Origin of the sequence: Hydrogenophaga intermedia (assembly GCF_000723405.1) — a bacterium.
Taxonomy (GTDB): domain Bacteria; phylum Pseudomonadota; class Gammaproteobacteria; order Burkholderiales; family Burkholderiaceae_C; genus Hydrogenophaga; species Hydrogenophaga intermedia.
The window spans coordinates 111,166-301,969 of sequence record NZ_CCAE010000002.1 but is presented as its reverse complement, the minus strand read 5'-3'; the positions used below and the strand labels follow the sequence as shown (position 1 = coordinate 301,969).

Below are 190,804 nucleotides of genomic sequence, written 5' to 3'. Positions count from 1 at the left end.
CGTCGGCCAGCGGCATGGCGTGCAGGCCGCTGGTGTCCATGGTGTCGGCCAACACGCCCACGTCTGCCTTGCGGCGGGGGCAAGGCCCCCGGGGCTCCCCCGGCCCCCTTTTTTTCCCGGGCCCCGCGCCCCCCGGGGGGCGGGCGCTGGGCGCGGGGGCCGCCACGGGCGCGGTGTCGTTGTCGGGTGCGTTCATGGCGAGGCGGATGCCCAGGATTCTAGGCCGCGCCCCACGTCGGCCAATGTAGGACGGCAACGGATCACGCGCGCGAACCCCAGGGCCCTCGCCGCGTCGGCGATGCGCGGGTGCGTGGCCAACGCCACCGCCCGCGCATCGGCAGGCCAGTGGCCTTTCAGCGCCTGCACGGCTTCGCTGCTGCTGAACAGCCACACGGTGGCGGGGCCGCTGGCGGCCCGCAGGCGCTCGCTGTCGGCCTCGGTGGGCACCACGCGCTCGCGCCGGTAGGCCACACAGGCCTCGACCTCGGCGCCGGCCTGGCGGCATTGTTCGATGAGCCAGTCGCGCCCCTGGCCGGACGGATCGCCCTCGGCCCCCTCGCTGGTGCCGCGCACCACCAGCACGCGCCTGCCCGGCGCGAGCTGTCCACGCACCACGGGCCACAGGTGCTCGGAGTCGAATTGGTCGGCCGCCGGCGGTGGCGTGTCGATGCGGTCCTCGCCCACGCCCAGCGGCCACAAGGCCTGCAGCAGCGCGCGCGCGGTGCCGGGGCCTGGGGCCCAGAAGCGCGTGTGGGCGTTCGGGGGCGCCACGGGCTCGGCGAAGAAGCGTTGCACGGCGGCGCTGCTGACGAACATCAGCGCATCCTGTTTCGGCCAGGCCACGCGCCATGTGCGCAGGCGCTCCAGCGCGGGGCCGTCGGCCGGTTCGGCGATGCGCAAGAGCGGCCAGGCCTCGGCGGCCCAGCCGCGTTCGCGCAGCGACTCGACCCAGCGAGCCGCCTCGGGCTCGGGGCGCGTGACGATGACGCGGTCGATGGCGTGCGCGGCCTTCGCGCTCAAAGGCTCACTCCCCGCCCTGTGCGCCCGCGGCGCGCAGGGCAGCGGCCACGCGTGTGCCCAGGGCCTCGGCCTCGTCCAGGCTGGCCACCGAGGCGGTGCCCTCGGCGCGCACCAGGGCGCTCGCGCCCTCGGGCTCACCCCAGGCGGTGCGCAGCCACAGGCGCTCGCCCAGCCACTCGGCGTGGGCGGCCAATGGCATGGAACAACTGCCGCCCATGGCACGCGAGACGGCGCGCTCGGCCGCCACGCGCAGCCAGGTGGCCTGATGCACCAGCGGTTGCAGGGCCTCGATCAGGTCGGCGCGGTCGGCGCGCACCTCGATGCCCAGCGCGCCCTGCCCTGCCGCCGGCAGCGACTGCGCGGGCTCGAAGATGGCGCGGATGCGATCGCCCAGGCCCAGGCGCTTGAGGCCGGCGGCGGCGAGCACGATGGCGTGGTACTGGCCTTCGTCGAGCTTGCGCAGGCGCGTGTCGAGGTTGCCGCGCAGGGGTTCGATGCGCACGTCGGCGCGGCCGATGGCGGCCAGCGCCTCGCGCAGCAGCACGACGCGGCGCAGGCTGGAGGTGCCCACCACCGCGCCTGGGGGCAGATCGGCCAGGCCCGCCGCGTGCGGCGAGACCCAGGCGTCGCGCGGGTCCTCGCGCTCCATCACGCAGGCGAGCGCGAAGCCCTCGGGCAGCTCCATCGGGACGTCCTTGAGCGAGTGCACGGCGATGTCGGCGCGGCCATCGGCGAGAGCGTGCTCGAGTTCTTTCACGAACAGGCCCTTGCCACCCACCTTGGACAGCGTGCGGTCGAGGATCTGATCGCCCAGAGTCGTCATGCCCAGCAGTTCGACGCGGTGGCCGCGCGATGCCAACAGGGACTGCACATGGTGGGCCTGCCACAAGGCGAGCCGGCTCTCGCGGGTGGCGATGGTGATGGCCAGGGGCGAAGACATGGGGAAATTCGGGGGGACTGACGCCCGGCTGACGGCGCGCGCGACGCGAAAAATTCGGTACCCGTTTCGGAACCGGAACAGGGTGCGGGCGATGCTAGCATGGCCCTTTCCCCCCACTCTCCGTGAGCCTTCCGTCAAGGCACGCCCGACATGAGCCGATCGACCACGGGCGCCGCCCGCCGCGACAAGGACCAGCCCCTCATCCTCGACATCCGCCTGCTCGGCCGCATCCTGGGCGATGTGATCCGTGAGCAGGAGGGCAAGGTAGCCTTCGATCTCATCGAGCGCATCCGCCAGCTCTCGGTGGCGTTCCGGCGCGACGACGACCGCTCGGCCGACAAGGCGCTCAAGAAGCTGCTGAAGTCGCTCAGCGCCGACCAGACAGTGAGCGTCATCCGCGCTTTCACCTACTTCAGCCACCTGGCCAACCTGGCGGAAGACCGCCACCACATCCGCCGCCGCGCCGTGCACGAGCGCGCGGGCGAGCGATCGCAGACCGGCAGCCTGGCGCTGGCCCTGCAGCGGCTGCGCGAGGCGGGCATCGCCCCTGCGCAGGTGGCCCGCACGCTGGCCGAGGCGCACCTGTCGCCCGTGCTCACCGCCCACCCCACCGAGGTGCAGCGCAAGAGCATCCTCGACGCCGAGCGCGCCATCGCGCGCCTGCTGACGGCGCGCGACGAAGCCTCGCCGCGCGAGCAAACCGCCATCGACGCGCAACTGCGCGCGCGCGTGACCCAGCTCTGGCAGACGCGCCTGCTGCGCTTCACCAAGCTCACCGTGGCCGACGAGATCGAGAACGCGCTGAGCTACTACGAGAGCACCTTCCTGCCCGAGATCCCGCGCCTCTACGCCGAGCTGGAGGCCGGCCTCGGCCGCCCCGTGGCGCCCTTCCTGCGCATGGGCCAGTGGATCGGCGGCGACCGCGATGGCAACCCCAACGTCACGGCCGGCACATTGGAACTCGCCCTGCAGCGCCAGGCCGAGGTGGCGCTGCGTCACCTGCTCACGCAGGTGCACTTGCTGGGCGGCGAGCTCTCCATGTCGGGCATGCTGGTGGGCGCGGGTGAGGCCATGCAGGCCCTGGCCGCCCGATCGCCCGACACCAACGCGCACCGGCAGGACGAGCCCTACCGGCGCGCGCTCACCGGCATCTACGCGCGGCTGGCGGCCACCCTCACCGCGCTCACCGGCGGCGAGGCCGCGCGCCACGCCGTGGCACCGCAGGACCCGTACGCCCGCGCCGCCGACTTTCTGGCCGATCTGCGCACCATCGAAGCCTCGCTGCGCGCCCACCACGGCGAGGCGCTGGTCGACATGCGCCTGAGCGGCTTGATCCGCGCGGTGGAGGTGTTCGGCTTCCACCTCGCCACCATCGACCTGCGGCAAAGCTCCGACCAGCATGAGATCGCGGTGGCCGAGCTGCTGGCCACCGCGCGCCTGGCACCCGACTACAGCGCGCTCGACGAAACCGCCAAGCGCACCGTGCTGCTGCGCACCCTGGACGACGTGCGCCCGCTGCGCGTGCCCGGGGCCGGCTACAGCGATCACACCCGCGGCGAACTCGCCATCTTCGAAGCCGCAAAGCGCGGGCGCGAGCGCTTCGGCGCCCAGGCCATCCGTCACGCCATCATCAGCCACACCGAAACCGTGAGCGACCTGCTCGAGGTGCTGGTGCTGCAAAAGGAGGCCGGGCTGCTGCACGGCACGCTGAACGACGGCGCGGTGGCAGACCTGATCGTGGTGCCGCTGTTCGAGACCATCGAGGACCTGCGCAACGCCGCGCCCATCCTGCGCGAGTACTACGCCCTGCCCGGTGTGCGCGCCATGGTGCAGCGCGGCGCCGCCGACGGCTATGGCGAACAGGACGTGATGCTCGGCTATTCCGACAGCAACAAGGACGGCGGCATCTTCACCAGCAACTGGTCGCTCTACCAGGCCGAGACGGCGCTGGTGGCCTTGTTCGACGAGTTGAACGCCGGCAAGGAAGGATTCGCCGCCGGGCCGCCCCAAGGCGAATCAGCCCCCTCGGGGGGCAGCGGACCACGCGCAGCGGGGAAGCGTGGGGGCTCTGTTCGGCCGATCGGTCTGCGCATGTTCCACGGCCGCGGCGGCACCGTGGGGCGCGGTGGCGGCCCCAGCTACCAGGCCATCCTGGCGCAGCCGCCGGGCACGGTGCGCGGGCAGATCCGCCTGACCGAACAGGGCGAGGTGATCGGCGCCAAGTACGCCAACCCCGAGATCGGCCGCCGCAACCTGGAAACCCTGGTGGCCGCCACGCTGGAGGCCACGCTGCTGCAGCCCACCAAGGACGCGTCGCCCGCCTTCCTGGCAGCAGCCGAGGCGCTGTCGCAGGCCAGCATGGCCGCCTACCGCGCGCTGGTGTACGACACGCCGCGCTTCGCCGACTACTTCTTCAGCGCCACGCCGATCCGCGAGATCGCCGAACTCAACATCGGCTCGCGCCCGGCCAGTCGCAAGGCCACGGGCCGCATCGAGGACCTGCGCGCCATCCCCTGGGGCTTCAGCTGGGGGCAGTGCCGGCTCACGCTGCCGGGCTGGTACGGCTTCGGCTCGGCGGTGCAGGGTTTCGTGAAAGCGGATCCGAAGAACACCGCGCTGCTCAAGCGCATGCAGCGCGACTGGCCCTTCTTCAACACCCTGCTGTCCAACATGGACATGGTGCTGGCCAAGAGCGACCTGGCCCTGGCCTCGCTGTACGCCGAACTGGTGGAAGACAAGGCCCTGCGCCAGCGCGTGTTCAAGGCCATCGAGGCCGAGTGGCAGCGCACGGCCGAGGCGCTGGCGCTCATCACGGGCGAGCGCGAACGGCTGGCCGGCAACCTGGCCTTGCGCCGTTCCATCGAACACCGATTCCCCTACATCGACCCGCTGCACCACCTGCAGGTCGAGCTCATCCGCCGGCACCGGGCGGGCACGCTGAGTGCCGACGACGAAGGCCGGGCCAAGCGTGGTATCCACATCGCCATCAACGGCATCGCGGCGGGCCTGCGCAACACGGGCTGATCCGACCCCGGCGACAGCGCGGCGATACCCCCACTCCTACAATGGAAGGCGTGAACCCCCTGCTCAACGCCGACCTGCACTGCCACTCCACCGTCTCGGATGGCACGCTCGAGCCCGAGGCCCTGGCCGCGCGCGCCAAGGCCAACGGGGTGGAGCTCTGGGCGCTCACCGACCACGACGAACTCGGCGGCCAGCACCGCGCCATGGCCGCCGCCCGCGCGCAGGAACTGCCCTACCTCACCGGGGTGGAAATCTCGGTCACTTTCGCCGGCACCACCGTGCACATCGTCGGCCTGGGCATGGACCCGGACGACAAGGCCCTGCTCGAAGGCCTGCGCGCCACGCGCGGCGGGCGCGAGCAGCGTGCCCGCGAAATGGCCGAGGGGCTCGCCCAGGTCGGCATCAAGGACGCCTTCGAGGGCGCCCTGCGTTACGTCGGCAACCCGGACCTCATCTCGCGCTCACACTTCGCGCGCCACCTGGTGGACAGCGGCGTGTGCAAGGACATCCCCGAGGTATTCCGCAAGTACCTCACCGAAGGCCGGCCCGGCTTCGTGCCGCACCGCTGGGCCGCGCTGGGCGACGCCGTGCGCTGGATCACCGGTTCCGGTGGCATCGCCGTCATCGCCCACCCGGGCCGCTACAAGTTCACCCCCACCGAGGAATACGCCCTGTTCACCGAGTTCAAGCAGCACGGCGGCCAGGCGGTGGAGGTGGTGACCGGCGCGCACAGTCAGGCCGAGTACGCCAAGTACGCCGGCTTCTGCACCGAATTCGGCCTCGCCGCCTCGCGCGGCAGTGATTTCCACAGCCCCGACGAGAGCCACACCGACCTCGGCAAGCTGCCCGACCTCCCCGGCAGCGTGACCCCCGTGTGGGCTCTGCTCGCCGAGCGGGTCCATTGATGGGCGCCGCCGCGCCTCGGCCCGGCCAGGCCCTGGCCGGCATCGGCTTCCTGGTGGCCGCCACGGCCTGCTTCGCGGTGCTGGACACCGCCGTCAAGGTGGTGGGCGCCGTGGTGTCGGTGCTGCTGGCCCTGTGGTTCCGCTACGCCTTTCACGCGGTGGTGGTCACGGCCGTCATGCTGCCCATCCGCGGCCGCTCGCTGCTGCGCACCGAACACCCCCGCTACCAGGTGCTGCGCGGCGTGCTGCTGCTCTCGGTGAGCCTGATGTCCTTCGTGGCGGTGCAGTACATGCCGGTGGGCGAGTTCACCGCCATCGTCATGGTCACGCCGCTGGCGGTGACGCTGCTGGCCGCGCTGTTCCTGCGCGAGCGCGTGACTGTGCTGCGCTGGCTGCTGGTGGCCGGGGGCTTCGCGGGCGCATTGCTGGTGGTGCGCCCGGGCGGCGGCTTCCTGGGCTGGGCGGCGCTGATCCCGCTGGCGCTGGTCTTCATCTACGCCTGGTTCCAGATCCTCACCGCCAAGATGGCGCGCACCGAGGACCCGATGACCATGCACTTCTACACCGGCTGGGTCGGCACCCTGGTCGCCAGCCTGGTGCTGCCCCTGGTGTGGCAGGCCGTGCCCGACGCGCGCACGCTGGCCCTGCTCTGCCTCATCGGCCTCATGGGCACCGTGGGGCACTTCCTGCTGATCCTGGCCTTCCAGCGCGCACCGGCGTCGGCCATCGCGCCCTTCCTGTACACGCAGATCGGCTTTGCCATGTTCTGCGGCTGGGTGGTGTACGACCACGTGCCCGGGACCCTGGAGCTCACCGGCATGGGCCTGATCGTGCTCTGCGGCGCCACGGCGAGCTGGCTCACGGCGCGCGAAAAGCGCCTGCCGGTGGAACCTCCCGAAGCCTGAGCGCGGGCCATTGCCATGACCGCCCTCACCGTCCCCATCGCCGGCCGCGCCCTCGCGGGCATCGCCCTGCTGGTCTCGGCCACCGCCTGCTTCGCGGTGCTCGACACCACGGTCAAGGCCGTGGGTGCCGTGGTCTCGGTGCTGCTGGTCATCTGGTTCCGCTACCTGTTCCACGCGGCAGCGATGACGGCCTGGCTGCTGCCGCGGCGCGGGCGCGCCGCACTGCGCACCGGGCACCCGCGCTTTCAGTTGCTGCGCGGCGCGTTGTTGCTCTCGTTGAGCCTGATGGGCTTCGTGGCGCTGCAGCAGATGCCGGTGGGCGAGTTCACCGCCATCCTCATGTTCACACCGCTGGCCGTGACGCTGATGGGCGCCACCCTGCTGCGCGAGCGCGTGTCGGCCGTCCAGTGGCTGCTGGTGATCGGCGGCTTCGCGGGTGTGCTGCTGGTGGTGCGACCCGATGGCGGCGACATCGGCTGGGCCAGCGCGCTGCCATTGGCCATGGTCTTCATCAGCGCCTGGTTCCAGATCCTCACCGCCAGGATGGCGCGCACCGAGGACCCGCTCACCATGCACCTGTACACCGGCTGGGTGGGCGCTCTGGTCACCAGCGCTCTGCTGCCCTTCGTCTGGCAGGCCATTCCCGATGCGCGCACCCTGGCCCTGCTGGTACTCGTGGGCGTGATGGGCACCCTCGGCCACCTGCTGCTCATCCTGGCCTACCAGCGGGCGCCGGCCTCCACGCTGTCGCCCTACCTGTACACGCAGATCGCCTTCGCCATGGCCTTCGGCTGGCTGGTGTTCGGCCACGTGCCTGGAGCCATAGAGCTCACCGGCATCGCGCTCATCGTGCTGTGCGGCGCGCTTAGTGGGTGGCGCACGGCACGCAGCCGGCTGCCTGTGAGTCCACCGGAAGACTGAACCATGTCCCAGCTCTTCAGCGTCCACCCCGACAACCCGCAGCCCCGCCTGCTCAAGCAGGCCGCCACGCTGCTGCAGCGCGGCGGCGTGATCGCCGTGCCGACCGACTCCAGCTACGCCCTGGCCTGCCACCTGGACGACAAGGCCGCGGCCGACCGCCTGCGCCGCATCCGCCAGGTGGACGACAAGCACCACCTCACCCTGCTGTGCCGCGACCTGAGCGAACTGGCCAGCTACGCCAAGGTGGACAACCGCCAGTACCGCCTGCTCAAGCTCGCGACGCCCGGGCCCTACACCTTCATCCTGGAAGCCAGCAAGGAAGTGCCGCGCCGCGTGAGCCACCCATCGCGCAAGACCATCGGCCTGCGCGTGCCCGAGCACCGCGCACTGCGCGAGTTGCTGGAACAGCACGGCGGCGCCCTGCTGGCCACCACGCTCATCCTGCCCGGTCACGAGCACCCGCTCAATGACCCCGAGGCCATCCGCGAGCGCCTGCAACACGAGGTGGACGGCGTCATCGACGCCGGTGCCTGCGCGCTGGAGCCCACCACCGTGCTCGACCTGGTGCCCATGGGCACGGGCGGCGACCCCGAGGTGGTGCGCCAGGGCCAGGGCTCGCTGGCCCCGCTCGGGCTCTGACACGCGGCTCTGGGACAATCCGCCGATGGATATCGCCCTCATCGTCCAGACGGTCACGCTCTACGCCATCCCGGTGCTGTTCGCCATCACCCTGCACGAGGCGGCGCACGGCTACGTCGCGCGCCACTACGGCGACCCCACGGCCTGGCAGCTCGGCCGCGTCACGCTCAACCCGATGAAGCACATCGACCCGCTTGGCACCATCCTCATGCCCCTGTTGCTGTACTTCGCCACGGCGGGCAACTTCCTGTTCGGCTACGCCAAGCCGGTGCCGGTGGATTTCGGGCGGCTGCGCAACCCCAAGCGGGACATGATCTGGGTCGCCCTGGCGGGCCCGGCGTCCAACCTGCTGCAGGCCGCGCTGTGGCTGTTGCTGCTCTACGTGCTGCGGGCTGCCGGTGTCGAGGAACGCTTCTGGCTCGCCATGTGCCGCGCGGGCTTCGTGGTCAATCTGGTGATGTTCGCTTTCAACATGTTCCCGCTGCCGCCCCTGGATGGCGGCCGCATCCTCACCGGCCTGCTGCCCTGGAAACAGGCAGCCGCCTTCTCCCGCATCGAACCCTTCGGCTTCTTCATCGTGCTGGCGCTGGTGGTCACCGGCCTGGTGGGCGAGTACTGGCTGCGCCCGCTCATGAACCTGTCCGGCAGCGCCATCGAATGGCTACTGACGCCGATCCGCCTCCTTCTGCTCTGAACCGCCGTCCCGTCCCCAGAATGAACACGCAACGCGTCCTCACCGGCATCACCACCTCGGGCACACCCCATCTGGGCAACTACGTCGGCGCCATCCGCCCCACCGTGCGCGCCAGCCGTCTGCCCGGCGTCGAGAGCTTCTACTTCCTGGCCGACTACCACGCGCTCATCAAGACCAGCGGCGACCCGGCGCGCGTGCAGCGCTCCACGCTGGAGATCGCTGCCACCTGGCTGGCCTGCGGGCTCGACCCGGAGAAGGTCACCTTCTACCGCCAGTCCGACATCCCCGAGATCCCCGAACTCACCTGGATGCTCACTTGCGTCACCGGCAAGGGCCTGCTCAACCGCGCCCACGCCTACAAGGCCTCGGTGGACAAGAACACCGAGTCTGGCGCCGAGCCGGACGACGGCGTGACCGCCGGCCTGTTCATGTACCCCGTGCTGATGGCGGCCGACATCCTGATGTTCAACGCCCACCAGGTGCCGGTGGGGCGCGACCAGATCCAGCACATCGAGATGGCGCGCGACATCGCCGCCAGCTACAACCACCTCTACGGCGAACACTTCACCCTGCCCGAGGCCGCCATCGAAGACAACGTGGCCACCCTGCCCGGCCTCGACGGCCGCAAGATGAGCAAGAGCTACGACAACACCATCCCGCTGTTCGTGCCGCGCGACCAGTTGAAGAAGCTCATCATGGGCATCGTGACCGACTCGCGCGCGCCCGGCGAGCCCAAGTCCACCGAAGGATCGGCCCTGTTCCAGCTCTACCAGGCCTTCGCCAGCGCCGAGGAAACCGCCGCCCTGGCCAAGGCGTATGCCGATGGGATCGCCTGGGGGGAGGCCAAGCAGTTGCTGTTCGAGCGTCTGGATCGCGAGATCGCGCCGATGCGCGAGGTGTACGAGGGCCTCATCCAGGACCCGGCGCGCATCGAGAAGACCCTGAAGATGGGCGCTGCCAAGGCGCGCGCCATTGCCACCCCCTTCACCCAGCGCCTGCGCCATGCCGTGGGTCTGCGCGCGCTCGACACGCGGGCCGACGCCGCCACGGCCAAGGCCGCCAAGGCCGCCCTGCCCGTCTTCAAGCAGTACCGCGAGAAGGACGGCCTCTTCTATTTCAAGCTCACCGACGCCAAGGGCGCGGTGCTGTTGCAAAGCACCGGTTTCGCCGCCCCGCGCGAGGCCGCGCAGGCCATGGCCCGCCTGCAAGCCGAGGGAAAGGCCGCACTCGATGCATTGGCGCCGCAATTGATTGCGCCCGATGATGTGGAGCGCGTCACATCTGCCCTGAACGTTTTGCGCCAATCCGCCGCCTGAATTGGGTCACAATCGGCCCCGGCGGCCCGCGCAATCCTCTGCCGCCCTCTGTGTGCCCCTGGGGAAGGGCGCCCGGCTATCGCCAAATCGGGTTTATGCCGATATGCTGTGCCGTTAAACCAATTCATGAATTGCGCATCCTGACATGAGTATTTTTGTCATTGACGATCACCCGCTGATGCGCGAAGCCGTGGTCATGTTGCTGCGCCGCCTGCGCGCATCGACCCAGGTCGTTGAACTGGAGCGCCTGGCTTCGGTGAGCAAGGCCATCGCCGAACACGGCGAACCCGAGCTCGTCTGTCTCGACCTGAAACTGCCCGACACCAATGGCGTGTCCGGCGTGCGCGAAATCCGCCAGATGCTGCCCGACACCTCGCTGATCGTGCTGTCGGCGTCGCCATCGTCCGATTACGAAGATTTGGCCCGTGAGGCCGGCGCCGACGCCTACGTGGAAAAGTCCGCCGGCGCGGCCCAGATCGCCAAGGTGCTGCGTGAATTCCTGGCCGACGAGGTGGAGGACGAAAACGCGCCCACCATCCCCGACAAATTGTCCAAGCGCCAGAAGCAGTTGCTCGTCATGCTCGACCGGGGCCTGTCGAACCGCGACATCGCCGAGCAATTGCAGATCAGCGAGCACACCGTCAAGGTTCACCTGTGGCGCCTGTTCCGCAGGCTCAACGTGAAGAGCCGCTCGCAGGCCAGCCACTTGGCCCGCACCGCCGGCCTGCTGGACCTCTGAGCCCCGCGCCCCGCAGACAAACCGCCGCCTTGAGCGGCGGTTCTGCTTTTCAGGCCTGTACCACGGTGGGTTGCGGCGCGGGCGCGCCTTCCTGCTGCGTGTAGGCCGGCAGCATCACGCGAAACACGCTCCCGCGACTGGCCTCTGACTGGAGCGCGAGTTGGTAGCCCATGAGCGTGGCCAGCTTGGACACGATGGTCAGGCCCAGGCCCAGGCTGTCCTCGGTGCCCTGGTGCTGCGACACGCGGAAGAACTCCTGGAAGATGGCCTGCTGGTGCTCACGCGCGATGCCCACGCCCGTGTCCCAGACCTCGAACACCACCATGTCCTGGCGCCGACGCAGCGCCAGCAGCACGCCACCGCGCGTGGTGTGGCGCAGCGCGTTGGACACCAGGTTGCCCAGGATGCGGCGCAGCACCACCGGGTCGGACCACAGCACGATGGGCTGGGCGCGCGTTCGCAGCCGCAGCTGCTTGCCCGCGGCCACCGGCTCGAACTGCAGCGCGATGTCGGCGAACAGCTTGTGCACCTCCACATGCTGCAGGCGCACCTTGTAGTTGCCGGCGTCGATGCGGGTGAGGTCGAACAGCGAGTCGAACAGCTCGTTGATGGCCCGCGTGGACTGCAGGATGCGCGGCGCGATGTCGCGCGCCATCTCGGGCTCGCTGGCCAGCCAGTCGGCGTACAGGCTCAGCGCGTGCACGGGTTGGCGCAGGTCATGCGCGGCCGAGGCCAGGAAGCGGTTCTTGGTGGACACGGCGCGCAGCGAGGCGCGCGTCTGCAGCGTGAGCGAATCGATCAGCTCCTGGTTGGAAAACTGCAGCTCGAAGCTGGAGCGGTAGACCTGGTGCAGCCGTACGCCCGCCAGCTGCAGCAGCGCCCAGAACACCGCCAGCACCGCGAACAGGGCCGTGGTCTGCAGCAGGTCGGTCTGGTCGAAGTGGAAAGCCGAGGCCAGCACCAGGCCCACGAGCGCCGACAACGACAGGGCATTGGTGTAGCTGCGGTAGATGGGCCGGTAGGCGCTGTATGCCGCAAGCGTGACCAGGCCTTGCCCCACCACCAGCAGCGCGCAGACGAACTGCGTGATGAAGCTGGACTGCAGATAGCTCAAGGCCACCGGGCCACCCCACAGCAGGCCGATGGCGGGCCAGGTCCAGCCGTAGCGCTGGACGAAGGCCTGTCGCTGGGGGCCATCGACACTGTCGTAGCGCAGCCGGTAGATGCCGATGAGCTGCAAGCGCAGCACCAGCGCCACCAGCATCGCGGCCGTCCAGAGCACCAGGGCCCACGTGGGCACCTCGCCGGCCATCAGGTACACCAGGATGGGCATCGACAGGGCGCCCAGCAGCAACGTAGACCCGAGGTTGTCCATCATCACGCCGATGAGCTGGGACTGGACCCAGGCGTCGCGCACTTCTGGCGCTGCCGGGACGTGCTGATGGGTGGCGGGCTGGGTGTCGACGAGCATGGCGGCGGCGTTGGGGTCGCGCGATTGTGCACCGGCCGCCCAGCCGGCGGTGGCGCGGGCTTCCCCGGGTTTGCCGCCTGCTAGAATCGCGGGCTTCGACACGGAGAGATGGCAGAGTGGTCGAATGCACCGGATTCGAAATCCGGCGTACAGGTTCTCCTGTACCGAGGGTTCGAATCCCTCTCTCTCCGCCAGCGAGTCTGAGGCCCCTGCAGTGCAGGGGCTTTTTTGTTGGCTGAACGCGAGGCGGGGCGCGGGATTTCAGCCTGCTGCAATGTCCTTTTGGATCTCAGAGATACCGCCAGCAGCTCTCTCGGCCCTGCTTGAGAGCAGACATCTCTCTGAGCTGTGGTTTCGCCGATACACATAACGGCGTAGATGCACTGGATCGCTGACCTTGACCTGCCCCCACCAGCCGTACCAGTCTGAAGTTCGTGAAGTCCGTCAACCACCAGGAGAATGACGGACATGAAGAAGAGCAGATTCAGCGAGGAACAGATCATCGGGTTCCTGCGGCAGGCCGAGGCCGGCATGCCGATCAAGGAGCTGTGCCGCAACGGTGGCTTCAGCGATGCCACCTTCTACAAGTGGCGCGCCAAGTTCGGCGGCATGCAGGTCTCTGAAGCCCAGCGCCTGCGCGAGCTCGAGTCCGAGAACGCCAAGCTCAAGCGGCTGCTGGCAGAAGCGCACCTGGACATGCACGCGCTCAAGAGCGTTCTGGGGGTAAAGCGCTAGCCCCACAGGCCCGGCGCGAGGCGGTGACGCGGATGGTGAGCGAGCACCATTTGTCCGAACGCCGTGCGTGCCGGCTTGTGGGGCTCTCCCGCGACAGCTACCGCCATCCACCACAGCCCGACCAGGCCACGCTGGATCTGCACGAGAAGATCGTGGAGATCGCACACGTGCGTCGGCGCTTTGGCTATCGGCGCATCCATGACCTGCTGCGCCCGCAGTTTCCTGGCGTCAATCACAAGCGCGTGTACCGCCTGTACCGGCAAGCCAACCTGGCCGTGCGCCGGCGCAAGAAGAGCAAGCGACCCGTCAACGAGCGCATGCCGCTGCAACTGGCGCGCACGGTCAACGAAGTGTGGAGCATGGACTTTGTGAGCGACAGCCTCTCGGGCGGGCGGCGACTGAAGTACCTCACGGTGGCCGATGACTTCAGCCACGAGAGCGTGGACATCGTGGTGGACTTCGGCATCTCGGGTGAGTACGTCACGCGCGTGCTGGACCGCGCTGCGCTGTTTCGCGGGTATCCCCAGGTGGTTCGCACCGACAACGGGCCGGAGTTCACCAGCCGGGCGTTCATGGCCTGGGCGCAGGCACACGGCATCCGCCACATCCTCATCCAGCCTGGGCGACCCATGCAGAACGGCTACATCGAGAGCTTCAATGGCAAGTTCCGCGACGAGCATCTGAACGAGTGCTGGTTCCAGACCTTGCACCAGGCCAGGGTGGCCGCAGCCGCATGGCGCACGGACTACAACGAGGTCAGGCCACACAGCAGCCTGGGGCGCATGCCACCGGCTCGCTTCGCCGAGCTGCATCGCCAGCGCGCTGGCGATGCAGCTCAACTCCCATCAACCCCCAACACCATCGATTAACCTTCGCCCCGGACTTCCACTTCTGATTGGTACGTCTACAGGGGGCAGGTCAACCTCAGCGCAGGCGTCATATTGCCTCGCCCCACGGCATGCTTCTCGAGCGGCAGCCGTGCAGCGAGAGCCGTCAGAGGCGGCTGCTTCAGCAGCGACCGAACTCTGACATCAAGCGGTCGTTCAGCGTGTGCAACGGCGACTAACTTGAACGGCCTAGAGCGCCCACGGATCGCCTACAAGACCGTATTTGCGGGCTCCTGGCTTGCTCAGTAGTGCGGCGGCAGTTCGTCGCGCAGACTGCGAAAGACGGGGGCGCCGTCAGCCGTGGGCATCTGGTTGCGCAGCGTGGAGAGCTCAGCGGTAAGGCGGTTGATCTGGGCCTGCTGGCGCGCGACGATCTCGTTGAGCGTGTCCAGCAGGTCTTCGGCGAAGCTCGCCTTGATCTCGAGATCGGTGAGGCGGGCATCGGCGTCGGTGGGTTCCATCGGCAGTATTGTCTCGCGTCACGCGGTTAGCCAACGCGTTAGGAGGCTTGGGCGGAGCTTCAGAGAATGGCAACCTCCTGGGTCGTTGCCCGGGCCTGTTCTGCTGGATTTGGGTCCCACACAGCCTCGGCCGATTGCGGAAGTCTATCCATCGCCTCCATGGGGCGCCAAGCGCCCACGTGGGGGCGACGCGACGTCAAACATTCACTGGCCCGAGGCGAACGTGGCAATGGCATAGGTCAGACTGGAGATGGGAGTTGCGGTCTACATCGACCCAGAGCAAATGAAAGCAGAGAGCGTCGACGTGACTAGCGCTGAAAGCCTGTGATGGACACAGAGCTTCGGATTGACAATTGGTGCTACCGCGTTTCGGCGGCCTGCCAAAGTGTTCGACGGTGGAGGCATCCCGGCTCTCTCGACCGAATTAGTCACCGCGCTTGGTATATCCACTGAACGAGAGCCAGCCCTAACGAGGCGGCTCAAAAAAAAAGGGGAGCATCGCATGTCCAAGGTCAGCATCGAGCGCATCACCAAAATCGTGCGCATCATCCGAAAGCGTCGGGCTGCGCCGATGGCCTTCCTGATGAATGAACTGGAGGTCTCTCAGGCATCGGTAAAGCGCGACCTGGATTTCCTCCGTGACCGCTTGGGATGCCCCCTGGAATGGGACCGCAAGAAGCGCGGCTGGGTCATCCGGGACGACCTTGCCGAGGGCGGCCGGTTCGAGCTGCCTGGCGTTTGGTTCGACTCATCAGAAGTGTTCGCGCTGCTCACCATGCTCCACTTGGTTGAGGGCGTCCAGCCCGGCCTCCTCGAAGAGCACGTTGGCCCCCTGAAGACGCGTCTTCGCAGCATGCTCGCGGAAGGTACCAAGTCCGCCCGACCCATCGAGCGCAAGCTCCGACTGATTCACTTCGCGCCGCGAAAAGTCGAGCCTAAGCACTTTCAGACGATTGCTGGAGCGCTTTTGTCAGGCAAGCGCCTTCGCCTGCAGTACTGGAACCGCGACCGTAAAGAGTCGTCGGACCGGGAAATTTCTCCCCAGCAGCTCGTCCACTACCGCGAGAACTGGATTCTCGATGCCTGGTGCCATGAGAAGAATGCGTTGCGCTCCTTCGCGCTGGAATCAATCAAATCCGTGCAGGTTCTGGCCGAGCACGCGCTCGAGGTCGGCCAGCAAGAGATGCAGGAGCACTTCCGCAGCGGCTACGGCATCTTCGCCGGCGCCGCCAAGCACCGTGCACGCCTGAAGTTCACGCCGGAACGTGCGCAGTGGGTCGAAAAGGAGACCTGGCACCACAACCAGACCAGCGAGCGACTCGACGACGGCAGCTACGTCCTGGAAGTGCCCTACTCCAACGACCAAGAGCTGGTCATGGACCTGCTGCGCCACAGCCCGGAGGTTGAAGTGCTCGGCCCACTCGAGCTGCGGGAGCGGCTGCACACGGCCTTGTGCGCCGCAGCATCAAAAAATCGCCCAACCGCAGTTCAGTAGGTCATTCTTTGAGCTAGTGCCCTCGCAAGAATGCCTTCCATGCTTGGGTTAGGTCCAAGCAAGGAGTGCACGATGCGAATCAATCTTGCCCACCTGCGCGAGCGCGCCGCCAGCGGCGGCTGGGTCAACTTTGCGGTCTTCGACGCCCGCTCAGCGTCCGGCTCGCAAAGCGACAACGCCCGCCTGCTTGCCCAGCTGACCGCCCAGGCACGCGCCTCGAACCTGCGGGTCGAGCAGTCCGCCCTGGTGTTCTCCTCCGGCGGACGCACGCAGTTCTTCGGCAGTCCTCCGCTGGTGGACTACCTCTCGCGGAACGGCCTCCCCGGCTGGACTCACACCATCGACGCCTGAAGCGAAAGGAACCTGAACATGGCCAAGAACGCCCCCATCGGTGACAACGCCCGCCGCGGTGCCGTCCGCGACCGCTCCCAAGCCTTCAACCCGACCACCCAGACCTGGACCAAGCGCGACGCCGGCAACGGCCAGTTCATGGACCAGAAGAAGGATGGTGAGCCGTTCAAAGGCGTGCGCAAGGAGCACAAGAAGTGAACGGGCCGGCCCACCAGCTTGTTGCCGGCTTCGCCACCGGCGTGTTCATTGCCGAGCAAGAGCGCCAGGCTGGCCTCCAAACGGCCCAGCCACTGCTGGCAGGCACAGCTGCCGCCTTCCTGACCAAGTTGCCGGACATCCTGGAGCCGGCAACGTCGCCGAACCACCGCCAGTTCTTCCACAGCGTCGCGTTCGCCGGCCTCCTCTGCCTTGCATTCAAGGAGCTCGACAAGTGGCAGCCCGAATCCGCAAGCGGCGACTTCCTGAAGGCGCTCGGCCAAGTGGCAATTCCAGCCTACCTGATTCATCTCTTTCTGGATTCGTTGACGGCAAAGTCGCTCCCGCTGATTGGCCGGTAGCGAAAAGCTGACGACGCCGGACGAGTCGTCCCCGAAATTGATGAGGCTCAAGCTCCTGTTTTTCTATGCCGTTCTGGGTTGTGGCGAAAGCTGACGCTACCCTTGTCGAATTCGAGCAGGTGGCCAAGAAGCAATTGAACGCTTGCACTCGTTTGCCTTCAGGGGAGTCAACTTCAGCATGCACGTCACCTTCGGCCTGTTCCTGGACGCCCGCCAGGGCCCGTCACCGACGAACTTCTTCAACAGCCCTCTTGTCGGTCGGCTGGGCTTCCTCTCCCTGCTGGAAACCTACCTTGCCTTGTCGGCACCCGAGGCCTCGTTCGCGAAGCGAGTAGCGGTCTACTCCGGCCTCCTTCGCGCCCACGACAATGGCTCCCGCTTCTACAGCGAGTCTCTGCAGGCAGACAGCATCGGTACCGCCGCACGCCTCCTGGCCTGGCGAGACGAGTGGCGCCTCGGCGGCTGGGACGGCAGTGCGAAGCCAACGCATCCAGCGCGGATTCAGGAGCTTTCCGCCATCGAGACGGCCGCCGCCGGCAAGCTGCCGCCCGGGGAGGCCGAGCGTTTGCACCTGGTATTGCAGGCCCTTCGCGAGTCCGGACCTGGCCCCATCAAGTCGGTTCACCTCGTTGACCCGCCCGAAGACTTCCCTCTCCTTTGGCGGCAAGTGCTCGACCTCCTGCCTGCCGTTGAGGTCCGTCTCCCCGAACCACAGGGCACAGGGCATCTCCGCGCGGTGCAGGAGCAGGCGCTGGCCGTTCTGGCCGGCCACCCGGCTGGCAAGTTGGGCGCGCCGCCCGACGGCAGTATCCTGTTGGTGCACGCCCTCGCGGCCACAACCGCCGCGCACTGGCTGAGCGCCCATAACTCGTACGAGCCGGGCGACCGGCTGGTCCTTGCCGAGGACGCCGGAGATGGCCTCGACGTGTCCCTGTCCGCAACTGGCGGGGTCAACTGTGGGTTCGAACACCCGAGCCAGCTCCGTCCTGCCCTTCAGGCACTGCCTCTTGCCCTCGAGCTGTGCTGGACGCCCCTCGACATCAACCGGCTGCTGGACTTCCTCACCCACCCGGTCGGCCCGTTCAGCCGCCGCGCGAGGAGCACCCTCGCCCGCGCCGTGTCTAGACAGCCCGGGATTGGCGGGGAGGCATGGACTGCAGCCAAGGCCAAGCTCGCGACGGGAGAGGACGCCCAGGAAGTCGCCGAAGAAATCGCCTTCTGGCTCGAATCCGAGCGCTGGACGCGCAACAACGGAGTGCCCGTCGACGCACTCATCGCCCGGGTTGACCGACTGAAAGAAGCGATGCGGCGGCGCCTCACGGGTGAGTCCGCTGATGTGCCGAGTTTCCTGGCTGCGCATCGCCAGTGCGCAGCCGTCCAGGACGCGCTGACCGAATTCGCCAGCCAGGGTCTGGCGACGGTGCTGCCTCGGCAAGTCGAGCAGCTGGTCGCGCACGCCACGCCTGCAGGGGCGACTAACCCTGCCGCGGTTTCGCATGTCGGCTGCATGCGTTCTGCCAGCACCCCAGCCGCCTGTGTCGAGGCCGCCGACGAAGTGGTCTGGTGGATGCCGTCCACCCCCACCCTGCCGTCGCCGCTTCCTTGGTCGCAATCCGAAGTGGAATCTCTGACCCAGCTTGGTGTCCAGCTGCGAGACCCGGCACGCGAGCTGGTTTCGCTGGCCGCGCAGTGGCTTCGCCCGCTGCTTGGAGCGCGCAAGCGCTTTGTCCTCGTCTGCCCGCCCCCTGGCGCCGAGGTGCATCCGATTCGTCTGCTGCTCAAGAAGCTGCTGCCCGCAATCGAGAACACCGCCTTCGACCTTGATACAGCGATAGGTTCCACTCTCATCGCGTCCACTGCCGCAGCACTGGCACCGCAGCCTTTGCCGACGCCACCTCGACTCGTCCAACTCCCGCAGCCCGTACAGCTCGGTGACTCTGCGCAGTCGTTCACCACGCTCAACGAACTCTTCAACGACCCTGCCCTTTTCGTGCTGAAGCGAGTGGCGGGCCTGGAGCCCCCCTCGGTCCTGACCGTGGAGGAGGACAACCGCCTGCTCGGCATCCTTGCGCACCGTGTGTTCGAGAAACTCTTCGAGCACGCCGCCGCACTGACTTGGTCGAACCCCGATGCTGTCATATGGTTCCGCGCCGAGGCCGAATCGCTCCTGCAGACAGAAGGCGCCGTCCTGCTGATGCAGGGCGCGGGCGTCAGCCAGCAGCACTTCCGAAAGGTCTGCGAGGGCGCCATATGCAGCCTGCTCGACCATCTGCGGTCGGCCGGGGCCACTCAAGCTCAGACCGAGGTAGCGTTCTCCGGAACCCTGGGTGCAGTACCGCTGGTCGGTAAGATTGACCTGCTGGTCACGCTCGGTGACAAGCGAACCGTCGCCCTCGACATGAAGTGGCGGAGCGACAACTACTACGCTGGGCTGCTTCGCTCGGGCGAGCACCTGCAACTCGCGCTCTACTCCAGCCTCGTCGAGCAAAAGAACGGGGCCGCACCCACCGCGCTCGGCTACTTCATCTTGGAGAGCGGTGCGCTCTACATCACAGCAGCAGACATCTTCCCGAAGGCGCAGGTCAGGCGGCCGCCAGAAGGGGTAACCGTCGCCACCCTGCTGGACCAGGCACGCGCGACTTGGAACTGGCGTAAGCAACAGCTGGACGCCGGGGTCATCGATGTAGTTCCGGTAGACCCGCCAGATGACTTCAAGGGGCCCGACGGAACGCTTCCGGTAAAAGGCCCCAACAGCCGCTTCGACGGCGACCACCTCGTCTTGCTCGGAGGCTGGGAACAATGAACAACATCGAGTTCATCAGCGCAGGCGCTGGCAGCGGCAAGACCTACAAACTGACTGAGACCCTCGCCCAAGCGCTCGAGTCCGGTGCGGCACGCCCTCACGCCATCCTGGCCACAACCTTTACGGTGAAGGCCGCCACCGAGCTGCGCGAGCGCGCCCGTTCCTGGCTTCTTGAGAAGGGACGCATCGACCTGGCCACCGCCATCGGCCAAGCCCGCCTGGGCACTGTCAACAGCGTTTGCGGCCAGATGCTCAAGCGGTTCTGCTTCGAGCTGGGCCTGTCGCCCGACCAGACCGTCTTGGGTGAAGGCCAATCCAAGCGACTGCTCAAAGCCACCCTGGCCGAGGCCATGGACGCCGCCGCGCAAGCGGAACTGGTGGGGCTGACCGAGCGGTTCGGAATCGAGCAAGCGGACTGGTCCAAGACCGTCGAGGCCGTCGTCAAGGCCGCGCTCGACAATGACATCACGCCTGCGGCGCTTCGCGCGATGGGCGCGCAGAACGCGGACGCGATGCTTGCGAACTGGCCTGCTCCGAGTACAGGCCCAGACCCCACCGCAGCGCTGAGCGCCGCGCTTAGCAAGGCGCACCAGGAAGTTGCCGCTTTTGTCGAGCAGCGAATGGCTGCAGGCGAACAAGTGCCCCAGAACCTTTCAAAGGGCCTGGACGCACTGCAGAAGCTGGACCGCGCATTCCGTGAGGCCCGCTGGTGCTGGCCCGACTGGATAGGCGCGGCAGGTATCGACGCTGGCGCCAAGGTCAAGAACATCTTGGAGCCAGTCAAGGCCGCCGCTCAAGCCCACGAGTCTCACCCCGCCTTTCATGCCGAGGTCCGCCGGTACCTGGACCTGGTGTTCAACCTGGTCGCGGACGTCCTCGACGCCTACGAGCAGGCCAAGAAGGCCCTGGGCGCCGTTGACTTCAGCGACCAGGAGGTTCTGCTGCTGCGGGCGTTGAGGACAAAGCCCAGCGTCCGCGAAGCCCTGGCGGCCGAGCTGGACCTCATCATGGTCGACGAGTTCCAGGACACCAGCCCCCTTCAGTTGGCGCTCTTCGTGGAGTTGGCCAAGCTAGCCAAGCGGTCAGTGTGGGTCGGCGACCCCAAGCAGGCCATCTACGGGTTCCGCGGCACGGACGCGAGCCTCATCGCTGGCGTCCTGGGCGCCATCAAGGATTGGGGTGGAACCATTGGGAAGGCCCTCGACACCTCCAGGCGTTCCGTCGAGGGGCTCGTTGCGCTTACCAACGGCGTGTTCGGGTCTGCGTTCGAGCCCGACCTGACTCCAGCGCAGGTTCAGCTGCAACCGCTGCGAAAGGACATCCCGGACCAGGCAGCACTCCTGAACTGGAACTTCGAGAGCAGCCGAAACGACTTGGACTACCTGGGCCTTGGACAAGCCGTCCGCGAACTGCTGGCTTCAGGCGTCAAGGTCGAGGACAAGGACACCGAGCAGCTGCGACCGATTCAGGCTGGCGATGTCGGGGTGCTGTGCCGCTACAACGAGCAGGTCGGGTTTGCCGTCACATCGCTCACCCGCTGGGGCATCCCTTCAGCCAGCCCACGTTCCGGCCTGTTGGGGACTGCCGAGGCCATCTACGTGATGGCATGCCTGCGGCGCCTGAACGACCCGACTGACACGGTCGCGACGGCGCTGGTTCTCACCCTGGCCGAAGGCATTCCGGTCGAAACATGGCTTCAAGACCGGCTGCAGCACCTTGCCACCGATGGAGCCAAATCTCATGAGTGGAAGACGACCGGCGACAACGCCCATCCACTGCTGGCCCGATTGGAGGAGCTGCGCCCAATACTCAACGCCTTGACACCACAGGAGGCGCTGCGACTTGCCGCTGCTGAGTCCCAGGTCGCGCGCCTGGTCGGCCAATGGTCGGCCTCTCCCCACGAGAGCCGCAACCGCCTGGCCAACGTCGAAGCGCTGGTCGAGTTCGGTAAGACTTTCGAAGACGAGTGCGTTGCCGCGAAGCGACCAGCAACCGTCAGCGGCATGCTTCGCTGGCTGGACGAACTCGCCAGCGCAGATGACGACAACCGGGCGACATCGGCAGACAACTCGGTCACGGTCCTGACCTACCACGGTGCCAAGGGCTTGGAGTGGCCCGTCGTCGTGCTGACAAGCCTCGATGCGACGGCGCGCAGTTCACTCTGGGGCGTCCGCGCCAGGACGGTCGGCGCTTTCGACCCGCAGCAGCCGCTGGCCAACCGCTTCGTCCACTGCTGGTTGAAAACCTGGGGCAAGCGGTCCCAGCCCCAGGCAGCCCTCAACGCCGAGGCCAGCGCCACTGGTCAAGCCATGCAGGCCGAAGCCCTGGCGGAGAACAAGCGCCTGCTCTATGTCGGCCTGACCCGAGCACGCGACATGAACGTAGCCGTGTCCTTCGTTCGGTCGCGAGGACCTGGGCGTGCCTGGGTTGGCGAGATTCAAGGCGCAACCGAGCTATTGTTCGGCGACTCGGGCGCCGTGGCGCTTCCTTGCGGCCGGCAGCTCTCCCGCCTGACAAAGTCGTGGAGCAAGGACGACTGCGCTGACGAGCCACCGGCCAAGGCGCCCGAGACATGCCACTGGTTCGCCCCGCGGCCACGGATGCAAGGCGAACCACTGTGGCATCGTCCAAGCGCCGCCTCGGGCGGGGCCTTCAAGGTCGCTGAGACAGACACCGTCGGTGTGCGGCTGAGCCTGGCGGGCAAGCCCGACATGGCGTCGCTGGGCACGGCGCTCCACCTGTGCATCGCGCGCGCCGGAGTGCTTGGCGGCGTTTCAGCCCCGGAAGTCGAACGCATCTTGAAGACCTGGGCCGTTGCTCACTGCGTGGACAAGGATGCCGTTTGCGCCCAGGTCGCTGCATTCCAGGCGTGGATTGGCGCTCGCTGGCCCGGTTGCCCGGTCCATGTCGAAGTTCCCGTGGAGGCCGATGGCCCGAACGGGACCCGCATCCGTGGCCGCATCGACTTGCTGGTCGAAGCGCACGACGGGTGGGTCCTCCTGGACCACAAGTCGAACCCCGGTGGGGCTGCCCGAGACGAGGACTTGGTGGCTGAGCATGGTCCTCAGCTCGAGTCCTACGGCCACGCCCTCCTAGCCGCGACCGGCAAGCCCGTGAGGCAGCGGTGGCTCTACCTGCCGGTGGCTGCACGAGCCGTTCGCTTGGCTTGACGGTCCCGTACAGAGCTACTTGCTATCCCGCCTTTGTGGACTGCAACCTACCTCTGATTTGACCAGCCTATGAGCAGTGACCGAGCTGCGTTCTGGAGCATTCAGCCGGGAAGTCCCAATCCCAGGCAGCAGTTGAGCGAGCTCGTCCTGGCGTGGGGGAAGGACATTCACACCGGAGAGGCACGGTACATCTTCGAGCTCGATGAAAAGCATCGCGGCTCGAGATGCGACTGTGTTTGCTACTGCTGCAGCGAGCCGCTGACGGCCGTGAATGCCGCCAAAACTGAGTGGAGAAAGCGGCCGCACTTCAGGCACCCCGATGGTACTGACCGGCACTCCTGCCTCGTGCTGACGGCCCGCGCGGCAGCGCTCGAGCTACTAGAGAAACAAGGCCGCGTTGTCCTCCCGGCTCGGCGCGTATCTGCCCAGGTTGTCGGGTTGAGCGGTGCCGCGTACTCCGCATGGATTTCTCAGCCGGCGGAAGCGGTGAACATACGGAGCTTCAAGCCACTTGACCAAGTACGCGCCCTGTTGACGCTCGAGGACGGCAGGACTGTCGTCGTTCAGCTCACGGGTTCCCTATCTGAAGAACTCGACGGCGCCTTACATCCTGTCGTCCAGGTCGTGATGGACGACCCCGCCCTGGCCGCGCTAAACCCCAACGAGCTCAAGGGGCGACTGCACCTCTTGGTGGAGGCCGGGAGTTGGCATGGGCAGCACTGGTCGGACGCCTCCCTGGCCGAGCAAGCGCATGCGCTCGCCACCGCAAAGGCTGTTGCCGCTCTGGACTGGCTTCCTGACGAAGCGTTGCAGGACCATGGACCAGCGGCAGGCAGGGAGTCGTTGCTGCATTGGCTCACGAAGGACGTCCTCAGACGAGAAGAGCGTCTGCGCGTACCGGAACTTATCCTTCGAGAGCATCTTGGCGGCACCGGCTCAAAGCTGCACCTTGACGTCGCTCGACGCAGCGAAAGCCTGCTCGAGCTCTCGAACGTTCGACTGGAGAAGAAGGTCGGGCAGATACGCCCCGACCTCATCGCTCAGTTTGTCGACCCCGCAGATGGCGCGCAGGGAACGTTGCTCGTAGAGGTCACGGTCACCAACGCAATTTCACCCGAACGGCTTGACCGAATCCGCGCGGAAGGCTTTGCCGCCCTAGAAATCAATGTCGGGAGTCTCGGGGGAACACTGTCCCGAGCCGAGTTCACAGCTTTGGTGGTGCACGAACTGGCCGCGAAGCGGTGGCTGGCCCATCCTTGGCTCGACGAAAAAGCTGCTGCGAGAGCAGCGCAGCTGGAGCTAAGGCTTCAAGCTGATGAGCAGGAACTCGCACGACTGCGTCGCGAGTACTTGGCGGCTGTGAAGAGTCTCGCTGCGTTTCGCGCCGAGGACGCCCAAACCCAAGAAGCCAGGCAACTCCAGGAGTCGACGCGTGAGCTCATCTCTGAGCTTGGGAAAGAGCTTGCGTCGTACGGGGTGACACATGGAGATGACCCAGTCCTCTACGCGTGGCAAGGAAGCATCCTTGACCGTCTGCTGTCGATTCAAGAGAACACGGCGGTGGGCTACCGCGTGGAGACGCTGTGGCAGGTATTGAACACAGCCCTTGTCGAGAAGGCAGAGGACAAGCTTTGTTGGCACACCCTCTACCTCACGGCGCTCAGGGCATACGACCCGACCCTGGAACCCCAGCACCGTGCGCGCGTCACCCAGTGGCGCGAGAAGGTTCTGCAAGACCTTGAAGGCTGCAGTCAGCGGGGTGTCGAGTCGGTGTACAGGCGAAGCCGACGTTTCGACCCGCTCCTGGGTTTTCTCTTCCCTGAGATGCGGGAGCTACTGGCTCGCCCCCTGCCTGGCGAGGCGACAGGCAGAGGGCCTGGTCAAGCACCCTCACAACCTCGAGACGGAAACCGGAGACCGACGGGCAGTAGTCCGCCGATGCACTGGAGTCGCGAGCCAGACTGGCTAAAGGGCCCAGCGCTCGAGGACTGGAAACGAAAGAACCCTGAGGCGGCAGTGGCCTGGGAGGACTGGCTCAAGTGCAGAACACGCTGATGCCGCCCGACTTTCGCTGCCCATGAAACGTGTCTCGACCATTGACGTAACGTTGCACAGCGAGGCGAGCCGAGGGGATCTTCCAGAAGACCGCCCGCGTGATCACCCTTTGTTTGTTTGCCAGCACCCGCGCAAGGCGCCCCTCGACTCCGGACATCGCCGAATCTCCTGCGGGAGTGGAAAGCCCCGCCTGGATGCCAATGCTAGCCAGAGTCAACGAAGTGACGTGTCCCGCGTTCCTCAGAGCTGCGCGGGTTCCGCGCGGCGCTTGCGCGCGGCCTTGTGCATGGTCACCGGCGTCGCGCTAAGCACGCGGTCGACCATGGCCGCGAGGAAGCGGCCCGGATTGAGCTCCTCGGGCGTCGCATCCAGGCGAATCTTCACTTTGGGCAACCGGGCGATGGTCTTCTCCACATCCCCGTCGGCCGCGGGCACCACGTCGTCTTGCGGCTCGACGCCAGGTTCCTCCGGGATTCCGTCCTCGCCCTCTTCGCCGTCGTCCACCACTGCGGCGCCGGAATACTCCATGAGAACGAGGCCGGTCGCGTGATAGGCGTCGTCCTCTTGGCCAAGCTTCGCCAGCAAGTCGAAGAGCCACTCCGCGGTGCCCGGCTCCTCCACCAAGGCGCTCGCGCTCAATCCGAACACGAAGCCGAGGGCCGCCTGCGGATGCCGGAGGCGCAGGTTCTTGGCGTCACCATACGATTCCTCGACGCGGTTCGGCGCGTTCTTCCCGAACGACGAATCCATGCGCTTGGTGGAGATCAGGAGCTCGGGGCCCGTCGACCAGTCCGTGATGATGACGTCGACCTGTTTGAGGTAGTTCTTCCCCAAGATCTTGGCGCTCGCGGACGTCACGCCGGTGATGGCGCCTTCCTTCTTGATCAATTCGCGGATCGCCGCCGCGTCTTTCTTGGGCAGCGCCTCGAGCAGATTGGCCACCGAGGCGGGAAGAATTCTTGGATGCTGCGGCCGCGGCCAAGTCTGGTCCGCGCCGAAGCCAGCGCGTCGAAGCTCGTAGCTAAGCCAGACATCGAGAGCCAAAGCCGGTACGCCGGATTGCGTGTTGGCTTTCAGCCAAAGCGGCACGCCCAACAACTGGCACAGCGTGTCGTAGTCGGGCTGATAGGCGCGCTTGCCGTCGGCGCTTCTAGACCACGGGTTGGTGTGCTCGCCGCCGGGCGCCGCGCGCTCGACGATCCGATCGAAAAGGGCCCACGCCTTCGCTTTCGCGGTCTTCTCACCTGCCACCGATCGCCCTCGCCTCTCTTCTGTTCGCCAGCAGCTCGCGGGCCGCTCGCATCCGTTCGACCTGCTCGCGGGACGCGATCCGGCCGTCGACGAGAAGCGCTCCGTCGACGAGCTCCACCGCGGCCATCAAGTTGCCATCGCGCAGCGCCTGCGCGACGCGCTTTCTCACCGCGCGCAGGGCCGGGGCCCGCGCGCGCGCAAGCGTCGCCGAGGGGACGGCCCAGAGATCCGCCTCCTTCGGTTCGAGCTTTAGGATGCCGCCGCCGTAGGCGCGACCCACCATCTCCGCGTGCAGCAAGGTCGCCGAATTCAGGCTCGCCAAGGGCAGCAACTCCCGGCCGAACTGCCGCGCGTCGTCCTTGAAGTAGACGCCGTGAACCGAGTTGAGGTGGTAGGCGTCGGCCTCGTTGGCCACCAGCCGCGGCGTGTCGGCGTTCATGCAGGTGAGGAGCAGGTCCGCCGGTCGCACGAGCGGGACGCGATACCAAACCTTGCGAACCCTGCACTTGTAGGCCGTGTCGACGCCGGTGCGGTGGCCGTCGGCGATGTAAGCCTCAGCCTCCTTCGAGGGCTTGGCGCGAGGGTAGAACAGCAGGGTCGACTGGCCGTCGCGGCCTAGGTCCGCCAAGAGCTCCGAGGTGAGCGCGAGTCCGCGCAGATGCGAGCTTCCCGGAGGCGACAGCGGCAAAAGCTCCGAGGCTTTCAGTCCGAGCTCCTTGGCGCGCGCTGGCGAGACGGCGAAATACTTGTTGTTGCCGGTGACGATCCCGAGGGTCGTGTCTCCCCAATGCTCCAACGGCGCGAAGTGGCCGCCGCGCGTGAGTGCGGCCAAGCCGTCGAGAGCTCCTTGGTCGACTAGGCTGCCCGTCCACTTCCCGGCGGGGTCGGCCGGCGTCCAAGCCGAGCCTTCTTCCAAGGTCGCGAGGCTTTCCGCGTTCTTCGCTTGGCGGATGACCGCGTGGCCCGCCGGACCTTCGCCATGGCCGTCGGCGAGCAGCAGCACGACGTCCGCCTCGGCCTCGGGAAAGACTTGCCGCGCGAAGAGCACAAGCTGCACCGCCTTGAACCGCTCGAAGAGGAACTGGCGCACCGGAGCCGCGTAGTTGACCGAGAGGAGCTCCGCGGGCAAGACGAGCCCTAGGCGCCCGCCGCGCTTCAAGAACAGCGCGGAGTGGACGGTGAAGGCGGCCCAGCTCGAGGCGAGGCCGGTCAACGCGACGCCTCCTCGAAGCGCAGCCTGGCGCGATTTCGCGCGGGCTTCCCCGGAGAAGCTTTGATAGCGGATGTAGGGCGGGTTTCCGATCACCGCGTCGTAGACGGGCTCGGGAGCCACGTCGAAGAAGTCGCTTTGGCGCACGCGCGCCTTGCCGCCTGCTTCGCGCACGCGCTGGCGAGCGACTCTCGCGCTGTGCGCGTGGATCTCCACTCCGTCGACTTCGGGCTCCGTCCCCTTCCCGCGGCGTAGTTTCGCCAGTCGCTCGACGGCGGCGACTAGGAAGGCGGCGTCGCCGGCCGACGGCTCCAGGACTCGGTCCGAGCCGGACTTGATCGCCCATTTCGCGACGAATTCGGTGATTCCGTCCGGCGTGAAGAACGCGCCGCGCTCTTTGCGCAACTTCGGCGTGTCGTCAGGGTGAATCAAGATCGTCGAAGCCACCGCGGCATTCTAGATGCGCTCGCCCATCCGCCAAGATGTGGAAGGGGACAGCGATGTTCATCGCATACCATCTGGACGCGCATCGAAGGCGTTGAAGGGGACGGGATGCAGATACGGCACCTCCGGGTGGAGAACTTCCGTGGGACGGCGACCCTGGACTGGGCGCCAGGCGACCCTTTCTGCTGCCTGATCGGCCCCGGCGACGCCGGCAAATCGACAGTGCTCGACGCGGTCGAGGCCGCCCTCTCCTCCCGCTGGCTGTTTTTCGGCGAGCACGACTTCATCGGCGGAGACACGGCCAAGACCATCCTGATCGAAGTCACCGTCGGCGAGCTGTCCAAGGCCCTCAAATCGGACGAGCGATTCGGTCTCTACATCCGGGGCTGGACGACTGCCGGCGAGTTGCGCGACGAGCCCGAAGGGGACGACGAGCCGGTGCTGACGGTGCGGCTCACAGTGGACGCCACGCTCGAGCCCGTTTGGCAGATCGTGTGCGACCGCGCCGACGAGCCTCGGACGATCTCGAACCGCGACCGCGCGCTGTTCGGCCTGGTCCGTCTGGCCGGCGACGACGCGCGCCACCTCGCCTGGGGTCAAGGCTCCATCCTCTCGCGCCTGACGGGCGACTCGGAGGAGGCCGCAGCCAGGCTAGCGGGAGCCTACAAGGCCGCCCGCGACAGCGCGAATCTCTCCGAGATCCAGGCGCTCGCCAACGCGGCCAGCGCGGCCGAACGCTTCGCCAAGAGTCTGGGCGCCTACGTCGAACGGGGCTACGGACCCGGCCTGGAGCTTGGTCGCGGGGGAGTCTCGACCGGATCGATCGCGCTCCACGACGGAGGCGTGCCGCTCCGCCTGGCGGGCCTGGGCTCGCGCCGACTGGCCACTCTGGCCATCCAGAAGTCGGCCATCACCGAGGGCGCGATCGTCCTGGTCGACGAGATCGAGCATGGGTTGGAGCCGCACCGGGTGATGGGTGCGATCTCACAGCTGCGCGGCGACCAGGCCCGGGCCGGCGCGGAAGGCAAGCCGAAGGGGCAGATCCTGCTCACCACCCACTCCGAAGTCGCTCTGGGCGAATCCGGCGCCGCGAACCTGAGGGTGTGCCGCACGAGCCGGCCGGAGCGCGTCACCACGATCGTGAAGCCCGGCGCCCCCGACCCCGTACGCGCCTTGATGCGGCACGCGCCTCGCGCGCTGTTCTCCCGCCGAATCTTGGTCAGCGAGGGCATGACGGAGGTGGGAGTGCTCAACGGCGTTCGGGAGTTCTGGCCGCCGCTGCATGGAGGTCTGCCCATCGAGCACGTCGGAGGCTTCATCGCAGACGGAAACGGGGCCGAAGCGCCCCCCATCGCGCTGGGCCTGCGCGGCCTCGGCTACGAGGTGGCGGTCTACCGCGACTCGGACACCGCCCTCGCCGCTGACGTGGCGGGGCGATTCGCAGCGGCCGGAATCCTCGTGATCGAATACGGCGGAGGCCTCGACGTTGAGCACGCGATCATCTCGGAGGCGGACGACGCCCAGATGCAGCGGCTGATCGAACACCTGCGAGCCGAGCGCGGCGAGGGCAAGATCAACGACAACCTCCGAGTGGCGCTGGGGCTCGACCCAGCGGAGATTGTCCTGGGCTTCGACGCTTGGGAGCTGTTTTCGCCACACGACGCGGCCGAAATCCGCCAGCGGATCGCCGACATCTGCGTGGAGCGCCGCTGGCTCAAAGATCAGCGGATCGCTCGCGGAGCGGGACCCATCGCCTGGGACGTCGCCAGGTCGCGGCCCGAGTCGCCCATCGCCCGAAGCTTCGACGCGGCCCGGACCTGGCTCCATGCCTGAGGCAGAGGATCTCCTGCGGGTCGATCGCGGCGCCGTCGTCGCGCCAGCGGGTCACGGAAAGACCGAATTGATCGCCAAGGTGGCGGCGCTCGGTCGGCGCACGCTCGTGCTCACCCACACCAACGCCGGCATCCAGGCGATCCGCGCTCGCTTGAAGCGCCTGCGGGTGCCGCAGTCGTCCGTCGCGGTCGACACCATTTCAGGATGGTCGTTGCGGTACGCACACGGGTTTCCCGGCATCGCCCGCCCCCCCGAGGACATGCCCCAAGGCGCGCAGTGGGACGACGTGCACCGCGGCGTGTTGGCCGCGCTCGGCGTGCCGGCTGTGCGCCAAGTGGTCGAGGCCTCCTACGACCGCATCCTGATCGACGAATACCAGGACTGCAACGGACCGCAGCACGAGCTCGCCACGACACTCTCGAGTGTCGCTCCTACCCTCGTGTTCGGCGACCCGATGCAGGGCATTTTCGAGTTCGCGGGGGCGACGCTGAGCTGGGATGGCGAGATCCACCACCAGTTTCCTCTCGTGGGAGAGCTTGAGACGCCGCACCGCTGGCGGGATAAGAACCCCGAGCTGGGCGAGTGGATCATGGACGCGCGCCGCCGTCTCATGCTCGGAGACCGTGTCGAGTTCGGAGGGCCGGTGAGCTACCGCCAGGCCGTCAATGCTTTCGACATGGGGGCGCTCTTCGAGAGCATCGAAGGGCGGGAAGGCACGGTCGCCGCTATCCACTGCAACAAACGCATCTGCTACGGGGTCGCCGCGGCCGCGCGCGGCGGCTACCAGGCGATCGAGGAGATGGCCGCCAGGACCATGACGGACTTCGCGGGGCGCTGGGACTCATCCCCGGAAGCGCCCCGCAGGCTGGCGGCTATCCGTTGGCTGTTCTCCGAGTCCTTCGCCGTGCAGAAGCTCGCCGAAGGCGAGGCTCCTCCCGCGGAGGAGGCGCCGGTGAACGAAGCGATCCAATCCGCCGCCGCGGCGATGGCGGAGGACGGGCCGCGCGCCGCGCTGGAAATTCTGACCCTCAGTCGAAAGCTTCCCAGGTGGCGGCTCCATCGCCAGGAGCTGTTGCGGGACGTGGAGCGCGCAATCTCGGAGGTGGCCGCGAACCGATGCGAGACGATGTTGGAGGCGACCGCGCGCGTCCGCGACCGCGCAAGCGTCGTTGGCCGCAAGCTACCTCGCCGAACGGTCTCCACCCCGCTGCTGCTCAAAGGCCTCGAGTTCGACCATGTAGTAGTGCCCGACGCGACTCATTTCGGTGGCGAGCGCAACGCGCAGGCGAAGCTGTTCTACGTGGCCATCTCGCGCCCCACCCGTTCGCTCACCATCACCGGGACGCAGGATTTCGTGCAACTCCCCGCGCCCCGACTTTGACGGCGCGCCCACCGAGCTCCATGACGACAAAAGATTCAGTCGCCGCTCCGATCTCGTCGGGCTCCCGCCCCGAGCCGCGCTTGCTCTATCGCTTTCGCCCGCTTCGCCGGCTGCTCGACTCCGGCGAGTTGGAGCGCCAAGAGATCTACTTCGCGTCGCCGTCAGAACTAAACGATCCCATGGAGGGATTCCGGGACTTGTATTGGAGCGGCGATCGCATCGTGTGGGAGAACCTGTTTAAGCACTACCTGCGTTGTCTAAACTGGGCCCTCACCCTCTACCGGCTCGGGGGCGAGGAGCAGCCTTTGACCTGGGAGAACATTCCGGTCAACGGACCCCACCCGGGAGAGGCCGGAAGCCCGCAGCTGGAAGAGATGGTCGACGGCATGTGCGCCGACTTCTTGGGAGAGCCCACCGTCTCGCGGCTGATCGATTCGCTGGATGGTCGGCGGACACCGACCCGCCGCGACGAGCTCCGAGGCTACATCCGCTCGCTGCATCCTCTCGGACTAGGGGTCGTGTTCCGCCACCACGAGGTGCATAAGCTGTGCCCCCCTGATTCGGGCGCGCGCGAGATGTTGGCTCGGGCGAAGGAGACCCTTCCGAACCTGGATCTCATGATCCAAACGCTTCGCGGAATTTCGGACGACCGCTCCGAAGACTTGTTGCGCGAGCTGTTCGCACTGTTCGGGGACGTTTCAAGCCAGGTGGGGCTGGCGTCGCTGGTGAGCCACGGCGAGGGCAACTACGCGCCGAACAAGGACTTCCTCGTCCGCGCCTTCGGAGAGGAGTTCGTCGACCAGCTCGAGCGGCTTGTCTATCCGAACTGGCGCGTGGCGTGCTTCCTGTCCGATTGCCGCGACTCGTCGCTATGGGGAAGCTATGGGGACAGTCACGCCGGCGTCTGTCTCGTGTTCAAGCCCGACGAGCGCGGCGGCGAGATGCAGCTTCCGCTCACGCAGATCACTGGCTTCGATTCTCGCGGCCCCACCAGAGGCAAGGTGGCGCAGCAGTTCCACGCCGTTAGGTATTCGAACAAGTTCGCGCCCGTGGATTTCTTTCGCTCCATCGGCAACCTTCCCGTGGGCGTGCTCTATAAGCGCTGGCACTCGAACGTCGCCGGAGACCGAAGCGTCTGCGCATCTGACTATGGCGATCAATGGCGCGATGAGTATTGGCGAGGGTTCTACCCAGGGGCGACCACAAAGCTGGCCGACTGGGAGCGAGAGCGCGAGCACCGGCTGCTCTTGACCGGCTCGCTAGCGGGCTTCTCAGACGTCGACAGCCGCAAGGCGACATACGACTTCTCGAATCTTCACGGGCTGATCTTCGGAATGAAGACGCCGACGGCGAAGAAGTTGGAGATCTACCGGATCATCGAGCGCAAGTGCGCGGCCTCCGGGAGGACCGAATTCAGGTTCTATGAGGCCTTTTACTCAGAACGTCGCGGCTCCATCGATCATCGCGAGCTCAATCTGTTGAGAATGAAATTTCCGTTGACCTAACGCTCCCTCATCCGCCTACCATGTCTGCTTGTAGCGGCCGCAAGTGGATATCCTGATCGGATCAGGTTGGGCGCGCAATTCGGCAACGTGGACACTGCGACGGATGAGGGCAGCTTTCGGCCATTCGCGCTCACCCGCCGTGCCTGTCGGCCAATGACCGGCAGTCGACGACTGCTGTCATTCGCCCGGCCCGTCCTGATCGCCCCCCAGTCTAGAGCGGACTTGATTCTCACACGCGCCGTTGCTCCGCTGCTACGCAAAAGGCGACGCTTCACTCGCAGTGGCTCTAGGCAAGGCGAAAGCCGTACCGCTTCCGGTGAGATTCAAGGAACGGGATATGAGGAGGCATGAACCGCACTGAAGCCAGCTCTGGGAGACGAAGAGCAACTCGATCCGATTGGCTCAGCTGCTCACTGACAATCACGCGTCCGTCATCAGCGAAAGAGATCAAGCCGCAGTCAAACGCCGCATCCCAGTGTGCGGCAAGCAGAATGCCGTTGTGCGGGCTAAGTCGTTCTTCGTTCGTCGAGTCGGCCCATCGCTTGATGTGCGAGGCGCGTAAGAGCTTTGGGTTTGATAATCCACTCAACGGGCATCGACCACCCCAACTCTCCATGAGGTCGTCACGAAACTTCCCCTGACCTATCCTAGCCTCAACTAAGCGAAGCCGAGTTGTCTCATCCGGGACGACGCTACTGTTGAGGATCGGAGGCACACCAGGATGCCCTCGTTCCGCCAACCCGGCTTTCTCCAACAGAAATAGACCCTCGCGCTCGGTTAACGGCAGGCACCTCCTCACCGCTCACCGATGGCGCTTGCGCCGTGCTGGTAACCAGCGACACGTTCGCCGAGAGGCTCTATCTAAACGCCTTGGCCCGCATCAAGTCGTTCGCCACGGTGGGCGTCGACCCGGCGGTCATGGGCATTGGCCCGATCCCCGCGACGCGTAAGGCACTCGCGCGCGCCGGCCTCTCGGTTGCGGATCTGGACGTGGTCGAAATCAACGAGGCCTTCGCATCGCAAGCGCTCGCCTGCCTGCGGGACCTGCGGTTGGACCCGGACACGGTCAACCTCGATGGAGGGGGCCTCGCCATCGGCCACCCGCTGGGCGCGACAGGGGCGCGCATCACTGGGAAGGCCGCGTCGCTGCTGCAGCGGGTCAACGGGCGATATGCGCTGGCGACGCAATGCATCGGTGGTGGCCAGGGCATCGCCACCGTGCTCGAACGTGTCTAGGCGACCGGCCCTCTGGCGGGCGTCCACAATGGTGTCGTGAGGTTGAAGTTCACCTCGCTCGTCACCAGCGTTCGCACCTCCTTCACGAGATCGCGCACGTCGTCATGGCGCCAGATGAAGCGGTAGGTCAACGGCGGAAAGGTTGGGCGGCACTCGTACTCTCGCAGCAAACCGCGCTTCAGAATGGGCTTGAGGTGCTGCTGAGGCAGCAGGCACAGACCGACGCCGGCGATGGCCAGTTCGACAATAGCGTGGATGCTGTTGCAGCCAATGACGCGGTCTATCGTCGCGCCCGTGGACGCAACCCATTCCTCGAACAGTTGCGCCTGACCCGAAGGCGCTGCAAATGTGAGCACCGGATATGTACTGAGTGTCTCCGGCGTGATTGTTCGGCCCTTGATGCGAAGCGACGGTGCTCCCATCCACGCGAAAGAAACGCTGGGTAGCTCCTGTGAGGCCAGCGAGCGTCGCGGCACGATTCCGGCCACGACCGCGCAATCCAGGGTGCCCCGTTCCACCTCGGCTTCCATGAAGCGCCCCTGACTGACCAAGGGTTCGATCCGCAGCGCCGGGAGTTCCTGCGCCGCGCGACGAATGAAGCGAGAAAACCAGGTCGCCGCGGTCAGCTCACCAATCCCCATCCGCAGATTGCCCTGCAGAGAGTTGTCTCGCTGAAGCTTCCTGCGCAACGTGTTCTCTGCGTCAAGGATCAGCTTCGCATCGCCGAGCGCGACCTCGCCGTCCAGGGTCAAGACGGCCCGCCTTGCAGAACGATCGAAGAGGGCCTTGCCAAGGCTTGACTCCAGTTCTGCGATCCGCTTCGACAACGTCGGCTGCGAGATCGACAGTCGGTCTGCGGCGATCGCAAAGCTGCCGAGCTTGGCGGCCCAGTAGAAGGCTTGCAGCTGTTTGATGGTCATCTTTGCATTCTAAAAGTGAATGAACTATTGAACAAATTATTCACTTTTATTTTTCCATGAGATCGCTAGATTCAGAGAGGTCTTGAGCACCCTTGAACGTCTTAGATGCGGCTTCGATCAGTGGATGGGGCACGGGGGCCAAGACGCGGTGTACGACAACAATGGAGACGAGACATGATCGACCGTAGAAATGCGTTGGTACTGGGAGCCAGTGCCATCCTCGGAGCTTCTGCAGGGCGCGCCCAGACGCAGGCGTACCCGTCCAAACCAATCACCATCGTCGTGCCGTTCGCCCCTGGCGGCAGCACTGACATGGCCGCGCGAACCCTGGCAATCCCACTGGCCAAGATCCTGGGTCAACCTGTGGTGATCGACAATCGAACCGGCGCGGGCGGTGCCGTCGGAACGTCCGTTGTCGCGCGAGCGGCACCGGATGGCCACACCTTGCTGGTGGCTCCGGCGAGCGTGATGGCTTCGCTGCCGCTAACAATGAAGACCCCCTACAAGCGCCAGGACTTCGTCCCGATTTCACTCGCGGCGAAAACTTCGTTGATCCTCGTCACCAGGGCCGCCGACACGCGCTTCAAGACGCTGGAAGAACTTGCAGCACTGGCTCGCAGCCAAGAGGGGCGGGTGAGTGCCGGCAACCCTGCTCCAGGCTCACCCAATCACCTGGGCTTGCTCCAACTGGAGAAGGCATTTCGCTGCAAGTTCAACTCCATCCCCTACAGAGGCTCCGCGCCGGCACTGGCCGACCTGCTGGGCGGCACGCTGGACATCTACTTCGACCAGATCTCCAGCTCGATGCCGTACTTAAAGGCCGGGAACCTGCGAGCCATGGTGGCTTTCAGCCCCGTTCCCGACCCAGCGCTGCCTGATCTGAAAACGAGTGCGCAACTCGGCCTGGGAGAAATTGATGCGACCACCTACACCGGGGTTTTCGCTCTCAAAGGCACAAAACAGGACGTCATCGATCGCCTGAGCGCTGCCATCCGATTGGCGAGCGAGGACCCCGCCATGTCTAAGGTCCTGAGAGACGCCGGAAGCGTCGCCACGGCCTCGCTGCCGGAAGAGTTCGAACGAATCATCAAGAACGAAGAAGACCTGGTGAAGGGCTTCATCAAGGAGGGGCGACTGGAGGGGGTCATTTGAGCCGTCCTCCAGCAATGCCCGACGTCGTATCCCACCACGACGTTCCCTCGATACGGAATTTTTCCCGCCCATGAAATTGAGATCCCCTACATGTTCCTTTCCGATTTGTTGAAGAACCAGGTCGTCCTTATCACGGGCGGCGGCAGCGGCCTTGGACTGGAGCTGGCGAAGAAGTTTGTCTCGCTCGGTGCCGAAGTGCACATCTGCGGCCGCCGGCAAGTTGTGATTGACGAAGCGATCGCGCAGTTGGAGACGATCCCGGGGGCCCGCGCGGTTGGACACATCGTGGATATCCGATCCGCTGATGCGGTTCAGGAGCTGGTGGAGAAGCTTTGGAAAGAATCCCCACTCACGGCTCTGGTGAACAACGCCGCGGCGAACTTCATCAGTCCCACTGAGCGGATAAGCGCCCGCGGCTTCGATGCGATCGCCAACACGGTGTTCCACGGCACCTTCTACATGACGAACGCCGTGGGTCAAAAATGGATCTCCACGGGAAAGCCGGGTTCGATCCTGTCGATCGTCAGCACGGGTGTTGTGAATGGAGCTCCTTTTGCCGTCCCGTCGACGATGGCAAAGTCGGCCATCTGCGCAATGACCCGCGCACTGAGCATCGAGTGGGCATCCAAAGGCATCCGGCTCAACGCCATTGGGCCCGGCCTGATTCCAACGCCCGGCGCCGTTGCGCGGCTGATGCCGGGGACCAGCGCGGATGAACTCGAGCGGACGAATCCGATGAGGCGGCTGGGCCGGGTCGACGAGCTTCAGAACCTGGCCACCTTCCTGTTGTCGGACAGTTGCGCCTGGTTGACCGGCCAGGTAGTGATGCTCGATGGCGCGCACCACCTCGCGCACGGCAGCGTCTATTCGCCCTTGTTGAAGTTGACCGAGGAAGAATGGACCGTCGTCAGTTCGGAGATCCGGGCGCACGACAAGGCAGACAAACAACTTCGCGGCGAAGCGATTCCCGTCAGCACCCCATGACCGACGAACTGGTCGTGACGCAGGAGGGATTCGTCGCTAACGTCTCTCTCAATCGACCCGAGAGGAAGAACGCCTGGAATGCTTCCATGGAGATCGGCTTGCGTCAGATCATGACGCGGTTGGCTTCGGATCCCGGCGTGCGGGTGATCATCCTGACCGGAAAGGGCTCGGTGTTCTGCGCCGGTGTCGATGTCGGCGCCTTGGGTGAGATGACACGCGGAGGCGACGACATCTCATTGCCACCGGCGCAGGTCGCTGAGTCCATGGGCGCCGGCGATTTCGAACAGCGCTACAGCTACCTGCTGTCGATTCCCAAACCGATCATCTGCGTGTTGAACGGTGCGGCCGCCGGCGTTGGCCTGGTGCTTTCCCTCTACTGCGACATCCGGTACGCGGCGTCATCCGCCAAACTGGCCGCGCCTTTCGGTCGGCGCGGGCTCGTGGCCGAACATGGGATTGCCTGGATTCTCCCCAGGCTGATCGGCATGTCCCGCGCGATGGAATGGCTGATGAGCGCAAGAACTCTGCCGGCAAGCGAGGCCCACGCGATGGGTTTGGTCAGCGAAGTCTTTGAACCGGAAGAGTTATCCGCCAAGGCACATGCGCGTGCAACGGAGATCGCGCAGACCGTCTCCCCACGCTCCATACGCGTCATGAAGCGGCAGTTGTGGGAGGGGGCCACGCTCTCGCTGGCGCAGGCATGCCGGATGGCGGAGAAGGAAGTGAAAAGCGCCGTGGCTTCGCAAGACTTCAAGGAAGGCGTTCAGCATTTCATGGAGAAGCGGCCGCCGCGTTTCACTGGCCAATGACGACCTCGGGCCCGGCTTCAGGCACATCATTTACTAAGCATCCGATCCGTTGTCTGTCGGCGGAGTTGTACATCAGGAATCACACATGTCACTGTGGCAATATTTTCACGACGAGCCCGTCGTCAACGGGTACCGGGAGTTTGCAGCCCGGCACCTGAAGCCCGTTGCGGCGGCGCTCGACAAGCAGGACCTCTACCCCTACGACATCGTTGCAGCGGCCGCCGAGCGAGGCTTCAACTCTTTGATACTGCCTACGCAGTACGGCGGCGGTGGCGCGACGTTCAGGCAGCTCGCTTCCTTCTTCGAAGAAATGGCCGCGGCCAGCGCCTCCGCCGCCATTTCGCTCAACTCGAACTTCCAGGTCCAGAACGTCATCCTTCGCGCGGGATCACAAACACTGCAGTCAAAGTACCTTCCCCTGTTCGCCAAGGGCTTGAAGGGGGCTTATGCCCTCACTGAGGCGAATCACGGAAGCGACATCCGCACGTTGGATACAACGGCCGAACTCAAGGGGGACCATTGGGTCCTCACCGGCCAGAAGTCCTTCATCACGTCCGGGCTGGCGGCCGACCTGTTCGTCATCCTGGCGCAGACGCCCGCCGGCGTCTCGGTCTTCGCGGTACCCAGAGAGTCCCCGAACCTCAGCACGTTCGAGAGCGACCGCACCGAAACATTCGGTCTGCGCAACAGCCCACACGTGGAGCTGCTGCTGGACAAGGTTGTGGTCCCCCGGGACCATCTGCTGGGCGTCGAGGGCGACGGCCTCAAGATCGTATTGAGGAATCTGAACTACTCCCGCACGCTCAATGCCGCCATGGCCATCGGTATCGCACGCAGTGCATTCGATGAGTCACTGGACTACGTGAAGCACAGAAAGGCCTTCGACAAGAGCGTCTTCGATTTCCAGGGCATCCAGTGGTACTTCTCGGAGATGCTGACAGAGATAGACGCCGCCCGCCTTCTGTTGTATAGGGCCGCCGACGCCATAGATCAGCAGAAGGAGGTCGAGCGGTACTCCAGCGAAGCGAAATTTCTCTGCTGTCGCGTCGCGAACCGGGTGGCGGCACAGGCCATCCAGGTGTGCGGAGCCTATGGAACCATGACCAATTCGCCCTTCAATCGCTACTTCCGCGATGCCAAGGTCTTTGAAATCGGCGGCGGTTCCATGGAGGTTCTAAAGAACACGATCGGGAAGTATCTGCAGAAGAACAGCCAAGCGGTGCCGGAGTGGAAATGACAGCCTTCAATGGACAAGTGAACAACCTCGCGCAGTTGATCCACTGGGCGGTCGAGCGGGCGCCAGACGCGGTCTACGGTGTCGATACGGCTCATGTCGGCATGCGGGACGCGCTGCTCACCGCGAATATGCTGTCGGGTCAGTTGCTGGCGCATGGCATCCGTGCGAGGTCGCGGATTGCTTTCGTCGGCGCGACCAGCGAGCACTATCTGATCATGTGGATGGCCACGCAGCTCTCGGGGATCGAGGTCGCGCTGTTGAATCCCAACCTGCCGCGCGACCTGCTCCACGACATGCTGGAGGACCTCAATCCACTGGCTGTCGCGCTGTTCGACGACACGCTCATGTCCCTCTTGAATGACGTGCAGTGGCCTGTGATCGACGCGCGTCGCGCATGGGACGGTGTCGTCGATTGTTCGTCCCCCGTGGTTGCAACCGATGGGCCCGGTTCTCCGGACGCGCCTGACACGGGGGGCATCGATTGCACGGAGACGGACATCGCGTGCTATGTGCACACCTCGGGAACGTCGGGCCGGCCGAAGTTCTGCGCGCTCAGCCATGGCTACTTCTTGCGTCTTGGGCGCTTTGTCTCGGACACGCTGGGCTATGCGGCCAACGACGTCGTGTTCGCGCCCATGCCGATGTTCCACATCAATCCGCTCGGGTATGGCGTCGTCTCCGCCTGGACCGCGGCCGCCGGAGTCCTTGGCACCCAGAAGTTCTCCGTTTCCAGGTTCTGGGACATCGCCAAGGCGACAGGCGCGACGTCGATCGTTCTGCACTTCGCGGCGATGAAGATGCTGATGGAAAAGACCGATCGCAGCCACAGCGACGGCCACCGCATTAGGTCGGCCTTGTGCGTCAACGCCGAGTTTCTCGAGAGGTTCAACGTATCGATCGGAACGACCGCGTACGGTTCGACGGAGGCGGGCGGGCTTTGCCACATGTGGCATGTGAGGCCCGGCGACGCGTCGCCCGTTCAGGAGGGACCGTTGTTCTATGGCGGCCGGGCGCGGTTCGACGTCGAGGCGAAGATTTCGGAGTCGGGAGAGATCCTGGTTCGGGAGCTGGCGCCCAACACGCTGTTCTCAGGCTACCTCAAGGACGGGGTGGTGGTGTCGGCGCTGGACGAAGACCGTTGGTTCCATACGGGCGACAGAGGCCGGTTGGATGCCGTTGGCGGACTCGTCTTCATCGAGCGCATGAGCGAGTCCTTGCGCGTGAACGGAGAGTTTGTCCCGATCGACTACGTCGAGCGACACCTGGAGGCAGCCGCGGGAATCCGCGAGTTCGCGATCTGGGGTCGGCCGCACGCCATCAGTGGCCAGCAGGTGGTGCTGTGGGTCACCGACGATGGTTTCGATCCGGCGCGCATGACTGAAGCGATTCAGATGCTGCCGAAGTTCATGCGCCCGGGAGAGATCGTTGTCATCGAGCGTTTGCCGAGGGACTCGGGGGTCAACAAGATCCAGCGCAGGCGACTCTCGGAAGAACCTCCCGTCCGCACGCTGGCGGTGACGTACGGGCCGTCGCTGGCTGACGTGCGGATCGACCGCTGACATCTCCAGGTGCTTTCCCCAAATCCCTTCAGAACCGAACCAGAGGACCTCATGCCCAACCCCGGTATTTATCAACACTACAGTTCGCTCACGCTCAATCGGCTGGATGACGGCATTCTCGAGGTCGTCATGGGCGCTGGTGCCGGAAAATTGGCGACCGCCGACCACAAGATGCACCGCGAACTGTCCACTATCTGGCGAGACATCGACCGCGACCCCGAGACGCGGGTAGCGATCATCCGAGGCGAGGGCAAGGGCTTCTCCGCCGGCGGTGACCTCGGTATGGTTGAGGACATGGCGAACGACTTCGACGTGCGCGAGCGCCTCTGGCACGAGGCGCGCGACCTGGTCTACGGGGTGATCAACTGCAGCAAGCCGATCGTGTCCGCAATGCACGGACCGGCCGTGGGTGCTGGCTTGGTGGCGGGGCTGTTGGCGGACGTATCCATTGCAGCGAAAACGGCGCGCATCATCGATGGTCACACCCGCCTTGGCGTGGCAGCGGGCGATCACGCCGCGATCATCTGGCCGCTGCTGTGCGGCATGGCAAAGGCGAAGTACTACCTGCTGTTGTGTGAGACGGTATCGGGGGAAGAAGCCGAGCGCATCGGCCTGGTGTCGTTGGCAGTCGACGAAAGCGAGCTGCAAGCCAAGGCGTTCGAGGTCGCGTCCAAGCTGGCCGGTGGTTCGCAGACGGCGATCCGCTGGACGAAGTACGCGCTAAACAACTGGCTGCGCATGGCCGGGCCGAGCTTCGACGCGTCGTTGGCGCTGGAGTTCATGGGCTTCACCGGGCCGGATGTGCGCGAAGGCATCGCTTCGCTGCGCGAACGCCGCGCTCCCGACTTTGCGCGGAACAAGCCCGCCTGACCTCATTGACCAGAATCGATCATATGCAAGTGACGACCGAGGGCGGGATCAGGCGGCCAGACTACGGCAGTCGCGGACGACTGGGGGTCATCTTGCCCTCGGGCAACACGGCGACGGAACCTCAGTTCGAATTCTATCGACCCGACGGCGTTTCCTTTCACTTCACCCGCCTGGCGCTGGCAAGCAGTTCCGAAGAACAGTTGTTGGCCATGCCAGCCCACGTCGAGGCGGCAGCGGCCTTGCTGAAGGACGCCGACGTGAATGCCATTGCGTTTCATTGCACGGCGGTCAGCACCTGGGATCCCGCGCTTGAAGAGCAGATCCTCCGCCGCATCCGCTCCTCAACCGGGTTGCACACGATTGCGACCTCCCAGGCGATCGTTGCCGCACTGCGGGCCGTGGGGGCTCGGCGCATCGCGATGCTGTCACCCTACCCGGCGGTTGTCGCGATGCGAGAGCAGCGGTTCATGGAGCATCACGGGTTCGACGTCATCTGGAACGAGTTCCTGGAGGTGAACCGGGCAGAGGAAATGCTGGCCGTGTCAGAAGCTCAGTGGCTGGACATGGTGCGCCGCTCCCCGCTGGCCGATGTCGACGCTTGCCTGATCAGTTGCACGGCAACTCGAGCCCTCGACATCGTGAGCAGCGCCGAGCGCATGTTCGGCAAGCCAATCATCACCAGCAATTCCGCGCTGCTGTGGCACGCTGGCCGCAGTTTGCAAGCAGGTCTTGCCCATCCAGGCATCGGGATGCTGAGCAATTTCCCGACTGGATAGCGAGCGGCCGAGCCGTACGTCCCGCAGGAACGCAGTGACCTTCATGAGCTACCTATATGACGTTCTGGGCGTCCATCCGACGGCGTCACAGTGCGAAATCGAAGCGGCACATCAGCGACTGGTTTCATGTCCGTCGAGGCCAAGACCCGGACTTCTACGCAAACTATTTCCGCGGCGCGAGGTGGAGGTACTACGTGCGTACGAAACGCTTCGAGATCCCTCGTCACGTGACGCATACGACCGTCAGATTCGCGAGAACATCTTGGTCAGTGAAGGAATGCCGCCGCCGCCCTAGTCCGTAACGCCCCTAAGGGACGCGCGGCCTCACACGCCCCGACGTCAGTTGGTCGAGCGAGTCCTCAGAAGCGCCTGTCCGAGCACCGGCGCCTTCTCACACACCCTACAGATGAACTGCTGATTGCGATCGATTGGCGGACGCCCACGTGCCGGCAAGACACCTTCACCTATCGCTTCCGTTGTGGGGATGAAGAATCGCTTGTACAGGTGATCTTCAAACTTACCCGGCTTGAGCTCATTTGGTTGCCTCCTGAACACCAACGAAAAGCAGCGGATCCGAGCCGATAGACATCACTGCGTTTCCGCTCTGTTCCCGAGCGCGATAGGTGTAGCGGCGCGATCAAAATTGAACTGATCCGCGCAGGATCGGACAGTGACGACAAGGATGGTCGACGGCAACATTCGCTCAGCTTAGGGCTGCCAAGGCTCCAGGCCATAACCGACACGGCCGCCGGGCACATTTACACGATGTTCCCGGTTCATCGGTGGATTCGTCTATTCCCCAACGTGCTTAGCACCATCCCAACTGGAAAGTCCCATGCCCAAGACCGGCCTTCAAGCCCTGCTCCGCCCCGAAGACAGCATTGTCGTCCTGATCGACCACCAGCCTTTTCAGTTCACCAACCTGAACAGCCACGACGCCACGATGATCGTCAACAACGTCGTCGGCCTGGCGAAGGGCGCCAAGGTATTCGACGTGCCGACCATTCTCACCACTGTGATTGAGGAGCGCGGGGGGTACATCATCAAGCAATTGCAGGATGTGTTCCCCGATCAAAAGCCCATCAACCGCACCTGGGTCAACACCTGGCAGGACCCAAACGTCACCGACATCGTAAAGAAGAGCGGCCGCAAGCAACTCATCTTGGCGGCCTTGTGGACCGAAGTCTGCCTGGCCATGCCCGCGATCCAGGCCTTGGGCGAAGGATACGAAGTCTTTGTTGTAACGGACGCTTCCGGCGGCGTGTCTGCCGAATCTCACGACATGGCCGTGCGCCGGCTGGTCCAGGCGGGCGCGGTCCCCATCACGTGGCTGGCTGTCATCTCCGAGTGGCAGCGCGATTGGGCCCGCGAGGAGACGGTGTCAGGCGTGGCAAGCGTTCTCGCCGAGCACGGCGGCGCCACGGGCATCGCGTATGCCTGGGAGCTTCAGCTCCTTGCATCCGCGACCAGTAGCGCAGAGGCCGGCGCGTAGTGGCACCGCGCCTCGCCCACCCTGGAGACGTCATGAGTCTTGCTAGCGAACTCCCTGTTCCCTCTGCTGCCACTGAACGCCGCATCACCTGCCGGACACGCGGATTCACCCACGGCCCCGTCACTCGTCTGATGAGCCCGTCCGATCTTGGCCACGTGGTCAAGCCCTTCGTATTCCTGGACCTGTTCGACCTGGACCTCCACAATCCGCGTGCGGGGTTCACGATCCACCCTCACTCGGGCCTCGCGACCATCACGGTGATCGTGGCGGGGGATTTGCGCTTCGACGATCCTGCCGACGGCACCGGTCACATCGGGTTTGGTGGCTTTGAATGGATGCGCGCGGGCAAAGGGGTCTGGCACGGGAAGGAGCTTTCCGGCGGAACCTCGCCACGAGCGACGGGCTTCCAGCTGTGGATCGCCCTGCCGCCCGAGCTCGAACTCGGGACGGTCGACAGCCAATATGTGGAAGCGCAGCACGTTCCTACTGCCGGCCCGGCCCACGTCATCCTTGGCCGCTATGGAGGCGTTCGCAGCCCCGCGCGCTCGCCAGATGGCGTCACGTACCTGCTATTGAGACTGCCCGCAGGAACGACGTGGGCGTTCCTGCCGCCCGAGGGTCAGCCGGTCGCGTGGCTGGCGGTGGCCAAAGGCCAACTCGTTGGCGCAACGCCCGTGGGCGCGGGCGAGATGGTCATCTTTCATCCATCGCAGCAAGCGATCACCCTGGAAGCCAGCGCGGGCAGCGAGGCGATCTTTGTCATCGGATCCGCGGCGCCGCACCCCCATGAGCTGCACCTGGGCAACTACTCGGTCCATACGTCGGTCGAATCGCTGGCCTTGGGCGAGGACAACATCGAGCGACTGCGGCAACTGCTGGTCGCCGCCGGCGATCGGCGCAACGCCAGCGGCACGACGCCGGTATTTCGCGGCTAAGCGACTGACGCCACCGCCGGTGGCGACTCTCCGGCATCGAAGTCAGGAAACTGCCTGAAGTAGTCCGTCAGCATATCGGTCAGTACCCGGATCTTGCGGGCGGGATGCTGCCCAGGCGGGCGCACGACGTACGCACCCGCTGGCCTGGCGGGATGTTGCGGCAGGATCGGCACCAAGGCACCGGAGAACAGGTGGGGCCGTGTAAGTCCGAAAGGCAGGTAGCCGATGCCCAGGCCCGCAACCGCCGCGGCGACCAGCGCCATGCCGCTGTCCGCCTTGAAGCGGCCCTGCGGCCGCACGGAGACAACCTCCTCTCCGTCCATCAGTTGCCAGGTCTCTGTGCCCTGCATCAGGGCTTCATGGTCGAGGAGTTCTTCCAGCGTCCGGGGCGCGCCGTGCGCGGCGATGTAAGCAGGGCTTGCAACCATCCCCCCATTGACCCGCCCCACCCGGCGCGCGACCAGATTGGTGTTCGCGAGGTAGCCTACGCGAATGGCGCAGTCGTAGCCTCCCATGACCAGGTCCACGAACTGATCGCTATAGCAGGTCTGGATGTGAAGCCGTGGGTGCCGACTGGCCATCTCGGCGAGCACGGACGCTAAGTGAGTGGGGCCGAACGACAGGGGCGCGGCGACGCGCAATCGGCCCCGCAGCTCCCCGGTGGGCCGGATGGTTTCTTCGGCCGCCTCGATCTCCGCGCACACCCTGGCCGCAGTATCCCGGAACGTCGCGCCAGCCTCTGTCAGGGAGGCGCCCCGCGTGGTACGAGTGAGCAACTGAACACCCAACTCGGCCTCCAGCCGGATAAGCCGTCTGCTGACGATGGATTTGGTGACACCGAGACGAGCGGCGGCCGCGGTGATCCCTCCCGCGTCGGCTACTTCCACGAAAGCCCGTAGATCCTCGGTATCCATCTCATGTCTGTCCAGCGTTCCTGCTGCTGCGACACAGCAACACAGAGTTCGGGGCTACCGTACCACAGCAGGCAATGCGACGATGCGCCGCACGTATGTCGAACGAATCCGAGCTCCCTGAAAACGTGGCCAGTCGCAGGACGATCAGCCGTTGCTGGAACGGCGTGAACGTCGATCTGCACGAGTTCAACTGCACGGGAAGAATCCTGTTCCAGATCGAGCGCAAGGAGAAGGAATCGAGTCGGCTCGTCGCTCAGCTTGAAGAGGTCGGACAGGATCGGGCCGAAGCCAGGACGGCACCCGACACGCCGAACCCATACGCGTACAAGCCTCGGCCCATGTTCTTCGCCCCGGCGAACATGGATGTGTGGGGTCATTCGGCGGATTCCCGCTACATCAAATGCGCGACCATCAGCTTCGACGCCAATGCGCTACAGGAGCGGCTGGGAATTTCTCAGTCTTTGCGACTGCTGGACGTTCCTCGGCTCCGATTCAATGACGACCGCATGTGGACCTTGATCAGCTTGCTTGTGGAAGCCATTGACGACACCGACCCCGGGTCTCAGCTGTATGGCGACTCGCTGATCGCAGCCATTGCCGCCAGGCTCATCGAGCGACCCGCTCAAGCGAAGAGGAGCGCGTCCGGGCTCTCGGCGATGCAACTCAAGGATGCGATCAGCTATATCGAGGCGAACATCCCGGCAAAGGTGGAGCTTTCGACCCTTGCGGAGCTGGCAGGCTTCTCGCAGTCGCACTACAGCCGCGCCTTCAAGGCGTCGACGGGTCTGGCCCCCTACCAGTGGCAGTTGCAGGCCCGGGTCGATCGCGCCAAGGACCTCCTGTTGAATACGAATGGCGGACTGGAGGAAGTTGCCGAGGCCACCGGCTTCGCGGACGCGGTGCACTTCGGGCGGACCTTCCGCAAGATCACCGGCGCCACCCCGGCCGCATGGCGCAGGGACCGTCTCACTTAGGGCACGACTCGGCCAGCTCGCCCCATGAGCGAAACGCGCTGGCTCCAGCAGGATCGGTCAGTGACTGTTCGGGACGGAGTGGAGAACATCTTCATTCAACGCATGCGCCGCAGACTTCGGTTCACCATCGAATGCGGCACAGCGCCCTTGATGTTCATCGAATGAGGAATACGCGTGAGGTCGATACTGCTGTCCGGATTGCTGGTGTTGAATGGTTTCTTCAACGCCACCGCCCATGCACAAGAGAAGCAGGAGGCGCCTGGAGCGGACCTGATCGTGCACAACGCCAGGATTTTCACTGGCAACCCTGCACAACCTGAGGCGTCTGCCCTGGCCGTCAAGAGCGGGCGCATCTACTCGGTCGGCTCGGATGCCGAGGTGCTGGCCTTGAAGAACGCCGGCACCCGGGTCATCGATTCCCGAGGCCGTCGGATGATTCCGGGCCTCATCGATGCGCACACCCACGTGCTCAACGAAGGGGGCTACAACTACACCCTGCGATGGGACGGCGTCCCCACGCTGCGCCGGGCCTTGGCGATGCTGAGCGAACAAGCCAAGCGCACACCGGAAGGTCACTGGGTGAAGGTGATCGGTGGCTGGTCCCCTTATCAGTTCGAAGAGAACAGATTCCCCACCATGGATGAGCTGCGTCAGGCAGTGCCCGATCACCCCCTAATCGTTCAGTACGCCTACAACCGCGCCTTTCTGAACCAGCAGGCGATGGATGCATTTGGCGTCGGAACCGACAAATTTCCCAAGATTCCGGGCACCGAGTTCGAGAAGGACGAGCGAGGCCGATACACCGGTGTGATCCACGGCTACACGTTCCTGTTCATCGCGTTAGAAACCATGGTTCCCCAACTCACTTTCGATGAGACGGTGAGCTCGCTGATACAGACGATCCACAGCGTCAACCGCTTCGGGGTCACGTCCATCGTCGATGCCGGCACCGGCTTCCGTGGGTATCCGAAGGCACTGCCTACGGTCAATGCTCTTGCCCGCGACAACCGACTCAACATCCGCATGCCATTCGTGGACATTCAGTTCGGGGAAGGTAGCGTAGTGGACGCGCAGCTTACGGCGATCACCAAGACGGCACCCGTCAGCCCAGGGCACAACCTGCACCCGCAGCTGGCGCACGGTCACGTCTACCGCGGCGCCGGCGAGTTGCTATCGGCGGACGTCCACGATCACGAGAACTTCGACCGCCCGGCGGTCATCATTCCGCCGGAAAAGATGCGTGAACTGGTGGAGCGGGACGTTGCCAAGCTGGTGCAGCGGCGAATTCCTTTCCGCGAGCACATCAGCTACGACGAGAACATCACGCCGTTCCTCGATGCGCTGGAGAAGCTGAACGACAAGATGCCACTCGATGGTCTGCGCTGGAGCATCGAACATGCGGAAACCATCAGTCCGGCGAACATAGCCAGGGTAAAGGCGCTAGGCGGCGGCATCGCCCTTGACACCAAGATGGCGCTGCACGGCGACGGATTCATCAAGACCCACGGGCGCGATAAGGCATTGCGGACCCCACGGCTGCGTCAGCTCGTTGACAGTGGTCTGCCCTTGGCGATGACCACCGACGCTTTCCGAGCGGCCTCCTTCAATCCTTGGGTCGGCATCAGTTGGATGGTGTCGGGAAAGTCGGTCGCCGGGACCGAGGTACTGGCCAAAGACAACCGCCTATCACGCGCCGAGGCCCTGAGGCTCTTCACTCGCGGTGCGGCGTGGTTCATGAATGCCGAGGCCGAGCTAGGCATGATCGCCCCCGGCCACCTCGCCGACTTCGTGCTGCTGGACAGGGACTATTTCTCGATCGAAGAAGCTCAGATCAAGTCCATCGCCTCGGTCTTGACCATCATGGATGGCCGCGTGGTGTACGGCGCGCAGGACTATCACTCGCTCTCACCATCGCTACCTGAAGTCCTGCCGACCTGGTCACCGATCAAACACTTCGGCGGCTATCCCCAAGCTCAGTGAGTTCGCCATGACGTAGCGCCCCACGAACTTCTCGCGCCCGACGACGCCTCAATGGTCTGCTCTCTTGATGTCAATCCTGCGGCCAGGCTGTGCTCTCAGCCAAGAGCGCCCCTGGATGGTTCATCCGATTACAGACCTCGTCCACGGGTTTTCGTGGGGCCACCGGAGCCCTTCGTAGCAACCTTCGGCATGAGTTTCAGCCGCAGCTCCGGGGGCATGACGAACTCGGGCGTCATGAAACGTGTTCCGACGAGGACTTGCGAACGCGCTGGGGAAGCCGCTCGTCCTGACAATGGACGCCGATGGTGTCGCGATCGGCGTCCAACAGCCGGTTGAACTCATCCAGCCTGCCCAGCGCGTGCAAGGCGCTGAGCAGGGAACAGGCAGCAATACCGGGCTCGCCTTGCTCCAGGCGCCGGACAGTGCTGACAGACATGTCCGTCTGATCAGCGAGATCCTTCAAGGACCAGCGCCGACGGCGCCGGGCTTTGGAGACGTTGGAGCCCAGGCGCTTGAGGGCTCGGTGGAGTGGTTGCGAGACGGGTTGCTTCATGGCGAGGTCGCGTTGTTGCTGACCTGGTCATTCTTTCGTCACGACACCCGTGGCACCTACTCGCCGACCTCCCAGATTTGAACAGCTAGGAAGCGGAAGGCTTCAGTTCTGGCGCGCGTGCGACACGTTCAAGCGCAGTCTGCGGGGCCTGCAGAACCGAGTCGATTCAGATTTGGCATCTTGTGGGAGACAAGCATTCAGATCCGGACATGACCTCGACAACCGCTACTCTGTACGGCCGCTCGGCCCTTCGCTCCTCCGCACGACGGCGGCGGGGCCCCCCTCCAGGACAAAACCATCCGTGGTCGGTTTCGGGGCATGTCGGGTTAGGTGATCACTTGACGGCCTTGCCATTGATGTCCAGAAGTATCGTCTTCATCGTCGTGCCAAGCGAGGGGCAGGGGCAGTTGGCGCCGCCACGGTGCCCGTGCACGGCGTTCGCCACCGCGGCGGCAATGGGTGGCGTGCCCACCTCGCCAACCCCTTGGGGTCGATCGGTGCTGGGCACGATGTGATGGCAGGGCAGTCGCGCATGGGCAGCGGCGCGTAGTCGTGGAAGTTGGATTGGCGCACCTGGCCGTTGTCGATGTCGATGCGCCCGTAGGGCTCGTGACTTCCAAATCTCTACGTGCCGACGCCGTCCTCATGACTCCCTAGAACGCAACAAGTCAGCCGCGGGTTATGTCCCAGCGCTTCTTCTGCGCCATGAGGCCTCACCCTTTTTTGAGGGAACCGAAAAGGGAACCCAGAGGGAACCGAAGCTTCACCATCGTCGATGGCGTGCTCCACGTGGCAGTAGGAGCCCTCCTCGGCGCGCAGTGTCTCGACCGGCACGCCCTGCCAAGTAGGTGCGCCCGAAGCGCAGAGCCTGCTCCTGGCCTTTTGTCCGCAGCGGGCACAAGGATGTCGAAACGCATGCGCCGCCAGCAAGCAATAACCTAATGCCTCCAACACCCTCGGTTCCCCCTGCGGTTCCCCTATCGGTTCCCTTTGCTCGATTCGCCGAATCGCTGCAGAGAGGTCGACGGAGCAGGTGTTCAACTGAGGTGGCTCCAGCCGCCAGTGGTTCACGCCTACGAACACTAGCGTCGGGTGAGGGCTGGCTCGTGGCAATCCGACCCACAGGTCAGGATTCAGTCCAAGAGCTCCAAAGGCGCCATATCAGCGGGCGACACGCGAATAATTTCTCTCATGTCTTTAACACCTCGGGTTCCCCCCTTCGGTTCCCCTATCGGTTCCCCCTGCTCGATTCGCCGAATCTCCGAAGCGAAGTCGACGGTGTAGGTGCTCAACTGAGGTGGCCCGTGCAGCCCGCGGTTCACGCCCACGGAAACGGACGTCGGGTGAGCGGTTGGCTCATGGCGTCCCGCTCCTCTTGTCATATTTCAGTCCGAGAGCCCCGAAGGCGTCATCTCAGCTAACTCGTACAGGTCAAGGACCTCACCCGCAACAACAGGGCGGGGGCTCCGCCAAGACTGGAGTACGCAGCACGGCTGCGGAGCACACTCATCGCACCGACTGGCCGCGTGAAGCCTTGCAGAGTTAGATGAGGTTGGACGAACGCCCTCCGTGGTCGTTCCCAAGGGCGCCAGGGCGGAACGTCCAGTCGCGTTTTAGCTTGAAGGCGCTACCAGAGACGCCAAGAACTGCGCGCAACGCCCTCGCGCGCCGCGAGAGGGCGGGTGTCTAGATCGTCTAGCGTGGACTCGACTGGCGACCTACCGCGACGTCGTCGAATCTCAGCTTCCAGCTCGTGTGCAGGGCCACGGGCGACCTTTTCCCCGCGAAGCGCCCTCAATCTCCATTCGTGAGCCATTGCCACGAGCACTTCATCGCTCAACGCTGTCATCTCCACCATGGCCGACATTGTGCATGCCTGATGTGTACCCAAACGGATACGACTACGTCGATCTGCATGCTGTAGCGCGAGGCGACAGCCTAGGCATCACCCTCACGTACTTTGCGATCAACGTCAGCAATAGGCCTTTCCCCGGGCCTGGCGTCAGCGGGACGCGTTTGAGGTGCACGATCGGGATGGGTGGGATTCGCACCAGGTGAACGGCTGTCACCCGGCGGAGGTTGATTAACGGGCTTGCCAGGCGTCTGCCCCGGTTGGTTGGACATCATATTTGTGCTCCTTGTGAGTGCTAGAAAATCCCCAACCTCGCTGGCAAAGCGCATGCCTAGAGTGAGCGGCGCCATTCGAGATGCTCAATCAGAAGACCGCACATTCATGGGGCCGCAGACTGGGCTCGCTATCGAGGGACGGTCATCTCAGGTTTGCCGGAAAAGCTGATGCGCACTCGCCTTGTGAGGGACGCGTGTCAACGTCGCGGGCAACACCATCGGTGGCGCAGACGAAGGCCGGCGTCCCTAAGGACATCTGGCTGGCCACCGCTACCCTTCGCCGCCTCACGTTAAATCGCCTGAAGAAAGCTCGCCGAGCAAAGGCCGCAACATTTTTGAGGGGAACCGGAAGGGGAACCGAGCGGGAACCGCTGATATGGAAGGCTACGTGCCAATGGCTCGAAGCGCAGACGGCAGACATTGCACCTATTGCGGTGGCGGCCTCGTACCTGCACACGCTGCGACTTTGTTCACAGCCAGGAACTACGACGTTCCTCCGGGGCACCTCATCGAAATTTTTGAGGGGAACCGAGAAGGGAACCAAAGGGGAACCGCAGAAACGACAGACCGCAGTTCGTGTCGAGATCTACAACTCCGGGGCAACTTCGCGAGCAGCTCCCGCATCATTTTTGAGGGGAACCGGGAGGGCACCGAAGAGGAACTCAGCTTCCGATCGACAACGTCGCGCAAACAGCTGCGCACCTTGCTGCAGCTTCACACGGCCGGTCATCTACCCGCTCAGCAGAGCAGCTTCAAAACTTTTGAGGGGAACCGAAAAGGGAACCTAGGGGGAACCGCTGATACGGAAGACCACTTCAATTGAGGCACGAAAATTGCGACGCGCGTATGTGCGTGCGCGCGCGCTTTTTGAAGGCTGCAGAGCAGAAAAAAAAGTGCGCTGGATAGCGAAAAATCCAACTGAGAGTGGTTCGCTGCGTCCTACCTCCACCGCCAGCGAATCTCACGCCCCTGCAATGCAGGGGCTTTTTTGTTGGCGCGGCTGCGTTCGCCAGCGCACAGATCGATCCTCGTGCAATCCGCATACTTGTGTTTGCACCATATGGAACGTCGGAGCCCAGGCGTTCGATTCCGCTGGTAAAGGCGCTGTCCGAACGCATCGAGCACAGCCAGCGTCTCCTGCGGCCCAGCGCTGCCCACTTCTCTTGTCAGGCGCCGTGCGAATGAACTTGGTCACGTGGCTCATCGTTGGCGGAGTCATCGGCTGGCTGGCCAACATGCTCCTGTGGTCCAACGAGCGGCAGGGCCTGATCGTGAACGTCTTCGTCGGCATGGTGGGTGCCATTGCCGGCGGCTGGCTCCTCTCACCGCTGCTGGGCGCGGGGACCCTCAGCCCCGAGCACTTCAGCCTGCCGGCGCTGCTGGTGTCGTTCTTTGGTGCGGCCATCCTGCTGGCCTTCGTTGATCTGTTCCGCCACGATGACGCCCGGTAGCAGTGTGTTGGGAGACGCAGCTCAGGCGCGCACCCCGGGAGTCATCGAAAGCACACATTTCGGTTGGATCCCCCATGTCCGTTCGACTCCCTCGCGTATTCATTGACCGCATCTCGCCCCCGTTTGTCAGGTTCCTGCATATTGAGGCAGCAGGTGGCGCCGTCTTGCTCGTGTTCACCCTCGCAGCGCTCGTGCTGTCGAACTCGCCATGGGCCGACGCCTTCCTCGGCATCTGGGAAACACGGCTTGAGCTGAGGCTGGGCGACATGGCCTTGGGCCGTACGTTGAAGGACTGGATCAACGACGGACTGATGACGCTGTTCTTCTTTCTCGTCGCGCTCGAACTCAAGCGCGAAGCCGTGCTGGGCGAGATGCGCGACCCGCGCATGGCAGCCCTGTCCATCGCCGCGGCATTGGGCGGCATGATGGCGCCCGCTGCCGTCTACCTGGCGCTGCAGTGGGGACAAGCCGGCGCGCACGGCTGGGGCATCGTCATGGCCACCGACACGGCGTTCGTCATTGCCTGCCTGGCCTTGCTGGGCACGCGCATCCCGCACAGTCTGCGGGTGTTCATGCTGTTCCTGGCGATCGTGGATGACATCGGCGCCATCCTGGTGGTCGCCATCGGATACAGCCATGGCATGGATTGGGGCATGCTTGCCCTGGCGGCCCTGTGCATCGCCATCCTGCGCCTGTTGGCCGGTGCCGGTGTGCGCAGCGTTTCGATCTATGTGGTCATGGGGGCGGCCACCTGGTTGGCCATCGATGCAGCCGGACTGCACGCCACCGTCACGGGCGTGATCCTCGGGCTGATGACCCCCGCGACGCGCTGGGTCAGCGACAACCGGCTCTACGCCATTTTGGGACAGGTCATCGCCCACCCGACGGGCAGTCAGGGCAGCGGACGCACAAGCGATCGCAAGACCTTGCTGGCGGCCGAGACGGCCGCCCGAGAATCGCTGTCACCCGTCGAGCGACTGGAGATGGCGTTGCACCCCTGGGTCAGCTTCGGCGTCATGCCGGTGTTCGCGCTCGCGAATGCGGGCCTGGCGCTTTCGTGGACCAACGTGGATCGGCCAGTGGCGGCGGCGGTGTTCTTTGGATTCGCCCTCGGCAAGCCGGCCGGGATTCTTCTGTTTGGCTGGCTGGCCTTGCGCAGCGGCCTGGCGACGCGCCCCGGGGATCTGGGCTGGGGCGCCATGGCCGGCGGTAGCTGCCTGGCCGGCATCGGCTTCACGATGGCGCTATTCATCGCCAATCTCGCGCTGAGCGGGCCTTTGATGGACAGCGCCAAGATCGGCATCTTCCTTGCCTCGCTGTTCTCGGCCGCCGTGGGCCTGGCGCTGCTGAGATGGACGCAGCGACCGCTACCACTGGAAAAACCCTCACAAGCAACGGAATCGATATGACGACTCAGAGCGGAGTCACGCCGCTCCCCCCGGGGGACCCGTGAACGACGCCGTGCGCCCGAGCCGGGGCTGTTGCCCACGTCGTCCCTCCACACCCCCTATCGGCCATGTATGCACTCCCCTCTCTCCTGTCGCGTGCCACCTTGGAAAATCCGACATGAGATCCATCAAAAGAATGGATGGGCGTCAGAACGAAATTCGCCCAAACCACGGATCCATCCTTTCGGAGAAGCCAGCCGCTCTCCTCTATGCACCCATGCAAACGCGCACGTTGCAGTTGCCAACTGGGGAATCCTTCCGTTCGATCTTCCCACCGGAACAGCATTTGATAGTGCTTCGCGATGACTTCCTCGGCGTGGTACCCCGTCAGTAGCTCTGCACCAATGCTCCAGCCAACGATGCATCCAGACGGATCGAGCATGTGAACGGCGCAGTCGCGTGCGCTGCCAAGAAGCCGCAAAGGGAACTTATCGCTGTGATAAAGCGCCTTGTTGCTTGCGCATGAATCAGAGAGATTTCGGATGACCTTTTCACATCCCGCGAGCTTTCCCGTCCCGTCGAACATGGGCCGGGTGAGTTCGCTGGCAAAAAAAAGTGATCCGTCTTCTCGCATGCGCCAGCCCTCCTCTTCATACCTTCCATTCGGCAGAATCAACGTCCGCTCCCGCTGCGACGACCGTCCGTTCGCACTCGTTTCATCGGGATAGAGGAAGGCATACGCCCTGCCAATCACTTCTTGCGCACGATACCCAGTCAGTCTCTCTGCGCCCAAACTCCACGACACGACGATGCAGAGGACATTCAGCGTGACGGTCGCGTGTTCATGTGCTTCGTCACCCAAGCGTGACTCTCCTTCCATGTCCCCGCACATCTGCTCGTTCGAGTTTTTCATGTCATTCTCCAGTCAGCAGTAGAGTCATTTGATCGACTTGAGCGTGACTCGATGGGTTAGGGTCTCTACGGTTGTCTGGCGTGGGGGATGGCCGTCAACGGCTTTTCAGCGCAACGAAGCGAGCTCACATGAATCCATCGCGTATCACACGCTCGATCCAGTGAACAGCGCACGATCGCAGGTCCTCGCTCGACAGTCGCCGACCGAAAACGCCGAGATTGGGCGTGCCGACAATCTGCTCGGCCGCATCCCGGACATTTGCCGACCAGAAAAACGGCGTTACATCGACGCTGTAGCTGAACACCTGACCGTCGCTTGCCCGAACGCATTGCCCACTGACGACGTTCATGGTTTCCGGGAATGAAGAAGCGGAGGCATTCATCGAGTGGCTCAGACCGTGTTCCTCGGGCCTTGACGACTGTCTGCGGACGCTTCGCCGGCGCTACGCGTATTCATGGGCGTTTCTCTCTGGCGGTGAGTGGTGTGGGCGTGGTGCACGGGCTCTTGCAGTGGTTGGTGCATGGTCAGATGTGCGCGCCCCAGGGCCCACGGCGTCACTGTGCGCGGATCAGCCGTTTCTGTTTGTTGGCTGGCGCACATAGGCCTGTGCCAGTTGAATGTCGTTGGCGTAGCAACTGCAGGCCCGTGCCTTGAGTCGAGCCCGATCCAGCACGCTGACATCGCCTCGCCGGTAGCTGATGAGCCCATCGTTTTGCATCCCGCCAGCGGCAAGGGTCACGCTCACACGCCGCACGCCAAGCATGCGGGCCATGCATTCCTGTGTCAGATAGAAGTTCGGGCTTTGCGCACGGTCCTGGCTCATGAGCAGCCAGCGGGCCAGGCGGGAGGCAACGGGGTGGAACCGTTCACACGCCGAGGCCAGAGCCTGCTGGTGCAGGCGCACCAGCACGAGGCCCTGCAGTCGCTGTTGCAGGTCGATGTGGGTCGCGCTGACTTCGCGCAGCGCCTGCGCCTCGATGCGCCAGCCATCACCCGGGTTCAATACCACCGCGCGCCAGGGCGGCCGTGACGTGCCGAGGATGAGCTCGCCGCCGAACACACCCTCGTGGCCGATCAGGCCCACGGCCAGCGCCGGGTGGTCCTTTTCATCGATCACCAGCGCGATGAAGCCCGAGCGCGGGAAGAGGGCATGGCGCAGCGCTTGCCCCTGTTCGACAAGCCTGGTGGACAGGCCGAACGCGAAGGGCTCGCACCGCTCCAGCAAACGCTGTCGCGTCCCGGGCTTGAGTCTTTGAAGGATGTCGTTGTCGGCGGATGGCATGGGGTGCGCCACAGTGTGCGCGGCCAGCGGGCCGGCTTCCGTCTGCCAGCGCACCGATGGTTCGATGGGCTCAGGAGGCGAAGCGGTGCGGCAAGAGGCGGTCGTACTCGCGCTTGACTACCTCGTAGCACTCGCACACGCGCTGCTCCAGGCCCGGGCGGTCGAGCACGGTGATGTGACCGCGCGCGTAGCGGATGAGCTCCAGGCGCTGCAGCTTGAGCGCCGCTTCGGTGACCCCTTCGCGGCGAACGCCCAGCATGTTGGCGATGAGTTCCTGCGTCATCACGAGTTTGTTCGTGTGCAGGCAGTCCAGGCTGAGCAGCAGCCAGCGGCACAGTTGTTGGTCCAGGCTGTGGTGGCGGTTGCACACCGCCGTCTGGGCCATCTGCGTGATCAGGGCCTGCGTGTAGCGCAGCAGCAGGTGCATCACCGGCCCGACGCGGTTGAATTCCTCCTGGATGACCTGCGCACGCAGCTTGTAGCCCTTGCCGGCGCTCTGCACCACCGCGCGGCTGGGCGTAGTGCCGCCACCCATGAAGAGCGCGATGCCCACCACGCCCTCGCGGCCCACCACCGCAATCTCGGCGGAAGCGCCGTTCTCGAGCACGTAGAGCAGGGAGACGATGGCCGAGGTGGGAAAGTACACGTGACTCATGGTCATGCCCGACTCGTAGAGCACGGCCCCCAGCGGGAGGTCGACCAGTTCGAGGCGTGACGCCAGGCGTTCCCATTCGGCGGGCGGCAGGGCCGCCAGCAGGTCGCTGGCCGGGCGCGGGTTCGAGGAGTCCATGGCAACGGGGCAAGGGCGACGGGACAAGGCCCGCTTGGTCGAAACGTTCAGCTTACGCCCGAACGCCCGGGCTGTGTGCGGCATCGAACCCATGGTGCGCCACCTCGAGAGAGGCACGACAGGCTGTGAACGACCTCGCCAGGGTCGATCACCACGCCTGTCGCGGCCCGGGGGCGCGCAGGCGGTTCACTTCTTGGGCTCGACCTGGTTGCCGATGATGCCGCCGATGACGGCGCCACCGACGGTGCCCACGGCGCTGCCGCCGGTGAGCACAGTCCCGCCCACGGCACCGACGCCGACTCGCGGGCCGGCGGCGATCACTTCAGCCGCATGTCGTTCCTGACGTTGCGAACGCCTTCGACGTTCTGGGTGAGCACCACCGCCCTGTTGATGTCGCTCTGGGTGCCGACGAAGCCGCTGAGCTGCACGCTGCCTTTGAATGTCTCGACGTTGATCTCGGCCGATTTCAGACCGGGGTCGTTGAAGATCGCGCTCTTGACCTTGGTGGTGATGGCGGTGTCGTCCAGGTACTGCCCGGTGCTGGATCGCGTGGGGGTGGAACCGCAGGCCGCCAGGCCCGTGAAGGCAGCGGCCACCAGCAGCAGGGCCGCGCAGCGTTGATGGGTTTTCATGATGTGTGTTCCTTGAGCGGCGCGTGCGGCGTCTGCCCGTAGTAGTGGTTGATGTCCTGGGCCCAGGCCTTGTCGGCCATGTCGGGCCAGTGGTCCTTGTCGAAGCCGGGTGCGTTGCCCAGCCGATCCTTCTCGACGTCGAGCACGAAACACTTCTTCACGGTGTCCAGCTTGAGTGCGCTCCAGGGCACGGCGAAGAGCTTGTCACCCATGCCCAGGAAGCCACCGTACGACAGCACGGCATACGCGACCTTGCCGCTGTGCATGTCGAGCATGATTTCCTTGATGTCGCCCAGGTCCTCGCCCCGGCGGTTGCGGACATCGTTGCCATGCAGCGTGTGGGCGCCCATGAGTTGCGGGCCAGGCCCGCCGTCCTTGATTTCGGTGTACATGCCGTAGCTGTCCTGTTCCTGGTAGTTCATGGGGTGTCCTGTGTCTTGCGTTGGGTAGAGCTTCAGGGTACGCGGCAGCTGCGTGGCGGTCTGTGCTTCAGCGCACATAGCCGTGCGCCGGGACCGCTGGCCGCCCCAGATCGGTTCGTTCACATCTTCTCAGTCCAGCCGGATCGAGAAGTGCGAATCGGCCGGCAGATCGCGCCAGCGCAGGCGTTCACCGATGCGCAGCGCCCGGCCTTCGCCTTCGTTCTCGCCACGGTGCAGCAGGAAATGCATGCAGCGCTGTTCGCGGCGCAGCGTGAGGCGCGCCCGCTCCCACGACGTGGGCAGGCAGGGCTCGAACCACAGATCGTCGTGGGTGAGGCACAGGCCGAAGAGCGATTCGATGGCAGCGCGGTGCAGCCAGCCGGCCGCGCCCGTATACCAACTCCAACCGCCACGGCCTGTCCACGGCGCTTCGCTGTACACGTCGGCCGCCACGGCATAGGGCTCCAGGCCGTAGGCCGGGCCCCACACCGGGTGCGCCGCGCGGTGCGCGGGGCTGAGTTCGCAGAAGTCGGCGTACACGCGGTCCTGCGCCTCCCTGCGGTCCGGGCCATCGCTGGCGAGCGCGAGCCGGGCCGAGGCCATCAGCGCCCACACCGCAGCATGCGAGTACTGGCCGCCGTTTTCGCGCACGCCCGGCGGGTACGCCTGGATGTAGCCCGCGCTGGGCATGGCATGCCGCAGTGGCGGCGCGAGCAGGCGCATGAGTCCGGCCGGCGCGTCGTGCAGGTGCTCGCGCGCGGCCTGCATTGCCGCGCGCTGGCGCTCGATGGGGGCCTGCCCCGACAGCACGGCCCAGGCCTGCGCGATGAGGTCGATGCGCGCCTCGGGCATGTGCGCGGCACCCAAGGGGCTGCCGTCGTCGAAGTAGGCGCGACGGTACCAGTCACCGTCCCAGGCGTGGGTCTGCAGCGCCGCGGCCCAACCCTCGCGTGCCCCGGCCCAGCGCTGCGCCCGTTCGCCCTCGCTACGCTCGTGCGCCAGCGCGATCCAGTCCTCGGTGATGGCGCACAGGAACCAGGCCAGCCACACCGATTCGCCGCGCCCTTCGTGACCGACGCGGTTCATGCCGTCGTTCCAGTCGCCCGTGCCCATCAATGGCAGGCCGTGCGCGCCGGTGCGCAAGCTGCGGTCGATGGTGCGCGCGGCGTGTTCGTACACGCTGGCCCGCGCGTCGCTGGTGCGTGGCGTGTCGTAGGCGTCTTCCACGCCAACAGGCAGCTCGGGCGCGTCCAGGAAGGGCACCACCTCGTCCATCACGGTGCGGTCACCCGTGGCGCGCAGGTAGTGCGCGCAGGCGAAGGGCAGCCACAGCAGGTCGTCCGAGAAGTGCGTGCGCACGCCGGCCCCACCGGGCGTGTGCCACCAGTGCTGCACGTCACCCGCCTCGAACTGGCGCGACGCGCAGAGCACGATCTGCTCGCGCGGCAGCGCGGGCGCTGCCCAGGTCAGGGCCATGGTGTCCTGCAACTGATCCCGGAATCCCGTGGCGCCGCCGGCCTGGTAGAAGCCGGCCTTGGCCCACAGGCGCGAGGACACGGTCTGGTAGAGCAACCAGCGATTGACCATGGCGTCGAACAGAGGGTCGGGCGTGTGCACTTCTGTGGCGCCGAGCAATTCGTCCCAGCGGGCGCGCACCTCGCGTTCACGAGCCAGCGGATCGACGGTGCCGGCCTCGCGCAGCAGCTTGCGCGCCGCGTCGACGTTGTCGGCGTGGCCGATCAGGTAGGTCTGCTGCAGCATCGCACCCGGGCGCAGTGTGAGCAGCCGCGCGTGCGCGGCGCAGGCGTCAACCCCACCGCCCTCGGCCTGACCCAGGTGTCGCGGCAGTGCGATGCGCCCGGCGCGGTCGAAGAAGGCGCGGCGATCGCAGGTCCAGTCGGGGCCTTCGCCGTGCTCAAGGCCGGGATGCACGGCGTGGGGCACCTCGGCCAGGAAAGCGGTGGCGCTCCCGGGCGACGCATCCTGCGCAGGGTCCACCCGCGTCTGCGTGCAGAACAGTCCCAACAGCGGCGCGGCGGGCCCCGCGCCGTACTCGGCCCGTGTGTGCAGGGTGGCCCGGTCCGCGCGCTTGTCGCCCAGCAGCCACTCCACCATGGCCAGCAGCCGCAGGTGGCGCTTGCGCGGCCCCTGGTTGCGCACGGTGATGCGCACCTGCTTGATGGCGGAGTCGGCGTCCACGCACCAGTGCACCGCCACGTGCAACCCGTTCACCTGGTGCTCGATGGTGCTCAGGCCCTGTGTGTGCGTGACCTCGTAGTGCGCGTCTTCGTGGCCCCAGGCCGAGGGCGCCAGGCTCCACGCCTCGTGGCTTTGCCGGTCCTGCAGCCAGAACCATTCGGACGGCGGATCGGCCACGGGGTCGTTGGCCCAGGGCGTCAGTTGGTGCAGGCGGCTGTTGCCGGCCCAGGTGTTGCCGCCGCCGCTGTCGGACAGCAGCGCGCCGAAGCCAGGGTTGGCGAGCACGTTGATCCAGGGGCGAGGCGTTTGCTGCTCATGGCCCAAGCCGATGCGAAAGGCGCTGCCGCGGGCGTCGAAGCCACCGCGCGCCACCTCGGCCGCACGCGGCAGCGAGCGCACCGGCACCGCGGCCGGCTCGCTGTCTTCCTCGCGCCAGCCCGTGGTGGGCGCGGGTTCGTGCGCGAGGTACCAGTCGCGCAACTGGTGCAGCAAGGGCTGCCCATCGCCGCGCAGGCTCACCCGGGCCAGCGCACGCAGCGTGGCCAACTGCACGGGCGACAATTCGTCGACCCGCCAGCAATGCAGGCCCGTGCCCTGCGCCCCTTCCGCGAGACCAGGCGCAGACCGGTGCTGCTCGCGCAATTGCTCCAGCTCGCGCTGCAGCGGCATGTCGTAGGAGTGGGCTTCCAGGCTCAGCACCACCAGGTCGCAGGCCACGCTGGCGCGCGACCACTGGCGCAGCATCAGCGCGAGCAGGCGCAGCAGTCCCAGGCCCTGCTGCGTGCTGGCGTCCACCAACAGCAGCGGCCGGTCACCCGACAGCCCGAGCGGCCAGAGCGAGCGCCGATCGACCGCCACCGCGCCGGCCAGGGACGCGTGCACGGCCGGCAGCGTGAGCACCAGCGCCGTGGTGAGCGCCTGCAGCGCGGGCAAGTAGTCGGTGTGGGGCCGGTTCGGCGCCGCGGGGATAGCCACCAGCGTGGCGGACATCGCCGAGGCGCGTTCCACGTAGCCGGGCTCGCGGTATTTGTCGATGACCGCGCGCAGCGCGTCCGGCGAGTCGCTGGCAGCGGTGGCGAACACCACACTGGCGTGTCCGCCGGGTGGCAGGCGCAGCGTGAGCCCGATCGCGGCCACCGGGTCCAGCCCGGTGTCGAGCGCGCAGTCCGACGCGGGCGCAGGCATCAGGCGCGCCAACGGGTGGCTGGTCGGATGCATCCGACCGCGCCAGTGCAGGCGGTTCGTCTGGCAACGCACCTGCAGCAGCTCGCCGGTGGCGCTGGCCACGAAGTGCGCGGCCAGCAGGCGCTGCTCGTGCCCCAGGCGCGGCGTGCGCTCGAAGCGCAGGGCCTGCTGCGCCGCCAGCCAGTCGGCGCGCACGAACAGTTGCGAGAACGCGGGGTGGGCCTCGTCGGCGGCGGGATCGGCCAGCGTGACGTCCAGCGCCGACAGCAGCTCGACCTCCATCACCTCGTCGCTCAGGTTGGACAGCACCACCTTGCGCAGCTCGATGTCGTCCTCGGGGCTCACCCATACCGTGACGTGCGCGTGCAGCGCGGTCCATTCGGCGGTGAAGCACACGCGGTCGGCGTGGAACTCGCAACCGTAGCGCGCGGCCGCGTCGGGCGCAGGGTGACTGGTGAGGGACACCGGTACGGCACTGGCCGGCGCGCGCAGGTACAGAAAACTGCCGTGCTCGTCGCGCAGAGCGTCGTCGCGCCAGCGGGAAAGGCCGGCCGCGCCCCAACGACTCCAGCCGGCGCCGTTGGGGCGCAGGGTGACGGCGTAGCGGCCGTTGCCCAGCAGGTGCGTGGGCTCCAGGGCCTGCGCGCCCGGTGTGATGGCGCGGCTGGGCGTGGCGCCGCGCGGCTCACGCACCGACGGCGCCGGTGGCGGGGGCCGGGCGGTGCGCATCTCGCGCGGCGCCTGTTCGTGCAGCAATGCCGACAGGGCTTGCAGGCGGGGCTCGGCCATGCCCCAGCGCTGCGCCACGCCGCCCAGAAGCACGTTGGCCAGCGCCACCACGCTCATGCCCTGGTGGTGCGCCATGAAGGTGCCCACCAGGGTGAAGGCGCTGCCATGTACCTGGCGTGAGGGCGTGTGGTCCACCGCCTCCATGAAGCCGTAGGGGCCGCGCGCACCCAGTTCGGCCAAGGCGCGCAGGTTGCGGCAGGCCGCGGCGGCGTCGACCTGTGCCGCCAGCACACTGGCGTAGGGCGCCACCACGCATTCGGTGTCGGGCGTGCGGCGCAAGGCCAGGCGCGGCACGCCCTGCGGCGCGTACTGGTAGGCCAGGGTGGGGTCGCGCGCGGCGTGCGCGCATTCCGACATGCCCCAGGCCACGCCCAGGCCGCGCGCGAAAGCGCGCTGCTCGCGCAGCGCCGAGCCGGCGGCCTCGTGCAGCGCGCTGCCGTGCGGCGGCTCGCTCACCAGCAGGGGCATCAGGTACTCGAACATCGAGCCCGACCAGGACTGCAGCACCGCGTGGCGCCCGGCCGCGAAGTACGGGCGACCCAGCGCCGTCCAGTGGCGCGCCGGCACGTCGCCCTTGGCGATGGCCAGCAGGCTGGTGGTGCGCGCCTCGGAGGCCAGCAGGTCGTACAGCGAGGGGTCCAGGGTGTCGTCGTCGACGCGGTAGCCGATGTGCAGCAGGCGCCGCCGGGGGTTGTAGAGGAAGCCGAAGTCGGCCGCCCAGGCCAGCGCGCGGCAGTCGTCCGCCACGGCGCGCAGGCGTCGGTGCGCGTCCGCCAGCGCCTGCGGGTTCGCGGCGTCGTCGAGCGGGTCGTCGACCCGTTCGAGACAGGCCTGGGCCACCGCGAGCAGGTGCGCGCTCAGGTTGCCGCTGTCCACGGTGGACACGTAGCGCGGCAACAGCGGCTGCAGCGTCTCGGTGTCGTACCAGTTCAGGAAGTGGCCACGGTGGCGCTCCATGCGGTGCAGCGTGGCCAGCGTCGCTTCCAGGCGGTCGAGCAATTCGCGCGTGTCGATCCAGCCGAAGGAGCGGGCGCAGGCCGCGCTCAGAAGGTAGAGGCCGATGTTGGTGGGTGAGGTGCGGTGGGCTACCACCTCCAGCGGCAGCACCTGCAGGTTGTCGGGCGGGAGGTGGTGGTTGCGCGCGTCCACGCAGCGCTCGAACAGGCCCCAGGTGTCTCGCGCCAGCCCGTGCAGGAACCGCCGGTCTTCCAGCGACAGCGCCGGGCGCAGCGCCCAGGGACGGTGTGCCAGCCACAGCACCAGCGGCCCGGCCGCCCACAGGCCCAACACGGCCAGCGCCAGCGCGCCCGGCGCCACTGGCGAGGCCGACCACAAGGCCGCACCGATCGCCAGCGCCCCCGCGGGCTCGGCGCGGTGCCGCCACAGGGTGCCGGGCCAGTCGGTGCGCAGGCCCGCCTGCTGCGACGCGCTGGTGGACCATTCGAGCAGGTGCCGTCGGCTCACCGTGAGGCGCCACAGCGTGCGGCCCACCGCGTCGAGCGCGCTCAGCGATTGCGCCAGCAACTGCGACAGCGACCACAGGCCCCCCAGCAGCGCGCGCCCCAGGCCCTGCGCCGCCAACGTGAGAAAGCGCGTGTTGACCCGGTCCCAGCGGTGGGGCACCACGGCGGCCAGCGCCGCCATGGCCGGGCCCACGCCATGCGCCGCCAGCACCAGGCTCAGCGCGGCGGGCAGGGACAGGCCATGCCCGGCCATCGCCAGCACCACCAGGCCCAGCGAGGCCGGGGCCACCAGCGAGCGGCGCAGGTTGTCGGCCAGCTTCCAGCGGTTGATGCCGGCCATGGGCCAAGCGCGCGGCGACAGCAGGAACGGCAGCAATTGCCAGTCGCCGCGCACCCAGCGGTGCAGCCGTGCGGTGGCGGCGTCGGCGTGGGCCGCATCGGGCTCCAGCAGCACGATGTCGCTCACCACGGTGCAGCGCACCAGCGCGCCTTCCAGCAGGTCGTGGCTCAGCACCGACTCGGCCGGCAGGCGTTCGCCCAGCACCGCGTGCACGGTGGCCACGTGCAGCAGGCCCTTGCCGGTGAAACTGCCCTCGCCCCACAAGTCCTGGTACAGGTCCGAGGCCATGGCGCTGTAGGGGTCCAGCCCCTGTCGCGCCTGCCCCAGCCATTGCCAAGCGCAGCCGTGTGGGCCGGTGGGCAATGGCGCCACCAGGCGCGGTTGCACGATGCCGTAGCCGCGGCTCACCCGCCGGCCGGTGCCATCAAGCCGGGGGTGGTTGGCCGGGTGTTCGGCCACGCCCACCAGCGCGCGCAGGCGCCCGGGCGGCAATTGCGCGTCGCTGTCGAGCGTGAGCAGGTAGCGCGTGCCTGCCGCGGTGTGCGACAGCTCGCCCAGCGGCAGGAAGGGCCCCGGCTCGCCCGTGGCCAGCCGTGCCACCAGCGCCTCGAGCTTGCCGCGCTTGCGCTCGCGCCCGATCCAGCGCCGCTCGGTCTCGCTCCAGCAGCGGGCGCGGTGCAGCAGCAGAAAGCGCGGCGGCGCGCCCCGGGCCACCGGGTGTTCCTGGTTGAGGGCGTCCACGCAGGCGCGCGCGTGCCGCAGCAAGGCGTCGTCGTCGGGGGCCGTTTCGGTGTCGGCGTCGCTCCAGTCGCTCAGCAGCGCGAACTGGGCGAAGGGTTCGGGGTTGGCCAGGTGGTGCAGGCGCAGGCGGTGCACCAGCGCGGCGGTGGTGGCCTCGTCGCTGAGCAGCGCAGGAACGGCCACCAGCACGCGCGCGGGCGCGGGGATGCCATCGGCCAACCCCAGGCGCGGCACGTGGGCCGGCTTGAGCGACTCTCCCACCAACCGGTTCACCACCGCATGCACCACCTCGGATGCGGGCCAGAGCATGAGCGCCACAGCCAGTGCGACCCATGCCAGGTGCTCCGCCAGCCCCCAGCGATGCACCAGCGCGGCGATCAGGGCCAGGGTGCCCACGGCGATGACGCCCAGGTACACCCGCGTGGTGGACGGACGCGGCCAGCGCCGCCAGCGCGCGCGCAGCCCGCCGGACAGGCCCAGGCGCGCGCGCAGGGCGTCCTGGCCATCGCCCTGCAACCAATGCGCCGCCAGGCACCGCGGGTCGTCGGCCTCGCCGGGGGCGTGGTGCATCGCCTGCAACAACGCGTGGGCCACCACCGATTCGGCCCGCCCGCTCAGCGACGCCAGGCGCTCGATGCCGTGCAGCGTGGTGGAGCGCGTCTCGTCGTCCTCGGCCGCGAACACGGGCGAGGCCATCATCACCGCCACCACCCGGCTGCAGCGCGACACGACATCGCTCCAGTCGGCCGCGCCGATGAGCCGCAGGGCCGACACCGCGTTGCCCACGCTCAGCAGGTCGGCGGCCTGCTCGGCGTGCTGTTGCACCTGCAGCCGGGGCAGATCGGGCAGGCTGACCGCCAGCCACTCTCGCGCCTCGGCGGCACGTGGCTGTTTCGCCAGCGGGCGCGCGACCAGGCCTTGCATCAGGTGCATGCGAAACACCGGGCCCGCGCCGAGCCGGTCCATGTGCGCCACCAGCGCCTGCAACTCGTTCAAGGGCAGGCGCGGCAGGCGCGCCATGCACAGCGTGGCCAGCTCGTGCGCGGCCTTGTTCGTCACGATGCGGTCGGCCAGCCGGCGCAGGTTCTCCAGCAGCACCACCCGCAAGGTGGTGGGCAGGGCCCACAGCTCGCCCTGGCCCAGCTCGCGCACGTCCTGATAGCCCTGCAGAAAGGTCAGCAGCAGGCCCTCGTCGAAGGCGCTGTCGGTGTGCACCACGAAGGACCAGGCCACGCCGTACACGCGTGGCAGCCCGGTCAGCGGCGCATCGCGCAGCACCGGCAGCGATCGGTAGAAGCGCGCCGGCAGACCCTGGCGGATGGCCTCCATCTGAGATTCGATCAGGTGGAAGTTGTCGAGCATCCAGGTGGCCACCGGGCCCGGATCCTGATGCTCATGCGCGTGGCGTGAGAGCTCGCCGTGCGCGGCGCGCAGTGCGCGGACGTTGCTTTGCAGGCGCGTGTGAAAGGTGCCGTGCCCCTTGCCGGGCCGTTGGGCGCGATGCGCCCGGCCCAGCAGGCCGCCGAACTCGCGCAGGCGCTCGGGCCCGAAGATTTCCAGGCGCAAGGGCTCCAGCGCGGGCCCGGCGTCGGTTTGCAGCAGGCGCGCCAACTCGGCCGGGATCCAGGGCCAGCGCCGCCGCAGGCGCCCGCCGATCAGGTGACCACCCACCAAAGGGCGCACACCAGGGCGATCAGGGCGGCCGCCGTGACCGTGCGGGCGGCCACCACGCCTTGCAGCAGGCCGACGCCGCGACGCAGCACCTGCGCCGGGCCGTGCATCGCCGAGCATTGTTGATAGTGATCGCCCAGGTCGCCGAGCTCCATCGGCAGCGAGTCGCAGGGCACGTGGGGTGTCGCGGTGGTCCAGGTGGGCAGGCGCGTGGATGAAGGCGGCATGGCGGTGTCCAGTGAAAGGGCTTGCCACCTTGTACCAACGGGGTCCGGCGCGGTCTGTGCGCTAGCGAACGCTGCGGCAGGCCAAGGCCCGCGCCAGTCCGCCAGCTTCCTGATCAACCCCTTCGGCTGCGCCATCGCCTGCAAGGAAGACGGCCTGCGCCACGACAACTTCTACAGCGCCATGCTGTTCGGCGACGTCGGCTATCGCGACTACGACGACGTCACCACCCACCTCGACGAGCCACCGGCGCCACCCGTGCCACCGCCGTCCGGCTGTGCCTTGGCCACCGGAAGGTACAGCCTGAAGCAGGCGCCCGACCCGCTCTTGCTGACCACTTCAATCGCTCCGCGATGCCCGGTCATGACGCTCTGCACGATGGGCAGCCCCAGCCCCGTTCCCTTGTCGGCCGCCTTGGTCGTGAAGAAGGGTTCGAAGATCCGGTTCAGGTGCTCGGGGGCGATGCCGGGTCCTTCGTCCTGGACCGACAGCACCAGGTACCGGCCGGCAGGCAAGCGGGCCACCGCCTCTGGGGCAACGCCACGGTCCGCCGGGGGCAAGTCCTGCTCCGCCAACGTGATCGATACCGTTCCCTGCCCGCTCATCGCGTCGCATGCGTTGATGACGAGGTTGACGATGACCTGCTTCATCTGCGTGGGGTCCGCAACGACCCAATCGCGCTCGGCGAGCAGGTTCACTTTCAGGACGCACCGCTTCATCAGGCCGAGCGACACCAGTGCGCTCGTCTCTTCGACCAACGCCCCCAGTCGCAGGTGGTCCATGTGCGGAGGAGACTGCCGGCTGAAGGACAGCAGTTGCTTCACCAGTCCGTCGGCGTATCGAACGGACCTTAGCGCCTCCCGCAGGCAAGAGGTGCTCGGGTGGTGCGACTCCAGATCTTCGCAGGCCAACTGGATACAGCCCGAGATGGCCACGATGGCGTTGTTGAAGTCGTGCGCAATGCCACTGGTGAAACGCCCCATCGCCTCGGTCTTCTGGCTCTGCATCAACTGGTGATTCAGCGCCTCCTGCCGGGCGTGCGCCTGCCGTTGTTGCTCGGCGTCTTCGCGGGTTTTGGCCAGCAGGCGATTGATGCCCTGGGCCAGGTCGGCCAATTCGTCCTTGCCGCTGACCGAGAGCCGACCCTCGACCCCGAGGCCTTGCGCGGCAATCTCCCCCAGTTCCCGGTGGACCCGCTGCAGCCGCCTCAGCACCAGCCGATCCAGCAGGACGACCAGCAGAACGCCGATCACCAAGCCGGCCACGGCCACCTGAAAGGCCGCGGCAAACGCCAGCGAGTGGCCTTCCCGATGCAGGTCCCGCTTCAATTCGAGCACCAGCTCGGCCACGGGCTGGCCATCGCCGTTGAGGATCAGCGCAGCCGACTCGAGAACGCCCGGGTCGTCACGTTCGGCGACAGGCCGAGCCACCTCCTGCGCGCTGGGAAACTTGAGCCGCACCGGGTGCATGAGGATGTCGCTGAACTGCGTCAGCTCCTTTTCGTCGAACCGGCGAACGGCCGCCAGCGCACCCTTGGGCGCGGACGCAGGCTCGAACTGGCTGCGCACTGCCGCGATGGCCACGAGATAAAGATCGCTCCCCACACGGTGATAGGTGCGCACGACCGTCTTGCTGCTCGCATCGGACAACACCGGTACCGCCAGGCTGCGAAGCGTCTGCGACATGCCTGGCGACATCGGGCGCAGGGCCGGTTCTGGCGTCAGTTCCGCGCTGGCCACGGGACGGCCCACCGGATCGAGCACCAGCACCTGTGAGAGGCCCAGGTACTTCATGTTGTCGGTGCCGAAGTTTTCGGTGAAGTGGTCGGCGCGCTTGCCCTTCACGAAGTCCGCGGTGTCGTTCCAGTACGCATAGTCCATGACCGTCGCGCTCAGACCGTCGAGCTGCTGGGCCAGCAACCGGCGGGCCCGCTCGCTTTCGACACGCGATTGCCTGGCCTCCAGTTCGGTGAAGGAGGAAAGGATCGCGTGCTGGGAGACCCACACCGAGGACAGGGTCAGCAGGCAGATGGTCAGGCCTACCATCACCCACGCTTTTTTCTGGAGCTTCATGGGGCGGGAATGTTAGGTAGCGCGGGGCCGCGTGCGGGCCGGCGAACACGCCATCGCGTGCGGTTTGTGGCCCCACGGAGCGATGAGTTGTAACGGCAACACAGGGCCGCGCAACCGTGTCAAGGTCTCACCGCATCGCCCATCCAGTTCTCCCCTCAGGCCGGCCTCGCAGGCGCCGCCCCATGTGCACGCCTCGGGCACCACACGGGTTCTTGACCCTCGTCAAAGTGCGCCGGGTCCTGTCGATTGAAGATGCACCGCGCGCCAAGAGAGCCCTTTGCCATCCCGCAGAGGCGGCCCGGCGTCGATGGAGGCAACACCATGGCAAACCATGCGCAACCGATGTCGGGCGCGGCGCCTGCGCCCCTTCCCACCGCACAAGACCGGTTCCCCACGGCCTACACCATCCTGTTCGCGCTGATCGTCGTGATGGCCGCGCTGACCTGGGTGCTGCCCGCGGGGCAATACGAGCGCGCGGCCAACGAAGCCCTCGGCAAGGACGCGCCGGTGCCGGGCACCTATCAGGTGGTCGATGCCGCACCGCAAGGGGTGCTCGATGTGTTGATGGCGCCCATCACGGGCTTCTACAACCAGGCGACGGGCGTGGCCAACGCCATCGACGTCTCGCTCTTCGTGCTGGTCATCGGCGGCTTCCTCGGCGTGGTCAACGCCACCGGCGCCATCAACACCGGCATCGAGCGCGTCATGCAACGCATGCAGGGGCGCGAGAAGTGGATGATCCCGGTGCTGATGCTGCTCTTCGCCGCCGGTGGCACCACCTACGGCATGGCGGAAGAAACGCTGGCCTTCTATGTGCTGTTGCTGCCGCTGATGATTGCGGTGGGCTACGACGCGCTCACGGGCGTGGCCGTGATCATGGTGGGCGCCGGCATCGGCGTGCTCGGCTCCACCATCAACCCCTTCTCCACCGCCATCGCCTCCAACGCGGCGGGCATCCCGTTCACCCAGGGCATGGCCTTGCGCCTGGTGATCCTGGCGCTGGGTTGGCTGATCTGCGTCGCCTACGTGATGCGATACGCGGAGCGCGTGCGCAAGGACCCGTCCCGCTCGCTGGTGGCCGACCTCAAGGTGGAGAACGAGGCGCACTTCCTGCGCCACCGCGAGAGCCATCGAGACCAGGTGCTCACGGGGCGACAGCAGATCATCCTGGTGCTGTTTGGCGCCACCTTCGTCGCCATGGTCTGGGGCGTGGCGCTGCGCGGCTGGTGGATGGCCGAGATGTCGGCGCTGTTCCTGGCGTCAGCCATCGCCGTGGGGCTGGTGGCCTGGATGGGCGAGAAACCCTTCACCAACGCCTTCGTCGACGGCTCGCGTGAGCTGCTGGGCGTGGCGCTCGTGATCGGCCTGGCGCGCGGCATCGTGGTGATCATGGACCAGGGAAAAATCACCGACACCATCCTGCACGCGCTGGAGGGCTGGATCGGCGGCATGTCCGACGTGGCCTTCGTGAACGCGCTCTTCGCCACCGAAGGCCTGCTGAGCCTGCTGGTGCCATCCACCTCCGGCCTGGCGGTGTTGAGCATGCCGATCCTGGCGCCCTTGTCGGACTTCGCCGGCGTACCGCGCGACCTGGCCGTCACCGCCTTCCAGACTGCGATCGGCATCACCAACCTGGTCACGCCCACGTACGCGGTGGTGGTTGGCGCACTGGCCATCGGGCGGGTGCCTTACCAGCGCTGGGTGCGCTTCATCTGGCCGCTGATGCTGATGCTGGCCTTGCTCAGCATGGCCTCGCTGAGCGCGGCGGTTCTGCTGTGAACGGCCCGCACGCGGCGCTGGAGAGCGCCGCCCGCTTCGGCGTGCATTCCGAGGTGGGCAAGCTGCGGCGCGTGCTGGTTGGCTCGCCGGGGCTGGCCCACGAACGCCTGACCCCCGCCAATTGCGACGCCATGCTGTTCGACGACGTGTTCTGGGTGCAGCAGGCGCGCACCGACCACTTCGACTTCGTCACGAAGATGCAGGACCGCGGCGTCGAGGTGCTGGAGATGGGCCAGCTGTTGGCCGAGACCCTTGCGCTGCCCGCGGCGCGCGACTGGGTGCTGCAGCGCCGGGTGACGCCGGACCACGTGGGCGTGGGCATGCTCGACGAACTCCGGGGCTGGCTGTGGGAACTGCCCGATGCCCAGCTCGCGCGCCACCTGGTGGGCGGCCTGGCGGTGCACGAGCTGCCGTTCAAACCCGAAGGCATGTTCGGTCCCTACCTCGGACCCGATGGCTTCGTGCTGCCACCCCTGCCCAACCTGATGTTCACGCGGGACACCAGCGCCTGGATCTACGGTGGCGTGAGCCTCAACCCCATGCACTGGCCCGCTCGCCGCCAGGAAACGCTGCTGGCCGCCGCCGTGTACCGCTTCCACCCGCTGTTCGCGCCAGCCGCCTTCCCCGTGTGGTGGGGCGACCCCGATACGGACCATGGCCCGGCCACACTGGAAGGCGGAGACATCATGCCCATCGGCAACGGCGTGGTGCTGGTGGGCATGGGCGAACGCAGCACGCCGCAGGCGGTGGGGCAACTGGCGCAGGCCCTGTTCGCCGCCGGTGCCGCGCAGCGCGTGGTCGCCTGCCAGATGCCGCGCTCACGCGCCGCCATGCACCTGGACACCGTGTTCTCGTTCTGCGACCGCGACACCGTGACCAGCTTTGTGGAGGTGGCGGCACAGATCGTGTGCCACAGCCTCTACCCGAACGAGCGCGGCGGCATCGACTGCCGCACCGAGAAGCAGCCCCTGTTCGAGGTGGTGGCGCAATGCCTGGGCCTGAAGGCGCTGCGCGTCATTCCCACCGGGGGGGACGGCTACGAGCAGGCGCGCGAGCAATGGGACGATGGCAACAACGTGCTCGCCATCGAGCCCGGCGTGGTCATCGGCTACGACCGCAACACCCACACCAACACCCTGCTGCGCAAGGCGGGCATCGAGGTCATCACCATCCGCGGCGGTGAACTCGGCCGGGGCCGAGGCGGAGCCCACTGCATGAGCTGCCCGCTGTGGCGCGAGGCATGAGCCCTGCGCGAAGCAGGTCCCCCACCCGAAAAGGCAGCCCATGGCCATCAACCTTCGCAACCGCAGTTTCCTGACGCTGAGCGACTACTCGGCCGCCGAGATCGGCTTTCTGCTCAAGCTGGCCGCCGACCTCAAGGTGGCCAAGTACACCGGCACCGAGCAGCCCCTGCTGCGCGGCAAGGAAATCGCGCTGATCTTCGAAAAGGACTCCACCCGCACACGCGTCGGCTTCGAGGTGGCAGCGCACGACCAGGGCGCCACCGTCACCTACCTGGGACCGTCGGGCAGCCACATCGGCCACAAGGAATCGATCAAGGACACCGCCCGGGTGCTGGGCCGCGTCTACGACGCGATCGAGTACCGCGGCCACGGGCAGGCGGTGGTCGACACGCTGGCGAAGTGGTCGGGCGTGCCCGTGTACAACGGGCTGACGGATGAGTTTCACCCGACACAGATCCTGGCCGACTTCATGACCATGCGCGAGCACTGCGAGAAGCCCCTGCGCGACGTGGCCTTCTGCTTCCTTGGCGACACCGGCAACAACATGGGCAACTCACTGCTGACGGGCGCCGCCAAACTCGGCATGGACGTGCGCCTGTGCGGGCCGCGCAGCCTGTGGCCGAACGAGGCCGTCGTCAACGAAGCGAGGGCGCTGGCACGCGACAGCGGCGCCCGCGTGCTGCTGACCGAAGACCTGACTGAGGGCGTGAGGGACTGCGACTTTCTCTACACCGATGTCTGGGTGTCGATGGGAGAGCCCGAGTCCGTCTGGGCGGAGCGCATCCGCCTGCTGTTGCCCTACCAGGTCAACGCCCGGGTGATGGCCTTGACCGGCAAGCCGCGCGCGCGCTTCATGCACTGCCTGCCCGCCTTTCACAACACCGAGACGGAAGTGGGCGCGCAGATGGAGAAGCTGCACGGCATCACGGCGATGGAGGTGGACGACGACGTCTTCGAAAGCCCGGCGTCCATCGTGTTCGATCAGGCCGAGAACCGCATGCACACGATCAAGGCGGTTCTGGTAGCGACCTTGGGCGGCTGAGATGGCCCGCGTGGTCGTCGCTCTGGGAGGCAACGCGCTGCTGCGGCGCGGCGAGCCTGTCAGCGCCGCGACGCAGCGCGACAACATCCGCCGCGCCGCCAAGTCGCTGGCGCAATTGATGGATGAAGGTCACCAGTTGGTCATCACCCACGGCAACGGGCCGCAGGTGGGCCTGCTGGCACTGCAGGGCGAGGCCGCGGGCAAGAGCGGGTTCCCGCTCGACGTGCTGGGGGCCGAAACGGAAGGGATGATCGGCTACGTATTGCAGCAGGAGCTGGACAACGCCCACCCGGCGCCGGCGCGATTCGCCACCCTGTTGACGCAGGTGGAGGTGGACCCGCACGATGCCGCTTTCGGTGCACCAGCCAAGCCCGTGGGCCCGGTTTACAGCGAAGCGCAAGCCCGGACGCTGAAGCAGCAGCGCGGGTGGGCTGTCGCCCGCGACGGCAAGGCCTGGCGCCGCGTCGTCGCATCACCCCAGCCGCTGCGCATCCTCGAAATCGAGGTCATCCGCCTCCTGGTCGAACAGGGCGTGACGGTGATCTGCGCGGGCGGTGGCGGCATTCCGGTGGTCCGCCGTGCGGACGGCACACACATCGGCGTGGAAGCCGTGATCGACAAGGACCACGCCAGCGGCCTGCTGGCCGCCGAGCTGGGGGCGGACGCGTTCCTCATGCTGACCGACGTGCCCGCTGTGTTCGCGGATTGGGGCCAGCCCGGTCAGCGTGCACTGGGCAATGTGACGCAGCAGGACCTCGCCGCGATGGACTTCGCCGCGGGCTCCATGGGGCCGAAGGTGCGCGCCGCCTGCGACTTCGTGAACCGCACCGGCGCGCTGGCCGGCATCGGCGCGCTGGACGACGCCTCCGCCATCCTGGCGCGGCGGGCCGGCACGCGGGTGGTGGCCGCCGAGGCGCTCAATCGCCCAGGCTTGCCTGGCTAGGCTCGGGCCGGACGGCGGGCGGGGCTCCGGCCGGCGCCAGCGAACCGTGCGCTTGCGCGTAGACCTTGGTGAACTCGGCGCCCAGCAGAAAGATCTGCGCGGCGTAGTAGACCCAGGCCAGCAGAACCACCAGCGAGCCCGCGGCCTGGAAGGATTCTGTGATGCCGCTCTTGCCGAGGTACAGGCCGATCAGCAACTTGCCGAGTTCGAACAAGGCGGCCGTGACGAGCGCGCCGACCCACACATCGCGCCAGGCAACCGAGGTGCTCGGCATGAACTTGAAGATCATCGCGAAGAGCACGGTGCTGAAGCTCAGCGACACGAGGATGTTGAGGGCCTGGAGCAGCGCTTCGGCCCCCGGCATGAGCCCTCCCGCCCAACTGCCCAGGGCGGCGATGGCCGCGCCCACCACCAGCGACACCATCAGCAGAAAGGCCAGGCCGAGGATCAGCCCGAACGAGAGCAGGCGGGCGCGCAAGATGGCCCAGATGCCCTGGGGCTTCTCGCGCTCCGGCACGCGCCAGATGCGGTCGAGCGCACTTTGCAGTTCGGCAAAGACCGTGGTGGCGCCGACGAAGAGCACGATGGTGCTGATGGTGCCTGCCACCAGGCCACGCTCGGTGTCGCTGGCGCTGGCGATGAGGCCCTGCACCAGGCGGGCCCCTTCCGCGCCAATCAGGTCGGAGAGCTGTTGCGTGATCTGGCCGGTGACGGCCTCACGGCCAAAAATCGCACCGGAAACCGCGATGACGATGACCAGCAGCGGCGCCAGGGAGAACGCGGTGTAGTAGGCGATGGCCGCCCCCATGCTGGGCGCGAAATCATCGACCCAGGCCCCGATCGCCTGCCGGCAGAGTGAAAGTACCTGTCGGGCGTTCACGGGGACCCCCGGCAAATACCGTTCCTCCTCAGGGCGCGGACAGGCGCTGCAGCCCGCCCAGGTAGGGCCGCAGCGCCGCCGGCACCGAGATGCTGCCGTCGGCGTTCTGGTGGTTCTCCAGCACCGCCACCAGCGCGCGGCCCACGGCCAGGCCGGAGCCGTTGAGCGTGTGCACCAGCTCGTTCTTGCCTTGCGCGTTCTTGAAGCGAGCCTGCATGCGGCGCGCCTGGAAGGCCTCGCAGTTGGAGCAGCTCGAGATCTCGCGGTAGGTGTTCTGCGCCGGCACCCAGACCTCCAGGTCGTAGGTCTTGGCGGCGCCGAAGCCCATGTCGCCGGTGCACAGCGCGATCACGCGGTAGGGCAGCTCCAGTTTTTGCAGCACCGCCTCGGCGTGGCCCACCATTTGTTCCAGCGCCTCGTAGCTCGTGTCGGGGTGAGTGATCTGCACCATCTCGACCTTGTCGAACTGGTGCTGGCGGATCATGCCGCGCGTGTCGCGGCCCGCGCTGCCGGCCTCCGACCGGAAGCAGGGGCTGTGCGCGGTCAGCTTGATCGGCAGATCGCTTTCAGCCAGCACGCGCTCGCGCACGGTGTTGGTGAGCGAGATCTCCGAAGTGGAGATGAGGTACTGCTCCGGCGAGTCCTCGTCGCCACCGCGCGAGACCCAGAACATGTCGTCCTTGAACTTGGGCAACTGGCCCGTGCCCTCCAGCACTTCGCGGTTGACGATGTAGGGCGTGTAGCACTCGGTATACCCGTGCGCCTCGGTCTGCAGGTCGAGCATGAACTGCGCGAGCGCGCGGTGCAGACGCGCCACCGGGCCGCGCAGGAAGCTGAAGCGCGAGCCGGAGAGCAGCGCGCCGGTTTCGAAATCCAGGCCCAGCGGCGCGCCCAGGTCCACATGGTCGCGCACCGGGAAATCGAAGCTGCGCGGGGTGCCCCAACGGCGCACCTCCACGTTGCCCGATTCGTCCTCGCCCACGGGCACGCTCTCGTGCGGCAGGTTGGGCACGGCCATCAACAGGGCCTGCAGCTCGGCCTGGATCACGTCCAGGCGCGCGGCACCGGCCTCCAGCTCGTCCTTGATGGCGCCGACCTGCGCCATGGCGGCGTCGGCCTCGGCGTGCTGGCCCTTGCCCTTGAGCATGCCGATCTGTTTGGACACGCTGTTGCGTTGGGCCTGCAGTTCCTCGGTGCGGGTCTGCAGCGTCTTGCGCTCGCCTTCGAGGGCCTGGTAGGCCGCGACGTCGAGATAGGGCTGGGGCTGCTTGCGCGTCTCGAGCCGGGCCACGACGGCGGGCAGGTCCTTGCGCAGTTGAACGATGTCGAGCATGGGGAGGGGCAGTGGAAGGAATCAGTGGGTGCCGGCGTCGCCGAGCTTGAGTCCCTTGGGCAGCGGGAACTTGACGGTCTCGGTCAGGCCGTCCATGGAGCGCACGGAGATGGCGCCAAAGGACTTGATGCGGTCGATCACCTGGCGCACGAGGATCTCGGGCGCCGAGGCGCCGGCGGTGAGGCCCACGCGCGCGCGGCCCTCGAACCACTCAGGGCGCAATTCGTCGGCGCTGTCCACCATGTGGGCCGGCGTGCCGAGCTTGAGCGAAACCTCACGCAGGCGGTTGCTGTTGGAGCTGGTGGGGCTGCCCACGACGATGACCACGTCAACCTGTGCGCTCAGCACCTTCACAGCGTCCTGCCGGTTCTGCGTGGCGTAGCAGATGTCCTGCTGCTTGGGCTCGCGCACCTGCGGAAAGCGCGCCTTCACGGCCTTGAGAATCTCTGCCGCGTCGTCCACCGACAGCGTGGTCTGGGTGACGACCGCGAGTTTCTCGCTCTGCGCCGGGTTCACGCGCGCCACATCGGCCACGTCCTCCACCAGGTGGATGCCGCTGTCGAGCTGGCCCATGGTGCCTTCCACCTCGGGGTGGCCCTTGTGACCGATCATGATGAACTCGTAGCCCTCGCGGTGCAGCTTGGCCACCTCGATGTGCACCTTGGTCACCAGCGGGCAGGTAGCGTCGAACACCTGGAAACCGCGCTGGGCCGCCTCGTTCTGCACCGCCTTGCTCACGCCATGCGCCGAAAACACCAGCGTGGCTCTGGGCGGCACGTCGTCCAGGTCCTCGATGAAGATCGCGCCCTTGGACTTGAGGTCGTTGACGACGTAGGTGTTGTGCACGATCTCGTGGCGCACGTAGATGGGCGCGCCGAACTTGGCCAGCGCCCGCTCCACGATTTCGATCGCGCGATCCACGCCCGCGCAGAAACCGCGCGGCTCGGCGAGGATGATGTCTTGCAGTTGCGCCATCACAGGACTCCGATCAGTTCGACCTCGAACCGCACGGCCTGGCCCGCCAGCGGGTGGTTGAAGTCGAACAGCACAGCGCCATCGGCCCGCACCTCGCGCACGGCCCCGGCGTAGCTGCCCAGGCCGTCGGGCGTGGGGAACTGCACCACGTCGCCCACGGCGTACTGCTCGTGCGGGTCGCCCAGTTCGTTCAGCAGCTTGCGGGCCACCCACTGCTGCATCTCGGGCTGGCGCTCGCCAAAGGCTTCGCCGGGCGCCAGATCGATGACGGTGCGCGTGCCTTCGGCCAGACCGATCAGGCGCTGCTCGATGGCGGGCGACAGCTCTCCCTGGCCCAGGCTCAGCGTGGCGGGCTGGCCATTGAAGGTGTCGATGATGACCTGCCCTTGCGCGCCACTCATGCGGTAGTGCAGGGTCAGGAAGGAGCCGGGCTGGACGTGGGACATGGTGGGGGTGCGATGCACCCAGGGGGATGGGCGAAACGCGTATTGTAAAAAGCGCGTCCGATCCGGGGAGGAACCTCATGCAAGCCCATCAGCGGGCCGGGCTCAAAAGCCTGCCCAGCGACGCACGACCACGCGAAAAGCTGCTCGCGCGCGGCGCGAACGCCCTCAGCGACACCGAACTGCTGGCCCTGCTGCTGCGCACCGGCATGGCCGGCAAGCACGTGCTGCAAATGGCCCAGGAGTTGCTGGACACCTGCGGCGGCCTGGCCGGCCTGGTGGCCGCGGACGCCGCCGCGCTGGGCCGCATCAAGGGCCTGGGGCCGTCCAAGCGCGCGCTGATCGCGGCGGTGATGGAGATCGCCCGCCGCGCCCTGGCCCAGCCGCTGAAGGCGCGCGACCTGCTCAACGACCCCGCCGCCGCCAGCGAATTCCTGCGCCTGCAGTTGGGCGATCGCCCACACGAGGTGTTCGCCCTGTTGCTGCTGGACAGCCAGCACCGCCTCATCGCCTTCGAGGAACTGTTTCGCGGCACGCTCAACCAGGCCAGCGTGTTCCCCCGCGAGGTGGTGCTGCGCGCCCTGCACCACCAGGCCGCGGCCGTGGTGCTGGCGCACAACCACCCCAGCGGGCTGGCCGAGCCCTCGGCGGCCGACGTGGCGATCACCCGCAGCCTGCGCGACGCGCTGGCCTTGGTGGGCGTGCGGGTACTCGACCACATTGTCGTCACGCGCGAGCGCGCGGCGTCCTTCGCGCAACTCGGCCTTCTCTGATACGGCGGCGGGTGTGGCCCGACAATGACGGGCATGAAGGTGAACACCCTCGGCGAACTCAAATCGATCCGCAACGCACTGGCCGAGCGCCGCGCGCGCGAGGCGGCCGAGCGAGAGGCCGAACGCCTGGCCGCCGCGCGGCGCGAGCGCGAGCACCGCCTGTTCGAGATCGCCGTGGGCCCGGTGCAGCGCCTGCCTGCGCACGGCCGCGCCCAGCCGCCACGGCCCTACCCCGAACCGCGCCCCCTGCAACGCGAGCGCGACGAGGCCGCCGTGATGCGCGAGGCCCTGTCCGACGAATTCGACGTCGAGACCCTGCTGCACACCGACGACCAACTGAGCTACCGCCGCCCGGGCCTGGGGCCGGAAGTGGTTCGCAAGCTGCGTGAAGGCCGCTGGGCGATCCAGCGCGAGATCGACCTGCACGGCCTGCGCACCGACGAGGCCCGCGAGGCCCTGGGCCGCTTCGTGCGCGCCAGCCACCAGCAGGGCCTGCGCTGCGTGCGCGTGGTGCACGGCAAGGGCCTGGGCTCGCCCGGCCGCGCGCCGGTGCTCAAAGGCCGCGTGCTGCGCTGGCTGGTGCAGAAGAAGGAAGTGATGGCCTTCGTGCAGGCCCGCCCCGCCGACGGCGGGGCCGGCGCGCTGGTGGTGCTGCTGCGTCCGGCGTGACGCGATGCACGCCTACCGCCCGCGCGCGAACCTTCGACCGGCGGGCGTCAAGCCGGGGTCACCGGCGCGCGGCATGATCCGCGCCATGTCCGCCGCGCCCCGCCCGTTCCCTGTCGATCGCCGCCACTGGCTGCTGGCCACCGGCGCTGCCCTGGCGGGCTGCGCCACGCCCCCGTCGGCGCCGAAGGACGAGATCGATGGGTCCACCTGGGCCCGCGCCTGCCGGTTCGACGGCCTGGAGCCCGTCGGCCCCTGGACGCACCGCCGCTATGGCAACCGCCGCCCCACCGACTACCGCGCCGCCGAACACGGCGGCCGCCCCGCCGTGCACGCGCGCAGCGACGCGGGCAACAGCCTCCTGCGCCTGACGTTGAAGCCGACGGAGCTGCCACCCGGCGCACGGCTGCGTTTCTCGTGGTGGGCCGATGCGCTGATGGACCAGGCCGACATGAAAGACCCCCAGGCCGACGACGCCGTGGCGCGGGTGCTGCTCAGCTTCGACGGCGACCGCCAGTCCTGGAGCCGGCGCGACCACATGCTCTCCGAGCTGGCCCACCTGATGACCGGCGAACCCCTGCCCTACGCCACGCTGATGTACGTGTGGGACAACCGCTACCCCGTAGGCACCGTGATCGAAAACCCGCACACGCGGCGTATCCGCAAACTCGTCGTGCAGAACGGCCCGGGGCAACTGGGGCGTTGGGTGGAGCACGAACGCGACGTGCGCGCCGACTACCTGGCGGCCTTCGAACGCCCGGCCGGTCCGCTCACCGCCGTGGGGCTGATGACCGACGCCAACAACCTCGCCACCCGGGCCGAGGCCTGGTACGGCCCGCTGACGCTGCGCGAACTCTCGCTGACCACACGCTGAAGCCCGGCCACGGGTGCAAGTGGGATTTGCCCGTCCCAACAATGGGTGATCAACCGATGCCGTGGCAAGGCTCACAAACAGCAGGCACGGGGAGAATCTCGCAGACCCGCGGACATGCCGAGACCTCGCGTGTTGCGCAGAGATCCAACCTCACTTGCTGGAGTCTTGATGCCTACTCAATTGTTCCCGTACACGCTCACGTTGCGTGGCGCTCATGGCCAGCGCACGTTCGCCTCACACATCGAACTCGCGGACTGGGTTATGCGTGAGTGGGACAGGTACTATCCGATGGCTACCGCATCGAGCACGCGTCCGGAGCCGCTGCCGGATATCAAGAACAGCTTCAGCACGCTCAGCTCAGCCAAAGGGCTTGCAGTGACGCTCAAGGGCCTGGAACCCGACCCCCCGTCACAGGTTTTCGACAACACCTTCTACGCGTTGAGAGATCAGCTCGTGTATTTCTACGGCACAAAGGGTCTGCCCCCAAGCGACAGTGCCGCGGTTTACGCTCTGCTGCCAATCGCCATGGGCTACCCTCATGCGGCACTGGCCGCCCTTGCCTGGCTTTGCGACCCGAGCAATCAAATGCCTTGATTCAAGGCGTGTTGCGCATCCAGTCAGCGGTCTGGAAGAAGCTCTTCTTGAGCCGCTCGCGCAATTCGGCGTCCACCCCGGTCTCGCCCATCGCCTGGTCCATACAGGCCAGCCACTGGTCGCGCTCGACGATGCCGATGGCAAACGGCATGTGCCGCATGCGCAGGCGCGGGTGGCCGAAGCGCGAGGTGTAGTGCTCCGGCCCGCCGAGCCAGCCGCACAGGAACCAGAACAGCTTCTCTCGGGCGCTGTCCAACGCGCTGCCGTGCGCGGCGCGCAGTTCGCGGTAGCCGGGCTCCAGATCCATCAGGTCGTAGAAGCGGTCCACCAGCGCGCGCACGCGCGCCTCGCCGCCGATCCACTCGAAAGGGGTGGCGAACTTCGCGGGTTCTTCGGGTTGCAGGAGTTGGTCGCTCATCGGGTTCAGGTGGCGGCTCGGCGCAAGGTTTCAACCACAGGGGTGCGCAGGATGGCACGCAGGCCCCACCAGCCCGCCGCCAGTGCCAGCACGGCACCCGCCAGCGCGCCGCCCAGCGGCACCCAGGGCGAGGCCGTCCAGGTGAATTCGAAGGCGAAACGCGCCAGCGCCCAGCCCACGGCCACCGCCACCACCGAGGCCAGGAAGCCCGCCAGCAGGCCCACGCCCAGCAGCTCGATGCGCTGCACCTGGCGCAGCAGGCCCGAGCCGGCACCCACGGCACGCAGGATGGCGAATTCGCGCTCGCGCTCGCCGCGCGTGGCCGTGACGGCCGCCAGCAGCACCACCAGCCCCGCCGCCAGCGTGAAGGCGAAGAGGAACTCGATGGCCGCGATGACCTGGCCCAGCACGCGCTGCACCTGGGCGATGGTCTGGCTCATGTCGACGTTGGTGATGTTGGGAAATTCGCGCACCAGGGCGTTGTCGAAGCCCGCGGCCTCGGGCGCGCGGAAGGCGCTGATGTAGGTGATCGGCACGTCGTTCATCTCGGCCACGGGGAACAGCACGAAGAAATTCACGCGCATGGAGCCCCAATCGACCTTGCGCAGGCTGGTGATGCGCCGCTCGACCGTCTGGCCAGCGATATCGAAGCCGAGCGCGTCGCCGAGCTTCAGGCCCAACTCCTCGGCCAAGCCCTCCTCCACGCTCAGGCCGTCGGCCTCCTCGGGCGTCCAGCGCCCGGCCACGATGGGGTTGTTCTCGGGCCGCTCGGCCGTGTGCGACAGGTTGAACTCGCGCTCGACCAGGCGCTGCGCGCGCTCGGCCTCGAAGTCCTCGGGTTGCACGGCCCTGCCGTTGATGGCCACGAGGCGGCCCCGGATCATGGGGAACCAGTCGTACTGGCCCACGCCCGCGTTGCGCAAGGCCTGTTGGAAGGGCTGCGCCTGTTCGGGCTGCACGTTGATGACGAAGCGGTTGGGCGCGTCGGGTGGCGTGGCGCTGCGCCAGCTGTCGATGAGGTCGGTGCGCAGCAGCACCAGCAGCACCAGCGAGAGCAGGCCCACGGCCAGCGCGCTGATCTGCACCACGGCGTAGGCCGGGCGCGCCGAGAGCTGGCGCGTGGCCATGACGAGGGCGCGCGGCGCGGTGGCCTCGTTCACGCTGGCGCGCAGCACGCGCACCGCGAGGTAGCTGACGGCCGCGAACAGCAGCACCGCCGCCGCGAAGCCGCCGACGGCGATGCCGCCCAGCAGCAGGTCACGGCTGGCCGCCAGCAGCAGCGCGGCAAAACCCACCACACCCAGGCCCAGCACGCCCAGCGTGGCCGGTTTGAGCTGACCCACGTCGCGGCGGATCACGCGCAGTGGCGGCACCTTGGCCAGTTGCAGCACCGGCGGCAGGCCGAAGGCCAGCAGCAGCGTGAGGCCCATGCCCAGACCCAGCAGCACCGGCACGGGGCCGGGCGCGGGCAGGCTGGATTCGACCAGGCCCGCCAGCAACAGCACGAAGACGTGGTGCACCACCCAGCCCAGCAGCACGCCCAGCGCGCTGGCGAACAGACCCACGATGGCGAACTCGACCGTGTAGGCGCGCGCCATGTTGCCTTGGGACAGACCCAGCACGCGCAGCATGGCGCAGTCGTCCAGATGGCGCTGCGCGAAGCCGCGCGCGGCGATGGCCACGGCCACCGCGCACAGCAGCGCGGCGAGCAGGGCCACGAGGTTGAGGAACTTCTCGGCGCGGCCCAAGGTGCGCTGCATCTCGGGCCGGCCGCCCTCCAGCGACTCCAGCCGCACGCCGCGCACGCCGGGGCGCTCGATCTCCGCGCGCGCCCAGCGGCTGAAGCCGGCCACGGCAGGCTCCGGGCCGGCCACGGCGAGCCGGTAGCTCACGCGGCTGGCGGGCTGCACCAGACCAGTGGCGGGCAGGTCGTCGTTGCGGATCATCACGCGCGGCGCGAAGCTCATGAAGCCACCACCCCGGTCGGGCTCCACCGTGAGCACCCGCGCGATGGTGAAGCGCGCGTCGCCCAGCAGCAGCGGCTGGCCCACGCGCAGGTCGAGCTGCACCAACAGGGCCGCGTCCACCCAGGCGGTGCCGCGCGCAGGGATGCCAGGCGCGACCACGTCGGGCGCATCGGGCGACTCGGACACGCGCAGCGTGCCGCGCAGCGGGTAGCCTTCGTCCACTGACTTCAGCGCCACCAGGCGGGCGGCACCGCCTTGCTCGTCGCTCGCGCGGCCCATGGTGGGAAAGTTCAGGCTCCGCGTGTGGCGCAGGCCCAGCGCCTCGGCGCGCTCGACGAAAACCGCGCCGGCCGGCTGGTCGGACACCACCACGGCGTCGCCACCGATGAGGGCGCTGGCGTCGCGCGTGAGGCCGCCCTGCAGGCGGTCGGCGAAGAAGCCCACGGCCGTGAGCGCGGCCACGGCCAGGGTCACGGCGATCACCAGCAGGCGCAGCTCGCCCGCGCGCCAGTCGCGCAGCAGGGACGTCCAGCCAATGCGCCAGAAGGAAGGGGCTTGGGGATTCATGGGCGCGACCTTATCTCAGAGCGGATAACCGGTGTGTTATCCAGAATGCGAGAGGTCGGGACCGCTACTTGGTTCCGAAGATTCGGTCGCCCGCGTCGCCCAAGCCCGGGACGATGTAGCCGTGATCGTTGAGGCCGCGGTCGATGACGGGCGTGTAGACCGGCACGTCGGGGTGGGCGTCGTGGAAGGTCTTGAGGCCTTCGGGGCAGGTGACGAGGCAAACGAAGCGGATGGAGCGCGGGTTTGTCTTCTTCAAGCGGTCCACCGCCGCCACGGCCGAGTTGCCCGTGGCCAGCATGGGATCGAGCACGATCACGTCGCGCTCGTGCATGTCCTGCGGCATCTTGAAGTAGTACTCCACGGCCTTGAGCGTGGCCGGGTCGCGGTAGAGACCGATGTGGCCCACGCGCGCGCCAGGGATGACCTGCAGCATGCCGTCGAGGAAGCCGTTGCCCGCCCGCAGAATGGAGGCCAGCACGATCTTCTTGCCGTCGATCACGCGCGACTTCATCGGCTCCAGCGGGGTCTCGATGTCGATCTCCTGCATGGGCATGTCGCGCGTGAGCTCGTAGGCCAACAGCGCGCTGAGTTCGTGCACCAGCTCGCGAAAGCTCTTGGTGCTGGTGTCCTTGCGGCGCATCAGCGTGAGCTTGTGCTGCACCAGCGGGTGGGTGATGACGTGGACGTCGCGTGCCATGGTGAACGGGTGTGTGGGTACGGGAAACGGATCAGCCCATGCCGGGCAGCTTGGGCATGCCCTTCATGCCGCCCATGCGCTTCATCATCTTCATGAGGCCGCCGCCCTTCATCTTTTTCATCATGCCCTGCATCTGCTCGAATTCCTTGAGCAGGCGGTTGACCTCCTGCACGTGCACACCCGCACCGGCGGCAATGCGACGCTTGCGCGTGGCCTTGATGATCTCGGGCTTGCGGCGCTCGGCCAGGGTCATGCTGCAGATGATCCCCTCCTTGCGCCTGATGTCCTTCTCGGCGCGCGAGAGGTCGGCTTCGCCGGCCTTGGCCGCCATCTGCGCGGGCAGCTTGTCGAGCAGGTTGGACAGGCCGCCCATCTGCTTCATCTGGCGCAACTGGTCGAGGAAGTCGTTGAGATCAAAGCCCTCGCCGCTCTTGACCTTGGCCGCGAGCTTCTGGGCCGAGGCCATGTCCACGCCGGCAGTGACCTGCTCGACCAGGGCCACGATGTCGCCCATGCCCAGCACGCGCTGCGCGTGGCGCTCGGCGTCGAAGACCTCCAGGCCATCGATCTTTTCCGACACGCCGGCGAACTTGATCGGCGCGCCCGTGATGGCGCGCACCGACAGCGCCGCGCCGCCGCGCGAGTCGCCGTCGAGCTTGGTGAGCACGATGCCGGTGAGCGGCAGCGCTTCCTTGAAAGCCTTGGCGGTGTTGATCGCGTCCTGGCCTTGCATGGCGTCGACGACGAAGAGCGTCTCCACCGGGTTCAGCACCGCGTGCAGCTCGCGGATCTCGCGCATCAGCGCCTCGTCGATGGCAAGGCGGCCAGCGGTGTCGACCAGCAGCACGTCGAAGTGGTGGCGGCGCGCGTGGTCGAGCGCGGCGCGCGCGATGTCGGCGGGTTTCTGCTCGGGTGTGCTCGGGAACCACTCGGCGCCGGCTTGGGCGGTCACGGTCTTGAGCTGCTCGATGGCGGCAGGGCGGTAAACGTCGCCCGAAACGGTGAGCACCTTCTTCTTGCGCTTCTCGATCAGGTGCCGCGCCAGCTTGGCGGTGGTGGTGGTCTTGCCGGCGCCCTGCAGGCCGGCCATGAGAATCACGGCGGGCGGCTGAGCCGCGAGGTTGAGGTCGACCACGGGACGCGCAGCCGACCCTTCCGGGCCCGCGCCGCCCATGGTCGCGGCGAGTTCGCGGTTGACGATGCCCACCAACGCCTGCCCCGGGGTGAGCGAGCCCACCACGTCCGCGCCCAGCGCCTTCTCTTTCACACGGGCGATGAAGTCGCGCACCACCGGCAAGGCCACGTCGGCCTCGAGCAAGGCCATGCGCACCTCGCGCAACATGTCGCTCACGTTGCTCTCGGTGATGCGGGCCTGGCCGCGCATTTCCTTGACGATGCGTGACAGGCGGTCGGACAGGGCTGAGGCCATGGCTGCGGTTGGGAGAGTGTGGGGGCGCCGACGGAGCGCCACAGTGGACCCGTTGAACGGGGGGACCGGGCCACGAAGCGCCCGGGAGGCGCCGTTAAGATGTGCGGCTGATTTTAGCCCTCGGCACCTACCGCGTTGGCCCGTGGCCATGAACCTGTTTCCCCAACTGGCTTTCAACCTGCCGGCTGCCGTGCTCGCCACGCTGGCCGCGCTGGCGTACGCGCTGGTGGCGTGGGCGCACCCGCGGCTGGGCAGCTTTCAGGCGCGTGGTCTGCTGGCCATCACCTGGGGCCTGCACCTGCTGGCGCTGCTGGCCAGCCTGCTGAGCGAGCCGGTGCGCTTCGGCTTCGCGCCGGCACTGTCGGTCACGCTGTGGCTGGTGCTCACGGTGTACCTGATCGAAAGCCGGCTGTACCCCCAATTGCGCGCTCGCTGGGCGCTGGCGCTGATGGGCGCGGCGGTGATGCTGCTGGTGATCGCCTTCCCCGGCGCCGAGCACCCCACCCTGCCCTCGGTGTGGATGCCGCTGCACTGGGCGCTGGGCATCGCGTCCTACGGCCTCATCGCCGCCGCCGTGGTGCACGCCTGGCTGATGCAGCGCGCCGAACGCGCGATGCGCAGCGGCGTGGCCAGCGACACCGCCATGCCCCTGCTCACGCTGGAGCGCCTCACCTTCCGCTTCGTGGCCGCGGGCTTCCTCCTGCTCAGCCTCACGCTGCTGGCGGGCTGGCACTTCTCCGAACTGCTCAACCAGCGCATGGTGTGGAACCACAAGACCGTGTTCTCGGTGCTCGCCTGGGCCACCATGGGCGTGTTGCTGTGGGGCCGCTGGCAATTGGGCTGGCGCGGGCGCACCGCCGTGCGCACACTCTACGTGGGCGCAGGCTTCCTGCTGCTGGCCTACGTGGGCTCGCGCTTCGTGATCGAGGTGCTGCTGCACCGCACATGACGCTCCAAGAATGAAATACCTGCTCGTGCTCGCCGTCGTCGTGGTGGCGTTCTACGTGTGGCGCAACAACCGCCGCGTCGAGCGCCAGGAACGCGAGGCCGCCGCGCCGCCACCGCCACGCCCCGCCGCGCGCGGACCCGGCCAGCCGATCGCGATGGTGGCCTGCCGCGCCTGCGGCACGCCCCTGCCACAAAGCGAGGCCATCACCGGCCGCGAAGGCAGCTACTGCAGTGCCGAGCACCAGCAGCGCATCGAGGGCCCACCGGCCTGAGGACCCGCATGGCACGCCACGACAGTTCCAGCTTCGCTCCATCCTGGTACTCGGCCCACGACAGCACGGGCGCTCAGGCGCACGACCAGCGCGTCCGCTCGTTCGAGCGCCTGTGGCGCGCGTTCATGCGGGCGCGCGTGTTCGTGGCGCTGGTGCTGCTGGCCTTGCAGCTGTTCCTGTTGCTCACCACCGAAAGCAGCACGATCGGGCTGACCGCCCTGGCCTCCACCTACTTGCTGGCCACCGTGGCGGTGCTGCTGATGTGGAAACCGGCGGAGCATGGCCGCGCGCCCACGCTGCAGTGGATCGTCACCATCGGCCTGGACGTGGCGGTGGTGGCGCTGCTGCAGCACTTCCAGCCCGGCGGGGGCATCAATTTCACGCCGCTGTTCGCCCTGCCGGTGCTCACGGGTGCCATCCTCGGCCCGCTGGTGCTGGGCCTGGGCACGGCGGCCGGCGTCACGCTGCTGTTGCTGACCGAGGCTGCGCTCGACGCGTCGGGGTTCGGCCAGCTCGACACCGCGCGCTTCCTGCAAGCCGGGCTCGCGGGCACGGGCTTCTTCCTGGTGGCCGTGCTGGCCCACCAGCTCGCCCTGCGCCTGGCGCGCGAGGAAGCCGTCTCGGCCAGCAGCCAGGCCGCCGCGCGCGCGCAGGCCGCCGTCAACGAGGTGGTCATCGAAAGCCTGGGCGTGGGCGTGCTGGTGATCGACACGCACGGCGTGGTGCGCAACGCCAACCCCGCCGCGCGCGGCATGCTCATGGGCGAGAACTATCCCGAAGGCGCGCGCCTGCTGCTGTCGGCGCGGCCGAGCTGGTCGCACCTGGCCGCGCTGGTCGAAGAAAGCTTCGCCATCGACGCCGCACTGGAGACCGAAACCACCATCGAACACGGCGATCGGCCCAGCCAGCGCCTGCACGCGCGCACCAAGCTCACGCCCGCGGTGGGCGAACGCGGCTCGCTGTGTGTGCTCTTCCTCGAAGACCTGCGCGAGGTCGAGGCGCGCGTTCGCACCGAGAAGCTTGCCTCCATGGGCCGTATGTCGGCTGCCGTGGCACACGAGATCCGCAATCCGCTGTCGGCCATCACACAGGCCAATGCCTTGCTCGACGAGGAGGTGCGCGAGCCCGCGCAGAAACGCCTCACGAAGATGATCGACCAGAACGCGCAGCGGCTTTCGCGCATCGTCGACGACATCCTCAACATCGCGCGCCCCCAGCCCAGCCGCGCCGATAGCCACGTGCCGCCTCTGCCGCTCGACTCCATGGTGCGGCAAGTGACCGCCGAATGGATGCGGCAGAACAGCGTGACCCAGACCCTGGGCGTGCACCTGCACGCCTCGCAAGGACTGGTGGCCTTCGACCCGGAACACCTGCGACGCCTGCTGGTGAACCTGCTGGACAACGCCCTGCGCCACGCCAGCGGCAAGCCCGCGTCGATCCGCATCGTGACCCAGCCCAGCGGCACCGAGCACCTGCGCCTGTCCATCTGGAGCGACGGCGGCCCGCTTGAGGCCAGCGTGCTCAAGCACTTGTTCGAGCCCTTCTTCTCGTCCGAGAGCCGCTCCAGCGGCCTGGGCCTGTACATCTGCCGCGAGCTCTGCGAGCGCTACGGCGCGCAGATCGCCTACCAGCGCGCGCGCCTGGACCAGCGCGAAGGCAACGAGTTCTACGTGCTCATGCCGCTGGCGAACGCGGGGGCCACTGCGGCGGCCCCGGCACGTGGGGGTGGGGGCGGACACCAATTGAGTCTGTCGCCCGCGTCGAACCCGGCCCACGACCACGAGCACACCATCGTTGATCCGCTGCGCTCGGGCCACCCGCCCCTGGCCCCCGGCTGAGCCCCGCATGTCCACCTCCGCGAGCGCCTCCATCCTGGTCGTCGACGACGAGCCCGACCTGCGCACCCTCTATGAACTGACGCTGCTGCGCGAGGGACACGCCGTCACCACCGCCGCCAACCTGGAGCAGGCCCGCGAGGGCCTGGCCCAGCAACGCTTCGACGTGCTCATCACCGACATGCAGCTGCCCGACGGCCTGGGGCTGACGCTGCTGCGTGAGGTCGCCGACGGCCAGCGCACCGAGAAGTGCATCGTGATCACCGCTTTCGGCTCCGCCGAGAACGCGGTCGAGTCGCTCAAGGCCGGTGCCTTCGACTACCTCACCAAGCCGGTCGACCTGCGCCAGTTGCGCGGGGCCGTCACCTCGGCCCTGCGCGGCCAGCGCGCGCCGCTGGCCGCCGTGCCCGCGAACGAGCCCACCCGCAGTGCGCCACCGCCGCCCAGTGGGGTGCGCGCCCTGGCCCGCCTGGTCGGCCAGGCGCCCAGCATCGTGCAGATAAAGGCCCGCATCGAGAAGGTCGCCACCAGCATGGCGCCGGTGCTCATCCTCGGCGAATCGGGCACTGGCAAGGAGCTCGTGGCGCGCGCCGTGCACGAATGCAGCCACCGCGCCAGCGGCCCCTTCATCGCCGTCAACTGCGGCGCCATCCCCGAAAACCTCATCGAGGCGGAGTTCTTCGGCGCGCGCAAGGGCGCCTACACCGGCGCCAGCGCCGACCGCGAGGGCTACTTCCAGGCCGCGCACGGCGGCACCCTGTTCCTCGACGAGATCGGCGACCTGCCGCTGGCCATGCAGGCCAAGTTGCTGCGCGTCATTCAAGAACGCCGCGTGCGCTCGCTCGGCGCCGTGCAGGAAGACGCGGTCGACGTGCGCCTGGTCAGCGCCACGCACCGCGACCTGCCCGCGCTCGTGCAGGCCGGCCAGTTCCGCCAGGACCTGTACTACCGCCTCAACGTCATCGGCCTGCGCACGCCCGCCCTGCGCGACCGCCCCGAAGACCTGCCCCTGCTCGCGCAGGCCCTGCTGGAACGACTGTGCGCCGAAGCCGGCCAGGCCGTGCCCGAGCTGTCGTCCGCCGCGCTGGCCTGGCTGCAAGCGCGGGAACTGCCAGGCAACGTGCGCGAACTCGAGAACCTGCTGCAGCGCGCGCTGGCCTTGGCCAACGGCCCGGTACTGCACGCCGCAGACTTCGGAGAGACCGGCGACACTGAGCCCGCTACCTTGCCCGACCCGCTACCCGACCCCCTGGCGGCGAGCGAACCCTACCGCTTCGTGCCGCTGAGCCCACCCGAGGCGGACAGTGGCGAGTCGCTCCCCAGTGACCTGCAGCGCTACCTCGACGACCAGGAGCGCCAGGTGCTGCTCAAGGCGCTGCAGGAGTGCGGCTTCAACCGCACCGCGGCGGCGGCCCGCCTGGGCCTGAACCTGCGCCAGATCCGCTACCGCATCCAGCGCCTGGGCATCGTGGTGCCCGGCGCGCCCGGCCATGGCGACAGCGACGCCGCGGACTGAGCCCGGCTGGCGCGGTGGCTGGTGGCGCGGCGCGCAGCGCGTCGAATCGCCTAACCACGGCCCGCGGCCGCGCGGCACGGTGGTCGACCTGATCGTGGTGCACTCCATCAGCCTGCCACCCGGTGTGTACGGCGGCGACGAGGTCGAGCGGCTGTTCACCAACCGGCTCGACTGGGACGCGCACCCTTACTTCCAGGCCATCCGCGGCATCGAGGTGTCGTCGCACTTCTTCGTGCGGCGCGACGGGCGCGTGCTGCAGTTCGTCTCCAGCGCGCGCCGCGCCTGGCACGCGGGCGCCTCGCACTGGCTCGGGCGCGACAACTGCAACGACTTCTCCGTCGGCATCGAACTCGAAGGTCTGGAAGGCGAGACCTTCGAAGCACCCCAGTACCAGGCACTGGCGCGGCTGTGCCAGGCCCTGCGCGTGCGCCACCCCATCCGGCACATCGCCGGCCACGAGCACATCGCCCCAGGGCGCAAGCAAGACCCGGGATCCGGCTTCGAGTGGGCCCGGCTGCGACAGCTCGTCGGATGGCCGACCTCGTGTTTTCCCGAAGCCACACACGAAGGACCGCTCGGCCTTCCAGCCGACGTCGACCGCGACTGACCCGGTCATCGCAGGCCACGCGCGGCCTGCAGCGCGGAATCTCGTCGCATCCCGCATGAATGCTTCGATCCGCGACCGAAACGCAGGCATCGTCAACGCTCGGCGCAAATCGTCGCGCGCCAGCGCATCGGCGCCATCCATGCCTTCGCCAATCCGCATCACAAAACGCTATCGGTAGTGCCTTGTTGCCCCTCGACACACCAGATATAGTGTGCCCCCAGATACCCCCCGGCCCTGTTTTCCGCGCACCGTCATCCGCGTGAGCAATGCACCCGACAACAGCGGCCAACCCGACCTGATCACCCAGAACAAATCCTGAATCGAGAGGAAACATGCTGAGCGCAGCCACCCCCCAGTCCCCCGTCGCCCCCGCACAGAAGTCCGTGCCCGGCGCTTCGCCCACCTCCTCCACCCCTGTGTCCGCCTACACGCAGTACCAGATCATCCGGCGCAACGGCGCCGTGGTGCCGTTCGAGCCCAGCAAGATCGCCGTGGCCATGATGAAGGCCTTCCTCGCGGTGCACGGCACGCAGGGCGCGGCCTCGGCCAGCGTGCGCGAAACGGTGGACGAACTGACGCAGAACGTGGTGCGCGCCCTCATGCGCTCGCGCCCGGGCGGCGGCACCTTCCACATCGAGGACGTGCAGGACCAGGCCGAACTCGGCCTGATGCGCAGCGGCCACCATGAAGTCGCCCGCGCCTACGTGCTGTACCGCGAGCGCCGCGCCGCCGAGCGCGCCACCCAGGCCGCCACCGCCCGCGCCGCCGAGCCGCAGCTGCACGTGATCGACGGCGGCCAGCGCGTGCCGCTCGACATCGACGCCCTCACCCGCCTGATCACCGACGCCTGCGCCGGCCTGGGCGCCGACGTCAAGGCCGACCCCATCGTCGCCGAGACCAAGCGCAACCTGTACGACGGCGTGCCGATCGACGAGGTCTACAAGGCCGCCATCCTGGCCGCGCGCACGCTGATCGAAAAAGACCCGGACTACACCTACGCCACCGCGCGCCTGCTGTTGCACACCATCGTGCGGGAGATCCTGGGCGCCGAGGTGCCGCAGGCCGAGATGGGCCAGCGCTACGCGGACTATTTCCCCCAGTTCATCCAGAAGGGCGTGGACGCCGAGCTGCTCAACCCCGACATGCTGCAGTTCGACCTGACCCGCCTGGGCGCCGCGCTCAAGCCCGAGCGCGACCTGCAGTTCGACTACCTGGGTCTGCAAACCCTGTACGACCGCTACTTCCTGCACGTGCGCAAATCGCGCATCGAACTGCCGCAGGCCTTCTTCATGCGCGTGGCCATGGGCCTGTCGCTCAATGAGATCGACCGCGAGGCCCGCGCGATCGAGTTCTACGAAATCCTCTCCACCTTCGATTTCATGAGCAGCACACCCACGCTGTTCAACAGCGGCACGCTGCGCTCGCAGCTCTCCAGCTGCTACCTCACCACCGTGCCCGACGACCTGGACGGCATCTACGAGTCCATCAAGGAAAACGCCCTGCTGTCCAAGTTCGCCGGCGGCCTGGGCAACGACTGGACACGCGTGCGCGCCCTGGGCAGCCACATCAAGGGCACCAACGGCGAATCGCAAGGCGTCGTGCCTTTCCTCAAGGTCGTCAACGACACGGCCGTGGCCGTGAACCAGGGCGGCAAGCGCAAAGGCGCCGTCTGCACCTACCTGGAGACCTGGCACCTGGACATCGAGGAATTCCTGGAGCTGCGCAAGAACACCGGCGACGACCGCCGCCGCACCCACGACATGAACACCGCGAACTGGATTCCGGACCTGTTCATGAAGCGCGTGCTGGAAAAAGGCGAGTGGAGCCTGTTCTCGCCCTCCAACACCCCCGACCTGCACGACAAATTCGGCACGGACTTCGAGAAGGCCTACGTCGCCTACGAGGAAAAGGCCGCGCGCGGCGAGATCAAGCCCTACCGCAAGGTGCCCGCCTCCGACCTGTGGCGCAAGATGCTCTCGATGCTGTTCGAGACCGGCCACCCCTGGATCACCTTCAAGGACGCCTGCAACGTGCGCAGCCCGCAGCAGCACGCCGGCGTGGTGCACAGCTCCAACCTCTGCACCGAGATCACGCTCAACACCAGCGACACCGAGACCGCCGTCTGCAACCTCGGCTCGGTCAACCTGCTGCGCCACCTGAAGGACGGCGAGAACGGCAAGGTACTCGACCACGAGAAGCTCAAGAAGACCATCGCCACCGCGATGCGCATGCTCGACAACGTGATCGACATCAACTATTACGCGGTCAAGAAGGCGCGCGACTCCAACCTGCGCCACCGCCCGGTGGGCCTGGGCGTCATGGGCTTCCAGGACGCGCTGTACGAGTTGCGCGTCCCCTACGCCTCCAACGAAGCCGTCGAGTTCGCCGACCGCTCCATGGAAGCCGTCTGCTACTACGCCTACTGGGCGTCCACCGAACTCTCCAAGGAGCGCGGCCGCTACAGCAGCTTCAAGGGTTCGCTGTGGGACAAGGGCATCCTGCCGCCCGACACCCTGGACCTGCTGGCCAAGGAACGCGGTGGCTACGTCGACGTGGACCGCTCCAGCAGCCTCGATTGGGACGCCCTGCGCCAGAAAATCGCCCGCGACGGCATGCGCAACTCCAACTGCGTGGCCATCGCCCCCACCGCCACCATCTCCAACATCATCGGTGTGGACGCCTCCATCGAGCCTTGCTTCGGCAACCTCTCGGTCAAGTCCAACCTGTCGGGCGAGTTCACCGTCATCAACGGCTACCTGGTGAAGGACCTCAAGCGCCTGGGCCTGTGGGACGACGTGATGGTGATGGACCTCAAGCACTTCGACGGCTCGCTGCGCCCGATCGACCGTGTGCCGCAGGACGTGAAGGCGCTGTACGCCACCGCCTTCGAGGTCGAGCCGGTGTGGCTGGTGGAAGCCGCCGCGCGCCGCCAGAAGTGGATCGACCAGGCGCAGAGCCTGAACATCTACATGGCCGGCGCCTCGGGCAAGAAACTTGACGAGACCTACAAGCTCGCCTGGCTGCGTGGCTTGAAGACCACCTATTACCTGCGCACCACCTCGGCCACGCAGATCGAGAAATCCACTGGCCGTACGGGGCAACTCAATGCGGTGTCGGTGACGCCGAGCGCACCGGTGGCCGCGGCCGCAAGTGCAACGGCAGTTGCGAGCGAACCCGCCACCGACGTCAAGTTCTGCGCCATCGACGACCCGGGTTGCGAGGCCTGTCAGTGAATCGGATTGCGTGCAATCGAACCCCGTCGCGATGCAATGCGTTGATTCATTCGATGCAACACCGCAACAAAATTCGTGAGCATGCGGTCTGATTGCTTTGCAATTCGCACAGACACTTTGATAATTCACTGAATCGGACCGACCCTTATGTTGAACTGGGACGAACCCACAACACCTTCTTCGACGTCGACGCACAGCCCCCGCCCTTCCGGCCAGCCGGGCTTGCAAGTCTCATCCATCGGTGAGACCACCGCCGCCGTCACCCGTCACGTCGCCTCCTCCGCCACGCCGTCGAGCCAGGCGGCCGCGCCGCAGCGCCGCATCAACGTGGCCGACAAGCGCATCATCAACGGCCAGACCGACGTCAACCAGCTGGTGCCGTTCAAGTACAAGTGGGCCTGGGAGAAGTACCTGGCCACCTGCGCCAACCACTGGATGCCGCAGGAAGTGAACATGAGCCGCGACATCGCGCTCTGGAAAGATCCCAACGGCCTCACGGAAGACGAGCGTCGCATCGTCAAGCGCAACCTCGGCTTCTTCGTCACCGCCGATTCGCTGGCCGCCAACAACATCGTGCTGGGCACCTACCGCCACATCACGGCCCCCGAGTGCCGCCAGTTCCTGCTGCGCCAGGCCTTCGAAGAAGCCATCCACACGCACGCCTACCAGTACATCGTGGAGTCGCTGGGTCTCGACGAAGCCGAGATCTTCAATGCCTACAACGAGGTGCAGTCGATCCGCGACAAGGACGAATTCCTGATCCCCTTCATCGAGGCGATCATGGACCCGAACTTCCACACCGGCACGCCCGAGAACGACCAGACCCTGCTCAAGAGCCTGATCGTCTTCGCCTGCCTGATGGAGGGCATGTTCTTCTACGTCGGCTTCACCCAGATCCTGGCGCTGGGCCGCCAGAACAAGATGACCGGCGCCGCCGAGCAGTACCAGTACATCCTGCGCGACGAGTCGATGCACTGCAATTTCGGCATCGACCTGATCAACGCGATCAAGATGGAGAACCCACTGCTCTGGACGTCCGAGTTCAAGGCCGAGATCAAGGAACTGTTCCTCAAGGCCGTTGAACTCGAATACCGCTACGCCGAGGACACCATGCCGCGCGGCGTGCTGGGCCTCAATGCCTCCATGTTCAAGGGCTACCTGCGCTACATCGCCAACCGGCGCGCCACGCAGATCGGCCTGGAGCCCCTGTTCCCGAACGAAGAGAACCCGTTCCCCTGGATGAGCGAGATGATCGACCTCAAGAAGGAACGCAACTTCTTCGAAACACGGGTGATCGAGTACCAATCGGGCGGAGCGCTCTCCTGGGACTGATGTCCCGGCCGGGTCTCCGCATTGCCAGCAAACAAGAAGACGAATCGAATCATCAGGACAGCCGCAGGGCGCGCAGACGCCCGCACTGGCCTGACCCCGGATTCAGGGCCCTGTGGTCTGTTGTGGATGCATCCACCTGACCGCAGAACCTTGAATCGCTTCACCGGCCATCCGACCGGCTGAAGTGCTCTTTGCAACTTGATCAAGGAGAAAGCAATGGCAACTGCGAAGAAAGCCCCGGCCAAGAAGGCTGCGGCGAAAAAGGCGCCGGCGAAGAAGAAAGTCGCCGCCAAGAAAGCCCCGGCGAAGAAAGTCGTGGCGAAGAAGGCCCCGGCGAAGAAAGTCGCCGCCAAGAAGGCGCCGGCGAAGAAGAAGGTCGCCGCCAAGAAAGCCCCGGCGAAGAAAGTCGCGGCCAAGAAGGCTCCGGCGAAAAAGAAAGTCGCGGCCAAAAAGGCTCCCGCCAAGAAAGCGGTAGCCAAGAAAGCCCCGGCGAAAAAGGCCGCGGCCAAGAAAGCGCCGGCGAAGAAAGCCGCTGCGAAGAAGGCGCCCGCGAAGAAAGCGGCAGCTAAAAAGGCCCCTGCGAAAAAGGCAGCCCCTGCGAAGAAGGCAGCCCCCGCAAAAAAAGCTGAGCCGGCCAAGAAGCCGGCTGCCCCTGCTCCCGCGGCCGCTCCCGCCGCTCAGACCAAGCTCAACCCTCAAGCCGCCTGGCCGTTCCCGACGTCCAGCAAGCCCTGAGTCAGCGTTGAGTTGATCTGAAAGCCCGGTGCGAATGCACCGGGCTTTTTTTGTTCCGGACCGCGTTCAGGCCAGCAGCGCGGCGTCCACCGTGTAGTTCTGCGGACCGCGCACCGCGATCTTGAGCGCGCCCAGGCGGTTGCCCAGTTCGGCGCAGCGCGCCAGCGGCCAGCCTTTGGACAGGCCGTGCAGCAGCGCCGCGCGGAAGGCGTCGCCACAGCCCGTGGGATCGACCACGGCCTCGGCCTTCACACCCGGCACGCGCGTGGCCATACCGTTCTCCCAGACGTCGCAGCCCTGGTCGGCGAGCGTGACCACCAGGCCGCGCACGCGTTGGGAGATGTCGGCCAGCGACAGGCCCGTGCGATCGCAGAGCATGCGGCCTTCGTAGTCGTTCACCGCCACCCAGCTCGCCTGGTCGATGAAGCGCAGCAACTCTTCTCCATTGAACATGGGCAGGCCCTGGCCCGGATCGAACACGAAGGGCACGCCCGCGGCCTTGAGCTGCGCAGCGTGGGAGACCATGCCCTCGCGGCCATCGGGCGCGATGATGCCCAGCGTGAGGTCTTTGCGCGCGGGCACAGGCGTGTCATGCGCGAAGGACATGGCGCCCGGGTGAAAGGCCGTGATCTGGTTGTTGTCGCGGTCGGTCATGATCATGGCCTGCGCGGTGTAGGCCTCGGCCACGGTGCTCACATGGGTGGTGTCCACGCCCAGCTCGCGCATGCGGGCGAGGTACTCAGCACCGTCGCTGCCCAGCGCGGCCAATGGCGCCACCTCGGCACCCAGTTGCCGCAGGCCATAGGCGATGTTGCCCGCGCAGCCACCGAAATCGCGCCGCAACCCGGGCACCAGGAAAGACACGTTCAGGATGTGCAACTGGTCGGGCAGGATCTGGTCGGCGAACCGACCCTCGAAGGTCATGATGGTGTCGAAGGCCAGCGAGCCGCAAACGAGGATGGGCATGGTGTCGAAGGGTGGGTTTCAGGGATAGAAGACCAGGGCGCGATAGCCCGCTGTGGGCACGCCCTCGCCAAGCGAGATCGAGAGGCGGAAGCTGACCGACACACGCTCGTGCGGCGGCAGGGCCGTGACGTCGGCGGGCCAGTCCTGCGGCAGGAACACGCGGCGCGCCACCACCACCTGTTGGGTGTCGGTCAGCGTCAGTTCGAGCGCCGGCAGGGCCACCTCCAGCGGCGACTGGTTGTGCAGCACGATGTCGAACGAATGAAAGTTGCCGAGCCGGCGCACCAGCTCGGCGCTGTCGATCACGATGGCGTCGATCTGGCGCACCGGTGCGAGGTCGCAGCCGAGGTGTACGCAGGCCTGTTCGATCCAGGGCTTGAGCGCGGGCTGCGCCGCGACCACGCGGTGGCGCTCTTGAATGGCCCATTGCGTCGCGAGCAGCAGCGCGAGCACGAGCGCCAGCAGCACCAGCGCGACGCGCATGCCGGGAGAGGTCCAGAACGCGCGGCGGCGGGCCTGGCGCACGAAGCCGGGCTCTGCGTCGGGGATGTCGTCGTCGCGCTCTCGAGGGGCTGATGCGGGCGGCGCCACGTCGGCTGGCGCGGCGACGCTCGCGGAGTTGACATCGGCAGGTTCTGTGGGCAAGGGCGCACGTGTGGAATGCGCGAAGCGCTCCAGCTCGGCGTGGAAGTCCGACTCGGGCTCTTCCTGGGACGCCACGGCAAGCGTGTTCGATACGCTGGGCATCCACTCGTCTTCGGGTTCCCGAGCCAGTGGCTCTTCCGGTTCTGGCGCCGATTCGGTCATCGCCTCGGGTAGGGGCACAGGCAGGACGGGATCGGGTTCGGGTTCGGGTTCGGGCTCGGCCGCCGCAGCGGCTTCCTCGACGACGGGCTCGGTGACCAGAGGCGCATCGAGAGGGCCGTCGCCAAACCAGGCCCGCAAGTCGTTGTCGTCGGGCGACTCCGCGGGTGGAGCAGGCACGTCGGCCACGACCGGGGTTGGGTCAAGGGGCGGAGGCGGCTGTGTTGCCACGGGCATGGTGAGAGGCGCAGGCGCAGGCGCCGGCGCGGGCGAGCGCTCCGGCACCACCGCGGCCTGATCGACCGGCGTGACCGTGGCCGTCGGCACCCACGCTTCCAGGTGGATGGTGGCGTCGAACACGTCGGAGCAGTGACCGCACCGCACCCAGCCGTCCGAAATCTTGAGTTGATCGGCCACCACGCGGAACACGGTGCCGCAAGCCGGACAGCGGGTGGTGAAACTCATGGGGACCGATTATCGCGGGCCTCGCCCGGACGGGCTCAAGGCTTGCGCGCGGTCATGAGGATCCAGCCGTCCTCTTCGTCACTGACCTCGAGCGCGAGCCAGGGCGCATAGGCCTCGCGCAGCTCGTCGGCCTGACGCGCCAGGATGCCCGCGAGCACCAGATGGCCGCCCGGGCGCACGTGCGAACACAGCAGCGGCGCGAGCACCTTCAGCGGCGTGGCCAGGATGTTGGCGAGCACCAGATCGTGCTCGCCCTTCGCAGCATCGGGCAGGCCGGCCTGCAGCGCGACACTGTTCGCGTTGGCGTTGAGGCGCGTGGATTCCACTGCCGCCGGATCGATGTCGACGGCGAGAATGTCGCGCGCGCCGTGCTTGGCCGCGCCGATGGCCAGGATGCCCGAGCCGCAGCCGTAGTCGAGCACGCGCGGCCCCACGGGCGCGTGCGTGGCCGTCCAGCGCAGGCACATGCGGGTGGTGGGGTGGGTGCCGGTGCCGAAGGCCAGGCCCGGGTCAAGCCGGATCACCTCGCGCGCCTGCGCGGGCGGCTCATGCCATGAGGGCACGATCCAGAACGTCGGCGTGATCTCGACCGGCTCGAACTGCGATTGCGTCAGGCGCACCCAGTCCTGCTCGGGCACCGCGCGCACGCCCTGCACGCGGCAGCCGTCGAAGAAGTCCTGCGCCGACAGCAGCGTGGCGGCCTCGCGCGCGGCGGCCTCGTCGGGGAACAGCGCGACCACGCGCGAACGCTGCCAGCCTTCCTTGGGCGGCGGCATGCCGGGCTCGCCGAACAGGGCTTGCTCGGCCTCGGTCATGGCGTCGGCGTCTTCCACCGACACGCTGAGCGCATCCAGCGCGTCGAGCGCTTCGCCCACGGCCTCGATGGCCCCCTCGGGCACTACCAGAACCAGTTCGAACGGCGTGGCCGCGCCAGCGGCGGAATCAGCGCTCACGCTGCGACAGCCACTCTTCGAGATAGTGGATGTTCGTTCCACCGGCCACGAAACTGGCATCGACCATCAACTCGCGGTGCAGCGGGATGTTGGTCTTGATGCCTTCGACCACCGTCTCAGCCAGCGCGGTGCGCATGCGCGCCAGCGCCTGCTCGCGCGTGTCGCCGTGCACGATGATCTTGCCGATCATGGAGTCGTAGTTGGGCGGCACGAAGTAGTTGTTGTAGACGTGCGAGTCCACGCGCACGCCAGGGCCACCCGGCGGGTGCCACAGGGTGATGCGGCCCGGCGAGGGCGTGAACTTGTACGGGTCTTCGGCGTTCACGCGGCATTCGATGGCGTGGCCCTTGAGCTGCACCTGGCGCTGCGTGAACGGCAGCTTCTCGCCCGCGGCCACGGCGATCTGCGTGCGCACGATGTCGATGCCGGTGATCCATTCGGTCACCGGGTGCTCCACCTGCACACGCGTGTTCATCTCGATGAAATAGAACTCGCCGTTCTCGAACAGGAACTCGAACGTGCCCGCACCGCGGTAGCCGATCTTCTTGCAGGCGGCCGCGCAACGCTCGCCGATCTTCTCGATCAGGCGGCGCGGGATGCCCGGCGCCGGTGCTTCCTCGATGACCTTCTGGTGGCGCCGCTGCATGGAGCAGTCGCGCTCGCCCAGGTAGACGGCGTTGCGGTGCTGGTCGGCCAGGATCTGGATCTCGATGTGCCGGGGGTTCTGGAGGAACTTCTCCATGTAAACCTCGGCGTTGCCGAAGGCCGCGCCGGCCTCGGCCTTGGTGGTCTGTACCGCGTGCAGCAGCGCTGCCTCGGTGTGCACCACGCGCATGCCGCGCCCGCCGCCACCGCCCGCGGCCTTGATGATCACCGGGTACCCCACGGCCTTGGCGGTGCGCTTGATCACCACCGGGTCGTCGGGCAGCGCGCCGTCGGAGCCGGGCACGCAGGGCACGCCCGCTCGGATCATGGCCTGCTTGGCCGAGACCTTGTCGCCCATGAGGCGGATGGAATCGGGCGTGGGGCCGATGAAGGTGAAGCCACTGCGCTCCACGCGCTCGGCGAAGTCGGCGTTCTCGCTCAGGAAGCCGTAGCCGGGGTGGATGGCCTCGGCGTCCGTCACCTCGGCGGCCGAGATGATGGCAGGCATGTTCAGGTAGCTCTGGCCCGACTGGGCCGGGCCGATGCACACCGCTTCTTCGGCCAGCTTGACGTACTTGGCGTCGCGGTCGGCCTCGGAATAGACCATCACCGCCTTGATGCCCATCTCGCGGCAGGCGCGCTGGATGCGCAGGGCGATCTCGCCGCGGTTGGCGATCAGGATCTTCTTGAACATGGGTGCGCGGCCCTCACTCGATCGCGAACAGCGGCTGGCCGTATTCGACGGCCTGGCCGTTCTGGACCAGGATCTGGGTCACGGTGCCGCTCTTGTCGGCCTCGATCTCGTTGAGGATCTTCATAGCCTCGACGATGCAGATGGTGTCACCCTCCTTCACCGTGTCGCCGACTTCGACAAATGCCTTGGCACCCGGGGCCGAAGCGCGGTAGAACGTGCCGACCATGGGCGACTTGACCAAATGGCCGGCCGGCTGCACGGGCGCGGTGGCCGCAGCGGGCGACGCCACTTCCACCACCTGCGCGGCCGGGGCGGCCGGCGCCACGGGCGGCATGCTGTAAGTAATGGGGGCGGGCATCACGGCCGGCGTGGCCTTGACGATGCGGACCTTGCCTTCGGCCTCGGTGATCTCGAGCTCCGACACGTTCGATTCCGACACCAGATCGATCAGCGTCTTGAGTTTTCGCAAATCCATGATTTCTCCAACGAAGTTCGGCGAAGTTGGTACTAAATGCTCTCAATTTCGTCGAATGGAGATGCCCCAACCGCCAAAGGGTGGGGCAGTGTACACGAAGTCACACATGGCACCAGCCCGGTCGTCCGGCCCAAAAATCAATGCAGATGAGCGGGCTTGCGACCCGTTCAGCGCATCAGGCCAGTTCCGCCCACTGGGCCAGATCGGACTCGTGCACCTGACCGATCTTGCGGTGGAGCACGCGGCCGTCGGAGCCGAACACCACGGTGAAGGGCAAGGCGCCGGTGGCGTTGCCCAGCGTGCGGCTGAGTTCGGTGCCGGCGAAGCCGGTCATGCCGACGGGGAAGGACAGTGGCAGGCGCTGCAGGAACTGGCGCACCGGCTCCACGCGATCGACCGCCAACCCCAGCAGTTGCCAGCCCTTGGGCGATTGCTTCTGGTGGAACGCATCGAGCAGTGGCAACTCCTCCACGCAGGGCGGGCACCAGGTGGCCCAGAAGTTCACGAGCAGCGGGCGGCCGCGCAGGGCAGCCACGGCCAGCGTGGCGCCGCCTTCGGGCGTTTCGAACGAGGTCTGCCAGAACGCGGCCTCGGCGCCGTCCATCACCGGTGCCGGACTCAGGCGCCGCTCGGCCCACCACACCCCGGCGCCAGCCGCGGCCAGCGCCACGCCACCAGCCAACCAATGGCGACGCTGCAACTTCATCACGAGCCCTCCCCTGCTTCCGCCGCCAGGCGCTCGCGCAACGCAGCGGCGTCGCCACGCGGCTTGCGCCCCTGGCTGTCGGGCTTGAGCGCGCCGCGCAGGCCGTCCAGGTCGTGCACCAGCAGGTGCATCAGCACCCACTGGCCGAGCGCCTCGCTGCGCGTGCGCACCGTGAGCGCCTCCACCGGTTCGCCGCGCCAGCCCGTGCCGGTGCCAGGGTGGTAGTCCACGCGGTGGTCGATCAAGGCCCATTCGGCCTGCTTGGGGTCGTCGCAGAAGAGGTGCATGTGAAGGTCGCTGTGGCGCGTGGCCGTGCCGTGCCAGGCGGCACCGCCCAGGTGCGGGCGGAAAGCCTGGAGTCGATCCATCCAGAGCAGCGCCAGTTCCCGCAGCGCGCGCAGCTCGGCGGGCTGGGTGTCGGCGCAGAACACGGCAATGTGTTCGCGCACGGCGGCTTCCAGCGTGTCGTTATCGGGCAGCGGGGTGCGGGTGTGCATCCCCAACTGGCGGATGGCGGCGCGCTTGGCCGCAGCGTAGTCCTGGCCTTCGTCGACCACCAGGCGCGCGGCCACGGCGGCGATCTCGGCAGCGGTGTCGTCTCGCGAGAGCATCCGGGGATTGTGCCCCGTGGACAAAGCCCACAAGGCGGGCGCCATTCTCTCCTCGGCGCTACGGAGGATGGCCGCGCCCACCTCCCTAGAATCCGCGCATGCATATTCACATCCTGGGCATCTGCGGCACCTTCATGGGCGGTGTTGCGGCCCTGGCCCGCGAGGCGGGCCACCGCGTGACCGGCTGCGACGCCGGCGTCTACCCACCCATGAGCGACCAGCTCCGCGCCCTCGGCATCGATCTCATCGAGGGCTTCGGTGCCGACCAGATGGCGCTCAAGCCGGACGTCTGGGTCATCGGCAACGTGGTCAGCCGCGCCCGCCTGCCCGACGGCAGTCCCAAGTTCCCGCTGATGGAAGCCATCCTGGAAGCCGGCGCGCCCTACACCAGCGGCCCGCAGTGGCTGGCCGAACACGTGCTGCAGGGTCGCCACGTGCTGGCCGTGGCCGGCACGCACGGCAAGACAACCACCACGTCGATGCTTGCGTGGGTTCTGGAGGCCTGCGGACAGCAGCCGGGGTTCCTGGTGGGCGGCGTGCCGATGAACTTCGGCCTCTCCGCCCGGCTGGGCCAAGGCAAGGCCTTCGTTATTGAAGCGGACGAATACGACACCGCCTTCTTCGACAAGCGCAGCAAATTCGTGCACTACCGCCCGCGCACGGCCATCCTGAACAACCTCGAGTTCGACCACGCCGACATCTTCGACGACCTCAAGGCGATCGAGCGGCAGTTCCATCACCTGGTGCGCACCGTGCCCGGCAGCGGACGCGTGGTGGTCAACGGGCTGGAGGACAGCCTGGAGCGCGTGCTGCACCAGGGCTGCTGGAGCGAGGTTCGCAGCTTCGGTGCCGCCGTGAGCGACTTCACCGCTCAGGGCGAGCCGCACGACTTCGCCGTGCTGGAACGTGGTCAGGTGGTCGGCCACGTACGCTGGGCGCTCAGCGGCGTACACAACCAGCTCAATGCACTGGCGGCCATCGCGGCGGCCGATCACCTGGGCGTGCCGCCCGCGGAGGCCGCGCAGGCCCTGGCGCGTTTCGAGAACGTGCGTCGGCGCATGGAGGTGCGCGGCACCGTGGCGCACGCGGGCGGCGACATCACGGTCTACGACGACTTCGCGCACCACCCCACGGCCATCCGCACCACGCTCGATGGCCTGGCGCGCCGCCTGGGCCAGCCGCGCGGGCGCATCCTCGCGGTGTTCGAGCCGCGCAGCAACACCATGAAGCTGGGCACGATGAAAGCGCAACTGCCCTGGAGCCTGGAGAACGCCGACCTGGCCTTCTGCCACTCGGGCGGGCTCGACTGGGACGCCGCCGAGGCGCTGGCGCCCATGGGCGCGCGCGCGGTGGTGGGCGCGAACATCGACACGGTGGTGAACCAGGTGACGCAGGCCGCGCAGGCCGGCGATCACATCGTGTGCATGAGCAACGGCGGCTTCGGCGGCATTCACGAGCGCCTGCTCAAGGCGCTGGCCGCCCCCTGATTCAATAGCTCAGCGACTGGGCCGGCACGTCCACGGTGACGACGGGCTTGGCCAGCGCCGCGCTGGCCGCGCGCGCGAAGGCCAGGGCCCAGTCGCGGTGCGCCGCTTCCTGAAAGCGTGGCTGGCCCGCGGCCTGCGCGATGCACAGGATCTTGTCGGCCGTGAGCACCTTGCCCGTGAGCCGGATCGGCTCGCAGCCCATCTGCGTGAACTGCTCGTCCAGCCAGTGCCGCGCCTGGTCATGCGGCATGGGCTGCACCTCTTCCAGGTCGATGCGGTAGGTGGCGGGCTCGCCCCAGGTGACGATGACTTGGCTGCGCATGGGTGTGTCTCCGCGAGGCTGGTTGTCGGGCCATTGTGCCGCGCCCACCGGGCACGGCACCGCGGAAAACCCTCCTCGCTCAGCGGCGGCGCGCAGCCTCGACCGACTGCGACAGAATCTCCAGCGCCTGCACCGAATCGCTCCAGCCCAGGCAGGCGTCGGTGATGCTCTGCCCGTACTGCAACGCAGCGGGATCGTCCTTGCCCGGGGTGAACTTCTGCGCGCCAGCCTCGATATGGCTCTCGATCATCACGCCGAAGATGGACTTGGAGCCGCCCGCGATCTGCGCGCCCACGTCGCGGGCCACATCGATCTGCTTTTCATGCTGCTTGCTGCTGTTGGCGTGGCTGAAGTCGATCATGAGGCGCGGCGTCTGCTTGGCCGCTTCGAGGTCCTTCACTGCGGCGGCCACGCTGGCGGCGTCGTAGTTGGGCGCCTTGCCACCGCGCAGGATCACGTGGCAGTCCTTGTTGCCCTTGGTCTGCACGATGGCGACCTGGCCGTTCTTGTGCACCGACAGGAAATGGTGGCCGCGGCCCGCCGCCTGGATCGCGTCGGTGGCGATCTTGATGTTGCCGTCGGTGCCGTTCTTGAACCCGATGGGCGCCGACAGGCCCGAGGCCAGTTCGCGGTGCACCTGGCTTTCGGTGGTGCGCGCGCCGATGGCGCCCCAGCTGATGAGGTCACCGATGTACTGGGGCGAGATCACGTCGAGAAACTCGCTGCCCGCCGGCAGGCCCTGGCGATTGATCTCGATGAGCAACTGACGCGCGATGCGCAGGCCCTCGTCGATGCGATAGCTCTCGTCGAGGTAGGGGTCGTTGATCAGGCCCTTCCAGCCCACCGTCGTGCGCGGCTTCTCGAAGTAGACGCGCATCACGATCTCCAGCGTGTCGGCGTACTGCTCGCGCAAGGGCTTCAGCCGCCGGGCGTAGTCCAGGGCGGCACCGGGGTCGTGAATGGAGCAGGGTCCGATGACCACCAGCAGCCGGTCGTCCTTGCCGTGCAGGATGCGGTGGATGCGCTGACGGGTCTGACTGATCAGGGCTTCCGTCGGCGTGCCGGCGATGGGGAAGAAGCGGATGAGGTGTTCGGGCGGGGGAAGCACGGTGATGTCCTGGATGCGTTGGTCGTCGGTCTCGCTGGTCTTGTCGAGAGGACGCGCATACCAGGCGTCGCTGGCGGCGGAAGTGGCTTTGGCGTTCATCACGGGCTCCTGGGTGGGTCTAGAGGAATATGGTGGGGGCAAAAAAAAACCGCCGGGCAGAGGCTCCGGCGGTTTTGATCGAGGTGCTTGGCGCGCTTACGTCTTCGCCTCTCGTCCGCCGGGGACAGAGAACCAAAAGTAAAAAGCGAAGTAAACGGCGCGCGAAGGCATGGGGCGCAATGTAGCACAGGGCTTGTGACGGCCGCGCGTCAGGCTGCCCAGCCGGTGGCTTTGAGCAACACCCCCAGCGCGCCGCAGGCCGCGATCACGGGGATGACACCGAGCTTGAAGCACACCAGCGCCAGGGCCGCCAGCGCCGCGATCGCCAGCGCCGCGAAATCCGCAGGCCCACCGGGCACGGGCCAGGCGATGTGGGCGAGGAAGAAGACACCCAGGCTGGCGATCACGCCCACCACCGCCGCCGTGATGCCGGTGAGCGGCGCGATGAAATGCATCTGCCCGTGCGTGCTTTCCACCAGCGGCCCACCCGCCAGGATGAAGACGAACGAGGGCAGGAAGGTGAACCAGGTGACCACCGTGGCCGCCAGGGCAGCGCCCCAAAAGCGGGTCTCGGGACCCAGCACCTCGGTGTGCCAGCCACCGAGGAAGCCGACGAAGGCGACGACCATGATCAGCGGCCCCGGCGTGGTCTCGCCCAGCGCAAGGCCATCGATCATCTGCGGTCCGCTGAGCCAGCCGTGATGCACCACCGCGCCCTGATAGACGTAAGGCAGCACCGCATAGGCGCCGCCGAAGGTGAGCAGCGCGGCCTGGGTGAAGAACACGCCCATGGTGGGCAGTACGCCCTGCGCACCTTGCCAGGCCAGCAGCGCGGCCATGGGCAGCGCCCACAGCACACCGCCCAACAGCAGCACGCGCAGCAGCCGGCCACGCGAGAAGCGCGCGTGCGCCGGCGTGGGCGTGTGGTCGTCGATGAGCGCCGGCGCGGCAGGCGCCGCAGCAGCCTTGGCCGAGGCGTGGCCGCTGCCTGCCAGGAACTGCGCCGGCGCAAAGCGCCCGCCCAACCAGCCCAGCGCCAGCGCCGACAGCACCACCAGCGGAAATGGCAGTCCGAGTACGGCGATGGCCACGAAGCTGCCGATCGCCATCGCCCACAGCCAGGGCGCCTGGCGCGGCGAGCGCAACACCTTGCCGCCGATGCGCCATACCGCCTGCACCACGATGGCCGCCACCGCGGGCTTGATGCCATAGAGCACGCCCGCTACCCAGCCGACGTGGCCATAGACCAGGTAGGCCCAGCTCAGGCCGACGAGCAGCAGCAGCGAGGGCAGCACGAACAGCACCCCGGCCGCGATGCCCCCCCAGGTGCGGTGCAACAGCCAGCCGATGTAGGTGGCGAGTTGCTGGGCCTCGGGACCGGGCAGCAGCATGCAGTAGTTGAGGGCGTGCAGGAAGCGCCGCTCGCTGATCCAGCGGCGCTGTTCCACGAGTTCGCGGTGCATCACCGCGATCTGCCCCGCCGGGCCGCCGAAGCTGATGAAGCCGAGCTTGAGCCAGAAGCGCAGGGCTTCGCCGAAGGACACGGTACGGGCATCGCTCACGCGGGCCTCCAGGTATGGGTTTCGTTGTCGCGGCGCTGCTCGGCCGCGCACCAGGCGTACAGGGCGTCGTAGACCGGCAGGCCGGCAGCCAGCAGGGCGTGGTCGTCGCCCTCGTGCAGGCGCGCCAGGCCGAGCGAGACGGCCAGCAGGCCGGCGCTGACGGGATCGAGGTCGAGCCGGTCGGTGTCGGCGCCGCGCACGATGGTGGCGAGCCGGTCGAGCGCGGGCAGTTGCAGGCCGAAGGCATCGATCAAGGCGTCGAAACTGCAGCGCTCGCCCACGTGGGTGATGGGCGCGCCGGGGATGTCGAACGCCACCGCACCCAGGGCCTGCGCGCGCGCCAGCACCTCGGCCGTGGGCGCGAAGTGGAACTCGGCCAGCGGGTCGATGAAGCGGCGCACCAGCCAGGGACAGGCGATGCGGTCGATGCGGGGGCGCTCGCGCGTGATCCAGCGACTCGGTGCTTCACCGCTCACGCCGAGATCGCGCCGCTGGCGCAACACGGGCAAGGGTTCGGCGCGCACACGGCCAATGAAGGCGCTGTCATCGACCCCGGGCTCGCCACCGTCGATGCCGCCTTCCAGCGCCCAGGCTCGGCGGCCGGCGGCGCGCAGCTCGCGCGCCGCGCGCTGGCTCACCTCGTGGCCGTGCACGCAGTACACGATTACATCGCGCCCGGCATCGTCTGCCGGGAGGGTGCGCAGCGCACCCGCCACCCGGTGGGTACTGGCGTCGAAGCGTTCGGGGCGGCGCACATCCAGGATCCAGGGCGCGCCAGCGTGGCCCAGGCGCGCGGCCAGGGCTGTGCGTGAAATGAAAAGATCGTCGTCCATGACAGGCTCCGTGAAGGGCTGTTCAGCGCTTGGACGACGTGTCTTGGCCCGGTGCGGGCCGCGGGAGGCTGTGGTCCCGAGGGGCGCAGTGTAGCGCCGCTTGACCGGCGGCGCTACCGGGATCAGGCCGTGCCGCCGACCGTCAGCGCCTCGATGCGCAGCGTGGGCTGGCCCACGCCCACCGGCACGCTCTGGCCTTCCTTGCCGCAGGTGCCCACGCCGGTGTCGAGCCGCATGTCGTTGCCGATCATGCTCACGCGCGTCAGCGCGTCGGGGCCGTTGCCGACCAGGGTGGCACCCTTCACCGGGTACTGGATCTTGCCGTTCTCGACCCAGAAGGCCTGGCTGGCGGAGAACACGAATTTGCCGCTGGTGATGTCGACCTGGCCGCCGCCGAAATTGGTGGCATAGAGGCCTTTCTTGATGCTGGCGACGATTTCGTCGGGGTCCTTGTCGCCACCCAGCATGTAGGTGTTGGTCATGCGCGGCATGGGCGTGTGGGCGTAGCTTTCACGCCGGCCGTTGCCGGTGGGCTTCACGCCCATCAGGCGCGCGTTCATCGCGTCCTGGATGTAGCCGCGCAGGATGCCGTCTTCGATCAGCACGTTGCGCTGCGACACGTGGCCCTCATCGTCGATGTTGAGCGAGCCGCGGCGGTCGGCGATGGTGCCGTCGTCGAGCACGGTGACGCCCTTGGCCGCCACGCGCTGCCCGATGCGGCCGGCGAAGGCGCTGCTGCCCTTGCGGTTGAAGTCGCCCTCGAGCCCGTGGCCCACGGCCTCGTGCAGCAGGATCCCGGGCCAGCCGCTGCCCAGCACCACCACCATCTCGCCCGCGGGTGCGGGGCGCGACTCGAGGTTGGTCAGGGCCTGCTCCACCGCCTCATCGACGTAGCTTTGCACCATGGCGTCGTCGAAGTAGGCCAGGCCAAAGCGGCCACCACCGCCGGAATTGCCCATCTCGCGCCGGCCGTTCTGCTCGGCGATGACGGTGACCGACAGGCGAATCAGCGGGCGCACGTCGGCCGCCAGGGTACCGTCGGCGCGCGCCACCAGCACCACGTCGTGCTCGGCGGCCAGGCCGGCCATCACCTGCGCCACGCGCGGGTCCTTGGCCTTGGCCAGGCGCTCCACTTTTTCCAGCAGCGCCACCTTGGTGGTGCTGTCCATCGAGGCGATGGGGTCCACGTCGGCATAGAGCGAGCGCGACTTGGCCACCCTGGAGGCCTTGACCTTGACCTTCTTCGCCTGGCCCTGGCCCGAGATGCTGCGCACGGTGCGCGCGGCGTCGAGCAGGGACTCCCAGGACAGGTCGTCGGAATAGGCGAAAGCGGTTTTCTCGCCGCTCACGGCGCGCACGCCCACGCCCTGTTCGATGTGGAAACTGCCGGTCTTGACGATGCCCTCTTCCAGGCTCCAGCCTTCGTTGCGGGTGGCCTGGAAGTACAGGTCGGCGTCGTCCACGCCGTGCGAGCGGATTTCCGCCAGCGCCTGGTGCAGGTGGGCGGTGGTGAGACCGAAGGGTTCGAGCAGGAGCTGCTCGGCGGTGGCCAGACGGGCCAGGGTGGGTTCGCGGGCGATCATCCGGCCATTGTAGGAACGGCCCGCCCGCCTGTGGGGCTCAGGGGCTTGGCAAACCGTCGGGGTGCGCGCGCATCCAGTCGAGCAGCGCGCCGTCGTCCAGCCCGGCCATGCCCTCGCTCAAGGCGGCGGCGAAGACGGCGGCGGCCTGCGGGCCCAGCACACCTTCATGCCCGGCGGCCCGACCGGCGGCCACCGCGAGGCGCGTGTCCTTGGCCAGCAGCGTCATGTGGGCACGCGGCGCGGTGTCGCCGGCCAGTTGGCGGCGCAGCCGGTCGGCGCCGATCCAGCTCTGGCCGCTGGAGCGCTCGATCACGTCGAGCGTGCGCGCCAGATCCAGCCCCAGGCGCTGCGCCAGGGCGAGCGCCTCGGCCGCGCCCGCGAGGTTGATGCCCGCCAGCAGGTTGTTCACGAGCTTGGTGCGCGCGCCGTCGCCCACGCGCTCGCCGACGCGGAACTGGCTGTCGGACAGGTCGGCCAGCAGCCCCGCGTGGCGCTGCAGCGCGGCCTCGGGGCCGGCCAGCATCAGGCTCATGGTGCCGGCGCGCGCCCGGGCGGGGCCGCCGGACATGGGGGCGTCGATGGTGTCCACGCCCCGCGGCGCCAGCCGCGCGGCGATGGCCTCGGTGTCTTCGGGCGCAATGGTGGGGCACAGCAGCAGGGTCTGGCCGGGCTTGAGCAGGGGCGCGGCGCCCTGCTCGCCCCAGAGCACCTCGCGGCATTGGCCCGCATCCACCACCACGAGAGCCAGGACACCACCTTCTTCCAGAACGGCCGCCACCTCGCGCGCACTGGCGCAGACCGTGGCGCCGGCCGCGCGGGCGCGCTGGGCGCAGGCGGGGTCGATGTCGTGCACCGCCACGGGCCAGCCGCGCTCCCGCAGGCGCTCGACCATGGCGCCGCCCATGAGGCCGGCGCCGATGACGGCCACAGGAACACAAACGCCACGATCCGGCGCCGGGCCGCCCCAAGCCGGATCAGCCCCCTCGGGGGGCAGCGACCCGCGCAGCGGCGGAGTGTGGGGGCCCACGTTCATGTGGGCACCAGCCGCTTGGCCCGCGAAATCGCCAGCAACATGCCCAGCCCGACCCCCATCGTCACCATGGCCGTGCCCCCGTAGCTCACGAAGGGCAGCGGCACGCCCACCACCGGCAGGATGCCGCTGACCATGCCCATGTTGACGAAGGCGTAGACGAACAGGTTGAGCGTGAGCGCGCCAGCCAGCAGGCGCGAGAACAGCGTGGGCGCCTCGGCCGCGATGATCAGCCCCCGGCCGATGAGCGCGGTGAACCCCACCACCAGCACCAACACGCCCACCAGGCCGAACTCCTCGGAGAAGGCGGCGTAGATGAAGTCGGTGGTGCGTTCGGGGATGAATTCCAGGTGAGTCTGCGTGCCCTGCATGAAGCCCTTGCCCCAGACGCCGCCCGAGCCGATGGCGATCATGCCCTGGATGATGTGGAAACCCTTGCCCAGCGGGTCCTTGGTCGGGTCCAGCAGGGTGCACACGCGCTGGCGCTGGTACTCGTGCAGCACCTGCCAATCCACCCCGGGCGCGCACCAGCTCGACTCATTGAAGATCAGCACCACGACGCCCACTGCCAGCAGCAACACGGGCGGGACGATGAGCTTCCAGCTCAGGCCGGCGAAGAAGATGACGGCCAGGCCCGAGGCCATCACCAGCAGGGTGGTGCCCAGGTCGGGCTGCAGCAGGATGAGCGCGATGGGCACCGCCAGCAGCCCCCCCGCGACGATGAAATCCGTGGCCTTGAGCTGCCCTTCGCGGCGGTGGAACCACCACGCCAGCATCATGGGCATGGCGATCTTCATGATCTCGCTGGGCTGGATCACGGTGACGCCGATGTCCAGCCAGCGCTGCGCGCCCTTGCGCATGACGCCCGCGAACTCCACCCCCAGCAGCAGGGCCACGCCCACGATGTAGACCGGCAGCGCCAGGCTCATCAGGCGCTGCGGCGGGATCTGAGAGAACACCAGCATCACGCCCGCGCCGATGAGCATGTTGCGGCTGTGCTGGGCAAAGCGCGAGCCGTGGTCGAAGCCCACCGAATACATGGTGAGCAGGCCCAGCGCGGCCATGCAGCAGACGATGGCGATCAGCGGCCAGTCGAAGCCCCGCATGAAAGGGATCGCGCGCTGCAGCAGACTGGGTTTGTCGAGGACGACGGCCATGGGACGCGATTATCCTCAGTCGATGAACGCCCCCACGGACAGCCCCGCCACCCACCTGCTCTACCTGCACGGTTTCCGGTCCTCGCCGCTGTCCATGAAGGCGCGGATGGTGGGCGAGTTCGTGCACCGCGAGCACCCCGGCGTAACCTGGTGGTGCCCCCAATTGCCGCCCTCGCCGCGCGCCGCGGCGGCGCTGGTCCGCCAGGGCACGGCCGACTGGCCCTTCGATCGCACGGCCGTGGTCGGCTCCTCGCTGGGCGGCTTCTACGCGCGCTGGTTCGCCCTGCAGACGGGCTGTCGCGCGGTGCTGCTCAACCCCGCGAGCTTTCCCGCACGCGACCTGTCGGACCACATCGGCGAGCAGACCACCTGGCAGAACCCCGAGGAGCGTTTCTTCTTCGAGCCGGCCTTCGTGGACGAACTCCGGGTGCTGGAGGCCGACATCGCGCGGCTGGCGCCCTTGAACCCCGTGACGCCCGATCGGCTGATGGCGATCGTCGCCAAAGGCGACGAGGTGCTCGACTGGCGCGAGATGCAGGCCTTCTGCGCGGGGGGCGACATCCGCCTGCTGGAGGGCGGCGACCATGCGATCAGCGATTTCGAGGCGCACATGGACGCGGTGTTCGGCTTCCTGCGGCTGGCCTGACGGCCGATGGGCCGCCCGAAGTGACGGCCCCCATGGCCGGGATGGGACAATCCCGCCCATGCACATCCTGTTCGACGAGGCCGGCAAGTTCCTGACCGGCCGCCTGCTGTCCGAGGCCGAAAGTTCTCTTCAAGTGGAACTCGACTCCGGCAAGCGGGTGAAAGTGAAGGCGGCCAACGCGCTGCTGCGATTCGAGAAACCCTCGCCCGCCGAGCTCATGAAGGAGGCCACTGCGCTGGCCGAGGGCATGGAGCTCGAGCTCGCCTACGAGTTCGCGCCCGAGGACGAGTTCGGCTTCGCCGACCTGGCGCGCGAGTACTTCAACGCCCAGGCCGGCACGGCACAGCAGGCGGCCGCCCTGCTCACCCTGCAGAACGCGCCGCACTACTTCCGCCGCGCCGGCAAGGGCCGCTTCAAGAAGGCGCCGCCCGAGATCGTGGCGCAGGCCCTGGCCGCCATCGAGAAGAAGAAGGAGCTGCAGGCCCGTATCGAAGCCTGGGCCGCCGAGCTCGCCGCCGGCCAATGCCCCGAGCCGGTGCGCCAGCAGCTCTACCGCATCCTCTTCAAGCCCGACAAGAACGGCCCCGAGTACAAGGCCGTGGTGGAGGCCGCGCGCCAGAGCCACACCGCACCGCTGGTGCTGCTGCAGAAGGCCGGCGCCATCACCAGCGCGTATCAGTTCCACTGGCAGCGCTTCCTGTTCGAGCACTTCCCCAAGGGCACGGGCTTTCCTGCGCTCAGCGCGCCGCCGGTGGCCGACGAGCTGCCCCTGGCGAACGTGCAGGCCTTCTCCATCGACGACTCCGCCACCACCGAGATCGACGACGCGCTGTCCGTGCAGGGTCTGGGTTCGGGCACGGTCACGCTGGGCATCCACATCGCGGCGCCGGGCCTGGCCATCGCGCCCGGCAGCGCGCTCGACGAGATCGCCCGCCACCGGCTGTCCACCGTCTACATGCCGGGCCACAAGATCACCATGCTGCCCGATGCGGTGGTGGAGGCCTACACGCTGCAGGCCGGGCGCGACTGCCCGGCCGTGTCGCTGTACGTGGAGATCGACGAGGCCACGCTGGCCGTGGGCGCCAGCCGCACCGCGCTGGAGCGCGTGCCCATCGCCCACAACCTGCGCCACGACCGGCTCGACGCCATCGTCACCGAGGCATGGCTCGGGGGCGAAGCGAATTCCGCCGCTCCAGCGGAACTCGCGGGCCTGCAGCCCGCGCTGGTCTTCCTGCACCGCTTCGCGCGCGAACACAAGGCGCAGCGAGAAGTGGCGCGTGGCAAGCCCGAGACCTTTACGCGGCCCGACTACACCTTCAAGCTCGAGGGCGTGCAAGGTGACGAGCCCGCCGGCGACGAGCGTGTGCTCATCGGCACGCGCTCGCGCGGCGCGCCGCTGGATCTGATGGTGGCCGAGGCCATGATCCTGGCCAACAAGACCTGGGGCCTGTGGCTGGCCGAGTGCGGCGTGCCCGGCATCTACCGCAGCCAGGCCAGCCTGCTGCCCGGCATCAAGGTGCGCATGGGCACCAAGGCGCTGCCGCACGCGGGCATCGGGGTGAAAGCCTACGCCTGGAGCACCTCGCCCTTGCGCCGCTACGTCGATCTGGTGAACCAGTGGCAGATCGTGGCCTGCGCGCGCCACGGCAAGACGGCCGCGCTCGCCGCGCCCTTCAAGCCCAAGGACGCCAACCTGTTCGCCGTGGTGAGCGCCTTCGACGCCGCCCACGCCGCGTACAACGGTTTCCAGGGCGGCATGGAGCGCTACTGGACGCTGCAGCACCTGCGCCAGAACGGCATCACCGAACTCACGGCCACGCTGATCAAGGACGGCCTGGTGCGCGCCGACACCCTGCCCCTGGTGCTGCCCGTGCTGGGCGCCGAGGGCCTGATGCGCGGCGCCCACCTGCGCGTGCGGCTCGGCGCCATCGACGACATCAGCCTGGAGGTAAGCGGCACCGTCATCGAGCGGCTCGACCAGCCGGTGGAGAGCGCCGACGCGCTGGAGAGCGAAGCCGAAGAGGACGAGGAAGAGCCGTTGGGCGCCCCGGTGGCGCTGGCCATCGATCTGGACGAGCCTGCCGCTGCCGATACCCCTGGGGACACCCCGCAGAACGGATAATCCCCCGCGTGAAATCCGCCCGCGTCAAGGCCGTCCAACGACTGAGGAACCTGAGCACGCTGCAGCTCGCGCTGCTCGTCTCGCTCGGCGTGCACGCGGCCCTGCTCGCGGTCCGTTTCGTCGACCCCGAACGCTTCGACCGGGTGTTCAAGGACACGCCGCTCGAGGTGATCCTGGTCAACGCGCGCAGCGACCAACGCCCCGAGAAGGCCCAGGCCATCGCCCAGGCCTCGCTGGCCGGCGGGGGTGATGCCGAGCGCGGGCGCGCCACCTCCCCTCTCCCGCCCGCAGCCACGGCCCGTCTGGGCGACACGCCGGACGAAGAGGTGCGCCGCCTGGAAGCCCTGATGGAGCAGCAGACGCAGTTGCTCGCGCAGGTGCGCCGCGCCCTGGCGACCATGCCGCCGCCCGCCCCGGCGGCCGAGCGCCAGAGCCGCGAGTCCATCGAACGCGAGCAGAAGCGCCAGGCCTTGGTGCGCGTGCTGGCCGAGATCGAAAAACGCATCAACGAGGAAAACGCGCGGCCGCGCAAGCGCTACATCAGCCCCGCCACGCGCGAGGCGGTGTACGCCGTGTACTACGACGGCCTGCGCAGGCGCATCGAGCAGCACGGCACGGCCAACTTCCCCGAATCGGGCGGGCGCAAGCTGTACGGCGAACTCACCATGGTGATCACCGTGAACCACACCGGTCAGGTGCTCGACACCGAGGTCGTGCAGGGCTCGGGCAACCGCCTGCTCGACGGCCGGGCCCGCGCCATCGTGCGCGGCCTGTCCTTCGGCCGCTTCAACGAGGCCATGCGCCGCCAGGCCGACCAGATCGTGGTCGTCTCGCGCTTTCGCTTCACGCGAGAGGACGGCCTGCAGACCCAACTGTCGGGACAGTAGTGGGTCGCGCCTTCGGTCGCTGGCTGCTGTGGTTGGTGCTCGCGGGGCTGGCGCTGCAGCTCTACTTCCTGGCCGGCATCGCGCTCATGGCCGTGCTCGATCCGCACAGCACCGCCTTCCAGCGTTCCGAGGCCTGGCGCGTGGCCACGGCCAGCGCGCGCGGTGAGACCGAGTGGCGCTGGCGCCAGCGCTGGGTGGATGGCGAGCAGATCAGCCCGAACCTGTGGCGCGCGGTGGTGGCCTCCGAAGACGCGGGCTTTTTCGAGCACGGCGGCGTCGACTGGGACGCCATACAGAAAGCCTGGCAAAAGAACGAGCGCCGCCAGGAGCTGGCCGAGCGCCGCGCCGCGCGCAACCCCAACGGCAGCACGCGCGAGCCCAAGGTGGTGGGTGGGTCCACCATCACCCAGCAACTGGCCAAGAACCTGCTGCTCTCGGGCGAGCGCAACCTGCTGCGCAAGGGGCAGGAACTGGTGCTCTCCCTGATGCTCGAGCTGGTGCTCGACAAGCGCCGCATCCTCGAGATCTACCTCAACAGCGTGGAATGGGGCGAGGGCGTGTTCGGCGCCGAGGCCGCCGCGCAGCGCTACTTCAACAAGCCGGCCGCGCGGCTCAACGCGCACGAGGCCGCGCGCCTGGCGGTGATGCTGCCCTCCCCGCGCTTCTTCGAGACGCGCCAGGGCTCGGCCTACCTGGCGCGTCGCACGGGCACCATCGTCGCTCGAATGGGCGACGTGAAACTTCCATGAGGATCGCCGCCACCGCCGTCAGCTACTTCCTGCTGGGCCTGGTGCGCCTGCTCACCGGCGCTCAGGCGCGCTGGTACGGCTGCCCGCCCAAGGCCGAGCAGCGCATCTACTTCGCCAACCACCAGAGCCACGCCGACCTGGTGCTCATCTGGGCGGCACTACCGCAGGAGCTGCGAGGCATCACGCGCCCCATCGCCGCCAAGGACTACTGGACCGCCTCGCCGCTCAAGCGCTGGATCACCACCGAGGTGTTCAACGCCGTCTACGTGGAGCGCGAACGCAAGGGCGACGAGGACCCGCTGGCCCCGCTGATCGCCGCGCTGGACAGCGGCGACTCGCTGATCCTCTTCCCCGAGGGCACGCGCGGCTTCGAGGAAGACCCGCAGCCCTTCAAGAGCGGCCTGTACAACCTGGCCATGAAGTTTCCCGAGGTGGTGCTGGTGCCCACCTGGATCCACAACGTGCAGCGCGTGATGCCCAAGGGCGAGGTGGTGCCCGTGCCGGTGCTGTGCTCGGTGACCTTCGGCGAGCCGGTGAAGGCCGGCGTGGACGAACCGCGCGCCGACTTCCTCGCACGCGCCCGTCTCGCCGTCATGGCCTTGCGAGACATCTGATGACCGGCTTCCTGCGCGGCCTCACATCCGACCAGCAGGTCGGCCTGCTGTTCCTGGTGGTGTTCGGCCTGCTGGCGCTGGTCACGGTGGCGGGTGTCCTGCTCTCGCTGCGCGAGCGCCGCGCGCATGGCGACGACGCGGCCCTGGCCCAGCGCCGCCACGACAACGCGAACCTGCTGCGCGTGTCCTGGATCATGGCCGTGGTGTTCTGGATCGGCTGGGTGATGGGCCCGGGCGCGTCGCTTGCACTCTTCGGCAGCCTCTCCTTCTTCGCGCTGCGCGAGTTCATCAGCCTGTCGCCCACGCGGCGCGGCGACCACCGCAGCCTGGTGCTGGCCTTCTTCGTGGTGCTGCCCGTGCAATACGCGCTCGTGTGGAACGCGCAGTTCAACCTGTTCACGGTGTTCATCCCCGTGTACGTGTTTCTGGCGCTGCCCGTGGTGAGCGCACTGCGCGACGACCCGCAGCGCTTCCTGGAGCGCAACGCCAAGCTGCAGTGGGGCATCATGGTCTGCGTCTACGGCCTGAGCCACGTGCCCGCGCTGATGCTGCTGCAGTTCCCGCGCTGGCTGGGCAACAACGCCTTCCTCGTCTTCTTCCTGGTGCTGGTGGTGCAAACCTGCATGCTGGTGCAGCACCTCACGTCGCGCGGGCGTCAGCGCCCGGTGGCGCCGGGCATCAGCGCGAGCTTTCATTGGCAGAGCTGGGGCTGGGGCCTGCTGGCGGGCGGCCTGCTGGGCGCGCTGCTGGCGGGCTTCACGCCCTTCAAGCCGCTGCCCGCGCTGGCCATGGCCCTGGTGGCCTGCGTGGCAGGCTCCCTGGGCCACCTGGTGATGAAGGCCATCAAGCGCGACCGGGGCGTGACCAACTGGGGCGGCGAGCGCCGCTCGGTCACCGGCGCGGTGGGTCTGCTCGACCGCGTGGACGCGCTGTGCTTCGCCGCGCCGGTGTTCTTCCACTCGGTCCGCTGGACCTTCGGGCTGTGAACCCCTCATGAGAATCCTCGGCATCGACCCCGGCCTGCAGTGCACCGGCTTCGGCGTGATCGACACCGAGGGCCCGCGCCTGCACTACGTGGCCAGCGGCACCATCCAGACCAGCCCGAAAGACGGCGCGCTGCTGCCGGCGCGCCTGAAGGTGCTGTTCGACGGCATCACCGAGGTCACGCGCCGCTACCAGCCCGAGGCGGCGGTGTGCGAGATCGTGTTCGTGAACGTGAACCCGCAGGCCACGCTGCTGTTGGGCCAGGCGCGCGGCGCCTGCCTCACGGCCCTGGTGGCCAACGGGCTGAGCGTGGCCGAGTACACCGCGTTGCAGCTCAAGAAGGCCGTGGCCGGCCACGGCCGCGCCAACAAGGAGCAGATGCAGGAAATGGTGAAGCGCCTGCTGCAACTGCCCGGCCTGCCCGGCAAGGACGCGGCCGACGCGCTGGGCCTGGCGATCACGCACGCGCAGGTGGCGCGCACCACGGCGGCCATCGAACGCGTGGCGCCGCTGCGCGCGCGCACGCACGCGGCGTACAAGGGCGGGCGGAACTACTGAGCGCAGCGCGCGACGCGGCCGGCGTCGTTTGGATTTTCTGACGGTGACAGGTCCTTCGCCCACCAGAACCCGCGGATGCAAGACACTCGCCGCCCGGTGAAAACCCGTTCGCCGGCATCTGGACCGACAGGGCGATGAACCAGTCACAGGGAAGTCATGAAGACAAAACGAATCGGGGGCACGTTCGCCGCCGAAATCGACGATCTGCAGCTCAACGAAGCCTCACTGCAACGCAACCGAGGCGATCTCCATCAGGCCTATCTCGACCACAAAGTCATCGTGCTGCGCGGTCAGGCCATCACCACCGAGGTCTTCGCAGCGTTCGGAACCATCTTCGGCAAGGCCGAGGTGCATCACGTCCGCGCCATGCGGCATCCGCAGATTCCTGCGCTGACCATGCTCTCCAACCAGGCAGAGCCCGGCCGCAATGATGTGATGAAGTACTTTGGTGACGGCTGGCACGCCGACTCGTCGTACAAGCCCGTAACCGCGGCCGCCACCATGCTGTGGGGGATCGAGATTCCCGACGCAGGCGGTGACACGCTCTTCGCGAACGTGGAGGCGGCTTTCCAGGATCTGCCCGATGACGAGAAGACGTTCTTGCGCCAGCTGCGGCTGCGTCACCAATACCGCTGGTCACCCAACAGGGAAGACCCTTGGGCGCGCTGGAAATTCGTCGGCGAAGCAGAGCGGAAGGACACGCCGGAAGTCATCCATCCACTGGTCAAACGCCACCCGGAAACCGGCAAGGAGTCGCTTCACATTGCACCCCGGATCATCGGCTCGGTGATCGGCGTCGAGGGCATGGATGCAGTGGACAGCGACCCCTTGATCGACAGGCTCTTGGCACACGTGACGCGCCCGGCTTACGTGTATCGCCATCGCTGGCGGCCGAACGACATCGTTGTCTGGGACAACCGGAGCCTGCTGCATTCCGCGACGACGAAGGATCTGCCGGCTCACCAAGTCCGGCGAATGCTGCGCATCACCACGACCGGCAGCGCCCTCGTCGGCGTCACGCCCGAGGCCGGGGTGACCACCGTCGTTCCCGGCACCGAGTTCGACTGACTTTCCACACGCACCATGACGAGCGCCCTGTGGATGCTGATGGCTTCAGCGTGCTTCACCTTGATGGCCTTGATCATCAAACAGCAATCGGACCACTTCGGCGTCGGCGACTTGCTGTTTCTGCGCCTGGCGTGCTCGGCGGGATGGGTGTTGCTGCTCCAGCGGCTCATGCGATTCCCCTTGCGCACCACGGCAATCGGACTGCACGCCCGTCGCGCCGCCTTCGGCTGCGTGGCCATGGGAGCCTGGTACCACACCCTGGGGTCGCTGCCCCTGGGGGTGTCGGTCACGCTCAACTACATGTCACCGCTGTTCCTGGGCTTGCTGCTTCACTTGGACAAGGACCGCCGGAGCGCACCCACGACCAGGCAAACGGCCCTGCTCTGCGTCGGGTTCATCGGCGTGCTGCTGATGATGAACCCCTTCGGCACGTCGATGGACATGGGCCACCAGGCAGGGGCCTTCGCCATCGGTGTGCTGGGGGCCTTGTTCGGCGCGATGGCCTTCAAGGACGTGAAGAGCTTGAAAGCGGTTGGCCAGAACGAGTGGCAGATGGTCTTCTACTTCTGCTTGCTGGGCGCTCTGCTCAGCCTGCCGTTCACGCGCGTGCTCCACACCATCACCACCGCCGGCATCGGCGACTTCGCGCTGCTGGCGCTGGCCGGTTGGTTGGGCGCCTGGGGTCAACTGGGTGTATCCAAGGCCTTCGGGCGAGGAGACCCCATGGTCCCCGCGTCGCTGCAGTACACCAGCGTGGTGCTCTCGCTGGCGATCGGTTGGCTGTTGTTTCAGGAACAACTGGGTGCCCAGCGCATGGCGGGCATGGCGGTGGTCGTCGCGGCGGCGATGGGGGCCATCGCCCTGGCCGCGAGAAAGCGCCCCGGCTGAGTTTGCGTCACAAGGTCGGCGCCACAGCTTGGCCGGTGGTCGCGCCCTGCCCTGCAAGCGCCTCAGGCCGACAACAGGGCTTCCAGGTCGGCCAGGGTGTTGGCCTCGTGCAGCGGCTTGTCCTCGCGCACGCGCAGCATGCGCGGGAAGCGCAAGGCCACGCCACTTTTGTGGCGCTTGCTGCGCGCGATGCCTTCGAAGGCCAGTTCCACCACCAGCGTGGGCCGCACGCTGCGCACCGGGCCGAAGTTCTCCAGCGTGGTCTCGCGGATCACCGCGTCCACGGCTCGAAACTCGGCGTCGCTCAGGCCCGAGTAGGCCTTGGTGAAGGAGACGAGTTGCAGGCCCTCGGGGTCGGCCGGGCGGCGCTCGGTGATGGCCTCGACCACGGCCTGGGCCTCGGCCGCGTCGCGCGGCGCGCGGTTCCACACGGCGAAGGTGTAGTCGGTGTAGACCGAGGCGCGCCGCCCGTGGCCGGCCTGGGCGTAGATCAGCACGCCGTCCACGGTGAGCGGGTCGATCTTCCACTTCCACCAGGCCAGGCGCTCGCCGGCCTCGCCCGATCGCTTCACGCGGCCCGTGCCGTAGGCGCTGTCGCGGTGCTTGAGCATCAGGCCCTCGACACCGAGTTCGCGCGAGCGCGCGCGCCGCTCGGCCAGCGTCGCCCAGTCGGGCGCCGTCAACAGCGGTGAGCACGGCAAGGGCGGCACGCAGGCACCCGCCAGGGCCTCCAGCGCGGCGCGGCGCGCGTGCTGGGGCTGTGCGCGCAGGTCCTGGCCGCCCTGCTCCAGCAGGTCGTAGGCGATGAAGCCCGCGGGCGCTTCAGCCAGCACACGCGCGCTGAGCGTCTTGCGGCCGATGCGCTGCTGCAGCGTCGCGAAGGGCCCGGGCCGGCCCAGGGTCTCGCTGCCCGGCAGCGGCGCGGCCAGCGCGTCCCAGGCCACGATCTCGCCATCGACCACGGTGCCGTCGGGCCAGGCGGCGGCCAGGCGCTCCAGTTCGGGGAAACGGTCGGTCATCAGCTCCTCGCCGCGCGACCACACCCACACGCGGCCCGCGCGCTGGACGATCTGGCCGCGAATGCCGTCGAACTTCCATTCCGCGAGCCAGTCGCTGGCCGGGCCGAGCGAGGCCTCGTCCGGCTCGCTGGCCAAGGCCTGCGCGAGAAAGAAGGGATAGGGCTGGCTCGGGTCCCGCGCGGCAGCCTCGCCATCGGCCGGTGCCACGATGGCGCGCCAGGCGTCAGCCGTGGGTTCGCGCTTGCCGTCGGTGTAGCCCATCATGCGCGCGGCCACCAGTTTGGGATCCAGGCCCGCGAACTCGGCCGCGGCGCGCTGCACCAGCAGCTTGCTCACGCCCACGCGAAAGCCCCCGCCCACCAGCTTGACGAAGAGGAAGCGGCCCAGGCTGTCGAGCTCGGCCCAGCAATCGCGCACGGCCAAGGCCACGGTGCCCTCGTCGGCGCCGCGCAGCGGCAGCAGGCGCTCGGTCATCCAGGCGTGCAGGCCCCGCGCACCGCCACCATCGGCCGGCGCAGGCAGCACCAGGGCGATGGTTTCGGCCAGATCGCCCACGGCCTGGTAGCTTTCTTCGAACAGCCACTCGGGCAGGCCCGAAGCCTGCAGTGCCAGCGCGCGCAATTGCGCGGTGCGGACGAGCTGGCGCGGCTTGCCACCGGCCAGGAAGTACATCGCCCAGGCCGCGTCCTCGTCGGGCGCCTCGCGCAGGTAGCGCACCAGCGCGGCCACCTTGGCGTGGGTGGAGGTGCTCGCGTCGAGTTCGGCGAACAAGGCACCGAAGCGCTTCATGCGGCCGGCGCCGCGCTGGCCACGGCCTCCTGGTCGTCGTCGCCGCTGCCTTCGCCGCCATACTCGGTCTTGAAGCCCTCGGCCTGCAGGCCCTGCTCCTGCAGGTAGCGCACCAGCGTGGGCACGCTGCCGTGGGTGACGATCACGCGCTGGGCACCGGTGGCGCCGATGGCCGAGAGCAGGCCCGGCCAGTCGGCGTGGTCGCTGATGACGAAGCCACGGTCGTGCCCCATGCGGCGGCGCCAGCCACGGATCTGCATCCAGCCGCTGGCGAAGGCGTCGCTGATGTCGCCGAAGCGGCGCATCCAGGGCGAAGACAGCGCCTGACCCGGGCACAGCACCAATGCGCGGCGCAGGTCGGCCTTGTCCTGCACCTCGTCCACGGCCAGGGTGGGCGGCAGGTCGATACCGGCCGCACGGTAGGCGCGGTTGAGCGGCTCCACCGCGCCGTGGCAGACGATGGGGCCGATGGACGGGTCCACGCCGCCGAGCAGGCGCTGGGCCTTGCCCAGGCTGTAGCAGCACAGCACGCTCGCGCGCCCGGCGGCCGCGTTGTCGGCCCACCAGCGGTTGACTTCGGCGAACAGCTCGTGATCGGGCCGCCAGCGGTAGATGGGCAAGCCGAAGGTGGATTCGGTGATGAAGGTGTCGCAGCGCACCGGCTCGAAGGGCGCGCAGGTGCGGTCCGGCACGGCGCCTGCGGGCGTGGGGCGGTAGTCGCCGCTGGCGACCCAGACGCGGCCCTGATGTTCCACGCGCACCTGGGCGGAGCCCAGCACGTGGCCGGCCGGGTGCAGGCTGATGCGCACGCCGTTGTGCGTGATGGTTTCGCCGTAGTCCAGCGTCTGCAGGTTGATGCCTTCGCCCAGCCTGGCGCGCAGCAGGCCGGCACCGGGCGTGGCCGCCAAGTAGTGCGCGTGGCCGATGCGTGCGTGGTCGGCGTGCGCGTGCGTGATCACCGAGCGGTCCACGCGGCGCCAGGGGTCGATGTAGAAGTCGCCGGGCGGGCAGTAGAGGCCCTGTGGGCGCTGGACGATCAGGTCCTGCATTTCAACGACGTGAGGGCGACCCGACCGGCCTCAATACCTGTGGCCGGTAAGGAAAAGTACGGTGCGCATCACGCCGAAGGCGATGCGGTCCAGGATGCGCTCGCCCCAGGGTCGGCTGTTCAGCGCGTGTGCCTCCATGCGGTTGCTGCGGTGGCAGACGATGTCGTCCAGGTGCTCGCGCAACAGCGCGGCGAAACGCCGGTCGGTGGTCGTCACGTTGGCCTCGCGCGCCAGCAGCATGGACAGAGGGTCGAGGTTGGTGGAGCCCACCGTGGCCCAGCGCTCGTCCACCACCGCCACCTTGGCGTGCAGCGCGCTCGGCGCGTACTCGCAGATTTCCATGCCCGCGTTGACCAGGCGCTTGAGCACCGGCCGCGCGGCGCGGTACTGCAGAAAGTGTTCGTAGCGCCCCTGCAGCAGCAGGCGCACGCGCACGCCGCGCTGCACGGCCATCAACAGGGCCTTGCGCAGCTTGCGCCCAGGGATGAAGTAGGCGTTGACGATCAGGACCTCGTGGCGCGCCTCACCGATGGCCTTGAGGTAGGAGCGTTCGATGTCGTGGCGGTGCGCGACGTTGTCGCGCAGCAGCAGCGCGGCGCGCGCGTCGTCCACGCCCATCAGGGTGCTGCCTTCCTCGTCGCTCGCGCCCGCGAGGCCGCGCGCCCGGTGACCCAGCTTGCGCAGGAGCCTGGAGAAGTCGCCCCGACCGGAGCCACTCGATCCCCGCAAGGCCTGCCAGGCCGCCGCGAACTCCCGCTGGCGGGCCGCGCGCGCGGCCTTCAGGCGCCACCACAGTTGCTCCATGGTCTCGGTCATGTCCTGCACCAGCGGGCCGGCCACGCGCAGCGAGTAGTCCAGGCGCGGCTCGTCGAGCCGGCCCAGGGCCACGTCGTCGCGGTCGTCGATGATGTTCACGCCGCCGCAGAAACCCACCGTGCCGTCCACCACGCAGAGCTTGCGGTGCAGCCGGCGCCACAGCCGGGGAAACAGCAGGCCGAAGCGGCCGAGCGGCGAGTAGATGCGCCACTGCACGCCCGCCGCGTCGAAGCGCTGGCGCCACTCCTGCGGCATCACGGGCGTGCCCACGCCGTCGACCACCAGTCGAACCTCCACGCCGCGGCGCGCGGTGCGCTCCAGTGCCTCGGCCACGCCCAGGGCCGAACCCGCGAACTCGAAGATGTAGGTCTCCAGGTGCACCACCTGGCGCGCCGCGTCCATCGCTTCGATGAGCGCGGGGAACAACTCGTCACCGCCCACCAGCAGCACCAACTGGTGCCCGGGCTTCATGGTCGCGTGCAGGCGTCTCACGTCAGTTCAAGGTCCGCGATCAGCGGCAGGTGGTCGGACATGCGGCGCCAGGCGCGCCCGTGCGGCACGTGGGCGGAGACGGGGCGCAGGCCACGGAAGAAGATGCGGTCCAGGTGAAGCAGCGGCAGGCGCGCCGGAAAAGTGGGCAGGCGGATGCCCTCGAAGGTGTGCAGGTCGAGCGCGGCCATGGGCTTGAGCAGTTGCGCGCTCCAGTCGTTGAAGTCTCCCGCCACCACCACCGGCGCGCCGGCAGGCACCTCGCGCGCGATGAACTCGCCCAGACGCGCGACCTGGCGCTCGCGGCTGGCGTGCACCAGGCCCAGGTGCACCACCACCACGTGCAGCTCCACGCCGTCCACCAGCAGGTGCACGTGCAGCAGGCCGCGCTGCTCGAAGCGGTGGTCGGACATATCGGAGTGCCCGACGCCCACCACCGGCCAGCGCGACAGCAGCGCATTGCCGTGCTCGCCGTGTTTCGTGATGGCGTTGCTGCGGTAGACGGCCTCGTAGCCCTCGGGGGAGAGGTATCCGGCCTGGTCCATCTCGGGCCAGCGGGTGAAATAACGCTCGAGCTTGCGGTGGTGGCTGCGCACCTCCTGCAGGCAGACGATGTCGGCGTCGAACTGCTCGACGGCGTGCACGAGGTTGTGGATCTCGAGCCGGCGCGCCGGGCCCAGGCCCTGCACGCCCTTGTGGATGTTGTAGGTCGCCACGCGCACCATGCTCATGGCGCGCATGATCGCACGCGCCGCACACCCGGCGCCGATGGCCGGGATGGCGAACCGGCCCTCAGTGTCGGGTGGCGCGCAGGTGAACGGCCACGTGCACGACCACGACCTCGCCTGAGGCATCGGTGGCCGGGTAGGCGAAGGTCTCGCTGCCGACGAAGTGCGCGCAGGGCGCGTAGGCGAAACCACCCGCCCCGAAGAGCCGCAGGCCGCCGGCAAGTGACTGGCCCACGCGCAGCCAGGGGCGGGGCAAGGCTGCTCCCGCCGCGGTGTCCACCACCACCAAGGCGTCGCCCGTGAGCAGGTCGTCGGCCGCCTGCACGCCCACGCGCAAATCCACACGGCGGCGCCCACCGCCAGCGAGTTTGACGTCGAACAGCAGGTGCTGCCAGCCCGCCTTGCCCAGGTCGGGCAGGAAGCGGAACTCGCCCCCGGGTGGCAGGCTCAGACGGCCGGCCGGTTGGCTTCGCTGGGTGTGCGCGGGCGACGTCGAGGCACCACAGAGGCGCCGCATGAGGCGAAGGAGCGTGGCGGGCTGGATGGCGCGCACACGTGGTGCGTGCAGGGCCCGCGCGGCGGGCGATCGATCGGAGCGAGACATGGTGGTGGGTGAAGCGCGAGGCGCGGCAGCATCCGTGCCTGCGGCCCCGGCCCATCCGCACGCGCGCCGGACGCCCCTCCACGCGGCCGGACGGCATGGCCCTACTGCCTCGGCATCCCGCCAAGCCGAGGCAGCCAGGCGATGGCTTCGGCATTGGACGGTGAGAAGCAGCGCTCCACCGCGTCGCGCCAAGGCAACCACACCTGGTCGCGGTGCTCGCGTGGTTCCAGTCGCACCGGCACCGGGCGCGGCACACACAGGCCAAACACGCGCTCGGTGTTGTGCGTGACCCCCGGCGCGTAGCGGTGGCGCCACTGGGGGTAGATCTCGTAGACGTTCTCCAGGCCCCAGTCGCGCAGGGCGTGGTCCGAGGCCCCGGCGTCGAGACCGGTTTCCTCCTGCACCTCGCGCGCGGCGGTGCGCTCGAAGGGCTCGTCGAACGTGTCCTTGGAGCCGGTGACCGACTGCCAGAAGCCTGGCGCATCGGCGCGCTCGATCAGCAGCACCTCGAGTGCGGGGGTGTGAATGACCACCAGCACCGACTGCGGGACCTTGAAGGCCCGCGCGGGCTCAGCGCCCACGGCGGGTCGACGCAAAGCGCTGCCACAGGCGCCACACGGACAGCAGCCGCAGGGGCAGCGACACCAGGCGGCTGGGCCGACGCGCCAGCCACAGCCCGACCAGGCCGGCGACGGGCACGGTCAACTGGGGTGGCCAGGCGCGCAGCCAGTGCCAGGCGTCCTGCACCCGGTCGGCCCAACCGAACATGGGTCTCAGCGATTCGGCCTGCACGCCCGCTCGAACGCGCAGGGCGCGCGAACGCCGCCGCAGGCTCAGGTGCCGCTGCCTCAACTGCTCGGCGCGCGGCAGTCCCATCACGGCTCCAGGGCTTCGCGGTCCTGCCGCAACTCGTCGATGCTGGCCGAAAACAGGCGCGAGCCACGCAGCACGCGCGCGCGCGCCTGCCAGATGGCCACCAGGCCGATCAGCAGGAACACCCCGGTGAAGCCGGCCAATGCGGCCAGGCGGTGCTCATCCCACAAGGCCACGGTGATCAGAATGGCCAGGAAACAGACGCCGAGCGCCAGGCACACCAGCGCGATGACCCCGTAGGCCACCAAGCCGGCGATGCGCAGGACCTCTTCCTGGGCCTCGACGCTGAACAGCTCGAGACGGACCTGGGCCAGCTCGACGAGCGTGGCGGCCAGACCGCGCACGGAGGCCGAGAGGCGCTGGGCGGACGGCTCCATGGCCGGGTTCAGCGACGCGCGATGAGCATGCCGATGAGCAGGCCCACGCCCGCGGCGGTGCCGATGGCCTGCCAGGGGTGCTCGTGCACGTACTCGTCGGTCGCGCGCGCGGCTTCCTTGGTGCGGGCCGCCACGTTCTCCTCGATGTCGCCGAGCTTGTGCCGGGCGGCGATGAGGTTCTCGCGGATGCGCTCGCGCATCTCGATGACCTTGCCCTCGGTTTCGTTCGCGGTAGCGTGCAGCAACTCTTCAGCGTCGGTGATGACGCGCTGCAGGTCGCGCACGAGCTTTTTCTTGCTGGTTTCGGTGGTGGCGTCGGCCATGGCGGGACTCCTTTCCGGGACAGTGAGGGGAACGATCGATCGCGGGGATCAACAGTGCGACTGTCGAAGGATACGCAGGTTCCAACGAAAAAGGCGCCCGAAGGCGCCTTTTGAGGCCTTGTCCTACAGCGATCTCACGCGTTCTTGACGGCGTCGGGGTTGCGCAGGCGGATGTGCAGCTCGCGCAGCTGTTTCTCGTCAACCGGGCTGGGTGCCTGCGTGAGCAGGCACTGCGCGCGCTGGGTCTTGGGAAAGGCGATCACGTCGCGGATGGACTCTGCGCCGGTCATGAGCGTGACGATGCGGTCCAGGCCGAAGGCCAGGCCGCCGTGCGGCGGTGCGCCGTACTGCAGCGCGTCAAGCAGGAAGCCGAACTTCAGGCGCTGCTCCTCGGGGCCGATCTTGAGTGCATCGAACACCTTGGCCTGCACGTCGGCGCGGTGGATGCGCACCGAGCCGCCACCGATCTCCCAGCCGTTGAGCACCATGTCGTACCCCTTGGCGATGCAGCGGCCCGGGTCGCTGACCATGAAGTCCTCGTGGCCGTCCTTGGGCGCGGTGAAGGGGTGGTGCACCGCGGTCCAGCGGTCCTCCTCGTCGTCGTGCTCGAACATGGGGAAGTCCACCACCCACATCGGGGCCCAGCGGTCTTCGAACAGGCCGTTCTTCTTGCCCAGTTCGCTGTGGCCGATCTTGATGCGCAGGTTGCCGATGGCGTCGTTGACGACCTTGGCCTTGTCGGCGCCGAAGAAGAGGATGTCGCCGTTCTGCGCGCCGCTGCGCTGCAGGATGGCGGTGAGCGCGGCGTCGTGGATGTTCTTGACGATGGGGCTCTGCAGGCCGTCGCGCCCTTTGGTGACGTCGTTCACCTTGATCCAGGCCAGGCCCTTGGCGCCGTAGATCTTGACGAACTCCGTGTAGGCGTCGATCTCGCTGCGGCTCATCTCGCCGCCGCCCGGCACGCGCAGGGCCACCACGCGGCCGTTGGCCATCTGCGCGGGCGCGCTGAAGACCTTGAAGTCCACGTCGGCCATCACGTCGGTAAGTTCGGTGAATTCCATGGTGACGCGCAGGTCGGGCTTGTCGGAGCCGAAGCGGTGCATGGCCTCGCTGTAGGGCATGACGGGGAAGTCGCCCAGGTCCACGCCCAGCGTGTTCTGGAACACCGTCTTGATCATGCCCTGGAACATGTCGCGGATGTCCTGCTCGGTCAGGAACGAGGTCTCGATATCGATCTGCGTGAATTCGGGCTGGCGGTCGGCGCGCAGGTCCTCGTCGCGGAAGCACTTGGTGATCTGGTAGTAGCGGTCGAAGCCGGCCACCATCAGCAGCTGCTTGAAGAGCTGGGGCGACTGCGGCAGCGCGAAGAACATGCCGTCGTGCACACGGCTGGGCACCAGATAGTCGCGCGCGCCCTCGGGGGTGCTCTTGGTGAGCATGGGCGTCTCGATGTCGATGAAGCCGTTGGCGTCAAGGAACTTGCGCACCTCCATGGCGACGCGGTAGCGCAACATGAGGTTGCGCTGCATGTAGGGGCGGCGCAGGTCGAGCACGCGGTGGGTGAGGCGCGTGGTTTCCGACAGGTTGTCGTCGTCGAGCTGGAACGGCGGCGTGACCGAGGGGTTGAGCACCTTCAGCTCGTGGCACAGCACCTCGATCTTGCCGCTCTTGATGGTGTCGTTGGTGGTGCCTTCGGGGCGCGCGCGCACCAGCCCGACCACCTGCACGCAGAACTCGTTGCGCACGTCTTCGGCGGTCTTGAACATGTCGGCGCGGTCGGGGTCGCACACCACCTGCACGGTGCCTTCGCGGTCGCGCAGGTCGATGAAGATGACGCCGCCGTGGTCGCGTCGGCGGTTCACCCAGCCCGAGAGCGTGACGGTCTGGCCCATCAGGGCTTCGGTCACCAGACCGCAGTAGTGGCTTCGCATGGACATGGGGTGCTTCTTTCTCAGGGTTGCGTCTCGGTCGCCGAATCGGCCGCGAGCTGGATCTTGGGGTTGCGGGAGCCACCGGGCACGATGACGCCCATGGACACGATGTAGGTGAGGGCTTCGTCCACGCTCATGGCCAGCTCCACGCAGTCGCGCGCGCGCAGCAGCACGAAGTAGCCGCCCGTGGGGTTGGGGGTGGTGGGCACGTAGACGCTGAGGAACTCGTCCTCGGGCGTGGCACTGCCGGGGCGGGCCTGAAGCTGGTCGAGCAGGTCGCCCTGCGGTGAGCCGGTGAGGAAGGCGATGGTCCACATGCCCTCGTGCGGCCACTGCACCAGCAGCGCCTTGCGAAAGGCGTTGCCCTTCTCGGAGAACAGGGTGTCGGACACCTGCTTCACGCCCGAGTAGATGGAGCGCACCACCGGGATGCGGTGCAGCAGCGCGTGCCACCAGTGCACCAGCTTGTTGCCGATGATGTTGGAGGCCAGCGCGCCGATGGACAGCACGATGACCAGCGCGAAGAGCACACCCAGCCCGGGCACGTGAACGCCCAGCCAGGCGTCGGGGCGCCAGGACGTGGGCAGGATGTTCAGGGTCTGGTCGAGCGTGCCGACCACCCAGTCGAGCACCCAGAGGGTGACGATGAGCGGCACCAGGACCAGAAGGCCCGCGAACAGCCACTTGCGCAGGGCGGTCATGTGGGGCCGATCAGGCGCTGGGGGCCGACGGCGCGGACGGCGCCGGCGCCGGCGCGGGTGCTGGCGCGGGCGCCGCTTCGGCCTTGGCTGCGGTGGCCGGCGTGGCACTGGCCGCGCCGTCGGCCGGCTTGCCGTCGCCGGGCTTGCTCTCGCCCGGAGCGGCCGCCACGCCTGAATTGGCACCCGCGCCGTCGCCGCCACGGAAGTCGGTCACGTACCAGCCGGAGCCCTTGAGCTGAAAGCCAGCGGCGGTGAGCTGTTTGCGGAAGGCGTCGGCACCGCAGGCCGGGCACACGGTCAAGGGGGCGTCGGAGATTTTCTGCAGCACGTCCTTGGCATGGCCACAGGACTCGCACTTGTAGGCGTAGATGGGCATATGGCGGGGAAAGTGGGTGAAGGACGCGCCCGCCTGATGCGGGCGGACAAAGCCCGCGATTATAAATTCCGGGGGTATTCCCCGGCGCGGGCCAAGCGGCTCACCACAGCCGCACGCGCAGCAGCACCTGGGTGACGATCAGGCCCAGTGCGAAGCCGATGCCGCCGTAGATGATGCCCTGCAGCAGGCGGTTAGTGCGGCGCTGCTCGGCCAGCAGCACATCGAGCTCCTTGCGCAGCTCGTGCGGGCGGTGGCGCAGGTAGTCGTGCAGCAGGCGCGGCAGGGCGGGCAACAGCTTGGCGTATTGCGGTGCCTCGGCCTTGAGCTGGGCCAGCAGCTTCTGCGGCCCGAGCTGCTCCAGCATCCACTTCTCCAGGAAGGGCTTGGCGGTGGCCCAGAGGTCCAGTTCGGGGTCGAGCTCGCGGCCCAGGCCCTCGATGTTGAGCAGGGTTTTCTGCAGCAGCACCAGCTGGGGCTGGATCTCGACCTGAAAGCGGCGCGAGGTCTGGAACAGGCGCATGAGCACCATGCCGAGCGAGATTTCCTTCAGCGGGCGGTCGAAGTACGGCTCGCAGACCGCACGGATCGCGGATTCGAGTTCGTCCACGCGCGTCTCGGGCGGGACCCAGCCCGACTCGATGTGCAGCTCGGCCACGCGCCGGTAGTCGCGCCGGAAGAAGGCCGTGAAGTTCTGCGCCAGGTACTCCTTGTCGTGCTCCGTGAGGGTGCCGACGATGCCGAAGTCGAGCGAGATGTAGCGGCCGAAGGTGGCGGGCGCGACGCTGACCTGGATGTTGCCCGGGTGCATGTCGGCGTGGAAGAAGCCGTCGCGGAACACCTGGGTGAAGAAGATGGTGACGCCGTCGCGCGCCAGGCGCGGGATGTCCACGCCCAGGCGGCGCAGCTCGTTGGTGCGGTTGATGGGCACGCCATGCATGCGCTCCATCACCATCACGTCGTTGCGGCACCAGTCCCACAGCATCTCGGGAATGAGCACGAGATCGAGCCCGGCCATGTTGCGGCGCAGTTGCGCGGCGTTGGAGGCCTCGCGCAGCAGGTCGAGTTCGTCGTGGAGGTACTTGTCGAACTCGGCCACCACCTCGCGCGGCTTCAGGCGCTTGCCATCGGCCGACAGGCGCTCGACCCATCCGGCCATCAGGCGCATGAGGGCCAGGTCTTTCTCGATGACTGGCAGCATGTTCGGCCGCAGCACCTTGACCGCGACCTCGCGCCCGGCGTCGCGCCCGCCGCGCAGGGTGGCAAAGTGCACCTGGGCGATGGAGGCGCTGGCCACGGGCACGCGCTCGAAGTGGCTGAACACGTCATCGACCCGGCGGCCGAAAGCCCGCTCGATGGTGGCGATGGCGATCTCGCTGGGGAACGGTGGCACGCGGTCCTGCAGGCGCGCCAGTTCGTCGGCGATGTCGGGCGGCAGCAGGTCGCGTCGGGTAGACAGCACCTGGCCGAACTTCACGAAGATGGGCCCCAGGCGCTCGAGCGCCTCGCGCAGGCGCTGGCCGCGCGGGTTGTCGAGGTGGCGGCCGGTGGAAACGATGCGGGTGAGCCGACGGATCCAGGGATGGTCGAAGCTGGAGAGCACAAGCTCGTCCAGCCCGTACCGCAGCACGACCCAGACGATGAAGCAGCCGCGCAGGACGCGTCTCATTGGCCCGCGCCCCCGCCGGTGCCGGGCGGGCGGGGCATGCGGGCGGCGAAGCCCTTGATCGCTTGCGCCGCCTGCCGCGCGAACCCGACGAGGGTGTGCGCCGCCGCGTCGCCGATCAGGCGCGAGAGGTCTTCCTCCAGGTCCCAACGCACGTTGTCCACGAGCCAGGCCACTTCGGCGGCGAACTGCACGTCGCCCTGGATGTCCACCGCGGGTTTTTCACCCGACAGCACGCGCCGAGCAAGCTCGGCGGGCGAGGCCTGGGTGAGGCTGACAGTGAGCTCGGGCGGGTGCTGCACGGGGTCGACACGCTCCAGCAGGCCGGCGCGCGTGGGCGCCACGCAGAGGTGGAAGTCGCCCCACTGCACACGCAGCGGTTTGCCGGCCTGGCGGCGCAGCCGCTCGGTGGCGGCGGGCTCCTGCTGGAGCACGTGGTTGAGGAAAAGCACCAGCTTGTTCTGCAACTCGTCGATCACCCAGCCGGGCGGTCGCAGCAGTTGCAGGATCGATCGCAGCGGATCGTTGGGCGCGCCGGTGGGGCCACCGGGCTCGGCGCCAGAAGTGGAATCGGGTGGTACATGGGACATGACCACCCGATTCTGACGGATAAGCCCGCGGCGGCGGGCACCGCAAAGCGCTTATTGCAGGGCTTGAACGCCGGCCACCAGCCAGCCACCGGGGCCGCTGCTGGGACGCGTGATGTTCCAGACCTCGCGGAAGGGGTTGGGACCTGCCGAGGGCTCCTCGCGGATCAGGCCGGAGAACTCCACGCTGGCCATGTACTCGCCATCCAGTTCCTCGATGCCCAGCAGCTGCGCCTCCAGCATCACCACCTCGGTGTGGTGGGCGCCGCCGCCCTGGCGCTCGCGCTCCGCCAACTGGCCCTTGATCTGCTCGAGCATGTCGTCGGTCATCATGGCGCGCAGGCTGGAGATGTCGGCCTTGTCCCAGGCCGACTGCAGGTTCACGAAGTTGGACTTGGAGGCCTTGAGGAAGCCATCGATGTCAAAGCCGGCCGGGATGCCCCAGGTCTGGCGGCCCAGCAGGGCCGAGCCGATCATGGAGCCGCCCTGACCATGGTCGAGCGAAGCGGGCGCGCTGCGCTCCCAGGGTCGCGCGGAGGCGTCGTTGCCGACGTTCTTGGGGCTGTAGCTGGCCGGCGCGGCGGGCTCGAGGTCGAGCGGTGCGCGTGCCGTGGCGCCGCCGGCGGCGCCTTGCCAGGCCAGGTCACCGCTGCGGTTGGCCGCCTGGGCCGGCGCCTTGCGGCGCATCACCATGCCGACGACGGCCAGCACCACCACCGCCAGCAGGGCGAACAGCAGGAACTGCGCGAAGGCTTCGCCGAAGCCCAGGGCAGAGGCCAGCCAGGCCAGGCCCAAGCCAGCCGCCAGGCCACCGAGCATGGCGCCCCAGGGGCGCTTGGGCGCGGCGGCCGCCGCGGGTGCGGTGGCAGGTCGCTGCGCCGCGCTGCTCTGGGTGGGCGCGGGTGCCGCCTGCTGGGCGGGCGCCTGATTGGGCGGGGTCGGCGCGTTGCTGCGTTGCGTCACGTTGCCGGACTGCTTGCCGATGGACAGGCCACCCCCCAGGCGCTTGGCCATGACGTCGGCGGAACCGACGGCCAGGGCGCAGGCCAGCAGGAAGGACCAGAGCTTGTGCTTCTTCATGTAATTTGCCTCCATTTGCGACGATTGCGCGTCCGACTGAGGGGCGAACCCGCCCCGTTCAACACTTGATGCCCAGGTGCAGGGCGACGACACCCCCGGTGAGGTTGTGCACGTCGACATGCCCGAAGCCGACCCCCTTCATCATCTGCCTGAGGCTTTCCTGGTCCGGGTGCATGCGGATCGACTCGGCCAGGTAGCGGTAGCTGTCGGCATCCCCCGCCACCAGTTGGCCCAGTTTCGGCAGCACATTGAACGAATACCAGTCGTACGCCTTCTCCAGCGGCTTGGCCACCCTGGAAAACTCCAGAACGAGCAGCCGGCCACCGGGCTTGAGCGTCCGATGCATTTCGGCCAGCGCAAGTTCCTTGTGCGTCATGTTGCGCAGGCCGAACGCCACCGAGACGATGTCGAAACTGGCGTCAGCGAAGGGCAGCTTCTCGGCGTCGCACACCAGGGTGGGCAGCACCACACCCGCGTCGAGCAGGCGGGTGCGGCCCTCGCGCAGCATGGCTTCGTTGATGTCGGTGTGCACCACGCGGCCGGTGGGACCGACCTGGCGCGCGAAGGCCAGGGCCAGATCGCCAGTGCCGCCGGCGATGTCGAGCACCTGCTGGCCGGGCTGGGCATTGGCCACCGTGGTGGTGTAGCGCTTCCAGATGCGGTGCAGGCCGCCCGACATCAGGTCGTTCATGACGTCGTAGCGCGAGGCGACGGAGTCGAACACGCCGCGCACGCGCTGCGCCTTCTCGCCCTCGTCAACCGTCTTGAAGCCGAAATGGGTCTGTGCCATGGGCGCTTTTCCCCTCTCAGTGGTGGCCGCAGCCGTGTCCGTGCGCATGGCCACCGGCCGCCTGCATGGGATCGTCGCGGTTCGCGCCCGCCGCCTGCAGGCGGGCCTCGTAGTCGGCCCAGAGCTGGCCTTGCTGCGAGCCCAGGAAGTACAGATAGTCCCAGGAAAAGATGCCCGATTCGTGACCGTCGTCGAAGGTGGGCTGCACGGCGTAGTTGCCGATGGGCGCCAGGCCCACGATGCGCACCTCGCGCTTGCCGGTCTGCAGCACTTCCTGCCCGGGGCCGTGGCCCTGCACCTCGGCCGAAGGCGAGTACACGCGCATCAGCTCGAAGGGGATGCGAAAGGTCTGGCCATCGGAAAAGGCCACCTCGAGCACTCGCGAGGCGCCGTGCAGGGTGATGTCCTGCGGAATAGGGGTATTGCGGTCCAGGCCAGCCATGGTCTTGTCTCCGGAATCAGACGAGGACGCGTTCGATGCCGCCCTGGTTGGCGCGCTCGACGTAATCGGGCAGCCAGTTCTCGCCGAGGATATGGCGCGCCATCTCGACGACGATGTAATCGGCTTCCAGCAACCCGTTCTGCAGGTCATCGCCGTAGCGGCTGAGGCCCTGCAGGCAGCTCGGGCAGCTGGTGAGGATCTTCACGTTGGCGTCGGCGGCCACGGCGCCGCTGGCGCGCAACGCGGCCTCGCCCTTGCGGATTTCCTCTTCCTTGCGGAAGCGCACCTGGGTCGACACGTCCGGCCGGGTGACGCCGAGCGTGCCCGACTCGCCGCAGCAGCGCTCGTTCTTGAGCACCTGATCGCCCACCAGCGCCTTGACCGTCTTCATCGGGTCCTGCAGCTTCATGGGGCTGTGGCAGGGGTCGTGGTACAGGTAGGCGCCTTTGGATTCGAGGCGGATGCCTTTTTCGAGCAGGTACTCGTGGATGTCGACGATGCGGCAACCCGGGAAGATCTTCTCGAATTCGTAGCCCTGGAGCTGGTCGTAGCAGGTGCCGCAACTCACCACCACGGTCTTGATGTCGAGGTAGTTGAGCGTATTGGCCACCCGGTGGAACAGCACACGGTTGTCGGTGATGATCTTCTCGGCCTTGTCGAACTGGCCCGAGCCGCGCTGCGGGTAGCCGCAGCACAGGTAGCCCGGCGGCAGCACGGTCTGCACGCCCGCGTGCCAGAGCATGGCCTGGGTGGCCAGGCCCACCTGGCTGAACAGGCGCTCCGAGCCGCAACCCGGGAAATAGAACACCGCCTCCGTCTCGGCCGTGGTGCCCTGGGGGTTGCGGATGATGGGGACGTAGTCCTTGTCCTCGATGTCGAGCAGCGCACGCGCCGTCTTCTTCGGCAGGCCGCCCGGCATCTTCTTGTTGATGAAGTGGATGACCTGTTCCTTCACAGGTGCCGGGCCCAGCGTGGCCGGCGGCGCGCCGGTCTGCTTGCGCGCCACGCGCTTGAGCAGGTCATTGGCCAGGCGCTGCGCCTTGAAGCCCACGCCCACCATGGCCGAACGCACGAACTTGATCGTCTCGGGGTTGGTGGCGTTGAGGAAGAACATGGCCGCCGCGTTGCCGGGGCGGAAGCTCTTCTGGCCCATCTTGCGCAACAGGTTGCGCATGTTCATGGTCACGTCGCCGAAGTCGATCTTCACCGGGCAGGGCGTGAGGCACTTGTGGCAGACCGTGCAGTGGTCGGCCACGTCCTCGAACTCCTGCCAGTGCTGGATGCTCACGCCGCGGCGAGTTTGCTCTTCGTACAGGAAGGCCTCGATCAGCAGCGAGGTGGCCAGGATCTTGTTGCGCGGGCTGTAGAGCAGGTTGGCGCGCGGCACGTGGGTGGCGCACACCGGTTTGCACTTGCCGCAGCGCAGGCAGTCCTTCACAGAATCGGCGATGGCGCCGATGTCGCTCTGCTGCATGATGAGCGATTCGTGCCCCATGAGGCCGAAGCTGGGCGTATAGGCGTGCGACAGGTCGGCCAGGTGCGCGCCGTCGATGGCGCCGCGCAGCAGCTTGCCCTTGTTGAAGCGGCCCTCAGGGTCCACCTTGGCCTTGTAGTCGGCGAAGGGCTTGAGCTCTTCGTCGGTGAGGTACTCGAGCTTGGTGATGCCGATGCCGTGCTCGCCCGAGATCACGCCGTCCAGGCCGCGCGCCAGCACCATGATGCGGTCCACCGCCTCGTGGGCGGTCTGCAGCATCTCGTAGTCGTCGCTGTTGACGGGGATGTTGGTGTGCACGTTGCCGTCGCCGGCGTGCATGTGCAAGGCCACCCAGACACGGCCCTTGAGCACGCGCTGGTGGATGGCGTTGCACTCGGCCAGCAGAGGGCCGAAGGCGGCCCCGTTGAAGATCTGCTGCAGCGGGGCGCGGATCTGCGCCTTCCAGCTGGCGCGAAGGCTGTGGTCCTGCAGCTGCGGGAACAGGCGCTCGACATCGTGCAACCAGCCGGTCCAGAGCGAGCGCACCTCGCGCACCAGGGCCAGGGCCTGCTGCACGCGGTCGCCCAGAAGTTCGGCGGTGGGGATCTCGCTGGCGTCGTCGCCCTTGCCCAGGGGCAGGTTGCCGCGCTGCAAGAAGGCTTCCAGCTCGTCGGCCAGGCGGATCTTGTTGCGCAGCGAGAGCTCGATGTTGATGCGCTCGATGCCCTCGGTGTACTCGCCCATGCGCGGCAGCGGGATCACCACGTCTTCGTTGATCTTGAAGGCGTTGGTGTGCTTGCTGATGGCCGCAGTGCGCTTGCGGTCGAGCCAGAATTTCTTGCGGGCCTCGGGGCTGATGGCGGTGAAGCCCTCGCCGTGGCGGGTGTTGGCGATGCGGATGACCTCGCTGGTGGCGCGGGCCACGGCGTCAGGGTCGTCGCCCACGATGTCGCCGATCAGCACCATCTTGGGCAGGCCGCCGTTGCCTTTCTTGCTCTTGGTGGCGTAGCCCACCGCCTTCAGGTAGCGGTCGTCCAGGTGCTCCAGGCCGGCCAGCAGCACGCCCGAGCGCTTCTGCTCGGCGAACATGAAGTCCTTGATCTCGACGATGCTGGGCACCGCGCCCTTGGGGTTGCCGAAGAACTCCAGGCACACGGTGCGGGTGTGCTCCGGCATGCGGTGCACGATCCAGCGCGCGCTGGTGATCAGGCCGTCGCAGCCCTCCTTCTGGATGCCGGGCAGGCCCGAGAGGAATTTGTCGGTGACGTCCTTGCCCAGGCCTTCCTTGCGGAAGGTCTTGCCCGGGATGGCCAGGGTCTCGGTGCGGCGCGGGGTCTTGCCGTCGGCCGCGTAGTACTTCAATTCGAAGGTGGCGACCTCGGCGTCGTGGATCTTGCCGCGGTTGTGGTCCAGGCGCGTCACCTCCAGCCACTCGGCCTGGGGCGTGACCATGCGCCAGCTCACCAGGTTGTCCAGCGCCGTGCCCCACAGCACGGCCTTCTTGCCGCCCGCGTTCATGGCGATGTTGCCGCCGATGCACGAGGCCTCGGCGCTGGTGGGGTCGACCGCGAACACGTGGCTGGCGCGCTCGGCCGCGTCGGCCACGCGCTGGGTGACCACGCCGGCTTCGGTCCAGATGGTGGGCAGGGGCTCGTCGTGGCCGGGCACCTTCACCCATTCCACCTCGGTCATGGCCTCGAGCTTCTCGGTGTTGATGACCGCGCTCTTCCAGGTGAGCGGGATGGCGCCGCCGGTGTAGCCGGTGCCGCCCCCGCGCGGAATGATGGTCAGGCCCAGGTCGACGCAACCCTGCACCAGGCCGGCCATTTCGGCCTCGGTGTCGGGCGTGAGCACCACGAAGGGGTACTCCACGCGCCAGTCGGTGGCGTCGGTGACGTGCGAGACGCGCGACAGGCCGTCGAACTTGATGTTGTCCTTGGCGGTGAGTCGGCCCAGGGCCTTCTGGGCGCGCTGGCGCAGCGCCGCCACTTCGTCAAAGGAGCGGGCGAAGGCCTGCACGGCGGCGCGCGCGGCCACCAGCAGTTCACCCACCAGGGCGTCGCGGCCGGGGTCGTCCGCCGGGGTGCGGCGTTTCTGCACCTCGGCCAGGCGGTGGTTCAGGGCGTCGACGAGCTGACCGCGGCGCTTGGCGCTGGAGAGCAGGTCGTCCTGCAGGTAGGGGTTGCGCTGGACCACCCAGATGTCGCCCAGCACCTCATACAGCATGCGGGCCGATCGGCCGGTGCGGCGCTCGCCGCGCAGACCGTCGAGCAGGGACCAGGAGCGCTCGCCCAGCAACCGGATCACGATCTCGCGATCCGAGAAGGAGGTGTAGTTGTAGGGGATCTCGCGCAGGCGGGGGGCGTCGTCCGTGGCGGTGAGCAGCGTGAGCGGTGTGGGGGCGTTCATGGGGCGCTCGGCACCGTCATAGGGCACCGAGGCGGGGATGGTATCGCAGTGCACCATCCCATCCCTTCCTTATGGAAACCCCGGTTGTCATACCCGGGCAACGCCTGTGCAATCGATCCGTCACACAAGACCGATAGCCTGCGGCTTCCGCAGTGTTCTACCCAACAGAGGAGCATCCATGAGATTCCGCTTCATGCCGCTGGCCGGCGCCATCACCCTGGCCGCCGCCTTCGCCGCCCCCGCCCACGCACAGACCGAAATCCAGTGGTGGCATTCCATGGGCGGCGCCCTGGGTGAATGGGTGAACGACCTGGCCAAGGACTTCAACGCCACCCAGACCCAGTACAAGATCGTGCCGACCTTCAAGGGCAGCTACGACGAGTCCATGACGGCCGCCATCGCGGCCTTCCGCGCCGGCAACGCCCCGCACATCCTTCAGGTGTTCGAGGTGGGCACCGCCACCATGATGGCCAGTCGCCAGGCCATCGTGCCGGTGGGCGAGGTGATGAAGAAGGCCGGCGTGACATTCGACCCCAACGCCTACGTGCCCGCCGTGGCCGGCTACTACACCGCACCCAACGGCCAGATGCTGAGCTTCCCCTTCAACAGCTCGACCACCGTCTTCCACTACAACAAGGACGCCTTCAAGGCCGCCGGCCTGGACCCCGAGAGCCCGCCCAAAACCTGGCCCGAAGTGGCCCTGGCCGCCGGCAAGCTCAAGGCCTCCGGCCACAAGTGCCCCTTCACCACGAGTTGGGTGAGCTGGACGCAGCTCGAGAGCTTCTCGGCCTGGCACAACATCGAATTCGCCACCCTGGGCAACGGCATGCGCGGCCTCAACACCCGCCTGAGCTTCAACGGGCCGCTGCACGTGCGCCACATCGAGAACCTGGCCAACATGGCCAAGACCGGCCTGTTCGTCTACAAGGGCCGCGGCAACGCCGCCGACGCCACCTTCGTCTCGGGTGAGTGCGCGATGGTCACGGGCTCGTCGGCGCTGTATGGGAACGTCAAGCGCAACGCCAAGTTCACCGGCGGCATCAGCACCCTGCCCTACTACCCCGACGTGGCCGGCGCGCCACAGAACACCGTCATCGGCGGCGCCAGCCTGTGGGTGATGTCGGGCAAGAAGGAGAACGAGTACAAAGGCGTGGCCCAGTTCTTCGCCCATCTTTCCAAGGCCGAGGAAGCGGCCAAGAGCCACCAGCGCACGGGCTACCTGCCGGTGACGATCGCCTCCTACCAACTGACCGAGAAGTCCGGCTTCTACAAGCAGAACCCGGGCACCGACGTATCGGTGGAACAGATGATCCGCAAGACCACCGACAAGTCACGCGGCATCCGCCTGGGCAATTTCGTGCAGATCCGCACCATCAACGACGAAGAACTGGAGCAGGTCTGGGCCGGCCGCAAGGCGCCCAAACAGGCGCTGGACGACGCCGTCAAGCGTGGCAACGAGTTGCTGGTCCGCTTCGAAGCCGCCAACAAAGGCAAGTGATGGCCCCCCGGGCGCCGCAGGTGCCCCGCCCGCCCCGCACCGGCGCAACCCGGGCGGGGCGGTTTTTGTTGTAGGGTCGCGCACCCTTCCTTCACGCACCTTCCCTCATGGAAAAACGCGTCCGATTCCGATCCGCCTGGCTGCCCTGGGCTTTGGTGGCACCGCAGATGGCCGTCGTGCTGGTGTTCTTCTTCTGGCCCGCCGCGCAGGCGCTATACCAGAGCGTGCTGCAGCAGGACGCCTTCGGCATCTCCACCGAGTACGTGGGCTTGGCCAACTTCGAGCGCCTGTTCGACGACCCGAGTTATCTGGCGTCGTTCAAGGTGACGGCCCTGTTCTCGGTGATGGTGGCCGGCTTCGGCCTGGTGATCGCCCTGCTGCTGGCCGTGATGGCCAACCGCGTGCTGCGGGGCGCCTCGGTCTACAAGACGCTGTTGATCTGGCCCTATGCCGTGGCGCCGGTGGTGGCGGGCGTGCTGTGGCTGTTCATGTTCGCCTCGCCCTATGGCGTGGTGGCGTACGCGCTGCGCTGGATGGGCATGGACTGGAACCACCTGCTGAACGCCGACCACGCGCTGGCGCTGATCGTGATGGCCGCCGTGTGGAAGCAGATCTCCTACAACTTCCTGTTCTTCCTGGCCGGCCTGCAGTCCATCCCGCAGTCGCTGATCGAGGCCGCCACCATCGACGGCGCCTCGCCCTGGCGGCGCTTCTGGACCATCGTCTTCCCGCTGCTGTCGCCCACCACCTTCTTCCTGCTGGTAATCAACATCGTCTACGCCTTCTTCGACACCTTCGCCATCGTGGACGCCACCACGCACGGCGGCCCGGGCAAGGACACCGCGATCCTGGTCTACAAGGTGTACTACGACGGCTTCAAGGCGCTGGACATGGGCGGCTCGGCCGCGCAGTCGGTGATCCTCATGGGCATCGTCATCGGCCTCACCGTTCTGCAGTTCCGCTTCGTCGAGAAGAAAGTGCAGTACTGACATGATGATCGAACGACGCCCCGTCCTCACCGCCGTCTCGCACCTGATCCTGATCCTGGGTGTGCTGGTCATCGCCTTTCCGGTCTACATCACCTTCGTCGGCTCCACGCAAACCGCCCAGGCGGTCTCCACCAGCAACCCGCTGTCGCTACTGCCCGGCTCGCACTTCTTCGAGACCTACAAACTCGCCCTCTTCGGCGGCAAGACCACCGGCGGCTCCACCATCGCTCCGGTGCTGCCCATGCTGTGGGTCAGCTTCGTCTGCGCCATGGTCATCGCCCTCGGCAAGATCGCGATCTCGCTGCTTTCGGCCTTCGCCATCGTCTATTTCCGCTTCCCCGCGCGCGGCCTGGTGTTCTGGATGATCTTCGTCACCCTGATGCTGCCGGTGGAGGTGCGCATCGGGCCAACCTACGAGGTGGTGTCCAACCTGGGCATGCTCAACAGCTACGCGGGCCTCACGGTGCCGCTGATCGCGTCCGCCACGGCCACCTTCCTGTTCCGCCAGTTCTTCCTCACCGTGCCCGACGAACTGGTGGAGGCCGCGCGCATGGATGGCGCCGGGCCCATGCGCTTCTTCTGGGACATCCTGCTGCCGCTGTCGCGCACCAGCATCGCGGCGCTGTTCGTCATCCAGTTCATCTACGGCTGGAACCAGTACCTCTGGCCGCTGCTGGTGACCACCAGCGAGGACATGTACCCGGTGGTGCTGGGCATCAAGCGCGCCATCTTCGGCGAGGTCTACGTGGAGTGGAACGTGGTGATGGCCACCGCCATCCTGGCCATGCTCCCGCCGGCCATCGTGGTCATCCTCATGCAGAAGTGGTTCGTCAAGGGCCTGGTCGACACCGAGAAATAAAGAGACAGATCGATGGCAACGCTGCAATTCAAGAACGTCATCAAGCAATACCGCCAGGGCAAGCAGTCCCTGCAAGTGATCCACGGCGTGAGCGCCGACATCGCCGACGGCGAGTTCATCGTGATCGTGGGCCCCTCGGGCTGTGGCAAGAGCACGCTGCTGCGCATGGTGGCGGGCCTGGAGGAGGTCACGGGCGGCGAGATCCTCATCGGCCCGCGCGTGGTGAACGAGCTGGAGCCCGCCGAGCGCGACATCGCCATGGTGTTCCAGAACTACGCGCTCTACCCGCACATGAGCGTGTTCGACAACATGGCCTACGGCCTGAAGATCGCCAAGGTCCCCAAGGACGAGATCAAGACGCGCGTGGACAAGGCCGCGGGAATCCTGGAACTGGGCCACCTGTTGGAGCGCAAGCCACGCCAGCTCTCGGGCGGGCAGCGCCAGCGCGTGGCCATGGGCCGCGCCATCGTGCGCCAGCCGCAGGTCTTCCTGTTCGACGAGCCGCTCTCCAACCTGGACGCGAAGCTGCGCGCGCAGACGCGCATCGAAATCCAGAAGCTGCACCGCGAGCTGGGCATCACCAGCCTGTTTGTCACCCACGATCAGGTGGAGGCCATGACGCTGGCGCAGCGCATGATCGTGATGAACGCCGGCCACATGGAGCAGTTCGGCACGCCGGAAGAGGTCTACAACCGCCCGGCCACCACCTTCGTGGCCAGCTTCATCGGCTCGCCGCCCATGAACCTGCTCAAGCAGGCACCGGGCGGGCGTGAGGGCCGCGTGCTGGGCATCCGCCCCGAGCACCTGGACGTGGGCACCGAGGGCTGGGCGCTGCAGGTGGAAACGGTGGAACTGCTGGGTGCCGAGCGCCTGGTGCACTGCCGCCTGGGCGAGCAGGCGGTGATCATCCGCACGCACGAGGACGAGGGCGCGCCGGCCGTGGGCAGCACCATCCACGCCAAGCCCCGGGAGGACCGGCTGCACTGGTTCGACGCGGCGTCCGGCCAGCGGGTCGAGCGGTGATCGCTCCCTGGCCCTACCCGCGCTGGATCGCGCACCGCGGCGCCGGCAAGCTGGCGCCCGAGAACACCCTGGCGGCCTTCCGCCTGGGCGCGGCGCACGGCTACCGCATGTACGAGTGCGACGCCAAGCTCAGCGCCGACGGCGTGGTCTTCCTGCTGCACGACGCCACGCTGGAGCGCACCACCAATGGCCAAGGTGTGGCCGGCGAGCGGCCCTGGAGCGAGCTGAGCCGTCTGGACGCCGGTGGCTGGCATTCGCGAGCCTTCGCAGGCGAGCCGCTGTGCACGCTGGAAGCGCTGGCGCGCCACTGTCAGGCGCAGCGGCACTGGCTCAACATCGAGATCAAGCCCACCCCCGGGCAGGAGCTGGCCACCGGCCGCGCCGTGGCCGCCGAGGCCAGGCGCCTGTGGGCCGGCCGGCCGGGCGATCCGCCACTGCTGACCTCGTTCCGCCCCGAGGCGCTGCAGGGCGCACGCGAAACCGCCCCCGAGCTGCCGCGCGGCCTGCTGATGGACGCCCCCTGGGACGGCTGGCAGCGCGTGGCGCGTGAACTGGGTTGCGTGGCCCTGGTCTGCAACCACGCCCTATGGGACCAAGCCCTCGTGGACCTGGCCCGCGCCGAAAGTTGGCGCGCCCTGGCCTACACGGTGAACGACGAATGGGCCGCGCAGCGGCTGATCGATCTGGGGCTGGACGGGGTCATCACCGACCGGGTGGACCTGTTCCCGCCCACGGCCTGAGCGTTCAGCGCCCGCGCAGCCACCAGGCCAGGCTGCCCTGTACCAGCACCAGGGCGGCGTAGGTCGCCACCCGGCCGTCGCGGCCGAAGACGACCAACCCCGTCAGCAGCACCAGTACCCCACCGGTGACCAGGATCGCCACCTGCGTGCCGCGCCCGAAGCGCCCCGCCCGGCGCAAGCGCAAACCCAGCGCCAGCACCAGAGCCACGCCCAGGGCCGGCGCGATGAAGGCCAACACATGCTCAAGGAGCAACATCGCGGTCATTGAGAATGATCAAGGCCGTTCATAAGCGCCAAATTTTATAATCCGGTGCATGTCTGTCTGGACGCTCGGCATCAACCACCAGACGGCCCCGCTCGACCTGCGGGGCCGTTTCGCGTTCGCGCTCGACCAGATCCAGCCCACGCTGCACACCCTGCGCAGCGCCTTGCCCCGCCAGCCCGAGGCCACCCTGCTGTCCACCTGCAACCGCACCGAGCTCTACGGCGCGGGCGACCCGGCCGTGCTGGACCCCACGCTGGACTGGCTGGCCCAGGCGGGCGGCGTCAGCTCCCAGGTGCTGCGCGACCACGCCTACGTGCTGCGCGACGACCAGTCCGCGCGCCACGCCTTCCGCGTGGCCAGCGGCCTGGACAGCATGGTGCTGGGCGAGGCCCAGATCCTGGGCCAGATGAAGGACGCCGTGCGCGCCGCCGACGAGGCCGGCGCCCTGGGCACCACCCTGCACCAGCTGTTCCAGCGCTCCTTCGCGGTGGCCAAGCAGGTGCGCAGCTCCACCGAGATCGGCGCCCACTCCATCAGCATGACGGCCGCCGCCGTGCGCCTGGCCTCGCAACTGTTCGAGGACCTGCGCGAGGTGCGTGTGCTGTTCGTCGGCGCGGGCGAGATGATCGAACTCGCCGCCACGCACTTCGCGGCCAAGACGCCACGGGCCATGGCCATCGCCAACCGCAGCATGGAGCGCGGCGAAAAGCTGGCCAGCCGCTTCGGCGCCCAGGTCATGCGCCTGGCCGATCTGCCCGAGCACCTGCATGAATTCGACGTGGTGGTGAGCTGCACCGCCAGCACCCTGCCGCTCATCGGCCTGGGCGCGGTGGAGCGCGCGCTCAAGAAGCGCAAGCACCGCCCCATGTTCATGGTCGACCTGGCGGTGCCACGCGACATCGAGGCCGAAGTGAAGGCACTGGACGACGTGTACCTCTACACCGTGGACGACCTGGCCACCGTGGTGCAGACCGGCAAGGACAACCGCCTGGCCGCCGTGGCGCAGGCGGAGGCGATCATCGACGCCGGTGTGCTGAGCTTCATGCACTGGATGGAGCGCCGCGATCCGGCCAACGGCGTGGTGCCGCTGATCCAGCAAATCAACGCCCAGGCCGACGCCTGGCGCGCACACGAACTCAACCGCGCCCGGCGCCTGCTGGCGCGCGGTGAACCGGTCGAGGCGGTGCTGGAAGCCCTGTCCAAAGGCCTCACCCAGAAGATGCTGCACGGCACCCTGGCCGAGCTGCACAGCGGCGATGCCGCCGCGCGCGCGGCCACGGCCGAGACCGTCTCGCGCCTGTTCCTGCGCGACGGCCGCCCGCCGCAAGACCCCCAGTCCTAGCCTGCCCGGCGCGTGGCGGCCGTGGCGCAGTGCCACGCGCGTGCCGCTGCCGGGCCCCATTCATGAAACCCTTCGTTCGCCACGCCCTGCTGAAACAGCGCGCCCGCCTCCACGAGCTCGACGCCCTGCTCTCGGCGCCCGACGTGGTGGACGACATCGCGCGCTTTCGCGCCCTGAGCCGCGAGCACGCCGAGGCCAGCGAGGTGGTGTCCGTGTTCGACCGCTTCCTGGCCCGGGAGGCCGACGAACAGGCCGCGCGCGAGATGCTGCGCGACCCCGAGATGGCCGCGATGGCGCAGGAAGAAATCGCCGCCTGCGAGACCGACATGGCCGCACTGGATGGGCAATTACAGACCCTGCTGCTGCCGCGCGACCCCGACGACGCCCGGCCGGCCTTCCTGGAAATCCGCGCCGGCACGGGCGGCGACGAATCGGCCCTGTTCGCGGGCGACCTGGCGCGCATGTACACGCGCTACGCCGATCGTCAGGGCTGGCGCACGGAAATCATGAGCGAGTCGCCCAGCGAACTGGGCGGCTACAAGGAAGTGGTCCTGCGCATCGAGGGCGACGGCGCCTATGGGCGGCTGCGCTTCGAATCGGGCGGGCACCGCGTGCAGCGCGTGCCGGCCACCGAAACACAGGGCCGCATCCACACCAGCGCCGCCACGGTGGCCGTGATGCCCGAACCCGACGAGGCGGTGGCCATCGAGCTCAACCCGGCCGAGCTGCGCATCGACACCTTCCGCGCCAGTGGCGCCGGCGGCCAGCACATCAACAAGACCGACTCCGCCGTGCGCGTGACGCACCTGCCCACCGGCATCACCGCCGAATGCCAGGACGGGCGCAGTCAGCACAGCAACAAGGCCAAGGCCCTGCAGGTGCTGGCCGCGCGCCTGCGCGAGAAAGACCGCGCCGAGCGTGCCGCCAAGGAGGCGGCCACCCGCAAGGGCCTCATCGGCAGCGGCGACCGCAGCGACCGCATCCGCACCTACAACTTCCCGCAGGGCCGGCTCACCGACCACCGCATCAACCTCACGCTGTACCAACTGGGCAGCGTGCTGGAGGGTGAACTGGACGAGGTGGTGCACGCCCTGCAGGTGGCGCGTGGCGCCGAGCTGCTGGCTGAGCTGGAACAGGCGGCGGCATGACGATTGCCGAAGCCTTGCGCGCATTGGTGGTCGACGGCGTGCCGCGCCTGGAGGCCCAGCAACTGCTGCTGCTGGCCCTGGGCCGTGACCCGCACGCGCGCGCCTGGCTGGCGGCGCACGATGAACTCACGCTGGACGACACCGCGCGCGCACACTTGGCCGCGCTGGCCCGGCGCCACCGTGAAGGCGAACCCATGGCCTACCTGCGCGGCGAGCAGAGCTTCCATGGGCTGACGCTGCGCGCCGACGCGCGCGCGCTGGTACCGCGCCCCGACACTGAAACCCTGGTGGACTGGGCGCTGGAGGTGCTCACGGACCTGCCGCCCGACGCACGGGTCATCGACCTGGGTACCGGCAGCGGTGCGATCGCCTTGGCCCTGCTGAGCGTCGCCCCGGACCTGCGCATGACCGCCACCGATGCCAGCGACACCGCCCTGGCCCTGGCGCGCGAGAACGCCGAGCGCCTGGGCCTGCGACCCCGCTTCGCGGCCGGCCCCTGGCTGGCCGCCGCGCCCGGCGAGCGCTTCGACCTGATCGTGAGCAACCCGCCCTACATCGCCGCCGCCGACCCGCACCTGACAGCCCTGCGCCAGGAGCCCCTGTCGGCCCTGGTCTCGGGCGCCGACGGGCTGGACGACATCCGCGTCATCGTGGACCAGGCCACCCGCGCCCTGGCGCCGGGCGGTTGGCTGCTGCTGGAACACGGGCACGACCAGGCCAACGCCGTTCAGGCTCTGCTGAGCGCGGCCGGCTTCGAGGCCGTGAGCGGCCGCACCGACCTGGCGGGCATCGTGCGCTGCAGCGGCGCCCGTTGGCCGTCGGCGCGATAATTCCTTCATTCCGGGGCCCGCCCCCGCCAGCAGGACCACGACATGAGCGACACCCAGACCCGCATCGACCAACTGGTCAAATCCCACGACATCGTGCTCTTCATGAAGGGCAGCGCCAGCTTCCCCATGTGCGGCTTTTCGGGCCGTGCGATCCAGATCCTCAAGGCCAGCGGCGTTGATCCCCGCACCCTGTTCACCGTGAACGTGCTGGAAGACGAAGCCATCCGGCAGGGCATCAAGGAATACAGCAACTGGCCCACCATTCCCCAGCTCTACGTGAAGGGCGAATTCGTCGGCGGCTCGGACATCATGATGGAGATGTACCAGTCGGGTGAGCTGCAGCAGGTACTCACCGCGCAGAACTGAACCCCCAACCGTATCCCCGCCGAAGCCGCCCAACGGGCGGCTTCGTGCTTTTTGCACGCTCGGCGCGAAAGTGAACTCCAGCGGGCCTTTTCCGGTCCTTATCAGCAGGTCGCTCAGGCACGACCCGTGCTTGAATGATCCAACCATCGCGTTCGTAGGAGAGTTCCATGAGCAACTCACGCAGCCTGGTCGCCTCACCTCCCCTGGGCCTGCCCATCGCCCAGATGCGCAGTGTGTTCAACGCCGAGGAAGTCGAGCGCCGACTGGCGAAGCTGCAGGCCAGCGGCAACGAACGCGAACACGAGGGCCTACGCAACACCTGGCAGCGCATGCTCGAACGCGGCCCGCAGCGCTTCGCGGTCAAGCCCTCGGGCCTGCCCGACATGGCCCCGCTCTACGAGCTGATGCCCAACTTCGGCGATGCGCTGGACGACGTGAAGCGCCACGTGGCGCTGAGCCAGGACAGCCGCGACAGCCTGGAGGTGACGCCCATGCTGCTGCTGGGCCCACCTGGCGTGGGCAAGACGCACTTCGCGCGCCAGATCGCCGAGCTGCTGGGCACCAGCATGAACCTGGTGCCCATGAGCAGCATGACCGCGGGCTGGCTGCTCTCTGGCTCCTCATCCCAATGGAAGGGCGCGCGGCCGGGCAAGGTGTTCGAGGCCCTGGTGGATGGCCAATACGCCAACCCGGTGATCGTCGTGGACGAGATCGACAAGGCCAGTGCCGACGCCCAGTATGACCCGCTGGGCGCACTCTACAGCCTGCTGGAGCACGACACGGCGCAGCACTTCGTCGACGAATTCGCTGAGGTGGCAATAGACGCCAGCCAGGTCATCTGGGTCACCACGGCCAACGACGAGCGCTCCATCCCAGAGCCCATCCTCAACCGCATGAACGTGTTCGAGATCCAGCCGCCCTCGCCCGAGGCCGCGCGCAAGATCGCGGCCAACCTGTACCGCGGCATCCGAGGCGAACACGACTGGGGCCAGCGCTTCGACCCCGAGGTTCCCGCCGACGTGCTGGACGTACTTGGCGGCCTGCCACCGCGCGAGATGCGCCGCGCGCTGGTCACGGCTTTCGGCAATGCTCGCCTGGACGAGCGCTACCGCATTGAGCCCGAGGACCTACCGCGCGGTGGGCCAGGCAAGGGCCGCATCGGCTTCCTGCAGTAAAGGGGATCGTTCAGGCGTCGGGGTGCGCCCACTGACGCGCCGCGGCCTGCACGGCATTGGGATACACGTCCTTGCCTCGGCTGCCGTTGTAGCGACCGAGGGCCATGAAGGCATTGCCGCGTTCGCGGTCAAGGTAGTGCCTCAGGATCACACAGCCGAAGCGCAGGTTGGTCTGCATGTGGAACAGCCCACCCACGTCGCCGTCGCCGATGAGGCGGGACCAGAACGGCATGATCTGCATGTAGCCGCGCGCGCCCACGCTGGAGATGGCGAACTTGCGGAACCCGCTCTCCACCTGAATGAGGCCCAGCACCATGGTGGTGTCCAGGCCCGCGCGGCGCGTCTCGTACCACACGGTCTGCAGGAATTCGATGCGGGTCTGGAAATCGGGCTTGCGCCGACGCAAGCGTTCGCTGTTGGCGCCCAGCCAGCGCAGGTACGCCAGGCGGCGCTCGGTGTCGTGGAACTCGGGAACCGGGGGTGATCCGTTGGCGATGGCCGCGCTCAAGGCGGTGCGCACAGAATCGGCCAGGGGCTCCTCGAGCTGGCCTGCACGCGCTGGCGGCAACCAGACGTTCCCCGCCAGAGCGGCCATGGCAGCCAACCCCTGGCGTCGGGTGAGGCCACCCTCGTTCATGCCGTGAGGCGGGCCTTCACGTAGGCCGCCACTTCCGCCAGCGGCACGGCCGTGGCCGCACTGTCGCGCCGGTGCTGGTACTCGGCCTGACCGGCCTTCACGCCGCGGTCGCCCAAGGTGATGCGATGGGGCACGCCGATGAGCTCCCAGTCGGCGAACATCGCCCCGGGTCGTTCTCCACGGTCGTCCAACATCACATCCACGCCTTGCTCCAGCAGCTCGGAGTAGAGATTCTCGGCGGCTGCCTTGACTTCCGGACTGCGGTCCATGCCGATCGGGCACACCACCACGGTGAACGGCGCGATCGCATCTGGCCAGACGATGCCGCGTTCGTCGTGGTTCTGCTCGATGGCCGCTGCCGGCAGACGCGTGATGCCGATGCCGTAGCAGCCCATCTCGAAAGGCTTGGGCTTGCCGTCCTCGTCGAGAAAGCTGGCATTCATGGAGCGGCTGTACTTGGTGCCCAGGTAGAACACGTGGCCGATCTCGATGCCACGCTCGATGGCCAGCACGCCCTTGCCGTCGGGCGAGGCGTCGCCTTCGACGATGTTGCGGATGTCCGCCACGCGCGTGGGTTCGGGCAGATCGCGGACCCAGTTGACGCCGGTGAGGTGCACGTCGACCTCGTTGCCACCGCAGATCCAGTCGGCCATGACGGCGACTTCGCGGTCCACCACCAGTTCCACTGCCTGCTTGAGCCCGATGGGGCCCAGGTAGCCGGGCCGGCAACCGAAGTGCGATTCGATCTCGGCTGGGGTGGCAAAACGCCAGCCTTCGTCGAGGCCGGGCACCTTGCCCACCTTCACCTCGTTCATGTCGTGGTCGCCGCGCAGCAGCAGCAACCAGACCTTGGACGACTTCACGAGGCCCGCTTCATCAAGTTCATCGGTGGCCAACACCAGTGACTTGACCGTGGTGGCCAGCGGCACCCCCAGCAGTTGCGCGACGTCGGCGCAGGTGGCCTTGCCGGGCGTAGGTGTGCGCGTGAGCGGATTGGCCGGCGCGGGGCGAGGGCCCTGGGGCGCCATTGCCTCGGCCTTTTCCATGTTGGCGGCGTAGTCGCTTGTGGGGCAATAGACGATGGCGTCCTCCCCCGTGGCAGCGATCACCTGGAACTCCTCGCTCAGGTCACCGCCGATGGCGCCGCTGTCGGCCGCGACTGCGCGGTACTTGAGGCCGAAGCGGTCGAAGATGCGACGATAGGCCTGTGCCATCACCTGATAGCTGCCCTTGGCGCTCGCCTCATCGCGGTCGAAGCTGTAGGCGTCCTTCATGATGAATTCGCGCCCACGCATCAGACCGAAGCGCGGCCGGCGCTCGTCGCGGAACTTGGTCTGTATCTGGTAGAGGTTCTTGGGCAACTGCTTGTAGCTGCGCAATTCCTGGCGTGCGATGTCGGTCACCACCTCCTCACTGGTGGGCTGAACGATGAAGTCGCGATCGTGCCGATCCTTGATGCGCAACAGCTCAGGGCCCATCTTCTCGAAGCGGCCACTTTCCTGCCAGTACTCGGCCGGCTGCACCACGGGCATGGTGAGCTCGACCGCCCCGGCGCGGTTCATCTCCTCGCGCACGATCCGCTCGACCTTGCGGATGACGCGCAGCCCCATGGGCATGTAGTTGTAGATGCCAGCCCCCAGCTTGCGGATCATGCCGGCGCGTGTCATGAGGCGATGGCTCACCACCTCGGCATCGGCGGGCGCTTCCTTGAGCGTGGTGATCAGGAACTGGCTGGCTTTCATGAAGGGGCCTGCACCGGGGGTGCGCGAAAGGGGTTCTGGAGGGGTGACTCCGGCGCCGCTTGCGGGTATATCCCTAGGCGGGACGCGGGGCCGTGCGGTGTGCGATCACTTCGCTGGGCGCGGGGTGCGATGCATAATGGTCGCAGTTCAAAAATCGAGGTTGATTATGCTTGACAGAGAGGGCTTCAGGCCCACTGTCGGCATCATTCTGCTCAACCAGAAAAACCAGGTGTTCTGGGGCAAGCGCATCCGCTCCCACTCCTGGCAGTTCCCGCAAGGCGGTATCGACCGCGGCGAAACGCCCGAGCAGGCGATGTACCGGGAACTGCACGAGGAAGTGGGTCTGCGCCCCGAGCACGTGGCCATCGTGGCCCGCACGAAGGATTGGTTGCGCTATGAAGTGCCTGACCGCTTCATCCGGCGCGATGCGCGTGGACATTACAAGGGACAAAAGCAGATCTGGTATCTGCTGCGACTGGTGGCACAGGACTGGCACCTGAACCTGCGCGCCACCAACCACCCCGAATTCGACGCCTGGCGCTGGAACGACTACTGGGTGCCACTGGACGTGGTCGTCGAGTTCAAGCGCGGCGTCTATGAGATGGCGTTGACCGAGTTGGCGCGCTATGTGCCACGTCATGAAGGCCACCGCAATCGCTATCTGCGCAACCACCAGAGTCGCGGCCCTCGTCAGGCCGAAACCGATCATGGCCCCGATACCGTGCCCTCGCCGCCACCCGGCCTGGAGTTGCCGCCCGGGGCCAGTTTCGACCCGGGCCCGCAACCGCTCACCAGCCCTCAGGGCATCGCTTCCAAATGAACAGCAGGTTCCTTCGCGCGGCGGTTTGCGCCGCCGCGCTCGTCACCGCGCACGGCACCACGTGGGCCCAATACCAGGAACCCGAGCCTTGGAAAGAAGCCGAGGTGGCCCTGCCCCAGCACTTCAGCACCGACAAGCTGGTCACCGTGAACATCGAGGACCGCTCGTCCTTCGAGTACGGCATCGACCCGGACACGCTGAGCGTCGGCACCGACGGCGTGGTGCGCTACGTCTTTGTCGCGCGCAGCCGCAGCGGGGCTGTCAACGTGCTGTACGAAGGCGTGCGCTGCAATGCGGCCGAAGTCAAGGTCTATGGCCGCTGGGACCCGGACAGCGCGAAATGGCGCACCAGTTCCACCGATGAATGGCAGGCCATGGACACGCGGGGCAGCACCCGCCGCGCGCTAAAGCTTGCGCAAACCGGCCTGTGCGACGGGCGCGCCCCGAACGGATCGCCGCGCCAGATCCTCGACACCCTGCGAAACGGCTTCACGTACCGCCTGCGCTGACGCGTCTCAGCCGCGGCTGAGCACCAGATTGTCGCGGTGGATCATCTCGGGCTCGGCGGTGTAGCCCAGCAGGCGCTCGAAATCGGCCGAGGATTTGCGGCACAGCAGCCGCGCCTCGGAACTGGCGTAGTTCGCCAAGCCGCGCGCCACCTCCTGGCCGCGCGCGTCGCGCACCGCGATCACGTCGCCACGCGAGAAATCACCCTCGACGGCGGTCATGCCGATCGGCAGCAGGCTCTTGCCTTCGCTGGCGATCTTGGCTGCCGCGCCGTCGTCCACCACCACCGCCCCTCGCATCTGCAGGTGATCGGAGATCCAGCGCTTGCGCGCCTGGTGCTTGGCCGTCTGCGCCACGAGCGCCGTGCCGATGGCCTCCCCCGCACACAGGCGCAGCAGCACGTCCGGCTCGCGCCCCCAGGCGATCACCGTCGATGCACCGGACGCCGCCGCGCGCTTGGCCGCCAGGATTTTGGTGATCATGCCGCCCTTGCCGATGCCGCTGCCCGCCCCACCCGCCATCGCCTCCAGCGCAGGATCGCCCGCGCGCGCCGCGTGCACGAAGCGCGCGGCGGGGTCGCGCCGGGGGTCGGCCGTGTAGAGGCCTTTTTGGTCGGTCAGGATGATCAGCACGTCGGCCTCGACCAGGTTGGCCACAAGCGCGCCCAGCGTGTCGTTGTCACCGAACTTGATCTCGTCGTTGACCACCGTGTCATTCTCGTTGATCACGGGCACGACACCCAGCTGCAGCAAGGTGCGCAGGGTCGAGCGGGCGTTGAGGTAGCGCTCGCGATCGGCCAAGTCCGCGTGGGTCAGCAAGACCTGGGCGCTGCCCACGCCACAGGCGCGCAATTGGGTCTCGTACATCTGCACCAAGCCCATCTGCCCGACAGCAGCGGCGGCCTGCAACTCGTTCACCTCGTGCGGCCGTTTGCTCCAACCCAGGCGCTTCATGCCCTCGGCGATGGCGCCACTGCTCACCATGATGAGCTCGCGTCCCTGTTGAACCAGCGCCGCCAGTTGCTGGCTCCAGTGCCGGATGGCTTCCTCGTCGAGGCCTCGGCCCTCATTGGTCACCAGACTGGAGCCGACCTTGACAACGATGCGGCGCGCTTGGCGCACGAGGTCGGCCGCTTCGCTGGCCGTGCTGTCGAGGACCTGGCTCATGGTGTCAATGGAATCGGATCAATCGTTGTCGCCCGCCACGAAGCGGGGGTCGACCTCTTCAGGCTCCTGCTCCTGACGGCGCAGTGCCTCGATGTGTTCATACGCCTTCTGCACCAGCCGCTCGCAGCCCTCGCGCGTCAGCGCCGAAACCTCGAACACCGGGCCCCTGTACCGCAGGCGACGTACGATGTCGCGCACGCGCGCTTCGCGTACCTCGACGGGCAGCATGTCCACCTTGTTGAGCACCAGCCAGCGAGGCTTGGCGTGCAGCGCCGGGTCGAATTTCTTGAGCTCGGCCACGATCGCCTTCGCTTGCGCAACTGGATCCACGGTTTCGTCGAAAGGTGCGGCATCGACCAGATGCAGCAACAGGCGCGTGCGCTGCAAATGGCGCAGGAACTGGTGCCCGAGGCCGGCACCCTCCGACGCGCCTTCGATCAGGCCGGGCACGTCCGCCACCACGAAGCTCTTCTCGGGACCCACGCGCACCACACCCAGGTTGGGGTGCAGCGTGGTGAAGGGGTAGTCTGCGATCTTCGGCCGGGCATTCGAGACGGCCGCAATGAGGGTGGACTTGCCAGCGTTGGGCATGCCCAGCAAGCCCACATCGGCCAGCACCTTGAGTTCCAACTTGAGCGTCTTGCGCTCACCGGGCCAACCGGGCGTCTTCTGCCGCGGCGCGCGGTTGGTGGAGCTCTTGTAGTGCATGTTGCCAAAGCCGCCGTCGCCGCCCTTGGCCACCATCACCCGCTCGCCGGGCTGAAGCAGCTCGCACACCACCTGGCCCGACTCGGCGTCGCTCACGATGGTGCCGACCGGCACCTTCAGCACTACGTCCTCGCCCTTGACCCCGAACATGTCGGAGCCCTTGCCGTGCTCGCCGCGCTGCGCCTCGAAGCGCCGGGTGTAGCGGAAGTCGACCAGGGTGTTCAGGCTCGCATCGGCCAGCATGATCACATGGCCACCCCGTCCGCCGTCCCCGCCATCCGGGCCACCGAACTCCTTGTACTTCTCGTGCCGGAACGAGGCGCACCCGTTCCCGCCATCGCCGGCGGCGACGTCGATGGTGGCTTCGTCAACGAATTTCATGCGGTGCCAATGCTAGCTGAGGGCAACAAAAAGGCCCGCGTCCGCGGGCCTCTTGCGCGAGGATCGTGCGGGATCAGGCCGGAGTGACGCTGACCACGTGACGACCCAAGGCACCCTTGACCGCGAACTGCACATGGCCGTCTGCGGTGGCGAACAGGGTGTGGTCCTTGCCGACGCCCACGTTGGTGCCGGGATGGAATTTGGTGCCGCGCTGACGCACGATGATCGAGCCGGCCGAAACCAGTTCGCCGCCGAACGCCTTCACGCCGAGCATCTTGGGCTTGGAATCGCGCCCGTTGCGGGTAGAGCCGCCGCCTTTTTTCTGTGCCATCTTGCTGCTCCTTAGCCCGAAATCGAAGCGATTTCGATCTCGGTGAAATTCTGCCGGTGACCCTGGCGCTTCTGATAGTGCTTGCGACGGCGCATCTTGAAGATGCGCACTTTGTCGTGACGACCGTGCGCCACTACCTTGACCGTGACCGATGCGCCGGAGACCAAGGGAGTGCCCACTTTCAGCTCGGTGCCGTTACCGACAGCCAAAACCTGATCGAACACGATCTCTTGGCCCACATCCGCAGCAATCTGTTCTACTTTAATTTTTTCGCCGGCAGCCACGCGATATTGCTTGCCACCGGTTTTTATGACCGCGTACATAGGAACCTCTTGAAGTTGGCCTTGCAGCGCCTGGCCCTGACAGCCGGCAAACCTACAAAGGCTATCGGCAGACGGATTTCCGCCGAACCGAGGATTATAGCCATCGGGGCCATCCCAGGCAAATTGCCCCTCAGCTGCACCTCGTGCAGCCCCGCGTGCGGGTATGCCCCGAGGCGGCCTTCCTATAATCCAGCGCCCTTCCGCCTCTGACCACGGCCCTCACTTGTCCCTCGCCTTGCCGACGAACAACCCGCTCGAACTGATCCGCGCCGACATGGCCGCGGTTGACCGGGTGATCCATGAACGGCTGACCACCGACGTGCCCCTCGTGCGCGAAGTGGCCCAGTACATCATCTCGGCGGGCGGCAAACGCCTGCGCCCGTCCCTGCTGCTACTGGTCAGCGGCGCCCTGTCGTGCGACCACCCGCACCGGCACACACTGGCCGCCGTGGTGGAGTTCATTCACACGGCCACACTGCTGCACGATGACGTGGTCGATGAATCGACCCTGCGCCGCGGCCGGCCCACGGCCAATCAGACGTTCGGCAACGCCGCCAGTGTGCTGGTAGGCGATTTCCTGTACTCGCGCGCCTTCCAGATGATGGTGGACGTCAATCACATGCGGGTGATGGAGGTCCTTTCGGACGCCACGAACGTGATTGCAGAGGGAGAGGTGCTGCAGCTCATGAACATGCGCGACGCCTCGATCGACGAGGCGTCCTACCTGCGGGTGATTCGCTCCAAAACGGCCAAGCTGTTCGAGGCCAGCGCACGGCTGGCACCCATACTGGCGCAGGCCGACCCGGCCATCGAGCAAGCTTGCGCCACGTACGGGCAAGCCCTGGGCACCGCCTTCCAGGTCATTGACGACGTGCTCGACTACGAAGGCAGCGCCGACGAACTGGGCAAGAACCTGGGCGACGACTTGCGAGAGGGCAAAGTCACGCTGCCCATCATCTGCGCCCTGCGCGCGGGCGACGCCACCCAGCGTGCGCTGATTCGCGACGCCATCGAACACGGCCGGATAGAGAACCTGCCAGACATCCAGCGCGTCATTCTGAGCACCGGCGCCCTGGACACAGCGCGCGCCGCGGCGCAGGCTGAAGCGCGCCGCGCCCTCGACGCCGCAGCGACCCTGCCGGCCAATTCACATCGAGAGGCTTTGCTACAATTGGCGGCTGCACTGCTGGAGCGTCGCTCCTGAAGTTCACGGTCGTGGCGCCGTCATCAGCCAAGGGATCCAGCGGGTCCACACGGGGTGTAGCTTAGCCTGGTAGAGCGCTACGTTCGGGACGTAGAGGCCGGAGGTTCGAATCCTCTCACCCCGACCATCAACTGGTCACATCAGCGATCAGCCGCTGCGGCACCCACACGATGCCCCGCGCGTCGCGGATACAACGCCAATCGACGTGAGCCCCTGATTTCCGGATAACTGGCGTCAATTGTGGCGTCCAAGTTATTGATTTCCGTTAGATTACGCAGATATGGCGTCAGTTGATACGGTGAACCAGGATAGCCCGTCCATGGCCCTTCCGGGGCTGGGGCGTGCGCTCGTGTCGGCCGGCAAGCTCAATCAACGGGCGGCCGAGGATCTGTACCGCAAGGCACAAAGCAGTCGAACCAGTTTCATCGCCGAGTTGACGGGCTCAGGTGCCGTGTCTCCGAGCGATCTGGCCCACACCATGTCGGTGGCCTTCGCCGCGCCGCTGCTCGATCTCGATGCGATTGATGCACAGCGCCTGCCCGCCGGCTTGCTCGATGCCAAGATCTGTGCGGACTTTCGCATCGTCGTCCTCAGCAAGCGCAACAACCGCTTGATCGTCGCCACGGCCGATCCATCCGATCAGCAGGCCGCTGAAAAGATCAAATTCGCCACGCAAATGGGCGTGGACTGGGTCATCGCCGAATTCGACAAGCTCAGTCGCTTGGTCGAGGCGCAGACCAAGTCCGTCACCGAGGCGATGGAAAACATCGTCGGCGATGTCGAATTCGACGAGTTGGCCACCGAAGCCGTCAGCGCAGACGCCGCCGAGAAGGCCAGCGAGGTCGACGATGCGCCGGTCGTCAAGTTCCTGCACAAGATGCTGATCGACGCGTTCAACATGCGCGCGTCCGACCTGCACTTCGAGCCCTACGAGCACCAGTACCGCGTGCGTTTCCGCATCGACGGCGAACTGCGTGAAATCGCTTCGCCGCCGATCGTTATCAAGGACAAGCTGGCGTCGCGGATCAAGGTCATATCCCGGATGGACATCTCCGAGAAGCGGGTCCCCCAGGACGGGCGGATGAAGCTCAAGGTGGGCCCGGACCGCGTGATCGACTTCCGCGTCAGCACCCTGCCCACGCTGTTCGGTGAAAAGATCGTGATCCGTATCCTCGATCCGAGCCAGGCCAAGATGGGCATCGACGCCCTGGGCTACGAGCCGGAAGAGAAGGAGCGCCTGATGGACGCCATCCAGCGTCCCTATGGCATGGTGCTCGTCACTGGCCCGACGGGCTCAGGCAAGACGGTGTCGCTGTACACCTGCCTGAACATCCTGAACAAGCCGGGTGTGAACATCTCGACGGCCGAAGACCCGTCCGAGATCAACTTGCCCGGCGTCAACCAGGTGAACATGAACGAGAAGGCCGGCCTGACCTTCGCGGTCGCGCTCAAGGCCTTCCTGCGCCAGGATCCGGACGTGATCATGGTCGGTGAGATCCGAGACCTGGAAACCGCCGACATCGCAATCAAGGCCGCGCAGACCGGCCACATGGTGATGTCGACCCTGCACACCAACGACGCGCCGACGACGCTCACGCGGATGATGAACATGGGCATCCCCACGTTCAACATCGCCTCCAGCGTGATCCTCATCACCGCGCAACGGCTCGCGCGGCGCCTGTGCCCGAATTGCAAGGCGCCGCTGGACGTGCCCCGCAAGGCCCTGCTCGAGGCGGGTTACAAGCCCGAGGAACTCGATGGCACCTGGACGCCCTACAAGCCGGTCGGCTGCTCAGCCTGCAACAACGGCTACAAGGGGCGTGTCGGCATCTATCAGGTGATGCCGATCTCCGAGGAGATCCAACGCATCATTTTGCGCGGCGGCACCTCGCTGGACATCGCCCAGCAAGCCAGCAAGGAAGGCGTTCGCTCGCTGCGCGAGTCCGGCCTGCTCAAAGTCAAACTGGGGCACACCTCCCTTGAGGAAGTCCTCAGCGTGACGAACGAATGATCACCCGCTCACCCACAGCCCCCTGAGGAATTCCATGGCCACCGTCGCAAGCAAGAGCGTCAAGGACTTCGTGTTCGAATGGGAGGGCAAGGACCGCAACGGCAAGGCGGTGCGCGGCGAGACGCGGGCGCAAGGCGAGAACCAGGTCACCGCCACGCTGCGTCGGCAGGGCATCATCCCTGTCAAGATCAAGAAGCGGCGCACCTCCTCCGGCAAGCGGATCAAGCCGAAGGACATCGCCATCTTCACGCGCCAGCTGGCCACGATGATGAAGGCGGGCGTGCCCTTGCTGCAGTCCTTCGACATCGTGGGTCGCGGCAACCCCAACCCAAACGTCACGCGTCTGCTCAACGACATCCGCGCCGACGTCGAAACCGGTACCTCACTGAGTGCGGCCTTCCGCAAGCACCCGATGTACTTCGACAGCCTCTACTGCAACCTGATCGAGGCGGGTGAGGCGGCCGGTATCCTGGAAGATCTGCTCGACCGCCTCGCCACCTACATGGAGAAGACCGAGGCGCTGAAGTCGAAGATCAAGTCCGCCCTGATGTACCCGACGGCGGTGATCATCGTGGCTTTCGTGGTGGTGGCCATCATCATGATCTTCGTGATCCCCTCCTTCAAGGAGGTGTTCACCTCGTTCGGCGCCGACCTGCCTGCACCTACGCTGTTCGTGATCGGCATGAGCGAGTTCTTCGTTCAGTATTGGTGGCTGATCTTCGGTGGCCTCGGTGGCGGCTTCTACTTCTTCATGCAGGCCTGGAAGCGCAATGAAAAAGTCCAGCGCTTCATGGACCGCCTGTTGCTCAAGCTGCCCATCTTCGGCGAACTGATCGAGAAGTCGGTGGTCGCGCGCTGGACTCGCACGCTGGCCACAATGTTCGGCGCCGGCGTTCCGCTGGTCGAGGCGCTCGATTCCGTGGGGGGCGCCTCGGGCAACTCGGTGTACGCCATCGCCACCGAAAAGATCCAGCAGGAAGTCTCCACGGGCACCAGCCTGACGGCCGCGATGACCAACGTGAACATCTTTCCGTCCATGGTGCTGCAGATGTGCGCGATCGGCGAAGAGTCGGGATCGATCGATCACATGCTGGGCAAGGCAGCCGACTTCTATGAGGCCGAGGTGGACGACATGGTGGCTGGCATCTCCAGTCTGATGGAGCCGATCATCATCGTGGTGCTGGGCACGGTCATCGGCGGCATCGTCGTCTCGATGTACCTGCCCATCTTCAAGCTCGGTCAGGTGGTTTGATGGGCGAGTTGGCGACCGGTGCGCCCGCCGTGGCGCTGTTGGGCGTGCTCGGCCTGCTGGTGGGCAGTTTCCTGAACGTCGTCATCCACCGCCTGCCCAAGATGATGGAGCGGCAGTGGGCCGCCGAATGCGCCGAGCTGCAGGGCAAGGCCAATGAGACCGAAACACCGACCGCGCGCTACAACCTGGTCGTGCCACGGTCCGCCTGCCCCCATTGCGGGCACGTCATTCATTGGTATGAAAACATCCCGGTGCTGAGCTACCTCGCCTTGCGAGGACGTTGCAGCCAATGCCACGCCGGCATCGGTCTGCGCTACCCCACGGTCGAGGTCGCCACAGGCCTCCTCTTCGCCTGGGTCGGCTGGCGCTGGGGGTTCACGTTCACCGGGCTGGCCTGGTGCGGTTTTGCCGCGGCCGTCGTGGCACTGGCCTGCATCGACTGGGACACCACGCTACTGCCGGACGACATCACACTGCCGCTGCTGTGGGCCGGTATCGTGGCCGCGGCGCTCGGCCTGACCTCGACCCGCCTGCCCGAAGCCGTGTGGGGCGCCGTCGGCGGCTACCTCTCGCTCTGGCTCATCTACTGGGGCTTCAAGCTGCTCACTGGCAAGGAGGGTATGGGCTACGGCGACTTCAAGCTGTTCGCGGCCTTCGGCGCCTGGTTTGGCTGGCCAGCCTTGGTGCCCATCATCCTGATGGCCTCGGTGATCGGCGCAGTCATCGGCATCGGCATCAAACTGGTGGGCCGCTTGCGCGAAGGGGGCTACGTGCCCTTCGGCCCCTTCCTCGCCCTCGGCGGGCTTACCGCCATGGTATTCGGTCCGGCGGCCATCCTGGCCGCCGTCGGCCTGTGAGGCTGGCGAGCTCGGTAAGGCGCATCGGCCTCACGGGCGGCATCGGCAGCGGCAAAAGCACGGTCGGTGCGCGCCTGCAGGCGCTCGGCGCTGACCTCATCGATGCCGATGCCATCTCCCGCTCCAGCACGGCGGCCGGCGGCGCGGCCATCCCCGCCTTGCTGAACAGCTTCGGGCCCGCGTTCATCGACGGCGACGGCGCGCTGAACCGCGCCCGCATGCGCGAACACGTGTTCGCAGACCCCAGCGCCCGTCACACACTGGAAGCCATCGTTCACCCCATCGTGGCACGCGACATCGCGCAGCGTGTTGCGCAAAGCAACAAGGCTTGCATCGTGTTCGACATTCCCCTGCTCGCCGAATCGCCGCGCTGGCGGGTCCAGTTGGACTGCGTGGTGGTGGTGGACTGCAGCGAGGCCACTCAACGCCGCCGCGTGCGCGCCCGCAACGGCTGGGACGACGCGGTCATCGATGGCGTGCTGCGCAGCCAGAGTTCGCGCACCCTGCGATTGGCGGTGGCCGATGCGGTGATCTTCAACGACGAGGACAAACTCGACCGTTTGCATCGCCTGGTTGACCGGCTATCGACAAGCTTCGGGCTATGATCCGCCCACGCGCGGCCATCAGGGCCCCGCACCCAGCGAGCCCGTGATCCTCTACGAATACCCCTTCAACGAACGCATCCGCACCTATCTGCGGCTCGAGCAGCTTTTCAAACGGCTGGCTGTGCTGGTGCCGCGCGAGCACCCGCTGGATCACCACTACGCGATCCAGACATTGTTCGAGATCATGGATGTGGCCTCGCGCGCCGACATGAAATCGGACGTGCTCAAGGACCTCGATCGACAGAAGCAGTCCCTGGCGGGTTTTCGGGGCAACCCGGCAATCTCCGAAGCGGCGCTTGACACCGTGATCAGTCAGCTCGACGCCTGCTTTTCGCAAATTGCCGATGTACCAGGCAAGCCCGGCCAGAGCCTGACGGAGAACGACTGGCTGATGGCCATCCGCAGCCGCATCGGCATTCCCGGTGGCACCTGCGAATTCGATCTGCCCGCCTATTTCCATTGGCAGCACCTCAACACTGCGCAGCGCCAGGCAGCCCTGACCGACTGGTCCCGCACGTTGGCACCCTTGGCCGAGGCATTGGTGCTGCTGCTGAAGATGATGCGCGAGACGGGCGCACCGCAGAAGGTTGTCTCCACCGGCGGGCATTTCCAGCAGAACCTGCCCCAGGGCCGCACATTCCAGTTGCTGCGGTTGCGGATCGACCCCTCGGCCGGCCTGATCCCCGAGATCAGCGGCAACCGGCTGATGTTCTCGGTGCGGCTGATGCGCTTGGGCGAGGATCATCGCCTGCACCCGTCCGGTGAGGACGCCAGCTTCGAACTCGCCTTGTGCGCCTGAGGAGATGACGCAAGCGACCGACAGCCGCATCGTGCGCTGCCCCGCTTGCGGCGGCGACAGCGTCTACGCGCCCGGCAACCGCTGGCGGCCGTTCTGCAGCGAACGCTGCAAGCAGGGTGATCTGGGGGCCTGGGCCAGCGAGCAATACACCTTGCCCGACAAGAACGCGCCCAAAGACGACTGGAACGCCGAGTTGCGCTGAACGCGATGCTGCCTCAGGCGGCGTCGGCCTCTTCTTGCAGCCAGCGCAGCACGGGCACGGTGCCAGGCAACACCGGCTCACATTGCACAGGCAAGCGCTCCCAGCGGCTGTCTTGCCCCTCGTGCATCTGCAACTCGCCAGACCACTCGTGCACCTTGCAGAAGTGCAGGCGCACCAAGCCGTGTGGGTAGTCGACCAACTGGGTCCGCCAGACAGGGGCCGAGCCGATCGTCAGGCCAATTTCCTCCTGCAATTCGCGCCGCAGCGCCTGCTCCACGGTTTCGCCCGCTTCTAGCTTGCCACCCGGGAATTCCCAGTAGCCTGCGTAGACCTTGCCGGGAGGACGCGAGGTGAGCAGGAAACGTCCTTCGCCATCGATGAGAACGCCTACCGCCACTTCCGTCGCGCTGTTGGCGGCGGCCGCTTCGCGTCCACCGTCCACCACGAGAACATCTGCCGTCATGCCTCGCCGCCGTGCGAGCCAGCGTAGTCACGCGCGAACTGATAGGCCACGCGCCCGCTGCGCGAGCCGCGCTCCAGCGCCCACACCAGGGCCTGCGGTCGAGCCGCGTCGATGGCCGGCGGCGAGACGCCGAAGGACGACAGCCATTGCGCCACGATCGCCAGGTACTCGTCCTGGCTGAAGGGGTAGAAGCTGATCCACAGACCGAAGCGCTCGGACAGGGAGATCTTCTCCTCGACCACCTCCCCGGGGTGCACCTCGCCGTCCGCCGTGTGCGTGTACGTGAGGTTCTCCTTCATGTACTCGGGCAGCAGGTGGCGGCGGTTGCTGGTGGCGTAAATCAGCACGTTGGCGCTCGACGCCGACACCGAGCCGTCGAGGATGGACTTGAGCGCCTTGTAGCCGGGCTCGCCGTCCTCGAAGCTCAGATCGTCGCAGTAGACGATGAATTTCTCGGGCCGGCTGGCCACCACGTCGACGATGTCGGGCAGGTCGACCAGATCGCTCTTGTCGACCTCGATGAGGCGCAAGCCCTGATCGGCATAGGCGTTGAGGCAGGCCTTGACCAGCGAGGACTTGCCCGTGCCGCGCGCGCCCGTCAGCAGCACGTTGTTGGCCGGCAGGCCTTTGACGAAGTGCTCGGTGTTGCGCTGGATGCGCTCTTTCTGCGGCTCCACTTCCTTCAGGTCACCCAGCGCGATGCTGGCCACGTGGCGCACAGGTTCCAGCAAGCCGTGGCCGTTGCTGCGCTTGCGGTACCGAAAGGCGTGCGAAGCCGACCAGTCCGGCTCGGACAGTGGCTGCGGAAGAACGGCTTCGATGCGGTCGATCAGGGTTTCGGCGCGCTGCAGCAAGCGCTCGAACGAGGGATTCATGAGCGGTAGTCGGCGTTGATGGTGACGTACTCGTGGCTGAAATCGCAGGTCCAGACGGTCTCGCTGGCCGAGCCGCGGCCCAGACCGATGCGCACCTCGATCTCCGCCGGTTTCATGACGCGCTGGCCATCTTCCTCACGGTACTTCGGGTGGCGACCGCCTCTCGTGACCACGTGCACGTCGCCCAGCCACAGGTCGATGCCACCCACGTCCAGGTCGTCGATGCCGGCGTAGCCAACCGCCGCCAGGATACGGCCCAAGTTGGGATCGCTGGCGAAGAAAGCCGTCTTGACCAGGGGCGAGTGCGCCACGGCATAGGCTGCACGCAGGCATTCCGCCGTGTCTCGCCCGCCTTCCACGCGGATGGTGATGAACTTGGTAGCCCCTTCGCCGTCGCGCACGATGGCGTGGGCCAGGCGCTGAGCCAGGGGCGTGAGCGCCTCCAGCAGCGCGCGCCCCGTCGGGCTGGACAGGTCGCTGACCGTCGGCGTCTCCGCCTGGCCCGTGGCGATGACAACGAAGGAATCGTTGGTGCTCGTGTCACCATCGACCGTGACGCGGTTGAACGAGACATCGGCGAGCCGGCGAGCCAGTTCGTTCATCAGCTCGGGCGCCACGGCCGCATCGGTGGCCAGGAAGCCCAGCATGGTGGCCATGTTGGGGCGGATCATGCCCGCGCCCTTGGCGATGCCGGTGGCGCGCACCGTGCGGCCTTCAAGCTCGAACGACACGCTGGCCGCCTTGGGCACGGTGTCCGTCGTCATGATGCCCTGGGCCACGGCCAGCCACTGCGCACCCGAATCGTGCTGCGCCGTGGCGGCGCTGGTCAGCGCCGCGGGCAAGCCACCGAGCAAGCGGTCCATGGGCAGGGGCTCCATGATCACGCCGGTGGAGAACGGCAGCACCTGCTCGTGGTGCAGGCCGAGTGATCGCGCCAGCGCGGTGCAAGTCTGGCGCGCGTCGGCCAGGCCACTCTCGCCGGTGCCCGCGTTGGCGTTGCCGGTGTTGATCACCAGGGCTCGCACACCCTGCCCACAGGCCAGATGTTCGCGGCACACCTGCACCGGCGCCGCCGCATAGCGGTTGCGCGTAAACACCGCACCCACGGCGCTGCCCTCGTCCAGCAGAAAAACCGACAGGTCCTTGCGGTTGGCCTTGCGGATACCGGCTTCAGCGACTCCGATGCGCACGCCCGCGATGGGCAGCAGGTCGGTCGCGACGGGACTGGATAGTTGGACAGGCATGGAGGGACTCTCGGATCGGGAATCGGACGACCGGCCTACGCCGCCGGTCACTCAGTCGAGCTTGCCGTGGCAGTGCTTGAATTTCTTGCCACTGCCGCAGGGGCAGGGGTCGTTGCGGCCCACGCGCGGCATCTCGCCAGCCATCGCCTGCGCGACAGCGGCCTCGGGACGGGTCTCTGCCTCGCCGGTCTCGGTGGGCGCCGTGTAGGTGACGTTGCTAAGGGCCTCGGCACGTTCTTCCATCTGCTCGGCCGCCTGCGAGATCTGCTCGGCCGACTGAACGCGTACGTTCATGAGAATGCGCGTGACATCGTTCTTCACCGAGTCCAGCAACTGACCGAACAGCAAGAAGGCCTCGCGCTTGTATTCCTGCTTGGGCTGCTTCTGCGCGTAGCCGCGCAGGTGGATGCCTTGGCGCAGGTAGTCCAGCGCGGCGATGTGCTCGCGCCATTGCGAATCGATGGTCTGCAGCAGCACCACGCGCTCGAAGGAGGTGAAGTTCTGCTCTCCGACCTGATCGACCTTGGACACGAACACCGCTTTGGCGGCTTCGCGCACGCGTTCGGCGATGTTGTCGACCTCGACCGCCTCGGACTCGGCCACCCAGCTGGCTAGCGGCACGTCCACCGCCCACTCCTCGCGCAGCGTCTTCTCCAGGCCAGGCAGGTCCCACTGCTCTTCCACGCTCTCCTCGGGCACGAACTGGTGCACCACGTCGGTCAGGGCTCCGTCGCGCAGCGCGTCGATCTGCGCGCGCAGGTCCTGCGCGTCGAGGATGTCGTTGCGCTGCTGGTAGATGACCTTGCGCTGGTCGTTGGAGACGTCGTCGTACTCCAGCAGCTGCTTGCGGATGTCGAAGTTGCGCGCCTCGACCTTGCGCTGCGCGCTCTCGATGCTGCGGGTGACGATGCCAGCCTCGATGGCCTCGCCCTCGGGCATCTTCAGGCGGTCCATGATGGCGCGCACACGGTCTCCCGCGAAGATGCGCATCAGTGGATCGTCCAGGCTCAGGTAGAAGCGGCTGGAGCCGGGGTCGCCCTGGCGACCCGAACGGCCGCGCAACTGGTTGTCGATGCGGCGCGATTCGTGGCGTTCGGTGGCGATGATGCGCAGGCCACCCAGTGCCACCACCTTTTCGTGATCGGCCTGCCACTGCCCGCGTAGCGTCTCGGCGCGCGACGCCCGGGTGGCTTCGTCCAGCGACGGGTCGGCCATCACGGCCTCGACCATCTTCTCCAGATTGCCGCCGAGCACGATGTCGGTGCCGCGGCCCGCCATATTGGTGGCGATGGTGATGGCGCCGGGACGGCCGGCCTGCGCGATGATGTCCGCTTCGCGAGCGTGCTGCTTGGCATTGAGCACCTGATGCGGGAGCTTTGCCGCTTCCAGCAACTGCGCGATGATTTCGGAGTTCTCGATCGACGAGGTTCCCACGAGCACCGGCTGGCCGCGCTCGTGGCACTCGCGGATGTCGGTGATCGCCGCCTCGTATTTTTCCTTGGTGGTCTTGTAGACGCGATCGAGCTGATCCTGTCGCTTGCTGGGCCGGTTCGGCGGAATCACCACTGTCTCCAGGCCGTAGATCTCCTGGAATTCGTAAGCCTCGGTGTCGGCCGTGCCAGTCATGCCCGAGAGCTTGCCGTACAGGCGGAAGTAGTTCTGGAATGTGATGGAGGCCAGCGTCTGGTTCTCAGGCTGGATGCCCACGCCCTCTTTTGCCTCCACAGCCTGGTGCAGGCCGTCGCTCCAGCGGCGCCCTGCCATCAGGCGGCCGGTGAACTCGTCGACGATCACGATCTCGCCGTTCTGGTTCACGTAGTGCTGGTCGCGGTGGAACAGGTGGTGCGCCTTGAGCGATGTCACCAGGTGGTGCAGCAACGCAATGTTCGACGGGTCGTACAGCGAAGCGCCTTCCGGCAGCAGGCCGGCCCTGGACAGCAGGGCCTCGGCGTTTTCATGCCCCTGTTCGGTGAGATGCACCGAACGCGCCTTCTCGTCGAGTGTGAAATCGCCCGGCTTGATGACGCCTTCGCCCGTCCGGGGGTCGGCTTCGCCCTCCTGACGGCTCAGGTGCGGCACAAGCTGGTTGATGGCCACGTACACGGCCGTCTGGTCTTCGGCCTGGCCGCTGATGATCAGCGGCGTGCGAGCCTCGTCGATCAGAATGGAGTCCACCTCGTCGACGATTGCATAGTTCAGGCGGCGCTGCACGCGGTCGGCGGCCTCGTAAACCATGTTGTCGCGCAGGTAGTCGAAACCGTATTCGTTGTTCGTACCGTAAGTGATGTCCGCGCGGTAGGCGGCCTGCTTTTCCTCGCGCTGCATCTGCGGCAGGTTCACGCCCACCGTCAGGCCGAGGAAGTTGTAGAGCTTGCCCATCCACTGGGCGTCGCGGTTGGCCAGGTAGTCGTTGACGGTCACCACGTGCACGCCCTGCCCGGCCAGCGCGTTCAGATAAACCGGCAGCGTGGCGGTGAGCGTCTTGCCCTCGCCCGTGCGCATCTCGGCAATCTTGCCGTGGTGCAGAGCAATGCCGCCCACGAGCTGCACATCGAAGTGACGCATCTTCATGACGCGCTTGCCCGCCTCGCGCACCACGGCAAAGGCTTCGGGCAACAGCGCGTCGAGCGTTTCACCCGCCGCCAGACGCTGGCGGAACGTCTCGGTCTTGGCCTTGAGTTCGTCGTCGCCAAGCGACTCGAACTGCGACTCCAGCGCGTTGATGCGCTCAACCGTCTTGCGGTACTGCTTGAGCAGGCGGTCGTTGCGGCTTCCGAAGAGCTTGGTGAGGAAATTGGTGGCCATATGAGGACGCCCGGGACACCAACCCGAAAAGCGTTGGCACGGACGGCGATGATCGATCGGAAGGACGCTTGCGCGCCCGCTGGCGGCGGCGAAGGGGCGCAAGACCCCCAGGTGCCGGCGAACACGCGGCTTTCAAGCGCGAAGCCGGCATTTTAGCGGCCGGCCACCGTCTGCTTCAGCGCGTGCGAGAGACGTTCGGCCCGGGGGGAGCACGGGCCAGGTGCTCACCCGCCTGCAGGAATTTCTGCGGGTTCTGCGGCACGCCCGCGACCCACACCTCGAAATGCAGGTGCGGGCCGGTAGAACGCCCGGTCGAGCCGACCTCGGCGATCTTTTGGCCGCTTTTGACGATGTCGCCTTTCTTTACATGCACCTTGGACGCGTGGGCGTAGCGCGTGACCAGGGCATTCCCATGGTCGATCTCGACCAAGTTGCCGTAAGCGGCGTGATACTCCTGCGCGATCACCACGCCACCGGCCGCGGCCACGATGGGCGTGCCGGTGTCTGCGGGGAAATCGAGCCCGGTATGCAACGCCGACTGTCCGGTGATCGGATCGATGCGAAAACCGAAGGCCGAACCGACCCGCCCGTCCACCACGGGTTTTTCGGTCGGTACCAGCGTGCTCTGGATCTTCTGGTCGAACAGGCGGGACTCGATCGCGGTCAGCCAGTCCACCCGCGCGCCGCTGCCGGCGTCCACCGCCTCCATCTCTCGCATCAACTCCTCGAGCGTGAGCGAGCGATTGGAAATCAACACACCACCCGAGCCAGGCAGCGGCGGACGGGCCTGGGCCGGCTCCAGGCCGGCCAGGCCGGCCACGCGCTCACCCAGCGAGTCGATCTGCATCATGCGAGCCTGCATCTCGCCCAGCTTGCGCGCCATGGCGTCGAGGTTGGCGCGCAGATACGCGTCGCGCTCCCCGGGGTTGTCGGGGTGCACCAGGCGCGCCACGGAGGCGAAACCCGGCCAGCCCTGGCGAATGCCCTCCAGGAACACCCAGTGGTAGGTGGCCACCGCGCTGAACATGAGACCCAGCACAGCCATCGCCGCCGCGGCTATGAGTTTCCAGCCGTTCAGGTGCAGGGCTTGGCGTCGTGCCAGCCAAGCGTCGGTGATGATGATGTGCACGTCTCAAATCCTTGGTTGACCGATCCGCTCGACGCGGCGCGACCGACTCGGTCAGAATGGACCGCATGCCGACCCGACAGACCCCCTCCGTCTTCAGCCTTCAGGAGGCTGTTGGCGCCGCACCCGGGCTGGCCGAACTCCAGGCCAGGATCCGCATGTCGCAGCGTTGTCTCGATGTTGTGCGGGAGCGCATTCCTCACGCCCTGCGCACGCAGGTCACTGCCGGTCCCCTGCAGGATGCCGAGTGGTGCCTGCTCGTTCGCAGCAGCGCGGCGGCCGCCAAATTACGACAACTTCTACCCGCGCTGCGTGACGCACTGCACGAAAGCGGGGCGCAGGTTAGCGCAATCCGCATCAAAGTCCAAACACCCGGCCGATGAGCGCGCCCGCCGGAAGAGCGGGTGGTGCCGCTTGTCTGACTCGAACAGACGACCTATCGCTTACAAGGCGATTGCTCTACCAACTGAGCTAAAGCGGCCCGGGCCACGATTCTAGGTTCACTTCACCCGCTTGAGCTGCGGCCGGCCACCCGGACGGTTGGGGCCGTCGCCACTGGGCTCCGGCGGGGCAGCCTCGTCGTCGGGCGTCACGGCACGCAGCGAAGACGCCGTGGCAGCATCCCCCGTCGCAGGAGCCTGCGCGGGCGCGGGTGCCGGAAAGGCCATGCCCTGCCCGTTTTCCCGCGCATAGATCGCGATGACGTGGGTAATGGGCACCACAATCTCGCGCGACACCCCGCCGAACCGCGCCTTGAACGAGATGTACTCGTTGCCCAGGTGCAAGTCCTTGGTGGCTTCCATGCTCACATTGAGCACGATCTCGCCATTGCGCACGAACTCCATCGGCACCTGCACCGAGGCATCGACGTGCACGGCGATGTAGGGCGAAAACCCGTTCTCGCTGCACCACTCGTACAGCGCCCGGATCAGGTACGGACGGGTCGACGGGACCGGTGGTTCTGCCTGCTGGCTCATGGCACTGCTACGCCGCCGGCGGGGCTTACTTGCGCATCACCTTCTCGGATGGGGTCAGCGCCTCGATGTAGGCCGGGCGCGAGAAGATGCGCTCCGCGTATTTCAGCAGCGGCGCGGCGTTCTTGCTGAGCTCGATGCCGTAGAAGTCCAGGCGCCACAGCAGCGGCGCGATCGCCACGTCGAGCATGGAGAAGTTGTCGCCCAGCATGAACTTGTTCTTCATGAACACGGGCGCAAGCTGCGTGAGGCGGTCGCGAATGTGCGAGCGGGCCTTCTCCAGCGCCTTGTCGTTGCCCTTGCTGCTGCGCGATTCCAGCACCGACACGTGCGTGAACAGTTCCTTCTCGAAGTTGAGCAGGAACAGGCGCACGCGGGCGCGATCCACAGGGTCACCTGGCATGAGCTGCGGGTGCGGGAAGCGCTCGTCGATGTACTCGTTGATGATGTTCGACTCGTACAGAATCAGGTCGCGCTCGACGAGGATCGGCACTTGGCCGTACGGGTTCATCACAGCGATGTCTTCGGGCTTGTTGTACAAGTCGACGTCGCGGATTTCGAAATCCATGCCCTTTTCGAACAGCACGAAGCGGCAGCGGTGCGAATAGGGGCAGGTGGTGCCCGAGTACAGAACCATCATGGTTGGCGTCTCCTGAAACAGAAAACAGTGGCTTGCGATTGTGCCGCGTCGGCACCGCAAGCCACTGTGGAACGGGCAGGCCAGCGGATCACGCTGGCCGCGGCAAAGTTACTTGACGTCTTTCCAGAACGCAGCGTTGAGGCGCCAGGCCACCACGGTGAAGGCCGTGAGGAACAGCAGAACCCACACGCCGATGCGCACGCGGTTGTTCGCTGCGGGCTCAGCCATCCACTGAAGATAGGCCACCAGGTCACCGACGTTCTGGTCGTACTGGGCCTGCGTCATGGTGCCGGGCTTGACCTGCTCCCACCCACGCAGCACTTCGACTTCGTGGCCATGGCTCATGACCTTGTCGTAGACGGGCTTGCGCTCGCCCTGCAGTTCCCACAACGGGTGCGGCATGCCGATGTTGGGGAAGGCCTTGTTGTTCCAGCCAGTGGGCTTGGTATCGTCGCGGTAATAGGTGCGCAACAGGGTGTAGAGGTAGTCGGGGCCGCTGCCAGCCGAACTGGCGCGCGAGCGCGCCACCAGGGTCAGGTCGGGCGGCACCTTGCCGAACCAGTCCTTGGCCATCTTGGGATCGATGGCCGCCTTCATGGTGTCACCGATCTTGTCGGTAGCGAAGGTCAGGTTCTCGGCGATCTGCTTGTCGTTGAGGCCAATATCGCGCAGGCGGTTGTAGCGCATGAAGGCCGCCGAGTGGCAGTTCAGGCAGTAGTTGACGAACAGCTTGGCACCGTTTTGCAGGGCCGCCATGTCGTTGGTGCGTTGGGGGGCGTGGTCCAGCGGGATGCCACCGCCAGCGGCCAGGGCGCCGCCGCTCAGGCCCAGGGACAACGCGAGGCCCAGAAGAATCTTTTTCATATCGTTCGCTCTCCGGAAGTCGCGTTGACTCAGTGCGGCTGGAAGGTCACCCGGTCGGGGACCGGTTTGAACTCACCGAGGCGGCTCCACCAAGGCATCAGCAGGAAGAAGCCGAAGTAAAACAGGGTACCCACCTGCGACACGCGCTCGCCGATCGGCGAAGGCGCCTGGATGCCCAGGTAGCCGAGCACGAAGAAGTTGATGACGAACACCGTGTAGAGCCACTTGTTCCAGCTCGGGCGGTAGCGGATCGACTTGACCGGGCTGTGGTCGAGCCAGGGCAGGAAGAACAGGATGATCACGGCAGCACCCATGACGATCACGCCCCAGAACTTGGCGTCGTAGGTCAGCATGGCGGCCGCGGCCAGCAAGGCGACGACCACGACCACGCCTTTGAGTGCGGCACTGAGGCGGGCCTTGATCACGCCGAACGCAGCAGCCAGCACCACGCAGGCCACCAGCACATACATGAACTCGGCGGTGATGGCGCGCAGCATCGAGTAGAACGGCGTGAAGTACCACACCGGCGCGATGTGCAGCGGGGTGGTCAACGGATCGGCCGGGATGAAGTTATTGAACTCCAGGAAGTAGCCGCCAAACTCGGGCGCGAAGAACACGATGGCCGAGAACACCATCAGGAACACGGCAACCCCCAGGATGTCGTGCACGGTGTAGTACGGGTGGAAGGGGATGCCGTCCACGGGCTTGCCCGCTGCGTCTTTGTTGGCCTTGATCTCCACGCCGTCGGGGTTGTTGGAACCCACTTCGTGAAGCGCGATGATGTGCGCCACCACCAGACCCAGCAGCACCAGCGGCACGGCGATGACGTGGAAGCTGAAGAAGCGGTTGAGCGTGGCGTCGCCCACCACGTAGTCGCCGCGGATCAGCAAGGCCAGGTCAGGACCGATGTAGGGAATGGCGGAGAACAGGTTCACGATCACCTGGGCGCCCCAGTAGGACATCTGGCCCCAGGGCAGCAGGTAGCCCATGAAGGCCTCTGCCATCAGGCACAGGAAAATCGCGCAGCCGAACACCCAGACCAGTTCGCGCGGCTTGCGGTAGCTGCCGTAGAGCAGACCGCGGAACATGTGCATGTACACCACGACGAAGAAGGCCGAGGCTCCGGTGGAGTGCATGTAACGGATCAGCCAGCCCCAGGGCACGTCGCGCATGATGTACTCGACCGAGGCGAAGGCCACGTTCGCATCGGGCTTGTAGTGCATCACCAGGAAGATGCCGGTGACGATCTGGATGACCAGCACCAGGAGGGCGAGCGAACCGAAGAAGTACCAGAAGTTGAAGTTCTTCGGCGCGTAGTACTCGGCCAGGTGCTCGTTGTAGAGCTTTGACAGCGGGAAGCGGTTGTCGACCCAGTTCAGCGCTTTCTGGCTCAGCGGGGCGTCGGGGGAGATTTCTTTGAATTCGGCCATGGCGTGCGTGCCTCGATGTTCTGTGGGTGTTCAGGCTCGATGGCGCGGCCTCAGGCCGGCTTGTCCTCGCCGATCAGCAGCATGTTGTCGGAAACGTAGTAATGCGGCGGGATCTCGAGGTTGTCGGGCGCGGGCTTGTTCTGGAACACGCGGCCGGCCAAATCGAAGGTGGAACCGTGGCAGGCGCAGAGGAAGCCGCCCTGCCAGTCGTCCGGCAGCGAGGGCTGCGGGCCGGGCGCGAATTTGTCGCCAGGCGAACAGCCCAGGTGGGTGCAGATGCCGATGGCCACGAGAATCTCGGGCTTGATCGAGCGGGTGCGGTTCTTCGCGTACTCGGGGGTGGGGAACGCCGTACGCTCGGAATTCGGGTCGGCGAGCTGTGCCTCGTCCTTTTCCAACGTGGCCAGTTGCGCCTCGGTGCGGCGCATCACCCACACCGGCTTGCCGCGCCACTCCACGACGCGCTTTTCGCCCGGGGCGATGGTCGAGACGTCCACCTCGACCGCAGCGCCAGCGGCCTTGGCGCGCTCGGAGGGCTGAAAGGAACTCACGAAGGGCACGGCGACTGCCGCGGCACCCACGCCACCCATGGCGCAGGAGGTGATCAGCCAGGTCCGGCGACTGTTGTCCACAGCGGCCTTGCCTTGGTTGGCGGGAGCTTCACTCATGGGGGACTTTCTCGTCTTGCGGGAGGAATCAGGGACAACCCGGCATTGTACTGGACCGTGTCAAGGGGTCAGATCGCGTTTTGCGCCTGCTCTGCCGTGGGCGCGCACGCCGGTTTCGCGTGTGACAATGCCCGCCCGACCAATACCCTCTGGAGGATGCGCATGGGCATGATGCAGGAGTTCAAGGAATTCGCCGTCAAGGGCAACGTCATCGACCTGGCCGTCGGCGTGATCATCGGCGGCGCGTTCGGCAAGATCGTCGGCTCGCTGGTGGACGACGTGATCATGCCGGTGGTGGGCCTGGTGTTCGGCAAGCTTGATTTCAGCAATCTGTTCGTGGTGCTGGGCTCGGCGCCCGAGGGCACCGCCCGCACCCTGGCGGCCATGAAGCAGGCCGGCGTGCCGGTGCTGGCCTACGGCAACTTCATCACCGTGGCGATCAACTTCGCCATCCTGGCCTTCATCATTTTCCTGATGGTCAAGCAAATCAACCGCCTCAAGCGCGAAACGCCACCTCCGCCTCCTGCAGCCGCGCCGGAAGACATCGTGCTGCTGCGCGAGATCCGGGACAGCCTGAAGAAGTAGGCTCCGCTCAAGCCGGACTGGCGGCCATCGCGGCGTCGATGGCCGCCAGCAGGCTGTCCGCACTGGCGCGGCCGGTGCCCGCGATGTCGAATGCGGTGCCGTGGTCGGGGCTGGTGCGCACGAAGGGCAGGCCCAGCGTGGTGTTCACGCCATGCTCCAGGCCCAGCAGCTTCACGGGGATGAGCCCCTGGTCGTGGTACATGGCCACGACCACGTCGAACGCGCCCTGGCGCGCCCGCATGAACACCGTGTCGGGCGGGTGAGGTCCGCTGGCCTCGATGCCCAGATCGCGCGCGGCCCGCACGGCGGGCCCGATCACCTCGATCTCCTCGCACCCGAACAGACCGCCCTCCCCCGCGTGCGGGTTGAGCCCCGCCACGGCAATGCGCGGCCGAGCCAGCCCGGTGCGGCGGAAGTGGGTATCGGCGATGCGGACCGTCTCAAGTACACCCTCGGTGGTCACCGCGGCCAGGGCCTCGCGCAGCGGCACGTGGATGCTCACCAACACCGTGGCCAGGCCCGGTGCGCTGAGCATCATGCGCACGGGCAAGGCCTCCACCGGCACACCTCGGTGTTGGGCCGCGAGGGCCTGCAGCAACTCGGTGTGACCCGGATAGGGCTCGCCGGCCGCGGCGAGCGCCTCCTTGTGGATGGGCGCCGTGACCAAGGCGCGCGCGCGGCCGTCCAGCGCCAGCTGCGCTCCGAGCCGGATGGCGGCGGCGGCGGCGTGGCCGGCCACGGCGCTCACCTGCCCCCACGGCGGCGGCGCCAGCGCCTCGCCGGCCTGCAGCACCCCCACAGCGCCGCGCGGCAGGCCAGCCCATTGCGCCGGTTCGTCCAGCCCGGCTAGCACGAGGCCACCCTCGGCCGAATCGGGCGCCACGCCACCCAGGCGCGCCGCGCGCCGCAGCGTGGCCATGTCGCCCACCACCACCACCTCGCGCCGCAACGCGGGCCGCTCGCGCAGAGCGCGCATCACGATCTCGGGGCCGATCCCCGCGGGATCGCCCATGCTGATCAGGACCGGTCGACTTGCCATCACGCGGGGTTGGGAATGTCGATGAAGCGGTGCTCGACGCCGAGCGCTGACGCCACGTGGGCAGCAACGGCTGGCGCACCGTAGCGTTCGCTGGCGTGGTGGCCGCAGGCCAGGTAGGCCACGCCGCACTCGCGCGCATAGTGCGCCTGGGGCTCGGAAATCTCGCCCGTGATGAAGGCGTCGACGCCGGCCGCGATGGCGGCCTCGAAGTAGCCCTGCGCCCCCCCCGTGCACAGGCCGATGCGCCGCACCACACGACCCGGTGGGTTCACCAGCGTGACCGGACGACCCAGCGCCCGCTCCACGTGGGTCGCCAGGGTCTCGGCGGGCTCAGCCGGGCGCTGGCCCACGAAGCCGAGCGCCTGCTCCCCGAAGCGTGCACCCTCTTCGAGCGCGATGCCCAGCACCTTGGCGAGCTGGGCGTTGTTCCCCAGCGTGGGGTGTGCGTCCAGCGGCAGGTGGTAGGCGATCAGGTTGATGTCGTGCGCCAGCAGCCGCGACAAGCGCTGCTTCATCCAGCCCGTCACCCGCCCGTCCTGGCCGCGCCAGAACAAGCCGTGGTGCACGAAGATGGTGTCCGCTTTCGCCTCGATCGCAGCCTCGATCAGCGCCAGACTGGCCGTCACGCCGCTGATCAGCCGGCGGATCTCCTGGCGGCCCTCCACCTGCAGCCCGTTGGGCCCGTAGTCCTTGAACTGAGCGGGTTGCAGCAGGGTGTCGAAGGCGTGAACCAGCGTGTTTCGGCTTGTGCTCATGGGGGTGGTGGCTTGAAAACGGCATTCTGACAGCCACATCTGCACCAGCCGAATGCGGGACAATTCCACTCTTTCCTTCGCCGATCTCTCATGAAACGACTCTGGCTCGTGTTTGCCCAAACCGTCACCGTGCTGGTGGCGGTGTTCTTCGTGGTGGCCACGCTGCAGCCGCAGTGGCTGGGCCGGCGCTCTTTGCCATCGGTGGTGCCGGTTTTCGAGGCGCCCACCAGCGCTTCGTCCCCCGCCGACCCGGGCACCCTGAGCCTTCGCGCGGCCGCCAAGACCGCCTCGCCAGCGGTGGTGAGCATCAACACAAGCAAGGCGCCGGCCAACAACCCGCACAGCGTCGATCCCTGGTTCCGCTTCTTCTTCGGCGATCAGCTCAACAATCAGCCGCAGACCGGACTGGGTTCGGGCGTCATCGTCAGCCCGGCGGGCTACGTACTCACCAACAATCACGTCGTCGAGGAAGCCGACGAGATCCAGGTGACCCTCAACGATGGCCGCCAGACCGTGGCCAAGGTCATCGGCACCGACCCGGAAACCGACCTCGCGGTGCTGAAGGTCGAACTGACCGACCTGCCCGTCATCACGCTGGGCAACTCCGACGCACTCGAGATCGGCGATCCGCTGCTGGCGATCGGCAACCCCTTCGGCGTGGGCCAGACCGTCACCAGTGGCATCGTCAGTGCCTTGGGCCGCACACAACTGGGCATCAACACCTTCGAGAATTTCATCCAGACCGACGCGGCCATCAACCCGGGCAACTCGGGCGGCGCCTTGGTGGACGTGCAAGGCCACCTGATGGGCATCAACACCGCCATTTACTCACGCTCGGGCGGCTCCATGGGCATCGGCTTCGCCATTCCCACGTCCACCGCGCGCAGCGTGATGGAAGCCATCGTCAAGGAGGGCAAAGTCACGCGCGGCTGGATCGGCGTGGAACCGCAGGACCTGACGCCCGAACTGGCCGAGAGCTTTGGCGTGGGCACGCGCAGCGGCGTCATCATCACCGGCGTGTTGCAGAACGGCCCCGCCGTGCAGGCCGGCATCCGCCCGGGCGACGTCATCACGGCGGTCAAGGGCCAGGAGGTCAGGAACGTACCGCAGCTGCTGGCGGCCGTGGCGGCGCTGCCGCCCGGTGAAAAGGCCCGCCTCGACGTATTGCGGCGAGACGCCTCGATGCAGATCGATGTGACGCCGGGCCGGCGCAACCTCACTCAGCAGGCCGCCAACCGCCGCTGAACTTGCCCCCCCGGCGGGCAGGTTCAGGAGGCGGTCTTTTCGCCTTCGCCCTCTTCGTCCTCGGACCGCGTGCGCTTGATGAAGACCTGGGCACCCCAGATACCGGCCTCGTAGAGCACGCACATCGGCACCGCCAGCGCCAGCTGCGAGATCACGTCGGGCGGCGTAATGACGGCCGCGATGATGAACGAGATGACGATGAAGTAGCCACGGAAATCCTTGAGCTTCTGCACCGACACCATGCCCATCTTGACCAGCAGCACGACCACGATGGGCACCTGGAAGGCCAGGCCGAAGGCCAGGTACAGGCCCAGGATGGCCTCCACATAGGACGCTATGTCGGGCGTGGCGGCCACGCTGGCGGGCGTGAACTTCTGGATGAAGCCGAACATCTTGTCGAGCACGAAGAACTGCACGAACGCAATGCCCGCATAGGCCAGCAGGCTGCCGAGGAAGATGAGCGGCACGGCGAAGCGCTTCTCGTGGCTGTAGAGCCCCGGCGCGATGAACGACCACAGCTGGTACATCCACCACGGCAGCGACAGCAGCACCGCGGCCATGGCCAAGACCTTCAGCGGCACGAAGAAGGGCGAGAACACGCCCACGGCGATCAGCCGCGCGTCGGGCGGCATGTGGGCGCGAATGGGGATGGCGATCAGGTCGATCAGGCCACTGGGGCCGGGCCAGAAGGCCAGGATGGCCATGCACACCGCCAGGCCGATCACGCTGTAGAGCAGGCGGTCGCGCAGCTCCATCAGGTGCTGCACGAAGGGCTGTTCGGTACCGGCGAGCTCGTCGTCGGAGTCGGGCTTGTTGGACATCAGCGAGACGGGTTGGACGGGCGCGGGCGGAATCGGGCCACGCGCGCGGCCCCCGACTGGGTGCGGGTGCGCACACCCGTGCGCGCCTTGAACCACTGCGGCACCGCCTTCTGCTTGAGGCGGAAGTTCTTCTTGGGGCGCGTGTAGACCGGATACACCGGCTGCCCGATGGACCGCATCACGTCCGCCTCGGTCGGCTCGCGCAGCGTGTCGCCCTCGAGTCCGGCCGTGGCGTCGGACCAGGACTTCTCGAACTCATTGGTGGTGTCCTGCACCGACGACTGCACGTCGCGCGCGGCGGTCTCCACCGAGTCCTTCATCTTCTTAAGCTCTTCGAGCTCCATGGACCGATTGACCTCGGCCTTGACGTCGGCCACGTAGCGCTGGGCCTTGCCCAGCAAGGCACCCACCGTGCGCGCTACGCGCGGCAGTTTCTCGGGGCCGATGACGACGAGTGCCACCGCCCCGATAAGGGCCAACTTGGATATGCCGAGATCGATCATGGATCAGCCAAGGTCACCAGTCGCGCGCGGGTCGCACGCAGCGCCGCGGGGGTGATTCACGTCAGCTTTTCTGCTTGGCTTCAACGTCGATCGTGCCCTTGTCGGCCGCGCTGTTCTGCGCGACCTGGGGAGCGGGGGTGGCGGTGGCATCAGAGGGCGCGTTCTGACCACCCTCCTTCATGCCGTCCTTGAAACCCTTGACGGCGCCGCCCAGGTCGGAGCCGATGTTCTTGAGTTTCTTGGTGCCGAACACCATGACCACGATGAGCAGCACGATGAGCCAGTGCCAGATGGAAAACGTACCCATGTCAATCTCCAGAGAGGTGGGGTGAGCGCACGCGCAATGCTGGGATTCTAAGCCGCGGGCCTGGGTTCAACCGGTTGTCCCGGTTATGACGCCAAGGGCCGGATGGATCAGCCCTTGGCCCAGGGGCGGGGACCGCCGATCACGTGAATGTGCAGGTGGTGGACCTCCTGCCCGCCCTCTTGCCCCGTGTTGCACACGATGCGAAATCCGCCCTCGGGATAGGGGTTGCAGCCCTGCTCCATCGCCAGTTTCGGGGCGAGGGTGAGCAGGCGGCCCATCAGGCGCTCGTGCTCGGGGCCGACCTGTGCCATGGACGGAATGTGGACCTTGGGCACCATGAGGAAGTGCACGGGCGCCCAGGGGTGGATGTCGTGGAAGGCGAACAGGTCCTCGTCCTCGTACACCTTGCGGGACGGGATCTGGCCGGCAACGATCTTGCAAAAGATGCAGTTGGGGTCGTGCTGAGCGCTCATGGAGGTCTTATTGCGGCATGGGGCGGTTGGCGTTCATGTTCACCATGCCCCGGACGATGCGGTAGAGGAACCAGATCGAGATCAGGCACCAGGCGATCCAGCCCGGCACGAAAAGCAGCAGCCACAGCGGAATGGTGACCACGTACAGGATGGCCGCCCAGATGACCGAGCGGATGCGCCAGGAGAAGTGGCTGGCCTGCCAGGTGCCAACAGCCTCGTCCCGTTTCACCAGATCGATGATCAGCGCCACGATGAGCAGCGCGATGCCTGGCTGCGCCGACGGCAACACCGCGCCCACCGCGACGATGAGGTGCAGGATGTAACTGAGCCAGCCCACGCTCTTGAGCGACTGGGCTTTCTCGTTGTCGGTGGTTTCCACATCGATCACGTCGCTCATGGTCTCACTCCTTCGCTTCGCGTTCGCGCACCTTGCGCAAGGCCTTCTCTTCCAGACCACTCAGACCCTCGCGGCGCACCAACTCGGCCACCACATCGGCCGGCGTCAGGCCGAAGTGGGCCAGGGCGATCATGCTGTGGAACCACAGATCGGCGGTCTCGTTCACCAGCTTCTGCCGGTCGGCGCCGCCGTGCTCCAGGTCCTTGGCGGCCATCACGGCCTCGGTGGCCTCCTCACCAATCTTCTTGAGAAAGGCCTCTGGGCCCTTGTGCAGCAGGCGCGCGACGTAGCTCTTCTCTGGATCGCCGCCGTTCGCCGGCTTGCGGCTCTCGATCACGGCGGCCAGCCTGGCCAGGTCGTCGGTGCTGCTCATAAAACTATCTGTAGATGGATTCAGGGTCTTTCAAGACCGGTTCCACGGTGACCCATTGGCCATTCTCGTGGCGTTGGAAGAAGCAACTGTGTCGGCCCGTGTGACAGGCGATGCTGGGGTCGTGCCCAAGTTGCGTCACCTTCAGCAGCACCACGTCGTTGTCGCAGTCCAGGCGGATGTCGTGCACGGTCTGCACGTGGCCGGACTCTTCACCCTTGAACCAGAGCTTGCCACGCGAACGGCTGAAATACACGGCACGCCCCAGCTCGGCCGTCTTCTGCAGCGCCTCGCGGTTCATCCACGCGAACATCAGCACGTCGCCCGTGGCGGCTTCTTGCGCGATCACGGGCACCAGTCCCTGGTCGTCCCATTTCACAGCGTCGAGCCAGTCCATCACAACCTCACCGGAATGCCGCGCGCGGCCATGCGGGCCTTGGCCTGCGCGACCGTGTATTCGCCATAGTGGAAGATGCTGGCGGCCAGCACCGCATCGGCACCGCCCTGTTGCACACCGTCAGCCAGGTGGTCCAGATTGCCCACGCCACCCGAGGCGATCACGGGCACGTTCACCGCATCGCTCACCGCGCGCGTGAGCGCCAGATCGAAGCCCGACTTGGTGCCGTCGCGGTCCATGCTGGTAAGCAGGATCTCGCCGGCGCCGAAATCGGCCATCTGCTTCGCCCATGCCACGGCGTCCAGGCCGGTGTTCTTTCGCCCGCCGTGGCTGTAGACATCCCAACCCTCACCGTCGGCGCGGCGCTTGGCGTCGATGGCCACCACGATGCACTGCGCGCCGTACTTGTCGGATGCCTCGCGGATGACCTGCGGGTTGGCGATGGCGGCGGAGTTGAAACTCGTCTTGTCGGCGCCCGCGTTGAGCAGGCGGCGCACGTCGTCCACCGTGCGCACGCCGCCGCCCACGGTGAGGGGGATGAACACCTGCGAGGCCACGGCCTCGATGATGGGCAGGATCAGGTCGCGGCCATCGCTGGTGGCCGTGATGTCGAGGAAGGTGAGTTCGTCGGCCCCCTGCTCGTTGTAGCGGGCCGCAATTTCCACCGGATCACCCGCGTCGCGCAGTTCGACGAAGTTGACGCCCTTGACGACACGGCCACCGGTGACATCGAGGCAGGGAATGATCCGTTTGGCGAGCATGCCTTATCCGTTCAGTTCGTCCGCGAGCTTCTGCGCGGCCTCGAAATCCAGGTCGCCGCTGTAGATGGAGCGTCCGCAGATCACGCCCTCCACGCCCTCGTCCTCGACCGCGCAGAGCTTGCGGATGTCGTCGAGGTTGGACAGGCCACCCGAGGCGATGACGGGAATGGACAGCGACTGCGCGAGCTTGACCGTGGCCTCGATGTTGATGCCGCTGAGCATGCCGTCGCGACCGATGTCGGTGTAGACAATGGACTCGACGCCGTAGTCCTCGAATTTCTTGCCGAGATCGACCACCTCGTGTCCGGTGAGTTTGCTCCAGCCATCGGTGGCAACTTTGCCGTCCTTGGCATCCAGGCCCACGATGATGTGGCCGCCGAAGGCCGTGCAGGCGTCCTGCAGGAAGCCGGGGTTCTTCACGGCCGCGGTGCCGATGATCACGTAGCGCAGGCCGGCGTCGAGGTAGCGCTCGATGGTGTCGAGGTCGCGGATGCCGCCGCCGAGCTGCACGTCCACCTCACTGCCGATTTCCTTGAGGATGGCGCGGATGGCTTGCTCGTTCTTGGGCTTGCCCGCGAATGCGCCGTTCAGATCGACCAGATGCACGCGGCGCGCGCCCTTGTCGACCCAGTTGCGCGCCATGGCGGCCGGGTCCTCACTGAACACAGTGGATTGGTCCATGTCGCCCTGTTTGAGGCGAACGCAGTGGCCGTCCTTGAGGTCGATGGCGGGAATCAGCAGCATGGTCGTGGGCGGGCGCGAAGGCGCGGCTCAGGGGGTCCAGTGGAGGAAGTTGCGGTAGAGCGCGAGACCTTGGTCCGCGCTCTTCTCGGGGTGGAACTGGGTCGCAAAAATGTTATCGCGCGCCACCGCGGCTGCAAAGCGGCCACCGTAGTCCGCTTCGCCAACCACATGCTCGGGCCGTTCGGGCCGCGCGTAGTAACTGTGCACGAAATAGAAGTACGCACCGTCATCGATGCCCGCCCACAAAGGGTGCACGGCGCGCCCCAGCTCGTGGAACACGCGGTTCCAGCCCATCTGCGGCACCTTGTAGCGGCTGCCGTCGGGCTGATGCCGGCCCTCGAGTTCGAAGCGTTTCACCTGCCCGGGGATGAGGCCCAGGCCCTCGGTGGGGCCTTCGTCGCTGCGGTCGAGCAGCATCTGCATGCCCACGCAGACGCCGAACAGGGGCTTGTTCGCACAGGCGTGCATCACCGCGTCCTTCAGGCCAGAGGCGGCCAGCGCGCGCATGCAGTCCCCCATATGCCCCTGACCGGGCAAGACCACGCGCTCGGCGGCCATCACCTCATCGGCGCGCTGGGTCACGATGACGTCCACCCCACTGCCCTGCGCGGCGTGCAGCACCGCCTGGGAAACCGAGCGCAGGTTTCCGCTCTCGTAGTCGACGACGGCGACCGTCCTGGCTTTCATCACGCGGGAAACGAGGGGTTCAGAGCGAACCTTTGGTGGAGGGGATCGCGTCGCCCAGGCGCGGGTCGCGCTCAAGGGCAAAACGCACGGCGCGCGCGAAGGCCTTGAACACCGTCTCGGCCTGGTGGTGCGCGTTCTCGCCGTGCAGGTTGTCCACGTGCAGCGTGACGCCCGCGTGGTTGACGAATCCCTGGAAAAATTCGTAAGTGAGCTGGGTGTCGAAGGCGCCGATCATGCCGGCCTTGAAGGGCACGCGCATGTGCAGGCCGGGGCGGCCGGAGAAGTCGATCACCACGCGCGAGAGCGCCTCGTCGAGCGGCACGTAGGCGTGGCCGTAGCGGCGGATGCCTTTCTTGTCGCCCACGGCCTGCGCGAACGCCTGGCCCAGGGTGATGCCCACGTCTTCCACGGTGTGGTGGCCGTCGATGTGCAGGTCGCCCTTGGCGATGATCTCCAGGTCGATCAGCCCGTGGCGGGCGATCTGGTCAAGCATGTGGTCGAAGAACCCGATGCCGGTGGACAGCACGGCCACGCCGGCGCCGTCGAGGTTGATGCGCACACCGATCTGGGTCTCGTTGGTGTTGCGCTGCACCTGGGCGGCGCGGTCATTGGGGCCCGGGACGGGGAAAACGGGCGTGGTCGAGGTCATAGGGCGGTTTGCAGGGCCTGGATGAGCCGGGCGTTCTCGTCGGGCGTGCCCACGGTGAGCCGCAGGCATTGGGCCAGCAGCGGGTGCATTTTAGAAACATTCTTCACGAGCACGCCCTGGGCCTTGAGGCCGTCGAAGGCGCGCTGCGCGTCGGGCACGCGCGCGAGCACCATGTTGGCCTCGCTCGGGAAGGGCATGACGCCTGGCAGCCGCGCCAGCGCGGCCAACAGGGCCTCTCGCTGCTCGCAGATCACGGCCGCCTGTTGCGCGAACACCTCGGCGTGTTCCAGCGCGAACAGCGCGCACTCGGCGTTGAGCGCGCTCACGTTGTACGGCGGGCGCAGCTTGTCCACCTCGTGAACCAGCGCCGCCGGGCCCACCAGATAGCCGATGCGCACGCCCGCCAGGCCGAACTTGGAGAGCGTGCGCATGAGCAGCACGTGCGCGTTGGCCTCGGGCCGGGCGCGCATCTCGTCAAGCCAGGTGTGGCTGGAGAAGGGCTGGTAGGCCTCGTCCACCACCACCAGGCCGCCGAAGGTGGCGGCCTCGGCGATGAGGCGGCGCATGACGGCCGGGTCGAAGCGGTTGGCCGTGGGGTTGTTCGGGTAAGCCAGGTAGGTGATGGCCGGGCGGTGCGCGCGCATCGCGGCCAGCAGGGCGGGCTCGTCGAGCTCGAAATGGGCGGTGAGCGGCACGCCATGGAAGGCCAGGCCCTGCAACTGCGCGCTCATGGCGTACATCACGAAGCCGGGCACGGGCGCGAGCACGCTGGCGCCAGGCAGGTCGCAGCCCATGGCCAGCAGCGAGATGAGTTCGTCGGAGCCGTTGCCCAGCATCAGCGCGTGGCCGGCGGGCAGGTCGACAAAACGCTCCAGCGCATGCTTGAGTTCATCGACACGCGCGCCGGGGTAGCGGTTGATGGCGACGGCGCCCAGGCGCCGGCCCAACTCGGCCTGCAACGCGGGCGGCAGCGCGAAGGGGTTCTCCATCGCGTCGAGCTTGAGCATGCCGGCCGAGTCCTGGATGGCGTAGGCCTGCATGGACTGGATGTCCTGGCGGATGCGCGCCAGCGGCTGGGGTTTGAGGGCGCTGTTCATCGCGGCGTGCCTCGCATCGGCGGGATGGTGGGCAGGCGCAACTCGGCCGCGCGCGCGTGCGCCTGCAGGCCCTCACCGTAGGCCAGCTCGGCGGCCACGGTGCCCAGGGTCTGCGCGCCCCGCTCGCTCACCTCGATCAGGCTGCTGCGCTTCTGGAAGTCGTAGACACCCAGCGGCGAGGAAAAGCGCGCGGTGCCGCTGGTGGGCAGGACGTGGTTGGGGCCGGCGCAGTAGTCGCCCAGGCTTTCGCTGGTGTAGGCGCCCAGGAAGATGGCGCCGGCATGCTTGAGCAGCGGCTCCCAGCGGTGCGGCTCGGCGCTGGACACCTCCAGGTGCTCGGGCGCGATGCGGTTGCTGATGGCGCAAGCCTCGTCCATGTCGCGCGTGAGAATGAGCGCGCCGCGGTCGTTGAGGCTCTTGGCGATGATGGCCGCGCGCGGCATGGTGGGCAGCAGGCGGTCGATCGCGGCCTGCACGGCGTCGATGTAGGCGGCGTCGGGGCACAGCAGGATGCTCTGCGCCAGCTCGTCGTGCTCGGCCTGGCTGAACAGGTCCATGGCCACCCAGTCGGCCGGCGTGCTGCCATCGGCCAGCACCAGGATCTCGCTCGGGCCCGCGATCATGTCGATGCCCACGGTGCCGAACACGCGCTTCTTGGCGCTGGCCACATAGGCGTTGCCGGGGCCGGTGATCTTGTCGACCTTGGGCACGGTGGCCGTGCCGTAGGCCAGCGCGGCCACGGCCTGGGCGCCGCCGATGGTGAAGGCGCGCGTGACGCCGGCCACGTAAGCCGCCGCGAGCACGAGTTCGTTGCGTTCGCCGCGGGTGGCGGTGGCGGCGCCGTTGCCGCCTTCCACGCCACCGGTGGCCACGCTGCCGCGCACGGGCGTGGGCACCACCATCACGATCTCGGGCACGCCGGCCACGTGCGCGGGCACGGCGTTCATGATCAGGCTGGACGGGTAGGCCGCCTTGCCGCCCGGCACGTAGATGCCCACGCGGTCCAGCGGCGTGACTTTCTGGCCCAGCAGGGTGCCGTCCTCGTCGCGGTAGCTCCAGCTCTCGCCGTTGGCCTTCTTCTGCGCTTCGTGGTAGCGGCGCACGCGTGCAGTGGCTGCCTGCAGGGCCTCGCGCTGGGCGACGGGCAAGGCGTCGAAGGCGGCCTTGAAGTCGGCCTGGGTGAGTTCAAGTTCGCTCACGCTGGCGGCCTGCAGGCCATCGAAGCGCGCGGTGTACGCCAGCACCGCCGCGTCGCCGCGCTTCTGCACGTCGGCCAGGATGTCGGCCACCCGTTGCTCGATCGCGTGATCCGTCTCGCTCGACCAATGCAGGCGCTGCGCGAAGCGCGCCTCGAAATCGGGCTGGGCGGTGGACAGGCGAAGGGGCTGGGCGTTCATGCGGGGGTGGGAACAATGGCGCCGGCGAAGGCGTCGATGAGCGGGCGCAGGCGCGCCTGTTTGAGTTTGAGGGCCGCCTGGTTCACCACCAGGCGCGAGCTGATGTCCATGATGCGCTCGACCTCGACGAGGTGGTTGGCCTTGAGCGTGTTGCCGGTGGACACCAGGTCGACGATGGCGTCGGCCAGGCCGGTGAGCGGCGCGAGTTCCATGCTGCCGTAGAGCTTGATCAGGTCCACGTGCACGCCCTTGCTGGCGAAGAACTCGCGCGCGATGGTGGTGTACTTGGTGGCCACGCGCAGGCGCGAGCCCTGGCGCACAGCCGAGGCATAGTCGAAGTCGGCGCGCACGGCCACGCTGACGCGGCATCGGGCGATGTTGAGGTCCAGCGGCTGGTACAGGCCCTGGCCGCCGTGTTCGATGAGCGTGTCCTTGCCAGTGACGCCAAGGTCGGCGCCGCCGTTTTCGACGTAGGTGGGCACGTCGGTGGCGCGCACCAGCACCACGCGCACGTCGCTCTGGTTGGTCGGCAGGATGAGCTTGCGCGACTTCTCCGGGTCCTCGAGCACCTCGATGCCGGCCGCTCGCAGCAGCGGCAGGGTCTCATCGAAGATGCGGCCTTTGGACAGGGCAAGCGTGATCACTTGATTCTTTCGATGTCGGCACCAATGGCGCGCAGCTTCACTTCCATCTGGTCGTAGCCGCGGTCCAGGTGGTAGATGCGATCGACGATGGTCTCGCCATCGGCCACCAGTCCGGCGATCACCAGGCTGGCCGAGGCGCGCAGGTCGGTGGCCATCACGGTGGCGCCGGACAGGCGCTGCACGCCCTCCACCATCGCCACCTTGCCCTCGGTCTGGATGCGCGCGCCCAGGCGCACCAGTTCATTCACGTGCATGAAGCGGTTTTCGAAGATGGTCTCCGTCACCTTGCTCGTGCCCTCGGCGACGCAGTTGACGGTCATGAACTGCGCCTGCATGTCGGTGGGAAAGCCCGGGTACTCGGTGGTGCGGAAGCTCTGCGCCTTCATGCGGCCCGAGGCGCGAATGCGGATGAAAGGGCCGGCGGCGTTGGCGCCCGCCTCGATCTCGGCGCCGGCCTCGGTGAGTTTGTCGATCACCGCGTCCAGGTGGTCGGCGCGGCCGCAGCGCAGCAGCACGTCACCGCCGGTGGCGGCCACGGCGCACAGGAAGGTACCGGCCTCGATGCGGTCGGCCACCACCTGGTGATCGCAGCCCTGCAGGCGATCCACGCCCTGCACGTGGATGCGGCTGGTGCCATGTCCCTCGATCTTCGCGCCCATGCGGATGAGCATCTCGGCCAGGTCGGTCACCTCGGGCTCCTGCGCGGCGTTCTCCAGCAGGGTCTCGCCCTGGGCCAGGGCCGCGGCCATCAGGAAGTTCTCTGTGCCGGTGACGGTGACCATGTCGGTGGCGATGCGCGCGCCGTGCAGGCGCGAGCGGCCCTGGGGCAGGCGAGCCTCCATGTAGCCGTGTTCGACCGAGATCTCGGCGCCCATGGCCTGCATGCCCTTGATGTGCTGATCCACCGGGCGAGAGCCGATGGCGCAGCCACCTGGCAGCGACACACGAGCGCGCCCGAAGCGGGCGAGCAGCGGGCCCAGCACCAGCACCGATGCGCGCATGGTCTTCACCAGGTCGTACGGCGCCTCGGCCCGCAGGCCATCGGGCGCCTGAAGGCGGATGCCACCGCGCTCACCCAGCGTGTCGGTGCGCACGCCCATGTTGTTCAGCAACTGCCGCATGGTCGCCACGTCACGCAGGCGCGGCACATTGGTCAACGTCACGGCCTCGTTGGTCAGCAAGGCGGCGCACAGTTCGGGCAGCGCAGCGTTCTTGGCGCCGGAAATCGGCACCTCGCCGCTGAGCTTTCGCCCCCCGCGGATCAGCAGTTTGTCCATGGTGTCAGTGTTGAGCCGCCCATTCGGCGGGGGTCAGGGTCTGCATCGACAGAGCGTGCACCTCGTCGGTCTGCATGCGGTTGCCCAGCGTGGCATAGACGGCCTGGTGGCGCTGGATGCGGCGCTTGCCTTCGAAGGCTGGCGACACGATGACGGCGGACCAGTGGCGGCCATCGCCTGTCACCTCGATGTGTTCGCAGGTCAGGCCGGCGGCGATGAGGGATTGCAGTTGTTCGGCGGTCATGGGTTCAGTGGCGGACCTTGTAGCCGATCTTGAGCAGGTGCAGGGCCAGGGCGCTCACCACCGCCAGCGCACCGCCGACCAGGGCCAGGCTCAACCAGGGCGAGACGTCGCTCTGGCCGAAGAAGCCGTAGCGAAAGCCGTCGATCATGTAGAAGAAGGGGTTGAGGTGGCTCACGCGCTGCCAGAACTCGGGCAGCGAATGGATGGAATAGAACACGCCCGACAGGAAGGTCATGGGCATGATGATGAAGTTCTGGAACGCAGCCATCTGGTCGAACTTCTCGGCCCACAGCCCGGCGATGAGCCCCAGCGCCCCCAGCAGAGCCGCGCCCAGCACGCCGAACACCAGGATCCACAGCGGCGCCACGACGCTGGGCTGCGCGAACAGCCAGGCCACGACCAGCACCCCCATGCCCACCGCGACGCCACGCACGATGGACGAGCCCACGTAGGCCACGAACCAGGCGCGGTGCGACAGCGGCGTGAGCAGCAGGAACACCAGGTTGCCCATGATCTTGCTCTGGATGAGCGAGGAACTGCTGTTGGCGAAGGCGTTCTGCAGCACGCTCATCATCACCAGGCCGGGCACCAGGAAGGCGGTGTAGCTCACGTCACCGTACACCTGGGCGCGGCCTTCGAGCACGTGGGCGAACACGGCCAGGTACAGCAGCGCGGTGATGACGGGCGCGGCCACGGTCTGGAAGCCCACCTTCCAGAAGCGCAGCACCTCTTTGTAGAACAGGGTTTGCCAGCCGGTCATGCCGATACCTTGTTGGACGGGGCCGAGGGCACACCCGGCGCGCCGCTGCCGGTGAGGTCGAGGAAGACGTCCTCCAGGTCGGCCTTTCGAACCTCGATGTCTTCCGGCATCACGCCGGCCTCGCGCAAAAGGGAGAGCACATGCTCCACCGCTCGGGCGTCGAGCGCGGGCAACTGCACCACGCGGCCGGTGATGCGCGCCTGCGCCGCGATGTCCGCCGGCAGAGGCGCGTCGGTCTTGAAGCGCAACACATTGGCCGCCGCGCGCGCCAACAGGGCCGAGGTGGATTCGAGCGCGACCACCTGCCCCAGCTTGAGCATGGCGATGCGGCTGCACAGGGCCTCGGCCTCTTCCAGGTAGTGGGTGGTGAGCAGCACGGTACTGCCCAGGCGCTTGTTCAGGCCCGAGACGAACTGCCACAGGGTCTGGCGCAGCTCCACGTCCACGCCAGCGGTGGGTTCGTCGAGCACGATGACCGGTGGCTTGTGTACCAGGGCCTGGGCGATCAGCACGCGCCGCTTCATGCCGCCGGAGAGCTGGCGCATGTTGGCCGTGGCCTTGTCGGCCAGTCCCAGGCCGGTGAGCAACTCATCGATCCAGTCGTCGTTGCGGCGGATGCCGAAGTAGCCCGACTGGATGCGCAGGGCCTCGCGCACGTTGAAGAACGGGTCGAACACCAGTTCCTGCGGCACCACGCCCAATTGCCGCCGTGCGGCCTGGTAGTCGTCGTGCACGTCGTGGCCGTGCACGGTGATGCGGCCCTCGGTGGCGCGGGCCAGGCCGGCCAGGATGCTGATGAGCGTGGTCTTGCCCGCCCCGTTGGGACCGAGCAGGCCGAAGAATTCACCCGGTTCGATGTCGAAACTGACCGAACGAAGGGCGTGCAGGTCGCCACGCGAGGTGGCGTAGGTCTTGGAGACGTTCTGGAATGAGACAGCTGACATGCGCAGCAACACCGCGGGGCTGGCCCGTGACACGGGACATCCGTGGCGGGCAGGGAACCGGGGATTCTACGGCTGGGGCCTAGCCCGCGCTGGCCTGGGGGCAGACGCGGACGGACTCAGGCGGGCAGCAATTCCTGCACGCCGTAGGCGGTGACCAAGTCGCGCAGGCGGGGCGGCCATTGCGTCACCCGCAGCGTGCGACCGGTGCGCCGCAGTTCGCGCTGCAGCTCCAGCAGCAGGGCCACGGCGGCCGAATCGAAGCTGCGCAGGCCGCCCGCGTCGAGCGTGACGGCGTCTCCCGGCTCGGCCGCCAGAGCGCTGCGCAACTCTTGAAGGACGGAAGCGGCCTCGGCCGTGGTCAGGCGCGCGGGCAGCCGGGCGTCGCTCATCAGTTGGTCTTGGCGGTGCCGCCGCCACTCTTGTTGCGCTGGGCCAGGGACTCGATCAGGCCGTCGATGCCCTTGGCATTGATTTCCTGTGCGAACTGGGTGCGGTAGGTTTCCACCAGCCACAGGCCCAGCACGTTGAGGTCGTAGATCTTCCAGCTGTCGTTGGATTTCTCCATGCGGTAGTCGAGCTGGATGGGCTCGCCACGGCCACGCACCTCAGAGCGCACCACCACTTCCGTGTCGGTGGGCTGCATGCGCAGGGGCTTGAAGCTCAGCGTCTGATCGCGGACCTCGCCCAGGGCACCGGAGTAGGTGCGCACCAGCAAGGCCTTGAATTCGGCCTGCAGGCGCTGCTGCTGCTCGGGCGTGGCCTGGCGCCAGTGGCGGCCCACGGCCGAGGACGTCATGCGCGTGAAGTTCACGTTGGGCATGATCTTCTCGTCCACCACGGCCATGATGCGGTCGATGTTGCCGGCCTTGATGGCCGGGTCGGCCTTGATCAGGTCCAGCACCTCGGTGGACAGGCGCTTGACCATGGCGTCGGGGGCTTCGGCCGCGCTGGCGGGCAGGTTGAAGGCGGTCAGGGCCAGCGCCATGCCGGCCAGCCAGGAACGTCGTTGCAGGGTGATCATGAAAGTCCTTTCGGGGCCCGTGGCCTGTGTGACGGCATTGTGGCGGTGGGACGGGCGCCCCATGTGACGGGTTCCCGGCGGATGGTGACGAGGCGTATCAGCAGCGAGTGCCCACTATCGCCCTATTCGGTGTCATCCCCATCGCCCAGCCCGATGCCCTTGTCGATCATGTCGTCGATCTGCCGCTGGCGACGGTTCAGGTAGAAGTCGCGCATGAAGCTGTACGGATCGAGCGCGGCGTCATTGAACAGTTCGCCCGCGCGCAGCAGACCGGCGCGCGTGTCCACCACGCGCAGGGCGTAGAGCGAGTTTCGGCTGGGAATGTGGTCGACGTGGCCCACCGGATCGGCGGCGCTGTCGGCCACCAGGCCACCCGTGTCGCGCACG

Annotated in this window: 181 protein-coding genes, 3 tRNA genes and 2 pseudogenes (1 of these 186 cut by a window edge); 83 read left to right on the top strand and 103 right to left on the bottom strand. The window is 67.3% G+C overall.

Annotated elements, in window-relative coordinates:
• The 3 genes from BN948_RS27135 to hemC form a co-directional block, all read right to left on the bottom strand.
• Positions 1–196 (bottom strand): hypothetical protein (locus tag BN948_RS27135; RefSeq protein WP_238327220.1); only part of this gene is annotated, 196 nt, incomplete at its 3' end.
• The gene (locus BN948_RS02840) at positions 193–1,020 is read right to left on the bottom strand and encodes a uroporphyrinogen-III synthase (RefSeq protein ID WP_009517839.1); all 828 of its coding nucleotides are present in this window, start codon (positions 1,018–1,020) and stop codon (positions 193–195) included. The genes BN948_RS27135 and BN948_RS02840, both read right to left, overlap by 4 nt.
• Before the next feature lie 4 nt (positions 1,021–1,024).
• Positions 1,025–1,960, bottom strand: a complete 936-nt coding sequence (gene hemC / locus BN948_RS02835; RefSeq protein ID WP_009517838.1) for a hydroxymethylbilane synthase — start codon at positions 1,958–1,960, stop codon at positions 1,025–1,027.
• Between the two features lie 150 nt (positions 1,961–2,110).
• Here hemC and BN948_RS02830 point away from each other — a divergent pair, with 150 nt between their 5' ends.
• The 8 genes from BN948_RS02830 (at position 2,111) to BN948_RS02795 (ending at position 11,103) form a co-directional block, all read left to right on the top strand.
• The gene (locus BN948_RS02830; protein ID WP_009517837.1) at positions 2,111–4,984 is read left to right on the top strand and encodes a phosphoenolpyruvate carboxylase; all 2,874 of its coding nucleotides are present in this window, start codon (positions 2,111–2,113) and stop codon (positions 4,982–4,984) included.
• Between the two features lie 41 nt (positions 4,985–5,025).
• A complete protein-coding gene (locus tag BN948_RS02825) occupies positions 5,026–5,889 on the top strand; it encodes a 3',5'-nucleoside bisphosphate phosphatase (RefSeq protein ID WP_009517836.1) in 864 nt (287 codons plus the stop codon).
• A complete protein-coding gene (locus tag BN948_RS02820; protein ID WP_009517835.1) occupies positions 5,889–6,794 on the top strand; it encodes a DMT family transporter in 906 nt (301 codons plus the stop codon). Before BN948_RS02825 ends, BN948_RS02820 begins: the two co-directional genes overlap by 1 nt.
• A 15-nt stretch (positions 6,795–6,809) precedes the next feature.
• A complete protein-coding gene (locus tag BN948_RS02815) occupies positions 6,810–7,715 on the top strand; it encodes a DMT family transporter (RefSeq protein WP_009517834.1) in 906 nt (301 codons plus the stop codon).
• A gap of 3 nt (positions 7,716–7,718) precedes the next feature.
• The gene (locus BN948_RS02810; RefSeq protein ID WP_009517833.1) at positions 7,719–8,354 is read left to right on the top strand and encodes an L-threonylcarbamoyladenylate synthase; all 636 of its coding nucleotides are present in this window, start codon (positions 7,719–7,721) and stop codon (positions 8,352–8,354) included.
• 25 nt (positions 8,355–8,379) lie between these two features.
• Positions 8,380–9,048, top strand: coding sequence for a site-2 protease family protein (locus BN948_RS02805; RefSeq protein WP_009517832.1), 669 nt, complete (start codon positions 8,380–8,382; stop codon positions 9,046–9,048).
• 20 nt (positions 9,049–9,068) lie between these two features.
• Positions 9,069–10,364 (top strand): tryptophan--tRNA ligase, encoded by a 1,296-nt coding sequence (locus BN948_RS02800; protein WP_009517830.1) that lies wholly within the window; start codon positions 9,069–9,071, stop codon positions 10,362–10,364.
• A gap of 145 nt (positions 10,365–10,509) precedes the next feature.
• On the top strand, positions 10,510–11,103 hold the full coding sequence (locus BN948_RS02795; protein WP_009517829.1) for a LuxR C-terminal-related transcriptional regulator: 594 nt from the start codon (positions 10,510–10,512) through the stop codon (positions 11,101–11,103).
• A gap of 49 nt (positions 11,104–11,152) precedes the next feature.
• Here BN948_RS02795 and BN948_RS26020 read toward each other — a convergent pair whose 3' ends face one another.
• Positions 11,153–12,676 carry a sensor histidine kinase gene (locus BN948_RS26020; RefSeq protein ID WP_009517827.1) on the bottom strand — a complete coding sequence of 508 codons (1,524 nt, stop codon included), beginning with the start codon at positions 12,674–12,676 and terminating at the stop codon, positions 11,153–11,155.
• Between BN948_RS26020 and BN948_RS02785 the strand changes: the two genes are divergently transcribed.
• Positions 12,677–12,768, top strand: a tRNA-Ser gene (locus tag BN948_RS02785).
• A gap of 274 nt (positions 12,769–13,042) precedes the next feature.
• A protein-coding gene (locus BN948_RS02775) for an IS3 family transposase (RefSeq protein ID WP_411914398.1) occupies positions 13,043–14,178 on the top strand; the annotation gives its coding sequence in 2 pieces (ribosomal slippage) (positions 13,043–13,298 and positions 13,298–14,178; 1,137 coding nt in all).
• A 260-nt stretch (positions 14,179–14,438) separates the two neighbouring features.
• Here BN948_RS02775 and BN948_RS02770 read toward each other — a convergent pair.
• Positions 14,439–14,657: a SlyX family protein gene (locus BN948_RS02770; RefSeq protein WP_035620248.1), complete on the bottom strand. Its 219-nt coding sequence runs from the start codon at positions 14,655–14,657 to the stop codon at positions 14,439–14,441.
• Positions 14,658–15,159: 502 nt separating this feature from the next.
• On the opposite strand from BN948_RS02770, the gene BN948_RS02765 reads away from it, so the two are divergent.
• From BN948_RS02765 to BN948_RS02735, 7 genes are all read left to right on the top strand, one after another.
• Positions 15,160–16,152 (top strand): helix-turn-helix transcriptional regulator, encoded by a 993-nt coding sequence (locus tag BN948_RS02765; protein ID WP_035620246.1) that lies wholly within the window; start codon positions 15,160–15,162, stop codon positions 16,150–16,152.
• Between the two features lie 72 nt (positions 16,153–16,224).
• Positions 16,225–16,503, top strand: coding sequence for a hypothetical protein (locus BN948_RS02760; protein ID WP_035620242.1), 279 nt, complete (start codon positions 16,225–16,227; stop codon positions 16,501–16,503).
• An 18-nt stretch (positions 16,504–16,521) separates the two neighbouring features.
• Positions 16,522–16,701, top strand: coding sequence for a hypothetical protein (locus BN948_RS02755; protein ID WP_035620241.1), 180 nt, complete (start codon positions 16,522–16,524; stop codon positions 16,699–16,701).
• Complete coding sequence (locus tag BN948_RS02750) at positions 16,698–17,060, top strand: metal-dependent hydrolase (protein WP_035620238.1); 363 nt, start codon at positions 16,698–16,700, stop codon at positions 17,058–17,060. Before BN948_RS02755 ends, BN948_RS02750 begins: the two co-directional genes overlap by 4 nt.
• Before the next feature lie 178 nt (positions 17,061–17,238).
• Positions 17,239–19,863 carry a PD-(D/E)XK nuclease family protein gene (locus BN948_RS02745; protein WP_156037822.1) on the top strand — a complete coding sequence of 875 codons (2,625 nt, stop codon included), beginning with the start codon at positions 17,239–17,241 and terminating at the stop codon, positions 19,861–19,863.
• Positions 19,860–23,033: a UvrD-helicase domain-containing protein gene (locus BN948_RS02740; RefSeq protein ID WP_051755916.1), complete on the top strand. Its 3,174-nt coding sequence runs from the start codon at positions 19,860–19,862 to the stop codon at positions 23,031–23,033. The genes BN948_RS02745 and BN948_RS02740 overlap by 4 nt, the downstream gene beginning before the upstream one ends.
• A 132-nt stretch (positions 23,034–23,165) precedes the next feature.
• Positions 23,166–25,088 (top strand): hypothetical protein, encoded by a 1,923-nt coding sequence (locus BN948_RS02735; protein WP_138820094.1) that lies wholly within the window; start codon positions 23,166–23,168, stop codon positions 25,086–25,088.
• A gap of 240 nt (positions 25,089–25,328) precedes the next feature.
• Here the strand turns inward: BN948_RS02735 and BN948_RS02730 are convergent, their stop codons facing one another.
• A complete protein-coding gene (locus BN948_RS02730; RefSeq protein ID WP_035620232.1) occupies positions 25,329–26,339 on the bottom strand; it encodes a hypothetical protein in 1,011 nt (336 codons plus the stop codon).
• A complete protein-coding gene (locus tag BN948_RS02725; RefSeq protein ID WP_035620231.1) occupies positions 26,329–27,996 on the bottom strand; it encodes an N-6 DNA methylase in 1,668 nt (555 codons plus the stop codon). Before BN948_RS02725 ends, BN948_RS02730 begins: the two co-directional genes overlap by 11 nt.
• A 105-nt stretch (positions 27,997–28,101) precedes the next feature.
• Here BN948_RS02725 and BN948_RS02720 point away from each other — a divergent pair, with 105 nt between their 5' ends.
• From BN948_RS02720 to BN948_RS02710, 3 genes are read left to right on the top strand one after another with little or no spacing between them, the layout of a single operon-like run.
• The gene (locus BN948_RS02720) at positions 28,102–29,826 is read left to right on the top strand and encodes an ATP-dependent nuclease (RefSeq protein WP_035620230.1); all 1,725 of its coding nucleotides are present in this window, start codon (positions 28,102–28,104) and stop codon (positions 29,824–29,826) included.
• Positions 29,819–31,207, top strand: coding sequence for a UvrD-helicase domain-containing protein (locus BN948_RS02715; RefSeq protein WP_035620229.1), 1,389 nt, complete (start codon positions 29,819–29,821; stop codon positions 31,205–31,207). The genes BN948_RS02720 and BN948_RS02715 overlap by 8 nt, the downstream gene beginning before the upstream one ends.
• A gap of 20 nt (positions 31,208–31,227) precedes the next feature.
• Positions 31,228–32,712, top strand: a complete 1,485-nt coding sequence (locus BN948_RS02710) for a DUF2971 domain-containing protein (RefSeq protein WP_138820092.1) — start codon at positions 31,228–31,230, stop codon at positions 32,710–32,712.
• Positions 32,713–32,998: 286 nt separating this feature from the next.
• Here the strand turns inward: BN948_RS02710 and BN948_RS27545 are convergent, their stop codons facing one another.
• Entirely contained in the window at positions 32,999–33,328 is a 330-nt protein-coding gene (locus BN948_RS27545) for an HNH endonuclease (RefSeq protein WP_156037821.1), read from the bottom strand.
• 149 nt (positions 33,329–33,477) lie between these two features.
• Here BN948_RS27545 and BN948_RS02705 point away from each other — a divergent pair.
• Positions 33,478–33,948: pseudogene (locus BN948_RS02705) on the top strand (acetyl-CoA C-acyltransferase); the annotation flags it as partial.
• Here the strand turns inward: BN948_RS02705 and BN948_RS02700 are convergent.
• Positions 33,945–34,868 carry a LysR family transcriptional regulator gene (locus tag BN948_RS02700; RefSeq protein WP_009516606.1) on the bottom strand — a complete coding sequence of 308 codons (924 nt, stop codon included), beginning with the start codon at positions 34,866–34,868 and terminating at the stop codon, positions 33,945–33,947. The pseudogene BN948_RS02705 and the gene BN948_RS02700 sit on opposite strands and share 4 nt — an antisense overlap.
• Before the next feature lie 174 nt (positions 34,869–35,042).
• On the opposite strand from BN948_RS02700, the gene BN948_RS02695 reads away from it, so the two are divergent.
• The 9 genes from BN948_RS02695 (at position 35,043) to BN948_RS02655 (ending at position 44,682) form a co-directional block, all read left to right on the top strand.
• The gene (locus BN948_RS02695; protein WP_051755913.1) at positions 35,043–36,020 is read left to right on the top strand and encodes a Bug family tripartite tricarboxylate transporter substrate binding protein; all 978 of its coding nucleotides are present in this window, start codon (positions 35,043–35,045) and stop codon (positions 36,018–36,020) included.
• 90 nt (positions 36,021–36,110) lie between these two features.
• Positions 36,111–37,004, top strand: coding sequence for an SDR family oxidoreductase (locus BN948_RS02690; RefSeq protein WP_035620226.1), 894 nt, complete (start codon positions 36,111–36,113; stop codon positions 37,002–37,004).
• Positions 37,001–37,813 carry an enoyl-CoA hydratase-related protein gene (locus BN948_RS02685; RefSeq protein ID WP_009516604.1) on the top strand — a complete coding sequence of 271 codons (813 nt, stop codon included), beginning with the start codon at positions 37,001–37,003 and terminating at the stop codon, positions 37,811–37,813. Before BN948_RS02690 ends, BN948_RS02685 begins: the two co-directional genes overlap by 4 nt.
• 85 nt (positions 37,814–37,898) lie before the next feature.
• Positions 37,899–39,050 carry an acyl-CoA dehydrogenase family protein gene (locus BN948_RS02680; RefSeq protein ID WP_035620224.1) on the top strand — a complete coding sequence of 384 codons (1,152 nt, stop codon included), beginning with the start codon at positions 37,899–37,901 and terminating at the stop codon, positions 39,048–39,050.
• Positions 39,047–40,609, top strand: coding sequence for a class I adenylate-forming enzyme family protein (locus tag BN948_RS02675; RefSeq protein WP_035620221.1), 1,563 nt, complete (start codon positions 39,047–39,049; stop codon positions 40,607–40,609). The genes BN948_RS02680 and BN948_RS02675 overlap by 4 nt, the downstream gene beginning before the upstream one ends.
• Positions 40,610–40,660: 51 nt before the next feature.
• Positions 40,661–41,479, top strand: coding sequence for an enoyl-CoA hydratase/isomerase family protein (locus tag BN948_RS02670; protein ID WP_035620216.1), 819 nt, complete (start codon positions 40,661–40,663; stop codon positions 41,477–41,479).
• Between the two features lie 23 nt (positions 41,480–41,502).
• Positions 41,503–42,255 (top strand): maleate cis-trans isomerase family protein, encoded by a 753-nt coding sequence (locus BN948_RS02665; RefSeq protein ID WP_051755909.1) that lies wholly within the window; start codon positions 41,503–41,505, stop codon positions 42,253–42,255.
• A gap of 835 nt (positions 42,256–43,090) precedes the next feature.
• Entirely contained in the window at positions 43,091–43,747 is a 657-nt protein-coding gene (locus tag BN948_RS02660) for a hydrolase (RefSeq protein WP_035620213.1), read from the top strand.
• Positions 43,748–43,779: 32 nt separating this feature from the next.
• Positions 43,780–44,682: a pirin family protein gene (locus tag BN948_RS02655; protein ID WP_035620209.1), complete on the top strand. Its 903-nt coding sequence runs from the start codon at positions 43,780–43,782 to the stop codon at positions 44,680–44,682.
• Here the strand turns inward: BN948_RS02655 and BN948_RS02650 are convergent.
• Positions 44,679–45,596 carry a LysR family transcriptional regulator gene (locus BN948_RS02650; RefSeq protein ID WP_051755907.1) on the bottom strand — a complete coding sequence of 306 codons (918 nt, stop codon included), beginning with the start codon at positions 45,594–45,596 and terminating at the stop codon, positions 44,679–44,681. The genes BN948_RS02655 and BN948_RS02650 overlap by 4 nt on opposite strands.
• A gap of 95 nt (positions 45,597–45,691) precedes the next feature.
• On the opposite strand from BN948_RS02650, the gene BN948_RS02645 reads away from it, so the two are divergent.
• Both BN948_RS02645 and BN948_RS02640 read left to right on the top strand, forming a co-directional pair.
• A complete protein-coding gene (locus BN948_RS02645) occupies positions 45,692–46,570 on the top strand; it encodes a helix-turn-helix domain-containing protein (RefSeq protein ID WP_035620206.1) in 879 nt (292 codons plus the stop codon).
• Between the two features lie 174 nt (positions 46,571–46,744).
• Complete coding sequence (locus BN948_RS02640) at positions 46,745–48,550, top strand: amidohydrolase (protein ID WP_174545016.1); 1,806 nt, start codon at positions 46,745–46,747, stop codon at positions 48,548–48,550.
• Between the two features lie 232 nt (positions 48,551–48,782).
• Here the strand turns inward: BN948_RS02640 and BN948_RS26010 are convergent, their stop codons facing one another.
• Both BN948_RS26010 and BN948_RS26515 read right to left on the bottom strand, forming a co-directional pair.
• Complete coding sequence (locus BN948_RS26010) at positions 48,783–49,103, bottom strand: helix-turn-helix domain-containing protein (protein WP_081921858.1); 321 nt, start codon at positions 49,101–49,103, stop codon at positions 48,783–48,785.
• A gap of 334 nt (positions 49,104–49,437) precedes the next feature.
• Positions 49,438–49,611 carry a hypothetical protein gene (locus BN948_RS26515; RefSeq protein ID WP_156037820.1) on the bottom strand — a complete coding sequence of 58 codons (174 nt, stop codon included), beginning with the start codon at positions 49,609–49,611 and terminating at the stop codon, positions 49,438–49,440.
• Between the two features lie 2,800 nt (positions 49,612–52,411).
• On the opposite strand from BN948_RS26515, the gene BN948_RS02630 reads away from it, so the two are divergent.
• Together BN948_RS02630 and nhaA are read left to right on the top strand one after the other, a co-directional pair.
• Positions 52,412–52,681 (top strand): GlsB/YeaQ/YmgE family stress response membrane protein, encoded by a 270-nt coding sequence (locus BN948_RS02630; RefSeq protein ID WP_035620202.1) that lies wholly within the window; start codon positions 52,412–52,414, stop codon positions 52,679–52,681.
• Positions 52,682–52,755: 74 nt separating this feature from the next.
• Entirely contained in the window at positions 52,756–54,090 is a 1,335-nt protein-coding gene (gene nhaA, locus BN948_RS02625) for a Na+/H+ antiporter NhaA (RefSeq protein ID WP_035620200.1), read from the top strand.
• Positions 54,091–54,094: 4 nt separating this feature from the next.
• Here the strand turns inward: nhaA and BN948_RS26000 are convergent, their stop codons facing one another.
• From BN948_RS26000 to BN948_RS25450, 10 genes and pseudogenes are all read right to left on the bottom strand, one after another.
• On the bottom strand, positions 54,095–54,982 hold the full coding sequence (locus tag BN948_RS26000; protein ID WP_009516602.1) for a PAS domain-containing protein: 888 nt from the start codon (positions 54,980–54,982) through the stop codon (positions 54,095–54,097).
• Between the two features lie 124 nt (positions 54,983–55,106).
• Positions 55,107–55,364 carry a hypothetical protein gene (locus BN948_RS26510; protein ID WP_138820088.1) on the bottom strand — a complete coding sequence of 86 codons (258 nt, stop codon included), beginning with the start codon at positions 55,362–55,364 and terminating at the stop codon, positions 55,107–55,109.
• A 186-nt stretch (positions 55,365–55,550) separates the two neighbouring features.
• On the bottom strand, positions 55,551–56,264 hold the full coding sequence (locus BN948_RS02620) for a Crp/Fnr family transcriptional regulator (protein ID WP_035620342.1): 714 nt from the start codon (positions 56,262–56,264) through the stop codon (positions 55,551–55,553).
• A gap of 70 nt (positions 56,265–56,334) precedes the next feature.
• A complete protein-coding gene (locus BN948_RS02615; protein WP_138820086.1) occupies positions 56,335–57,054 on the bottom strand; it encodes a Crp/Fnr family transcriptional regulator in 720 nt (239 codons plus the stop codon).
• Between the two features lie 186 nt (positions 57,055–57,240).
• Positions 57,241–57,351, bottom strand: a pseudogene (locus tag BN948_RS26980) (prenyltransferase); the annotation flags it as partial.
• 20 nt (positions 57,352–57,371) lie between these two features.
• Positions 57,372–57,686 carry a BON domain-containing protein gene (locus BN948_RS02610; protein ID WP_009516598.1) on the bottom strand — a complete coding sequence of 105 codons (315 nt, stop codon included), beginning with the start codon at positions 57,684–57,686 and terminating at the stop codon, positions 57,372–57,374.
• Entirely contained in the window at positions 57,683–58,108 is a 426-nt protein-coding gene (locus BN948_RS02605; protein WP_009516597.1) for a PRC-barrel domain-containing protein, read from the bottom strand. The genes BN948_RS02610 and BN948_RS02605 overlap by 4 nt, the downstream gene beginning before the upstream one ends.
• Positions 58,109–58,237: 129 nt before the next feature.
• Positions 58,238–66,508 carry a glycoside hydrolase family 94 protein gene (locus BN948_RS02600; RefSeq protein WP_238327219.1) on the bottom strand — a complete coding sequence of 2,757 codons (8,271 nt, stop codon included), beginning with the start codon at positions 66,506–66,508 and terminating at the stop codon, positions 58,238–58,240.
• Positions 66,481–66,723, bottom strand: a complete 243-nt coding sequence (locus tag BN948_RS27130; protein ID WP_009516595.1) for a hypothetical protein — start codon at positions 66,721–66,723, stop codon at positions 66,481–66,483. Before BN948_RS27130 ends, BN948_RS02600 begins: the two co-directional genes overlap by 28 nt.
• A gap of 210 nt (positions 66,724–66,933) precedes the next feature.
• The gene (locus tag BN948_RS25450) at positions 66,934–68,793 is read right to left on the bottom strand and encodes an ATP-binding protein (protein WP_009516594.1); all 1,860 of its coding nucleotides are present in this window, start codon (positions 68,791–68,793) and stop codon (positions 66,934–66,936) included.
• Between the two features lie 321 nt (positions 68,794–69,114).
• Between BN948_RS25450 and BN948_RS02585 the strand changes: the two genes are divergently transcribed.
• The 4 genes from BN948_RS02585 to arcC are packed head-to-tail and all read left to right on the top strand — an operon-like array spanning position 69,115 to position 73,801.
• Complete coding sequence (locus BN948_RS02585) at positions 69,115–70,572, top strand: YfcC family protein (RefSeq protein WP_009516593.1); 1,458 nt, start codon at positions 69,115–69,117, stop codon at positions 70,570–70,572.
• Complete coding sequence (locus BN948_RS02580) at positions 70,569–71,816, top strand: arginine deiminase (protein WP_009516592.1); 1,248 nt, start codon at positions 70,569–70,571, stop codon at positions 71,814–71,816. Before BN948_RS02585 ends, BN948_RS02580 begins: the two co-directional genes overlap by 4 nt.
• A 40-nt stretch (positions 71,817–71,856) precedes the next feature.
• Positions 71,857–72,858, top strand: coding sequence for an ornithine carbamoyltransferase (gene argF, locus BN948_RS02575; RefSeq protein WP_035620196.1), 1,002 nt, complete (start codon positions 71,857–71,859; stop codon positions 72,856–72,858).
• A 1-nt stretch (position 72,859) separates the two neighbouring features.
• A complete protein-coding gene (gene arcC, locus BN948_RS02570) occupies positions 72,860–73,801 on the top strand; it encodes a carbamate kinase (protein ID WP_009516590.1) in 942 nt (313 codons plus the stop codon).
• Here the strand turns inward: arcC and BN948_RS02565 are convergent.
• The 4 genes from BN948_RS02565 to BN948_RS02550 are packed head-to-tail and all read right to left on the bottom strand — an operon-like array spanning position 73,776 to position 77,435.
• On the bottom strand, positions 73,776–74,681 hold the full coding sequence (locus tag BN948_RS02565) for a YihY/virulence factor BrkB family protein (RefSeq protein WP_236953907.1): 906 nt from the start codon (positions 74,679–74,681) through the stop codon (positions 73,776–73,778). The genes arcC and BN948_RS02565 overlap by 26 nt on opposite strands.
• A 28-nt stretch (positions 74,682–74,709) precedes the next feature.
• The gene (gene serS / locus BN948_RS02560) at positions 74,710–76,014 is read right to left on the bottom strand and encodes a serine--tRNA ligase (protein WP_009516588.1); all 1,305 of its coding nucleotides are present in this window, start codon (positions 76,012–76,014) and stop codon (positions 74,710–74,712) included.
• Between the two features lie 21 nt (positions 76,015–76,035).
• A complete protein-coding gene (gene ispH / locus BN948_RS02555) occupies positions 76,036–76,989 on the bottom strand; it encodes a 4-hydroxy-3-methylbut-2-enyl diphosphate reductase (RefSeq protein ID WP_009516587.1) in 954 nt (317 codons plus the stop codon).
• Positions 76,989–77,435: an FKBP-type peptidyl-prolyl cis-trans isomerase gene (locus BN948_RS02550; protein WP_009516586.1), complete on the bottom strand. Its 447-nt coding sequence runs from the start codon at positions 77,433–77,435 to the stop codon at positions 76,989–76,991. Before BN948_RS02550 ends, ispH begins: the two co-directional genes overlap by 1 nt.
• Positions 77,436–77,512: 77 nt before the next feature.
• Between BN948_RS02550 and radC the strand changes: the two genes are divergently transcribed.
• The 4 genes from radC (at position 77,513) to BN948_RS02530 (ending at position 80,339) form a co-directional block, all read left to right on the top strand.
• Complete coding sequence (gene radC, locus BN948_RS02545; protein ID WP_009516585.1) at positions 77,513–78,205, top strand: RadC family protein; 693 nt, start codon at positions 77,513–77,515, stop codon at positions 78,203–78,205.
• Between the two features lie 24 nt (positions 78,206–78,229).
• Positions 78,230–78,874 (top strand): Smr/MutS family protein, encoded by a 645-nt coding sequence (locus tag BN948_RS02540; protein ID WP_009516584.1) that lies wholly within the window; start codon positions 78,230–78,232, stop codon positions 78,872–78,874.
• A gap of 85 nt (positions 78,875–78,959) precedes the next feature.
• The gene (locus BN948_RS02535) at positions 78,960–79,745 is read left to right on the top strand and encodes a DUF3047 domain-containing protein (RefSeq protein WP_069903107.1); all 786 of its coding nucleotides are present in this window, start codon (positions 78,960–78,962) and stop codon (positions 79,743–79,745) included.
• Between the two features lie 168 nt (positions 79,746–79,913).
• Positions 79,914–80,339 (top strand): hypothetical protein, encoded by a 426-nt coding sequence (locus tag BN948_RS02530; protein ID WP_009516582.1) that lies wholly within the window; start codon positions 79,914–79,916, stop codon positions 80,337–80,339.
• A 1-nt stretch (position 80,340) separates the two neighbouring features.
• Here BN948_RS02530 and BN948_RS02525 read toward each other — a convergent pair whose 3' ends face one another.
• From BN948_RS02525 to ffh, 4 genes are all read right to left on the bottom strand, one after another.
• Entirely contained in the window at positions 80,341–80,757 is a 417-nt protein-coding gene (locus tag BN948_RS02525) for a group II truncated hemoglobin (RefSeq protein WP_009516581.1), read from the bottom strand.
• A 5-nt stretch (positions 80,758–80,762) separates the two neighbouring features.
• Complete coding sequence (locus BN948_RS02520; RefSeq protein ID WP_009516580.1) at positions 80,763–83,291, bottom strand: ABC transporter permease; 2,529 nt, start codon at positions 83,289–83,291, stop codon at positions 80,763–80,765.
• A gap of 64 nt (positions 83,292–83,355) precedes the next feature.
• Positions 83,356–83,988: a uracil phosphoribosyltransferase gene (gene upp / locus BN948_RS02515; RefSeq protein WP_009516579.1), complete on the bottom strand. Its 633-nt coding sequence runs from the start codon at positions 83,986–83,988 to the stop codon at positions 83,356–83,358.
• A 31-nt stretch (positions 83,989–84,019) separates the two neighbouring features.
• Positions 84,020–85,417 (bottom strand): signal recognition particle protein, encoded by a 1,398-nt coding sequence (gene ffh / locus BN948_RS02510; protein WP_009516578.1) that lies wholly within the window; start codon positions 85,415–85,417, stop codon positions 84,020–84,022.
• Between the two features lie 148 nt (positions 85,418–85,565).
• Here ffh and BN948_RS02505 point away from each other — a divergent pair, with 148 nt between their 5' ends.
• From BN948_RS02505 to BN948_RS02470, 8 genes are all read left to right on the top strand, one after another.
• On the top strand, positions 85,566–86,366 hold the full coding sequence (locus BN948_RS02505; RefSeq protein ID WP_009516577.1) for a cytochrome C assembly family protein: 801 nt from the start codon (positions 85,566–85,568) through the stop codon (positions 86,364–86,366).
• Between the two features lie 10 nt (positions 86,367–86,376).
• Positions 86,377–86,637 carry a PP0621 family protein gene (locus BN948_RS02500; RefSeq protein ID WP_035620193.1) on the top strand — a complete coding sequence of 87 codons (261 nt, stop codon included), beginning with the start codon at positions 86,377–86,379 and terminating at the stop codon, positions 86,635–86,637.
• A gap of 8 nt (positions 86,638–86,645) precedes the next feature.
• Complete coding sequence (locus BN948_RS02495) at positions 86,646–88,475, top strand: sensor histidine kinase (RefSeq protein WP_009516575.1); 1,830 nt, start codon at positions 86,646–86,648, stop codon at positions 88,473–88,475.
• Between the two features lie 7 nt (positions 88,476–88,482).
• The gene (locus BN948_RS02490) at positions 88,483–89,988 is read left to right on the top strand and encodes a sigma-54-dependent transcriptional regulator (RefSeq protein WP_009516574.1); all 1,506 of its coding nucleotides are present in this window, start codon (positions 88,483–88,485) and stop codon (positions 89,986–89,988) included.
• The gene (gene ampD / locus BN948_RS02485; protein ID WP_009516573.1) at positions 89,963–90,595 is read left to right on the top strand and encodes a 1,6-anhydro-N-acetylmuramyl-L-alanine amidase AmpD; all 633 of its coding nucleotides are present in this window, start codon (positions 89,963–89,965) and stop codon (positions 90,593–90,595) included. Before BN948_RS02490 ends, ampD begins: the two co-directional genes overlap by 26 nt.
• Positions 90,596–90,927: 332 nt before the next feature.
• A complete protein-coding gene (locus BN948_RS02480) occupies positions 90,928–93,828 on the top strand; it encodes a ribonucleoside-diphosphate reductase subunit alpha (RefSeq protein ID WP_009516572.1) in 2,901 nt (966 codons plus the stop codon).
• Positions 93,829–93,975: 147 nt separating this feature from the next.
• The gene (locus tag BN948_RS02475; protein ID WP_009516571.1) at positions 93,976–95,160 is read left to right on the top strand and encodes a ribonucleotide-diphosphate reductase subunit beta; all 1,185 of its coding nucleotides are present in this window, start codon (positions 93,976–93,978) and stop codon (positions 95,158–95,160) included.
• A 216-nt stretch (positions 95,161–95,376) separates the two neighbouring features.
• Positions 95,377–95,895 carry a histone H1-like DNA-binding protein gene (locus tag BN948_RS02470; RefSeq protein WP_009516570.1) on the top strand — a complete coding sequence of 173 codons (519 nt, stop codon included), beginning with the start codon at positions 95,377–95,379 and terminating at the stop codon, positions 95,893–95,895.
• 66 nt (positions 95,896–95,961) lie between these two features.
• On the opposite strand, the gene BN948_RS02465 is transcribed toward BN948_RS02470, so the two are convergent.
• The 7 genes from BN948_RS02465 to BN948_RS02435 all read right to left on the bottom strand — a co-directional run bounded on the left by BN948_RS02465 (position 95,962) and on the right by BN948_RS02435 (position 102,214).
• A complete protein-coding gene (locus BN948_RS02465) occupies positions 95,962–96,861 on the bottom strand; it encodes a carbohydrate kinase family protein (protein WP_009516569.1) in 900 nt (299 codons plus the stop codon).
• 18 nt (positions 96,862–96,879) lie between these two features.
• Positions 96,880–98,130 (bottom strand): zinc-ribbon and DUF3426 domain-containing protein, encoded by a 1,251-nt coding sequence (locus BN948_RS02460; RefSeq protein ID WP_009516568.1) that lies wholly within the window; start codon positions 98,128–98,130, stop codon positions 96,880–96,882.
• Between the two features lie 35 nt (positions 98,131–98,165).
• The gene (prmA, locus tag BN948_RS02455; protein WP_009516567.1) at positions 98,166–99,083 is read right to left on the bottom strand and encodes a 50S ribosomal protein L11 methyltransferase; all 918 of its coding nucleotides are present in this window, start codon (positions 99,081–99,083) and stop codon (positions 98,166–98,168) included.
• Positions 99,073–100,422, bottom strand: coding sequence for an acetyl-CoA carboxylase biotin carboxylase subunit (gene accC / locus BN948_RS02450; protein ID WP_009516566.1), 1,350 nt, complete (start codon positions 100,420–100,422; stop codon positions 99,073–99,075). The genes prmA and accC overlap by 11 nt, the downstream gene beginning before the upstream one ends.
• A gap of 13 nt (positions 100,423–100,435) precedes the next feature.
• Positions 100,436–100,897, bottom strand: a complete 462-nt coding sequence (gene accB / locus BN948_RS02445) for an acetyl-CoA carboxylase biotin carboxyl carrier protein (protein ID WP_009516565.1) — start codon at positions 100,895–100,897, stop codon at positions 100,436–100,438.
• A 175-nt stretch (positions 100,898–101,072) separates the two neighbouring features.
• The gene (locus BN948_RS02440; RefSeq protein WP_009516564.1) at positions 101,073–101,603 is read right to left on the bottom strand and encodes a TlpA disulfide reductase family protein; all 531 of its coding nucleotides are present in this window, start codon (positions 101,601–101,603) and stop codon (positions 101,073–101,075) included.
• Positions 101,603–102,214: a hypothetical protein gene (locus tag BN948_RS02435; RefSeq protein WP_035620318.1), complete on the bottom strand. Its 612-nt coding sequence runs from the start codon at positions 102,212–102,214 to the stop codon at positions 101,603–101,605. The genes BN948_RS02440 and BN948_RS02435 overlap by 1 nt, the downstream gene beginning before the upstream one ends.
• A gap of 98 nt (positions 102,215–102,312) precedes the next feature.
• Between BN948_RS02435 and mpl the strand changes: the two genes are divergently transcribed.
• Positions 102,313–103,701, top strand: a complete 1,389-nt coding sequence (mpl, locus tag BN948_RS02430) for a UDP-N-acetylmuramate:L-alanyl-gamma-D-glutamyl-meso-diaminopimelate ligase (protein ID WP_009516561.1) — start codon at positions 102,313–102,315, stop codon at positions 103,699–103,701.
• A gap of 1 nt (position 103,702) precedes the next feature.
• Here mpl and BN948_RS02425 read toward each other — a convergent pair whose 3' ends face one another.
• The 7 genes from BN948_RS02425 to rodA all read right to left on the bottom strand — a co-directional run bounded on the left by BN948_RS02425 (position 103,703) and on the right by rodA (position 111,395).
• Positions 103,703–104,023, bottom strand: coding sequence for a hypothetical protein (locus tag BN948_RS02425; RefSeq protein ID WP_009516560.1), 321 nt, complete (start codon positions 104,021–104,023; stop codon positions 103,703–103,705).
• Positions 104,024–104,102: 79 nt separating this feature from the next.
• Entirely contained in the window at positions 104,103–105,230 is a 1,128-nt protein-coding gene (locus tag BN948_RS02420; RefSeq protein ID WP_009516559.1) for a 3-deoxy-7-phosphoheptulonate synthase, read from the bottom strand.
• A 209-nt stretch (positions 105,231–105,439) separates the two neighbouring features.
• Positions 105,440–106,792 (bottom strand): chromate efflux transporter, encoded by a 1,353-nt coding sequence (chrA, locus tag BN948_RS02415; RefSeq protein WP_009516558.1) that lies wholly within the window; start codon positions 106,790–106,792, stop codon positions 105,440–105,442.
• Complete coding sequence (locus BN948_RS02410) at positions 106,789–107,625, bottom strand: chromate resistance protein ChrB domain-containing protein (RefSeq protein ID WP_009516557.1); 837 nt, start codon at positions 107,623–107,625, stop codon at positions 106,789–106,791. The genes chrA and BN948_RS02410 overlap by 4 nt, the downstream gene beginning before the upstream one ends.
• Positions 107,626–107,747: 122 nt before the next feature.
• Positions 107,748–109,208: a metalloprotease TldD gene (gene tldD, locus BN948_RS02405; protein WP_009516556.1), complete on the bottom strand. Its 1,461-nt coding sequence runs from the start codon at positions 109,206–109,208 to the stop codon at positions 107,748–107,750.
• Positions 109,209–109,245: 37 nt separating this feature from the next.
• On the bottom strand, positions 109,246–110,136 hold the full coding sequence (locus BN948_RS02400; RefSeq protein ID WP_035620190.1) for an NAD(P)-dependent oxidoreductase: 891 nt from the start codon (positions 110,134–110,136) through the stop codon (positions 109,246–109,248).
• A gap of 101 nt (positions 110,137–110,237) precedes the next feature.
• Positions 110,238–111,395: a rod shape-determining protein RodA gene (gene rodA / locus BN948_RS02395; RefSeq protein ID WP_009516554.1), complete on the bottom strand. Its 1,158-nt coding sequence runs from the start codon at positions 111,393–111,395 to the stop codon at positions 110,238–110,240.
• A 22-nt stretch (positions 111,396–111,417) separates the two neighbouring features.
• Here rodA and BN948_RS02390 point away from each other — a divergent pair, with 22 nt between their 5' ends.
• From BN948_RS02390 to BN948_RS02350, 9 genes are all read left to right on the top strand, one after another.
• Positions 111,418–112,041 carry a YqiA/YcfP family alpha/beta fold hydrolase gene (locus tag BN948_RS02390; protein WP_009516553.1) on the top strand — a complete coding sequence of 208 codons (624 nt, stop codon included), beginning with the start codon at positions 111,418–111,420 and terminating at the stop codon, positions 112,039–112,041.
• A 58-nt stretch (positions 112,042–112,099) separates the two neighbouring features.
• Positions 112,100–114,163: a ribonuclease catalytic domain-containing protein gene (locus BN948_RS02385; protein ID WP_009516552.1), complete on the top strand. Its 2,064-nt coding sequence runs from the start codon at positions 112,100–112,102 to the stop codon at positions 114,161–114,163.
• Positions 114,164–114,171: 8 nt separating this feature from the next.
• Positions 114,172–115,050 carry an energy transducer TonB gene (locus tag BN948_RS02380; RefSeq protein ID WP_009516551.1) on the top strand — a complete coding sequence of 293 codons (879 nt, stop codon included), beginning with the start codon at positions 114,172–114,174 and terminating at the stop codon, positions 115,048–115,050.
• Positions 115,050–115,799, top strand: coding sequence for a monofunctional biosynthetic peptidoglycan transglycosylase (gene mtgA / locus BN948_RS02375; protein ID WP_009516550.1), 750 nt, complete (start codon positions 115,050–115,052; stop codon positions 115,797–115,799). Before BN948_RS02380 ends, mtgA begins: the two co-directional genes overlap by 1 nt.
• Complete coding sequence (locus tag BN948_RS02370) at positions 115,796–116,413, top strand: lysophospholipid acyltransferase family protein (RefSeq protein ID WP_009516549.1); 618 nt, start codon at positions 115,796–115,798, stop codon at positions 116,411–116,413. The genes mtgA and BN948_RS02370 overlap by 4 nt, the downstream gene beginning before the upstream one ends.
• Positions 116,413–117,399: a phosphatidate cytidylyltransferase gene (locus BN948_RS02365; RefSeq protein WP_009516548.1), complete on the top strand. Its 987-nt coding sequence runs from the start codon at positions 116,413–116,415 to the stop codon at positions 117,397–117,399. The genes BN948_RS02370 and BN948_RS02365 overlap by 1 nt, the downstream gene beginning before the upstream one ends.
• A 7-nt stretch (positions 117,400–117,406) precedes the next feature.
• Positions 117,407–117,955, top strand: a complete 549-nt coding sequence (gene ruvC, locus BN948_RS02360; RefSeq protein ID WP_009516547.1) for a crossover junction endodeoxyribonuclease RuvC — start codon at positions 117,407–117,409, stop codon at positions 117,953–117,955.
• A gap of 156 nt (positions 117,956–118,111) precedes the next feature.
• Positions 118,112–119,023 carry a TauD/TfdA dioxygenase family protein gene (locus tag BN948_RS02355; RefSeq protein WP_009516546.1) on the top strand — a complete coding sequence of 304 codons (912 nt, stop codon included), beginning with the start codon at positions 118,112–118,114 and terminating at the stop codon, positions 119,021–119,023.
• 15 nt (positions 119,024–119,038) lie between these two features.
• Entirely contained in the window at positions 119,039–119,911 is an 873-nt protein-coding gene (locus BN948_RS02350) for a DMT family transporter (RefSeq protein ID WP_009516545.1), read from the top strand.
• A 62-nt stretch (positions 119,912–119,973) separates the two neighbouring features.
• Here the strand turns inward: BN948_RS02350 and BN948_RS02345 are convergent, their stop codons facing one another.
• From BN948_RS02345 to BN948_RS02260, 18 genes are all read right to left on the bottom strand, one after another.
• Positions 119,974–121,719: an ATP-dependent DNA ligase gene (locus tag BN948_RS02345; RefSeq protein WP_009516544.1), complete on the bottom strand. Its 1,746-nt coding sequence runs from the start codon at positions 121,717–121,719 to the stop codon at positions 119,974–119,976.
• The gene (locus BN948_RS02340) at positions 121,716–122,768 is read right to left on the bottom strand and encodes a ligase-associated DNA damage response exonuclease (RefSeq protein WP_009516543.1); all 1,053 of its coding nucleotides are present in this window, start codon (positions 122,766–122,768) and stop codon (positions 121,716–121,718) included. The genes BN948_RS02345 and BN948_RS02340 overlap by 4 nt, the downstream gene beginning before the upstream one ends.
• A 30-nt stretch (positions 122,769–122,798) precedes the next feature.
• On the bottom strand, positions 122,799–124,055 hold the full coding sequence (clsB, locus tag BN948_RS02335; protein WP_009516542.1) for a cardiolipin synthase ClsB: 1,257 nt from the start codon (positions 124,053–124,055) through the stop codon (positions 122,799–122,801).
• Between the two features lie 17 nt (positions 124,056–124,072).
• Complete coding sequence (locus BN948_RS02330; protein ID WP_009516541.1) at positions 124,073–124,813, bottom strand: endonuclease/exonuclease/phosphatase family protein; 741 nt, start codon at positions 124,811–124,813, stop codon at positions 124,073–124,075.
• Between the two features lie 52 nt (positions 124,814–124,865).
• Entirely contained in the window at positions 124,866–125,405 is a 540-nt protein-coding gene (locus tag BN948_RS02325) for an Ig-like domain-containing protein (protein ID WP_009516540.1), read from the bottom strand.
• A gap of 101 nt (positions 125,406–125,506) precedes the next feature.
• Positions 125,507–125,986: a dihydroneopterin triphosphate diphosphatase gene (nudB, locus tag BN948_RS02320; protein ID WP_009516539.1), complete on the bottom strand. Its 480-nt coding sequence runs from the start codon at positions 125,984–125,986 to the stop codon at positions 125,507–125,509.
• Positions 125,976–126,281, bottom strand: a complete 306-nt coding sequence (locus BN948_RS02315) for a hypothetical protein (RefSeq protein ID WP_009516538.1) — start codon at positions 126,279–126,281, stop codon at positions 125,976–125,978. The genes nudB and BN948_RS02315 overlap by 11 nt, the downstream gene beginning before the upstream one ends.
• Positions 126,281–126,655, bottom strand: a complete 375-nt coding sequence (locus BN948_RS02310) for a phage holin family protein (RefSeq protein ID WP_009516537.1) — start codon at positions 126,653–126,655, stop codon at positions 126,281–126,283. The genes BN948_RS02315 and BN948_RS02310 overlap by 1 nt, the downstream gene beginning before the upstream one ends.
• 8 nt (positions 126,656–126,663) lie before the next feature.
• Complete coding sequence (locus BN948_RS02305; protein WP_009516536.1) at positions 126,664–126,978, bottom strand: ElaB/YgaM/YqjD family protein; 315 nt, start codon at positions 126,976–126,978, stop codon at positions 126,664–126,666.
• A 134-nt stretch (positions 126,979–127,112) separates the two neighbouring features.
• On the bottom strand, positions 127,113–128,915 hold the full coding sequence (aspS, locus tag BN948_RS02300) for an aspartate--tRNA ligase (protein ID WP_009516535.1): 1,803 nt from the start codon (positions 128,913–128,915) through the stop codon (positions 127,113–127,115).
• 14 nt (positions 128,916–128,929) lie between these two features.
• Complete coding sequence (locus tag BN948_RS02295; protein ID WP_009516534.1) at positions 128,930–129,610, bottom strand: DUF502 domain-containing protein; 681 nt, start codon at positions 129,608–129,610, stop codon at positions 128,930–128,932.
• Positions 129,611–129,620: 10 nt separating this feature from the next.
• On the bottom strand, positions 129,621–129,986 hold the full coding sequence (locus BN948_RS02290) for an FmdB family zinc ribbon protein (protein ID WP_009516533.1): 366 nt from the start codon (positions 129,984–129,986) through the stop codon (positions 129,621–129,623).
• Between the two features lie 100 nt (positions 129,987–130,086).
• Positions 130,087–131,652 (bottom strand): ubiquinone biosynthesis regulatory protein kinase UbiB, encoded by a 1,566-nt coding sequence (ubiB, locus tag BN948_RS02285; RefSeq protein ID WP_009516532.1) that lies wholly within the window; start codon positions 131,650–131,652, stop codon positions 130,087–130,089.
• Positions 131,649–132,239, bottom strand: coding sequence for a ubiquinone biosynthesis accessory factor UbiJ (locus BN948_RS02280; protein ID WP_009516531.1), 591 nt, complete (start codon positions 132,237–132,239; stop codon positions 131,649–131,651). Before BN948_RS02280 ends, ubiB begins: the two co-directional genes overlap by 4 nt.
• A 51-nt stretch (positions 132,240–132,290) precedes the next feature.
• Positions 132,291–133,316: a Tim44 domain-containing protein gene (locus tag BN948_RS02275; protein WP_009516530.1), complete on the bottom strand. Its 1,026-nt coding sequence runs from the start codon at positions 133,314–133,316 to the stop codon at positions 132,291–132,293.
• Between the two features lie 58 nt (positions 133,317–133,374).
• Positions 133,375–134,106, bottom strand: coding sequence for a bifunctional demethylmenaquinone methyltransferase/2-methoxy-6-polyprenyl-1,4-benzoquinol methylase UbiE (ubiE, locus tag BN948_RS02270; protein ID WP_009516529.1), 732 nt, complete (start codon positions 134,104–134,106; stop codon positions 133,375–133,377).
• Between the two features lie 16 nt (positions 134,107–134,122).
• Positions 134,123–134,548, bottom strand: a complete 426-nt coding sequence (locus BN948_RS02265; RefSeq protein ID WP_009516528.1) for a gamma-butyrobetaine hydroxylase family protein — start codon at positions 134,546–134,548, stop codon at positions 134,123–134,125.
• A 16-nt stretch (positions 134,549–134,564) separates the two neighbouring features.
• Positions 134,565–138,431: a DUF3683 domain-containing protein gene (locus tag BN948_RS02260; RefSeq protein ID WP_035620307.1), complete on the bottom strand. Its 3,867-nt coding sequence runs from the start codon at positions 138,429–138,431 to the stop codon at positions 134,565–134,567.
• A 178-nt stretch (positions 138,432–138,609) separates the two neighbouring features.
• Here BN948_RS02260 and ugpB point away from each other — a divergent pair, with 178 nt between their 5' ends.
• From ugpB to ugpQ, 5 genes are all read left to right on the top strand, one after another.
• Positions 138,610–139,929 carry a sn-glycerol-3-phosphate ABC transporter substrate-binding protein UgpB gene (gene ugpB / locus BN948_RS02255; RefSeq protein ID WP_009516526.1) on the top strand — a complete coding sequence of 440 codons (1,320 nt, stop codon included), beginning with the start codon at positions 138,610–138,612 and terminating at the stop codon, positions 139,927–139,929.
• A 107-nt stretch (positions 139,930–140,036) separates the two neighbouring features.
• Positions 140,037–140,918 (top strand): sn-glycerol-3-phosphate ABC transporter permease UgpA, encoded by an 882-nt coding sequence (gene ugpA, locus BN948_RS02250; protein WP_009516525.1) that lies wholly within the window; start codon positions 140,037–140,039, stop codon positions 140,916–140,918.
• 4 nt (positions 140,919–140,922) lie between these two features.
• Positions 140,923–141,777, top strand: a complete 855-nt coding sequence (gene ugpE / locus BN948_RS02245) for a sn-glycerol-3-phosphate ABC transporter permease UgpE (protein WP_035620304.1) — start codon at positions 140,923–140,925, stop codon at positions 141,775–141,777.
• Positions 141,778–141,789: 12 nt separating this feature from the next.
• A complete protein-coding gene (locus BN948_RS02240; protein ID WP_009516523.1) occupies positions 141,790–142,800 on the top strand; it encodes a sn-glycerol-3-phosphate import ATP-binding protein UgpC in 1,011 nt (336 codons plus the stop codon).
• Entirely contained in the window at positions 142,797–143,540 is a 744-nt protein-coding gene (gene ugpQ / locus BN948_RS02235; RefSeq protein WP_009516522.1) for a glycerophosphodiester phosphodiesterase, read from the top strand. The genes BN948_RS02240 and ugpQ overlap by 4 nt, the downstream gene beginning before the upstream one ends.
• 4 nt (positions 143,541–143,544) lie before the next feature.
• Here the strand turns inward: ugpQ and BN948_RS02230 are convergent, their stop codons facing one another.
• On the bottom strand, positions 143,545–143,805 hold the full coding sequence (locus tag BN948_RS02230) for a hypothetical protein (RefSeq protein WP_009516521.1): 261 nt from the start codon (positions 143,803–143,805) through the stop codon (positions 143,545–143,547).
• Positions 143,806–143,854: 49 nt separating this feature from the next.
• Between BN948_RS02230 and hemA the strand changes: the two genes are divergently transcribed.
• From hemA to BN948_RS02205, 5 genes are all read left to right on the top strand, one after another.
• Complete coding sequence (gene hemA, locus BN948_RS02225) at positions 143,855–145,147, top strand: glutamyl-tRNA reductase (protein WP_009516520.1); 1,293 nt, start codon at positions 143,855–143,857, stop codon at positions 145,145–145,147.
• A 62-nt stretch (positions 145,148–145,209) separates the two neighbouring features.
• The gene (prfA, locus tag BN948_RS02220) at positions 145,210–146,295 is read left to right on the top strand and encodes a peptide chain release factor 1 (RefSeq protein WP_009516519.1); all 1,086 of its coding nucleotides are present in this window, start codon (positions 145,210–145,212) and stop codon (positions 146,293–146,295) included.
• Positions 146,292–147,125 (top strand): peptide chain release factor N(5)-glutamine methyltransferase, encoded by an 834-nt coding sequence (gene prmC, locus BN948_RS02215; protein ID WP_009516518.1) that lies wholly within the window; start codon positions 146,292–146,294, stop codon positions 147,123–147,125. The genes prfA and prmC overlap by 4 nt, the downstream gene beginning before the upstream one ends.
• A gap of 42 nt (positions 147,126–147,167) precedes the next feature.
• Positions 147,168–147,491 (top strand): Grx4 family monothiol glutaredoxin, encoded by a 324-nt coding sequence (gene grxD, locus BN948_RS02210; protein ID WP_009516517.1) that lies wholly within the window; start codon positions 147,168–147,170, stop codon positions 147,489–147,491.
• Positions 147,492–147,658: 167 nt separating this feature from the next.
• The gene (locus BN948_RS02205) at positions 147,659–148,666 is read left to right on the top strand and encodes an AAA family ATPase (RefSeq protein WP_009516516.1); all 1,008 of its coding nucleotides are present in this window, start codon (positions 147,659–147,661) and stop codon (positions 148,664–148,666) included.
• A gap of 10 nt (positions 148,667–148,676) precedes the next feature.
• On the opposite strand, the gene BN948_RS02200 is transcribed toward BN948_RS02205, so the two are convergent.
• On the bottom strand, positions 148,677–149,303 hold the full coding sequence (locus tag BN948_RS02200) for a lytic transglycosylase domain-containing protein (RefSeq protein WP_009516515.1): 627 nt from the start codon (positions 149,301–149,303) through the stop codon (positions 148,677–148,679).
• Positions 149,300–151,045 (bottom strand): proline--tRNA ligase, encoded by a 1,746-nt coding sequence (locus BN948_RS02195; RefSeq protein ID WP_009516514.1) that lies wholly within the window; start codon positions 151,043–151,045, stop codon positions 149,300–149,302. The genes BN948_RS02200 and BN948_RS02195 overlap by 4 nt, the downstream gene beginning before the upstream one ends.
• A 166-nt stretch (positions 151,046–151,211) precedes the next feature.
• Between BN948_RS02195 and BN948_RS02190 the strand changes: the two genes are divergently transcribed.
• Entirely contained in the window at positions 151,212–151,865 is a 654-nt protein-coding gene (locus tag BN948_RS02190) for an RNA pyrophosphohydrolase (RefSeq protein ID WP_009516513.1), read from the top strand.
• Positions 151,862–152,374, top strand: coding sequence for a CNP1-like family protein (locus tag BN948_RS02185; protein WP_009516512.1), 513 nt, complete (start codon positions 151,862–151,864; stop codon positions 152,372–152,374). The genes BN948_RS02190 and BN948_RS02185 overlap by 4 nt, the downstream gene beginning before the upstream one ends.
• A gap of 6 nt (positions 152,375–152,380) precedes the next feature.
• On the opposite strand, the gene proB is transcribed toward BN948_RS02185, so the two are convergent.
• The 4 genes from proB to rplU form a co-directional block, all read right to left on the bottom strand.
• Positions 152,381–153,538, bottom strand: a complete 1,158-nt coding sequence (proB, locus tag BN948_RS02180; protein WP_009516511.1) for a glutamate 5-kinase — start codon at positions 153,536–153,538, stop codon at positions 152,381–152,383.
• 18 nt (positions 153,539–153,556) lie between these two features.
• Positions 153,557–154,627, bottom strand: coding sequence for an Obg family GTPase CgtA (gene cgtA / locus BN948_RS02175; RefSeq protein ID WP_009516510.1), 1,071 nt, complete (start codon positions 154,625–154,627; stop codon positions 153,557–153,559).
• A gap of 73 nt (positions 154,628–154,700) precedes the next feature.
• On the bottom strand, positions 154,701–154,958 hold the full coding sequence (gene rpmA, locus BN948_RS02170; RefSeq protein WP_009516509.1) for a 50S ribosomal protein L27: 258 nt from the start codon (positions 154,956–154,958) through the stop codon (positions 154,701–154,703).
• A gap of 11 nt (positions 154,959–154,969) precedes the next feature.
• Positions 154,970–155,281, bottom strand: coding sequence for a 50S ribosomal protein L21 (rplU, locus tag BN948_RS02165; RefSeq protein ID WP_009516508.1), 312 nt, complete (start codon positions 155,279–155,281; stop codon positions 154,970–154,972).
• Between the two features lie 163 nt (positions 155,282–155,444).
• Between rplU and BN948_RS02160 the strand changes: the two genes are divergently transcribed.
• The 8 genes from BN948_RS02160 to BN948_RS02125 all read left to right on the top strand — a co-directional run bounded on the left by BN948_RS02160 (position 155,445) and on the right by BN948_RS02125 (position 162,211).
• Complete coding sequence (locus BN948_RS02160; protein WP_009516507.1) at positions 155,445–156,485, top strand: polyprenyl synthetase family protein; 1,041 nt, start codon at positions 155,445–155,447, stop codon at positions 156,483–156,485.
• Positions 156,486–156,535: 50 nt separating this feature from the next.
• Positions 156,536–156,612, top strand: a tRNA-Pro gene (locus BN948_RS02155).
• Positions 156,613–156,765: 153 nt separating this feature from the next.
• Positions 156,766–158,496: a type IV-A pilus assembly ATPase PilB gene (gene pilB / locus BN948_RS02150; protein ID WP_035620178.1), complete on the top strand. Its 1,731-nt coding sequence runs from the start codon at positions 156,766–156,768 to the stop codon at positions 158,494–158,496.
• Between the two features lie 34 nt (positions 158,497–158,530).
• Positions 158,531–159,748 (top strand): type II secretion system F family protein, encoded by a 1,218-nt coding sequence (locus tag BN948_RS02145; protein ID WP_009516505.1) that lies wholly within the window; start codon positions 158,531–158,533, stop codon positions 159,746–159,748.
• Positions 159,748–160,605 (top strand): prepilin peptidase, encoded by an 858-nt coding sequence (locus BN948_RS02140; protein ID WP_009516504.1) that lies wholly within the window; start codon positions 159,748–159,750, stop codon positions 160,603–160,605. Before BN948_RS02145 ends, BN948_RS02140 begins: the two co-directional genes overlap by 1 nt.
• Entirely contained in the window at positions 160,602–161,210 is a 609-nt protein-coding gene (coaE, locus tag BN948_RS26505; protein WP_009516503.1) for a dephospho-CoA kinase, read from the top strand. Before BN948_RS02140 ends, coaE begins: the two co-directional genes overlap by 4 nt.
• Positions 161,211–161,253: 43 nt before the next feature.
• On the top strand, positions 161,254–162,009 hold the full coding sequence (gene zapD / locus BN948_RS02130) for a cell division protein ZapD (RefSeq protein WP_009516502.1): 756 nt from the start codon (positions 161,254–161,256) through the stop codon (positions 162,007–162,009).
• 4 nt (positions 162,010–162,013) lie between these two features.
• Positions 162,014–162,211 carry a DNA gyrase inhibitor YacG gene (locus BN948_RS02125; RefSeq protein WP_009516501.1) on the top strand — a complete coding sequence of 66 codons (198 nt, stop codon included), beginning with the start codon at positions 162,014–162,016 and terminating at the stop codon, positions 162,209–162,211.
• Between the two features lie 13 nt (positions 162,212–162,224).
• Here BN948_RS02125 and BN948_RS02120 read toward each other — a convergent pair whose 3' ends face one another.
• The 5 genes from BN948_RS02120 to BN948_RS02100 all read right to left on the bottom strand — a co-directional run bounded on the left by BN948_RS02120 (position 162,225) and on the right by BN948_RS02100 (position 168,727).
• On the bottom strand, positions 162,225–162,674 hold the full coding sequence (locus tag BN948_RS02120; protein ID WP_009516500.1) for an NUDIX domain-containing protein: 450 nt from the start codon (positions 162,672–162,674) through the stop codon (positions 162,225–162,227).
• Entirely contained in the window at positions 162,671–163,549 is an 879-nt protein-coding gene (locus BN948_RS02115; RefSeq protein ID WP_009516499.1) for an ATP-binding protein, read from the bottom strand. Before BN948_RS02115 ends, BN948_RS02120 begins: the two co-directional genes overlap by 4 nt.
• Positions 163,546–164,793: a bifunctional glutamate N-acetyltransferase/amino-acid acetyltransferase ArgJ gene (argJ, locus tag BN948_RS02110; protein WP_009516498.1), complete on the bottom strand. Its 1,248-nt coding sequence runs from the start codon at positions 164,791–164,793 to the stop codon at positions 163,546–163,548. Before argJ ends, BN948_RS02115 begins: the two co-directional genes overlap by 4 nt.
• A gap of 51 nt (positions 164,794–164,844) precedes the next feature.
• Positions 164,845–167,598: a preprotein translocase subunit SecA gene (gene secA, locus BN948_RS02105; protein ID WP_009516497.1), complete on the bottom strand. Its 2,754-nt coding sequence runs from the start codon at positions 167,596–167,598 to the stop codon at positions 164,845–164,847.
• Positions 167,599–167,773: 175 nt separating this feature from the next.
• A complete protein-coding gene (locus BN948_RS02100; protein ID WP_009516496.1) occupies positions 167,774–168,727 on the bottom strand; it encodes a M23 family metallopeptidase in 954 nt (317 codons plus the stop codon).
• A 65-nt stretch (positions 168,728–168,792) separates the two neighbouring features.
• On the opposite strand from BN948_RS02100, the gene BN948_RS02095 reads away from it, so the two are divergent.
• Entirely contained in the window at positions 168,793–169,107 is a 315-nt protein-coding gene (locus tag BN948_RS02095; RefSeq protein ID WP_035620299.1) for a DciA family protein, read from the top strand.
• Positions 169,108–169,129: 22 nt separating this feature from the next.
• Here the strand turns inward: BN948_RS02095 and BN948_RS02090 are convergent.
• From BN948_RS02090 to petA, 6 genes are all read right to left on the bottom strand, one after another.
• Positions 169,130–169,205, bottom strand: a tRNA-Thr gene (locus BN948_RS02090).
• 19 nt (positions 169,206–169,224) lie between these two features.
• Positions 169,225–169,701 (bottom strand): ClpXP protease specificity-enhancing factor, encoded by a 477-nt coding sequence (locus BN948_RS02085; RefSeq protein ID WP_009516495.1) that lies wholly within the window; start codon positions 169,699–169,701, stop codon positions 169,225–169,227.
• Between the two features lie 25 nt (positions 169,702–169,726).
• Entirely contained in the window at positions 169,727–170,338 is a 612-nt protein-coding gene (locus BN948_RS02080; protein WP_009516494.1) for a glutathione S-transferase N-terminal domain-containing protein, read from the bottom strand.
• Between the two features lie 108 nt (positions 170,339–170,446).
• A complete protein-coding gene (locus tag BN948_RS02075; protein WP_009516493.1) occupies positions 170,447–171,202 on the bottom strand; it encodes a cytochrome c1 in 756 nt (251 codons plus the stop codon).
• Positions 171,203–171,231: 29 nt separating this feature from the next.
• Positions 171,232–172,632: a cytochrome b gene (locus BN948_RS02070; RefSeq protein ID WP_009516492.1), complete on the bottom strand. Its 1,401-nt coding sequence runs from the start codon at positions 172,630–172,632 to the stop codon at positions 171,232–171,234.
• 50 nt (positions 172,633–172,682) lie between these two features.
• The gene (petA, locus tag BN948_RS02065; RefSeq protein WP_009516491.1) at positions 172,683–173,300 is read right to left on the bottom strand and encodes a ubiquinol-cytochrome c reductase iron-sulfur subunit; all 618 of its coding nucleotides are present in this window, start codon (positions 173,298–173,300) and stop codon (positions 172,683–172,685) included.
• Positions 173,301–173,462: 162 nt separating this feature from the next.
• Here petA and mscL point away from each other — a divergent pair, with 162 nt between their 5' ends.
• The gene (mscL, locus tag BN948_RS02060) at positions 173,463–173,885 is read left to right on the top strand and encodes a large conductance mechanosensitive channel protein MscL (RefSeq protein ID WP_009516490.1); all 423 of its coding nucleotides are present in this window, start codon (positions 173,463–173,465) and stop codon (positions 173,883–173,885) included.
• A 7-nt stretch (positions 173,886–173,892) separates the two neighbouring features.
• Here mscL and pdxA read toward each other — a convergent pair whose 3' ends face one another.
• Both pdxA and BN948_RS02050 read right to left on the bottom strand, forming a co-directional pair.
• Positions 173,893–174,924 carry a 4-hydroxythreonine-4-phosphate dehydrogenase PdxA gene (gene pdxA, locus BN948_RS02055; protein WP_009516489.1) on the bottom strand — a complete coding sequence of 344 codons (1,032 nt, stop codon included), beginning with the start codon at positions 174,922–174,924 and terminating at the stop codon, positions 173,893–173,895.
• Positions 174,924–175,679, bottom strand: a complete 756-nt coding sequence (locus BN948_RS02050) for a Nif3-like dinuclear metal center hexameric protein (RefSeq protein ID WP_009516488.1) — start codon at positions 175,677–175,679, stop codon at positions 174,924–174,926. The genes pdxA and BN948_RS02050 overlap by 1 nt, the downstream gene beginning before the upstream one ends.
• A 90-nt stretch (positions 175,680–175,769) precedes the next feature.
• On the opposite strand from BN948_RS02050, the gene BN948_RS02045 reads away from it, so the two are divergent.
• Positions 175,770–176,924 carry a Do family serine endopeptidase gene (locus BN948_RS02045; protein ID WP_009516487.1) on the top strand — a complete coding sequence of 385 codons (1,155 nt, stop codon included), beginning with the start codon at positions 175,770–175,772 and terminating at the stop codon, positions 176,922–176,924.
• Between the two features lie 23 nt (positions 176,925–176,947).
• Here the strand turns inward: BN948_RS02045 and tatC are convergent, their stop codons facing one another.
• From tatC to BN948_RS01940, 21 genes are all read right to left on the bottom strand, one after another.
• Entirely contained in the window at positions 176,948–177,745 is a 798-nt protein-coding gene (gene tatC, locus BN948_RS02040) for a twin-arginine translocase subunit TatC (protein WP_009516486.1), read from the bottom strand.
• Positions 177,745–178,248 carry a Sec-independent protein translocase protein TatB gene (gene tatB, locus BN948_RS02035; protein ID WP_009516485.1) on the bottom strand — a complete coding sequence of 168 codons (504 nt, stop codon included), beginning with the start codon at positions 178,246–178,248 and terminating at the stop codon, positions 177,745–177,747. Before tatB ends, tatC begins: the two co-directional genes overlap by 1 nt.
• A 61-nt stretch (positions 178,249–178,309) precedes the next feature.
• Positions 178,310–178,555 (bottom strand): Sec-independent protein translocase subunit TatA, encoded by a 246-nt coding sequence (gene tatA, locus BN948_RS02030; RefSeq protein WP_009516484.1) that lies wholly within the window; start codon positions 178,553–178,555, stop codon positions 178,310–178,312.
• Between the two features lie 107 nt (positions 178,556–178,662).
• Entirely contained in the window at positions 178,663–179,028 is a 366-nt protein-coding gene (locus tag BN948_RS02025; protein WP_009516483.1) for a histidine triad nucleotide-binding protein, read from the bottom strand.
• Between the two features lie 7 nt (positions 179,029–179,035).
• A complete protein-coding gene (locus tag BN948_RS02020) occupies positions 179,036–179,425 on the bottom strand; it encodes a DUF4870 family protein (RefSeq protein WP_009516482.1) in 390 nt (129 codons plus the stop codon).
• A gap of 4 nt (positions 179,426–179,429) precedes the next feature.
• The gene (locus tag BN948_RS02015; RefSeq protein ID WP_009516481.1) at positions 179,430–179,798 is read right to left on the bottom strand and encodes a phosphoribosyl-ATP diphosphatase; all 369 of its coding nucleotides are present in this window, start codon (positions 179,796–179,798) and stop codon (positions 179,430–179,432) included.
• A gap of 4 nt (positions 179,799–179,802) precedes the next feature.
• A complete protein-coding gene (gene hisI, locus BN948_RS02010) occupies positions 179,803–180,192 on the bottom strand; it encodes a phosphoribosyl-AMP cyclohydrolase (RefSeq protein WP_009516480.1) in 390 nt (129 codons plus the stop codon).
• Positions 180,192–180,953, bottom strand: coding sequence for an imidazole glycerol phosphate synthase subunit HisF (gene hisF, locus BN948_RS02005; RefSeq protein ID WP_009516479.1), 762 nt, complete (start codon positions 180,951–180,953; stop codon positions 180,192–180,194). Before hisF ends, hisI begins: the two co-directional genes overlap by 1 nt.
• 3 nt (positions 180,954–180,956) lie before the next feature.
• Positions 180,957–181,697 carry a 1-(5-phosphoribosyl)-5-[(5-phosphoribosylamino)methylideneamino]imidazole-4-carboxamide isomerase gene (hisA, locus tag BN948_RS02000; protein ID WP_009516478.1) on the bottom strand — a complete coding sequence of 247 codons (741 nt, stop codon included), beginning with the start codon at positions 181,695–181,697 and terminating at the stop codon, positions 180,957–180,959.
• Between the two features lie 27 nt (positions 181,698–181,724).
• The gene (gene hisH, locus BN948_RS01995) at positions 181,725–182,384 is read right to left on the bottom strand and encodes an imidazole glycerol phosphate synthase subunit HisH (protein ID WP_009516477.1); all 660 of its coding nucleotides are present in this window, start codon (positions 182,382–182,384) and stop codon (positions 181,725–181,727) included.
• 19 nt (positions 182,385–182,403) lie between these two features.
• A complete protein-coding gene (gene hisB / locus BN948_RS01990; protein WP_009516476.1) occupies positions 182,404–183,033 on the bottom strand; it encodes an imidazoleglycerol-phosphate dehydratase HisB in 630 nt (209 codons plus the stop codon).
• Entirely contained in the window at positions 183,030–184,130 is a 1,101-nt protein-coding gene (gene hisC / locus BN948_RS01985) for a histidinol-phosphate transaminase (RefSeq protein WP_009516475.1), read from the bottom strand. The genes hisB and hisC overlap by 4 nt, the downstream gene beginning before the upstream one ends.
• Positions 184,127–185,527: a histidinol dehydrogenase gene (gene hisD / locus BN948_RS01980; protein WP_009516474.1), complete on the bottom strand. Its 1,401-nt coding sequence runs from the start codon at positions 185,525–185,527 to the stop codon at positions 184,127–184,129. The genes hisC and hisD overlap by 4 nt, the downstream gene beginning before the upstream one ends.
• Complete coding sequence (gene hisG, locus BN948_RS01975; protein WP_009516473.1) at positions 185,524–186,171, bottom strand: ATP phosphoribosyltransferase; 648 nt, start codon at positions 186,169–186,171, stop codon at positions 185,524–185,526. The genes hisD and hisG overlap by 4 nt, the downstream gene beginning before the upstream one ends.
• A complete protein-coding gene (gene murA / locus BN948_RS01970) occupies positions 186,168–187,448 on the bottom strand; it encodes a UDP-N-acetylglucosamine 1-carboxyvinyltransferase (protein ID WP_009516472.1) in 1,281 nt (426 codons plus the stop codon). Before murA ends, hisG begins: the two co-directional genes overlap by 4 nt.
• A gap of 4 nt (positions 187,449–187,452) precedes the next feature.
• On the bottom strand, positions 187,453–187,692 hold the full coding sequence (locus BN948_RS01965) for a BolA family protein (protein ID WP_009516471.1): 240 nt from the start codon (positions 187,690–187,692) through the stop codon (positions 187,453–187,455).
• Between the two features lie 4 nt (positions 187,693–187,696).
• Positions 187,697–188,452 (bottom strand): ABC transporter permease, encoded by a 756-nt coding sequence (locus tag BN948_RS01960; RefSeq protein WP_009516470.1) that lies wholly within the window; start codon positions 188,450–188,452, stop codon positions 187,697–187,699.
• On the bottom strand, positions 188,449–189,396 hold the full coding sequence (locus BN948_RS01955) for an ABC transporter ATP-binding protein (protein WP_035620292.1): 948 nt from the start codon (positions 189,394–189,396) through the stop codon (positions 188,449–188,451). The genes BN948_RS01960 and BN948_RS01955 overlap by 4 nt, the downstream gene beginning before the upstream one ends.
• Positions 189,397–189,512: 116 nt before the next feature.
• Entirely contained in the window at positions 189,513–189,785 is a 273-nt protein-coding gene (locus tag BN948_RS01950; RefSeq protein ID WP_009516468.1) for an STAS domain-containing protein, read from the bottom strand.
• A complete protein-coding gene (locus BN948_RS01945; protein WP_035620172.1) occupies positions 189,785–190,417 on the bottom strand; it encodes an MlaC/ttg2D family ABC transporter substrate-binding protein in 633 nt (210 codons plus the stop codon). Before BN948_RS01945 ends, BN948_RS01950 begins: the two co-directional genes overlap by 1 nt.
• A 122-nt stretch (positions 190,418–190,539) precedes the next feature.
• Positions 190,540–190,804 carry the final stretch of an MlaA family lipoprotein gene (locus BN948_RS01940; RefSeq protein WP_009516466.1) on the bottom strand. Its footprint extends 470 nt past the window's final position, so 265 of the gene's 735 nt are visible here — the last part of the coding sequence; the start codon falls outside the window, past its right edge — the gene reads right to left on this strand; its stop codon occupies positions 190,540–190,542.

What these genes read in the sequence shown, in the direction of transcription:
- ugpB (WP_009516526.1), top strand. Translation starts at nt 138,610, where the DNA reads ATGAGATTCCGCTTCATGCCGCTGGCCGGCGCCATCACCCTGGCCGCC.
- prfA (WP_009516519.1), top strand. Translation starts at nt 145,210, where the DNA reads ATGAAACCCTTCGTTCGCCACGCCCTGCTGAAACAGCGCGCCCGCCTC.
- BN948_RS01965 (WP_009516471.1), bottom strand. Translation starts at nt 187,692, where the DNA reads ATGACCGCCGAACAACTGCAATCCCTCATCGCCGCCGGCCTGACCTGC.
- ruvC (WP_009516547.1), top strand. Translation starts at nt 117,407, where the DNA reads ATGAGAATCCTCGGCATCGACCCCGGCCTGCAGTGCACCGGCTTCGGC.
- BN948_RS02490 (WP_009516574.1), top strand. Translation starts at nt 88,483, where the DNA reads ATGTCCACCTCCGCGAGCGCCTCCATCCTGGTCGTCGACGACGAGCCC.
- BN948_RS02185 (WP_009516512.1), top strand. Translation starts at nt 151,862, where the DNA reads ATGAACAGCAGGTTCCTTCGCGCGGCGGTTTGCGCCGCCGCGCTCGTC.
- BN948_RS26510 (WP_138820088.1), bottom strand. Translation starts at nt 55,364, where the DNA reads ATGAATGCCTCCGCTTCTTCATTCCCGGAAACCATGAACGTCGTCAGT.
- BN948_RS02715 (WP_035620229.1), top strand. Translation starts at nt 29,819, where the DNA reads ATGCCTGAGGCAGAGGATCTCCTGCGGGTCGATCGCGGCGCCGTCGTC.
- BN948_RS02710 (WP_138820092.1), top strand. Translation starts at nt 31,228, where the DNA reads ATGACGACAAAAGATTCAGTCGCCGCTCCGATCTCGTCGGGCTCCCGC.
- BN948_RS02075 (WP_009516493.1), bottom strand. Translation starts at nt 171,202, where the DNA reads ATGAAAAAGATTCTTCTGGGCCTCGCGTTGTCCCTGGGCCTGAGCGGC.
- petA (WP_009516491.1), bottom strand. Translation starts at nt 173,300, where the DNA reads ATGAGTGAAGCTCCCGCCAACCAAGGCAAGGCCGCTGTGGACAACAGT.
- BN948_RS02280 (WP_009516531.1), bottom strand. Translation starts at nt 132,239, where the DNA reads ATGTCCCATGTACCACCCGATTCCACTTCTGGCGCCGAGCCCGGTGGC.
- pilB (WP_035620178.1), top strand. Translation starts at nt 156,766, where the DNA reads ATGGCGTCAGTTGATACGGTGAACCAGGATAGCCCGTCCATGGCCCTT.
- BN948_RS02685 (WP_009516604.1), top strand. Translation starts at nt 37,001, where the DNA reads ATGACCGACGAACTGGTCGTGACGCAGGAGGGATTCGTCGCTAACGTC.
- BN948_RS01950 (WP_009516468.1), bottom strand. Translation starts at nt 189,785, where the DNA reads ATGAGCGACGCCCGGCTGCCCGCGCGCCTGACCACGGCCGAGGCCGCT.
- prmC (WP_009516518.1), top strand. Translation starts at nt 146,292, where the DNA reads ATGACGATTGCCGAAGCCTTGCGCGCATTGGTGGTCGACGGCGTGCCG.
- BN948_RS02230 (WP_009516521.1), bottom strand. Translation starts at nt 143,805, where the DNA reads ATGACCGCGATGTTGCTCCTTGAGCATGTGTTGGCCTTCATCGCGCCG.
- BN948_RS02275 (WP_009516530.1), bottom strand. Translation starts at nt 133,316, where the DNA reads ATGAAGAAGCACAAGCTCTGGTCCTTCCTGCTGGCCTGCGCCCTGGCC.
- BN948_RS02290 (WP_009516533.1), bottom strand. Translation starts at nt 129,986, where the DNA reads ATGCCCATCTACGCCTACAAGTGCGAGTCCTGTGGCCATGCCAAGGAC.
- BN948_RS02080 (WP_009516494.1), bottom strand. Translation starts at nt 170,338, where the DNA reads ATGATGGTTCTGTACTCGGGCACCACCTGCCCCTATTCGCACCGCTGC.
- BN948_RS02115 (WP_009516499.1), bottom strand. Translation starts at nt 163,549, where the DNA reads ATGAATCCCTCGTTCGAGCGCTTGCTGCAGCGCGCCGAAACCCTGATC.
- BN948_RS02240 (WP_009516523.1), top strand. Translation starts at nt 141,790, where the DNA reads ATGGCAACGCTGCAATTCAAGAACGTCATCAAGCAATACCGCCAGGGC.
- BN948_RS02540 (WP_009516584.1), top strand. Translation starts at nt 78,230, where the DNA reads ATGACGGGCATGAAGGTGAACACCCTCGGCGAACTCAAATCGATCCGC.
- BN948_RS02745 (WP_156037822.1), top strand. Translation starts at nt 17,239, where the DNA reads ATGCACGTCACCTTCGGCCTGTTCCTGGACGCCCGCCAGGGCCCGTCA.
- hisF (WP_009516479.1), bottom strand. Translation starts at nt 180,953, where the DNA reads ATGCTCGCCAAACGGATCATTCCCTGCCTCGATGTCACCGGTGGCCGT.
- ugpA (WP_009516525.1), top strand. Translation starts at nt 140,037, where the DNA reads ATGGAAAAACGCGTCCGATTCCGATCCGCCTGGCTGCCCTGGGCTTTG.
- BN948_RS02690 (WP_035620226.1), top strand. Translation starts at nt 36,111, where the DNA reads ATGTTCCTTTCCGATTTGTTGAAGAACCAGGTCGTCCTTATCACGGGC.
- rplU (WP_009516508.1), bottom strand. Translation starts at nt 155,281, where the DNA reads ATGTACGCGGTCATAAAAACCGGTGGCAAGCAATATCGCGTGGCTGCC.
- hisB (WP_009516476.1), bottom strand. Translation starts at nt 183,033, where the DNA reads ATGACCTCGACCACGCCCGTTTTCCCCGTCCCGGGCCCCAATGACCGC.
- hisD (WP_009516474.1), bottom strand. Translation starts at nt 185,527, where the DNA reads ATGAACGCCCAGCCCCTTCGCCTGTCCACCGCCCAGCCCGATTTCGAG.
- BN948_RS02205 (WP_009516516.1), top strand. Translation starts at nt 147,659, where the DNA reads ATGAGCAACTCACGCAGCCTGGTCGCCTCACCTCCCCTGGGCCTGCCC.
- BN948_RS02670 (WP_035620216.1), top strand. Translation starts at nt 40,661, where the DNA reads ATGCCCAACCCCGGTATTTATCAACACTACAGTTCGCTCACGCTCAAT.
- BN948_RS02015 (WP_009516481.1), bottom strand. Translation starts at nt 179,798, where the DNA reads ATGAGCAGCACCGACGACCTGGCCAGGCTGGCCGCCGTGATCGAGAGC.
- BN948_RS01960 (WP_009516470.1), bottom strand. Translation starts at nt 188,452, where the DNA reads ATGACCGGCTGGCAAACCCTGTTCTACAAAGAGGTGCTGCGCTTCTGG.
- ubiB (WP_009516532.1), bottom strand. Translation starts at nt 131,652, where the DNA reads ATGAGACGCGTCCTGCGCGGCTGCTTCATCGTCTGGGTCGTGCTGCGG.
- ubiE (WP_009516529.1), bottom strand. Translation starts at nt 134,106, where the DNA reads ATGGCACAGACCCATTTCGGCTTCAAGACGGTTGACGAGGGCGAGAAG.
- ffh (WP_009516578.1), bottom strand. Translation starts at nt 85,417, where the DNA reads ATGGCCTCAGCCCTGTCCGACCGCCTGTCACGCATCGTCAAGGAAATG.
- radC (WP_009516585.1), top strand. Translation starts at nt 77,513, where the DNA reads ATGCAAGCCCATCAGCGGGCCGGGCTCAAAAGCCTGCCCAGCGACGCA.
- BN948_RS02660 (WP_035620213.1), top strand. Translation starts at nt 43,091, where the DNA reads ATGCCCAAGACCGGCCTTCAAGCCCTGCTCCGCCCCGAAGACAGCATT.
- BN948_RS02475 (WP_009516571.1), top strand. Translation starts at nt 93,976, where the DNA reads ATGTTGAACTGGGACGAACCCACAACACCTTCTTCGACGTCGACGCAC.
- rpmA (WP_009516509.1), bottom strand. Translation starts at nt 154,958, where the DNA reads ATGGCACAGAAAAAAGGCGGCGGCTCTACCCGCAACGGGCGCGATTCC.
- BN948_RS02800 (WP_009517830.1), top strand. Translation starts at nt 9,069, where the DNA reads ATGAACACGCAACGCGTCCTCACCGGCATCACCACCTCGGGCACACCC.
- BN948_RS02120 (WP_009516500.1), bottom strand. Translation starts at nt 162,674, where the DNA reads ATGACGGCAGATGTTCTCGTGGTGGACGGTGGACGCGAAGCGGCCGCC.
- hemC (WP_009517838.1), bottom strand. Translation starts at nt 1,960, where the DNA reads ATGTCTTCGCCCCTGGCCATCACCATCGCCACCCGCGAGAGCCGGCTC.
- BN948_RS02355 (WP_009516546.1), top strand. Translation starts at nt 118,112, where the DNA reads ATGAAGACAAAACGAATCGGGGGCACGTTCGCCGCCGAAATCGACGAT.
- BN948_RS02310 (WP_009516537.1), bottom strand. Translation starts at nt 126,655, where the DNA reads ATGGAGCCGTCCGCCCAGCGCCTCTCGGCCTCCGTGCGCGGTCTGGCC.
- BN948_RS02095 (WP_035620299.1), top strand. Translation starts at nt 168,793, where the DNA reads ATGCCGACCCGACAGACCCCCTCCGTCTTCAGCCTTCAGGAGGCTGTT.
- BN948_RS25450 (WP_009516594.1), bottom strand. Translation starts at nt 68,793, where the DNA reads ATGAAGCTCCAGAAAAAAGCGTGGGTGATGGTAGGCCTGACCATCTGC.
- BN948_RS02350 (WP_009516545.1), top strand. Translation starts at nt 119,039, where the DNA reads ATGACGAGCGCCCTGTGGATGCTGATGGCTTCAGCGTGCTTCACCTTG.
- aspS (WP_009516535.1), bottom strand. Translation starts at nt 128,915, where the DNA reads ATGTCCATGCGAAGCCACTACTGCGGTCTGGTGACCGAAGCCCTGATG.
- BN948_RS02425 (WP_009516560.1), bottom strand. Translation starts at nt 104,023, where the DNA reads ATGCGCAGCCAAGTCATCGTCACCTGGGGCGAGCCCGCCACCTACCGC.
- secA (WP_009516497.1), bottom strand. Translation starts at nt 167,598, where the DNA reads ATGGCCACCAATTTCCTCACCAAGCTCTTCGGAAGCCGCAACGACCGC.
- BN948_RS02630 (WP_035620202.1), top strand. Translation starts at nt 52,412, where the DNA reads ATGAACTTGGTCACGTGGCTCATCGTTGGCGGAGTCATCGGCTGGCTG.
- BN948_RS02370 (WP_009516549.1), top strand. Translation starts at nt 115,796, where the DNA reads ATGAGGATCGCCGCCACCGCCGTCAGCTACTTCCTGCTGGGCCTGGTG.
- ampD (WP_009516573.1), top strand. Translation starts at nt 89,963, where the DNA reads ATGGCGACAGCGACGCCGCGGACTGAGCCCGGCTGGCGCGGTGGCTGG.
- accC (WP_009516566.1), bottom strand. Translation starts at nt 100,422, where the DNA reads ATGTTCAAGAAGATCCTGATCGCCAACCGCGGCGAGATCGCCCTGCGC.
- BN948_RS02435 (WP_035620318.1), bottom strand. Translation starts at nt 102,214, where the DNA reads ATGCTCTCGCGAGACGACACCGCTGCCGAGATCGCCGCCGTGGCCGCG.
- BN948_RS02330 (WP_009516541.1), bottom strand. Translation starts at nt 124,813, where the DNA reads ATGCGCGCCATGAGCATGGTGCGCGTGGCGACCTACAACATCCACAAG.
- argJ (WP_009516498.1), bottom strand. Translation starts at nt 164,793, where the DNA reads ATGCCTGTCCAACTATCCAGTCCCGTCGCGACCGACCTGCTGCCCATC.
- BN948_RS01955 (WP_035620292.1), bottom strand. Translation starts at nt 189,396, where the DNA reads ATGTCAGCTGTCTCATTCCAGAACGTCTCCAAGACCTACGCCACCTCG.
- BN948_RS02460 (WP_009516568.1), bottom strand. Translation starts at nt 98,130, where the DNA reads ATGAGTTTCACCACCCGCTGTCCGGCTTGCGGCACCGTGTTCCGCGTG.
- BN948_RS02765 (WP_035620246.1), top strand. Translation starts at nt 15,160, where the DNA reads ATGTCCAAGGTCAGCATCGAGCGCATCACCAAAATCGTGCGCATCATC.
- BN948_RS02655 (WP_035620209.1), top strand. Translation starts at nt 43,780, where the DNA reads ATGAGTCTTGCTAGCGAACTCCCTGTTCCCTCTGCTGCCACTGAACGC.
- BN948_RS02530 (WP_009516582.1), top strand. Translation starts at nt 79,914, where the DNA reads ATGCCTACTCAATTGTTCCCGTACACGCTCACGTTGCGTGGCGCTCAT.
- BN948_RS02125 (WP_009516501.1), top strand. Translation starts at nt 162,014, where the DNA reads ATGACGCAAGCGACCGACAGCCGCATCGTGCGCTGCCCCGCTTGCGGC.
- tatC (WP_009516486.1), bottom strand. Translation starts at nt 177,745, where the DNA reads ATGTCCAACAAGCCCGACTCCGACGACGAGCTCGCCGGTACCGAACAG.
- BN948_RS02825 (WP_009517836.1), top strand. Translation starts at nt 5,026, where the DNA reads ATGGAAGGCGTGAACCCCCTGCTCAACGCCGACCTGCACTGCCACTCC.
- hisI (WP_009516480.1), bottom strand. Translation starts at nt 180,192, where the DNA reads ATGGACTGGCTCGACGCTGTGAAATGGGACGACCAGGGACTGGTGCCC.
- BN948_RS02650 (WP_051755907.1), bottom strand. Translation starts at nt 45,596, where the DNA reads ATGGATACCGAGGATCTACGGGCTTTCGTGGAAGTAGCCGACGCGGGA.
- BN948_RS02365 (WP_009516548.1), top strand. Translation starts at nt 116,413, where the DNA reads ATGACCGGCTTCCTGCGCGGCCTCACATCCGACCAGCAGGTCGGCCTG.
- BN948_RS02200 (WP_009516515.1), bottom strand. Translation starts at nt 149,303, where the DNA reads ATGAACGAGGGTGGCCTCACCCGACGCCAGGGGTTGGCTGCCATGGCC.
- BN948_RS02615 (WP_138820086.1), bottom strand. Translation starts at nt 57,054, where the DNA reads ATGGACTCCTCGAACCCGCGCCCGGCCAGCGACCTGCTGGCGGCCCTG.
- nhaA (WP_035620200.1), top strand. Translation starts at nt 52,756, where the DNA reads ATGTCCGTTCGACTCCCTCGCGTATTCATTGACCGCATCTCGCCCCCG.
- BN948_RS27130 (WP_009516595.1), bottom strand. Translation starts at nt 66,723, where the DNA reads ATGCCGCCTTCATCCACGCGCCTGCCCACCTGGACCACCGCGACACCC.
- BN948_RS02585 (WP_009516593.1), top strand. Translation starts at nt 69,115, where the DNA reads ATGGCAAACCATGCGCAACCGATGTCGGGCGCGGCGCCTGCGCCCCTT.
- BN948_RS02495 (WP_009516575.1), top strand. Translation starts at nt 86,646, where the DNA reads ATGGCACGCCACGACAGTTCCAGCTTCGCTCCATCCTGGTACTCGGCC.
- BN948_RS02695 (WP_051755913.1), top strand. Translation starts at nt 35,043, where the DNA reads ATGATCGACCGTAGAAATGCGTTGGTACTGGGAGCCAGTGCCATCCTC.
- murA (WP_009516472.1), bottom strand. Translation starts at nt 187,448, where the DNA reads ATGGACAAACTGCTGATCCGCGGGGGGCGAAAGCTCAGCGGCGAGGTG.
- BN948_RS02520 (WP_009516580.1), bottom strand. Translation starts at nt 83,291, where the DNA reads ATGAATCCCCAAGCCCCTTCCTTCTGGCGCATTGGCTGGACGTCCCTG.
- BN948_RS02410 (WP_009516557.1), bottom strand. Translation starts at nt 107,625, where the DNA reads ATGGACGACGATCTTTTCATTTCACGCACAGCCCTGGCCGCGCGCCTG.
- clsB (WP_009516542.1), bottom strand. Translation starts at nt 124,055, where the DNA reads ATGAAGCCCGGGCACCAGTTGGTGCTGCTGGTGGGCGGTGACGAGTTG.
- BN948_RS02195 (WP_009516514.1), bottom strand. Translation starts at nt 151,045, where the DNA reads ATGAAAGCCAGCCAGTTCCTGATCACCACGCTCAAGGAAGCGCCCGCC.
- tatB (WP_009516485.1), bottom strand. Translation starts at nt 178,248, where the DNA reads ATGATCGATCTCGGCATATCCAAGTTGGCCCTTATCGGGGCGGTGGCA.
- BN948_RS02535 (WP_069903107.1), top strand. Translation starts at nt 78,960, where the DNA reads ATGTCCGCCGCGCCCCGCCCGTTCCCTGTCGATCGCCGCCACTGGCTG.
- BN948_RS02325 (WP_009516540.1), bottom strand. Translation starts at nt 125,405, where the DNA reads ATGTCTCGCTCCGATCGATCGCCCGCCGCGCGGGCCCTGCACGCACCA.
- grxD (WP_009516517.1), top strand. Translation starts at nt 147,168, where the DNA reads ATGAGCGACACCCAGACCCGCATCGACCAACTGGTCAAATCCCACGAC.
- BN948_RS02700 (WP_009516606.1), bottom strand. Translation starts at nt 34,868, where the DNA reads ATGACCATCAAACAGCTGCAAGCCTTCTACTGGGCCGCCAAGCTCGGC.
- mscL (WP_009516490.1), top strand. Translation starts at nt 173,463, where the DNA reads ATGGGCATGATGCAGGAGTTCAAGGAATTCGCCGTCAAGGGCAACGTC.
- BN948_RS02645 (WP_035620206.1), top strand. Translation starts at nt 45,692, where the DNA reads ATGTCGAACGAATCCGAGCTCCCTGAAAACGTGGCCAGTCGCAGGACG.
- BN948_RS02315 (WP_009516538.1), bottom strand. Translation starts at nt 126,281, where the DNA reads ATGGGACTGCCGCGCGCCGAGCAGTTGAGGCAGCGGCACCTGAGCCTG.
- arcC (WP_009516590.1), top strand. Translation starts at nt 72,860, where the DNA reads ATGGCCCGCGTGGTCGTCGCTCTGGGAGGCAACGCGCTGCTGCGGCGC.
- BN948_RS02610 (WP_009516598.1), bottom strand. Translation starts at nt 57,686, where the DNA reads ATGAAAACCCATCAACGCTGCGCGGCCCTGCTGCTGGTGGCCGCTGCC.
- pdxA (WP_009516489.1), bottom strand. Translation starts at nt 174,924, where the DNA reads ATGGCAAGTCGACCGGTCCTGATCAGCATGGGCGATCCCGCGGGGATC.
- BN948_RS02740 (WP_051755916.1), top strand. Translation starts at nt 19,860, where the DNA reads ATGAACAACATCGAGTTCATCAGCGCAGGCGCTGGCAGCGGCAAGACC.
- BN948_RS02525 (WP_009516581.1), bottom strand. Translation starts at nt 80,757, where the DNA reads ATGAGCGACCAACTCCTGCAACCCGAAGAACCCGCGAAGTTCGCCACC.
- tldD (WP_009516556.1), bottom strand. Translation starts at nt 109,208, where the DNA reads ATGATCGCCCGCGAACCCACCCTGGCCCGTCTGGCCACCGCCGAGCAG.
- BN948_RS02720 (WP_035620230.1), top strand. Translation starts at nt 28,102, where the DNA reads ATGCAGATACGGCACCTCCGGGTGGAGAACTTCCGTGGGACGGCGACC.
- BN948_RS02020 (WP_009516482.1), bottom strand. Translation starts at nt 179,425, where the DNA reads ATGAGCGACGTGATCGATGTGGAAACCACCGACAACGAGAAAGCCCAG.
- accB (WP_009516565.1), bottom strand. Translation starts at nt 100,897, where the DNA reads ATGGATTTGCGAAAACTCAAGACGCTGATCGATCTGGTGTCGGAATCG.
- BN948_RS02295 (WP_009516534.1), bottom strand. Translation starts at nt 129,610, where the DNA reads ATGACCGCCCTGCGCAAGTGGCTGTTCGCGGGCCTTCTGGTCCTGGTG.
- BN948_RS02770 (WP_035620248.1), bottom strand. Translation starts at nt 14,657, where the DNA reads ATGGAACCCACCGACGCCGATGCCCGCCTCACCGATCTCGAGATCAAG.
- BN948_RS02505 (WP_009516577.1), top strand. Translation starts at nt 85,566, where the DNA reads ATGAACCTGTTTCCCCAACTGGCTTTCAACCTGCCGGCTGCCGTGCTC.
- BN948_RS02665 (WP_051755909.1), top strand. Translation starts at nt 41,503, where the DNA reads ATGCAAGTGACGACCGAGGGCGGGATCAGGCGGCCAGACTACGGCAGT.
- BN948_RS26000 (WP_009516602.1), bottom strand. Translation starts at nt 54,982, where the DNA reads ATGAAAAACTCGAACGAGCAGATGTGCGGGGACATGGAAGGAGAGTCA.
- argF (WP_035620196.1), top strand. Translation starts at nt 71,857, where the DNA reads ATGGCCATCAACCTTCGCAACCGCAGTTTCCTGACGCTGAGCGACTAC.
- BN948_RS02620 (WP_035620342.1), bottom strand. Translation starts at nt 56,264, where the DNA reads ATGCCATCCGCCGACAACGACATCCTTCAAAGACTCAAGCCCGGGACG.
- BN948_RS02160 (WP_009516507.1), top strand. Translation starts at nt 155,445, where the DNA reads ATGCCCCGAGGCGGCCTTCCTATAATCCAGCGCCCTTCCGCCTCTGAC.
- BN948_RS02140 (WP_009516504.1), top strand. Translation starts at nt 159,748, where the DNA reads ATGGGCGAGTTGGCGACCGGTGCGCCCGCCGTGGCGCTGTTGGGCGTG.
- BN948_RS02675 (WP_035620221.1), top strand. Translation starts at nt 39,047, where the DNA reads ATGACAGCCTTCAATGGACAAGTGAACAACCTCGCGCAGTTGATCCAC.
- BN948_RS02145 (WP_009516505.1), top strand. Translation starts at nt 158,531, where the DNA reads ATGGCCACCGTCGCAAGCAAGAGCGTCAAGGACTTCGTGTTCGAATGG.
- BN948_RS02500 (WP_035620193.1), top strand. Translation starts at nt 86,377, where the DNA reads ATGAAATACCTGCTCGTGCTCGCCGTCGTCGTGGTGGCGTTCTACGTG.
- BN948_RS02830 (WP_009517837.1), top strand. Translation starts at nt 2,111, where the DNA reads ATGAGCCGATCGACCACGGGCGCCGCCCGCCGCGACAAGGACCAGCCC.
- BN948_RS26010 (WP_081921858.1), bottom strand. Translation starts at nt 49,103, where the DNA reads ATGAAGCAACCCGTCTCGCAACCACTCCACCGAGCCCTCAAGCGCCTG.
- hisC (WP_009516475.1), bottom strand. Translation starts at nt 184,130, where the DNA reads ATGAACAGCGCCCTCAAACCCCAGCCGCTGGCGCGCATCCGCCAGGAC.
- hisA (WP_009516478.1), bottom strand. Translation starts at nt 181,697, where the DNA reads ATGCTGCTGATTCCCGCCATCGACCTCAAGGACGGCCACTGCGTTCGC.
- BN948_RS02440 (WP_009516564.1), bottom strand. Translation starts at nt 101,603, where the DNA reads ATGAAGTTGCAGCGTCGCCATTGGTTGGCTGGTGGCGTGGCGCTGGCC.
- BN948_RS02305 (WP_009516536.1), bottom strand. Translation starts at nt 126,978, where the DNA reads ATGGCCGACGCCACCACCGAAACCAGCAAGAAAAAGCTCGTGCGCGAC.
- BN948_RS02265 (WP_009516528.1), bottom strand. Translation starts at nt 134,548, where the DNA reads ATGGCTGGCCTGGACCGCAATACCCCTATTCCGCAGGACATCACCCTG.
- BN948_RS02480 (WP_009516572.1), top strand. Translation starts at nt 90,928, where the DNA reads ATGCTGAGCGCAGCCACCCCCCAGTCCCCCGTCGCCCCCGCACAGAAG.
- BN948_RS02050 (WP_009516488.1), bottom strand. Translation starts at nt 175,679, where the DNA reads ATGAGCACAAGCCGAAACACGCTGGTTCACGCCTTCGACACCCTGCTG.
- BN948_RS02385 (WP_009516552.1), top strand. Translation starts at nt 112,100, where the DNA reads ATGCACATCCTGTTCGACGAGGCCGGCAAGTTCCTGACCGGCCGCCTG.
- BN948_RS02420 (WP_009516559.1), bottom strand. Translation starts at nt 105,230, where the DNA reads ATGAACGCCAAAGCCACTTCCGCCGCCAGCGACGCCTGGTATGCGCGT.
- hemA (WP_009516520.1), top strand. Translation starts at nt 143,855, where the DNA reads ATGTCTGTCTGGACGCTCGGCATCAACCACCAGACGGCCCCGCTCGAC.
- BN948_RS02820 (WP_009517835.1), top strand. Translation starts at nt 5,889, where the DNA reads ATGGGCGCCGCCGCGCCTCGGCCCGGCCAGGCCCTGGCCGGCATCGGC.
- BN948_RS02680 (WP_035620224.1), top strand. Translation starts at nt 37,899, where the DNA reads ATGTCACTGTGGCAATATTTTCACGACGAGCCCGTCGTCAACGGGTAC.
- ugpE (WP_035620304.1), top strand. Translation starts at nt 140,923, where the DNA reads ATGATCGAACGACGCCCCGTCCTCACCGCCGTCTCGCACCTGATCCTG.
- BN948_RS02345 (WP_009516544.1), bottom strand. Translation starts at nt 121,719, where the DNA reads ATGAAGCGCTTCGGTGCCTTGTTCGCCGAACTCGACGCGAGCACCTCC.
- BN948_RS02795 (WP_009517829.1), top strand. Translation starts at nt 10,510, where the DNA reads ATGAGTATTTTTGTCATTGACGATCACCCGCTGATGCGCGAAGCCGTG.
- serS (WP_009516588.1), bottom strand. Translation starts at nt 76,014, where the DNA reads ATGCTCGACATCGTTCAACTGCGCAAGGACCTGCCCGCCGTCGTGGCC.
- BN948_RS02760 (WP_035620242.1), top strand. Translation starts at nt 16,225, where the DNA reads ATGCGAATCAATCTTGCCCACCTGCGCGAGCGCGCCGCCAGCGGCGGC.
- ispH (WP_009516587.1), bottom strand. Translation starts at nt 76,989, where the DNA reads ATGGCGCAACTGCAAGACATCATCCTCGCCGAGCCGCGCGGTTTCTGC.
- BN948_RS01945 (WP_035620172.1), bottom strand. Translation starts at nt 190,417, where the DNA reads ATGATCACCCTGCAACGACGTTCCTGGCTGGCCGGCATGGCGCTGGCC.
- BN948_RS02805 (WP_009517832.1), top strand. Translation starts at nt 8,380, where the DNA reads ATGGATATCGCCCTCATCGTCCAGACGGTCACGCTCTACGCCATCCCG.
- BN948_RS02070 (WP_009516492.1), bottom strand. Translation starts at nt 172,632, where the DNA reads ATGGCCGAATTCAAAGAAATCTCCCCCGACGCCCCGCTGAGCCAGAAA.
- BN948_RS02260 (WP_035620307.1), bottom strand. Translation starts at nt 138,431, where the DNA reads ATGAACGCCCCCACACCGCTCACGCTGCTCACCGCCACGGACGACGCC.
- BN948_RS02045 (WP_009516487.1), top strand. Translation starts at nt 175,770, where the DNA reads ATGAAACGACTCTGGCTCGTGTTTGCCCAAACCGTCACCGTGCTGGTG.
- BN948_RS02605 (WP_009516597.1), bottom strand. Translation starts at nt 58,108, where the DNA reads ATGAACTACCAGGAACAGGACAGCTACGGCATGTACACCGAAATCAAG.
- BN948_RS02755 (WP_035620241.1), top strand. Translation starts at nt 16,522, where the DNA reads ATGGCCAAGAACGCCCCCATCGGTGACAACGCCCGCCGCGGTGCCGTC.
- BN948_RS02810 (WP_009517833.1), top strand. Translation starts at nt 7,719, where the DNA reads ATGTCCCAGCTCTTCAGCGTCCACCCCGACAACCCGCAGCCCCGCCTG.
- BN948_RS02465 (WP_009516569.1), bottom strand. Translation starts at nt 96,861, where the DNA reads ATGCCCATCCTCGTTTGCGGCTCGCTGGCCTTCGACACCATCATGACC.
- rodA (WP_009516554.1), bottom strand. Translation starts at nt 111,395, where the DNA reads ATGGCCGTCGTCCTCGACAAACCCAGTCTGCTGCAGCGCGCGATCCCT.
- BN948_RS02390 (WP_009516553.1), top strand. Translation starts at nt 111,418, where the DNA reads ATGAACGCCCCCACGGACAGCCCCGCCACCCACCTGCTCTACCTGCAC.
- BN948_RS02190 (WP_009516513.1), top strand. Translation starts at nt 151,212, where the DNA reads ATGCTTGACAGAGAGGGCTTCAGGCCCACTGTCGGCATCATTCTGCTC.
- cgtA (WP_009516510.1), bottom strand. Translation starts at nt 154,627, where the DNA reads ATGAAATTCGTTGACGAAGCCACCATCGACGTCGCCGCCGGCGATGGC.
- proB (WP_009516511.1), bottom strand. Translation starts at nt 153,538, where the DNA reads ATGAGCCAGGTCCTCGACAGCACGGCCAGCGAAGCGGCCGACCTCGTG.
- BN948_RS02550 (WP_009516586.1), bottom strand. Translation starts at nt 77,435, where the DNA reads ATGTCCCACGTCCAGCCCGGCTCCTTCCTGACCCTGCACTACCGCATG.
- BN948_RS02815 (WP_009517834.1), top strand. Translation starts at nt 6,810, where the DNA reads ATGACCGCCCTCACCGTCCCCATCGCCGGCCGCGCCCTCGCGGGCATC.
- BN948_RS02340 (WP_009516543.1), bottom strand. Translation starts at nt 122,768, where the DNA reads ATGCAGGACCTGATCGTCCAGCGCCCACAGGGCCTCTACTGCCCGCCC.
- mpl (WP_009516561.1), top strand. Translation starts at nt 102,313, where the DNA reads ATGCATATTCACATCCTGGGCATCTGCGGCACCTTCATGGGCGGTGTT.
- BN948_RS02025 (WP_009516483.1), bottom strand. Translation starts at nt 179,028, where the DNA reads ATGAGCGCTCAGCACGACCCCAACTGCATCTTTTGCAAGATCGTTGCC.
- tatA (WP_009516484.1), bottom strand. Translation starts at nt 178,555, where the DNA reads ATGGGTACGTTTTCCATCTGGCACTGGCTCATCGTGCTGCTCATCGTG.
- upp (WP_009516579.1), bottom strand. Translation starts at nt 83,988, where the DNA reads ATGGCACGCGACGTCCACGTCATCACCCACCCGCTGGTGCAGCACAAG.
- BN948_RS27545 (WP_156037821.1), bottom strand. Translation starts at nt 33,328, where the DNA reads ATGGAGAGTTGGGGTGGTCGATGCCCGTTGAGTGGATTATCAAACCCA.
- BN948_RS02470 (WP_009516570.1), top strand. Translation starts at nt 95,377, where the DNA reads ATGGCAACTGCGAAGAAAGCCCCGGCCAAGAAGGCTGCGGCGAAAAAG.
- BN948_RS02085 (WP_009516495.1), bottom strand. Translation starts at nt 169,701, where the DNA reads ATGAGCCAGCAGGCAGAACCACCGGTCCCGTCGACCCGTCCGTACCTG.
- hisH (WP_009516477.1), bottom strand. Translation starts at nt 182,384, where the DNA reads ATGAAAGCCAGGACGGTCGCCGTCGTCGACTACGAGAGCGGAAACCTG.